214 protein-coding genes, 1 tRNA gene, 1 other RNA gene and 1 pseudogene (2 of these 217 running past the window's edge) are annotated in these 229,222 nt (G+C 58.9%); 122 read left to right on the top strand and 95 right to left on the bottom strand.

Going from position 1 to position 229,222, the window contains the following annotated elements; all coding sequences use genetic code 11:
- Both glyS and AFK67_RS22370 read left to right on the top strand, forming a co-directional pair.
- Positions 1–63, top strand: partial view of a glycine--tRNA ligase subunit beta gene (gene glyS, locus AFK67_RS19885; RefSeq protein WP_007718533.1) — the final stretch only. It extends 2,007 nt beyond the left edge of the window; the window shows 63 of its 2,070 coding nt (coding positions 2,008–2,070); the start codon falls outside the window, past its left edge; it ends in the stop codon at positions 61–63.
- Between the two features lie 301 nt (positions 64–364).
- Positions 365–523 carry a Hok/Gef family protein gene (locus tag AFK67_RS22370; RefSeq protein WP_071602784.1) on the top strand — a complete coding sequence of 53 codons (159 nt, stop codon included), beginning with the start codon at positions 365–367 and terminating at the stop codon, positions 521–523.
- Positions 524–664: 141 nt separating this feature from the next.
- Here AFK67_RS22370 and AFK67_RS19880 read toward each other — a convergent pair whose 3' ends face one another.
- Positions 665–958 (bottom strand): HTH-type transcriptional regulator, encoded by a 294-nt coding sequence (locus AFK67_RS19880; RefSeq protein ID WP_032966957.1) that lies wholly within the window; start codon positions 956–958, stop codon positions 665–667.
- 415 nt (positions 959–1,373) lie between these two features.
- On the opposite strand from AFK67_RS19880, the gene AFK67_RS19875 reads away from it, so the two are divergent.
- Positions 1,374–2,084: a DUF3053 domain-containing protein gene (locus AFK67_RS19875; RefSeq protein ID WP_007724001.1), complete on the top strand. Its 711-nt coding sequence runs from the start codon at positions 1,374–1,376 to the stop codon at positions 2,082–2,084.
- 45 nt (positions 2,085–2,129) lie between these two features.
- On the opposite strand, the gene ghrB is transcribed toward AFK67_RS19875, so the two are convergent.
- The 5 genes from ghrB to AFK67_RS19850 all read right to left on the bottom strand — a co-directional run bounded on the left by ghrB (position 2,130) and on the right by AFK67_RS19850 (position 7,368).
- Complete coding sequence (gene ghrB / locus AFK67_RS19870; protein WP_007724006.1) at positions 2,130–3,107, bottom strand: glyoxylate/hydroxypyruvate reductase GhrB; 978 nt, start codon at positions 3,105–3,107, stop codon at positions 2,130–2,132.
- Between the two features lie 69 nt (positions 3,108–3,176).
- Positions 3,177–4,457: an MFS transporter gene (locus AFK67_RS19865; RefSeq protein WP_007724007.1), complete on the bottom strand. Its 1,281-nt coding sequence runs from the start codon at positions 4,455–4,457 to the stop codon at positions 3,177–3,179.
- A gap of 88 nt (positions 4,458–4,545) precedes the next feature.
- Positions 4,546–5,484, bottom strand: a complete 939-nt coding sequence (locus AFK67_RS19860; protein WP_053532919.1) for a sugar kinase — start codon at positions 5,482–5,484, stop codon at positions 4,546–4,548.
- Between the two features lie 2 nt (positions 5,485–5,486).
- The gene (locus tag AFK67_RS19855) at positions 5,487–6,236 is read right to left on the bottom strand and encodes a sugar phosphate isomerase/epimerase family protein (protein WP_007724013.1); all 750 of its coding nucleotides are present in this window, start codon (positions 6,234–6,236) and stop codon (positions 5,487–5,489) included.
- Positions 6,237–6,348: 112 nt separating this feature from the next.
- On the bottom strand, positions 6,349–7,368 hold the full coding sequence (locus AFK67_RS19850) for a LacI family DNA-binding transcriptional regulator (protein WP_007724016.1): 1,020 nt from the start codon (positions 7,366–7,368) through the stop codon (positions 6,349–6,351).
- A 210-nt stretch (positions 7,369–7,578) separates the two neighbouring features.
- Between AFK67_RS19850 and zinT the strand changes: the two genes are divergently transcribed.
- A complete protein-coding gene (gene zinT, locus AFK67_RS19845; RefSeq protein WP_007724018.1) occupies positions 7,579–8,217 on the top strand; it encodes a metal-binding protein ZinT in 639 nt (212 codons plus the stop codon).
- 47 nt (positions 8,218–8,264) lie between these two features.
- On the opposite strand, the gene AFK67_RS19840 is transcribed toward zinT, so the two are convergent.
- Complete coding sequence (locus AFK67_RS19840; RefSeq protein ID WP_038874388.1) at positions 8,265–8,927, bottom strand: OmpA family lipoprotein; 663 nt, start codon at positions 8,925–8,927, stop codon at positions 8,265–8,267.
- 179 nt (positions 8,928–9,106) lie between these two features.
- On the opposite strand from AFK67_RS19840, the gene AFK67_RS19835 reads away from it, so the two are divergent.
- Positions 9,107–11,440: a molybdopterin guanine dinucleotide-containing S/N-oxide reductase gene (locus AFK67_RS19835; protein ID WP_038884682.1), complete on the top strand. Its 2,334-nt coding sequence runs from the start codon at positions 9,107–9,109 to the stop codon at positions 11,438–11,440.
- Here the strand turns inward: AFK67_RS19835 and AFK67_RS19830 are convergent.
- Together AFK67_RS19830 and AFK67_RS19825 are read right to left on the bottom strand one after the other, a co-directional pair.
- On the bottom strand, positions 11,409–11,849 hold the full coding sequence (locus AFK67_RS19830; RefSeq protein ID WP_007724021.1) for an N-acetyltransferase: 441 nt from the start codon (positions 11,847–11,849) through the stop codon (positions 11,409–11,411). The two genes, AFK67_RS19835 and AFK67_RS19830, sit on opposite strands and share 32 nt — an antisense overlap.
- On the bottom strand, positions 11,846–12,415 hold the full coding sequence (locus AFK67_RS19825; protein ID WP_032967334.1) for a DNA-3-methyladenine glycosylase I: 570 nt from the start codon (positions 12,413–12,415) through the stop codon (positions 11,846–11,848). Before AFK67_RS19825 ends, AFK67_RS19830 begins: the two co-directional genes overlap by 4 nt.
- Positions 12,416–12,564: 149 nt before the next feature.
- Here AFK67_RS19825 and AFK67_RS19820 point away from each other — a divergent pair, with 149 nt between their 5' ends.
- The 6 genes from AFK67_RS19820 to AFK67_RS22365 all read left to right on the top strand — a co-directional run bounded on the left by AFK67_RS19820 (position 12,565) and on the right by AFK67_RS22365 (position 17,346).
- Entirely contained in the window at positions 12,565–13,197 is a 633-nt protein-coding gene (locus AFK67_RS19820; protein WP_032967336.1) for a lipase, read from the top strand.
- Between the two features lie 155 nt (positions 13,198–13,352).
- Positions 13,353–14,561: an L-lactate MFS transporter gene (locus tag AFK67_RS19815; protein WP_032967328.1), complete on the top strand. Its 1,209-nt coding sequence runs from the start codon at positions 13,353–13,355 to the stop codon at positions 14,559–14,561.
- 118 nt (positions 14,562–14,679) lie between these two features.
- Positions 14,680–15,111, top strand: a complete 432-nt coding sequence (locus AFK67_RS19810; protein WP_007753714.1) for an organic hydroperoxide resistance protein — start codon at positions 14,680–14,682, stop codon at positions 15,109–15,111.
- A 219-nt stretch (positions 15,112–15,330) separates the two neighbouring features.
- Entirely contained in the window at positions 15,331–17,010 is a 1,680-nt protein-coding gene (eptB, locus tag AFK67_RS19805; RefSeq protein WP_007724030.1) for a kdo(2)-lipid A phosphoethanolamine 7''-transferase, read from the top strand.
- Between the two features lie 91 nt (positions 17,011–17,101).
- Positions 17,102–17,178 (top strand) — tRNA-Pro (locus AFK67_RS19800).
- A gap of 33 nt (positions 17,179–17,211) precedes the next feature.
- Positions 17,212–17,346, top strand: a non-coding RNA gene (locus AFK67_RS22365) — RtT sRNA.
- 71 nt (positions 17,347–17,417) lie between these two features.
- Here AFK67_RS22365 and AFK67_RS19795 read toward each other — a convergent pair.
- The 3 genes from AFK67_RS19795 to AFK67_RS19785 are packed head-to-tail and all read right to left on the bottom strand — an operon-like array spanning position 17,418 to position 19,304.
- Entirely contained in the window at positions 17,418–17,876 is a 459-nt protein-coding gene (locus tag AFK67_RS19795) for a lysozyme inhibitor LprI family protein (RefSeq protein ID WP_032967329.1), read from the bottom strand.
- 47 nt (positions 17,877–17,923) lie between these two features.
- Positions 17,924–18,385, bottom strand: a complete 462-nt coding sequence (locus AFK67_RS19790) for a lysozyme inhibitor LprI family protein (RefSeq protein ID WP_007724047.1) — start codon at positions 18,383–18,385, stop codon at positions 17,924–17,926.
- A complete protein-coding gene (locus AFK67_RS19785) occupies positions 18,375–19,304 on the bottom strand; it encodes a DUF8812 domain-containing protein (protein ID WP_032967331.1) in 930 nt (309 codons plus the stop codon). The genes AFK67_RS19790 and AFK67_RS19785 overlap by 11 nt, the downstream gene beginning before the upstream one ends.
- A 758-nt stretch (positions 19,305–20,062) precedes the next feature.
- Between AFK67_RS19785 and dppA the strand changes: the two genes are divergently transcribed.
- The 5 genes from dppA to dppF all read left to right on the top strand — a co-directional run bounded on the left by dppA (position 20,063) and on the right by dppF (position 25,804).
- Positions 20,063–21,670 (top strand): dipeptide ABC transporter periplasmic-binding protein DppA, encoded by a 1,608-nt coding sequence (dppA, locus tag AFK67_RS19780; protein ID WP_032991303.1) that lies wholly within the window; start codon positions 20,063–20,065, stop codon positions 21,668–21,670.
- A gap of 195 nt (positions 21,671–21,865) precedes the next feature.
- The gene (gene dppB / locus AFK67_RS19775; protein WP_007724059.1) at positions 21,866–22,885 is read left to right on the top strand and encodes a dipeptide ABC transporter permease DppB; all 1,020 of its coding nucleotides are present in this window, start codon (positions 21,866–21,868) and stop codon (positions 22,883–22,885) included.
- 9 nt (positions 22,886–22,894) lie between these two features.
- Positions 22,895–23,797, top strand: a complete 903-nt coding sequence (dppC, locus tag AFK67_RS19770) for a dipeptide ABC transporter permease DppC (RefSeq protein ID WP_007724063.1) — start codon at positions 22,895–22,897, stop codon at positions 23,795–23,797.
- Between the two features lie 11 nt (positions 23,798–23,808).
- On the top strand, positions 23,809–24,804 hold the full coding sequence (gene dppD, locus AFK67_RS19765) for a dipeptide ABC transporter ATP-binding protein (RefSeq protein ID WP_007703029.1): 996 nt from the start codon (positions 23,809–23,811) through the stop codon (positions 24,802–24,804).
- Entirely contained in the window at positions 24,791–25,804 is a 1,014-nt protein-coding gene (dppF, locus tag AFK67_RS19760; RefSeq protein WP_032967332.1) for a dipeptide ABC transporter ATP-binding subunit DppF, read from the top strand. Before dppD ends, dppF begins: the two co-directional genes overlap by 14 nt.
- Before the next feature lie 155 nt (positions 25,805–25,959).
- Here the strand turns inward: dppF and bcsG are convergent, their stop codons facing one another.
- Genes bcsG through bcsE form a run of 3 tightly spaced genes read right to left on the bottom strand, consistent with a single transcriptional unit; the run spans position 25,960 to position 29,397 of the window.
- Positions 25,960–27,645: a cellulose biosynthesis protein BcsG gene (gene bcsG, locus AFK67_RS19755; protein WP_007724070.1), complete on the bottom strand. Its 1,686-nt coding sequence runs from the start codon at positions 27,643–27,645 to the stop codon at positions 25,960–25,962.
- Entirely contained in the window at positions 27,638–27,835 is a 198-nt protein-coding gene (bcsF, locus tag AFK67_RS19750; protein WP_007724072.1) for a cellulose biosynthesis protein BcsF, read from the bottom strand. Before bcsF ends, bcsG begins: the two co-directional genes overlap by 8 nt.
- Positions 27,832–29,397, bottom strand: a complete 1,566-nt coding sequence (bcsE, locus tag AFK67_RS19745) for a cellulose biosynthesis protein BcsE (RefSeq protein ID WP_007724074.1) — start codon at positions 29,395–29,397, stop codon at positions 27,832–27,834. The genes bcsF and bcsE overlap by 4 nt, the downstream gene beginning before the upstream one ends.
- A 172-nt stretch (positions 29,398–29,569) precedes the next feature.
- On the opposite strand from bcsE, the gene bcsR reads away from it, so the two are divergent.
- From bcsR to AFK67_RS19700, 9 genes are all read left to right on the top strand, one after another.
- Positions 29,570–29,776: a cellulose biosynthesis protein BcsR gene (bcsR, locus tag AFK67_RS19740; RefSeq protein ID WP_007724084.1), complete on the top strand. Its 207-nt coding sequence runs from the start codon at positions 29,570–29,572 to the stop codon at positions 29,774–29,776.
- Complete coding sequence (gene bcsQ / locus AFK67_RS19735) at positions 29,773–30,507, top strand: cellulose biosynthesis protein BcsQ (RefSeq protein WP_007724088.1); 735 nt, start codon at positions 29,773–29,775, stop codon at positions 30,505–30,507. Before bcsR ends, bcsQ begins: the two co-directional genes overlap by 4 nt.
- Complete coding sequence (gene bcsA / locus AFK67_RS19730; RefSeq protein ID WP_007724090.1) at positions 30,504–33,122, top strand: UDP-forming cellulose synthase catalytic subunit; 2,619 nt, start codon at positions 30,504–30,506, stop codon at positions 33,120–33,122. Before bcsQ ends, bcsA begins: the two co-directional genes overlap by 4 nt.
- Positions 33,123–33,132: 10 nt before the next feature.
- Positions 33,133–35,565, top strand: coding sequence for a cellulose biosynthesis cyclic di-GMP-binding regulatory protein BcsB (bcsB, locus tag AFK67_RS19725; RefSeq protein WP_007724092.1), 2,433 nt, complete (start codon positions 33,133–33,135; stop codon positions 35,563–35,565).
- 6 nt (positions 35,566–35,571) lie between these two features.
- On the top strand, positions 35,572–36,687 hold the full coding sequence (bcsZ, locus tag AFK67_RS19720; RefSeq protein ID WP_007724094.1) for a cellulose synthase complex periplasmic endoglucanase BcsZ: 1,116 nt from the start codon (positions 35,572–35,574) through the stop codon (positions 36,685–36,687).
- Complete coding sequence (gene bcsC, locus AFK67_RS19715) at positions 36,669–40,172, top strand: cellulose synthase complex outer membrane protein BcsC (RefSeq protein WP_007724103.1); 3,504 nt, start codon at positions 36,669–36,671, stop codon at positions 40,170–40,172. Before bcsZ ends, bcsC begins: the two co-directional genes overlap by 19 nt.
- Before the next feature lie 123 nt (positions 40,173–40,295).
- Positions 40,296–42,254 (top strand): sensor domain-containing phosphodiesterase, encoded by a 1,959-nt coding sequence (locus AFK67_RS19710; protein WP_032967333.1) that lies wholly within the window; start codon positions 40,296–40,298, stop codon positions 42,252–42,254.
- Positions 42,255–42,434: 180 nt separating this feature from the next.
- A complete protein-coding gene (locus tag AFK67_RS19705) occupies positions 42,435–43,721 on the top strand; it encodes a dicarboxylate/amino acid:cation symporter (protein ID WP_007724109.1) in 1,287 nt (428 codons plus the stop codon).
- Positions 43,722–43,919: 198 nt separating this feature from the next.
- The gene (locus AFK67_RS19700) at positions 43,920–45,398 is read left to right on the top strand and encodes a M16 family metallopeptidase (protein ID WP_007724113.1); all 1,479 of its coding nucleotides are present in this window, start codon (positions 43,920–43,922) and stop codon (positions 45,396–45,398) included.
- A 106-nt stretch (positions 45,399–45,504) separates the two neighbouring features.
- Here the strand turns inward: AFK67_RS19700 and kdgK are convergent, their stop codons facing one another.
- On the bottom strand, positions 45,505–46,437 hold the full coding sequence (gene kdgK / locus AFK67_RS19695) for a 2-dehydro-3-deoxygluconokinase (RefSeq protein WP_007724117.1): 933 nt from the start codon (positions 46,435–46,437) through the stop codon (positions 45,505–45,507).
- Between the two features lie 232 nt (positions 46,438–46,669).
- Here kdgK and pdeH point away from each other — a divergent pair, with 232 nt between their 5' ends.
- The gene (gene pdeH / locus AFK67_RS19690) at positions 46,670–47,443 is read left to right on the top strand and encodes a cyclic-guanylate-specific phosphodiesterase (protein WP_007724119.1); all 774 of its coding nucleotides are present in this window, start codon (positions 46,670–46,672) and stop codon (positions 47,441–47,443) included.
- Positions 47,444–47,507: 64 nt separating this feature from the next.
- Positions 47,508–49,565, top strand: a complete 2,058-nt coding sequence (locus tag AFK67_RS19685) for an AsmA family protein (protein ID WP_007724121.1) — start codon at positions 47,508–47,510, stop codon at positions 49,563–49,565.
- A 173-nt stretch (positions 49,566–49,738) separates the two neighbouring features.
- Here AFK67_RS19685 and AFK67_RS19680 read toward each other — a convergent pair whose 3' ends face one another.
- The 3 genes from AFK67_RS19680 to AFK67_RS19670 form a co-directional block, all read right to left on the bottom strand.
- Positions 49,739–51,067, bottom strand: coding sequence for an MFS transporter (locus AFK67_RS19680; RefSeq protein WP_007753640.1), 1,329 nt, complete (start codon positions 51,065–51,067; stop codon positions 49,739–49,741).
- 274 nt (positions 51,068–51,341) lie between these two features.
- Entirely contained in the window at positions 51,342–52,376 is a 1,035-nt protein-coding gene (gene yhjD, locus AFK67_RS19675) for an inner membrane protein YhjD (protein ID WP_038884677.1), read from the bottom strand.
- A gap of 52 nt (positions 52,377–52,428) precedes the next feature.
- A complete protein-coding gene (locus AFK67_RS19670; protein ID WP_007724127.1) occupies positions 52,429–53,328 on the bottom strand; it encodes a LysR family transcriptional regulator in 900 nt (299 codons plus the stop codon).
- A gap of 118 nt (positions 53,329–53,446) precedes the next feature.
- On the opposite strand from AFK67_RS19670, the gene AFK67_RS19665 reads away from it, so the two are divergent.
- Complete coding sequence (locus tag AFK67_RS19665; protein WP_007724129.1) at positions 53,447–54,205, top strand: SDR family NAD(P)-dependent oxidoreductase; 759 nt, start codon at positions 53,447–53,449, stop codon at positions 54,203–54,205.
- Between the two features lie 43 nt (positions 54,206–54,248).
- On the opposite strand, the gene AFK67_RS19660 is transcribed toward AFK67_RS19665, so the two are convergent.
- On the bottom strand, positions 54,249–54,647 hold the full coding sequence (locus AFK67_RS19660) for a YdeI family stress tolerance OB fold protein (protein ID WP_007730710.1): 399 nt from the start codon (positions 54,645–54,647) through the stop codon (positions 54,249–54,251).
- Positions 54,648–54,844: 197 nt separating this feature from the next.
- Positions 54,845–55,417 (bottom strand): GNAT family N-acetyltransferase, encoded by a 573-nt coding sequence (locus tag AFK67_RS19655; protein ID WP_007730706.1) that lies wholly within the window; start codon positions 55,415–55,417, stop codon positions 54,845–54,847.
- Positions 55,418–55,687: 270 nt separating this feature from the next.
- Here AFK67_RS19655 and AFK67_RS19650 point away from each other — a divergent pair, with 270 nt between their 5' ends.
- Entirely contained in the window at positions 55,688–57,292 is a 1,605-nt protein-coding gene (locus AFK67_RS19650; protein ID WP_007730702.1) for an STY4199 family HEPN domain-containing protein, read from the top strand.
- 65 nt (positions 57,293–57,357) lie between these two features.
- Here AFK67_RS19650 and gorA read toward each other — a convergent pair whose 3' ends face one another.
- Positions 57,358–58,710 carry a glutathione-disulfide reductase gene (gorA, locus tag AFK67_RS19645; protein WP_007730699.1) on the bottom strand — a complete coding sequence of 451 codons (1,353 nt, stop codon included), beginning with the start codon at positions 58,708–58,710 and terminating at the stop codon, positions 57,358–57,360.
- A 74-nt stretch (positions 58,711–58,784) separates the two neighbouring features.
- Positions 58,785–59,627 carry a 23S rRNA (adenine(2030)-N(6))-methyltransferase RlmJ gene (locus AFK67_RS19640; protein WP_007730696.1) on the bottom strand — a complete coding sequence of 281 codons (843 nt, stop codon included), beginning with the start codon at positions 59,625–59,627 and terminating at the stop codon, positions 58,785–58,787.
- A 193-nt stretch (positions 59,628–59,820) separates the two neighbouring features.
- On the opposite strand from AFK67_RS19640, the gene prlC reads away from it, so the two are divergent.
- Positions 59,821–61,863, top strand: coding sequence for an oligopeptidase A (gene prlC / locus AFK67_RS19635; RefSeq protein WP_007730693.1), 2,043 nt, complete (start codon positions 59,821–59,823; stop codon positions 61,861–61,863).
- An 8-nt stretch (positions 61,864–61,871) separates the two neighbouring features.
- Complete coding sequence (gene rsmJ / locus AFK67_RS19630; protein WP_007730691.1) at positions 61,872–62,624, top strand: 16S rRNA (guanine(1516)-N(2))-methyltransferase RsmJ; 753 nt, start codon at positions 61,872–61,874, stop codon at positions 62,622–62,624.
- A 73-nt stretch (positions 62,625–62,697) separates the two neighbouring features.
- Here the strand turns inward: rsmJ and uspA are convergent, their stop codons facing one another.
- A complete protein-coding gene (uspA, locus tag AFK67_RS19625) occupies positions 62,698–63,135 on the bottom strand; it encodes a universal stress protein UspA (RefSeq protein WP_004388310.1) in 438 nt (145 codons plus the stop codon).
- A gap of 395 nt (positions 63,136–63,530) precedes the next feature.
- Between uspA and uspB the strand changes: the two genes are divergently transcribed.
- Positions 63,531–63,866: a universal stress protein UspB gene (gene uspB, locus AFK67_RS19620; RefSeq protein WP_007730689.1), complete on the top strand. Its 336-nt coding sequence runs from the start codon at positions 63,531–63,533 to the stop codon at positions 63,864–63,866.
- A gap of 49 nt (positions 63,867–63,915) precedes the next feature.
- Here uspB and pitA read toward each other — a convergent pair whose 3' ends face one another.
- The gene (pitA, locus tag AFK67_RS19615; RefSeq protein ID WP_007730687.1) at positions 63,916–65,418 is read right to left on the bottom strand and encodes an inorganic phosphate transporter PitA; all 1,503 of its coding nucleotides are present in this window, start codon (positions 65,416–65,418) and stop codon (positions 63,916–63,918) included.
- 229 nt (positions 65,419–65,647) lie between these two features.
- Here pitA and AFK67_RS19610 point away from each other — a divergent pair, with 229 nt between their 5' ends.
- Entirely contained in the window at positions 65,648–66,838 is a 1,191-nt protein-coding gene (locus AFK67_RS19610; RefSeq protein WP_038884674.1) for a BaiN/RdsA family NAD(P)/FAD-dependent oxidoreductase, read from the top strand.
- Between the two features lie 6 nt (positions 66,839–66,844).
- On the opposite strand, the gene AFK67_RS22350 is transcribed toward AFK67_RS19610, so the two are convergent.
- Both AFK67_RS22350 and AFK67_RS19600 read right to left on the bottom strand, forming a co-directional pair.
- A complete protein-coding gene (locus AFK67_RS22350; RefSeq protein WP_007730684.1) occupies positions 66,845–68,242 on the bottom strand; it encodes an alpha,alpha-trehalose-phosphate synthase (UDP-forming) in 1,398 nt (465 codons plus the stop codon).
- A gap of 21 nt (positions 68,243–68,263) precedes the next feature.
- Positions 68,264–69,691, bottom strand: a complete 1,428-nt coding sequence (locus AFK67_RS19600; protein ID WP_032967608.1) for a glutamine synthetase family protein — start codon at positions 69,689–69,691, stop codon at positions 68,264–68,266.
- Between the two features lie 304 nt (positions 69,692–69,995).
- Here AFK67_RS19600 and AFK67_RS19595 point away from each other — a divergent pair, with 304 nt between their 5' ends.
- A complete protein-coding gene (locus AFK67_RS19595; protein ID WP_038884671.1) occupies positions 69,996–70,502 on the top strand; it encodes an NlpC/P60 family protein in 507 nt (168 codons plus the stop codon).
- Positions 70,503–70,506: 4 nt separating this feature from the next.
- Here AFK67_RS19595 and acpT read toward each other — a convergent pair whose 3' ends face one another.
- The 20 genes from acpT to AFK67_RS19495 all read right to left on the bottom strand — a co-directional run bounded on the left by acpT (position 70,507) and on the right by AFK67_RS19495 (position 87,954).
- Positions 70,507–71,124 carry a 4'-phosphopantetheinyl transferase AcpT gene (gene acpT / locus AFK67_RS19590; RefSeq protein WP_007730669.1) on the bottom strand — a complete coding sequence of 206 codons (618 nt, stop codon included), beginning with the start codon at positions 71,122–71,124 and terminating at the stop codon, positions 70,507–70,509.
- Positions 71,125–71,126: 2 nt separating this feature from the next.
- The gene (locus AFK67_RS19585; RefSeq protein WP_007730667.1) at positions 71,127–72,356 is read right to left on the bottom strand and encodes a beta-ketoacyl-ACP synthase; all 1,230 of its coding nucleotides are present in this window, start codon (positions 72,354–72,356) and stop codon (positions 71,127–71,129) included.
- Positions 72,353–73,084, bottom strand: a complete 732-nt coding sequence (locus AFK67_RS19580; protein ID WP_007730666.1) for a 3-ketoacyl-ACP reductase FabG2 — start codon at positions 73,082–73,084, stop codon at positions 72,353–72,355. Before AFK67_RS19580 ends, AFK67_RS19585 begins: the two co-directional genes overlap by 4 nt.
- Positions 73,081–73,557, bottom strand: a complete 477-nt coding sequence (locus tag AFK67_RS19575; protein WP_007730665.1) for a hotdog family protein — start codon at positions 73,555–73,557, stop codon at positions 73,081–73,083. Before AFK67_RS19575 ends, AFK67_RS19580 begins: the two co-directional genes overlap by 4 nt.
- Positions 73,554–74,723 carry a beta-ketoacyl-[acyl-carrier-protein] synthase family protein gene (locus AFK67_RS19570; RefSeq protein ID WP_007730664.1) on the bottom strand — a complete coding sequence of 390 codons (1,170 nt, stop codon included), beginning with the start codon at positions 74,721–74,723 and terminating at the stop codon, positions 73,554–73,556. The genes AFK67_RS19575 and AFK67_RS19570 overlap by 4 nt, the downstream gene beginning before the upstream one ends.
- Before the next feature lies 1 nt (position 74,724).
- The gene (locus tag AFK67_RS19565; protein ID WP_007730663.1) at positions 74,725–75,309 is read right to left on the bottom strand and encodes a DUF3261 domain-containing protein; all 585 of its coding nucleotides are present in this window, start codon (positions 75,307–75,309) and stop codon (positions 74,725–74,727) included.
- On the bottom strand, positions 75,306–77,633 hold the full coding sequence (locus AFK67_RS19560) for an MMPL family transporter (protein ID WP_007730661.1): 2,328 nt from the start codon (positions 77,631–77,633) through the stop codon (positions 75,306–75,308). The genes AFK67_RS19565 and AFK67_RS19560 overlap by 4 nt, the downstream gene beginning before the upstream one ends.
- Positions 77,605–78,207, bottom strand: coding sequence for an outer membrane lipoprotein carrier protein LolA (locus AFK67_RS19555; RefSeq protein WP_007730659.1), 603 nt, complete (start codon positions 78,205–78,207; stop codon positions 77,605–77,607). Before AFK67_RS19555 ends, AFK67_RS19560 begins: the two co-directional genes overlap by 29 nt.
- On the bottom strand, positions 78,204–78,626 hold the full coding sequence (locus AFK67_RS19550; protein WP_007730658.1) for an acyl-CoA thioesterase: 423 nt from the start codon (positions 78,624–78,626) through the stop codon (positions 78,204–78,206). The genes AFK67_RS19555 and AFK67_RS19550 overlap by 4 nt, the downstream gene beginning before the upstream one ends.
- Position 78,627: 1 nt before the next feature.
- Positions 78,628–80,349: a glycosyltransferase family 2 protein gene (locus tag AFK67_RS19545; RefSeq protein ID WP_038884666.1), complete on the bottom strand. Its 1,722-nt coding sequence runs from the start codon at positions 80,347–80,349 to the stop codon at positions 78,628–78,630.
- Positions 80,340–80,693: an ApeI family dehydratase gene (locus AFK67_RS19540; protein ID WP_007730655.1), complete on the bottom strand. Its 354-nt coding sequence runs from the start codon at positions 80,691–80,693 to the stop codon at positions 80,340–80,342. The genes AFK67_RS19545 and AFK67_RS19540 overlap by 10 nt, the downstream gene beginning before the upstream one ends.
- Positions 80,680–82,044: a class I adenylate-forming enzyme family protein gene (locus AFK67_RS19535; RefSeq protein WP_007730654.1), complete on the bottom strand. Its 1,365-nt coding sequence runs from the start codon at positions 82,042–82,044 to the stop codon at positions 80,680–80,682. The genes AFK67_RS19540 and AFK67_RS19535 overlap by 14 nt, the downstream gene beginning before the upstream one ends.
- Positions 82,041–82,628: a COG4648 family protein gene (locus AFK67_RS19530; RefSeq protein WP_007730653.1), complete on the bottom strand. Its 588-nt coding sequence runs from the start codon at positions 82,626–82,628 to the stop codon at positions 82,041–82,043. The genes AFK67_RS19535 and AFK67_RS19530 overlap by 4 nt, the downstream gene beginning before the upstream one ends.
- A gap of 6 nt (positions 82,629–82,634) precedes the next feature.
- Entirely contained in the window at positions 82,635–82,886 is a 252-nt protein-coding gene (locus AFK67_RS19525; protein WP_007730652.1) for an acyl carrier protein, read from the bottom strand.
- Between the two features lie 12 nt (positions 82,887–82,898).
- A complete protein-coding gene (locus tag AFK67_RS19520; protein ID WP_007730650.1) occupies positions 82,899–83,156 on the bottom strand; it encodes a phosphopantetheine-binding protein in 258 nt (85 codons plus the stop codon).
- Entirely contained in the window at positions 83,137–83,976 is an 840-nt protein-coding gene (locus AFK67_RS19515) for a lysophospholipid acyltransferase family protein (protein ID WP_032967607.1), read from the bottom strand. Before AFK67_RS19515 ends, AFK67_RS19520 begins: the two co-directional genes overlap by 20 nt.
- Complete coding sequence (locus AFK67_RS19510) at positions 83,955–84,677, bottom strand: beta-ketoacyl synthase chain length factor (RefSeq protein ID WP_007730646.1); 723 nt, start codon at positions 84,675–84,677, stop codon at positions 83,955–83,957. The genes AFK67_RS19515 and AFK67_RS19510 overlap by 22 nt, the downstream gene beginning before the upstream one ends.
- Before the next feature lie 101 nt (positions 84,678–84,778).
- Positions 84,779–85,846: a methyltransferase gene (locus tag AFK67_RS19505; protein ID WP_038884663.1), complete on the bottom strand. Its 1,068-nt coding sequence runs from the start codon at positions 85,844–85,846 to the stop codon at positions 84,779–84,781.
- Between the two features lie 66 nt (positions 85,847–85,912).
- Positions 85,913–86,302 (bottom strand): hypothetical protein, encoded by a 390-nt coding sequence (locus AFK67_RS19500; RefSeq protein WP_007730643.1) that lies wholly within the window; start codon positions 86,300–86,302, stop codon positions 85,913–85,915.
- 584 nt (positions 86,303–86,886) lie between these two features.
- On the bottom strand, positions 86,887–87,954 hold the full coding sequence (locus tag AFK67_RS19495) for an AI-2E family transporter (RefSeq protein WP_007730642.1): 1,068 nt from the start codon (positions 87,952–87,954) through the stop codon (positions 86,887–86,889).
- 147 nt (positions 87,955–88,101) lie between these two features.
- On the opposite strand from AFK67_RS19495, the gene AFK67_RS19490 reads away from it, so the two are divergent.
- Positions 88,102–89,292 carry an MFS transporter gene (locus tag AFK67_RS19490; RefSeq protein ID WP_007730641.1) on the top strand — a complete coding sequence of 397 codons (1,191 nt, stop codon included), beginning with the start codon at positions 88,102–88,104 and terminating at the stop codon, positions 89,290–89,292.
- 36 nt (positions 89,293–89,328) lie between these two features.
- Here AFK67_RS19490 and AFK67_RS19485 read toward each other — a convergent pair whose 3' ends face one another.
- Together AFK67_RS19485 and AFK67_RS19480 are read right to left on the bottom strand one after the other, a co-directional pair.
- Positions 89,329–89,886: a DcrB family lipoprotein gene (locus tag AFK67_RS19485; RefSeq protein ID WP_007730640.1), complete on the bottom strand. Its 558-nt coding sequence runs from the start codon at positions 89,884–89,886 to the stop codon at positions 89,329–89,331.
- 73 nt (positions 89,887–89,959) lie between these two features.
- Complete coding sequence (locus AFK67_RS19480) at positions 89,960–90,625, bottom strand: 7-cyano-7-deazaguanine/7-aminomethyl-7-deazaguanine transporter (RefSeq protein ID WP_007730639.1); 666 nt, start codon at positions 90,623–90,625, stop codon at positions 89,960–89,962.
- 206 nt (positions 90,626–90,831) lie between these two features.
- Between AFK67_RS19480 and tusA the strand changes: the two genes are divergently transcribed.
- From tusA to AFK67_RS19460, 4 genes are all read left to right on the top strand, one after another.
- A complete protein-coding gene (gene tusA, locus AFK67_RS19475; RefSeq protein WP_007730637.1) occupies positions 90,832–91,077 on the top strand; it encodes a sulfurtransferase TusA in 246 nt (81 codons plus the stop codon).
- A gap of 185 nt (positions 91,078–91,262) precedes the next feature.
- Positions 91,263–92,246: a TRAP transporter substrate-binding protein gene (locus AFK67_RS19470; protein ID WP_007730636.1), complete on the top strand. Its 984-nt coding sequence runs from the start codon at positions 91,263–91,265 to the stop codon at positions 92,244–92,246.
- A gap of 47 nt (positions 92,247–92,293) precedes the next feature.
- Positions 92,294–92,803 carry a TRAP transporter small permease gene (locus AFK67_RS19465; RefSeq protein WP_007730635.1) on the top strand — a complete coding sequence of 170 codons (510 nt, stop codon included), beginning with the start codon at positions 92,294–92,296 and terminating at the stop codon, positions 92,801–92,803.
- 11 nt (positions 92,804–92,814) lie between these two features.
- Positions 92,815–94,101, top strand: a complete 1,287-nt coding sequence (locus tag AFK67_RS19460; RefSeq protein ID WP_007730634.1) for a TRAP transporter large permease — start codon at positions 92,815–92,817, stop codon at positions 94,099–94,101.
- 95 nt (positions 94,102–94,196) lie between these two features.
- Here the strand turns inward: AFK67_RS19460 and zntA are convergent, their stop codons facing one another.
- Both zntA and AFK67_RS19450 read right to left on the bottom strand, forming a co-directional pair.
- Entirely contained in the window at positions 94,197–96,413 is a 2,217-nt protein-coding gene (zntA, locus tag AFK67_RS19455; RefSeq protein WP_007730633.1) for a Zn(II)/Cd(II)/Pb(II) translocating P-type ATPase ZntA, read from the bottom strand.
- 100 nt (positions 96,414–96,513) lie between these two features.
- Positions 96,514–97,140 (bottom strand): lysoplasmalogenase, encoded by a 627-nt coding sequence (locus AFK67_RS19450; RefSeq protein ID WP_007730632.1) that lies wholly within the window; start codon positions 97,138–97,140, stop codon positions 96,514–96,516.
- Positions 97,141–97,280: 140 nt separating this feature from the next.
- Between AFK67_RS19450 and AFK67_RS19445 the strand changes: the two genes are divergently transcribed.
- The gene (locus AFK67_RS19445; RefSeq protein ID WP_007730628.1) at positions 97,281–97,646 is read left to right on the top strand and encodes a DUF2500 domain-containing protein; all 366 of its coding nucleotides are present in this window, start codon (positions 97,281–97,283) and stop codon (positions 97,644–97,646) included.
- Positions 97,647–97,697: 51 nt separating this feature from the next.
- On the opposite strand, the gene AFK67_RS19440 is transcribed toward AFK67_RS19445, so the two are convergent.
- Positions 97,698–97,967, bottom strand: coding sequence for a DUF1145 family protein (locus tag AFK67_RS19440; RefSeq protein WP_007730626.1), 270 nt, complete (start codon positions 97,965–97,967; stop codon positions 97,698–97,700).
- Positions 97,957–98,553: a 16S rRNA (guanine(966)-N(2))-methyltransferase gene (gene rsmD, locus AFK67_RS19435; RefSeq protein WP_032967606.1), complete on the bottom strand. Its 597-nt coding sequence runs from the start codon at positions 98,551–98,553 to the stop codon at positions 97,957–97,959. Before rsmD ends, AFK67_RS19440 begins: the two co-directional genes overlap by 11 nt.
- Before the next feature lie 190 nt (positions 98,554–98,743).
- On the opposite strand from rsmD, the gene ftsY reads away from it, so the two are divergent.
- From ftsY to rpoH, 4 genes are all read left to right on the top strand, one after another.
- Entirely contained in the window at positions 98,744–100,309 is a 1,566-nt protein-coding gene (gene ftsY / locus AFK67_RS19430) for a signal recognition particle-docking protein FtsY (protein WP_007730618.1), read from the top strand.
- A 2-nt stretch (positions 100,310–100,311) separates the two neighbouring features.
- Positions 100,312–100,980, top strand: a complete 669-nt coding sequence (gene ftsE, locus AFK67_RS19425; RefSeq protein ID WP_007730616.1) for a cell division ATP-binding protein FtsE — start codon at positions 100,312–100,314, stop codon at positions 100,978–100,980.
- Entirely contained in the window at positions 100,973–102,028 is a 1,056-nt protein-coding gene (gene ftsX / locus AFK67_RS19420; RefSeq protein ID WP_007730613.1) for a permease-like cell division protein FtsX, read from the top strand. Before ftsE ends, ftsX begins: the two co-directional genes overlap by 8 nt.
- A 261-nt stretch (positions 102,029–102,289) precedes the next feature.
- Complete coding sequence (gene rpoH / locus AFK67_RS19415) at positions 102,290–103,147, top strand: RNA polymerase sigma factor RpoH (protein WP_007753261.1); 858 nt, start codon at positions 102,290–102,292, stop codon at positions 103,145–103,147.
- Between the two features lie 45 nt (positions 103,148–103,192).
- Here rpoH and pdxR read toward each other — a convergent pair whose 3' ends face one another.
- Entirely contained in the window at positions 103,193–104,686 is a 1,494-nt protein-coding gene (pdxR, locus tag AFK67_RS19410; protein WP_007730607.1) for a MocR-like pyridoxine biosynthesis transcription factor PdxR, read from the bottom strand.
- Between the two features lie 118 nt (positions 104,687–104,804).
- Between pdxR and AFK67_RS19405 the strand changes: the two genes are divergently transcribed.
- The 3 genes from AFK67_RS19405 to AFK67_RS19395 all read left to right on the top strand — a co-directional run bounded on the left by AFK67_RS19405 (position 104,805) and on the right by AFK67_RS19395 (position 108,985).
- The gene (locus AFK67_RS19405; protein WP_007730605.1) at positions 104,805–106,070 is read left to right on the top strand and encodes a 4-aminobutyrate--2-oxoglutarate transaminase; all 1,266 of its coding nucleotides are present in this window, start codon (positions 104,805–104,807) and stop codon (positions 106,068–106,070) included.
- A gap of 319 nt (positions 106,071–106,389) precedes the next feature.
- Positions 106,390–107,631: an aromatic amino acid transport family protein gene (locus tag AFK67_RS19400; RefSeq protein ID WP_007730602.1), complete on the top strand. Its 1,242-nt coding sequence runs from the start codon at positions 106,390–106,392 to the stop codon at positions 107,629–107,631.
- A 250-nt stretch (positions 107,632–107,881) separates the two neighbouring features.
- Positions 107,882–108,985 (top strand): branched-chain amino acid ABC transporter substrate-binding protein, encoded by a 1,104-nt coding sequence (locus AFK67_RS19395; protein ID WP_007753250.1) that lies wholly within the window; start codon positions 107,882–107,884, stop codon positions 108,983–108,985.
- Positions 108,986–109,327: 342 nt separating this feature from the next.
- Here AFK67_RS19395 and panM read toward each other — a convergent pair whose 3' ends face one another.
- Positions 109,328–109,720, bottom strand: a complete 393-nt coding sequence (panM, locus tag AFK67_RS19390; RefSeq protein WP_007730596.1) for an aspartate 1-decarboxylase autocleavage activator PanM — start codon at positions 109,718–109,720, stop codon at positions 109,328–109,330.
- Between the two features lie 531 nt (positions 109,721–110,251).
- Between panM and AFK67_RS23495 the strand changes: the two are divergent.
- The 12 genes and pseudogenes from AFK67_RS23495 to ugpQ form a co-directional block, all read left to right on the top strand.
- Positions 110,252–110,392 (top strand): annotated as a pseudogene (locus AFK67_RS23495) (amino acid-binding protein); the annotation flags it as partial.
- A 63-nt stretch (positions 110,393–110,455) separates the two neighbouring features.
- Positions 110,456–111,382: a high-affinity branched-chain amino acid ABC transporter permease LivH gene (livH, locus tag AFK67_RS19380; RefSeq protein ID WP_007730591.1), complete on the top strand. Its 927-nt coding sequence runs from the start codon at positions 110,456–110,458 to the stop codon at positions 111,380–111,382.
- Positions 111,379–112,659, top strand: a complete 1,281-nt coding sequence (locus AFK67_RS19375) for a high-affinity branched-chain amino acid ABC transporter permease LivM (RefSeq protein ID WP_007730589.1) — start codon at positions 111,379–111,381, stop codon at positions 112,657–112,659. The genes livH and AFK67_RS19375 overlap by 4 nt, the downstream gene beginning before the upstream one ends.
- Positions 112,656–113,423 carry a high-affinity branched-chain amino acid ABC transporter ATP-binding protein LivG gene (gene livG / locus AFK67_RS19370; protein ID WP_007730587.1) on the top strand — a complete coding sequence of 256 codons (768 nt, stop codon included), beginning with the start codon at positions 112,656–112,658 and terminating at the stop codon, positions 113,421–113,423. The genes AFK67_RS19375 and livG overlap by 4 nt, the downstream gene beginning before the upstream one ends.
- A gap of 1 nt (position 113,424) precedes the next feature.
- Positions 113,425–114,138, top strand: coding sequence for a high-affinity branched-chain amino acid ABC transporter ATP-binding protein LivF (gene livF, locus AFK67_RS19365; protein WP_007730585.1), 714 nt, complete (start codon positions 113,425–113,427; stop codon positions 114,136–114,138).
- A 132-nt stretch (positions 114,139–114,270) separates the two neighbouring features.
- Positions 114,271–114,492, top strand: coding sequence for a type II toxin-antitoxin system Phd/YefM family antitoxin (locus AFK67_RS19360; RefSeq protein ID WP_007730583.1), 222 nt, complete (start codon positions 114,271–114,273; stop codon positions 114,490–114,492).
- Positions 114,492–114,860 (top strand): type II toxin-antitoxin system death-on-curing family toxin, encoded by a 369-nt coding sequence (locus AFK67_RS19355; RefSeq protein ID WP_007730581.1) that lies wholly within the window; start codon positions 114,492–114,494, stop codon positions 114,858–114,860. The genes AFK67_RS19360 and AFK67_RS19355 overlap by 1 nt, the downstream gene beginning before the upstream one ends.
- A gap of 170 nt (positions 114,861–115,030) precedes the next feature.
- On the top strand, positions 115,031–116,350 hold the full coding sequence (gene ugpB / locus AFK67_RS19350) for a sn-glycerol-3-phosphate ABC transporter substrate-binding protein UgpB (RefSeq protein WP_032967603.1): 1,320 nt from the start codon (positions 115,031–115,033) through the stop codon (positions 116,348–116,350).
- Positions 116,351–116,479: 129 nt separating this feature from the next.
- A complete protein-coding gene (gene ugpA / locus AFK67_RS19345; RefSeq protein ID WP_007730578.1) occupies positions 116,480–117,367 on the top strand; it encodes a sn-glycerol-3-phosphate ABC transporter permease UgpA in 888 nt (295 codons plus the stop codon).
- A complete protein-coding gene (gene ugpE, locus AFK67_RS19340) occupies positions 117,364–118,209 on the top strand; it encodes a sn-glycerol-3-phosphate ABC transporter permease UgpE (protein ID WP_007730575.1) in 846 nt (281 codons plus the stop codon). Before ugpA ends, ugpE begins: the two co-directional genes overlap by 4 nt.
- A gap of 1 nt (position 118,210) precedes the next feature.
- On the top strand, positions 118,211–119,284 hold the full coding sequence (locus tag AFK67_RS19335; RefSeq protein ID WP_007730573.1) for a sn-glycerol-3-phosphate import ATP-binding protein UgpC: 1,074 nt from the start codon (positions 118,211–118,213) through the stop codon (positions 119,282–119,284).
- Positions 119,281–120,021, top strand: a complete 741-nt coding sequence (ugpQ, locus tag AFK67_RS19330) for a glycerophosphodiester phosphodiesterase (RefSeq protein WP_007730572.1) — start codon at positions 119,281–119,283, stop codon at positions 120,019–120,021. Before AFK67_RS19335 ends, ugpQ begins: the two co-directional genes overlap by 4 nt.
- Here ugpQ and AFK67_RS19325 read toward each other — a convergent pair.
- Positions 120,018–120,539 carry a DUF2756 family protein gene (locus AFK67_RS19325; RefSeq protein ID WP_007730567.1) on the bottom strand — a complete coding sequence of 174 codons (522 nt, stop codon included), beginning with the start codon at positions 120,537–120,539 and terminating at the stop codon, positions 120,018–120,020. The genes ugpQ and AFK67_RS19325 overlap by 4 nt on opposite strands.
- A 126-nt stretch (positions 120,540–120,665) precedes the next feature.
- Between AFK67_RS19325 and ggt the strand changes: the two genes are divergently transcribed.
- Positions 120,666–122,426: a gamma-glutamyltransferase gene (gene ggt / locus AFK67_RS19320; RefSeq protein ID WP_007730566.1), complete on the top strand. Its 1,761-nt coding sequence runs from the start codon at positions 120,666–120,668 to the stop codon at positions 122,424–122,426.
- 175 nt (positions 122,427–122,601) lie between these two features.
- On the opposite strand, the gene yhhY is transcribed toward ggt, so the two are convergent.
- On the bottom strand, positions 122,602–123,099 hold the full coding sequence (gene yhhY, locus AFK67_RS19315; RefSeq protein WP_007730562.1) for an N-acetyltransferase: 498 nt from the start codon (positions 123,097–123,099) through the stop codon (positions 122,602–122,604).
- 317 nt (positions 123,100–123,416) lie between these two features.
- Between yhhY and AFK67_RS19310 the strand changes: the two genes are divergently transcribed.
- The 5 genes from AFK67_RS19310 to gntU all read left to right on the top strand — a co-directional run bounded on the left by AFK67_RS19310 (position 123,417) and on the right by gntU (position 128,387).
- Positions 123,417–124,457 carry an oxidoreductase gene (locus tag AFK67_RS19310; protein WP_007730556.1) on the top strand — a complete coding sequence of 347 codons (1,041 nt, stop codon included), beginning with the start codon at positions 123,417–123,419 and terminating at the stop codon, positions 124,455–124,457.
- Positions 124,458–124,578: 121 nt separating this feature from the next.
- Positions 124,579–125,274, top strand: a complete 696-nt coding sequence (locus tag AFK67_RS19305; protein ID WP_007730553.1) for a pirin family protein — start codon at positions 124,579–124,581, stop codon at positions 125,272–125,274.
- 104 nt (positions 125,275–125,378) lie between these two features.
- Positions 125,379–126,374 carry a gluconate operon transcriptional repressor GntR gene (gene gntR, locus AFK67_RS19300; protein WP_007730551.1) on the top strand — a complete coding sequence of 332 codons (996 nt, stop codon included), beginning with the start codon at positions 125,379–125,381 and terminating at the stop codon, positions 126,372–126,374.
- Positions 126,375–126,515: 141 nt separating this feature from the next.
- Positions 126,516–127,043, top strand: coding sequence for a gluconokinase (gene gntK, locus AFK67_RS19295; RefSeq protein WP_007730550.1), 528 nt, complete (start codon positions 126,516–126,518; stop codon positions 127,041–127,043).
- 3 nt (positions 127,044–127,046) lie between these two features.
- Positions 127,047–128,387 (top strand): gluconate transporter, encoded by a 1,341-nt coding sequence (gene gntU, locus AFK67_RS19290; RefSeq protein ID WP_032967602.1) that lies wholly within the window; start codon positions 127,047–127,049, stop codon positions 128,385–128,387.
- 88 nt (positions 128,388–128,475) lie between these two features.
- On the opposite strand, the gene AFK67_RS19285 is transcribed toward gntU, so the two are convergent.
- Positions 128,476–128,778 (bottom strand): hypothetical protein, encoded by a 303-nt coding sequence (locus AFK67_RS19285; RefSeq protein WP_032967601.1) that lies wholly within the window; start codon positions 128,776–128,778, stop codon positions 128,476–128,478.
- 81 nt (positions 128,779–128,859) lie between these two features.
- Positions 128,860–129,453 (bottom strand): YhgN family NAAT transporter, encoded by a 594-nt coding sequence (locus AFK67_RS19280; protein ID WP_007730543.1) that lies wholly within the window; start codon positions 129,451–129,453, stop codon positions 128,860–128,862.
- Between the two features lie 169 nt (positions 129,454–129,622).
- On the opposite strand from AFK67_RS19280, the gene asd reads away from it, so the two are divergent.
- The 7 genes from asd to AFK67_RS19245 all read left to right on the top strand — a co-directional run bounded on the left by asd (position 129,623) and on the right by AFK67_RS19245 (position 140,964).
- The gene (gene asd / locus AFK67_RS19275) at positions 129,623–130,729 is read left to right on the top strand and encodes an aspartate-semialdehyde dehydrogenase (RefSeq protein WP_007730542.1); all 1,107 of its coding nucleotides are present in this window, start codon (positions 129,623–129,625) and stop codon (positions 130,727–130,729) included.
- Positions 130,730–130,987: 258 nt separating this feature from the next.
- The gene (gene glgB / locus AFK67_RS19270; protein ID WP_007730541.1) at positions 130,988–133,183 is read left to right on the top strand and encodes a 1,4-alpha-glucan branching enzyme; all 2,196 of its coding nucleotides are present in this window, start codon (positions 130,988–130,990) and stop codon (positions 133,181–133,183) included.
- Positions 133,170–135,152 (top strand): glycogen debranching protein GlgX, encoded by a 1,983-nt coding sequence (gene glgX / locus AFK67_RS19265; RefSeq protein ID WP_032967600.1) that lies wholly within the window; start codon positions 133,170–133,172, stop codon positions 135,150–135,152. Before glgB ends, glgX begins: the two co-directional genes overlap by 14 nt.
- 13 nt (positions 135,153–135,165) lie before the next feature.
- Entirely contained in the window at positions 135,166–136,449 is a 1,284-nt protein-coding gene (gene glgC / locus AFK67_RS19260; protein WP_032991275.1) for a glucose-1-phosphate adenylyltransferase, read from the top strand.
- A gap of 97 nt (positions 136,450–136,546) precedes the next feature.
- Positions 136,547–137,980, top strand: a complete 1,434-nt coding sequence (glgA, locus tag AFK67_RS19255; protein ID WP_038884655.1) for a glycogen synthase GlgA — start codon at positions 136,547–136,549, stop codon at positions 137,978–137,980.
- 12 nt (positions 137,981–137,992) lie between these two features.
- Positions 137,993–140,440, top strand: a complete 2,448-nt coding sequence (glgP, locus tag AFK67_RS19250; RefSeq protein ID WP_007730531.1) for a glycogen phosphorylase — start codon at positions 137,993–137,995, stop codon at positions 140,438–140,440.
- A gap of 68 nt (positions 140,441–140,508) precedes the next feature.
- Positions 140,509–140,964 carry a hypothetical protein gene (locus AFK67_RS19245; RefSeq protein ID WP_007730529.1) on the top strand — a complete coding sequence of 152 codons (456 nt, stop codon included), beginning with the start codon at positions 140,509–140,511 and terminating at the stop codon, positions 140,962–140,964.
- A gap of 7 nt (positions 140,965–140,971) precedes the next feature.
- Here AFK67_RS19245 and AFK67_RS19240 read toward each other — a convergent pair whose 3' ends face one another.
- Together AFK67_RS19240 and glpD are read right to left on the bottom strand one after the other, a co-directional pair.
- Positions 140,972–142,531, bottom strand: a complete 1,560-nt coding sequence (locus tag AFK67_RS19240; protein ID WP_007730526.1) for a sensor domain-containing diguanylate cyclase — start codon at positions 142,529–142,531, stop codon at positions 140,972–140,974.
- Positions 142,532–142,676: 145 nt separating this feature from the next.
- A complete protein-coding gene (glpD, locus tag AFK67_RS19235) occupies positions 142,677–144,194 on the bottom strand; it encodes a glycerol-3-phosphate dehydrogenase (protein WP_038884652.1) in 1,518 nt (505 codons plus the stop codon).
- Between the two features lie 209 nt (positions 144,195–144,403).
- Between glpD and glpE the strand changes: the two genes are divergently transcribed.
- From glpE to AFK67_RS19220, 3 genes are all read left to right on the top strand, one after another.
- A complete protein-coding gene (gene glpE, locus AFK67_RS19230; protein WP_007753158.1) occupies positions 144,404–144,748 on the top strand; it encodes a thiosulfate sulfurtransferase GlpE in 345 nt (114 codons plus the stop codon).
- Positions 144,749–144,828: 80 nt separating this feature from the next.
- On the top strand, positions 144,829–145,659 hold the full coding sequence (gene glpG, locus AFK67_RS19225; protein WP_038874244.1) for a rhomboid family intramembrane serine protease GlpG: 831 nt from the start codon (positions 144,829–144,831) through the stop codon (positions 145,657–145,659).
- A 25-nt stretch (positions 145,660–145,684) separates the two neighbouring features.
- Positions 145,685–146,443 (top strand): DeoR/GlpR family transcriptional regulator, encoded by a 759-nt coding sequence (locus AFK67_RS19220; protein ID WP_007753145.1) that lies wholly within the window; start codon positions 145,685–145,687, stop codon positions 146,441–146,443.
- Positions 146,444–146,600: 157 nt separating this feature from the next.
- Here the strand turns inward: AFK67_RS19220 and malT are convergent, their stop codons facing one another.
- Complete coding sequence (gene malT, locus AFK67_RS19215; protein WP_032966531.1) at positions 146,601–149,306, bottom strand: HTH-type transcriptional regulator MalT; 2,706 nt, start codon at positions 149,304–149,306, stop codon at positions 146,601–146,603.
- A gap of 600 nt (positions 149,307–149,906) precedes the next feature.
- On the opposite strand from malT, the gene malP reads away from it, so the two are divergent.
- The 3 genes from malP to cspE all read left to right on the top strand — a co-directional run bounded on the left by malP (position 149,907) and on the right by cspE (position 154,901).
- Positions 149,907–152,309, top strand: a complete 2,403-nt coding sequence (gene malP / locus AFK67_RS19210) for a maltodextrin phosphorylase (protein WP_038884650.1) — start codon at positions 149,907–149,909, stop codon at positions 152,307–152,309.
- Between the two features lie 10 nt (positions 152,310–152,319).
- Positions 152,320–154,419, top strand: a complete 2,100-nt coding sequence (gene malQ / locus AFK67_RS19205) for a 4-alpha-glucanotransferase (protein ID WP_007713262.1) — start codon at positions 152,320–152,322, stop codon at positions 154,417–154,419.
- 269 nt (positions 154,420–154,688) lie between these two features.
- Complete coding sequence (cspE, locus tag AFK67_RS19200; RefSeq protein ID WP_004386389.1) at positions 154,689–154,901, top strand: transcription antiterminator/RNA stability regulator CspE; 213 nt, start codon at positions 154,689–154,691, stop codon at positions 154,899–154,901.
- A gap of 159 nt (positions 154,902–155,060) precedes the next feature.
- On the opposite strand, the gene nfuA is transcribed toward cspE, so the two are convergent.
- Together nfuA and gntX are read right to left on the bottom strand one after the other, a co-directional pair.
- Positions 155,061–155,636: a Fe-S biogenesis protein NfuA gene (gene nfuA, locus AFK67_RS19195; RefSeq protein ID WP_007720650.1), complete on the bottom strand. Its 576-nt coding sequence runs from the start codon at positions 155,634–155,636 to the stop codon at positions 155,061–155,063.
- Between the two features lie 58 nt (positions 155,637–155,694).
- Positions 155,695–156,372, bottom strand: coding sequence for a DNA utilization protein GntX (gene gntX, locus AFK67_RS19190; protein ID WP_071602782.1), 678 nt, complete (start codon positions 156,370–156,372; stop codon positions 155,695–155,697).
- A gap of 39 nt (positions 156,373–156,411) precedes the next feature.
- On the opposite strand from gntX, the gene bioH reads away from it, so the two are divergent.
- Complete coding sequence (bioH, locus tag AFK67_RS19185) at positions 156,412–157,191, top strand: pimeloyl-ACP methyl ester esterase BioH (RefSeq protein ID WP_007720654.1); 780 nt, start codon at positions 156,412–156,414, stop codon at positions 157,189–157,191.
- An 84-nt stretch (positions 157,192–157,275) separates the two neighbouring features.
- Complete coding sequence (locus AFK67_RS19180) at positions 157,276–157,545, top strand: YdgH/BhsA/McbA-like domain containing protein (protein ID WP_032967133.1); 270 nt, start codon at positions 157,276–157,278, stop codon at positions 157,543–157,545.
- A gap of 33 nt (positions 157,546–157,578) precedes the next feature.
- Here the strand turns inward: AFK67_RS19180 and feoC are convergent, their stop codons facing one another.
- From feoC to greB, 5 genes are all read right to left on the bottom strand, one after another.
- Positions 157,579–157,815, bottom strand: coding sequence for a [Fe-S]-dependent transcriptional repressor FeoC (gene feoC / locus AFK67_RS19175; RefSeq protein ID WP_007720658.1), 237 nt, complete (start codon positions 157,813–157,815; stop codon positions 157,579–157,581).
- Positions 157,815–160,130 (bottom strand): Fe(2+) transporter permease subunit FeoB, encoded by a 2,316-nt coding sequence (gene feoB, locus AFK67_RS19170; RefSeq protein WP_032967135.1) that lies wholly within the window; start codon positions 160,128–160,130, stop codon positions 157,815–157,817. Before feoB ends, feoC begins: the two co-directional genes overlap by 1 nt.
- Positions 160,131–160,156: 26 nt before the next feature.
- Positions 160,157–160,381 carry a ferrous iron transporter A gene (feoA, locus tag AFK67_RS19165; protein WP_007720663.1) on the bottom strand — a complete coding sequence of 75 codons (225 nt, stop codon included), beginning with the start codon at positions 160,379–160,381 and terminating at the stop codon, positions 160,157–160,159.
- Between the two features lie 549 nt (positions 160,382–160,930).
- Positions 160,931–163,255: a Tex family protein gene (locus tag AFK67_RS19160; RefSeq protein WP_007720665.1), complete on the bottom strand. Its 2,325-nt coding sequence runs from the start codon at positions 163,253–163,255 to the stop codon at positions 160,931–160,933.
- Between the two features lie 112 nt (positions 163,256–163,367).
- The gene (gene greB / locus AFK67_RS19155; RefSeq protein ID WP_007720667.1) at positions 163,368–163,841 is read right to left on the bottom strand and encodes a transcription elongation factor GreB; all 474 of its coding nucleotides are present in this window, start codon (positions 163,839–163,841) and stop codon (positions 163,368–163,370) included.
- A 344-nt stretch (positions 163,842–164,185) separates the two neighbouring features.
- On the opposite strand from greB, the gene ompR reads away from it, so the two are divergent.
- Positions 164,186–164,905, top strand: a complete 720-nt coding sequence (gene ompR / locus AFK67_RS19150) for an osmolarity response regulator transcription factor OmpR (RefSeq protein WP_006177890.1) — start codon at positions 164,186–164,188, stop codon at positions 164,903–164,905.
- Positions 164,902–166,248, top strand: coding sequence for a two-component system sensor histidine kinase EnvZ (gene envZ, locus AFK67_RS19145; protein WP_007720670.1), 1,347 nt, complete (start codon positions 164,902–164,904; stop codon positions 166,246–166,248). The genes ompR and envZ overlap by 4 nt, the downstream gene beginning before the upstream one ends.
- A gap of 63 nt (positions 166,249–166,311) precedes the next feature.
- Here the strand turns inward: envZ and pckA are convergent, their stop codons facing one another.
- Positions 166,312–167,931: a phosphoenolpyruvate carboxykinase (ATP) gene (pckA, locus tag AFK67_RS19140; protein WP_007720672.1), complete on the bottom strand. Its 1,620-nt coding sequence runs from the start codon at positions 167,929–167,931 to the stop codon at positions 166,312–166,314.
- 428 nt (positions 167,932–168,359) lie between these two features.
- On the opposite strand from pckA, the gene AFK67_RS19135 reads away from it, so the two are divergent.
- Entirely contained in the window at positions 168,360–170,072 is a 1,713-nt protein-coding gene (locus AFK67_RS19135; RefSeq protein ID WP_038884641.1) for a DUF4153 domain-containing protein, read from the top strand.
- A 51-nt stretch (positions 170,073–170,123) separates the two neighbouring features.
- Here AFK67_RS19135 and hslO read toward each other — a convergent pair whose 3' ends face one another.
- The 4 genes from hslO to AFK67_RS19115 form a co-directional block, all read right to left on the bottom strand.
- Complete coding sequence (gene hslO / locus AFK67_RS19130; protein ID WP_007720679.1) at positions 170,124–171,002, bottom strand: Hsp33 family molecular chaperone HslO; 879 nt, start codon at positions 171,000–171,002, stop codon at positions 170,124–170,126.
- A 23-nt stretch (positions 171,003–171,025) separates the two neighbouring features.
- Positions 171,026–171,427 (bottom strand): ribosome-associated heat shock protein Hsp15, encoded by a 402-nt coding sequence (hslR, locus tag AFK67_RS19125; RefSeq protein WP_007720680.1) that lies wholly within the window; start codon positions 171,425–171,427, stop codon positions 171,026–171,028.
- A complete protein-coding gene (gene yrfG, locus AFK67_RS19120) occupies positions 171,427–172,107 on the bottom strand; it encodes a GMP/IMP nucleotidase (RefSeq protein ID WP_007720681.1) in 681 nt (226 codons plus the stop codon). Before yrfG ends, hslR begins: the two co-directional genes overlap by 1 nt.
- Before the next feature lie 62 nt (positions 172,108–172,169).
- Complete coding sequence (locus AFK67_RS19115; RefSeq protein ID WP_007720682.1) at positions 172,170–174,308, bottom strand: intracellular growth attenuator family protein; 2,139 nt, start codon at positions 174,306–174,308, stop codon at positions 172,170–172,172.
- Positions 174,309–174,645: 337 nt separating this feature from the next.
- Here AFK67_RS19115 and nudE point away from each other — a divergent pair, with 337 nt between their 5' ends.
- The gene (gene nudE / locus AFK67_RS19110; protein WP_007720684.1) at positions 174,646–175,206 is read left to right on the top strand and encodes an ADP compounds hydrolase NudE; all 561 of its coding nucleotides are present in this window, start codon (positions 174,646–174,648) and stop codon (positions 175,204–175,206) included.
- A gap of 83 nt (positions 175,207–175,289) precedes the next feature.
- Here the strand turns inward: nudE and mrcA are convergent, their stop codons facing one another.
- Positions 175,290–177,842, bottom strand: a complete 2,553-nt coding sequence (gene mrcA, locus AFK67_RS19105; protein WP_038884637.1) for a peptidoglycan glycosyltransferase/peptidoglycan DD-transpeptidase MrcA — start codon at positions 177,840–177,842, stop codon at positions 175,290–175,292.
- Positions 177,843–178,012: 170 nt separating this feature from the next.
- On the opposite strand from mrcA, the gene AFK67_RS19100 reads away from it, so the two are divergent.
- The 12 genes from AFK67_RS19100 (at position 178,013) to trpS (ending at position 188,066) form a co-directional block, all read left to right on the top strand.
- A complete protein-coding gene (locus AFK67_RS19100; protein WP_235047948.1) occupies positions 178,013–178,753 on the top strand; it encodes a pilus assembly protein in 741 nt (246 codons plus the stop codon).
- Positions 178,753–179,304 (top strand): PilN domain-containing protein, encoded by a 552-nt coding sequence (locus AFK67_RS19095; protein ID WP_032967138.1) that lies wholly within the window; start codon positions 178,753–178,755, stop codon positions 179,302–179,304. Before AFK67_RS19100 ends, AFK67_RS19095 begins: the two co-directional genes overlap by 1 nt.
- The gene (locus AFK67_RS19090; RefSeq protein WP_007720694.1) at positions 179,288–179,764 is read left to right on the top strand and encodes a HofO family protein; all 477 of its coding nucleotides are present in this window, start codon (positions 179,288–179,290) and stop codon (positions 179,762–179,764) included. The genes AFK67_RS19095 and AFK67_RS19090 overlap by 17 nt, the downstream gene beginning before the upstream one ends.
- Positions 179,754–180,164, top strand: coding sequence for a HofP DNA utilization family protein (locus AFK67_RS19085; protein WP_234013004.1), 411 nt, complete (start codon positions 179,754–179,756; stop codon positions 180,162–180,164). Before AFK67_RS19090 ends, AFK67_RS19085 begins: the two co-directional genes overlap by 11 nt.
- Entirely contained in the window at positions 180,073–181,326 is a 1,254-nt protein-coding gene (gene hofQ, locus AFK67_RS19080) for a DNA uptake porin HofQ (RefSeq protein ID WP_071602781.1), read from the top strand. Before AFK67_RS19085 ends, hofQ begins: the two co-directional genes overlap by 92 nt.
- A 295-nt stretch (positions 181,327–181,621) precedes the next feature.
- Positions 181,622–182,143, top strand: coding sequence for a shikimate kinase AroK (aroK, locus tag AFK67_RS19075; RefSeq protein ID WP_004386573.1), 522 nt, complete (start codon positions 181,622–181,624; stop codon positions 182,141–182,143).
- Between the two features lie 56 nt (positions 182,144–182,199).
- Entirely contained in the window at positions 182,200–183,288 is a 1,089-nt protein-coding gene (aroB, locus tag AFK67_RS19070) for a 3-dehydroquinate synthase (RefSeq protein ID WP_032967140.1), read from the top strand.
- Positions 183,289–183,380: 92 nt separating this feature from the next.
- A complete protein-coding gene (gene damX / locus AFK67_RS19065) occupies positions 183,381–184,709 on the top strand; it encodes a cell division protein DamX (RefSeq protein WP_007720702.1) in 1,329 nt (442 codons plus the stop codon).
- 68 nt (positions 184,710–184,777) lie between these two features.
- Entirely contained in the window at positions 184,778–185,596 is an 819-nt protein-coding gene (dam, locus tag AFK67_RS19060) for an adenine-specific DNA-methyltransferase (RefSeq protein WP_038884633.1), read from the top strand.
- 44 nt (positions 185,597–185,640) lie between these two features.
- Positions 185,641–186,318 carry a ribulose-phosphate 3-epimerase gene (rpe, locus tag AFK67_RS19055; RefSeq protein WP_007753071.1) on the top strand — a complete coding sequence of 226 codons (678 nt, stop codon included), beginning with the start codon at positions 185,641–185,643 and terminating at the stop codon, positions 186,316–186,318.
- Entirely contained in the window at positions 186,311–187,069 is a 759-nt protein-coding gene (gph, locus tag AFK67_RS19050; RefSeq protein ID WP_007720710.1) for a phosphoglycolate phosphatase, read from the top strand. The genes rpe and gph overlap by 8 nt, the downstream gene beginning before the upstream one ends.
- Entirely contained in the window at positions 187,062–188,066 is a 1,005-nt protein-coding gene (trpS, locus tag AFK67_RS19045; protein ID WP_007720712.1) for a tryptophan--tRNA ligase, read from the top strand. The genes gph and trpS overlap by 8 nt, the downstream gene beginning before the upstream one ends.
- Positions 188,067–188,158: 92 nt before the next feature.
- Here trpS and AFK67_RS22325 read toward each other — a convergent pair whose 3' ends face one another.
- The 11 genes from AFK67_RS22325 to tsgA all read right to left on the bottom strand — a co-directional run bounded on the left by AFK67_RS22325 (position 188,159) and on the right by tsgA (position 200,479).
- Positions 188,159–188,329 (bottom strand): YhfL family protein, encoded by a 171-nt coding sequence (locus AFK67_RS22325; RefSeq protein ID WP_007720716.1) that lies wholly within the window; start codon positions 188,327–188,329, stop codon positions 188,159–188,161.
- 153 nt (positions 188,330–188,482) lie between these two features.
- Positions 188,483–189,214, bottom strand: coding sequence for a GntR family transcriptional regulator (locus AFK67_RS19040; protein ID WP_007720719.1), 732 nt, complete (start codon positions 189,212–189,214; stop codon positions 188,483–188,485).
- A gap of 101 nt (positions 189,215–189,315) precedes the next feature.
- Entirely contained in the window at positions 189,316–190,101 is a 786-nt protein-coding gene (gene frlD / locus AFK67_RS19035) for a fructoselysine 6-kinase (protein ID WP_007720722.1), read from the bottom strand.
- Positions 190,098–190,928, bottom strand: coding sequence for a fructoselysine 3-epimerase (frlC, locus tag AFK67_RS19030; RefSeq protein ID WP_007720724.1), 831 nt, complete (start codon positions 190,926–190,928; stop codon positions 190,098–190,100). Before frlC ends, frlD begins: the two co-directional genes overlap by 4 nt.
- A 52-nt stretch (positions 190,929–190,980) precedes the next feature.
- Positions 190,981–192,003, bottom strand: coding sequence for a fructoselysine 6-phosphate deglycase (gene frlB / locus AFK67_RS19025; protein ID WP_007720727.1), 1,023 nt, complete (start codon positions 192,001–192,003; stop codon positions 190,981–190,983).
- 21 nt (positions 192,004–192,024) lie between these two features.
- A complete protein-coding gene (frlA, locus tag AFK67_RS19020; RefSeq protein ID WP_007720730.1) occupies positions 192,025–193,365 on the bottom strand; it encodes a fructoselysine/psicoselysine transporter FrlA in 1,341 nt (446 codons plus the stop codon).
- A gap of 290 nt (positions 193,366–193,655) precedes the next feature.
- Positions 193,656–195,029, bottom strand: coding sequence for a siroheme synthase CysG (gene cysG / locus AFK67_RS19015; protein ID WP_007720734.1), 1,374 nt, complete (start codon positions 195,027–195,029; stop codon positions 193,656–193,658).
- Between the two features lie 12 nt (positions 195,030–195,041).
- Positions 195,042–195,845, bottom strand: a complete 804-nt coding sequence (gene nirC / locus AFK67_RS19010; RefSeq protein ID WP_007720737.1) for a nitrite transporter NirC — start codon at positions 195,843–195,845, stop codon at positions 195,042–195,044.
- A 250-nt stretch (positions 195,846–196,095) separates the two neighbouring features.
- Positions 196,096–196,422 carry a nitrite reductase small subunit NirD gene (gene nirD, locus AFK67_RS19005; protein WP_007720743.1) on the bottom strand — a complete coding sequence of 109 codons (327 nt, stop codon included), beginning with the start codon at positions 196,420–196,422 and terminating at the stop codon, positions 196,096–196,098.
- On the bottom strand, positions 196,419–198,965 hold the full coding sequence (gene nirB / locus AFK67_RS19000; protein WP_007720746.1) for a nitrite reductase large subunit NirB: 2,547 nt from the start codon (positions 198,963–198,965) through the stop codon (positions 196,419–196,421). Before nirB ends, nirD begins: the two co-directional genes overlap by 4 nt.
- A gap of 326 nt (positions 198,966–199,291) precedes the next feature.
- Positions 199,292–200,479, bottom strand: a complete 1,188-nt coding sequence (gene tsgA / locus AFK67_RS18995) for an MFS transporter TsgA (protein ID WP_007720748.1) — start codon at positions 200,477–200,479, stop codon at positions 199,292–199,294.
- Between the two features lie 275 nt (positions 200,480–200,754).
- Between tsgA and ppiA the strand changes: the two genes are divergently transcribed.
- From ppiA to argD, 5 genes are all read left to right on the top strand, one after another.
- Positions 200,755–201,327, top strand: a complete 573-nt coding sequence (gene ppiA / locus AFK67_RS18990) for a peptidylprolyl isomerase A (RefSeq protein ID WP_007720751.1) — start codon at positions 200,755–200,757, stop codon at positions 201,325–201,327.
- Between the two features lie 106 nt (positions 201,328–201,433).
- Entirely contained in the window at positions 201,434–201,604 is a 171-nt protein-coding gene (locus AFK67_RS22320; protein WP_007720754.1) for a FicA/YhfG family antitoxin, read from the top strand.
- Positions 201,594–202,196 (top strand): putative adenosine monophosphate-protein transferase Fic, encoded by a 603-nt coding sequence (locus AFK67_RS18985; RefSeq protein ID WP_007720757.1) that lies wholly within the window; start codon positions 201,594–201,596, stop codon positions 202,194–202,196. The genes AFK67_RS22320 and AFK67_RS18985 overlap by 11 nt, the downstream gene beginning before the upstream one ends.
- A 30-nt stretch (positions 202,197–202,226) precedes the next feature.
- Positions 202,227–202,790 (top strand): aminodeoxychorismate synthase component 2, encoded by a 564-nt coding sequence (pabA, locus tag AFK67_RS18980; protein WP_007720760.1) that lies wholly within the window; start codon positions 202,227–202,229, stop codon positions 202,788–202,790.
- Positions 202,791–202,876: 86 nt separating this feature from the next.
- Positions 202,877–204,097: a bifunctional acetylornithine/succinyldiaminopimelate transaminase gene (gene argD / locus AFK67_RS18975; protein ID WP_032967143.1), complete on the top strand. Its 1,221-nt coding sequence runs from the start codon at positions 202,877–202,879 to the stop codon at positions 204,095–204,097.
- On the opposite strand, the gene AFK67_RS18970 is transcribed toward argD, so the two are convergent.
- Positions 204,098–206,182 carry a YccS/YhfK family putative transporter gene (locus AFK67_RS18970; protein WP_007720766.1) on the bottom strand — a complete coding sequence of 695 codons (2,085 nt, stop codon included), beginning with the start codon at positions 206,180–206,182 and terminating at the stop codon, positions 204,098–204,100.
- Between the two features lie 65 nt (positions 206,183–206,247).
- Positions 206,248–206,880, bottom strand: coding sequence for a cAMP-activated global transcriptional regulator CRP (crp, locus tag AFK67_RS18965; RefSeq protein ID WP_000242758.1), 633 nt, complete (start codon positions 206,878–206,880; stop codon positions 206,248–206,250).
- A gap of 308 nt (positions 206,881–207,188) precedes the next feature.
- Here crp and AFK67_RS18960 point away from each other — a divergent pair, with 308 nt between their 5' ends.
- The gene (locus tag AFK67_RS18960; RefSeq protein WP_038884627.1) at positions 207,189–207,593 is read left to right on the top strand and encodes an OsmC family protein; all 405 of its coding nucleotides are present in this window, start codon (positions 207,189–207,191) and stop codon (positions 207,591–207,593) included.
- A gap of 56 nt (positions 207,594–207,649) precedes the next feature.
- Here AFK67_RS18960 and AFK67_RS18955 read toward each other — a convergent pair whose 3' ends face one another.
- The 4 genes from AFK67_RS18955 to AFK67_RS18940 all read right to left on the bottom strand — a co-directional run bounded on the left by AFK67_RS18955 (position 207,650) and on the right by AFK67_RS18940 (position 210,597).
- Entirely contained in the window at positions 207,650–208,519 is an 870-nt protein-coding gene (locus AFK67_RS18955; protein WP_007720770.1) for a phosphoribulokinase, read from the bottom strand.
- A gap of 48 nt (positions 208,520–208,567) precedes the next feature.
- A complete protein-coding gene (locus AFK67_RS18950) occupies positions 208,568–208,786 on the bottom strand; it encodes a YheU family protein (RefSeq protein WP_007720776.1) in 219 nt (72 codons plus the stop codon).
- Entirely contained in the window at positions 208,787–209,803 is a 1,017-nt protein-coding gene (locus tag AFK67_RS18945) for a hydrolase (RefSeq protein WP_032967147.1), read from the bottom strand.
- Positions 209,804–209,877: 74 nt separating this feature from the next.
- Positions 209,878–210,597: an NUDIX hydrolase gene (locus tag AFK67_RS18940; RefSeq protein WP_007720778.1), complete on the bottom strand. Its 720-nt coding sequence runs from the start codon at positions 210,595–210,597 to the stop codon at positions 209,878–209,880.
- 195 nt (positions 210,598–210,792) lie between these two features.
- Here AFK67_RS18940 and prs point away from each other — a divergent pair, with 195 nt between their 5' ends.
- Together prs and AFK67_RS18930 are read left to right on the top strand one after the other, a co-directional pair.
- Entirely contained in the window at positions 210,793–211,650 is an 858-nt protein-coding gene (gene prs / locus AFK67_RS18935) for a ribose-phosphate diphosphokinase (protein WP_007720779.1), read from the top strand.
- Between the two features lie 11 nt (positions 211,651–211,661).
- Positions 211,662–213,152, top strand: a complete 1,491-nt coding sequence (locus AFK67_RS18930; RefSeq protein WP_007720780.1) for a nicotinate phosphoribosyltransferase — start codon at positions 211,662–211,664, stop codon at positions 213,150–213,152.
- A gap of 27 nt (positions 213,153–213,179) precedes the next feature.
- Here AFK67_RS18930 and AFK67_RS18925 read toward each other — a convergent pair whose 3' ends face one another.
- Positions 213,180–215,090, bottom strand: coding sequence for an ABC transporter ATP-binding protein (locus AFK67_RS18925; RefSeq protein WP_007720781.1), 1,911 nt, complete (start codon positions 215,088–215,090; stop codon positions 213,180–213,182).
- 127 nt (positions 215,091–215,217) lie between these two features.
- On the opposite strand from AFK67_RS18925, the gene kefG reads away from it, so the two are divergent.
- From kefG to slyD, 4 genes are all read left to right on the top strand, one after another.
- Positions 215,218–215,769, top strand: coding sequence for a glutathione-regulated potassium-efflux system ancillary protein KefG (kefG, locus tag AFK67_RS18920; protein WP_032967149.1), 552 nt, complete (start codon positions 215,218–215,220; stop codon positions 215,767–215,769).
- A complete protein-coding gene (gene kefB, locus AFK67_RS18915) occupies positions 215,769–217,574 on the top strand; it encodes a glutathione-regulated potassium-efflux system protein KefB (protein ID WP_007720784.1) in 1,806 nt (601 codons plus the stop codon). The genes kefG and kefB overlap by 1 nt, the downstream gene beginning before the upstream one ends.
- A 10-nt stretch (positions 217,575–217,584) precedes the next feature.
- A complete protein-coding gene (locus AFK67_RS18910; RefSeq protein WP_004386608.1) occupies positions 217,585–217,785 on the top strand; it encodes a YheV family putative zinc ribbon protein in 201 nt (66 codons plus the stop codon).
- 94 nt (positions 217,786–217,879) lie between these two features.
- A complete protein-coding gene (slyD, locus tag AFK67_RS18905; protein WP_007720798.1) occupies positions 217,880–218,458 on the top strand; it encodes a peptidylprolyl isomerase in 579 nt (192 codons plus the stop codon).
- A gap of 54 nt (positions 218,459–218,512) precedes the next feature.
- Here slyD and AFK67_RS18900 read toward each other — a convergent pair whose 3' ends face one another.
- Entirely contained in the window at positions 218,513–218,731 is a 219-nt protein-coding gene (locus tag AFK67_RS18900; protein ID WP_007720801.1) for a SlyX family protein, read from the bottom strand.
- A gap of 214 nt (positions 218,732–218,945) precedes the next feature.
- Between AFK67_RS18900 and fkpA the strand changes: the two genes are divergently transcribed.
- The 11 genes from fkpA (at position 218,946) to bfr (ending at position 227,155) form a co-directional block, all read left to right on the top strand.
- Positions 218,946–219,773: an FKBP-type peptidyl-prolyl cis-trans isomerase gene (gene fkpA, locus AFK67_RS18895; RefSeq protein WP_007720805.1), complete on the top strand. Its 828-nt coding sequence runs from the start codon at positions 218,946–218,948 to the stop codon at positions 219,771–219,773.
- A gap of 175 nt (positions 219,774–219,948) precedes the next feature.
- Positions 219,949–220,671 carry a helix-turn-helix transcriptional regulator gene (locus AFK67_RS18890; protein WP_007720807.1) on the top strand — a complete coding sequence of 241 codons (723 nt, stop codon included), beginning with the start codon at positions 219,949–219,951 and terminating at the stop codon, positions 220,669–220,671.
- On the top strand, positions 220,671–221,057 hold the full coding sequence (tusD, locus tag AFK67_RS18885) for a sulfurtransferase complex subunit TusD (RefSeq protein WP_007720809.1): 387 nt from the start codon (positions 220,671–220,673) through the stop codon (positions 221,055–221,057). The genes AFK67_RS18890 and tusD overlap by 1 nt, the downstream gene beginning before the upstream one ends.
- A complete protein-coding gene (tusC, locus tag AFK67_RS18880) occupies positions 221,057–221,416 on the top strand; it encodes a sulfurtransferase complex subunit TusC (protein WP_007720810.1) in 360 nt (119 codons plus the stop codon). Before tusD ends, tusC begins: the two co-directional genes overlap by 1 nt.
- Before the next feature lie 8 nt (positions 221,417–221,424).
- Positions 221,425–221,712: a sulfurtransferase complex subunit TusB gene (gene tusB, locus AFK67_RS18875; protein ID WP_007720811.1), complete on the top strand. Its 288-nt coding sequence runs from the start codon at positions 221,425–221,427 to the stop codon at positions 221,710–221,712.
- Between the two features lie 124 nt (positions 221,713–221,836).
- Positions 221,837–222,211 carry a 30S ribosomal protein S12 gene (gene rpsL / locus AFK67_RS18870; RefSeq protein WP_002436309.1) on the top strand — a complete coding sequence of 125 codons (375 nt, stop codon included), beginning with the start codon at positions 221,837–221,839 and terminating at the stop codon, positions 222,209–222,211.
- A gap of 95 nt (positions 222,212–222,306) precedes the next feature.
- The gene (gene rpsG, locus AFK67_RS18865; protein ID WP_007720812.1) at positions 222,307–222,777 is read left to right on the top strand and encodes a 30S ribosomal protein S7; all 471 of its coding nucleotides are present in this window, start codon (positions 222,307–222,309) and stop codon (positions 222,775–222,777) included.
- A gap of 97 nt (positions 222,778–222,874) precedes the next feature.
- Positions 222,875–224,989, top strand: a complete 2,115-nt coding sequence (gene fusA / locus AFK67_RS18860; RefSeq protein ID WP_007720814.1) for an elongation factor G — start codon at positions 222,875–222,877, stop codon at positions 224,987–224,989.
- 67 nt (positions 224,990–225,056) lie between these two features.
- Entirely contained in the window at positions 225,057–226,241 is a 1,185-nt protein-coding gene (tuf, locus tag AFK67_RS18855; protein ID WP_038869252.1) for an elongation factor Tu, read from the top strand.
- A 177-nt stretch (positions 226,242–226,418) separates the two neighbouring features.
- Entirely contained in the window at positions 226,419–226,613 is a 195-nt protein-coding gene (gene bfd, locus AFK67_RS22315) for a bacterioferritin-associated ferredoxin (protein WP_007702510.1), read from the top strand.
- 65 nt (positions 226,614–226,678) lie between these two features.
- Complete coding sequence (gene bfr, locus AFK67_RS18845; RefSeq protein WP_007724328.1) at positions 226,679–227,155, top strand: bacterioferritin; 477 nt, start codon at positions 226,679–226,681, stop codon at positions 227,153–227,155.
- 3 nt (positions 227,156–227,158) lie between these two features.
- On the opposite strand, the gene AFK67_RS18840 is transcribed toward bfr, so the two are convergent.
- Positions 227,159–227,626, bottom strand: coding sequence for a prepilin peptidase (locus tag AFK67_RS18840; RefSeq protein WP_007724326.1), 468 nt, complete (start codon positions 227,624–227,626; stop codon positions 227,159–227,161).
- A 378-nt stretch (positions 227,627–228,004) separates the two neighbouring features.
- On the opposite strand from AFK67_RS18840, the gene rpsJ reads away from it, so the two are divergent.
- The 3 genes in view from rpsJ to rplD are tightly spaced (at most 32 nt apart) and all read left to right on the top strand, a layout consistent with a single transcriptional unit that may run on beyond the window.
- Entirely contained in the window at positions 228,005–228,316 is a 312-nt protein-coding gene (rpsJ, locus tag AFK67_RS18835) for a 30S ribosomal protein S10 (RefSeq protein ID WP_001181005.1), read from the top strand.
- Between the two features lie 32 nt (positions 228,317–228,348).
- Positions 228,349–228,978 carry a 50S ribosomal protein L3 gene (rplC, locus tag AFK67_RS18830; protein WP_007681261.1) on the top strand — a complete coding sequence of 210 codons (630 nt, stop codon included), beginning with the start codon at positions 228,349–228,351 and terminating at the stop codon, positions 228,976–228,978.
- A 10-nt stretch (positions 228,979–228,988) separates the two neighbouring features.
- Positions 228,989–229,222 carry the 5' end (the start) of a 50S ribosomal protein L4 gene (rplD, locus tag AFK67_RS18825; RefSeq protein ID WP_000424395.1) on the top strand. 372 nt of this gene lie beyond the right edge of the window, so the window shows 234 of its 606 coding nt (coding positions 1–234); it begins with the start codon at positions 228,989–228,991; its stop codon lies beyond the right edge, outside the window.

The following is a 229,222-nucleotide window of genomic DNA, read 5'->3' as shown; positions in this document are numbered from 1 at the left end:
ACGCTGCTGTCTAAATTACGTGAGCTCTTCCTACAGGTCGCGGATATTTCCCTGTTGCAGTAACGCGTTCCGCTAATAATAAAAAACCCGCCGCTGGCGGGTTTTTTTATACGCTTTCTGCTACGCCGTATTCTTATTTTATTCCTGCAACGCAAAAAGCGTGGCCTTATTACGGGTTCACGTAATTATTAATAAGCGGGTTACGGATAATATAGCGTGCGGGTGCTCAGGCTGGCTGGCTTGGGCATGATGCAAAGGCTGGTCAGATGAATGCCCCCCTAAGTTAATTCCATTTAACCTCGGGGGAGGCTGCAATCAGAACCCAACAGCCTGATTGTAGCCTCTTCCCTATAAGGAGGCAATTATGCCAGTAAAATCCCGATATGCTTTTTTAAGCATATTAGCGCTCTGTATTACGGTGCTGTTTTTCGCCTTAATAATGCGTGACCGCTTATGTGAATTCACCATTAAAGAGGGAAGCCGGGAAATACGGGCCATCCTTGCTTACGAACCAGGGAAGTAGCCTTTGGAGGGGGGAGCGATCCCCCACCCAACGGTCAGCATGTTGGGCGCGCCTGGAGGCACCCAAATTTATTCCGAAAAGCAACGCCCCCGCTTTTGCGGGGGCGTTTTGTTTGCGAAAAAAAGTACTCTGACTACCGGTTTATTCCATGAGTTGTTTACTGAGCATGGGATTCGCCTGAATCAGGCGCATCAGCTGCAGTTCGGTGCTGGAGGGTTTCACGCGGCGCGATTCCCACTCTTTAACCATCGCGACACTGACACCCATTACACGCGCCAGGTCGTCTGTTTTAAGGCCCGTTTTTTTGCGTAACAGTTCAAATTCTGAAAACGCATTGGGTTTCTGCGGCAGGGTAACCGTTTCGGCGACATCTTTTTTAAATACAATTTGTTCGAGGCTGCTGAGCAACTCAAACATAGGGTCTTTAGATTCCATTTTGGACTCCTAAATCACACAGCGGGATCGTGAACAACTAAGAAGCTTCTTAATCATAGTCCGGAAAAAATAACCTGCGGGCGGGTGAGATGAGAATGTTGCGCCCGCTCGATTGCCAGCCGCGCATTTACCGGCTCGCTGGTGAAAAATAGCGTGCTAACTGACTGATATTCAGATTGTTCTGAGCACGAGTATATTTTTGTAAAGGATCATAATCGATCGCTGGTGGCCTGGACGGGATCGCATCGACAAGGTTCTTCGACACGCCTCACGCTGAAGCTGCCGCTCGGGCCTTTGCATAATCGCTTGCGCAGCGCAATAAAGGGTATCCTGCGCGACGCGTCTGAACTATTCTTGTGGGCGTTGAAGCACACTGGCAGTGGTGTGCGCGTTGATGAGTGAAAGGAGCAAAAAAATGGCGACAGGTAAGTCCTGCTCTCGCTGGTTCGCGCCGCTGGCGGCGTTGTTAATGGTATTCAGCCTGAGCGGGTGTTTTGATAAAGAGGGCGACCAGCGCAAAGCGTTCGTCGATTTCCTGCAAAACACGGTGATGCGTAGCGGCGAACGTCTGCCGACGCTGACCGCCGATCAGAAAAAACAGTTCGGTCCGTTCGTATCCGACTATGCCATCCTTTACAGCTACTCTCAGCAGGTGAACCAGGCGATGGACGCCGGCATCCGCCCGGTAGTGGATAGCGTAAACAGCATTCGCGTGCCGCAGGATTATATGACCCAGCGCGAGGCGCTGCGCCAGGCGAACGGTTCGCTGGGCGTCATGAGCCAGCAGTTGCAGAACGCGAAAATGCAGGCCGACAGCTCCCGTTCTTCGCTGAAGCAGGCGGACGATCTGAAGCCGGTGTTTGATAAAGCGTATGAGAAAGTAGTGACGGACCCGGCCAACGCGCTGCAGCCGCTGATCCCCGCCGCGCAGACGTTCACCCAACAGCTGGTGCAGGTTGGCGACTTCATTGCCCAGCAGGGCACGCAGGTCGGTTTTGCCGCGAACGGCATTCAGTTCCCGACCTCGCAGCAGGCCAGCCAGTATAACGCGCTGATTGGGCCGCTCGCCGAGCAACATAAGGCCTTCACCCAGGCTTACACCACCGCGACCAACGCGATGCAGTGAAAAAAAACGGCTCTTACGAGCCGTTTTTTATTTCTTCCCGACCGTTTATTTCTTAACGACCTGCGGATTCACACAATTCTGCGACACGTCGCCGTTCAGCGCGTTGATGAGATTATCCACCGCGCAGGCAGCCATGTTGTAGCGCGTCTCATGGGTGGCGGAGCCGATGTGCGGCAGCGCCACCACGTTCTTCAGCGACAGCAGCGGCGAGTCTTTCGCCAGCGGCTCCTGTTCAAACACATCAAGGCCCGCCGCGTGAATATCACCGCGTTGCAGCGCCGCAATCAGCGCCTGCTCATCCACCACCGGGCCGCGACCCGCGTTGATGAAAATGGCGGATTTTTTCATTTTGCGGAACTGCTCTGCGCCAATCATATGATGCGTCTCGTCGGTCAGCGGCAGAATAACGCAGACGAAATCTGACTCCGCCAGCAGCGTGTCGATATCGCAATAGCGCGCGTTAAAGCGCTCCTCCGCCTCGCTGTGATGGCGGCGCGCGTTATAGAGAATCGGCATGTTAAAGCCGAAATGCGCGCGCTGCGCCAGGGCGAGGCCAATACGGCCCATGCCGACGATGCCGAGCGTTTTGTGATGCACATCGGTGCCGAACCAGTCCGGGCCGATGCTGCCGGTCCACTCGCCGGCTTTCACCCGCTCGGCCACTTCCAGCGCGCGTCGCGCGGTGGTCAGCACCAGCGTCATCAGCGTGTCGGCGACCGTTTCGGTGAGCACGGTGGGCGTGTGCATCAGCGCTATCTGTTTTGCATTCAGCGCGTCCACATCGAAATTGTCATAGCCCACCGACACCGTCGAGGCGGCGCGCAGGTTGGGCATGTTCTCAAGCAACGCCGCATCCACTTTTTCGCTGGAGCCCAGCAGCCCCTGCGCCTGGCTAAAGGCATCGGCGTGCGCCGCGACGGTCTCCGGGCTCAGGTCTGACACCCGGGTCACGTTGAAATGGCTATCCAGGCGGGCAAGCAAATCGTCGGGCAGGGATTTGTAGAGAATGACGGACGGCTTCATGCAGGTCTCCAGCGTTGAACAAAAGAGAAAGAATAGACAAGCGGACGGCCTTACGCCGCCCGCTGCGTGTTACGCGTGGCGCGCCCCCACCGGCAGCGCCTGGCTGGCGGTCGGTTTGACAATTAAAGTGAGCCACACGGAGGCGAAAAGCGCCACCCCCATAAAAATGTATGACGCAGACGGGTTGCCGGTCGCGCCGTTAAGATAGCCGACCACCCACGAGCCCACGAACGAGCCGAGCGCGCCCATGCTGTTGATTAGCGCCATCGCGCCGCCTGCCACGTTCTTCGGCAACATTTCCGGGATTATCGCAAAGAACGGGCCATACGGGGCGTACATCGCCGCGCCGGCAATCACCAGCAGCGTATAGGACGCCCAGAAGTGGTTCGCGCCGAGCGCCCAGGAGCCGATAAACGCCAGCCCGCCAATCAGCAGCAGCGGCCAGACGAACAGTTTGCGGTTCTGCATTTTATCGGAGGCCCAGGAGACGATAATCATCGCGATGGTGGCGGCCAGATACGGCACGGCGGAGAGCCAGCCCACTTCCACCATGCCCATGTTTTCGCTGCCGCTGCGGATAATCGACGGCAGCCACAGCACAAACCCGTAAACGCCGATGCTCCACGCGAAATATTGCGCGCACAGCAGGATAACGTTACGCGAGCGGAAGGCTTCGCTGTAGTTTCTCACGGCCTTGATGCCTTCCTGCTCTTTATTCAGCTGCGCCTGAAGCGCCGCTTTTTCGTCATCCGCCAGCCATTTCACCTGGGTCGGTTTGTCTTTCACCAGCATCCACCAGCAGAAAGCCCAGATAACCGCGGGCACCCCTTCGATGATGAACATTTCGCGCCAGCCGAATGCCTGGATCAGATAGCCCGACACCACCGACATCCACAGCACTGTGACCGGGTTGCCGAGGATCAGAAAGGTGTTGGCGCGCGAGCGTTCGGATTTTGTGAACCAGTTGCTGATGTAAATCAGCATGGCGGGCATCACGGCCGCCTCCACCACGCCGAGGATAAAGCGAATTGCCGCCAGCATTGGGATATTACTGACTACGCCGGTCAGCGAGGCGCAGCCGCCCCACAGGATCAGACAGATGAAAATGAGTTTGCGCACGCTACGGCGCTCGGCATAAATCGCGCCGGGGATCTGGAAGAAGAAATACCCCAGAAAAAAAAGGGCGCCGAGCAGCGATGAGATGCCTTTGGTGATGCCGAGATCGTCATTGATGCCCGCCGCCGAGGCGAAGCTGAAGTTTGCGCGGTCGAGGTACGCCAGGCTGTACGTGATAAACACGATCGGCATGATGTACCACCAGCGTTTTGGAGCGTTAGTCGGACTTTTCATCGTATGCCCTCTGTGGTTGAGGTGGGGCGCCTCGTCGGTGTAGGGAACGACGGACGCTGTTAATACTGTCTGTTCAGGGATGAAGCTTTTATTCGTCCAGCTGCGCGCGGGTCGGCAGGCCTTCGCTGTCGCCCTGCACCTGAATGGCCAGCGCGCCAATCCTGTTGCCGCGCGTCGCGGCCTGATGCAGCGTCTTGCCTTCCAGCAGGGCGCTAATCACGCCCACCGCAAAGCCGTCGCCTGCGCCGACCGTATCGACTACGTTGTCTACTTTCACGGCGGCGGCCGTGCCCTGTTCGCCGCTTGCCGTCTGATACCACGCGCCGTCGGCGCCGGTCTTAATCACGACGGCTTTCACGCCGCGCGTCAGGTAGAAATCGGCGATGCCTTCCGGGCTCTGCTGGCCGGTCAGGATCTGGCCCTCTTTCAGGCCCGGCAGCACCCAGTCCGCCATACCGGCGAGGTGGTTTAGCTTCTCGACCATCTCCGCCTCGCTTTTCCACAGCACCGGGCGCAGGTTCGGATCGAAGGAGAGCGTCTTGCCCTGGGCTTTCATGGCGCGCGCTGCGTGATCCAGCAGCTCGTAAGAGGTGCCGGAAAGCGCCGCCGCCACGCCGCTCAGGTGTAAGTGACGGGCGCTGTAAAACAGCGGCGCGTTAAAATCTTCGGTGCTCAGATGGCTGGCGGCGGAACCCTTGCGGAAATATTCCACGCTGGGATCGGTTCCATCTGTCACTTTCGATTTCAGCTGAAAGCCGGTCGGGAAACGGTCATCGATGGTCACGCCGCGGGTGGCGATGCCCTCTTTTTTCAGCTGATCCAGTACGAAGCGGCCAAAGGAATCATTGCCGACGCGGCTCACCCAGCTCACCTGCAAGCCCAGGCGCGCAAGGCCGGTAGCGACGTTCAGCTCTGCACCGGCCACGCGTTTGAAAAAGTGTTCGACCTGCGAAAGAGCGCCAGGCTCGGTCGCGACGAACATCGCCATCGCCTCACCGATCGTAATCACATCCAGGGGCTGTTCCATGTTCACTCCTCGCGCAGCAGGTTGACGTAGTGGCGGGTCACGGCGGCTAAGTCGCGCCCTTCCAGCGGAAACTCAATCCCGCGCGGCGCGTCTGACGGCAGCATTTCCAGCAATGTGCGCCAGCGCGCGTCAGCGTCATCGAGCGCAATGGCGCGGTAATGGTAATGATGCGCCGTCGCGGCCTTCACATGGATATAGCTCACACCTGCGCGGAGCGCGCGGGCGGCGTCTTCTGGTACATCATCCACCCACAGCCAGTTGGCCATATCGAACGTCAGGCGGACAGGCAGGTTGAGCGTTTTGCTGGCGGCGAGGAAACGGCGCATGGGTTCAAGGCGACCGCATTCGGTCTGATCGTTTTCCACGACCAGCGCCACGTCACTGAGCGCCAGCAGCGCGGCGAGCGGCTCGGCCTGATGCGGGTGGCTGAAATGTCCGAGCGAGAGCTTAAGCCAGCGGGCGTTGAGTTCATGCGCTTCGGCAAGCAGCGCGGGCAGGCGCGCGTTGATTTTGCCGTCGTGCTCAAACAGCGGCTCTGGCGCTGAGTAGCAGGCTTTCAGCTGATGGTTAGCAATGGCCTGCGCCAGCGTGGGCAGCGCGTCGAGTTCGGCGGGCTCAAGCAGTTCGCGGCGAATTTCCACGCCATCGGCGCCCGCTTCGGCGATGATCGGCAGTAAAGCCTGCTGGCCGCCGAGCGCTTTGACTTTGTCGTTACCGTAAGCGGCGGTGACGACGATAATTTCTCTCTCCATTAACTTCTCCGGAGTGGTTACATCTGAATAACATAGTTATTACGCTAGATGGAACCGGTTCCAAAGAGAAGTCCAGGATGGCGAATTTATGATCGGGGTCACGAACCGTCGATTATCGCGCCGTCGAGCCGCGTACGATCAACTCGCCGGAGAAAACCTGTTCCCGCACCGCCTGCGATTGTCCCTCGATGCGTCTCACCACCTGCTCCAGCGCGGCGTAGCCAATCTGCCAGGTCGGCTGCTTCAGCGTCGTGATGCCCACGCCCGCGAGTTCCGCCCACTCCAGCTCGTCAAAGCCGAGCAGGCCAATATCCGCGCCCCAGTTGAGCCCGATGCGTTTAAGCGAACGCGCCACCTGCAGCGTCAGCGCGCCGTTGGCGGAGATCACCGCTTTGCGCATGCCGCGATAGCGGGTGTGGAAGTGGCGCAGCGTGTTGTCGAGATGGTCCGCCTCATGCAGCGGCGTTTCGGCGTTCTCCGCCACCACGCCGGGATAGCGCGCGGCGGCGGCGCGAAAGGCGGTCAGACGCTCGCGTCGCGTGTTAACCGTGCCGAGCGGCTCGCTTAAAAACAGCAGCGCTTCAAAGCCCTGCTCAATAAGGTGTTCCGTGGCGGTGGTGGCCGCCTGCGTGTTGTCGAGCCCGACCACGTCGCAGGCGAAATCCGGGATTTTACGGTCGATAAGCACCATTGGCAGCGCCGACTGTTGCAGCCGGTTCAGCCCTTCTTCGCGCATGCCCACCGCGTTTACCACAATCCCTTCCACCTGATAGCTGCGCAGCAAATCGAGATAATGCAGCTCCTGATCGAGCTCATTATTGGTGTTACAGACCAGCGGCGTGAAGCCTTTGTCGCGGCACGCGGCCTCGATGCCGCTTAAGACGTTAACCGAATAGGGGTTGGTGATATCGGCGATGATAAGGCCAATAAGCCGGGTGCGGCCGCGTTTCAGGCCGCGCGCCATCTGGCTCGGGCGATAGTCGAGCTGCGCGATAGCCTGTTCGATACGCGCCAGAAGATCGGCGGAAAGCAAATGTTTCTCGCCGTTCAGGTAGCGGGAGACGCTGGTTTTACCGGTTTTCGCGGCGCGTGCGACGTCGCTGATGGTCGGGCGGGACGCTTTTGGGGTCATGAGACTTCCTTCTCAGGCTACAACGCCGGTGGGGCAGGTGACTGTTTTTATTATTAGATGATTTGGGTAGCCGCCGTAAAGCAGGCGTTCACCCGGTCATGCATTATCGCGCCTGATGGCGTCGGGCGGTATCACGAGTTGTCGCGTTATTTTTAATTATGTTATAACGTATCAATTCATGACCGCCGATGACACAGGAGAGTGAGAGTAATGAAAACGTTAGCCTTATTACTGGGAATGGGGCTTGTGCTGACCAGCACCCAAAGCGTGGCCCACGGGCATCATCACGGCACGCCGTTGACCGAGGCGGAGCGACAGGCCAGCGAAGGGGTGTTTAACGATAACGACGTCAAAGATCGCCCCCTCAGCAACTGGGACGGCGTCTGGCAGTCGATTTATCCGTATCTTTTAAGCGGCGATTTAGACCCGGTGCTGGCGAAGAAAGCGAAAGAAGGCGGCAAAACCGTCGAGGAATATCGCACGTATTACAAAAAAGGCTACGCCACGAATGTGGAGATGATTGGCATTGAAAACAACGTGATGGAGTTTCACGTGGGCGATACCGTGAACGCCTGTGAATACAAATATAACGGCTATAAGATCCTGCATTACGTCTCGGGCAAAAAAGGCGTGCGCTACCTGTTTGAATGTACCGACAGCGCGTCAAAAGCGCCGAAATTCGTGCAATTCAGCGATCACACGATCGCGCCGCGCCAGTCCGCGCATTTTCATATCTATATGGGCAATACCTCGCAGGAGGCGTTGCTAAAAGAGATGGATAACTGGCCGACCTACTACCCGTATCAGCTCAGCAAAGCACAGATCGTCGACGAAATGCTGCACCACTAAGGTGTGATGCCGCCTCACCGGGCATATTCCGGCGAGGCGGCTGGCCGTTACTGTAACGGACTCAGCGTGATTTCCACGCGGCGGTTCTGTGCTTTACCCTCTTCGGTGCTGTTGCTGGCAACCGGGTTCGCCGGGCCCATGCCGCTGGTGCGGATACGGTTGGCGGCGACGCCCTGGGTAATAAGGGCGCTGGCCACGCTCTCTGCGCGCTGCTGCGACAGTTTCATGTTCAGCGCCTGTCCGCCGGTGCTGTCGGTGTAGCCCACCACATTCACCGCGGTTTTCGGGTACTCTTTCAGCACCATCGCCACGCCGGTCAGGGTGTTGGCGCCTGCCGGTTTCAGGTTCGCCTGGCTGCTGTCGAAGGTAACGTTATTCGGCATATTCAGGATGATGTTATCGCCGCTGCGGGTAACGCTGACGCCGGTGCCCTGCATTTTCTGGCGCAGCTTCGCTTCCTGCACGTCCATGTAATATCCCACGCCGCCGCCGAGCGCTGCGCCCGCCGCCGCGCCAATCAGCGCGCCTTTGCCGCGATCTTTTTTCGAGGAAGAAAGCACCCCGACGCCCGCGCCGACGACGGAGCCGATGCCCGCGCCGATGCCGGATTTACCCGCTTCACGTTCGCCGGTGTAAGGGTTAGTGGTGCAGCCCGATATAACCAGTGCGCCGCTGATAACCGCGGCCACTAACATAATGCGTTTTTTCATCGCATATCCTTATTCAATTTAATTCTGGTACGCCCGGAGTGGCGGAGGTTGATTATGAAGGGGGAATGTGATGAAAATTCCGGGTAGTGTTCCGATTTTGTCATTCATAACGAATCGAGCGGCGACAAAGTGACCAGACTCACGCCGCCTCATCTGCAAACGCCTGTCAGGAGCCCGTTTTGGCTAACCCATCTGCTTTAAAACGCATCGTTACCGCTGCCCACTGGGGCCCCATGGTTGTCGAGACCGACGGTGAAACTGTGCTGTCCTCCCGTGGCGCGCTGCCGACGCGTCACCCGAATTCGCTGCAAACCGCCGTACCGGACCAGGTACACAGCAAAGCGCGCGTGCGCTATCCGATGGCGCGCAAGGGGTTTCTCGCCTCGCCGGACAGCCCGCAGGGCGTGCGCGGGCAGGATGAGTTTGTACAAATCAGCTGGGATGAAGCGCTGCGTCTGATTGACCAGCAGCACCGGCGTATTCGCGAAAGCTACGGCCCGTCGTCGATTTTCGCAGGCTCCTACGGCTGGCGCTCCAACGGCGTGCTGCATAAAGCCGCGACGCTGTTGCAACGCTACATGAGCCTCGCGGGCGGCTATACCGGTCATCTCGGCGACTACTCCACGGGGGCGGCGCAGGTGATCATGCCCTATGTGCTGGGCGGCAACGAAGTGTATCAGCAGCAGACGAGCTGGCCGCTGGTGCTGGAGCACAGCGAAGTGGTCGTGCTGTGGAGCGCCAACCCGCTCAACACGCTGAAAATCGCCTGGAACGCCTCTGATGAACAGGGCATCGGCTATTTCGAACAGTTAAAAGAGAGTGGCAAAAAACTTATCTGCATCAACCCGATGCGCCCGGAAACCGCCGATTTCTTCGGCGATCGCATGGAATGGATAGCCCCGCATATGGGCACCGATGTGGCGCTGATGCTCGGCATCGCCCATACACTGGTAGAAAACGGCTGGGAGGATACGGCTTTCCTGAACGCCTGCACGCACGGCTACGCGCAGTTTGCGGCCTACCTCACCGGCGAGCGCGACGGCACGCCGAAAGACGCCGACTGGGCGGCGGCGATTTGCGGTGTGGATGCCGCGACCATCCGCGCGCTGGCGCAATTGTTCAGCCAGAATCGCACCATGCTCATGGCAGGCTGGGGCATGCAGCGCCAGCAGTATGGCGAGCAGAAACACTGGATGCTGGTGACGCTTGCGGCCATGCTCGGCCAGATTGGCCTGCCGGGCGGCGGCTTTGGGCTTTCTTATCACTTCGCCAACGGCGGTAACCCGACGCGACGCGCGGCGGTGCTGGCGTCAATGCAGGGCAGCGTGGAAGGCGGCACTGATGCGGTGGATAAAATCCCGGTGGCGCGCATTGTCGAGGCGCTGGAAAACCCTGGCGGCGAGTACCCGCATAACGGTCAGGCGCGCATCTTCCCGGATATCCGCTTTATCTGGTGGGCCGGCGGCGCGAACTTTACCCATCATCAGGAAACGCACCGCCTTATCAAAGCGTGGCAGAAGCCGGAGCTGGTGGTGATTTCCGAATGCTTCTGGACGGCGGCCGCGAAGCACGCCGATATCGTGCTGCCGGTGACGACGTCTTTTGAACGCAACGACATGACTATGACCGGCGACTACAGCAACCAGCATATGGTGCCGATGAAGCAGGTCGTGCCGCCGCAGTATGAGGCGCGCAACGATTTCGACATTTTCGCCGAGCTTTCTGAACGCTGGGAGACCGGCGGGCGTGAGCGTTTCACCGAAGGCAAAAGCGAGCTTGAGTGGCTGGAGACGTTTTATAACATCGCCCGCGAACGCGGCGCGGCCCAGCAGGTGACGCTGCCGGATTTCGCCGATTTCTGGGCAGCGAACCAGATAATCGAGATGCCGGAAAACCCGAAAAACGCCGAATTTGTCCGCTTTGGCGCGTTTCGCGCCGATCCGGCGGCGAACCCGCTCAGCACGCCGAGCGGTAAAATCGAAATCTACTCCGCGCGGATCGCGAGCTTCGGCTACGCCGACTGCCCGCCGCACCCGACCTGGCTTGAGCCGGACGAGTGGCACGGCAATGCGCAGCCGGACGAGCTACAACTGCTCTCGTCGCACCCGGCGCACCGCCTGCACAGCCAGCTCAACTACTCAGTGCTGCGCGAGCGTTATGCCGTGGCCGGACGCGAGCCGGTGACGCTGCACCCGGACGACGCCCGTAAACGCGGTATCAATAATGGCGATCTGGTGCGCGTGTGGAACGATCGCGGTCAGGTGCTGGCCGGCGCGGTAGTGACAGACGGCATTAAACCGGGCGTCATTTGCCTGCATCAGGGCGCGTGGCCCGATTTCGACTGGCAGCAGCAGGGGCTTTGTAAAAACGGCGCGGTGAACGTGCTGACCCGCGATATTCCTACTTCGCGGCTCGGCAACGGCTGCGCGGCCAACTCCTCGCTGGTGCGCGTGGAGAAATACGCGGGCCCGGCGCCGGACGTTACGGCGTTTGATCCGCCTGCCAGCGCATAATCCACGTCGGGTGGCCGGTCTCTTCCTGCCACGCGCTTTCTTCAATACGAAACCCCCGGGCGTGATAGAAATTCACCGCCCGGGTGTTTTTCTGGTAGACCTCAAGATTCAGCGTGTCGTACTGCGACTGCACATGCGTGAGCAGGGCGGTGCCGATGCCTTTTCCCGCCCACGCGGGTGCGACAAACAGCGCGCCGATGAATTTCTCATGCATCACGCTGATAAACCCGCGCAGCGCGTCGTTTTCTTCTTCCACCCAGGTGCAGGCGCCGGGCAGATAGACATCACGCACTATCGGCAGGCTGGCGCGCCAGTAGTCGGGGCGAATGAACGGATGCCCGGCGGTGGTGCTGGCAAGCCACAGCGCGAGCACGCGTTCGCGGTCGGCAGGGCGTTGCGCGCGGATCACGGGCGGTTCTGCGGGTGGCAGCCGCAGCCTGCGAGATGATCGTTCACCAGCCCGCAGGCCTGCATGAAGGAGTAACAAATGGTCGGGCCGACAAACTTAAAGCCCCGTTTTTTCAGCGCCTTTGAGAGCGCCAGCGCCTCCTGCGTGGTGACCGGCACCTGCGCGAGCGTGGCGGGGGAATTTATCCTTGGCGCGCCGCCGACGAACGACCAGACAAACGTGGCGAAATCCTCCCCCTGCGCCTGCATGGCGAGATACGCCCGCGCGTTGGCGATAATCGCCTCGATTTTACCGCGATGGCGAATAATCCCCGGCTCCAGCACTAGCGCGTCTACCGCCTCTGGCCCCATCTGCGCCACCGCATGAGGGTCAAATCCGTGAAAACAGCGGCGATAGTGCTCGCGTTTTTTCAGCACGGTTATCCATGACAGCCCCGCCTGTTGACCTTCGAGGCAGATCATCTCAAACAGCTTGTGGTTATCTTTTTGAGGCTTGCCCCACTCTTCATCGTGATAGGCGAGATAAAGCGGATCCTGTGTGACCCAACCGCAACGTTCCATCTGCATTTTCCTCGTGGTCATAAACATCGTAGCGATATTCTGAAGCGGCTTGACGTAGCGAATAAAGAGACAATAGTTAATTCAGGGTTATTCGCATTTCCGCTAATAAAGCCAATAAAAACTGCCGGAACCGGCTCTTTTCTGGAGTCGCTTTGATGATGATAACAATCTCTGGACGCCATGCGTTTCGACGCGCGGCGGTGCTTTTGTGGTCTCTGGTTTTTACGCAGGCGGCTCACGCCTGGCAACAGGAATATATCGCTGTTGACCCTCAGAGTAACACCTCTGAACGTTATACGTGGGACAGCGATCGCACCCCTCGCTATGAGGAGATCCTGGCTGAACGGGTGGCGAAGACGCAGCGCGACGAGGCGCAAGTCACACCAATGGGACTGAACCTGTCGTTGCCGCTGCCCGTGACGGTGCGCCCGGTGGCGGGCTGGCGGCGCGAGGCCAGCGGGCTTCCCGTTCAGGAGAACGGCCAGAGCGCGGACGACGCTTACTGGCATCCGAGCGTCGGCTCGCTCGGCTGGCGTCTCGATTCCCGCTTTGGCGCGGTCCGCCCGTGGGCGCAGGTCAGCTATAACCAGCAGCACGGCGATCCGCTGTGGAATATGCAGCCGCTGCTGCCGGGCAGCCAGTATGGCTCGTGGATGGATGTCTCATTCGGGGCCGATATGCCGATTAACAAGCATGTCGCGGCCTGGGCGTCATTCTCCCAGGCGGAAGGTCGACTGAGCGAAAATGACGCGCAAATGTACAATCTCGGCGTCAGCGCGACGTTTTAGAGCGGTATTTCCCGCCCGTTCAAGGTCATCCATGCCTTTTACGCGGCAGTTCATTCCGCGCCTGCGGCATCTCATGCCGTTTTCCCCCGGAAAAGTAGGGGTTTCGCTATCGTTGCAGGTAGTGAAGCTTTCTTCTTTTCTTTGGGATAACAACCATGAATACCTCCATTCAACAGCGTACCCGGTGGCTCACCCTGGTGGGCACCATTGTGACCCAGTTCGCGCTGGGCTCGGTTTATACCTGGAGCCTGTTTAACGGCGCGCTGTCGCAAAAACTCGACGAGCCGGTAAGCCAGGTGGCGTTTTCCTTCGGGCTGTTGAGCCTGGGGCTGGCGCTGTCGTCATCGGTAGCCGGTAAGTTGCAGGAGCGCTTCGGCGTGAAACGCGTCACCATCGCCTCCGGCGTGCTGCTGGGTTTGGGCCTGGTGTTAACCTCCCACGCCAGCAATCTGCTGATGCTCTGGCTGAGCGCCGGCGTGTTGGTGGGGCTTGCGGATGGCGCCGGTTATCTGCTGACGCTCTCTAACTGCGTGAAGTGGTTCCCGGAGCGCAAAGGGCTTATCTCCGCGTTTTCCATCGGCTCGTATGGCCTTGGCAGCCTCGGCTTTAAATTTATCGACAGCCATCTGCTGGCGTCCGTCGGGCTTGAGCACACGTTTATTATCTGGGGCGGCATGGTGATGATCATGATAATCGGCGGCGCGCTGCTGATGAAAGACGCGCCGCAACAGCCTGCCAGCGCGGGCAACGGCGCAGGCGAAGGCGCACGCGATTACAGCCTTGCCGAGTCGATGCGTAAACCGCAGTACTGGATGCTCGCGTTGATGTTCCTGACCGCCTGCATGAGCGGCCTTTACGTGATTGGCGTCGCCAAAGATATCGCGCAGGGCATGGTGCGTCTTGACGCCGCGACCGCCGCGAACGCCGTGACCGTTATCTCCATCGCCAACCTGGCGGGCCGTCTGGCGCTCGGCATTCTCTCCGATAAAATGCCGCGCATTCGCGTCATTACGATGGGGCAGGTGGTGTCGCTGGTCGGCATGGCGGCGCTGCTGTTCGCTCCGCTCAATGAAGTGACGTTCTTCGCGGCTATCGCCTGCGTGGCGTTTAACTTCGGCGGCACCATCACGGTGTATCCGTCGCTGGTCAGCGATTTCTTCGGGCTGAATAATCTCGCTAAAAACTATGGCGTGATTTATCTCGGCTTCGGTATCGGCAGCATCTGCGGCTCGATTATCGCCTCGCTGTTCGGCGGCTTTTACGTCACCTTCTGCGTTATCTTCGCGCTGCTGATTGTGTCGCTGGCCATCTCCACCACCATTCGCCAGCCGCGCCGCGAAACGTGGGAGCATGCCCGCGCCTGATTGCCTTCGCCGCCGCTCCCCGCGGCGGCGCTGTTTCCCGATTATTCTCACTTTCTCCCCAGTTCGCTCAGACGTTCTATGCTTACTAGCTGTGATTGCCAACACAAAGGAGAATAAGATGTCCTTAGAAAAAGTGGTTTATCGCGCAAAAGCGAAAGCAACTGGCGGCCGCGATGGCCGGGCAACGTCTGATGACGGCGTGCTGGATGTGAAACTCGGCGTGCCGAAAGAGATGGGCGGCGCGGGCGGTCAGGTGACCAACCCCGAACAGCTCTTTGCTGCGGGCTATTCCGCCTGTTTCCTGGGCGCGCTGAAACATGTCGCCGCGCAGGAGAAAAAGAAAGTGCCACAGGAAGCCTTTATCGAAGGTCAGGTGGGGATTGGCCCGCTGCCGACCGGCTTTGGCATTGAAGCCCAGCTCGATATTCATCTGCCGGGCATGGATCGCGCGGAAGCGGAAGAACTGGTGCAGAAAGCGCACATCGTTTGTCCGTACTCTAATGCCACCCGCGGCAATATCGACGTTAAGCTGAACGTGATTACCGACTAACGGGTCGCGCGTGACGTAAGTAAAATGCGGTTCCGGCCTCATATTTTTGTAAATAGGCGCCGGGCCGCCCTAAAAGCCCGCACTTTTTCCCGCATCTGTGGTCTACTTCCTCGCGTCTGAGTTAAGAATCACCTGATTCCCTCACGGTCGTTACAAATACATTCTTTTTTCATTTTTTGGGTGAAGGGTTTTAGTGCCTGCTTTGCCTGGACGGTTTGCATGAAATACATCCTCTCGATGACCCAGCAGAGACTCAGCTTTCTGTTGGCGGTATACATCGGTCTGTTTTTGAACTGCGCGGTGCTGTACCGTCGTTTTGATGGTTATGCGCAAAATCTCACCTGGGTTAACGGCGTTTCAATGGTGGTGGAGCTGGCGGCGACCGTGCTGGTCACGTTCTTCCTGCTGCGCGTGCTGTCGCTGTTCGGGCGACGCGTCTGGCGCGTGCTGACGACGCTCGTTGTTCTTTTCTCGGTCGCCGCCAGTTACTACATGACGTTTTTAAATGTGGTCATTGGCTACGGCATTATCGCGTCGATTATGACGACCGATATCGATCTCTCTAAAGAAGTGGTGGGCTGGCAATTCATCGTCTGGATGGTGCTGGTGTGCATCGTGCCGCTGACGCTTATCTGGGGCAACCGCTGCCGCGATACGCTGCTGCGCCAGCTGCGCACCCGCGATCAGCGCCTGAAAAGCGCGGCGGTGGTCATTGTGGCGGGCCTGCTGGTCTGGGCGCCGATTCGCCTGCTGGATCTGCAGCAGAAGAACGAAGAGCGCACCTCTGGCGTCGATATGCCGAGCTACGGCGGCGTGGTGGCGAACTCTTACCTGCCGTCTAACTGGCTCTCCGCGCTGGGGCTGTACGCCTGGGCGCAGGTCGATGAATCAAGCGATAACAAATCGCTGCTGAACCCGGCCAAAAAATTCACCTGGCAGGCCCCGCAGGGCATTGATGACACTTACGTGGTGTTTATCATCGGTGAAACCACGCGCTGGGATCACATGGGCATGCTCGGCTATGACCGCAATACCACGCCGAAACTCGCGCAGGAGAAAAACCTGGCGGCGTTTCGCGGCGAGTCATGCGACACGGCGACCAAGCTGTCGCTGCGCTGCATGTTTGTTCGTGAAGGTGGCGCGGAGGATAACCCGCAGCGCACCCTGAAAGAGCAGAACGTTTTCTCTGTGCTTAAGCAGTTAGGCTTTAGCTCCGATCTCTATGCGATGCAGAGCGAGATGTGGTTCTACAGCAACACCATGGCGGACAACATCGCCTACCGCGAGCAGATTGGCGCCGAGCCGCGCAACCGCGGTAAGCAGGTGGACGACATGCTGCTGGTGGATGAGATGAAAAACTCACTCTCTAACCACGAGAAGGGCAAGCATCTCATCATTCTGCATACCAAAGGCTCGCACTATAACTATGTGCAGCGTTATCCGCGCAGTTTTGCGCGCTGGCAGCCGGAGTGCATGGGCGTTGACTCTGGCTGTAGCCGCGAGGAGCTGATTAACGCGTACGATAACTCGGTACTGTACGTCGACAGCTTTATCGCCGATGTCATCGACCAGGTGCGTAACAAGAAAGCGATTGTCTTTTACGCGGCGGATCACGGCGAGTCGATCAACGAGAAAGAGCATCTGCACGGCACGCCGCGCAATATTGCGCCGCCGGAGCAGTTCCGCGTGCCGATGATGGTCTGGATGTCTGACAGCTATCTGGCCGACCCGCAGCACGCGCAGGCGTTCGCGCAGCTTAAACTGCAGGCGCAGCAGAAGCGTCCGCATCGCCACGTAGAGCTGTTCGACACCATTATGGGCTGTCTCGGATACCAGTCGCCGGACGGCGGTATCAACCAGAACAACAACTGGTGTCACGTTCCAGCTGCGACAAAATAGCCATATCGCTGGCTTTTCAGGCGATCGAACGGCTTTTTTAACGTAAGGGATTGACGGGAATTAGGGTGCGCAGTAATATGCGCCCCGCATTCGGTGATTGGCGCAGCCTGGTAGCGCACTTCGTTCGGGACGAAGGGGTCGGAGGTTCGAATCCTCTATCACCGACCAAATTTAAAAAGCCTGCTCATTGAGCAGGCTTTTTGCTTTCCGGCGTTTGTGAGGATGAGAACCTCCGGGGGCAGGGAGGTTCGACCCGAGCGTAGCGAGAGAACGTTGCGCAGCAACGGCCCGCAGGGCGAAGCCGCGTCGCGGCGAGTTATCCTCTGGCACCGACCAAATTTAAAAAGCCTGCTCAATGAGCAGGCTTTTTGCTTTCCGGCGTTTGTGAGGATGAGAACCTCCGGCCCTTAAGGCTGCACCTGCGCCATCAGTGCTTTCAGCTCGTCGATACGCGCCTTATTCATATTGATCTCGCACTGGGTGGATAAAACCCAATGATTGGGTGTTTTTTCACTGAGCTGGGAACTGGCTACTCTGCAAAACAGGGCCTTATGTTTTTCCCAGGTCGTCTGATCATTTTTCAGCGCATTGGCCGTATCTTCAACGATTTGTGAATCTTCATCCTCGTAATCCGCATTTGCCTCCAGCCAGTCTTCCGACTGCACCTGCTTCAGCGCAGCCGCCAGCGTCTGTTGCAGCGCCTGCTCCGTTTGCTTGCGCTGCCTCTCAAGACATCGCGTTCCGGCGGCATAATCCGCACTCTTCGCACACATCTTTGCGGCCTCTCCATAAATGATGGACGAGGCAGCAACGCAGGTGATTGGCAGCAACAGAAAGGGCAGAAAAAAGTAAGCTATGTATTTCATTGATATTAGGTTAGATATTTAGGTTTTCGCCATCGTGCTGGCCCCCGTCAGGGCTGCACCTGCGCCATCAGTGCTTTCAGCTCGTCGATACGCGCCTTATTCATATTGATTTCGCACTGGGTGACAGAGGTTGGGTAAACCGGTGCTTTAGAACTGATCTGTGAACTGGCTACCCTGCAAAACAGGGTCTTATGTTTTTCCCAGGTCGTCTGATCGTTTTTCAGCGCATTGGCCGTATCTTCAACGATTTGTGAATTTTCATCTTCATAATCCATGTTAGTCAAAAGCCAGTCTTCCGACTGCACCCGCTTCAGCGCCGCCTCCAGCGTCTGTTGCAGCACCTGCTCCGTTTGCTGACGCTGCTTTTCAAGACATCGCGTTCCGGCGGCATAATCACTCACGTGTTTCGCGCACGTCACGACTTCTTTGCCATCAATAATGGGCGCAGCAAATACATAGCTTGCTGAGAGCAACAGGCAGGAGAGAAAAATAGATAATTTATAAGCCATTAATATAACTTAACCTTTTTAAGTTTCTTCCGTACGATTTGAGCTGGGCGCCATCTGTTTTCAGATATGTACGTACCGACTCCAGATCATCAAGCAAAATCAAACGGGCAAACTCATCCGCTGATTTGCATCCCTGATACAAGCTATCGATGAAGATGTCTCTTAACGCAGGCCGCATGTTTTCCCAGCTTATCGCGTAAGGCATTTTTGCTTTGTTTTTATTAAATACTCTTTTTGCTCTGAAAATATAAAACTGGATAGCAATTTCAAACAGCCTTATCTGTTGCTGGTGCGTAATCTCACCGAAAAGTGGCCCATACACTTTCACGAATCTGGCAGCATCTCGTCCTTTCAGAAAAGCGGCTTTAGACGCAAGGATAGCTTTGTATTCTTCTATCCCTGCCTGTCTGAGCGTTGCAAAAATTTCACCTGAGCTTCGATTTCCCATATCGTAGCCACGCCCTAGCGTAACGCCAGAAGCAGCAGAGTTAGGCCAGTGTAAGATGCGTGAGAACAAGGGATAAGGATGCGGGCGAAATGGGTCTGTGGCCGTAATATAATCCGCGCCTTCATTGTCAAAAGTAAATTGCGCTTCCCGCACCTGTAACGGCCCGGAACTTACCCTTGGTTGCCATAGAGGTTGTCTGGCATTTTTTAACGCCTCAAGGAACCATTGATCCATGGGCTGTATCAGGCCTGACGGAGACAGAGTCAATAAACGCTGATACCAGATAATGGCTTCATGAGTTTCGTTGTTACATCGTCCATCCGCTTTTAGCGTTCGTCCTGTAGCAGCCTGATAGCCAGCCTCCATCATCATTACTTGTAGCGCTTTTACATCATCAACGTAATTCACACCGCAGATGCCTACTGATGATTTCAACCGCAGCACCCGCGGTTCATGGTAATTCCTTTTCATACATCCCTTTACCTTTAGTCAGTTCTTTGGCGCTTCTTTTTGTGTCGGTCGCTGAAGGCGTTTCTTACGTGCTTCAGCCATGACGCATTCCAGAAACAAGAGCTGGAAATCGTATAAAGAGATATCGTGAAAAACCGTTATAAGGATGCGGTTATTGATTATCACCCTCACATTCAGAATCGGCTCCAGGCATTATCTGTCGAACGCGGACGCGCCGCTTAATTCGCCCGTCTTATTTAGCTGCGATTTTGTCGTCTGAACGCGTTTCTGTGACATATTTCATTGAAAATAGTTATGAAACACGCCGCATACTTTCCCCTCTGCTTATATATTGCCTTAGCATTTTTTGCTGTATGCATAACAAATTTCGCCATAAACCGTTCATAAGTTCGCCAGAGTGCGAGAAATTTTAAGTTAACCGCATAAAACATAAGCGCTGGATGTTACAAAATATCAAGATGATTATTCTGCCAGCAGGGGCGTAGCATAAATTTCCGTGCTGAAAACTCGGCCATGAGGTTTTTTTAATCTTTGTTTGCCGTTTCTCACCCCGGTTGTAAATCCCGGATAGCTGTATTGACGTTTGCCTGTTCTGTTGACAGATTGTAGGGCGTGAGGGTCATTTTACGGACAATCTGTACTGCAACTCAGTCTCCCTTGCGAAAGGAATCCCCAGCCTCACAATTAACGATCGGACCGGGCAAAAAATAAAAAAGGTCTGACGGATAACACAACACCTATCACATTGGAGCAGAAGAATGAGTATTTCCTTGAAGAAGTCAGGGATGCTGAAGTTTGGGCTGAGCCTGGTGGCGATGACCGTTGCAGCAAGCGTACAGGCCAAAACCCTGGTTTACTGTTCAGAAGGCTCGCCTGAAGGCTTTAACCCACAGCTCTTCACCTCTGGCACCACCTATGACGCAAGTTCTGTGCCTATTTATAACCGCCTGGTGGAATTCAAAACCGGCACCACGGAAATTATTCCGGGGCTCGCGGAAAAATGGGACGTCAGCGAAGATGGTAAAACCTATACTTTCCATCTGCGCAAAGGCGTGAAATGGCAGGACAATAAAGAATTTAAACCGACGCGCGAATTTAACGCCGATGACGTCGTGTTCTCTTTTGATCGTCAGAAAAACGCGCAAAACCCGTACCATAAAGTCTCGGGCGGCAGCTACGAATATTTCGAAGGCATGGGCCTGCCGACCCTGATTAGCGAAGTGAAAAAAGTCGACGACAATACGGTCCAGTTCGTACTGACTCGTCCGGAAGCGCCGTTCCTCGCGGATATGGCGATGGACTTCGCGTCGATCCTCTCCAAAGAATATGCCGACAATATGCTGAAAGCGGGCACCCCGGAGAAAGTCGACCTGAACCCGATCGGCACCGGTCCGTTCCAGCTTCTGCAATACCAGAAAGACTCCCGTATTCTCTATAAAGCGTTCCCGGGCTTCTGGGGCACCAAGCCGAAGATTGACCGCCTGGTCTTCTCCATTACCCCGGATGCGTCCGTGCGTTACGCCAAGCTTCAGAAAAACGAGTGCCAGGTCATGCCGTACCCGAACCCGGCAGACATCGCGCGTATGAAGCAGGATAAAAGCATCAACCTGATGGAGCAGGCCGGTCTGAACGTGGGCTACCTCTCTTTCAATACCGAGAAGAAGCCGTTTGACGACGTGAAAGTGCGTCAGGCGCTGACTTACGCGGTAAACAAAGAATCCATCATCAAAGCGGTTTACCAGGGCGCGGGCGTTGCCGCGAAAAACCTGATCCCGCCGACCATGTGGGGCTATAACGACGACGTGAAGGATTACACCTATGACGTCGAGAAAGCCAAAGCGCTGCTCAAAGAAGCGGGCCAGGATAAAGGCTTCACCGTTGAGCTGTGGGCGATGCCGGTACAGCGTCCGTATAACCCGAACGCGCGCCGTATGGCCGAAATGATCCAGGCTGACTGGGCGAAAATCGGCGTTCAGGCGAAAATCGTGACCTACGAGTGGGGCGAGTATCTCAAGCGCGCCAAAGCGGGCGAACACCAGGCCGTGATGATGGGCTGGACCGGCGACAACGGGGATCCGGATAACTTCTTCGCGACCCTGTTCAGCTGCGACGCGGCGAAAGATGGCTCCAACTACTCTCGCTGGTGCTACAAGCCGTTTGAAGATCTGATCCAGCCGGCGCGCGCCACCGAAGACCACAACAAACGTATCGAGCTCTACAAACAGGCTCAGGTCGTGATGCACGATCAGGCGCCAGCGCTTATCGTCGCGCACTCCACTGTGTATGAGCCGGTGCGTAAAGAGGTCAAAGGTTACGTGGTCGATCCGCTGGGCAAACACCACTTCGAAAACGTCTCCGTTGAATAATTAAAACCATCAGGGGCGCGCAAGCGCCCCGTGCCCGGCGACGCTGCGCTTATCTCGGTCTACACTTTCAGGCCGGGTAAGCGTAGCGCCCCCGGCAGCAGTGCTTTATTCCCTCACTGAAAACCGAGGGAATGAGATTTGTGAGCAATACAGACCACATCCCCTGGTTGTGCGTCACTACAGAGAATCCGGGTTATGTTGCAGTTCATCCTCCGACGTCTGGGGCTTGTTATCCCGACGTTTATCGGTATCACCCTTCTCACTTTTGCCTTCGTCCATATGATCCCCGGCGACCCGGTGATGATCATGGCGGGCGAACGTGGTATTTCCCCTGAGCGTCACGCGCAGCTGCTGGCCGAGCTTGGTCTCGATAAGCCGCTGTGGGAGCAGTATCTCCACTACATCTGGGGCGTACTGCATGGCGATTTAGGGATCTCGCTGAAAAGCCGCCTCCCGGTCTGGGAAGAGTTCGTGCCTCGCTTTAAAGCGACGCTGGAACTGGGCATCTGCGCGATGATTTTTGCCGTCGCCGTGGGTATTCCGGTGGGCGTACTGGCCGCGGTGAAGCGCGGTTCCATCTTCGATCACACCGCGGTAGGCCTGGCGCTGACCGGTTACTCCATGCCTATCTTCTGGTGGGGCATGATGCTGATTATGCTGGTCTCGGTGCAGTGGAACCTGACGCCGGTGTCCGGGCGCGTCAGCGATATGGTGTTCCTTGACGACACCAACCCGCTGACCGGCTTTATGCTCATCGACACCGCCATCTGGGGCGAAGAGGGCAACTTTATCGACGCGCTGGCGCATATGATCCTGCCTGCCGTGGTGCTCGGCACCATTCCGCTGGCGGTTATCGTGCGTATGACCCGCTCCGCGATGCTGGAAGTGCTTGGCGAAGATTACATCCGCACCGCGCGCGCCAAGGGCCTGACCCGTATGCGCGTCATCATCATTCACGCGCTGCGCAACGCCATGCTGCCGGTCGTGACGGTGATCGGGTTGCAGGTGGGCACGCTGCTGGCGGGCGCCATCCTGACGGAAACCATCTTCTCCTGGCCGGGGCTCGGCCGCTGGCTGATTGACGCGCTGCAACGCCGCGATTATCCCGTGGTGCAGGGCGGCGTGCTGCTGGTGGCGACGATGATTATCCTCGTCAACCTGCTGGTCGATCTGCTCTATGGCGTGGTGAACCCGCGTATTCGTCATAAGAAATAAGGGGCCATCATGACGCAAATGACTGAAAACAAAGTGGTGGCCGCACCGGTGCCGATGACGCCGATGCAGGAGTTCTGGCACTACTTCAAACGTAACAAAGGCGCAGTGGTCGGCCTGGTCTATGTGGTGGTGATGATTATCATCGCCGTGTTTGCGAACGTTATCGCGCCGCATAACCCGGCGGACCAGTTCCGCGACGCGCTGCTGGCTCCGCCGGTCTGGCAGGATGGCGGCAGCTGGGCGCATATTCTCGGCACCGACGACGTGGGCCGCGATGTGATGTCGCGCCTGATGTACGGCGCGCGCCTGTCGCTGCTGGTCGGCTGTCTGGTGGTGGTGCTGTCGCTGGTGATGGGCATTGTGCTCGGCCTGGTGGCGGGCTATTTCGGCGGTATCGTCGATACTATCATCATGCGCGTGGTCGACATCATGCTGGCGCTGCCGAGCCTGCTGCTGGCGCTGGTGCTGGTGGCGATTTTCGGCCCGTCCATCGTTAACGCTTCGCTGGCGCTTACCTTCGTGGCGCTGCCGCACTACGTGCGCTTAACCCGCGCGGCGGTGCTGGTGGAAGTGAGCCGCGATTACGTCACCGCCTCGCGCGTGGCGGGCGCGGGCGCGATGCGCCAGATGTTCGTGAATATTTTCCCTAACTGCCTTGCGCCGCTGATTGTTCAGGCGTCGCTGGGTTTCTCGAATGCCATTCTCGATATGGCCGCACTGGGCTTTCTCGGCATGGGTGCGCAGCCGCCGACACCGGAGTGGGGCACCATGCTCTCCGACGTGTTGCAGTTCGCGCAAAGTGCCTGGTGGGTCGTGACCTTCCCGGGTCTCGCAATCCTGCTGACGGTGCTGGCATTTAACCTGATGGGTGACGGCCTGCGTGACGCGCTCGACCCCAAACTCAAGCAGTAAAGAGGCACGAGATGGCGTTACTGAATGTAGATAAATTATCGGTGCACTTCGGCGACGAAGGCACCCCGTTCCGCGCCGTAGACCGCGTGAGCTACAGCGTGAATCAGGGCGAAGTGGTCGGCATCGTGGGCGAATCGGGCTCCGGCAAATCGGTCAGCTCGCTGGCTATCATGGGCCTTATCGATTTCCCTGGCCGCGTGATGGCGGACAAACTGGAATTCAACGGTCAGGATTTACAGCGCATCTCGGAAAAAGATCGCCGTAACCTGGTCGGCGCCGAAGTGGCGATGATATTCCAGGATCCGATGACCAGCCTGAACCCCTGCTACACCGTGGGTTTCCAGATTATGGAAGCCATCAAAGTGCACCAGGGCGGCAATAAAAAGACCCGCCGCCAGCGCGCGATTGACCTGCTCAATCTGGTCGGTATTCCTGACCCGGCGTCGCGTCTTGACGTTTACCCGCACCAGCTGTCGGGCGGTATGAGCCAGCGCGTAATGATTGCGATGGCGATCGCCTGTCGTCCGAAGCTGCTGATTGCCGATGAACCGACGACCGCGCTGGATGTGACTATCCAGGCGCAGATCATCGAACTGCTGCTGGAGCTGCAGCAAAAAGAGAACATGGCGCTGATCCTCATCACCCATGACCTCGCGCTGGTGGCCGAAGCGGCGCACAAAATCATCGTGATGTACGCAGGCCAGGTGGTGGAAACCGGCGAAGCGCGGGATATCTTCCGTGCGCCGCGCCACCCCTATACGCAGGCGCTGCTGCGCGCGCTGCCGGAGTTTGCGCAGGATAAAGCGCGTCTGGCGTCGCTGCCGGGCGTCGTGCCGGGGAAATATGACCGCCCGACCGGCTGTCTGCTTAACCCGCGCTGCCCCTACGCCACCGAGCGCTGCCGCGCAGAAGAACCGGCATTAAACCTGGTGGACAATGGTCGCCAGTCGAAATGCCACTATCCCCTCGATGATGCCGGGAGGCCAACCAATTATGAGCACGCATGAGGCCACCACGCAGCAACCGCTGTTGCAGGCTATCGACCTGAAAAAACATTACCCGGTGAAGAAAGGTCTCTTCGCGCCGGAACGTCTGGTAAAAGCGCTGGACGGCGTCACCTTTACGCTTGAGCGCGGCAAAACGCTGGCGGTGGTGGGCGAGTCCGGCTGCGGGAAATCCACGCTCGGTCGTCTGCTTACCATGATAGAAACGCCGACCGGCGGCGAGCTCTATTATCAGGGCCAGGATCTGCTGAAACCGGACGTAACGGCGGAGAAACTGCGCCGCCAGAAAATCCAGATCGTGTTCCAGAACCCGTATGGTTCCCTGAACCCGCGTAAAAAGGTGGGGCAAATCCTTGAGGAGCCGCTGCTTATTAACACTTCGCTCAGCAAAGAGGCGCGTCGTGAAAAAGCGCTGGCGATGATGGCGAAAGTGGGGCTTAAAACCGAGCATTATGACCGCTATCCGCATATGTTCTCCGGCGGCCAGCGTCAGCGTATCGCTATCGCGCGCGGGCTGATGCTCGACCCGGACGTGGTGATTGCCGACGAACCGGTGTCGGCGCTCGACGTTTCGGTGCGCGCGCAGGTGCTGAACCTGATGATGGATTTGCAGCAGGAGCTGGGGCTCTCTTATGTGTTTATCTCCCACGATTTGTCCGTGGTGGAGCACATCGCCGATGAAGTGATGGTGATGTATCTCGGCCGCTGCGTGGAGAAGGGCACGAAAGATCAGATTTTCTCGAACCCGCGTCATCCGTACACTCAGGCGCTGCTCTCGGCGACGCCGCGCCTGAACCCGGACGACCGCCGCGAGCGCATCAAGCTCACCGGCGAGCTGCCAAGCCCGCTGAATCCGCCGCCGGGGTGCGCCTTTAGCGCCCGCTGCCGTCGCCGTTTCGGGCCGTGCACGCAGATCCAGCCGCAGCTGAAGGAATACAACGGTCAGCTGGTCGCCTGTTTCGCCGTCGATCAGGACGAAACCGGCGAGCCGCGTATTCCGTAACCCGCGCGCAAAATAAAAAGCCGACGCATGCGTCGGCTTTTTTATGGGCATCGTTGGCGGAACGGTGGATGCGCTCCGCTTATCGACCCTACATTGATAACTCACGTAGGGCGGGTAAGCCTGCGCGCCCGCCACGTTACACATTTCACACCCGCTTATTGCGGGTACGGCACCCAATCGCCGCCGCTTAAGCGCACCCAGGGTTTGCCCTGATACTGCACCACCACGGCGTTGGCGTTCTCGGACACCGGGGCGCTCTGCGGCAGATTGCTGGTCAGCTTCTGCCAGTCCACGTTATCGGCCACGAAGTCTTTGCCATCCAGCATCCGCACCACCAGCTCGGAAATCGCGAGGAAACTGCTCGGCTGATCGATCTCAATGGCCGGGCCCTGATGCGGCGCTTTCATGCCGATAAACTTAATGCCGACCGGCACATGCGTGATGGCCGGGCTCGGGATATCGCGCAGGCCGGAAACCTGCATCTTATCGCCCTGCAGCGCCGCGCCGTGCTCCGGCACCACGACTACCATCACTTTGCGATTCTCTTTCTCAAGCTGCGTCAGGAACGCATCCAGCTCGTCAAACAGTTTCTGCGCGCGCGCTTTGTAATCGGCGGTTTTGCTGTTGCCCGGATAGTGGTTGCCGTCATGCAGCGGCAGCAGGTTAAAGAACGTGGCGCTGCGATCGCCGCTGCCTTCGCCCTTCACGGTCTGCTGCCAGCGCTCAAGCACCGCAGCGTCGTCGTAGACCGGCGAGCCGTCGAACGACAGCAGATTCACCGGCAGCCCCGACTGATCCATCAGCGGCTCCTGCATATTGCCGTTTTCACGCACTTCTTTCAGGAAGTTACCGAACACGCCGTTATGGTCCATCATCAGGTGGCGCTTAAAGCCGAGCTTCGCCAGATTATCGAACAGATAACACTGCTCACCGGCGGGCTGATACAGATTTTTATGCGACGGCTGACCGCAGCTGGCGCGCAGCAGACGGATAGCCGCCGGGCCGCTGTAGGACGTGCCGGAGTTAAAATTCTTAAACACGATGTCGAAATGCGACCACAGCGGGTGCGACATCAGGCCGGTGGCTTCTACATCGGTCCACGCCAGCGAACAGATGTTAATCACCAGCAGGTCAAATGGCTGGGCGTCGGCTGGCAGGCTCGACGGGAATGTCGTCTGGCGTTTGGCTTCGCTGGTATAGAAGCTGTTCAGCCAGTCGTTAATGCTCTGGGTGCTCGCAGGCGCGGTTTGCAGCGGAATATCGCCCGCCACCACGTTATTGGCGGCGGTGGCGACCGTCGGCGCCGCGCCGCCGCCCGTGGTGGTCACGGTAGCGGGCGCGGTATCCCCGGCAGGCCACAGCGAGACCATCGGGCCGGTTACCGTCAGCACGTTAAGCCAGACCATAATCGCCACCACAAACACCGTCACCCGCACCCACTGGGAAAGGAACATCCAGGCGACCAGCAGCACAAAGGCGGCACCGATCATCTGCCAGTTAATAAAGCGCGTCACCAGGTCCAGCACGTAGTCGGTGCTAAAGCCCGCCACCTGCGAGCCCTGGCTCATAATGCTTTGCGGGCCCGGCAGCCAGGTGTCGTGCCAGAACAGGCCGATACCGATCGGAATGGCGACCCAATGGCGCAGACGATGCAGGCGCAGATGCGGGATCGGGAACAGCAGGAACGCCATAAACACCAGGTTGGCGAGCGGATGGAAATTCAAATAGCCCGTCCAGAGCAGGCCGAATTTCAGCAAAAAATAGTAGTTCCAGCCGGAAAGGCCGCGCCAGTTTTGCCAGCCCGAGCGGGCAAGGGGAGCGGAGTGAACGTGATTAGTCATGTTTTAAGTTTGCCTTGACGGTAGAGCGGCGGCGCAACGTACCAGCGGGTTTAACAAATCGGGGGCGAAACAGCAGCGGACGCAGCGTTTTCATCATACGGCGTTTCCCCACGCACAGCGCATACCCCAGAGGGATAAAGACCAGCGCGCACAGCACGATGAGCTGAAGAATATCGGTAATCGACATCATACGGCGCGCTCCTCGTTTAGCAGCGTAACGGGCGTCGGTGTGTGGCGCGTGGGCGTTTTCGGCGCGTCGGCCAGAAGCGCGGCGGTCTGGCTCGCCTGACGCGTCATCGCAAGCGGCGCGGCCCACTGTTCCGGGCGCATCGCGCTCATCTGGACTATCTCCGCCGCTATCTGTTTATCTTCATGCCAGACCATACGGTTGGAAAACAGCTCGCTTATCGGCAGCGGGAAAATATGGCTCAGCGCGGTATCAAGATCGGTAATCCGGCAGAAGGAGAGAAACAGCACCAGCCGGTTTTCGCCGAGCGTGACGATATCGCCCATGCGCCCCGGACGACAGAGCGTCAGCGCCTGCTCGACGCGAATGCCCGGCACCGGGCGCAGCGCTACCAGAATGCCTTTGTTGTCCTGCGGGATAAGCAGGTTGTTCATCAGCGCGCCGACGGCGTTGCAGAAGAGATCCCACGGCTGATAGCCGCGCATTTTCAGCGGCTGCATCGCCTCCAGCAGCATATTCACATCTTCCGGCACAAAGCGGGTGAACTGCTGGTTCTGCACGCTTTCAATCAGCGTCAGGCAGCGGGAGAGCGGGGCGTTCCACGGGATAACCATATTCGCGCCGCAGCCCAGCAGGAGCCGTTCGTCGGTGGCGCGCACGCTGGCTTTGTTTTCACGCACGATGATTTTCAGCGCGCTGCCGCGCTGGCGGCGTAGCGCGTGTACGTGACGCGCCAGCCCTTCAATCTGATTGTTTTGCGACAGCGAGAAAATCACCGTCGCGGCCTGCGCCTGGCGGGCCTCGTTAAACAGCGCGTCGTTGCTCTCAAACAGCGTCCAGTTCTCGGAAAGCGGCGGCGCGCCTTCCAGTACGGCGATATGGCTCAGCACGCGGCGTTCGTCGCTGCGCGACTGCAACGACACTTCCTGACGCGGCACCAGCGCCAGGCGGTCATTGATCAACGTTACCTGCAGCTGCTGGCGCGCGCTCACGCCTTTATCGTTAAACCAGAACGCCACGTCATACAGCCAGGCGTCGCCCTGGTAGCGCAGCGTGGCAAGACCAGAAAGGTGCTGGTATTCACTCATCAGCATCGACGTTTGCCGATCGGCCTGCGCGCCGGAATTAATAATCAGCAATGTGCAGTGATGTTCCTGCGCCCAGCTTTGGCTTTTTCTTATCCAGGCTTTAATATGAGCGGGCGCGACATCCTGCCAGGCGTTTTCCGCGCACAGCAGCACAATCAAATAGTTTTCCGGTTCAAAACTGCAAAGCAGATCGTGATGCAGACGATGAAACGCCTTATGACTATTCGGCATTGTAAACAGGCGGACTTCATCGGGGCCTTCCGGCGCGGACGGCAGTGGCGCAATAACGCTTTCCGGCGCGGCGTTCATCGTAATAACGGCCACTTTCGCCTGCGGCGTTTGCGCAAGAAGTGTTTGATTAACGAACGTTATTGCGTCGCTATGGCGATCGCAATTTATCCAGCCCAGGCCGTCAGCGGAAATATGACGCAGCTCATCCCATAGCGAATCAATGCCAATTGAAAAAACAAGAGCCATGGCGCCCTCAATATATAAAGAGTATGACTGTCAGTTTACTAGCGAAAGCCAGGAAATAAACCTAACATTGAAATTAAAGAACATGATCATTAGCATGCAAGCCGGGATTGCGCACATTGGCTGTTTTCGTTGGCTGGCTTTAGTGATATTGCTCTAAGGAAAAATAGAATATATGCCTGAGAATGACGCTAAGGCTGAACGCCAGCCCGATCATGGCTACACCTTCCAGAACGATTTTGAAGCACTCAGCCGGGTGTTTTCACTTCCAGATCTCGACTACACCGATATTTCTCAACGTGAACAACTCGCGACGGCGATTGCGCGCTGGCCGCTGCTGGCGGAATTAGCGCGCCGTGATTCAGGAGCGCAAGAAGGATGACCGTTCTGGCATTACAGGGCGTACGGGGCGGCGTGGGCACCACCTCTTTAACGGCGGCGCTCGGGTGGGCGCTGCATCAGTTGGGTGAATCGGTGCTGGTGATTGACGCCTCGCCGGATAACCTGCTGCGGCTCTCGTTTAATATCGATTTCGACCATCCTGACGGCTGGGCGCGTGCGCTGCTCGACAATAAACCCTGGCAGTCCACCGCCTGGCGTTACGCGCCGGGTCTCGATGTGCTGCCCTATGGCGCGCTGCATCAGGCGGAGTGGGAAAACCGCGGCGCGCTGACGGCGTCGCTCGGCGTCTTCGCCAGCCATCTGCAGCATCTCAAGGCGAGCGGCCACTGGCGCTGGATCTTGCTCGATTTGCCGTGCGGCTTCGACGTCGTCACCCGCAGCCTGTTGCAGGTCGCCGATCGCACGTTCTGCGTCGTCCAGCCCGACGCCAACTGCCATTCGCGCTTACATCAGCAGGCGCTGCCCAACGGCTGCGATCTGCTGGCGAATTTTCGGCTGATTTCAAGCCAGGTGCAGAACGACATCTGGCAGCTCTGGCTGCAGACGCAGCGCCATCTGGTGCCGGTCGCGATACACCGCGACGAGGCGATGATGGAGAGCTTCGCCGCCAAACAGCCGGTGGGTGAATACCGTCCGGATTCACTGGTGGCGGAAGAGATAGTCACGCTGGCGAACTGGTGTCTGCTGCATTACGGGAGAGACGGGGCATGATAAGCATCTCCGCCCTGCTGCTTGCGCCGCCAGCGCGCGCGCGGCTGCGCGAGCGTTATTTGACGTACCGACGCAACGGCGCGCCGCCTTTCAGCGCGGCGCTGGGCTGCGTGTGGCTGACGCTCGCCTGGCTGCTGTTGCCGCTGGAAAACCCGCACTGGCAGGCGATCCGCGCGCAACATAGCCTGCTGTTTCCTCATATCAACCCCGACCGCCCGCGTCCGCTGGATGTGGTGCGCTATCTGCTGCAGGGCGCATGGCTGCTGACGCTCCAGCCCTGGCGCGCCGTCGCCGCGCCGCGCTGGCGGGCGGTCTCGAAGCTTCAGATCTGGCGCGAGCGGTTTAACCTCTGGCTGGAGACGCTCCCGCAGCGCTTTAGTGACGAGACCGACCATCTCAACGACGAAAAAGAGCTGGGCCATATTAACGAGGGCCTGCGCCGCGTCGTGCTGGGCATCGTGGTCTTTTTCTCGCTGGTGCTGGCCATCCTGTGCGTGACGCAGCCGTTTAACCCGCTGTCGCAGTTTATCTTCCTGATGCTGCTGTGGGGCGTGGCGCTGCTGGTGCGCCGTCTGCCGGGCCGGTTCTCGGCGCTGATGCTGATTGTGCTGTCGCTCACCGTCTCGTGCCGCTACATCTGGTGGCGCTACACGTCCACGCTCAACTGGAACGATCCGGTCAGCCTCGTGTGCGGCCTGGTGCTGCTGGTGGCGGAAACCTATGCGTGGGTGGTGCTGGTGCTCGGCTACTTCCAGGTTATCTGGCCGCTGAATCGCCAGCCGGTGCCGCTGCCCAAAGATCTCAACACCTGGCCTTCCGTGGATATTTTCGTGCCGACCTATAACGAAGATCTGCACGTTGTGAAAAACACGATTTACGCCTCGCTCGGCATGGACTGGCCGAAAGACAAGCTGACTATCTGGATCCTCGACGACGGTGGCCGCGAGGAGTTTCGCCGCTTCGCCGAATCGGTCGGCGTGCAGTATGTCGCCCGCACGACGCACGAGCACGCCAAAGCGGGCAACATCAACAACGCGCTGAAGCTTGCGAAGGGCGATTTCGTCTCGATTTTCGACTGCGACCACGTGCCGACGCGCTCGTTCCTGCAAATGACGGTGGGCTGGTTCCTGAAAGACAAAAAGCTCGCGATGATGCAGACGCCGCACCACTTCTTCTCGCCGGACCCGTTCGAGCGCAACCTCGGGCGTTTTCGTAAAACGCCGAATGAAGGGACGCTGTTCTACGGTCTGGTGCAGGATGGCAACGACATGTGGGACGCGACGTTTTTCTGCGGCTCGTGCGCCGTGATCCGCCGCGGCCCGCTTGATGAAATCGGCGGCATCGCGGTCGAAACCGTGACCGAGGACGCCCATACCTCGCTGCGCCTGCACCGGCGCGGCTACACCTCCGCCTATATGCGTATTCCGCAGGCGGCGGGGCTTGCGACGGAAAGCCTTTCGGCGCATATCGGGCAGCGTATCCGCTGGGCGCGCGGCATGGTGCAGATTTTCCGCCTCGACAACCCGCTGTTTGGCAAGGGGCTGAAGCTCGGACAGCGTTTGTGCTACGTCAACGCCATGCTGCACTTCCTCTCCGGCGTGCCGCGGCTAATCTTCCTCACCGCGCCGCTGGCGTTTCTGCTGCTGCACGCTTACATCATCTACGCTCCGGCGCTGATGATCGCGCTGTTCGTGTTGCCGCATATGGCCCATGCGAGCCTGACTAACTCCAAAATCCAGGGCAAATATCGCCACTCGTTCTGGAGCGAAATCTACGAAACGGTGCTCGCCTGGTACATCACGCGACCCACGATGGTGGCGCTCTTCAACCCGCACAAGGGCAAGTTTAACGTCACCGCGAAAGGCGGCCTGGTGGAAGAAGAGTATGTCGACTGGGTGATTTCGCGCCCGTACCTGATGCTGGTGCTGATTAACCTCTTTGGCGTACTGGTCGGCATCTGGCGCTATTTCTACGGCCCGGCGAATGAAATGCTCACGGTGATCGTCAGTATCGTCTGGGTCTTCTATAACCTGATTATCCTCGGCGGCGCGGTGGCGGTGTCGGTGGAGAGCAAACAGGTGCGTCGCTCTCACCGCGTGGAGATGGTGATGCCTGCGGCCATCGCCCGCGAAGACGGTCATCTGTTCTCCTGTACGGTACAGGACTACTCCGACGGCGGCCTCGGCATCAAAGTCCATGGCGGCGCGCAGCTGTTGCAGGGCCAGAAAGTGAACCTGCTGATGAAGCGCGGCGCGCAGGAGTATGTGTTCCCGGCGAAAGTCGTGCGCGTTTTTGGCGATGAAGTCGGCCTTAATCTCGACGGCCTCACGACCCGCCAGCATATCGATTTCGTCCAGTGCACCTTTGCGCGCGCCGATACCTGGGCGCTCTGGCAGGACAGTTTCCCGGAAGACAAACCGCTGGAAAGCATGCTCGATATCCTCAAGCTCGGCTTCCGGGGCTATCGACACCTGGCGGAATTCGCGCCAGCGTCATTAAAAATTGTCTTTCGCACCCTTACCACGCTGGTTTCCTGGATAGTGTCGTTTATCCCCCGTCGTCCGGAGCGGACGTCGCTGGGGGAGCGTGCGCTCCCGGTTATGGCTCAACAATGATGAATATGCGATGAAAAGAAAACTCTCCTGGATGTGCGCGGCAGCAGTAGGAATGAGCCTGTTGCCTGTAGCGTACGGCGCGCCTGAAGCCACCACCAATCCAAACGCCACCGCCGCGCCGACGGCGCCGGTCGTCGCCCCGGCCACCGAGGGCGTGATGACCGCGACACCCGCGCGTACCGAGGCGTTAACGCCAGCCACGCCGCCTGCGGCAGGCACCGAGCCTGCGCCCGCGACCGAAGGCGCGGTGCTCGGCCAGGTGATGCCGGGCGTACAGGGCGCCGGGTCGCCGGTGGTGCAGGATGGCGCGCCCGCGCGCGACGTCACGCTGAGTTTTGCGAGCATCGCGCCGCCGCCGGGCAGCATGGTCCTCAAAGGCACCAGCCCGGACGGCTTTGTCGAGTTCGGCATGCGCAGCGACGAGGTGATTTCGAAAGCGACGCTGAATCTGACGTACACCCCGTCGCCGTCGCTGCTGCCGGTGCAGTCGCAGCTCAAGGTCTATCTGAACGATGAGCTGATGGACGTGCTGCCGGTCACTAAAGAGCAGCTCGGCAAGAAAACCACCGCCCAGGTGCCTATCGACCCGCTCTACGTCAGCGATTTCAACCGCGTGCGTCTGGAGTTTGTCGGCCACTACCGCGACGTGTGTGAAAACCAGGCCAGCAATACGCTGTGGATGGATATCGGACGCAACAGTGCGCTGAACCTGACGTTCCAGACGCTGCAACTGCAAAACGACCTGTCGCACTTCCCGGTGCCGTTCTTTGATTCACGCGATAACCGTCCGCTGGAGCTGCCGATGGTGTTCGCCGCATCGCCGGATCTCGTTACCCAGCAGGCGGCGAGCATCGTCTCCTCCTGGTTTGGCTCCCGCTCCGGCTGGCGCGGCCAGCGTTTCCCGGTGCTGTATAACCAGCTTCCGACTCGTCACGCCGTCGTGTTCGCCACCAACGATAAACGCCCTGATTTCCTGCGCGACCTGCCGCCCGCGAAAGGCCCGATGGTGCGCATGATGAGCCATCCGCAAAACCCGTGGGTGAAGCTGCTGGTGATTGAAGGCCGTGACGATAACGATCTGTTGCAGGCCGCCAAAGGCATCGCGCAGGGCAGCCTGCTGTTCCGCGGCGACAGCGTCGAGGTGGGTGAGGTGAAACCGCTGCTGGCGCGCCAGCCTTACGACGCGCCGAACTGGGTACGCACCGACCGCGCCGTCACCTTCGGCGAGCTGAAAAACTATGAAGAGCAGTTGCAGGCGACCGGCCTTGAGCCGAACCCGATCAACCTGACGCTTAACCTGCCGCCGGACCTCTACCTGCTGCGCAGCAACGGCATCGATATGCGCCTGAACTACCGTTATACGGCACCCGCCACGCGCGATAACTCGCGGATGGATATCAGCCTGAACAATCAGTTCCTGCAATCCTTCAATCTGGTGCCGAAAGACGATACTAACCGTCTGCTGCTTCGCCTGCCGCTGCTGCAAGGGCTGCTGGACGGCAAGAGCGAAGTGACATTGCCGACGCTGCGTCTCGGCGCGGCGAACCAGCTGCGTTTTGATTTTGAATACATGAACCCGCTACCGGGCGGCACGCTGGAAAACTGCGTCACCTTCCAGACGGTGCCGAACCGCGTTGTGGTGGGCGATGACTCCACGCTCGATTTCTCGAACTATCACCACTTTATCGCGATGCCGGATCTGCGCTCCTTTGCGAACGCGGGCTTCCCGTACAGCCGCATGGCGGATCTCTCCGACACGCTGATTGTGATGCCGAAACAGCCGAACCCGGCGCAGCTCACCACGCTGCTGAGCACGGCGGGGACTATCGGCGCGCAGACCGGCTTCCCGGCGGTGAATCTGACGATCACCGATGATGGTAGCCAGATGCAAAACAAGGACGCCGATATTCTGGTGATCGGCGCGCTGCCGGATTCCCTGAAAGATGAAAAACGCATCGACATGCTGGTGCAGGCTACCGAAAGCTGGGTGAAAACCCCGTCGCGCGACGTCACGCTCACCGATACCGACGCCCGCGACCGACAGCCGCAGACGCAAACTGAAGTGCGCTCTTCCGGGCCGATGGCCGCCGTAGTGGGCTTCCAGTCGCCGTATCACGACCAGCGCAGCGTCGTGGCGCTGCTGGCTGACAGCCCGCGCGGTTATGAACTGCTGAACGATGCGCTCAACGACAGCGGTAAACGCGCCGCCATGTACGGCTCGGTGGTCATTGTGCGTGAATCGGGCGTCAACAGCCTGCGCGTGGGCGACGTCTATTACGTCGGCCATCTGCCGTGGTTCGAGCGCATCTGGTATGCGCTGGCCAATCACCCGATCCTGCTGGCGATTTTCGCCGCCATCAGCGTGGTATTGCTGGCCTGGGTGCTGTGGCGTCTGCTGCGTATCCTGAGCCGTCGTCGTCTTGATCCGGGTAATCATGGGTAACGTGTTATGAAAAATCTTTGCAGATGGCTGGCGGCGGGCGTGTTGCTGGCAACGGTTTCAGCCCATGCCGCCTGTAGCTGGCCCGACTGGGAGCGCTTCAAAGGCGGCTACATCAGCGAAGAGGGGCGCGTGATTGACCCGAGCGATCCGCGCAAAATTACGACGTCCGAAGGGCAGAGCTACGCGCTGTTCTTCGCCCTCGCGGCCAATGACCGCGAGGCGTTCGACAAAATCCTGCTGTGGACTGAAAACAACCTCGCCGACGGCTCGCTGAAAAACACGCTGCCCGCCTGGCTGTGGGGCATGAAAGGGCCGGACGAATGGACGGCGCTCGACACCAACTCCGCCTCAGACGCCGATTTATGGATAGCCTGGAGCCTGCTGGAGGCGGGGCGTCTGTGGAAAGAGCCGCGCTACAGCGACACCGGCAAAGCGCTGCTCGACCGTATCGCCAAAGAAGAAGTGGTCACCGTGCCGGCGCTTGGCGACATGCTGCTGCCGGGCAAGGTGAGCTTCGCCGAGCCGACGCTCTGGCGCTTTAACCCCAGTTATCTGCCGCCGCAGCTGGCCCGCTATTTCACCCGTTACGGCAAACCCTGGACGACCCTGCGCGAGACCAACCTGCGTCTGCTGCTGGAAACCGCCCCGCAGGGTTTTTCGCCGGACTGGGTGAGCTATGAGGCCGGTAAAGGCTGGCTGCTGAATCCCCCGAAGCCGCAAAAGCCGCTGATGAGCAGTTATGACGCGATTCGCGTATATCTCTGGGTAGGTATGATGAACCCGGCGGATGAACAGCAGGCGCCGCTACTCAAACGGCTCAGCGCAATGGAAGCCGCGACGCAGAAAGCGGGCCTGCCGCCGGAGAAAGCGCGCGTGATTGATGGAAAAACCCAGGGCAACGGGCCGGTGGGCTTCTCCGCCGCGCTGCTGCCATTCCTGCAAAACCGTGACACTCAGGCGTTGCAGCGCCAGCGCGTGGTGGATAACTACCCGCAGCAGGACGCCTATTACAGCTATGTATTAACCCTGTTCGGCCAGGGATGGGATCAACACCGTTTTCGCTTCACCGTCGACGGTGAGCTGCAACCCGCCTGGGGAGAGTCATGCACAAGTTCGCGTTAAGTATCACCGCTCTGGCGCTCGGCGTGGCCCTTTCTGGACAGGCGCAGGCACAGGCGGACGCCAGGCAGCAGTTGCTCGAACAGGTGCGGCTTGGCGAATCCGCTAAACGTGACGACCTGGTGCGCCAGTCGCTCTATCGGCTGGAGCTCATCAGCCCCGACGACCCGGACGTGATCGCCGCACGGATGCGTTATCTGCTGCGCCAGGGCGATAACACCGGCGCGCAGGAGCAGTTCGCGCGCCTTGGCAAACTTGCGCCGCAGTCGCCCGCCTATCAGCAGGCGCGGATCACGCTTGCGCTCTCCTCGCCGGAAGGACGCCAGCAGTTGCAGCAGGCGCGTCTCCTCGGCACCACCGGGCATACTCAGGAGGCGCTGGCGGCGTATCAGAAACTCTTTAACGGCGCGCCGCCGGACGGCGATCTGGCTATCGAATACTGGGCGCTGGTGGCGAAGGATCCGGCGCGGCGCGACGAGGCTATCCGCCAGATGCAGGCGCTGAACGCCCGCGCGCCGGGCAACGATCAGCTGCGTACCCAGCTCGCGCTCCAGCTCTTTTCCGCCAACCGCCAGCAGGAGGGCTTCAGCATTCTGGAGCAGATGGCGAAATCGGGCGGCGGGCGCGAAACGGCGGCGGATCTCTGGTATCAACAAATTCAGGGCATGCCCGCGAGCGATGACAGCGTCGCCGCGTTGGAGCGCTTCTTACAGGTGTTCAGCAGCGGCGAAACCGCGGATAAAGCCAAAGGACTGCTGGCGGAGCAGCAAAGCAAGCTCGCCGACCCGGCATACCGCGCCAGAATGCAGGGCATCGCCAAAGTGGAAGAAGGCCAGGGCGGCCGGGCGGTGGCGGATCTGAGTCGCGCGGTACAGGCGAACCCGAACGACAGCGAAGCGCTGGGCGCGCTCGCCCAGGCGTATTCCCAGCAGGGCAACCGCGCGCGCGCCGTGCCGCTGCTGGAGCAGGCGCTGAAGCAGGATCCGAACAGCCCCAACAGCGGCCGCTGGCAGAGCCTGTTGCAGGTCAACCGCTACTGGCTGTTAATACAGCAGGGCGACGCGGCGCTGAAGGCCAATAATCTGGCGCAGGCGCAGCAGAAATATCAGCAGGCCGCGACGGTGGACAACACCGACAGCTACGCGGTGCTGGGGCTTGGCGACGTCGCGGTAGCCCGCAAAGACGACGCGCAGGCCGAGCGTTATTACCGCCAGGCGCTGCGCATGGATAACACCAACAGCAACGCGATCCGCGGGTTGGCGAATCTCTATCGTCGGCAGTCACCGGAGCGAGCCGATGCCTTTATCGCCACGCTCTCCGCGAGCCAGCGGCGCAGCATTGAGGATATCGAGCGCAGCCTGACGAACGATCGTCTGGCGCAGCAGGCCGGCGCGCTGGAAAGCAAGGGACGCTTCGCCGAGGCCGCGGCGCTGCAGCGCCAGCGCCTGGCGCTCGACCCGGAAAGCGTCTGGATTACTTACCGGCTGGCAAGCGATCTGGCCGCCGCCGGACAGCGCCGCGAGGCCGATATGCTGCTGGGGCAACTGGCCCAGCGCAGGTCGACCGATCCTGAGCAGGTCTACGCTTACGGGCTCTATCTTTCCGGCAGCGAACGCGAGCGCGCCGCGCTCACGCATCTCAATACGTTGCCGCGTGATAAATGGACGCCGAACATTCTCGAACTGGCGCAGCGGTTGCAGACCAATGAACTGATGGCGACCGCCAACCGCCTGCGTGACAACGGTCAGGAGGCGCAGGCCGTTGCGCTGTTGCGCCAGCAGCCCGCTTCCGATCGTATCGATTTAACGCTCGCGGACTGGGCGCAGCAGCGCGGTGATAACGCGGCGGCGCGCGCGCAGTATCAGGCGGTGCTGGCGCGTACGCCGGGCAGCGAAGAGGCGCGGCTCGGGCTTGCCGAAGCGCTGATCGCCGACGGCGACAACGCGGCGGCCCGTGAACAGCTCGCCGCGTTGACAACGTCTGCTGCCAATGGCGAACCGCGCTCGCCCGGCACGCAGCGCCGCCTTGCCAACGCCCAGGCGGCGCTTGGCGACACCGCGCGCGCGCAACAGGCTTTCGCCGTGCTTGCCGCCACTGCCAGAACGCAGCCGCCGTCGCAGGAGACCGCGCTGGTGCTGCGCGACGCGGCCCGCTTCCAGCGCCAGAACGGCGAACCGCAGCAGGCGTTGCAGACGTATCGCGACGCGATGGTGGCCTCGGCCATCACCCCGACGCGGCCTGTCGATAACGATACCTTCACGCGCCTCACCCGCAACGACGCGAGCGACGACTGGCTGAAACGCAGCGTGCGCGGCGACGCGGCGGATCTGTACCGTCAGCAGGATTTAAACGTGACGCTCCAGCATGACTACTGGGGCTCCAGCGGCACAGCGGGCTATTCGGATCTGAAAGCGAACACCACCATGTTGCAGGTGGACGCGCCGCTGCGCGACGGACGTCTGTTCCTGCGTACCGATGCGGTGAATATGAATCCGGGCAGCTTCAGCGACAGTCCCTATAAGGAAAACTGGGGCACCTGTACGACCACCTTCTGTTCCGGCAATGGCAAACAGCGCGCCTCCGGCGTGAGCGTGGCGGCAGGCTGGCAGAATGAGACCTGGGATGTGGATCTCGGCACCACGCCTATAGGGTTTGACGTGGTCGATATCGTGGGCGGCGTCAGCTACAGCAGCGATCTCGGCCCGATTGGCTATACAGTTAACGCCCACCGCAGGCCGATTTCCAGCTCCATGCTGGCCTTTGCCGGACAGCGTGACGCGCCGTCCAACACCGGCACCACCTGGGGCGGCGTGCGCGCCACGGGCGGCGGGGCGAGCATCAGCTACGATCGCGGCGAGGCGCACGGCGTCTGGGCCAGCCTGAACGCCGATCAGCTCACCGGGAAAAACGTCGCCGACAACTGGCGCGTCCGCTGGATGAGCGGCTATTACTACAAGCTGATTAACGAAAATAATCAGCGCCTCACCATTGGGCTCAACAACATGGTGTGGCACTATGAGAAAGATTTGAGCGGTTACTCTTTAGGCCAGGGCGGCTACTACAGCCCGCAGGAGTACGTCTCGTTCGCGGTGCCGGTGGCGTGGCGAATGAGAACCGAAAACTGGTCCTGGGAGCTTGGCGCGTCGGGCTCGTGGTCGCACTCCCGCACGCAGGCGCAGCGCCGCTATCCGCTGTCGGGCCTGATCCCGCCGTCGGAGATAAACCCGGATAATTCAGCGTTAAGCCGTTATGCCGATAAAAATGAGCCGGGAGAGGGTGGCAGCAGCAACGGCTGGGGCTATACGGCCAACGCGCTGATTGAGCGTCGCATCACCTCCAACTGGTCGGTTGGCGCGGCAGTCGATATTCAGCAGGCGAAGGATTACACGCCGAGCAATTTCTCGCTGTTTATCCGCTACTCGCAGGCTGGCTGGCAGGGTGACATGGATATGCCGCCGCGGACGCTGACGCCATACGCCGACAGGTAACGAGAATAATACCCGTTCGGCCCGGCCGCGCGGTTAAATTCCACAACAATGCAGTATACTTCCGCCCGCAATGATAATTATGAGTGATTATCATGCGGGCAGTGGCATCAGTGGAGAATCAAGTTGCGAGTCAGTCGTTCCCTAACGATTAAACAGATGGCGATGGTTTCGGCCGTTTCCGTCTTTTTTCTTTTTATTTTCAGCGTCGTTTTGCTGTTTCATTTCGTGCAGTCGCACCGCTACCACACCGCCATGCAGATGGAGAGCATCGCCCGCTCGGTGCGCCAGCCGCTTTCCGCCGCGATCCTGAAGGCGAATATCCCGGAGGCGGAGGCTATCCTTCGCGACATCAAACCCGCAGGCGTGATAAGCCGCGCCGACGTGGTGTTGCCCAATCAGTTCCAGGCGTTGCGCATGCGCTTTATGCCCGAACGTCCCATTCCGGTGACGCTGGCCCGTGTTTTTGAGCTGCCGGTGCAGATAAGCCTGCCGCTCTATTCGCTGGAGCGGCCCGCTAATCCGCAGCCGCTGGCGTATCTGGTACTCCAGGCCGACTCCTGGCGCATGTACCGTTTTATCATTAACGCCATCTCGACGCTGCTGACGACATTCCTGCTGCTGGCGCTGATCCTCTCTGTGGCCATCACCTGGTGCATTAACCGGCTGATCCTGCATCCGCTGCGCGACATCACACGTACGCTGAACGCGCTCGACGCGCACGAACTGGCGCATCATCAGCTCGCCATTCCGCGTCTGCATCAGGACGATGAAATCGGCATGCTGGTGCGCAGCTACAACCGCAACCAGCAGGCACTGGCGCGTCAGTTTGACGAGGCGCGCTCCCGCGCCACGCGCTTCCCGAAGACCGGCCTGCCCAACCAGGCGCTGCTGATGGCGCTGCTGGAGCACGCCGTGGCGACGGGCGGCGCGACTGCGCTGCTGTATGTGGCCTGCGAACCGCTGTCCGACGTGGACGACACGCAGCGCGACGCGCTGGCGCTGGCGCGCGTCGAGAAGCTGCGCTCGGCGCTGACGCCGCGCATGGTGCTGACGCAGGTTAGCCAGGACGATTTCGCGATTATCGCCCACGGCGTGAAGACGCCGGAGCATGCGGTCACGCTGACGCAACAGCTGCTGGCCGCGCTTCAGGAGCCGCTGGAGGCGCCTACCGACGCCCACGCGGGCGCAGCCAGCATCGGCGTGGCGATGTTCGATGGTCGCCAGAATGCCTCAGCGCTTTACCAGAGCGCGGTGTCCGCCGCGCTCGATGCACGGCGCCGCGGCGTCAATCAGGTCGCGTTCTTCGGCGAAAACGCGGAAAACGCACAGGTAAGCGCCATTCAGAATGCGCTGGCGCGCCGCCAGTATGCCGTCTGGCTGCAACCACAGGTAGATATGCGCACCGGCGAGATTGTCGGCGCGGAGGCGCTGCTGCGCGAGCGCCAGCCGGATGGCGACTGGACGCTGCCCGCCGGGCTTATCGAGAATATCGAGTCGAGCGGGCTTATCGTCACCGTTGGCGACTGGGTGCTGGAAGAAGCGTGCCAGCTGCTGGCGCGCTGGCAGGCGCACGGCATTACGCTGCCGCTGTCGGTCAATGTCTCGTCGCTCCAGCTCTTAAACCGCGATCTGGTGCAGACGATGCTGCAACGCCTGACGCGTTACGCCATCGCGCCCGGTACGCTGACCCTTGAGATGACGGAAAGCCAGCGCATCGCAGATACCGGCGCGGCCATCGCCATTCTGCGCCCGCTGCGCGAGGCGGGCGTGCGCATCGCGCTGGATGATTTCGGTACGGGCTATGCGAGCTTAAGCCAGCTTCAGCAGATGAAAGCGCTGCCGGTCGACAGCCTGAAAATCGACAAGAGCTTTGTTGATGCGCTGCCGGACGATAACAGCGTGGTGTCGGCCATTATCAGCATGGCGAAAAACCTCAACCTCGAACTGGTGGCGGAAGGCATTCAGAACGAGGCGCAGCGCGACTGGCTGTTGAACGCGGGCGTGACGGTGGGTCAGGGCTTTTTGTTCGGCAAAGCGGCGACGCCCGCCGCCTTTGAAGACGCCTGGCTCGCAAAACCGTAATGCCGCTGCAAAGGGTGTAAGTGTGACGGAGCTGACGCGTTTCAGCTCTTAAAATTTAACATTTATGTTTCCAATTTGATGCTTCGATATATCTGACATGTTTTACGGGTGTTACTTTTAGCGCTACAGGCGGGATTTTCACACACAATTCCTGTGGTTATTACCTTCAAGGACACCCCTATGAAACTCTCTATCTTCAAGAGCCTTTATTTTCAGGTGCTGACCGCGATAGCGATCGGGATCTTGCTCGGTCACTTCTACCCGGAGCTGGGCGCGCAGATGAAACCGCTCGGCGACGGCTTCGTAAAGCTGATTAAAATGATTATCGCGCCGGTAATTTTCTGCACCGTCGTGACCGGCATTGCGGGTATGGAAAGCATGAAGGCGGTGGGGCGCACGGGCGCGGTCGCGCTACTCTATTTTGAAATTGTCAGTACTGTGGCGCTGATTATCGGCCTGATTATCGTTAACCTGGTGCAGCCGGGCGCCGGGATGAACGTCGACCCCGCCACCCTCGACGCCAAAGCCGTCGCGGTCTATGCCGAGCAGGCGCAGCAGCAGGGCGTTGTCGCCTTCCTGCTGGATGTGATCCCCTCAAGCGTTATCGGCGCGTTCGCCAGCGGTAATATTCTCCAGGTGCTGCTGTTCGCCGTGCTGTTCGGCTTCGCGCTGCACCGTCTGGGCCGCAACGGCCAGCTGATTTTCAACGTCATCGAAAGCTTCTCGCAGGTGATTTTCGGCATCATCAATATGATCATGCGTCTTGCGCCTATCGGGGCGTTCGGCGCGATGGCGTTTACCATCGGTAAATATGGCGTCGGCACGCTGGTACAGCTCGGCCAGCTGATCATCTGCTTCTACATCACCTGTATCCTGTTCGTGGTCGTCGTGCTGGGCAGCATCGCGCGCGCCACCGGCTTTAACATCTTCAAGTTCATCCGCTATATCAAAGAAGAGCTGCTGATCGTGCTCGGAACGTCGTCGTCGGAGTCGGCGCTGCCGCGTATGCTCGACAAGATGGAAAAGCTCGGCTGCCGCAAATCGGTGGTGGGGCTGGTTATCCCGACCGGCTACTCGTTTAACCTCGACGGCACATCGATTTACCTGACGATGGCGGCGGTGTTCATCGCCCAGGCGACCAACAGCCATATGGATATTTTCCATCAAATAACGCTGCTGGTGGTCTTGTTGCTCTCGTCGAAAGGCGCGGCGGGCGTGACGGGCAGCGGCTTTATCGTGCTGGCAGCCACGATTTCTGCGGTCGGCCACCTGCCTGTGGCGGGGCTTGCGCTGATCCTCGGCATCGACCGCTTTATGTCTGAAGCGCGCGCGTTAACCAACCTGGTGGGCAACGGCGTGGCAACCGTGGTGGTCGCGAAATGGGTCAAAGAGCTTGATGAAAATCAGCTGCGTGAAACCCTGAATAACAAGAATTCTGGCTCTAAATCGCCGCAAATCTCCTCCTGATCTCACTCTTTAGCCCGCCGCCGCTTGCTCTGGCGGCGGGTGCCTGCGCATAATTAACGTTTATTTCCCTCTATTGCGCGACATTTCCGCATTTTTGCGGTCTAACGAAAAGTTTAAGCGCTATCTTTGGCGGCAGGCCGCAGCAGCTTTTGTCGTCATTTGACTGTTTTTAACCAGGAATGTTGATCAGGGGTATACATGCAGGGCACAAGAATTCGACTTATCGCTGGCGGCATACTGATCGCGGCCGCCAGCCTCGTGCAGGCAGAACCGCTCCAGCCCGACCCGGCCTGGCAACAGGGCACGTTGAGCAACGGCTTTCAGTGGCAAATTCTCTCCACGCCGCAGCGTCCGAGCGATCGCATTGAAGTTCGCCTGACCGTTAACGCCGGGTCGCTTGCCGAAAACACCCAACAAAGCGGCTATACGCGTTTTCTGCCGCGTCTGGCGCTGACCCAGAGCGGCAGCCTTCAGGCCGTGCAGGCGCGCTCGCTCTGGCAGCAGAGCATCGACCCGAAGCGCCCGATGCCGCCGGTGATGGTCTCTTATGACTACACGCTGTTTAACCTGAGCCTGCCGAATAACCGTAACGACCTGCTCAAAGAAGCGCTGACCTATCTCTCCGATACCGCAGGCCGCGTCGTCATTACGCCGGAAAGCGTCACCAAAGCGCTGCAGACGCAGGATATGGTCGCCACCTGGCCCGATACGCAGGATGGCTGGTGGCGTCACCGCCTGAAAGGCTCCACGCTGCTGGGCCACGACCCGTCGGTCGATTTGAAACAGCCGGTGGATGCGAAGCAACTCGAAGCCTACTACAAGAAGTGGTACACCCCGGACGCCATGACGCTTATCGTGGTCGGCAACGTCGACAGCCGCGCGGTGGCGGAGCAGATCAACAAAGCCTTCGGCGAGCTGAAAGGCAAACGCGACACGCCAGCGCCTGTGCCGACGCTCTCGCCGCTGCGTCGCGATCCGGTGGCTATCATGACCGACAGCGTACGCCAGGATCGTCTCTCGATTATGTGGGATAACCCCTGGCAGCCGATTCGCGAATCCGCCGCGCTGCAACGCTACTGGCGCGCAGACCTGGCGCGCGAGGCGCTGTTCTGGCACGTGCAGCAGAACTTAAGCAAAAACAATATCAAAGATATCGGCATCGGCTTTGACTGCCGCGTGCTGTTCCAGCGCGCCCAGTGCGCCATTAACCTGGAATCGCCGAACGACAAGCTCGACAGCAACCTGGCGCTGATCGCCCGGGAGCTGGCGAACGTGCGCGAAAAAGGTCTGTCGGTGGATGAGTTCAACGCGCTGATCGCCCAGAAAAAACTGGAGCTGCAAAAGCTGTTCGCGACCTATGCGCGCACCGATACCGATGTGCTCATTAACCAGCGGATGCGCTCGCTGCAAAATCAGGTGGTGGATATCGCGCCGGAGCAGTATCAGAACCTGCGCCAGGCCTTCCTCAACAACCTGACCGCCGCCGAGCTGAATCAGGATTTACGCCAGCAGCTGTCACAGGAAATGGCGCTTATCCTGCTGCAACCGAAGGGCGAAGAAGAGTACAGCGTCAAGGCGCTCAAGGAGACCTGGGATCGCATTATGACACCCGTGACGCCGCCGCCTGCGCAGGATGACGCGCGCACGGATGTCACCGACATTCCGCCCGCCCATTAAGCATTACGGTGATGATAAAAACCCGACGCCTGGCGCCGGGTTTTTTTATGCGTGCGCGAGACAAAAAAAGCCCGGCTCGCGGGCCGGGCGGCGTCACGCGGGCGAATTACTGCGGCATCGCCTCGCGCGGGATGATTGCCCCGCGATACTGAATCACGGTGCTGGCAGTCAAATGGCCGCGTTGCGCCGCCGCTTCGGCGCTGCCGCCCGTCAGGCGCACCGCCAGATAACCGGCGCTGAACGAGTCGCCTGCCGCGGTGGTGTCGAGCACTTTTTCTTTCGGCAGTTTCACCGCTGGCACTTCGCACAACGCCTCACCCGCCACGGCGACCAGGCATGATTCTGCCCCGCGCTTAATCACCACTTCACGCACGCCTGCCGCCTGGGTGCGCGCAATCACATCGTCGACAGGCTTTTCGCCCCACAGGGCATCTTCGTCATCGAGCGTCAGGAAGGCGATATCGGTGCAGGCGAGCATTTGCTGATAAACCTGCTGCGTCTCTTCACGGCTCGCCCACAGGCGCGGGCGATAGTTATTGTCGAAAATCACCTGGCCGCCGTTGGCGCGGCAGGCGCGCAGCAGACCGAGGAGTTTCTCGCGGCTCTGCGGGCTTAAAATCGCCAGGCTGATGCCGCTCAGGTAGAGATAATCAAACTGCGCCAGCTGCGCGCAAATGGCGTCGGCCTCGTCGCTCTCCAGCCAGAAACGGGCGGCGGCTTCGTTGCGCCAGTACCAGAACGTGCGCTCGCCACGCGCGTCGGTTTCGATGTAGTACAGCCCCGGCAGACGGTTGTCCATGCGCTGGGTGAGATCGGTTTTCACGTTTTCGGCCTGCCAGGCGTCGAGCATCTGCTGGCTAAAGGGGTCTTTGCCAAGCGCGGTAACGTAATGCACCGAGAGCGCCTGCGGGTTCACCTGACGGGCGATATAGACCGAGGTATTCAGCGTATCGCCGCCAAAGCCGCGGTTTACCTGCGTGCCTTTCTCCGACAGTTCAATCATGCATTCGCCAATCACGGCAATCTTTTGCTCTGACATAGTGCTCACCTGAAAACGAGAAGATGGACGTTAGTGTGTGCCGCCGCGATCGCGCAGTCAAACGTTTTAAAACGCTGTTCCAGTATTTTTTGAGCTGCACCCCTATTCCCGACGAAAAGCGTTATTCCTTATAAACCTGCGGGTCGGACAACTGTGCATAAAGTTCTCAACCGTAGCGCCGATAATTCCAGGACGAGTCCCGCTAAGCCATCACATAACAGGACCAATGACGATGAATTTAAAACAGGTCACTCACCGGCTGGCGCTGCCGTCGGCGAGTGTCGAAAGCCTGCACGAGCGGCGCTACTGGCTGCAGTGCGAGCGTACCTATACCTATCAGCCTATCTACAGGACTGACGGGCGCCTGCTGGCGGTGGAGTTGCTGACGATTGTCACGCACCCGAGCGAGCCGACGCGCCGCATCGCGCCAGACCGCTATTTCGCCGGGCTGCCGGTACGCTATCGCGTGGACGTGATTGAAGAGCAGTTACAGGTGCTCGCCTCGCGCGCGCCGTTTTTCACGGAAAATAACATTCTCGCGTCCGTTAACGTCGATGGCCCGACGCTGATGGCGATGCGCGACATGCCGACTATCCGCGCCATGACCGAAGCGCTGCCGTGGGTGCGTTTTGAACTGGTGGAGCATATTAACCTGCCGCAAAACTCGACGTTCGCGAGCTTCTGCGAATTCGGCCCGCTGTGGCTGGATGATTTCGGGACGGGCATGGCGAACTTCTCCGCGCTGAGCGAAGTGCGTTACGACTACATTAAAGTGGCGCGTGAACTGTTCATCATGCTGCGTCAGAGCAGCGAAGGCCGCAACCTGTTCACCATGCTGCTGCACCTGATGAATCGCTACTGCGAAGGCGTGATCGTTGAAGGCGTGGAGACGCTCGAAGAGTGGCAGGATGTGCAGGATTCGCCTGCGCTGGCGGCGCAGGGCTATTTTCTCTCGCGTCCGGTGCCCTTCGAAACGCTGGAAAAGGTATTACTCAGACTCTCCTGATGAGCTTTGCGCTGTCCTGCACTATCTTTAGTGAAGGCAGACATCATCAGGACGAGGTGTGAGGATGACAAAAACAACCAAAATAATCAGCGTGGTAGCAGGGGTTTTCTTGTTGCTGGTCGTGGTCGCGATCGTCATTATCGCGACGTTTGACTGGAATCGGCTTAAGCCGACCATCAACCAGAAGGTCTCCACGGAGCTAAACCGCCCCTTTGCCATACGTGGCGATCTGGGCATGGTATGGGAGCGTAATAAAGACGAGCCCGGCTGGCGAAGCTGGGTACCCTGGCCGCACGTGCATGCGGAAGATGTCGTGCTCGGCAACCCGCCCGAGATTGCGCAGGTGACTATGATCCACCTGCCGCGCGTGGAGGCGACCCTCGCCCCGCTGGCGCTGCTCACCAAAACGGTTTATCTCCCGTGGATTAAATTTCAGAAGCCGGACGCGCAGTTAATTCGCCTGTCGGAAAAAACCAATAACTGGACCTTCGACATGAAAAAGGGCGACGGTGAAGAAGCGCAGCAGCCGTCCTCCTGGTCATTCCGTCTCGATAATATTCTGTTCGATCAGGGCCGGTTGCGTGTTGACGATAAGGTCAGCCGCGCCGATGTCGAAATCCTTATCGATCCGCTCGGCAAGCCGCTGCCGTTTAACGAAGTCACCGGCGAGAAAGAGAAAAAAGACGGCGATAAAGTCGGCGATTATGTGTTCGGGCTGAAGGCGCGCGGCACGTATAACGATCAGCCGCTGCGCGGCAGCGGGAAAATCGGCGGCATGCTGGCGCTGAAAAGCGAAGGCACGCCGTTCCCGGTACAGGCGGATCTGCGCTCCGGCGATACCCGCGTGGCGTTCGTTGGTACGGTTAACGACCCGATGAACATGGGCGGCGTTAATCTGCAGCTCAAATTCGCAGGCAATTCGCTGGGCGATCTCTACGAGCTGACCGGCGTACTGCTGCCCGATACGCCGCCGTTTGAAACCGATGGCCGCCTGGTCGCGAAAATCGACAGCGAAAAAGGCTCGGTTTATGACTATCGCGGCTTTAACGGGCGCATTGGCGAGAGCGATATCCACGGCTCGCTGACCTACAGCCAGCGTAAACCGCGCCCGAAACTGGAAGGGGATCTGGAGTCGCGCCAGCTCAGGCTTGCCGATCTTGGCCCGCTGATCGGCGTTGATTCCGGCGCGGGTGCTGAGAAAAGTAAAAACGCCGAGCAGAAAAAAGGCGAAAAACCCGCGCAGCCTGGCGACAAAGTGCTGCCGCACGACACCTTTGAAACCGACAAATGGGACGTGATGGATGCCGATGTGCGCTTTAAAGGCCGTCGTATCGAACACAGTACGCGCCTGCCGATTAGCGATCTCACCACCCATATTCTGCTCGCCAACGGCGATTTGCGCCTCAAGCCGCTGAAATTCGGCATGGCGGGCGGCACGATTGACGCCAGGATTCACCTCGACGGCGATAAAAAGCCGATGCAGGGCGCCGCGGAGATCCAGGCGCGCCGCCTGAAGCTTAAAGAGCTGATGCCGAATGTGGAGCTGATGCAGCGCACGCTCGGCGAACTCAACGGCGATGCGAAGCTGCGCGGCACCGGTAATTCCGTCGCCGCGCTGCTCGGCACCAGCGACGGCAACCTCAAACTGCTGATGAATGACGGGGTTATCAGCCGCAACCTGATGGAAATTCTGGGCCTTAACGTCGGTAACTTTATTGTCGGGCAGATTTTCGGCGATGACGAAGTGCGGGTGAACTGCGCGGCGGCGAACCTGAACCTGACCAACGGCGTGGCGCGCCCGGAAATCTTCGCCTTCGACACCGAAAACGCGCTGATTAACATCACCGGCACCACCAGTTTCGCCGACGAGCGGCTGGATCTGACCATCAACCCGGAAAGCAAAGGGGTGCGCATCGTGACGCTGCGATCGCCGCTCTACGTGCGCGGCACCTTTAAAGACCCGGATTACGGCGTGAAGCCTGGGCCACTCATCGCCCGTGGCGCGGTCGCGGCCGCCCTTGCGACGCTGGTGACGCCTGCCGCGGCGCTGCTGGCGCTGATTTCGCCGTCCGAGGGCAGCGAGAACCAGTGCAGCGCCATCCTGGGGCAGATGAAGAAATGATGCATCTCAACGTAGTCGTACCCTGCGGCTGCGTTTAGCATGGCATTCAATCATAAACCGTCAGGCTTATTCTTCTTTCACCTGCGTTACCGACGCGGGATCACGAAGGTGGGATGAACGTAACAAACAAAAAAGGCTGCCCGCAGGCAGCCTTTTTCTTTACGCGCAGCCCATCACAGCGACTGGTCGCGCGTTTCTTTAGTGGCGATCAGCGCAATCAGCGTCAGCGCCGCCATGGCCGCGAGATAAATCCCGACGTAGAACAGCCCGTAATTCGCCTGTAACCAGGTGGCGATATACGGCGCTACCGACGCGCCGAGAATCGACGACACGTTATAAGAGAACGACGCGCCGGTGTAACGCACCTCGGTCGGGAACAGCTCCGGCAGCAGCGCGCCCATCGGGCCGAACGTCAGGCCCATCAGGCTCAGGCCGATCAGCAGATACGCCATCACCATCGTCTGGCTGCCTGAACCCAGCAGCGGCGGGAACACAAACAGCGCAAACAGCAGGATAAGCGTCGTAATGACAATCATGCTCTTACGGCGGCCGAAACGGTCAGCCAGCAGGCCCGCCACCGGCACCATCAGGCCAAAGCCGATCACCGCCATCATCAGCATCCACAGCACGTCGTTGCGCGGGAAACCGAGGCCGCCCTGCGCGGCTGGCGTGGTGCTGAAGGTCATCGAATAGACCGTCATGATGTAAAACAGCGTATAGGTGGCGAGCATAATGAACGTGCCGAGAACGGTCACGCGCACATGTTTGGTCAGCAGCGTGCCGAGCGGTACTTTCACCTGCTTCTTCGCTTTGGCGATTTTGGCAAACACCGGCGTTTCATGCAGCGACACGCGTACATACAGCCCAATCAGCACCAGTACGGCGGAGAAGATAAACGGCACGCGCCAGCCCCAGCTCATAAACTGCTCGTCGGTCAGCAGCCAGGAGAGCAGCAGGAAGGTGCCGTTGGCGAAGAAGAAGCCGATCGGCGCGCCAAGCTGCGGGAAGGAGCCATACAGCGCACGTTTATGCGCAGGCGCATTTTCGGTCGCGAGCAGCGCCGCGCCGCCCCATTCGCCGCCGAGGCCCAGCCCCTGACCGAAGCGCGCCAGCGCCAGCAGCAGCGGCGCCATAATGCCGATGGATTCATAGCCCGGCAGCAGGCCAATCAATACCGTCGAAATGCCCATCGTCAGGAGCGAGGCCACGAGCGTGACCTTGCGGCCCACGCGGTCGCCGAAGTGGCCGAACACAGCCGAGCCGATAGGGCGCGCCACGAAGGCGATAGCGAACGTCGCCAGCGACTGTAGCGTCGCGGCGGTCGGGTCACCCTGCGGGAAGAAAATGTGCGGGAAGACAATCACCGCCGCGGTGGCGTAAATGTAGAAATCAAAAAACTCAATGGCGGTGCCGATGAGCGAGGCGATGACGACCTTACTGCGCGAGTTAACGGGCGCGGCGTCTTGTTCGTTGTCGATGTGAGTCGCGATGGATGCTTGCATAGAATTTTCTTATTTTAGTGTCGTCGAACCCCAATATTAGCCACAGCAAAAACGACATTTCAATTCAGCGCCGCCCGCGAAAGCGCGCAAAAAACCGGCAAAAAGCGGATAGTTTTAGCGCCAGCTAATTATCTTCTATGAAATGCTTCACAGATTTTCATATTCAGTCGATAAAACTAGTTTTAGGTTAAATAAAAGTTACACCCTGGATTTTTATTCTGAAAGGGAGGCGGCGGGCTGAAAAAATGCGTTTTTCTCAGCCCGCACGGCGGGGTCAGGCGGGGTTTTGTCCGGGCATTTCCGGGTCATCTTTATACTGCGCGGTGGCAATCCAGGCGGAGCAGAACAGCGTCAGGCGCGCAAAGAAGTAGAAGAACGCCATCAGCCCCAGCACCGAGCCGAATGCCGCGCCGGACGGCGATTTCACCAGCGACGGCAGAGTGTAGGTCATGATGATTTTGATAACCTCAAAGCCGATAGCGGCGATCACGGTGCCACGCAGCAGCGCTTTTTTACGCGGGCGATGGCGCGGCAGACGCCAGAAGATCCAAAAGAACAGCAAATAGTTAGCGCAGAAGGAGACGGCAAGGCCAATCAGATGCCAGACCGGCTTCAGCCAGCCGATGGCGTCCAGATGCAGCAGGCGAATGATGGTTTCCTGCGCCGAGCCCGCCACGGACGTAATCGACATCGTAATGGCCAGCGCCACCAGCAGCCCAATCAGCGAGATAAAATCGCGCAGGTACTTCACCCAGAACTTTTCTTTATCCTCAACGGCGCCGCGTTCCCAGTCGTCACGAAACTGGGCGCGGATCGCCTCGCGCAGATAGCCCATCCAGTTAACGCCGGAATAGAGCGCGACGGCGAACCCGACGATGCCGACCGTGGTGCGCTGCTCCACCGCCGCGTTAATACTGCTGCTGAGCGTTTTGGCAAGCGTCGGATCGCTCACGCTTTGCAGGATTTTATTGAAGAGATCCTGCAGCAGCGTCGGGTGCGAGGCGAGGATAAAGCCCGCTACCGCGAAAGTCACCATCAGCACCGGGATCATCGATAAAAACGAAAAATAGGTAATGGCGGCCCCAAACTGGTTGCCCATGCGCTCGTTAAAACGCTCAAAAGCGCGGAGCAGATGGGCGACCGCCGGACGACGCTCCACTTGTTCCACTTTCTCTTTCACCGTGCCGATAACGCCCTCTGCGGGTTTGTCGTCGGTTTTCTTCTCTTGCGGGCGGGTGTCCAGCTGCGGGACAGGCTGATATTTCAAATCTTCAGTCGGGCGTTTTGCAGGCTGCTCCGGCGTGGTCATTAGCGTTGATTCCTTTTATTTTTTACAACTTGCTTCAAAGTATAGCCCGCCGCTAGTCAACGTAACTTTTCATCACCGACGCCAGCCACTCCATAAACAGATGCACGCGGCGCGACAGATGCCGCCGGTGCGGGTAAATAAGCGATACCGGCATCGGGGCCGCGCGATACTGCGGTAGCACTTCCACCAGCTTTCCGCTGCGCAGCGCCTCGCGCACGCCGATGCGCGGCACCTGAATAATCCCCAGCCCGGCGAAGCAGGCGGCCTGATAGGTTTCGGTGCTGTTCACCGTCAGCACGCCGCCGGTTTGTATCCACTCACTTTCGCTCTCATGCCCGATTTCAAAGCCCAAAGGCCGGGTGCCGAGCGTCGGGGTGTAGTGCACCATCGCGTGCGAGGCGAGATCGTCGAGCGTTTCCGGGCAGCCGAAGCGCGCCAGATAATCCGGGCTCGCGCAGTTCACCTGGCTCAGTCTGCCAAGCGGCCTCGCCACCAGCCCGGAGTCCTTCAGCTGGCCGACGCGCACCACGCAGTCGAAGCCTTCACGCACCACATCCACCAGCCGGTCGCTGCTGCTGAGCTCCAGCGCGATGCCGGGGTAGTGATGAAGGAACTCCGGCAGGCGGGGGATCACCACGTTTTGCGCCACCGCCACCGGCATGTCGACCCGCAGCCGCCCGCTGACGCTCGCCGGATCGTGCAGGAACAGGCCGTCGAGTTCATCAAGGTTGGCGAGCAGATCGCGGGCGCGCTCGTAATAGACCTGGCCGTCCTGAGTGAGATGCACCCGTCGCGTGGTGCGGTGCAGCAGGCGTGTGCCAAGCGCGCTCTCCAGCGCCTGGATCTGGCGAGAAACGCTGCCCTTCGGCAGGCTCAGGGTTTCGGCGGCGCGGGTAAAACTCTCCAGCTCGGCCACGCGCACGAATAAACGCATTGCGTGAATTTTATCCATCGTTTGGGCTCATTGTTGTTATCAATGGAACAGTGAAGCGTAACTGGCGCTCTTTATCGTTTTTGTAGCAGCTAATAAGCTTTTTCTCAACGACCACCCTGACCCAAAAGAGGTATTTATGACGCAACGTATCGCAATTATCACTGGCGGCAGCCGCGGGCTCGGTAAAAACGCAGCGCTGAAGCTCGCAGAGCGTGGAATTGGCGTTCTGCTGACGTATCAGCGCCGACGCGAGGACGCCGATGCCGTCGTGCATGAAATTGAACAAAAAGGCGGAAAAGCCGCGGCTCTTGCGCTAAACGTCGCCGATAGCGCCAGCTTCCCGGCCTTTGCAGAGCAGGTTAAGGCGCAGCTGCAACAGACCTGGCAGCGCGACCGGTTTGATTATTTAATCAACAACGCGGGTGTCGGCATTTATGCGCCGTTCAGCGAATTCAGCGAGGCGCAGTTTGATGAGTTAGTGAACATTCACTTCAAAGGGCCGTTCTTCCTGACTCAGCAGCTGTTGCCGCTGATTAACGACGGCGGGCGCATCCTGAATGTGTCGAGCGGGCTGACACGCTTCGCGCTGCCTGGCTACTCCGCCTATGCGTCGATGAAGGGCGCGATGGAAGTGCTGACCCGCTATCAGGCCAAAGAGCTGGGCAGCCGCAAGATTGCGGTTAATATCATTGCGCCAGGCGCGATTGAAACGGACTTCGGCGGCGGGCAGGTGCGCGACAATGACGAGCTTAATCGCTTTATCGCCTCGCAGACGGCGCTTGGCCGTGTAGGCCTGCCGGACGATATCGGCGCGGCGATGGCGGCGATTGTTAGTGATGAGCTTGGCTGGGCGAACGCGCAGCGTATTGAGGTTTCCGGCGGGATGTTCCTGTAAAAGATGACCTTGCCCGGCATGACCGGGCAAGGCGTCAGACGGGCTACTCTTTCTGGAAGTGAGACACGCGGATGCGGTACGGCTTCTGTTTTTTATCGAGCGTGCCGCTAATCCCCACCAGCTCATCCGGGCTGACGTCTTTGCCCTGGAACACCGCATGCGGGATCATGACGTCGATATCGCCGCCTTTATCGCGGAACTGATAGAGATCGTCGCCTTTTTTCTTGATCAGATAACCACGCAGCGTCACCGTTCCGCCGTCGTGCATCTCTTTGGCCTGCTTCACGTCGATCGAGCGGGCGTCCGTGATGCCGCGATAGCCATCTTTTAGCTGGTGCGGCGGCGGCGGCGCTTCATCGTTTTTGAAACCGCCTTTCTCTTCCGCCAGCGCAGGCAGCGTCAGTAACGCGGAAAGCGTTGCGATAATCACTGTTTTTTTCATACGTCTCCCTGTGTCGTTTCAGGTGAATGTCCTTTAAGCCTGGCACAAGGAAGCAAAAACGTCTTTTCAGGGGCGGTGGCGTGTGAGGCGGCAGGCGGCGGGTGCGCTTCGCTTACCCACCCTGGAAAACTGCGAAAATGAAGCTGGCGTATCTCGTCTTGTTTAGGGTGGGTAAGCGCAACGCACCCACCTTTGCGTCAGAATTCACTTTCCGGTAAATAGTCGCGCGCCAGCAGGCCGAACAGCCAGTCGTCGTGCCAGCGCCCGCCGAGGTAATAGCTCTCCCGCAGCGTGCCTTCCTGGATAAACCCGGCTTTCTCCAGCGTTTTCTTCGAGGCGATATTGCCGCCGGTCACGGTCGCGACCAGCCGACGCAGCCCGCACGTCTCAAACGCTAAGCGACAAACCGCGCGCAGCGACTCATAGCCATAGCCGCGCCCCTGAAAGGCGCTGCTGAGCAGAAACCCGACCTCCGCAATGCCGTCGCCGCGCATCACAAACCCCGTTACGCCCACCGGCAGACCGCTGTGCGTCTCGCGGATCAGCAAACAGAGCCAGCGGGTGCTTTGCGGCGTCCAGGGCGGCAGGCGCGCGGCGAAATCCTGCATTCGCTGCGCGTCAGTGCGCGGGTCGGTTACAAAACGCATGACGTTGTCGTCGCGTTGCAGGCTTAAAAAGAACGGCCAGTCGTCGGGCGTAATGGGCCGGTAACTGAGGCTGGCTGACCCGAACGTCAGCAGGGCGTCATGAAAAGGCGTCTCGGGGTGCATAGTGGCTCCGTCGGGGGAATAGAAAAACAGTCTTGCCCGAAAAACGCGCCGCTGTCACCCGTCGCGTCCGTTCCCTGCTAATTCAGGCAGGAAACGACGATTTTTCACGCGAAAACCGCGCTGTCGCTTTTTTTCCGGCCATTTTGGGTTATGTTGTTTCACTGCCTGTCAGCGCAGACAAAAAATTCAGAAATAACAATATACTTAAGTGAAATTTCGCCCGCCCTGTTCGCGTTTTTTGCGGGGCGTTGAGCGTGAAAAGGATGCAACATGGCCCGCTCCACACAGCCTCTGGTAAGAGAAACGTTTGAAACTGCGCTGACGGTGATTCGTCAGGCGTCGGTTGAGATCCTGGTTTTGCTAGGCGTTAACGTCGCGGAAGGAAAAGATCCGCAGTGGTTTTTACAACAGCTCGACCAGGCGCGCCTGAATCTCGGCAACTGGGCGACCGTCGCCCGACGCCTTAACCTCAACGACGCCGACATGTCGCAGTTCACCCTGCAACTGCGTCATTTACAGCAGCTGGTGCCGCAATATGAGAGCGGTCAGGATGTGACTGAGAACCAGCTTCTCGCCGCGCTGCGCTTCGTGACCTGCCTTGAGAAGGTGCGCAACCAGCAGCCGAAGCTCGGTTACTCCACCGATATGGACGTGAATAAAGACGCGAAGCAGGGAGAAGCGCTGCGCCAGCTGCGCGCGCTGGATCTGACGCTGCGCGGCATGGTGCGTGAAACATGGCCCGACGAACAGCAGCGCGTCAATGAGCTGAAGCAGCTGTGCGGCGGCGATAAAGTGCGTCGCTGGCTGAAAATGGGCGACAAGGGCGACGTGCTGAGCGGCATGCTGTTCAGCGAGCTGGCGATGCTGGTGGTGGACAAAAAACTCTTCGCCCGCCACTACGACCGGCTTTTCCAGGGCGCGACCTCGCTGACGCTGTTCGTCGAGCCGCGTAAAACCCTGCAAACGCTGCTGGATGACATCCGCGATATCCGTAATACCGCCGCGCTCGGCAAACCGCTCTCCGGCGCGCAGGAAGTGATGCTGGATAACTATTTCAACGCCATCAGCGCACCGCTGCATAAAGCCTGCGGCGAGGGGCGCACGCGCGTTAACCCTGCCGCGCTGATGAAAGCTGACGACGCGCAGCTGAAAACGTTTTTCGACCATGCGGCGAAGAAAAACAGCGTGGTCGGCGGCGATATTTTTGACGTGCGCGACGCCATCGAAAGCCCGAGCCGACGCCAGGACGGCAAAAAGCAGGAGACCCGCCAGCTGGTGATGAGCGCGGTGTGGGGCGCGGTGGGCCTCGGCGCTATCGCGCTGGTGGTCGGCGGGTTGTTTATCGCCAGCGATTCCCTCAACCCGCCCGCGGCGGAGCGTAACGCGACAATGCCGGTCGCCACCGCGATGGCCGCCGAGCCGGAAAATAGCGACGACAGCCCGCGCCATAAGCTCAGCAATATGGGCATTACCTGGGATCAAGGGAACCTGCGCGCCGCTATCGATCGTGATGACGCCGTGGTGACGCGCCTCTTTTTAGAAGCCGGGATGAACTGGAAGGTGGCCTGGACCGAGCAGGCGCTCGCCAAAAATCATGAAGCGACGCTGGAAACCCTGCTGCGTTATCGCCTGCAGATGGATGAGCTTAAACCGTGTCGGCGCATGATAACGACGCTCAGCCACGCGCTGTCGCAGGGCGAAAAGATGACGTCGATGCGTAAGCAATATTTGCAGGCGTTTTGTACTGTGCCGGTGGTGGTGCAGCGCCAGAAATATGAGCTTGAACAGGCGCAGCTGCGCGCCCAGGCGAACCCCGGCGAAGAGACGAAAAAGTGGGTGAAAATCCGCGAGGCGATTTACCAGACGATCCGCTAAGCGCAGGGCAGTAAAAAGGGGAGGCTGATGCCTCCCCTGATTTTTAGTACAACGCAGACTCGCGATTAACGCATGGTCACAAATTCTTCCGCCGCTGTCGGGTGGATGGCGACCGTGTTGTCGAAGTCTTTTTTGGTCGCGCCCATCTTCAGCGCCACCGCGAAGCCCTGCAGCATTTCGTCCATACCGAAACCGATGCCGTGGATGCCGACGATTTTCTCCTCCGGCCCGACGCACACCAGCTTCATACGGCACGGCTGGCGGTGCGAGGTGACGGCGGTGTACATCGCGGTAAACGACGACTTATAGATTTTGACCTCCGCGTCGCCATACTGCTCGCGCGCCTGCGGCTCGGTCAGCCCGACGGTGCCGATCGGCGGATGGCTGAACACCACGGTCGGAATATTGCTGTAATCGAGATGTTCATCCGGCTTGTTGTTAAACAGACGCTCGGAGAGACGACGGCCCGCGGCGACCGCGACCGGCGTCAGTTCGACCGCGCCGGTGTTGTCGCCCACCGCATAAATCCCCGGCACGTTCGTATTCTGGTATTTATCAACGATGATGTAGCCTTTTTCGTTGGTTTTGACGCCCGTTGCCGACAGGTTGAAGTTGTCGGTTTCCGGCTCGCGGCCAATCGCCCAGATCAGCGCGTCCACGGTTTCAGCACGCCCGTCTTCCAGCGTCAGCGTCAGGCTACCGTCGCTGTTTTTCACCACTGATGTCGGCGTCGCGTGGGTGTGCAGCTGCGGGCCTTCGGCCTGCATCACTTCCACCAGCGTTTCAGAAAGCATCGGATCGAACGTGCGCAGCGGCGCGTGCTTGCGCACGAACAGGTGCGTTTGCGCGCCCAGCGCGTTAATAACGCCCGCAAGCTCAACGGCGATATACCCCGCGCCTACCACCGCCACGCGTTGCGGCATCGCCGACAGCGCGAAGAATCCGTCAGAATCGATGCCATATTCCGCGCCTGGAATATCCGGGTGACTCGGACGACCGCCGGTCGCGATCAGGATATGATCGGCCGTGATCCGCTCGCCGTTCACTTCAACGGTATGCGCGTCCACAAAGCGGGCGAACCCCTGAATCACATCGACATTATTTTTGCCGAGCACGTTGTCGTATGAGGTGTGGATACGGTCGATATAGGCGGTGCGGCTCGCCACCAGCTTCTGCCAGTCGAAATGGTTCACCGTGGTGTCAAAGCCGTAATCCGGGCCGTAAAGGTGGATAGCCTCGGCGATTTGCGCGGCGTGCCACATGATTTTTTTCGGTACGCAGCCGACATTGACGCAGGTGCCGCCCAGCGCTTTGGCTTCAATCAGGGCGCATTTCTGGCCGTACATAGCGGCGCGGTTGACAGAAGCGATACCGCCACTGCCGCCGCCGATGGCGAGGTAGTCGTAGTGTCTGGTCATGGCTGTTACCTTTTAATGATTCGAATTAACGCAATTGTAGTGCTGACGGAAAAAGGGTCCATCTATGGCTGCGATTACTCCGGCACGACCCACTTCAGCGTGGTGTGGCCGATGCCCGCCGGCACCAGCGCCTGATGCAGCCAAGGCAGAACGTTCGCCATCTGCTGCTCCAGCTTCCACGGCGGGTTGATAACAATCATGCCGGAGGCGGTCATGCCGCGCTGATCGCTGTCAGGACGCACCGCCAGCTCGATTTGCAGAATACGGCGGATGCCGGTGGCTTCCAGGTCATTCAGCATACGCTTGATCTGATTACGCAACACTACCGGATACCAGAGCGCGTAAATGCCGGTCGCAAAGCGCTTATAGCCTTCGTTGATGCCCTGAACCACCGCCTGGTAGTCGGTTTTGATTTCATAGGGCGGGTCGATAAGGATCAGGCCGCGGCGTGAGGCGGGCGGCAGTTTGGATTTCAGCTGCTGATAGCCGTCGGCGCGCTCAACGCGGGCGCGGTCGTCTTTCTGAAATTCGCCGCGCAGCAGTGGGAAGTCGCTTGGGTGCAGCTCGGTGAGTTGCAGGCTGTCCTGCGGGCGCAGCAGCTGGCGCGCGATAAGCGGTGAGCCAGGGTAGTAGCGCAACTGGCCGCTGCGGTTGAAATGCGACACCGCGCTGATGTAGGGCTCAAGCTCGGCGGGCAGGTCATCCCGCTGCCAGATACGCGCGATGCCGTCCAGATATTCGCCCGTGCGCTCGGCGTGCTCGCCGCTCAGCTGATAGCGCCCGGCGCCCGCATGGGTGTCCAGATACAGAAACGGTTTGTCCTTCTCTTTGAGCGACTCAATGATCAGGCTCTGGACGGTGTGTTTGAGGACGTCGGCGTGGTTTCCGGCGTGGAAGCTGTGGCGATAACTGAGCATGCGGGATGGGTTTCCAAAAGGCGTAAATGAACATCGATTTTGAACAGTATACCGGAAAGTGACCGCTTACGGGATGCGTGCGCTCAACGGGTAAAGCCCAGCGCGGGGCATTGAAATTAACTACACTAAACCCCATGCTACAAGACATTGTCGCTGCAAGATGCGCTTAACCAACACTAATCAGGACGCGCTTATGACCAATCCATTACTGACGCCTTTTGAACTGCCGCCGTTTTCCTCCCTTAAACCCGAGCACGTGGTGCCAGCCGTGACGAAAGCGCTGGAAGCGTGCCGGGCGCAGGTGGAGGCGGTCGTCAGCCGCGGCGCGCCTTACAGCTGGGAATCGCTTTGCCAGCCGCTTGCGGAGACCGACGACCGACTGGGCCGTATTTTCTCTCCGGTAAGCCATCTGAATTCCGTGAAAAACAGCCCTGAGCTTCGCGAAGCCTATGAGCAGACGCTGCCGCTGCTCTCTGAATACAGCACCTGGGTGGGCCAGCACGAAGGGCTTTACCAGGCGTATCGCGATTTACGCGACGGCGACAACTACGCGAAACTCGACACCGCCCAGAAAAAAGCGGTCGATAACGCGCTGCGCGACTTCGAGCTTTCCGGCATCGGTCTGCCGAAAGACAAACAGAAACGTTACGGCGAAATCGCGGCGCGTCTCTCCGAGCTGGGCTCGCTCTACAGCAATAACGTGCTGGACGCGACGCAGGGCTGGACGAAGCTCGTGACCGATGAGTCTGAACTCTCCGGCATGCCGGAAAGCGCGCTGGCGGCGGCTAAAGCCATGGCCGAAGCCAAAGAGCAAGAGGGTTATCTGCTGACGCTGGATATCCCAAGCTATCTGCCGGTGATGACCTACTGCGACAACCAGGCGTTGCGTGAAGAGATGTACCGCGCCTACAGCACCCGCGCCTCCGACCAGGGGCCGAACGCTGGCAAATGGGATAACACGCCGGTGATGGAAGAGATCCTGGCGCTGCGCCACGAACTGGCGCAACTGCTGGGCTTTGACAGTTACGCGGAAAAATCGCTCGCCACCAAAATGGCGGAAAACCCGCAGCAGGTGCTGGAATTCTTAACCGATCTGGCCAAACGCGCCCGGCCGCAGGGTGAAAAAGAGCTCGCCCAGCTGCGCGCCTACGCAAAAGAACATTTTAGCGTCGACGAGCTGCAACCCTGGGATATCGCGTATTACAGCGAAAAACAGAAGCAGCATCTCTACAGCATTAGCGATGAACAGCTGCGCCCCTATTTCCCGGAAAACAAAGCCGTTAACGGCCTGTTCGAAGTGGTTAAACGCATTTACGGCATCAGCGCTAAAGAGCGCAAAGATATCGACGTCTGGCACCCGGACGTGCGCTTCTTCGAGCTTTATGACGAGAGCGGCGAGCTGCGCGGCAGCTTCTACCTTGACCTCTACGCACGGGAAAACAAGCGCGGCGGGGCGTGGATGGATGACTGCGTCGGCCAGATGCGTAAAGCGGACGGCTCGCTGCAAAAACCGGTGGCGTACCTCACCTGTAACTTTAACCGCCCGGTGAGCGGCAAACCGGCGCTGTTTACCCATGACGAAGTGATCACGCTGTTCCATGAGTTCGGTCACGGCCTGCACCATATGCTGACCCGCATCGAAACCCCAGGGGTCGCGGGCATCAGCGGCGTGCCGTGGGATGCGGTCGAGCTGCCGAGCCAGTTTATGGAAAACTGGTGCTGGGAGCCGGACGCGCTGGCGTTTATCTCCGGTCATTTTGAAACCGGCGAGCCGCTGCCGCAGGAGCTGCTGGATAAAATGCTGGCGGCGAAAAACTATCAGGCGGCGATGTTTATCCTGCGCCAGCTGGAGTTCGGCCTGTTCGACTTCCGCCTGCACGCGCAGTTCAGCCCGGAGCAGGGCGCGAAAGTGCTGGAAACCCTCGCGGAGATCAAAAAGCAGGTCGCCGTGGTGCCGGGCCCGACCTGGGGCCGCTTCCCGCATGCCTTTAGCCATATTTTCGCGGGCGGCTACGCGGCGGGTTACTACAGCTATCTGTGGGCCGACGTGCTGGCGGCGGACGCCTATTCCCGCTTCGAAGAAGAGGGGATTTTCAACCGCGATACCGGTCAGTCGTTCCTCGATAACATCCTGACGCGCGGCGGCTCCGAAGAGCCGATGGAGCTGTTCAAACGCTTCCGTGGCCGCGAACCGCAGCTCGACGCGATGCTGGAACACTATGGCATTCAGGGCTGACCTTACGCGTGAATATTTGTCTGATTGATGAAACAGGCGCCGGAGACGGCGCCTTATCTGTTCTGGCGGCCCGCTGGGGACTGACGCACGACGCCGATAACCCGATGGCGCTGGTGATGACCCCTGCGCATCTTGAACTGCGCAAGCGCGACGAACCGAAGCTTGGCGGGATTTTTGTCGATTTCGTCGAGGGCGCGATGGCGCACCGGCGGAAATTCGGCGGCGGTCGCGGCGAGGCGGTGGCCAAAGCGGTCGGCGTGAAGGGCAGCTATCTGCCGCAGGTGGTGGACGCGACGGCGGGACTTGGACGCGATGCGTTCGTGCTGGCATCGGTAGGTTGCCATGTGCGGATGCTGGAGCGTAACCCGGTTGTCGCGGCGCTGCTGGATGACGGGCTGGCGCGCGGCTATCAGGACGCGGAAATCGGGCCGTGGCTGCGCGAGCGGTTACAGCTGATCCATGCCTCCAGCCTCACAGCACTGGATGAGATTACGCCGCGCCCGGAGGTGGTGTACCTCGACCCGATGTTTCCGCACAAGCAGAAGAGCGCGCTGGTGAAAAAGGAGATGCGGGTGTTTCAGTCGCTGGTGGGGCCGGATCTCGACGCCGACGGGCTGCTGGCGCCTGCGCGCGCGCTCGCCACGAAGCGTGTGGTGGTCAAACGCCCCGACTACGCGCCGCCGCTTGGCGACGTTCCTACCCCGAATGCCGTGGTCACAAAAGGCCACCGGTTTGATATCTACGCCGGTACGCCAGCGTAAATCTCTGCGCCCGCCGTCTCACACGTAAAGGGAAATTGTAGGGCGGGTAAGCATCGCGCACCCGCCATCGCCATTACGCTTCTTCGTCGTCGCGCAGCGGAACAATCAACATATCGATATGAACGGTGTTGATAAGCTGGCGCGCAGAAGACATCAGCTTGCTCCAGAAATCCTGATGGTGACCGCATACCACCAGATCCACATCATATTTCTTGATGGCGTCGACCAGCACCTGGCCCAGATCGCCGCTGCCGCTCAGGGTTTCGGTGATCGGATAGCCTGCGTTGGTGGAAAGCTCGGTCAGCGCATGGTGCGTTTCTTCGGAGATACGCTTTTGCATATCGCCCAGGTTAACGTCAATTAACCCGGTGTAGAGGTCGGAATAATTCACATCGACATGAATCAGGGAAATCTTCGCGTTATAGGGACGCGCCATAGATACCGCTTTATCTACCAGCACTTTGCTTTCAGGAGACAGATCGACCGCGATGAGAATATGTTTGTAAGCCATAGTGTTACTCCTTCCATAAGATGTCGATGACCAGTGGACTGGATGACGGATTGCTGCCTGCGACGTCATCCCCGTGCCCGCGTCCTGCGTACCACAATCGCGGGAACTCATTCCAGCGTAAAGACTTAGCGCTAAAGCTAATTTTACCTTATAGCGCCCCGGTACATCCGTCAATCCGCCGGGGTCGCATACATTCAAGCTAAAAATATGTCCGCGAGCGTTGATAAGGATTAACGATGTGGTAAAAAAATTACCGGATCTCCTACACTATTAAAAAAGCCGCTCGGGTGAATAAATGTGAACCTGATCGACTTTCACGCATGCACGCTTTCACAGAACAGTCTTTCAGGTATTGGAGAGCCATTGCTTTCCAGGCGAGTCGTCGGGGGGAAGGTATGATCAGCACCGTCGCGCTGTTTTGGGCTTTGTTTTTGGTTTGCGTTATTAATATGGCGCGTTATTTCTCATCATTACGCGCGCTTTTAGTGGTGCTCCGTGGGTGCGATCCGCTGCTTTATCAGTATGTGGACGGCGGCGGCTTTTTTACCGCGCATGGTCAGCCCAGCAAACAGATTCGCCTTGTCTGGTATATCTACTGGCAGCGTTATCTCGATCATCATGACGACGAGTTTATTCGCCGCTGCGAACGCGTGCGCCGCCAGTTTATTCTCACCAGTTCACTTTGCGGGTTAGTGATTATCAGCCTGATTGGGCTGATGATTTGCCATTAAAAAAGCGGGTCAGCTGCCTGACCCGCTTTTTCACGCCCCGCGAATTCGCTTACACGAAACGCAGCGCTATCCAGTACAGCACGCCTGAGAGCGCGATGGACGCTGGCAGGGTGAACACCCATGCCATCAGGATGCTGGTGACGGTTTTGCGTTGCAGACCGCCGCCATCGACCAGCATCGTGCCCGCGACCGACGACGACAGCACGTGCGTCGTGGACACCGGCATACCGGTATAGCTCGCGATGCCGATAGAAACGGCTGCTGTCATCTGCGCCGACATGCCCTGCGCGTAGGTCATACCTTTCTTACCGATCTTCTCGCCGATGGTGGTTGCCACACGGCGCCAGCCGATCATCGTCCCCACGCCAAGCGCCAGCGCGACGGCCATGATTATCCAGACCGGGGCATACTCGATGGTGCTGAGCATATCCGCCTTCAGGTTTTTCAACAGACGCTGATCTCCCGCGCTGGTCTCTTTCAGCTTCGCCACTTTATCGGTGGTATCAGAGATGCACAGCATAATGCGGCGCAGCTGGCTGCGCTGATCCACGCTCAGCTTGTCGTAGCTGTCGATGTTGTTCAGCATGGCTTTCGCGCGATCCAGCGCCAGAACGGCGCGGCTGGCGTCGCAGTGGAACTCTTTCGTGTTGCCCGTCGGGTTCACCTGCTCCGGGGTCGGGATAACCGGGTCAACGCCCGCGACCTGACGCAGCGCGGCCGGATGCTGCTGGAAATACGTTTCCACGTTGTTGACCGCGTCGCGGGTGCGGGTGATGTCATAGCCGGAGGCATTCATATTCACCACGAAGCCCGCAGGGGCCACGCCGATCAGCACCAGCATAATCAGGCCGATGCCTTTCTGGCCGTCGTTCGCGCCGTGAGAAAAACTCACGCCGATAGCCGACAGGATCAGCGCAATGCGGGTCCAGAACGGCGGCTTTTTCTTGCCGTCTTTCTTTTCACGCTCGGCTGGCGTCAGGTGGATACGAGCGCGTTTTTTGGTGCCGCTCCAGTAGCGACGCAGCAAAAACACCAGCCCGCCTGCGAATACCAGGCCGACAATCGGAGATACGATAAGCGAACCGAAAATGTTGAGCACTTTCGGGATGTTCAGCGCATCCACCACGGAGGTGCCGGTCATCAGGGCGTTGGTCAGGCCAATCCCGATGATAGCGCCAATCAGCGTATGGGAGCTGGACGCCGGCAAGCCAAGATACCAGGTGCCGAGGTTCCAGATGATAGCGGCCAGCAGCATGGAGAACACCATCGCCAGGCCATGAGCGGAGCCCACGTTCAGCAGCAGATCGGTCGGCAGCATATGCACAATCGCATAAGCTACGCTTAAGCCGCCAAGCAGAACACCGAGGAAGTTAAAGAGAGCCGCCATAGCCACCGCAAGTTGCGATCGCATAGCGCGTGTATAGATAACCGTTGCGACTGCGTTTGCCGTATCATGGAAGCCGTTAATAGCTTCATAAAACAGTACAAATCCCAGAGCAAGCAATAGTAACAGGCCAGTGTGTAAATCAAGCCCGGCAAACAAATGTAGCATAGGACGTTACGCCATTTTGAGGACATGAACGCGGCGCATTATCTAAGACAACGGCGGCATGGGCAAAGTGAAATATAGACTTTTTTTAATCGGTGTCGTCCTAATGTCAATTTCACTAAAGAGATTACCTTTTAAATTCAATTTATTAGAATTTGTAACAGGGTTTTGTCTGGTGCGACCAGAGCGGAAACTTTACAATTCGCGGCCTTAACGGCAATGAGGAAGGGTTGTGGAACAGTTTGATGCCATCATCGTAGGGGCGGGCGCGGCAGGATTATTCTGCGCAGCGCTGGCAGGACAGGCAGGGCGCCGGGTGTTAGTGCTGGATAACGGCAAAAAACCGGGGCGTAAAATCCTGATGTCCGGCGGCGGACGCTGCAATTTCACCAACCTTTACGTTGAGCCTTCGGCCTACCTCAGCGCCAACCCGCACTTCTGCAAATCGGCACTGGCGCGCTACACCCAGTGGGATTTTATCGATCTGGTGGGCAAGCACGGCATCACCTGGCATGAGAAAACGCTCGGACAGCTTTTCTGCGACGACTCGGCGGAACAGATTGTCACGATGCTGATGGCGGAGTGCGAGAAAGGCGGCGTCACCGTGCGGCTGCGCAGCGAAGTGCTGGGCATCGCGCGCGACGAGAACGGCTATACCCTGACGCTTAACGGCGGCGCGGTACAAACGCCGAAGCTGGTTATCGCGAGCGGCGGCCTGTCGATGCCCGGCCTCGGCGCGACGCCGTTCGGCTATAAAGTCGCGGAGCAGTTTGGCCTGAACGTGCTGCCGACCCGCGCGGGCCTGGTGCCGTTTACGCTGCATAAGCCGTTGCTTGAACAGATCCAGACGCTCTCCGGCGTCTCGGTGCCCACCGTGGTCACTGCCGACGACGGCACGGTGTTTCGCGAAAGCATCCTTTTTACCCATCGCGGGCTCTCCGGCCCGGCGATTTTGCAGATCTCCAGCTACTGGCAACCGGGCGAGTGGGTGGCGGTCAACCTGCTGCCGGATGTCGACGCGGGCGCGTTTATCGACGAACAGCGCGCCGCGCACCCGAACCAGAGCCTGAAAAACACGCTCGCGATGCTGCTGCCAAAGCGGCTGGTGGAGTGCCTGCAAAGCCTCGGACAACTGCCGGACGTCACGCTGAAACAGCTCAACAGCCGCCAGCAGCAGGAGCTGCTGGAGACGCTGCACGGCTGGCGCGTCCAGCCCAACGGCACCGAAGGCTACCGCACCGCGGAAGTCACGCTCGGCGGGGTGGATACGCATGCGCTCTCCTCCCGCACGATGGAGGCGCGCAACGTGCCGGGGCTCTATTTTATCGGCGAAGTAGTGGATGTGACCGGCTGGCTTGGCGGCTATAACTTCCAGTGGGCCTGGAGCTCCGCCTGGGCCTGCGCCCAGGCGCTCGCCGAATAACGCCCTTCAGTAGAGATTCTGCGGCGTGAAAATGCCGTACTGGCGCGTCAGCCGATGTGACGCGCCCGCGCCAGGCTCGCCCTCCAGCGCGTCGAGAAACGCGCCCGCCCACCACTGACTATCATACTGGCGCACCTGCATCAGCAGCGCGGCATGTCGCTGTCTGCGCTCCGCAAGCGGCATGGCGAGCGCCGAGTGCAGCGCCTCGCTAAGCTCGTGCGCGTCATACGGGTTCACGATGATCGCGCCTTTAAGCTGCTCTGCCGTGCCGGTGAACTGGGAGAGGATCAGCACGCCCGGATCGGCCGGGTCCTGCGCCAGCACATACGCTTTAGCGCTCAGGCTCACGCCTTCTGACAGCGGCGTAAACAGTCCCACTCTGGCGCGGCCGTAAATCCCGGCGACGGCGCGGCGGTTCAGCGCGTCGTTATGCAGATAATTAACCGGAAACCAGCTGAGATCGCCGAAAGCGCCGTTTACCTCGCTGCAAAAGCGCGCCAGCTGCTGCTCCAGCCGCGGTGAAAAATGCGGGTACTCTTTGGCCGGATCGCTCATTTGCAGCAGCGTCACGTCGCGCAGATAGTGCGGATGGTTATTCAGCAGGCTGCGCATGGCGTCGATGCGGTAATGAATGCCGCTGATGTCGTTTATCACATCGTCGCTGACGATAAGCTGGCGCGGATATTTGCCGGTCAGCGGCGCGTGGCGGGCCGGGCGCGCCGTCGCCACGCCGCAGGGAAAGACGCCGACGTTAATGATATGGCCGTTAACGCGAAGCGTGGTGGCGGAGAGCCGCTCCGTGCGGTAGTGGCGCATGACGCAGAGCAAAAAGTTGTTCACATCGCTGCCCGACTGAAAGCCAATCAGATCGTAGAAAAAGAGCGAGCGCATCAGCCAGTCATGCTCCGGCAGCGTTCTGAAGACGTCGCCTGGCGGAAACGGCTGATGCAAAAAGAAGCCGCACGGGTTCAGCAGACCTGCCTCCTTCAGGCAGCGCCCGAGAGGAATGAGATGGTAATCCTGCACCCAGACCACGTCATCCGGGCAGATCTCATCCGTCGCCATCTCCGCCACCGCCTCGTTCCAGGCTTTATAGGCGCAAAACGCGCGCTTCGGGTGGGTGGCGAGATCGGGCCGGTTATGAAACACCGGCCACAACGCCTGGTGCACATAGCCGTGATAGTAGTCGGCGTACTCCGTGGGCGACATCGACCAGCGCTGGCGCGTATAACCGGCGGTGTCCCGCACGCTGACCTGGCGCGGCGCGCCCGCGAGGCCGATAGCGCCGCTCCAGCCCATCCACAGGCCGCCGCGCTGGCGCATAATGTCGTGCAGGGCTTCCGCCTGCGCGTCGGCGCCGTGCGGTACGCCGCAGCGGCTGGATATCATGACTAAGCGAGACATGACTCACCTCTTTTTGCGTGATTAATGACGATGCGCGCGTTTTTCCGCGTCGGTGACTTCACTTTCGAACCGGGCCAGCTCCTGACGCTTGCAGGCGATCCAGGCGTCGCTGAACGGCGCGCCCAGTTGTTTGCGCAGCCAGTCGGCCTCCTGAAAACGCGCCAGCGCGTCCGGCCAGAACAGCGGCAGGGCGGGCAGACCGGCCACTGAGCCGGCCTGCGGCAGCGTAAGCGGGTGATCGAGCCCATAGAGCACGCCCGCCAGCACCGCCGCCGCCACGAGATACGGGTTGGCGTCCGCGCTCGCGAGCCGATATTCGATGCGCTGACTCGCGGCATCGGCGCACGGCAGACGCAGCGCCGCCGAGCGGTCGTTATAGCCCCAGGAGGAGAACAGCGGTTCGTTCAGGCTCTTGCGCAGCCGCCGGAAGGCGTTAGCGCCGGGCGTCACCAGCGCGACGCTTGCCGGCATCAGCGCCAGCAGGCCGCTCAGGCTGCGGCGCATCATGACGTTCGGCTGGCCCTCTTCGCTTGCGAACAGATTATTGCCCTGCGCGTCGTTCAGGCTGATATGAAAGTGCAGGCCGCTGCCCGCGAGCGCCGACCGGGGCTTGGCCATAAAGCTGGCGTAGTAGCCCTGTTTTTCCGCCACCTGATGCACCAGCCGTCGGGCCGCCAGTACCCTATCGCAGAGCGCCACCACGCGACTGCTGTGGCGAAAATTCAGCTCAAACTGGCCCGCCTCGGCCTCCGCGACGATGCCGCACAGCGGCAGGCCCTGACGGCGGGCTTCGGTTTCCATCGCCTCCAGCAGCGCGTTGTCGCGCCCGGGCATGTCGACATCAAAACAGCGCGATGTCGGCGCGGCGCCGTCTGCGGCCTGCAAATAGAACTCCACTTCCGGCGCCATGACCGGGTACAAACCACGGGCGTGAAACGTCGCCAGCAGCCGCTCCAGCACCACGCGCGGCTCCAGCGGGCAGCCTGCGCCGTCCGGGCTTTGCATGGAGAGCAGCAGCTGGGCGTGATGCTCAGGATCGCCCGCGCACGGGCGCAGCGTGCCGCTGACCGGCAGGCAGAGCCGGTCAGGCTCGCGTTGCGCCGCGGCGCCCGCAATCACCTGTCCTTCGTTATCCATTTCATAGACGGACTGCGGGAAATAGCAGCCCTGCGCCAGCGCGCGCAGGCTCTCCACGCTGACGCGCTTACCGCGACGGCAGCCGTTGAGATCGTGCAGGTAAATATCGACGTGGCGGGTGTGCGGGTAGTCCCGCAAATACGCCTCGGCCTCCTGGCGAAACGGTACGCCGACGCCGTCAGGCGTACCCGCCAGCATCCAGGTATTCAGCAACGTGGAGAACATGATCGGTTCCTGCGTGGATGAGACGCGGCCGGAGGAGAGGCTCGGGCTGCGGGGTTTGAACCAGGGAGTAAGAGCAAAGGAAAACATAGGTTACGCTTCTTCAGAGCCGCTCGGGCGATGGTCAAAGGCTAGCGTTTTCAGGGGGGCGTCGGTGTAAAAATCCCATAAAAAGAAGGGCCTGGCGCGTAAAAAAGGCGTTTATGCGCTGGCGGATGAAGGGCTTATGCGCGCCGTGCGGCGGGCAATGAAAGTGGAGTAACAAGCGAATGTAGTGAGAGTCGATAGTCTAATTTATCGCCAGTCGTTAACGTTGCGCCCCGTAACAGGAAGCCCATCAGGAGCGGGTTTCCTGCCGGGTAGGGAACAGCAACACACAACGTTAGTGACCACGATGCGTTTTTTATTGATGATTTTTTCTTTTGCCGCTTTGCTCTCTGCGCCGGCGTTCAGCGCGGCGCTACCGAACGCCTGGCATGACCAGGGCACAAACACGGATGTCTCATACCACTTTCATCACGATGCGCCGCCGCCGCGGCTGAAAAGCGCGCTGCTAAGCCGCTACGGCAGCTGGAAAGGCACCCGCTATCACTTAGGCGGCACGACCCGCCGCGGCGTCGACTGCTCGGCGCTGATGCAGCACCTGTTTGCCGAATCGGCGAGCGTCGCGCTGCCGCGCACCACGCAGGCGCAGATCAGGGAGGGCAGAGCGGTAAGAAAAACGGCGCTGCAGCCGGGCGATCTGGTGTTTTTCAACACCGGCCCGCGCCAGCGCCATGTGGGCGTGTATATCGGCGACGACCAGTTTATCCACGCCTCGAAAGAGAAAGGCGTGACCATTTCCAGCCTGAGCAACCGCTACTGGCGCGTCCGTTATCTCGCCGCGCGCCGCGTGGTGTGACCGTCTACAGCGAGGTGGGCGTCAGGTATTCCAGATGCCGCTCAAGAGGGGCATACGGCGCGGATGCGCAAACGGCGATGTGCAGATCCCGCCAGCGACAGTCGCTGATAAAAACGGTGTCAGACGCCGTGACGCTTTGCGGCGTCTGCAGGAGTTCCCAGACGGTGCCTGCGCGTTGCTTGATAAGCGCCTCGCGCCGGGTCCAGCACTGCCAGAACGCGGGCAGCCTGGCTTCAGCGGGCAGCGCAGACAGCATTGCCTGCTCCTCGTCGCTGAAAATCGCCTGCGCGAGGGGCTGCACGCGTCGGCGCGCCCGGATCCTTTCAATATCACAGCCCACCTCGCCGGCGTCACTTAATGCCAGCGCCACCACGCCGTCACTATGGCTGAGATTAAAGGCCAGCCCAGAATCGTGCGCTAAACAGGGCTTACCGTTCTGGTTTTCCCCAAGCGGCGGCAGGGCAGGCGTACCGATAGCCCAGGCCAGCATAATGCGCCCGGCAAGCCAGCTCGCCTGACGCGGGCCCGTCGGTTGTTGCGCCAGCAATGCGGGCGAAAGCCAGCGCGCCGCCGCCTGCGGCGAGCACAGCGAGGCGGTCTCGCCGATAACGACACGCAGCACGGTTAAGGCCAGCGACGCAACACCAGCGAGGTGTTAATACCGCCAAACGCGAAGTTGTTCGTCTGAATAAATTCGCAGTCGATAGCGCGCGGCGCATGCATGATGTAATCGAGCGCGCCGCACTGGTCATCCGGCTGACGCAGGTTAAGCGTCGGCGCGAACGCGCCTTCACGCATCATTTCGAGGCTCATCCACGCCTCCAGCGCGCCGCACGCGCCAAGCGTGTGGCCGAAATAGCTTTTCAGCGAAGAAATTGGCGTGTGCTCGCCGAATACAGCGGCGGTGGCCTGCGTTTCGGCGATATCGCCCCGGTCGGTGGCGGTGCCGTGAGCGCAGATATACCCGATGTCCTGTGGCGTAAGCGCCGCCATCGATAACGCACGTTCAATGCAAATCTGCATCGTTTCGCGCTGCGGCTGCGTAATATGCGCGGCGTCGCAGTTGGTGTAAAAGCTGACGATCTCCCCGTAAATAGTGGCGCCGCGCGCTTTCGCGTGCTCCAGCTCTTCCAGAATTAACGTTCCGGCGCCTTCGCCAATGACCAGGCCGTCGCGGTCTTTATCGAACGGCGCGGGCGTGGTTTTCGGGGCCTCGTTGCGCTGGCTGGTGGCGAAGAGGGTGTCGAAGACCGCCGCTTCGGAAGGGCATAACTCTTCTGCGCCGCCCGCCACCATGACAGTCTGATAACCGTGGCGGATAGCCTCCCAGGCGTAACCGATGGCCTGGCTGCCGGAGGTACAGGCGCTGGAGGTGGGGATCACGCGTCCTTTCAGCCCGAAGAAAAGCCCGGTATTCACGGCGGTGGTGTGCGGCATCATCTGGACATACGTGGTGCCGGTAATATTGTTGGTGTGTTTCTCCGTCAGCATAGTCGCGAATTCGCTCACCGGGCCGGTGCTGCCGGTCGATGAGCCGTAGGCGATGCCCGTTTCGCCGCTGGTCAGCACGGGGTCGTCGATAAGGCCCGCCATCTCCAGCGCCAGCTCCGTCGCGCGGGTAGACATCAGCGACACTCTGCCCATCGAGCGGATGCGTTTACGGGTGTAGTGATCCGGCGTCACGAAATCATCGACGGGCGCGCCCAGCAGGGTATGCAGCCCGTCGTAGACCTGCCATTCCGGCATTTTGCGCACGGCGTTTTCGCCCGCTTTCAGACGCGCGGCCACCGCCTGCCAGGTCTCACCAAAGGCTGTGACGCCCGCCATTCCGGTAATAACAACGCGGCGCATCATAGCATTCCCCCGTTGATGGAGATGACCTGGCGGGTAACGTAGCCCGCGATATCGGACATCAGATAGCTGGCGAGGCCCGCGACTTCGTCGGCCTGGCCCATGCGTTTCATCGGGATAATGCTCATCGCTTCTTTTAAGGCCGCTTCTTCCATGTCAATCATGCCGGTGTCAATCAGGCCAGGCGCGATGCAGTTGACGGTGATTTTGCGCTTCGCAAGCTCGATCGCCAGCGCTTTCGTCGCGCCGATAATGCCCGCTTTGGCCGCGCTGTAGTTAACCTGCCCGCGATTGCCCATGATCCCGGAGACGGAAGAGACCGTCACAATCCTTCCCCCCTGACGGGCGGCGATCATCGGCATAATGCAGGGCTGCACCACGTTATAAAAACTGTCGAGATTGGTATGGATAACCGCGTCCCAGTCATCGTCGCTGAGCGCCGGAAACGCGCCGTCCCGGGTGATGCCCGCGTTACTGACGAGGCCATACCAGGCGCCGTGGCGTTCAATATCGGCTTCAAGCGTGGCACGGCACGCGTCACGCTGGCTGACGTCGAAACAGAGCAGACGCCCCGTGCCGCCGGCGTCGGTGATGGCGCGTAGCGTCTCCTGCGCGCCGTTTTCGTCGCGATGATAATGTACCCCGACGGTAAAACCGTCGGCAGCCAGCTGACGAGCAATCGCCCGGCCAATGCCTTTGCTGGCTCCGGTAACCAGAACTGATCGACTCATGTAGAGGCTCCCTGAGAAAAAAGCTGATTCAGCTCGGCGTTATCCGGCTGAAAGGTATTAATGCGTCCACGGGCGAGGCTCGCCCCGTCGGCGTGGAGAACGGCGTCGAAACTGCCGAATTTTTCATCCTGCAACAGCAGGGTCACGTCGATGTCCAGCACGCTGCCGCGCGCAAAAACGCTGTGCTGACATTGCAGGTCGCGCACGCCCAAAATCATGCCGAGCGCGATGCCCGGCTCACCGCGCGTCGTGCGGTGCCAGCCGGACCAGACGCCCACTGTCTGCGCCATCAGCTCCATCGCGTACCAGGCGGGAAGGTCGCCTTCGGCGGTCAGAAACGGTGCCAGCACGCCCTGCGGCGACACGGTGACGCGACACCGCGCGCTGTTGTCGCTTATCGTCAGGACGCTTTCCAGAAGCAGCATCGGGGTTTCATGCGGTAAATAAGCGCCAGGCGCCAGATAAGGGGTCACGACATCCTCCCGAATAACAGGCTGGTATTGTTGCCGCCAAAAGCGAATGAATTAGAAAGCACGTAAGGCCGACGCAGCGGCGTCGGGGCGTGCAGAATGCCGCAATCCGGCAGGGTTTCATCGGGCGAATAACGCGCAAAATCTTGCGCAGGCAGGGGCAGCGCGCGTGCAAGAATGAGCGCGCTGATAATCGCTTCGCAAATCCCGGCCGCGCCGAGCGTATGTCCGGTGAGGTGTTTGGTGGAACTGCACGGCACGCGATTGCCAAACAGCGTATGCACCACCTGCGACTCGATTTTATCGTTAAGCGGGGTGGCGGTGCCGTGCAGGTTGATATAACCGATATCTTCCGGCGCAAGGCTCGCTTCGCGCAGCGCCTGTGTAATAGCCCGGATAGCGCCTTCGCCTTCCGGATGCGGCGCAGAAATATGGTACGCGTCGCTGGACTCGCCCGTACCGAGCAGCGCGATGGCCTGCGGCTGCGAGGTCAGCAGCATTAGCCCGGCTCCTTCGCCGATGGTAATGCCGCAACGGTCGCGACCAAAGGGCTCGCACAGGCGAGAGGAGAACGACTCAAGGCTGTCAAAACCATTGACCGGCATCCGGCTTAACGTGTCGGCCCCGCCGACAATCGCGACATCCGCAAGGCCCGCTTCAATCAGGCGTTTCCCGCTGATAACCGCCCTGGCGCTGGAGGAGCAGGCGGTCGACAGCGTGAAGGCCGGGCCCTGTAATTGCAGCCACGCGGCAAGAAAACGCGAAGGATCGCCTAACTCCTGCTGGTAGTAGTGCCAGTCGGTCGCGTCGTCGTTATTAAAGTGCGCTTCGAGGTGCCGGTCGCTTTCATCAAGGCCCGACGTGCTGGTGCCCAGCACCACGGCCACCCGATCGCGGCCATACTGCGCAATGGCGGCATCAACCTGCGGCTGTATTTGCGCAAGGGCGGCCAGCAGGAGCTGATTATTTCGGGAACGGTGCGCCCGGAAGGCGTCCGGGATCGCCGGGAGCGGGCCTTCAACGCCGCCCAGCATGGCGTCCTGCCCCTGTTGCAACCAGCCGCTGCGCAGCTTCATGCCCGGCACGACGCCGCTTTGCAGGCTGGCGGCGGTATCATCAAGCGTGGTGCCGAGCGCGCTGACCATCCCCATGGCGGAAACGTAAATCATCTCAGTCGTCCAGATATTGAATCGTGATGTGGTAGTGGAACACCGCCTGCTCAATGCTGATGGGCTGGCGCAACGCCCCGCGCTCCAGATAGGTGATCCGCGTGACCAGCTTGCCGTCGCTGTCGCGCAGTTCGCGGCGATCGAGATGGTCTGTCAGCGTCCAGCCTGCCGGTAAATGCGCCCGCCAGGCGTCAACCGGCCAGTGGCTGAGCATGATATCGGCCAGCACCTGGCTTGCGGGCGGCAGCTGCGGGACGACGATGGACTGCTCCGTATGAATGCCGCGGCTGTCGTAGGTTGCGAGAAACAGCCGGATACCCACCGACGAGAGCCCCGCCAGCGTGATTTTTTCGCGATCGGCGTTCAGCATCACCAGCAGTGACTGCTTTTGCCCGTTGAATTCGCCGGTCAGCAATTGTTGGCTGTTCACCGCAGGCGTAATCCCCGGCGGTGGCAGCGTTACGCGCACGCCAGGTTTGAGCCAGGCCTGCGGATGCGGATCGTTCTGCCCGTGGGTATGCGACGTACAGCCAACCGACAGCGTGAGCGCGAGCAGCAGGCCCGCATGCCAGAGAGAGTTTCTCATCGTGATTTTCTCGTTTTGCGACGTTCCGGCATGGCCAGAGGAGAGAGTAAAAAGGCGACGAAAATGCCGCAGCACAGTACGGTGCCGAAACCACTGATCGCCTGTGTGGCGCTGAAAACCAGCATGCCGAGCGTCAGCAGGGTCGTTATCATCGCAAGCGTGATGGCCACCAGTGACGTCAGCGGCGTACCGCGCGGATTGCTGAAAAAGAGCGTGTAGTTAATACCGATGCCGAGTACGAGCACGAGGGCCAGCAGGGAAAAGATATTCAGCGGTTGTCCGGTAAAGGCGAGCGCGGCCAGGCCTGCGGCCAGCGAAAGCAGAGACGGCACCAGGCTTATCAGCCCCTTACGCAACCCGAGACGCATCACCGCGCCGATGGCGATAATGATAAGCGCCACCCCTAACAGGCCCGTCAGCACATGGCGATAAAGGGAAAACAGCGCGTCAAAGGACGCCTTTCTGTCCACCCAGGCGACGCCAGGCTGGCGTGCGGCGATGTCGCCTAACGCTGCGCTGTCGCGCACGCCATCGACCGGGACCAGCGCGCCGCTGGTACCATCGGGCAGCGTCAGCCACATCAGCCGCCATCCTTCGCTGGCCGGGCTCGCCAGCCAGTTTTCCAGCGTGACGGGCATCGGGGCGCTATTGATGGACGCGACCGGAATACCAGCCTGCGTCAGACGCGCAGTGATGGTCGGCGCCGCCGCCTGAATCAGCGCGACATCACGCTGCTGGCGGGCTTGCGAGTTCAGCGGGATCAGGCGATAACGCGCCAGCCAGCCCTGTTCGCGCGCGGTCTCAAGGCGCGGCGCGAAGGCTTCCATACGCTCCAGCGTCTCCTGCGGCGTCTGCCCGTAGACCACGAACCATTTCTGATCGCTGCCCTGGCCGGTCATGGCGGCGATCGCTTTTTCCTGCGCCAGTAAATCGGGCGGTAATGCCTGGAGTTGCGCAATATCGTCATTCACACGCAGCGTGGCGATGCCTGCGGCGGACACCAGCGCGATGCACACCGGCAGCCCGATAATCAGACGCTTATTGCGCCGCCAGGCGGCGAGCGCGGGCAGCAGCAGCGAGAGCGCCGGCGCCGGGCGCACGGGCAGGCCGCGACACAAGAGCGGATGCCAGAAGATCACGGTCAGCCCGGAGGCGCTCAGCCCGATGGCGGCGAACAGCGCCATCTGCCGAATGCCAGGAAACGGCGCGAGCATCATCACCAGATACGCCGCGACGGTGGTCAACAACGCCTGCAACAGCGTTTTGCCTACTTTGGCCATACTTTGCTGGGGCGAGGCTTCCTGACCGTGGATCATGCGCTCGGTCAGGTAGTAGAGCGTATAGTCGGCAGAAATACCGATAACGCTGACGCTCATCACCAGCGTCATCAGGTGCAATTCGCCGAACACCAGCAGCGTGACCGCGCAGCCCGCCAGCGCGCCGGTGCCGACAGAAAGCAGGCACAGCAGCAGCGGACGCAGCGAACGGAAGGTCACCACGATAAGCGCAATCACGCCGAGGATCGTGGCAAGACCTAACGTCGAGACATCCTGCTTCGCCTGCTGGCTGGCGTAGTCGCTGTAAAACGCCGTGCCGCGCGACATCACCTGGGCGTTCGGAAACTGCGCCTTCAGCGCCTGCCCGGCGGCGTTTAACGCCACGACCATTTCATGCGTCCGGGTCATATCGAAGGAGGAACCGGCCAGTTCGCCGTGCAGTAAATACCAGTAATTACCCCTGTCGTCCTGCGCGGTCAGCCATCCCTGCATCAGACGCAGACGACTGGCGTTTTGCGCCAGCGCCATTTGCGCGCCGCGCACCAGCATCAGCGGATCGTTGCGCAGCTCTTTGCCGCTGACGCCGGAAAACGCCGAGTAGACCTGTGACAGGATCCACTGCGCCTGGTTCTCACCGCCGTTTTCCAGACGGCGGCGCGTTTGCGCATCGAGATTGCCGTTGCGATGTTCAAAGTAAAACGCGCCCCACGCCTGCTGCTGATGCGCGTCCATCGGGCCTTTCACGTCGCGCAGAAACGAGAAGCCGCGCAGCGTCTCCAGCCAGCGCTGCGCGACCTGCGGATCGGCGGTTTTTCCGCTGCTAACCATCCAGACGACCTGGCGATCGAGACGCTGCATAAAGCCGTCATGCAGCGCAGGCGGAATGTCGCCGAGCGTTTGCTGCGGCAGCAGGGCCAGCACGCTGCTGTTAATGCGTGCGTGAGGCAACTGCGCGCACAGCGTCGCCGCAAGCAGCAGGCACACGCCAAGCCACGCCAGCGCGAACCGCCGTGGATACTCAGAAAGCAAAGCGTTGACGTTCTTCATCGGTCAGGGTCGCAGGCTCAAGATGGTGCTGGCTAAAGACGATGTCGGTCTGGTCGCCTTGTTTATCAGACAGGTTGATGGTTTCCAGATAGTCGCGGCCCTGGAGTTCTATCGAGGCGAAGATTTTATCCAGCGGCGTGGTGACCGGCGTCAGCGCCAGACGCCAGCGGCCCTGACCGTTGTCCTGAAAGTCGATGCGAAAGTTTTGCTCAAGCACCTTGCGGTCCGCCTGGAACAGCGCGCGGAGCAAGTGATTAAACTGGAACATCTGCGGGTTGTTTTGCGCCGTCACGACCTGCGGCGGCTGGTCATTGATTTGCTGCGCCATCCGCGTGTCGTCAAGCAGCAGGGTCATGGGAAACGGCTGCGTCTGACGCCAGAGCAGGCCTTTGTCGCGCGCAATAATCATCTCTCCCCGCGAGCGCAGCGGTTGCGGCATATCTTTAATGGTGCGGGTCTGTTCGAAATGCGCACGCACGACCGGCTGTTGCGTAAAGCGCTGCTGGAGTTCATCAAGCGTTACCGCGCTGGCAACAGGCCCGCAGAGCAGTAATAACAAGGCCCAGAATTTCATACTGTAATTCCCATGCGTTCAAAGAGAATGGCCGGACTGACAAAACACATTTCCCGGCTCTGCTCTTCAACAGCGACCTGAATGGTGTAGCCCGTCGTGGTGCGTTTACCGGTTTGCGCATCGAAAATCGTGTAACCGATGCGTAGCCGGTTTTCATATTCTTCGATCGTGGCGCGCACCCGGATATGTTGCTCAAACGTCAGGGCGTCGCGGTATTTCACGCGCGTGTCGACCACCGGCCACACGTAGCCGGAGGCCTTCATTTGCCGGTATCCGTAGTTGAACTGGTTAAGCAGCGCCTCGCGGGCTATCTCGAAATAGCGAAAATAGTTGCCATGCCAGACGACGCCCATCGAGTCGACGTCATGAAAAGGGATGGCGAGTTGAACTTCCGCAGTGAAGCGGGGATCGTTTAACACCTTAAGACTCCTCGTTCCGTTCGTCTGTCGCGACCGTTGCGTCGGGCAGGCGCCAGAAATCGTAAAAGTTGAACCATTCAAGCGGTGACTGGAGCGCGTAGTACTCCAGCCGTGCGGCATAGCGATCGACGGCGTCCTGCAGCGCCTGCTGACGCTGTCCGCGCGGGAGCGTCAGCGGGTTCGCGAACGGCTCAAGAAACAGATGCAGCTTTTTGCGCAGATGGAGCGCGAAGACGACATCCACCGGGCAGCGTAAGGCGGCGGCGAGAATAAACGGCCCCTGCGGGAAGGGCGCAGGCTGGCCCATAAACATGCTCCAGATAACGCGCCACTGGCCGCCGCGCTGAGGATTGACCGCGATACGATCGCCGACGATCGCCACCCACTCGCCGCGATCGAGTTTGTCCTTCAGCAGCATGGCGGTATCGGGGCCGATATCCGTCACTGGGATCAGGTTGACGCCCGCGTCGGGAGCCGCCTCTTCCATAATTTGTTTAAAGCGCTGCGCATTTTCACTGAACACCAGCGCGTTAATGACGATATCGCCGTGACGTTCAGCCAGCGCCCGGCAGGCTTCGACATCGCCGAGATGAGAGGCCAGCAGGAGCCGGCCCTGTTGCGGTCGCGCAGCGATGGCGGCCTGCGCTTCTGGCGAGATAATCACTTCATGGCCAGGGCGGAACTCGCCGCGCCAGCTCGCCACTTTATCGAGCATGGTTTCGCCGAAGCGTAAAAAGTGGCGATAGCTGCTGAGCCGTTCCGGTAAGGGCTGCTGGCGCAGCGCGAGGGTGTGCCGCACGCGCGAGATCCACTGGCGCGAGGCCTGGCGCGCTTCTGTGGCGGTTAGCCAGTAGACGGCTATCACCGGGCGCAGCAGCGCGCTAAACGCCCGGCGTCCCAGAAGACGCCACACGGCTATCATGATGCGCATCCCCAGCAGGCCTTTTCTCTCCTGCTGGCGCGCCCAGTGCTGCTGGCGTCGACGCCATAACAGGCCCGGCGCGCGCGGCAGCATGCCGAAAAAGAGTCGGGTATGCATCCAGGAGATACGGCAGTTGTCCCGCAGCGCGTCGAAATGCGAAATGCCGTCGTGCGGATAGGTGACGCGGGTGGGGATAAAATAGCTGGGATGGCCCTGCCAGTAGAGGCGCACCATGATTTCGGTATCGAAATCCATCCGTTTGCCGGGCATATGGCGCTGCGCCTGGGCGAGCGTCGCTGCGACCGGGTAAACGCGAAACCCGCACATGCTGTCTTTTAACGACAGCGACAGCGTTTCAATCCAGACCCAGACATGCGTTATCCAGCGTCCGTAACGCCGCGCGCGCGGCATAGAATCATCATAAACAGGATGACCGGAGATAAGCGCGTCGGGGTGCTGGCGCGCGAGCGCTAAAAAGGCGGGAATATCCTCCACCGCATGTTGCCCGTCGGCATCGACCTGCACTGCGTGGGTATAGCCCTGCGCCGCCACATGGCGAAGCCCTTCGATGACCGCCACGCCTTTCCCCGCATTACGGGGCAACCGCACCAGCGTCAGCGAGGGATAGCGCTGGACCAGCGCGTCCAGCGTGGCGCGCGTCGGCGCGTCGCTGCCGTCGTCAATGATGAAACAGGGCAGGGCGAAGGGCGCCAGGCGGACCAGAACGTTTTCTATCAGGCTGCCGTGGTTGTAGCACGGGATAACCACGCAGGGCTGAAAGGCGGCGGTCTCTAGCGACATAGCTTGATTTTCCCGCTGCTCGACAACACGCGCGTTTCGCCCGCCAGCCGGTGGTAGCTGAAGGAGAGTACGTTACGCGCCTCGTTCCAGTCGAGCGTGAGCAGAACATCGCAGCCCGGCAGCAGCGGCGCCTGGAATTTCACGTTCTGAATGCCCTGGAAGCGGTAGTCGGGCGCCAGGATAGCCTGAGCGTAGTGCATCACCCAGTCGAGCTGCGCGACGCCTGGCAGCAATGGCTGAACGGGAAAATGCCCTTTAAACCAAAACAGCGTGGGATCAAGGCGCAACACGATCTCAGCCTGATGCGAAGAGGGCTGATGGCGTTGGATCTCATGAGGGGTCATGAAAAAGTTCCTCTAATTGCGCATAGACACGCTTGTTCATACTGTTCACCGGAATTTCATCCACGATGCGCCAGTAGCGGGGAATGGCGACGGGCTCAAGCCACGGCAGCAGGGCGCGACGCCATGACAGCGCAAGCGGTGTGCCCGCGCTTTGCAGTTGCTGAGGCGCGCCGTCGTGGTCGAGCACGACCAGCACGCCGACGCCCTGGCGTCCGCCGCGTGTGACCGGCAGCGCAGCGACATCCCGTATGCCTTTAATGGCGAGCATCCGGCGCTCGATATCGCTTAAGGAAATCCGTTTTTCTTCGATCTTCACGACGCGCCCCTGGCGGCCTGCGAGCTGGAACCGGCCGTCTTCCAGCACGCGCAGCGCATCATCAAGCAACAACCCTTCCTGTTCGGGGATGATGGCAGAGCGCGCACGCCAGCGGTCCTGCTCCGGCGTGAGTACGACGCCGGGGAAAGGCTGCCAGGGCTTATCGTCCAGATCGCGGTAACGCCAGGCGAGCACGCCGGTTTCCGTACTGCCATAAATTTCATCTGGCGTAATGCCGGTCCAGGCAATCGTCTGCTGCACATCCTGCCAGGGCAGCATGCCGCCTGCGGAGATAATTAACGCCAGTGACGGCGCGGCGAGCTGGTTATCCAGGCGTTTAAGAAAGGCCGGGCTGCTGATAAAGGCGTAGGTGTGTCCGGGCGGTAGCGCGGCAAGCTGTTCGGCGTAATAGAGCATGGCCGTGTGAAGCGGCAGCCCCAACGCCATCGGTAGCATGATGCGAAACGACAGGCCATAGAGGTGCTGCGGCACGACCGACGCCGCCACGCGGCACCCTTTGAGGCGCGAGGCGAAGCGTGACGCCAGCAGCGAGGCTTCTTTATCCAGGCACGCAACGGGTTTACGCACCCGCCGTGGCTGACCGGTTGAGCCGGACGTAAACAGCTCGACATAGCTGTCCGGCGCTATCGCGGGCGGCGTCTGGCACGGCGCATCGCCCGGTTGAGCGCAGGCGACCACCAGCGTCGGGCCGCCCCAGTTCATCGTGTGATCGCTCAGGACGCCGTCGAATAGCCCTTGCTGCTCCTGTAAAACCGCAATACGGCTATGGCCTGGAATTACCGGCACTTTGCCGGCATGCAGCGCAGCCAGCAGCGCGGTAATGAACAGATAGCTGTCTTCAAAGCAGAGCGCCCAGCGCTCGCCGGGCTGCGCCAGAAGCGTCTGCGTCCAGCGCGAGACATCAACGCGCAGCTGCCCGAGCGTCCATTCGCGGCTGCATGACCAGGCGATAACCGTGTCGTCAGGCCGCGGCGCGCTCAGCCACTGCGCGACAGGTAACGTAGAAGGGGTCATATCGCGCTCCGCTGAATCACCCGGCGGCGCACCAGCCATTCGCCCGCCATCAGAAGGCCCATGAGCACGTAGGCGATGGCGCCGTTCCAGAGTGTCCAGAGCGACGTATCGCCAGAGAGGCAGGTCGCGGCGGCGACGGTGCCGTTGACGATAAAAAAGAGGCTCCAGATTTGCGTCACTTTGCGGGTATACCGGACGGCGGGCGCGGGCAGATCGGGCTCACGCAGCCGCGCGAGACGCTCAACGAGCGGCATGCCGCGCCAGAGCGAGCTGCCAAAGAGCGCCAGCATCACGGTATTCACGGCCACCGGATACCACAGCAGCACATCCTGTTGTTTCAGCGCCGCGCTGGCAAGACAGAGCGTGATACCCGCAAGCGCGACACCTGTCGACATCACGCGGCCGGGGCCTGTCATCCGGCGGGCCTGATACAGCCGCGCCAGCAGCAGCAGCGCCAGTACGGGGATCATCCAGCCCATCATGTTCAGCCTGATGCCGAGCAGGATAACAAAAGGCCAGGCCACCATGAGCGCCACGGAAAGCGGCGCGCTACAGCGACGCAGCACGGTCAGGATCTCAGCCATTTGCGCTTATTCTTCGCTAAGCAGACGCTCGACTGCGTCCACTACGTCCTGAACGGTGCGTACGGATTTAAACGTCTCGGGCTTAATTTTCTTGCCGGTCTTTTTTTGCAGATGCACAACCATATCGACGGCATCAATGCTGTCCAGCTCCAGATCTTCATACAGCCGCGCCTGCGGCGTGATGTCCTCAGGATCGATTTCGAATAATTTGACGAGAAGTCCGGAAACTTCCTGATAAATAGCGTGTTGATCAACCATAACAAACTCGTTTTATGCGCGTTGGGAATGAATAAAAGACGCCAGCGAGGCGACAGAGAAAAAGTGCTGACGCATCTCTTCGCTTTCTGCGGAAAGCACAACGCCGTATTGGTTTTTAACTGCCAGCCCCAGTTCAAGCGCGTCGATAGAATCGAGACCCAGCCCGTCGCCAAACAGGGCGGCGTCGGTTTCAATATCATCGGCGCTCAGTTCTTCGAGGTTGAGCGTGTTGATAATCAGATTTTTAATTTCAAGATAAAGCGCTTGCATCGTTGTGGATCCCTGCCAAAGGTGTGGTTTGCTGTGATAACTGGGACAAGAGGTGTCGGTTAAGCTGACGAGCCGCCAGCGCAGGCTCGATGCCCTCATGCACCTCACAAAAATCTGCGGTATGGATTCTTTTCCCTGCCGTGACGACAAACACCGGTTTGCGCGCGGGGACGTGATACCACTTGCTCTGCTTATCCAGCAGATGTTCGCTGCACGAAATGGTCACGACTCTCAGGTCCGCCTGACAGCGCACGGCGATATTGGCCGCGCCGCGTTGCAGGCGCATCGGTTCGCCCGCGCGGGTGCGCGTGCCTTCCGGGAAAATAAGCAGGGTGTCATCGCCGCGCAGGCGCTTTTCGCTCTCGGGCAAAAGCCGGTCGGCCTGGCTGTTAATCAGATAATCGGCGGCCCGGATCACGCCGCTGACGAAGGGGTTTCGCAGCAGGTCGGCTTTCACCAGACAGTCGGTTTCCGGCATCACCGAGGCGATAAGAACGTAGTCAATGAGCGTCGGGTGATTCGCCACCACCAGACAGCCCCGTTCATCGCGCAGCGTCTGCGCGCCGTTGATGTGGTAATCCAGCACGCCCACCGCTTTTGACACGCGCAGGAAAAAGCGAAAGCTGGCGGCAATGCTGCGTCTGGCGAGGCGTCGACGACGCCGGGCGTTGCGCTCTGCCAGGTTTAACAGATTGAACCAGACCACGGATAACAGCAGCCCGCCCACGCCGAAAAGCGTAAAGCAGAACGCGGTCATCAGAAGCCGCCAGAGCCAGTTGAGGCGCGCTGCGAAGCCGGTCATACGCGGCTCCAGCGCCATTCCATGCGCTCGCCCGCCAGCGTGAAATCGGCCTGCCCTTGCAGGTAATAACGCAGGAATTGCAGGCTCTGGGAAAGCGTTGGTTCAGGGGCAGGCGCGGCGGGTTGCGTCTGGCACTGTAATGCCGCGCCGGATTCAATCACCAGCGCGACGGCATAGGCCCATCCCGGCATGCCTTGCGGCACGCGCGAGTGGTAAAACTCAGGCAGCACGCCGTCAAAATCGACCATCAGCACGCGCTGGTAGCCCGCCTGTAACAGGCATATTACTTCGCAAAGCCCTTGCTGAAAGGTGTCTGCGCCCGCCGAGAGCGACGACGACACGAGCGGCTGGCTGGCCGCGATAGTCAGGTTGCCAACCGCAGAATTGTGTACGGACATCGCGAAATCGGTCGGCGAAAGCGGCTGGCGGGAGGTTAGCGCCGTCAGAATGCGGAAATTGCGCTCCAGCTCGCCATGGCGGCTGGTAAACAGCACCGCGTCAATGGCATGGCGGCGCAGCATCGTCAACCCGCACTCGACCGCCAGACGGCTGCCGGAGGCGAGACGGCGCGCTGTCATCATCGGCAGGGCGGTGAGCTTCGCCTGCGGCGCCGCCGGATCGACAGGCAGCTCGCGGCACGCCCAGTCCATCCACTGCGCCGTTTCACTGAGCCCCGGCGCTCTGGCCTCCCAGTCAACAAGGTTTAATGCAAAATTCATTCACGCGATTCCGCCGCACATAAGACATTTTTCTGACTCAGAAGCATCAGGAAAAGGGTGCTGCGACCATTTTACTGTGACTCAAAATCATCGGTGACTTCTCAGGTTTTCTGGCATATCAGCAGGGTATGCCCGGTCCCGAGATGGTCGATTTGTTGTTTAACGTTAAAGCCCGCCGCTTCAAGCCAGGCGGTAAACTTCACGACGCTGTAAAAACGGCTGTTGCCGTTCGCCATGCAGGTGAAGTAGAGCGACGAGGCATTCAGACTGAACGACGCCGCTTCAAATTTTTGCGCATCCCAGAAGAGCTCCATGACGCATAAATGCGCGCCCGGCTTCATAACGCCCGCGACGCGCGTCAGCATGGCGACAATCTGCTCGGGTGAAAAACAGTCGAGAAACTGGCTCATCCACCAGATATCCGCTTCATCCGGCAGCGGCGACTGCGCCAGCATGTTCACCGGATGAAAATCAATGCGATCCGCCATACCCGCGGCGCTGACCGCCTCGCGCGCCAGCGCGATTTGCTCCGGCAAATCCAGCAGCGTTACGCGCACGTCTTTGTTATATCGGCAGCAACGCAGCGCCCATTTACCGGTATTTCCGCCAACGTCATAAATTAAATTCGGCTTAAGGGCGAAAACGTGCGGCAGAACGGCGTCAAAGGCGGCGTCCGAGTAGTAGTGATCGAAGGCAAACCAGCTGCTTTTGGCGGGCTCAGGCAACTGCGACAGCGCCGGATAAATCGTCGGCCACTCGCCAAAAACTTTGAGCCCTTCGGGCGTGCCTTTTTCCAGGGCGTCGCGCAGGAAGTAGAGCCCCTGGTAACAGACGTCCTGGGTGAAATCCATGTTTACCCGCGTCATTTTGTCATGCAGCAGGAAATGGCCGGTTCTTGCGAGAAAATAGCGCTCGTCTCGCTGGAAGAGAATGCGGCCGCTCAGGCCCATATCGAGCAGAATGCTGACGGCGTAAGGGCTTAACGTGCAGGCATCGACGATCTCATCGAGCGTGGCGCCCTGCCGATGCTGGCCGTCCAGAAACGCGAGAATCCCCGCGTCGCGCAGGTTGATCGCCGCCTGAAAAAGCATCGGCGCAAAAGCGATACGCTGGGCTTCGGTTATCGCTTCCAGCGCGCTCAATGAATCGTTGTCGTAGTGAGCGGACACAGTACTTTCCTTAGTGTTGACGCAGAAAAGCCGGTGCCCGCAGGCCCGGCTTAGATCATCAGGCGATTACAGATCCGCACCCGTTGAGAGATTCAGCTGGATATCTTTATCGAGGTTATTCACCCAGCGGTTATAGTTTTTATGAATTTTGCCGTTGGAGGCTTTCAGGTTTGAACTGCCAACGTAATTGATGGAGTAGCCGTTAGCGCTGTAAGGAATGCGAATTTCGGCGGAGTGATCGCGGTTTTTCAGGCGGCCATTAATAACGCCCGGGCCTGCATCCGTCATCATCCAGTCGCGTTGTTTCCCTGCTTTGAGAATGGCCGTTCTGACCTGTTGCGCCGTATGCGTGCCGCTGACCGTGGACTGAATATTATCCACTGGCGCAGTACGCGCGCAGCCTGCCAGAGCAACTGCCACCGCCAGCGCGGCGACCCATTTAGTGACCTTTTTCATATCATCTCCATATTTCATTTATGAGTAACGCAACAGGGTGAAGAGACGGCTGTGTACGTCTCGCCACGCATCATTTCACCGGCATACCGCCAGTGCCGCCGTTGGGGCGTTAAGGCCATCGAGTAAATTATCTAAAAAGGCGGGCTATCTTCTGGCTTGCAACAAGACGTGTTGAGCGGCGTCTGGTTGGCATTAGATGCTATTACTTTTTAAAATCAGAATTTACTTATTTATACAAATAGTAAAATAATGCTAGCGCGTAAGCAATAGCATCCCGGTAATAGCAATTAAGTGAACACACATCTTTATAAGCCGTTGTTTCAAAGATTGTTTATATCGGCGGTTTTCGTAATGCGGTTAAGTGTTGGCGGGCGCTTGTTCGGGAAATCATTGAAAGTTCAATGACATCAGAGCAATGAAAAATAATTGTGAAACAATTGAAATTAATTCGTTTGAATCTGTTCGCCGTCAAGGCGTAATAGCCGGAAATAAGACGAGGCTTGTTTCAGAATTAGCGCATAAAAAAGCGGGCATGATTATACCCGCTGATAAAACACGAACACCTACCCCACCTGGTAGGGTGACTACCCCGGCAACCGGGTTTTTGGGCGACCCGGGCCCAGCAGAACAGCGAGTTTGCTGCCGCCATGCGTGGTTTCCATCCAGATCTTACAGACGCTGGTGAGCGGCACCGAGAGCAGCATACCGACCGGCCCCAGCAGCCATCCCCAGAACAGCAACGAGAGGAATACCACCATCGTGGACATCCCGAGGCGGTGGCCCATCATGCGCGGTTCGAGGATATTGCCGAGGATCATGTGCACCAGCAAAAACAGCAGGCCAACCATAAAGACTTCATACACGCCGTTGAACAGCAGCGCCTGGATCATCGGCGGAATGGCCGACAGCACCGCGCCGATATTCGGAATGTAATTGAGTAAAAAGCCCAGCACGCCCCACATCAGCGCGAACTGAATATCCAGCAGCGTCAGGCCGAGCCAGATAATTACGCCGGTCCAGAGACTGATAAGCGTTTTAAGCGCCAGATAGTGGCTGACGCCTTTTAGCGCGCGGTGCAGCCCGGCGATGTGCAGCTGCGGGTTAGAGAGCGCGAAGCGCAGCTTATAAGGCACGTGGCGCACTTCAAACAGCATAAAGACGACGGTCATCACCAGCAGCACAATACTCGCCATCGCGCCGGAGAGTTGCGTCATCAGCGTGGTCGCGAAGGTCACCATTTTCTCTGAGTCCATGCGTTGCAGCATGCGCTCCGGCGAAAGGTGCAGATGCATAAACGGCACCATTTGCTGTAGATGAAGCAGTTTTCGCGTCAGTTCCTTATTATATTTCGGCATTAACGCGACAAACTCATTAAACGAGGCGGCGAGCACGCCTAACAGTAGCGTCAGGCCTATCAGCATCACAATCACGACAATCGTAATGGCGACAGGGCGGCGAAAGCCCCGGCGCATAAACCAGGTCACCAGCGGGTTGAGCACAATAGCCAGAAACAGCGCCAGCAGCAGCGGAACAATCATGTCTGCCGCGGCGTGAATGCCCGCCAGAATGATGACCAGCGCCGCCAGCTTTTGCAGCATATGCAGGCCGACTTTATCTTGTTGGGGTTGTTGGGGTCGTTGTGGACCAATCATAACCAATTCCTTTTATGAGGGCTTTCTTAGTGTAGTGTGCATTGGGCAATGCGCCGCAGAGGGGAAGTCTGAAAGCCTGAGGTTTCCGTTGCAGGAAATATCAGGTTTATACTGTCGCTACCGCTGTTGCTGAAAAAGTGAAATGTCATGCCGGATGTCTGCGCCGAACCCGCGTTAAGCGGCCTGCGGCTGAACCTGAAAATCGTCTCTATTGTTATTTTTAACTTCGCTACCTTCCTGACTATCGGCCTGCCGCTGGCGGTACTGCCAGGCTATGTCCATGATGTGATGGGATTTAGCCCGTTCTGGGCGGGGCTTGTTATCAGCCTGCAGTATATCGCCACGCTGATAAGCCGTCCTCATGCCGGGCGTTACGCCGATCTCTGGGGGCCGAAAACCGTCGTGATCGTCGGCATGTTCGGCTGTCTGCTGAGCGGCGCGAGCTATTTTCTGGCGTGGTGGGGCGGCGGCTGGCCGCTGGCGTCGCTGGCGCTGCTATGCCTCGGGCGCGTAGTGCTGGGCTTTGGGCAGAGCTGCGCGGGGACCGGCTCGACGCTCTGGGGTGTCGGGGTGGTCGGTTCGGCGCATATCGGCAAAGTTATCTCCTGGAACGGCGTCGTCACCTATGGGGCGATGGCGGTCGGGGCGCCGCTCGGCGCGCTCTGTTACCGGCTGGGCGGCCTGCCGCTGGTGGCGGGCGTCATCATGGGCGTGGCGCTGCTCGGCATTGTGTTAGCGCTGCCGCGCCCGGCGGTGAAGGCCAGCAAAGGCAAACCGCTGCCGTTTCGCGCGGTGCTCGGTAAAGTCTGGCCGTTCGGTATGGCGCTTGCGCTTACGACCTCCGGCTTTGGGGTGATCGCCACCTTTATCACGCTCTTCTATCAGGCGAAAGGCTGGGACGGCGCGGCGTTTGCGCTCACGCTCTTTAGCGGCGCGTTCGTCGGCACGCGGTTGTTGTTCCCTAACGCGATAAACCGGCTGGGCGGCATTAACGTGACGCTTATCTGCGGCGTCGTCGAAACGCTCGGGCTGCTGCTGGTGGGGCTGGCGGTCGATCCGTGGATGGCGAAAGCGGGCACGTTTCTGGCGGGCGCGGGCTTTTCGCTGGTGTTCCCGGCGCTTGGCGTCGTGGCGGTGAAGGCGGTGCCGCAGAGCAATCAGGGCGCGGCGCTCGCCACCTATACGCTGTTTATGGATCTGTCGCTTGGGATAACCGGCCCTGCGGCGGGCGTGCTGATGGCCTGGGCGGGCGTACCGGCGATTTACCTCGCGGCGGCAGGGCTCGTGGCGCTCGCCATTCTGTTGAGCCTGCGCTTAAAAAAACGGCCCGCCCCGTAAAAGGCAGGCCGTTGAGATAAGCACGTTTATCGCGGCTTATTTCACCACGATGGTGTTGATGATGTTCTCTGCGGTGCTCTGCGCCTGCTGCTGATTGTCGGCAGGCAGCGTGATTTGCAAGGTCAGCAGCTGGTTATCAACGTTGCCCAGCAGCACGGAAGAGTAAGCGGTCTGGCCTTTGGCAGAGATGACGGTGTCGAGCTGCTGCATCTTCTGGCCTTTGACTTCAATCGCTTTATTGGTCACGACCTGCAGCTGCGGGTCGCGGGCGCGCTGCTGATCTTCAAGACGCTTCGCCAGCACTTCCAGCGACTCCTGGCTCTGCTGACCGATAATTACGATAACCGCTTTCTGGCCAGTGGCATCGGAGTAGACGTGCATGTTGTTCGCCTGGGTGCCCAGTTTCCCGCTCTGATCGGTCATATCCGCAGGCAGCGAGAAGCTCAGTTTGCCATCCAGCAGGCTGATTGGCTGGCCGGAGGCTTCACTCTGGGAAGCACCGGCGCTTGCCGGCGCGTTGCTGTCTTTGTTGTCGCAGGCGGCAAGCCCCATCACCAGCAGGCCAATACCGACATATTTCACCAGATTGCGCATTCACTTATTCCTTTACAAGAGACGGTCATCACGACCCATCCCTGCATCTTAACACAAGAAATTCCGTGAACCTTTAACCGCGCTGCAGCACGCGGAAATCGGATTTATCCGCCAGCTTTTTCAACAGCATATTCAGCAGAACGCCATACATCGGCAGGAAGAAAATCAGGCTGATAAGCACCTTGAAGGTGTAGTCCACAAGCGCGATTTCCATCCAGTGTTCGGCCATAAACGGGTCGGGGCTGCGCCAGAAGGCGATAAAGAAAAACGACAGCGTGTCGCTGACGTTGCCGAGCAGCAGCGACGCGCCCGGCGCGAGCCACCAGCGCGGGCTCTGACGCAGGCGGTTAAAGACATGCACGTCGAGAATTTGCCCCAGCGCATACGCCATAAAGCTCGCGGTCGCGATGCGCGCCACAAACAGGTTGAAGTGCGCCAGCGCGCCAAACCCCTGCCAGCTACCCATGTAGAACAGCGAGGAGATGACGTAGGAGACGAGCAGCGCAGGCACCATCACGGCGAAAATAATGCGTCGTGCCAGCGGCGCGCCAAAAATGCGCACGGTCAGATCGGTGGCGAGGAAAATAAACGGAAAGCTAAACGCGCCCCAGGTGGTGTGAAAACCAAAAATGGAGACCGGCAGCTGCACCAGATAGTTGCTGGAGGTGATCACCAGCAAATGAAACAACGAAAGCCAGACGAGCGCGTTGCGGCGCTGACCAGAAGTAAAGGACGTCATATTGTGACCTTTTTGTCAGTTGGGGTGAGGGAACCCAGTTCATCTTCACGCTTAAGGCAGACGCAGCGCGTTTGCGCAAAAGCCGCCGCATGATACTGCTTTGCGTCGCCAATGCAATGGTTAATTTTAACGCAATCGTTCACATGAGTTGCGTCACAAAAAACGGCGCGTAAACTAAAGCGGTTTTTCACTGACCCGAGAGAAGCATGACCGATCTGTTCGCCAATCCTGACCACACCCTGGACGCCCTCGGGCTGCGCTGCCCTGAGCCGATAATGATGGTGCGTAAAACCGTGCGCCATATGCAGCCTGGCGAAACGCTGCTGATCGTGGCCGACGATCCGGCGACGACGCGCGATATCCCCGGTTTCTGCCGCTTTATGGAGCATGAACTGGTGGCCTCGCAAACCGAAACGCTGCCGTATCGCTATGTGCTGCGTAAAGGTCAGTAATTCCTTCCAGAGCCGCGCCCTGCGGCTTTCTGAACCTGCGTCACATTCTTTTTAAACCCCTGTTTCAGAGTTTTTGCTTTTGTGAGGCGCTTCACCCCGGCTTTACAGGACGTCGTCTAATTTATAACCGTTAAATTAAAACGCCGTTTTATAACTAGCCTGTCTATACCTTCTGGAGCGACCCGATGAAAAAGCGATTGATACCGGCTTTCGCCGGTCTGTGCCTGTCCACCGCGTCACTGCTGTTTGCGCCCGCTCTTCACGCGCAAGTGATTAAAGCGGCCGATGTTCACCCGCAGGGGTATCCGAACGTCGTCGCCGTGCAAAATATGGGTGAAAAGTTAGAACAACAAACCAATGGCGACCTGGAAATCAAAGTCTTTCCGGGCGGCGTACTGGGCGATGAGAAGCAGATGATCGAGCAGGCGCAGATGGGGGCTATCGACATGATCCGCGTCTCGATGGCGCCGGTCGCAGCGATTTTGCCGGAGATCGAAGTGTTTACGCTGCCCTATGTGTTTCGCGATGAAGACCATATGCATAAGGTCATCGACGGCGATATCGGCAAGCAAATCGGCGACAAACTCACCAGTAGCCCGAAATCGCGGCTGGTCTTTTTAGGCTGGATGGATTCGGGCACCCGCAACTTAATTACTAAAAACCCGGTCATCAAACCGGAAGATTTACAGGGCATGAAAATCCGCGTCCAGGGCAGCCCTGTCGCTATCGGCACGCTGAAGGCGATGGGCGCGAACGCGGTCGCGATGGGCGTGAGCGAAGTTTACAGCGGCCTGCAAACCGGCGTTATCGACGGCGCGGAAAATAACCCGCCGACCTATATCGCTCACAACTACCTGCCGGTCGCCAAACACTACACCCTGAGCGGCCACTTTATCATTCCCGAAATGCTGCTTTATTCGAAAGTGAAGTGGGACAAGCTCAAACCCGAGCAGCAGCAGAAAATCCTGACCCTTGCCCGCGAGGCGCAAATGGAGCAGCGCGAGCTGTGGAATGCCTATAACAAACAGGCGCTCGACAAAATGAAAGCGGGCGGCGTGCAGTTCCACGACATCGATAAAGCGTATTTCGTGAAAGCGACAGAGCCGGTACGCGAGCAGTATGGCGCGAAGCACCAGGCGCTGATGCAGGCTATCGCCGACGTTAAATGATCCTCCGCGCCGGGCTCTCCCGGCGCCTTACCCTCTGCGGAGTTGTTATGTCCCGATTCTTGCTGGTCTGGATGGATCGCCTGTACCTGCTCGCCATGGTGGTGGCCGGGTTTGCGCTGTTGATTATGACGGTCGTGATCCCGATTGGTATTTTCTCACGCTACGCGCTTAATCGCGGTGAATCCTGGCCTGAGCCGGTCGCCATTATCTGTATGGTCACGTTCACGTTTATCGGCGCGGCGGTGGGCTATCGCGCGGGATCGCACATTGCGGTGAACATGCTCACCGACCGTCTGCCCGCGTTCGCGCAGCGGGTCTGCGCGCGCATTGTCGACGTGCTGATGCTGGTTATCTCACTGGTGATGTTTTACTACAGCGCCCTGTTGTGCGTGGAGCTCTGGGAGCAGCCGGTCGCGGAATTCCCGGTGCTGACCTCAGGGGAGAGCTACCTGCCGCTGCCGATTGGCTCGGCGATCATGATTCTGTTTGTCATCGAACGACTGCTGCTGGGTTCTCAGGAGAACCGTCCGGTCGTGCTGATTGGCAACCATAGCTGACGGGGAACACCATGGACGCTTTTATCTTACTGGCCACGCTTGCCGTGCTGCTGGCGCTGGGCATGCCGGTCGCTTTCGCGGTGGGCCTGAGCGCCATCGTGGGCGCGCTCTGGATAGACCTGCCGCTGGAGGCGTTAATGATTCAGATAACCAGCGGCGTTAACAAATTCACGCTGCTGGCGATTCCGTTTTTTATTCTGGCGGGCGCGATCATGGCCGAAGGCGGCATCGCCCGTCGGCTGGTGAACTTCGCCTATCTATTTGTGGGCTTTATCCGCGGCGGGCTGTCGCTGGTAAATATCGTCGCCTCGACGTTTTTCGGTGCGATTTCCGGCTCGTCAGTGGCGGATACCGCTTCTATCGGCAGCGTGATGATCCCGGAGATGGAAAAGAAAGGCTATCCGCGCGAGTACGCGGCGGCGGTGACGGCGAGCGGTTCGGTGCAGGCTATCCTCATTCCGCCCAGCCATAACTCGGTGATTTATTCGCTGGCGGCGGGCGGCACGGTTTCTATTGCGACGCTGTTTATCGCGGGCGTGCTACCTGGGCTGCTATTGGGCCTGAGCCTGATGAGCCTCTGCATCGCCTTCGCCCGGCGGCGCGGCTACCCGAAGGGCGAGCGTATCCCGTTTAAGCAGGCGCTGAAGATTTTCGTTGACGCACTGTGGGGGCTGATGACGGTGGTTATCATACTGGGCGGGATTATGAGTGGCGTGTTTACCGCCACGGAGTCCGCCGCGGTAGCCTGTCTGTGGGCGTTTTTCGTGACGATGTTTATCTATCGCGACTATAAGTGGAGCGAGTTGCCGAAGCTGATGTTCCGCACCGTGAAAACGGTGACGATTGTGATGATCCTCATCGGGTTTGCCGCCGCCTTCGGCGCGGTGATGACGTACATGCAGTTGCCAACGCGCATTACCGAGTTTTTCACTACGCTTTCGGATAACAAATACGTCATCCTGATGTATCTCAATATCATGCTGTTGCTCATCGGCACGCTGATGGACATGGCACCGATCATTTTGATCCTGACGCCGGTACTATTGCCGGTGACTAACCAGCTTGGCATCGATCCGGTGCATTTCGGGATGATCATGATGGTGAACCTCGGGATAGGGCTGATTACGCCGCCGGTGGGCTCGGTGCTGTTTGTCGCAAGCGCAGTCAGCAAGCAGAATATCGAAAGCGTGGTGCGCGCCATGCTGCCGTTTTATAGCGTGCTGCTGATTGTGCTGGCGATGGTGACCTATATTCCGGCGATATCGCTCTGGTTGCCGCGCGTACTGGGGATGATGTAAAAGTGAGCGGGTAAGGCTGCCTTACCCGCTCAACGGATACTCTCGATGGGTTTAGTCCGGTGGGTAAGCGCAACGCCACCCACCGTGTTCCGCTGTCATCTGCGCTGTCGCAGCAGCCTTAACGCGTTGGCGGTCACTAATACCGTTGCGCCGGTGTCGGCCAGCACGGCGAGCCACAGGCCGGTTAACCCGAGCAGCGTCGTGACGAGGAAAACCGCTTTTAACCCCAGCGCGATGGCGATGTTCTGGCGAATATTGCGGTGCGTGGCACGGGCGAGCGCGATCATCTCCGGCAGCGCCGTGAGACGGTTGTGCGTCAGCGCCGCGTCGGCGGCTTCCAGCGCCACATCGGTGCCGCTGCCCATCGCGATACCGATAGTGGCGGCTTTCATCGCGGGCGCGTCATTGATACCGTCGCCCACCACCGCCAGCGGCGCGCGGGCATTGAGCGTATTCACCTGTTCGACCTTATCGGCAGGCAGCAGCCCGGCGCGATAATCCATGCCGAGCGCGTGTGCGATAGCCGCCGCCGCGCGCGGATTATCGCCGGTCAGCATCACGCTCTGAATGCCCATCGCACGCAGTTTTTCCACCGCGTCGCGCGCGTCGGCGCGCTGGGTATCACGCAGCGCCAGCGTACCCAGCAACTGATCGCTCGCGGTCACGACGATAACCGTCTGCCCCTGCGCTTCCTGGTCGCGGATGCGCTGTTGCCACTCGTCTGGCAACGTTATCGACACCTTATCCGGCGCGCTGATGCGCACGGTGCGGCCTTCCACCTGCGCTTCGACGCCCACGCCTGCCAGCGTGCGTTGCGCACCGGCGCGTAACGCGGCCACGCTGCGCGCGTTCGCCTCGCGCACGACCGCCTGCGCCAGCGGATGCGTGCTGCCCTGTTCCACGGCAGCGGCGAAGGCCAGCAGCGCCGCCGCCTCCAGCCCCTCGACCGCATCGACCGCCGTTACCTGCGGCGTCCCGGCGGTCAGCGTGCCGGTCTTATCAAACGCTATCTGTTCGACGCGCCCGAGCGCCTCCAGCGCCGCGCCGCCTTTAATCAGCGCGCCAAACCGCGTGGCGGCGGCAAGGCCGGACGTAATGGCCGCGGGCGTCGAAATCACCAGCGCGCACGGACAGCCAATCAGCAGCAGCGCCAGCGCTTTGTAAATCCATGCCAGCCAGGGCGCGGCGAACAGCAGCGGCGGGATCAGCGCCGTCAGCAGCGCCGCCGCCATAATGGCCGGGGTATAAAGGCGGCTGAAACGGTCGATAAAACGCTCAATCGGCGCACGCTTCGCTTCCGCTTCTTCAATCAGATGCAAAATTCGGTCAATGGCGCTCTCGCCGGGGCGCGAGGTCACCTCCAGCGAGACAAGCCGGTCAACGCTGGTGGCGCCTGCCGGGATGTTATCGCCCGGCTGATGCTCAACGGGGAGCGATTCGCCGGTCAGCGCGCTCTCATCGAAACTCGCGGTAGCGGCAAGCAGCCTGCCGTCTGCCGGTAGCCGCCCGCCTGCGGCCACTTCAATCACGTCGCCGGGCTGAAGCGCGCTTATCGCGACCGTTTCACGGGCGTCGCCGCGCAAACGTACGGCGGTTTCCGGGCGCAGCGCCACCAGCGCGCTGACGCCGCTGCGCGCGCGGTTCGCCGCCCAGCCTTCCAGTCGTTCGCCCACTAAATAGAGCAGCAACACCATCGCTGCCTCTTCGCTGGCGCCAATGATCAGCGCGCCGGTGGCGGCGACGCTCATCAGGGTTTCGATGGCAAAAGGATTGCCGCTGCGCGTCAGACGCCACGCCTGACGCGCAACCGGGAACAGGCCGACCAGCGTTGTGACGATAAACGCCGCGCGGCCCGCCAGCGGGTGGAACTGCTCCAGCGCCCAGCTCAGCGCCATCAGCGCGGCGATAATGAGGATCGGCAGGTTTTCGCGCCAGGCCGACGGGGCGGCGGGCGCGGCGGCTTGCGTATCGCGCAGCGTATAACCGGCGGCGCGTACCGCCTGTTCAATGGCCTCGCGTCGGGAGGACGGCGCATCCACGACCAGTTTTTCGGTCGCGAACAGCACCTGCACATGGCGAACCCCTGCCACCTTGCGCACCGCGTTTTCCACTTTGCGCGCGCAGGCGGCGCAGTCCATACCGGCGACCTGCCAGCTCAGCGCGCCTTCGGGTTCGACCGCTGGCGACGTGGGCTCGCAGGCGCCGCTCGCGCAGCAGGGCGCGTCGCCGGCTGTCGGTTTCTGCGGCGCAGGCGTGAGCGTCATTTTCGCAAACTGCGGCGTCTGGCGGGGTTTTTCTGAAGGGGTGCTCATGGCGCCTCCGGTAATGATAATTTTCTCATTACCGGAGCTTACACTCTGGAGTCGACTCCAGAGTCAAGAGAATTGTGGGCGGAATTTCACCGCCCGTTGGTCAGATATAGAGCGCGCGGACAATCATAAAGTGGCCCGCGAAATAACACGCGGCGGCAATCGCGCTGTCGGCGGTAAAACGCTTACGGTAATGACTGCCGAGCCAGATGATAGCGTTCAGCAGCAGCAGCGTCGCGCCTGCAAAACCCGAGAAGCTGGTGTCGGTCGGGCGAAAGAAATAGAGCTCGCCTGCGAGCCACACCATCACCAGCGTCATGCCGATATAGGTGCAGATGGGCCAGCGCAGCTCTTCGAGGCGGGTCCAGATCGTCGCTATCAGCGCCACGCCAATCACCAGCAGCGCCAGCGGCAGCGGCCAGAAGAACGACAGCGTCATCTGGCTGGCGAACCAGATGGTATACAGCAGGTGCGAGAGGAAAAACGCGCCGAAGGCGTAGAGCAACCGCTGGCGCGGCAGCAGCATCAGCGCATCGCCCGCGAGCGTCGCCACGAGACCCGCCAGCACCAGATAGCCCGTTGGGCTCACGAGCGGCGCCTGCCAGCCCAGCAGCAGCAACAGCAACAGCGTTAACGGTTTGAACACCCAGCGTTGCCAGGTCGCGCCACGGTAAGACGCATCGACATACAGCCAACCGGATAAAAAGACAGCAATAAACGACCAAAGCATGATAAGTCCCTGATTCAGTTATTGTAACGTGCGCAGATAACGCGCGGCCCTTCATTTCAGTCTAGTGGTCAGACAGCCGGGATGACAACGCCTGGCGCTGCGGGGTATTCTTAAAAAGATCTGAGCCGCCGGAACCCATCATGAGTAAGCCACCGCTTTTTTTCATTATTATCATTGCGTTAATCGTTGCAGCCGCCTCTTTTCGCTATGTGCAGCAGCGGCGCGAGAAAACAGAAAATGACGCGGCGCCGGTCACGCAGGAAAACGTCGTCGTGGCGAGCAAGCGGGAAAAGCCTGCCAGCGGGCGGCGTTCGCGCGAGCAACAGGTCGCGCCGCCTGCGCAAACCGTGCGGTATGAGGCGACGTTTCGCCCGCAGGAAGGCGGGGCGGAGATGCGGTTTCGGCTGGATGAGGCCCATTATCACCAGCTGACGGTGGGCGACCGGGGCCAGCTGGTGTATCAGGGATCGCGGTTTATGGAGTTTGTGCCCGCGCCCGCGCGGTAGTGCGAACGGGCGGGTGCGGTTCGCTTATCCGCCCGACAACATGCTCGCGTGTTAACGCGGCTTCTTCTGCTTCTTCTGCCAGGCGATCAATTCAAACACGCCGAAGATAAAAATACGCGCCTGTTCAAAACGGCTTAATGGCGGGGCGTCTTTAGGCTGCGTGGCGCGCAGTAACGATAATTGCAGGATATGCATGATTATCATGAAAAACAGCGCCACGTTGACGAAAATATTCAGCGGGCGCGGGAATGGCTGGACCAGGTTCAGCACCAGAAAGCCCCACACGCCCAGCATCAGCAGGCGACCCAGATTAATCAGCATGTTCCTCTCCTTGTGTTTCGCGCAGATAGAGCCGGTAAGCCACCTGGCCCGCGACCTTTTCCCGGTGCAGCTGCCAGCTGGCAGGAACCGGCGGCAGGCCGTTTTCCACTTCACTTTCAACGTAAATCAGCGCCTGCGGCGCGAGCCAGCCCCGTGTTTCCAGCAGGGTTAAGGTTTCTTCCAGCAGCCCTTTGCGAAACGGCGGATCGACAAACACGATGTCGTGCGGCTCGCCGCTCTGACTCAAAAAATTGAGTGTGTTAGTGTTCACTACCTTTCCGGCGCTGGATTTGAGCGTAGCAAGGTTTTTCTGAAGCTGCTGCGCGACGCCGCGCTCCATCTCAAGCAGCGTTGCGCTTGCGGCGTAACGGGAGAGCGCCTCCAGGCCCAGCGCGCCGCTTCCGGCGAAGCAATCCAGGCAGCGCGCGCCGACCAGATACGGCGCCAGCCAGTTAAACAGGGTTTCGCGCACGCGGTCGGTGGTCGGGCGCAGGCCGGGGCTGTCGGGCACCGGCAGCTTTCTGCCGCGCCACTGTCCGCCAATAATGCGGATCTGGCCGCTACCTGAGGAGGTTGGTTTCTTCATTATGCTCACACGCTTTTCAGTCTGGGCTGCTATTCTAGCGGCGCAAACGGGCGGGCGAAACCTCCGTGCGGCGGTATGCCGCCCCGGCGGGAAAGTGGTAGACTAACTTATTCATTCACAATTTTTTTCAGTACCCTGAGCCAGACGACGGGACTGCGCCATGTATTAACCGCGAGGAGTGCATTCGCCAATGGCAAAAGAGAAGAAACGTGGCTTTTTTTCCTGGCTCGGTTTTGGCCAGAAAGAGCAGGCAGAAACTGAAGCCGAACAACAAAAAGTAACAGAACAACCCGCGGCGACAGAAGAGCGCGTTGAGCCTGACGCACAGACAACTGCTGAAGAGACGACGCACTCCCTGGCGGAGTCCGAAAAGTTCGCTGAAGACGTGGTCGCGGTCAGCGAAAGCGTCGTTCATGAAGAACAGGAAAAGGCCGGGCAGCCGGAGCCGGTAGCGGCCCCCGCACAGCCGGAAACTGAACAGCCGCAGGCGGTAACGCCGCCGGTGGTGGAAGCCGAAGAGTGGCTGCCAGAGCAGGAAGAAAACCGCGCGCCGGTTGACATAGCGCCTGAACCCGTTGCTGAAACGGTGCCGGAAACGATCGTTGAAGAAGACGTTATCGAAGAGGCGGCTGTTATCGACGCGCCGGTCGTTGAAGAGCCGAACGTTGAGCCTGCGGCACCAGACGTTTCGCACGATGAAGACGAGGTTGCGCAAGACGCGCCGATCAGCGAAGAAGAGCTGGCCGCGCTGGCCGCCGACCCGGAAGCGGCGCTCGAAACCGAGCCGGAGGCGATCGAAGACGCAGCGCCGGTCGCGGAGCAGGAGAAACCGACCAAAGAGGGTTTCTTCGCACGTCTTAAGCGCAGCCTGCTGAAAACGAAAGAAAATCTCGGTTCCGGATTTATCAGTCTGTTCCGCGGCAAAAAAATCGACGACGATCTGTTCGAGGAGCTGGAAGAGCAGCTGCTGATTGCCGACGTGGGCGTGGACACTACCCGGAAGATTATCGCTAACCTGACCGAAGGCGCGAGCCGCAAGCAGTTACGCGATGCCGAAGCCCTTTACGGCCTGCTGAAAGAAGAGATGGGCGAGATCCTCGCCAAAGTAGACGAGCCGCTGAAGGTGGAAGGCAAAACGCCGTTCGTTATCCTGATGGTCGGCGTGAACGGCGTGGGGAAAACCACCACCATCGGCAAGCTGGCGCGTCAGTTCGAGCAGCAGGGCAAGTCGGTCATGCTGGCGGCGGGGGATACCTTCCGTGCGGCGGCGGTGGAACAGCTCCAGGTCTGGGGTCAGCGCAATAACATTCCGGTTATCGCGCAGCACACCGGCGCGGATTCCGCCTCGGTGATTTTCGACGCCATTCAGGCGGCGAAAGCGCGCGGCGTGGACGTGCTGATTGCCGATACCGCCGGGCGTTTGCAGAATAAATCGCACCTGATGGAAGAGTTGAAAAAGATTGTCCGCGTGATGAAAAAGCTCGACGAGAACGCGCCGCACGAAGTGATGCTGACCATCGACGCCAGCACCGGCCAGAACGCGGTCAGCCAGGCGAAGCTGTTCCATGAGGCGGTCGGGCTTACCGGCATCACGCTCACCAAGCTGGACGGCACCGCTAAAGGCGGCGTTATCTTCTCGGTGGCCGATCAGTTTGGCATTCCGATTCGCTACATTGGCGTGGGCGAACGTATTGAAGATTTGCGTCCGTTTAACGCGGGCGACTTTATTGAGGCACTTTTTGCCCGAGAGGATTAACCATGATTCGCTTTGAACATGTCAGCAAAGCCTATCTCGGTGGGAGACAAGCGCTGCAGGGGGTGACCTTCCACCTGCGGCCTGGCGAGATGTCTTTTCTTACCGGCCACTCCGGCGCCGGTAAGAGTACGCTGCTGAAGCTGATTTGCGGTATCGAACGGCCCAGCGCCGGGAAAATCTGGTTTGGCGGCCATGAGATAAGCCGCCTGAAAAACCGTGAAGTGCCGTTCCTGCGGCGTCAGATCGGCATGATTTTTCAGGATCACCACCTGCTGATGGACAGAACAGTCTACGATAATGTGGCGATCCCGCTGATTATCGCGGGCGCCAGCGGCGAAGACATTCGTCGTCGCGTCTCGGCGGCGCTGGATAAAGTCGGCCTGCTGGACAAAGCGAAAAATTTCCCGATCCAGCTCTCTGGCGGTGAACAGCAGCGCGTGGGCATCGCCCGCGCCGTGGTGAATAAACCTGCCGTACTGCTGGCGGATGAACCGACGGGCAACCTGGATGACGCCCTCTCGGAAGGCATTCTGCGTCTTTTCGAAGAGTTTAACCGCGTCGGGGTAACGGTACTGATGGCGACGCATGACACCGGGCTTATCTCACGGCGCAGCTACCCGGTGCTCACCCTGAGCGACGGGCATTTGCATGGAGGCCGTGTTGGTGAATAAACGTGACGCGCTGAATGAAATTCGGCGCTTTAGCAACAAGCTGGATAATCTCCGTAAACAGCGTTCCTCCGGTGAAACAGGACGACCTGTGCAGAAGCGAAATAAAGGCGCTAACGTCAAAGGCAAATCCCGGCAGGGCGGCATCAACGAACAGGTGCGTTACGCCTGGCAGGGCGCGCTTGCCGATCTGAAAAGCAAACCGCTCGCCACGTTTTTAACCATCATGGTGATTGCCATCTCGCTGACGCTGCCAAGCGTCTGCTACATGGTTTATAAAAACGTCAGCGAGGCGGCGACGCAGTATTACCCGTCACCGCAGATAACCGTTTATCTCGATAAAACGCTCGACGATAACGCGGCCCAGCAGGTGGTGGGCCAGCTACAGGCTGAACCGGGCGTCGCGAAGGTCAATTATCTGTCGCGCGACGAAGCGCTGGGCGAGTTCCGCAACTGGTCAGGCTTTGGCGGCGCGCTCGATATGCTGGAAGAAAACCCGCTACCGGCGGTGGTCGTGGTGGAGCCGAAGCTCGATTTCCAGAGCAGCGAGGCGCTTAATACGCTGCGCGATCGCGTGGCGCGCCTGCAGGGCGTGGACGAAGTGCGCATGGATGACAGCTGGTTCGCGCGCCTTTCGGCGCTCACCGGGCTGGTAGGCCGTGTGGCGGCCATGATCGGCGTGCTGATGGTCGCGGCGGTATTCCTCGTTATCGGCAACAGCGTGCGCCTGAGTATTTTCGCGCGTCGTGACACCATCAACGTGCAGAAACTCATTGGCGCGACGGATGGTTTTATTCTGCGCCCGTTCCTTTACGGCGGCGCGCTGCTCGGTTTTACCGGCGCATTACTTTCACTGATTCTGTCAGAAATTTTGGTGATGCGGTTATCCGCCGCCGTGACGGACGTGGCGAAAGTTTTCGGAACCACGTTTGAAATCAGCGGGTTATCTTTCGATGAATGCCTGCTGTTGCTGCTGGTTTGCTCGATGATCGGCTGGGCTGCCGCCTGGCTTGCGACCGTGCAACATTTACGTCACTTTACTCCGGAATAAAAAATATTTGTTATAATCATCCCCTGCTGCGAGTTCCCGTCAGCAGGGGATGCGTGCTAACGAATTCCGCTTCTTCTGCCCACGCTTTTTCATAGCAATGTCACATTTTGTGCGTAATTTATTCACAAGCCTCACGGGAACTTGTGGATAAAATCACGGTCTGATAAAAGAGTGGCTGATATTCTCGTTGCTCAAACATACTGGCCCGTTTGTTGCCTGATGGGGACGAACGCCAGTCCGATGTCGATTGAGAGGATTTGAATGACCAAAGAAATGCAAACTTTAGCTTTAGCCCCGGTCGGTAACCTGGAGTCGTATATCCGGGCGGCCAACGCCTGGCCGATGTTATCGGCAGACGAAGAGCGGGCACTGGCTGAAAAGCTGCATTACCAGGGCGATCTGGAAGCAGCGAAAAAGCTGATCCTGTCCCACCTGCGTTTTGTTGTTCATATCGCTCGTAACTACGCGGGCTATGGCCTGCCGCAGGCGGACCTGATTCAGGAAGGCAATATTGGCCTGATGAAAGCGGTGCGTCGCTTCAACCCGGAAGTGGGCGTGCGTCTGGTGTCGTTCGCCGTGCACTGGATCAAAGCGGAAATTCACGAGTATGTGCTGCGTAACTGGCGCATCGTGAAGGTCGCCACCACCAAAGCGCAGCGTAAGCTGTTCTTTAACCTGCGTAAAACCAAGCAGCGTCTGGGCTGGTTTAACCAGGACGAAGTCGAAATGGTGGCCCGCGAGCTGGGCGTTTCCAGCAAAGACGTGCGCGAGATGGAGTCGCGTATGGCCGCGCAGGATATGACCTTCGATATGTCGTCAGACGATGACGCAGGCGACAGCCAGCCGATGGCCCCGGTGCTGTTCCTTCAGGATAAATCTTCCAACTTTGCCGATGGCATTGAGGATGACAACTGGGAAGAGCACGCCGCCGACAAACTGACCGATGCCATGCAGGGTCTCGACGAGCGCAGCCAGCAGATCATTCGCGCGCGCTGGCTGGACGAAGACAACAAAAGCACGCTGCAGGAGCTGGCAGATCGCTACGGCGTTTCCGCCGAGCGCGTGCGTCAGCTTGAAAAGAACGCGATGAAAAAACTGCGCGCCGCGATAGAAGCGTAAGCCACGCGCAGCCTATACACCCCGCCTTATGCGGGGTGTTTTGTTTTATGCGTACCGAATAAGTGACGGGTACGCCTCCCCGATACAGGCCAGCAGCGCTTTAAACGCGCCCTCCATTTTCTCTTCCGCCACGCAGGCGAAACCCATCAGCAGCCCTCGTCGCCGGTTCTCCGTCAGGTAATAGCGCGAAAGCGGACGCACCAGAATATCGCGCGCGTTGGCAAGACGGGCGATGGCCTCGTCGTCGGCGTCATCTGGCAGATTCAGCACCAGATGCAGCCCGGCGTTATCGCTGAAATCCGACAGCGCCTGCGGGCCGAGATAGCGCGTGATAAGCGCGGTCAGGCACGCCCGACGACGGCCATACAGCAGCCGCATACGCCGGATATGCGCGCTGTAATGCCCGGCCTCGATAAACTCCGCCAGCGCTGCCTGGATAATCGAATGGCCGCCGCGATAAAGCTCCGCATGGGCGGTTTTCATCGCCTGCGCCAGCGCGCGCGGCAGCACCACGTAGCCGATACGCAGCCCCGGATAGAGCGTTTTGCTAAACGTGCCGATGTATATCACCGGCGGGTCGGCCACCAGCCCCTGCAGCGCCGGGATCGGCTGGCCTGAGAAGCGAAACTCGCTGTCGTAATCGTCTTCGACAATCCAGCTGCCGGTCTGACGCGCCAGCGTCAGCAGCCGCTGGCGGCGCTCCAGGCTCATCACCGCGCCGAGGGGGTACTGGTGCGACGGCGTGACGAAAATCAGCCGCGGCGGCGCTTCCCAGCGCGCAGGCGGCACCATGCCTGCCCGGTCGACCGCCACCGGCTCGATACTCACTTCATTCATCTGCAACACATGCCGGATACCCCAGTAGGACGGTTCTTCCACCCATGCCACATCGCCGCGATCGCACAGCATGCGCGCCACGAGATCGATAGCCTGATGAATGCCTTCCGTTATCAGCACCTGATCGGCGGCGCAGTGCACCGAGCGCGACACCCGTAAGTAATCGACCAGCGCGCGTTGCAGTTCCGGCGTACCGCCCTGGCAGCTGTAGGTTAGGCGCTGCGGGGTCGGGCGACGGCTGAGTCGCGCCTGGATTTTACTGAAGAGCTGATGCGGAAAGGCGTGCACATCCGGCACGCCGGGAATAAACGCGCCCCACTGTTTCGGGCTGGCGCTCACCTGGTCGAGCAGCGTTTTTCCGCGCGAAGAGAAGCCTGCGGGCGAGACGCGATCGTGCTCCCCTTGCGCCACCGGCGGCGCAGATAACAGGCTGTCCGGCAGCATTCCGGCGACGAATGTTCCGCTGCCGGCGCGTGAGGTCACATATCCTTCTGCCAGTAATTGTTCGTAAACTGTTAACACTGTGTTACGGGAAAGGCCAAGCTGCTGGGCGAGATCCCGTGAGGCGGGCAGGCGGCTTTGCGCAGGCAGGCTGCCGTCGAGAATGGACAGGCGAAGCGCGTTGTAGAGCCGCTTATGCAGGCGCTCATCGCGCTGTTCGCCGAGACGAAGCAATAAGAGATCGGACACTAAAGAATGCAATTGGATCCCTCATTTATTCGAAACTGGTACTCGATTATAGGGCCATAGCCTGGGTAAATAAACGTCACTGTTTCATGTTTGTTGCTAAAAAGTGACGTTTATCAGCAGGAGATTGAGGGTGAAAAATTCAGAATTGAATCAACGTCGTCAGAGCGCCACCCCACGTGGCGTCGGCGTGATGTGCGGCTTTTATGCCGAAAAAGCCGAAAACGCCACCCTGTGGGACGTGGAAGGCAACGAGATTATCGACTTCGCCGCAGGCATCGCGGTGCTAAACACCGGGCACCGCCACCCGCGCGTGGTAGAGGCCATTGAAAACCAGCTGCGCGCCTTTACCCACACGGCGTACCAGATTGTGCCCTACGAAAGTTATGTGTCGCTGGCCGAGCGCATCAATGAACGCGCGCCCATCGACGGCCCGGCGAAAACCGCGTTCTTCACCACCGGCGCGGAAGCCGTTGAGAACGCCGTAAAAATCGCCCGCGCGTATACCCGTCGCCCCGGGCTGATTACCTTCGGCGGCGGCTTTCATGGCCGCACGTTTATGACGATGGCGCTGACCGGCAAAGTGGCGCCGTACAAAATCGGCTTCGGCCCGTTCCCTGGCTCCGTTTTCCACGCGCAGTACCCGAACGACCTGCACGGCGTGTCGGTGGATGATGCAATGGCGAGCCTGGAGCGCATTTTCAAAGCCGATATCGCGCCGGATCAGGTGGCGGCCATCGTGCTGGAGCCGGTGCAGGGCGAAGGCGGCTTCAACGTGGCGCCGCCGGCGTTTATGCAGGCGCTGCGCGCGCTGTGCGACGAGCATGGGATTTTGCTGATCGCCGATGAAGTGCAGACCGGTTTTGCCCGCACCGGCAAGCTGTTCGCGATGGAGCATTACAGCGTGAAGCCCGATCTGCTGACGATGGCGAAAAGCCTCGCGGGCGGGATGCCGCTCTCTGGTGTGGTCGGGCGAGCGGACGTGATGGACGCGCCCGCGCCGGGCGGCCTCGGCGGTACCTATGCGGGTAACCCGCTGGCGGTCGCGGCGGCGCACGCGGTGCTGGACGTGATCGATGAGGAAAACCTCTGCCAGCGCGCCAATGAGCTGGGCCAGCATCTGAAAGAGGTGCTGAACCAGGCGCGCCAGCATTGCCCGGCGATCGCCGAGGTGCGCGGGCAGGGCTCGATGGTGGCGGTGGAGTTTAACGATCCGCAGACCGGCAAGCCGTCGCCGTCGTTTACCCAGGAGGTGCAGGCGCGCGCCCGTGAAGAAGGCCTGTTGCTGTTGAGCTGCGGCGTTTACGGCAACGTTATCCGCTTCCTGTATCCGCTGACCATTCCGGATGCGCAGTTCAGTAAAGCGCTGGCCATTCTGTCGCGCGCGCTGGGCCGATAAACCCGGCCGCACGGCGGGTGCGCGAGGCTTACCCGCCCTACGGTAAGCGAATCTTTGCTAATACGTAGGGTGGGTAAGCGCAGCGCATCCACCAGACCAAACCCAACGGAACAGGATTGCCCCGAGGGCGCCCGCCTTATGGCCTGGCCGCCGCGCAGCAGCGGGCCATAACGGCGCGTCTTTGGGGCCACCTGCGAAGGAACGCGCTTCGGGAGGCTGACAGGCCCGAAGCTTAAATATCTCACTTGCTAACACAATAAAACACCGTGAACACAACCGCTTCCGGTGGTGATAGCCGCCGGATATTTAAGGAAGATCTATGTCTGAGAACACAACCTCCGCATCACTGTGGGCGGCCCGAGAGCGGGCTGCGTCATCACCGAAATCGCTGAGCTTCCTCGAAGGCGTGGCGATGATCGTCGGCACCAACATCGGCGCAGGCGTCCTCTCTATCGCCTATGCCTCCAGTAAAGCGGGCTTTATCCCGCTCCTGTTTTGGCTCGCTCTTGTCGGCGTGCTGACCACCATCACTATGCTGTATGTCGCCGAAGCGACGCTGCGCACCCGCGCGCATTTGCAGTTAAGCGGTCTCGCGGGGCGCTACGTCGGGCGCATCGGCGCCTGGCTGATGTTTGCCTCGGTGTGCGTTAACAGCGTCGGCGCGCTCACTGCCTACATGACCGGCAGCGGCAAGCTTTTAAGCTCGCTTATTGGCGTGTCGCCCGCCATCGGCAGTCTGATTTTCTTTATCCCGGCGGCGGGTATTCTCTGGCTCGGCCTGAAGGCCATCGGCCGCGGCGAGAAGTTCATCAGCATCGGCATGGTGGTGATGATCGCGGTGCTGGTCATCGCCACGCTGCTGCATGAATCCACCCAGATGCGCTGGCTGCTGGACGGTGACTGGCGCTATATGGTGCCGGTGTTTAACGTCACCGCGTTCTGCTTCGCCGCGCAATACATCGTGCCGGAGATGGCGCGCGGTTTCGCCGACAAACCGGAAAAGCTGCCGAAGGCGATTATCGTCGGGATGATTATCACCTTTACGCTGCTGGCGCTGGTGCCGCTCTCGGTTATCGCGCTGAGCGGGCTTAATAACATCTCTGAAGTGGCGACCATCTCCTGGGGCCGCGCGCTGGGCGAATGGGCGTTCTTCTCGGCCAATATTTTCGCGCTCTGCGCGATGCTCACCTCTTACTGGGGGCTGGGCGGCAGTTTCCTGACCAATATCTTCGACAAATTCCGCCTCGGCGACGACGCGCAGCCGTTCAAACGCCTCGGCGTACTGGCGGTGGTGGCGCTGCCGCCGTTCGCGCTCGCCTACAGCGGCATGGTCTCTTTTGTGAACGCGCTCTACTTTGCAGGGGTGTTCAGCGGCGTGATCCTCTCCATTATGCCTATCCTTATTTTGCGCGGCGCGCGTCGCCATGGGGAGATATCGCCCCGCTGGCAGTGTACCTGGAGCACGCATCCGTTCATTCAGACGCTGATTGTCGTGCTGTATGTCGCCAGCGCGATTTACGCGGTGCTCTCCGCCTTCGGTTATCTGCCTGCGGGCTGGTAAAACCCGATAACCCGCCGCGTGACAGGCGCGGCGGATGTTTTTTGACCGCTCCCCGCCATAATTGACGTGAAAAATAGTGATTCCAAATTCATAAAAATGGGGTATGTTTTTAGCAGAGTATGCTGCTTTTAGCCGGGCGGCAGGGCTTAAAACCATTATTAAATGCTGCGCTTACAAGCGAAGCGGAAATAAAGTAGCGAAAAACAACAACACCACAACTGCAATGACCACAAGAATGGGGAACCTCAGGATGAAAATGAAGGGTAAAGCGTTACTGGCAGGCGCGATTGCGCTGGCGATGAGCAGCATGGCGATGGCGGAAGATATTAAAATTGCCGTGGTGGGCGCCATGTCTGGCCCGGTAGCGCAATACGGCGACCAGGAATTCACCGGTGCCGAGCAGGCCGTTGCCGATATCAACGCCAAAGGCGGCATCAAAGGCAACAAGCTGGTTATCACCAAATACGACGACGCCTGCGACCCGAAACAAGCGGTGGCGGTAGCGAACAAAGTGGTTAACGACGGCGTGAAATATGTTATCGGCCACCTCTGCTCCTCCTCCACGCAGCCCGCGTCGGATATTTACGAAGACGAAGGCATTCTGATGATCACCCCGGCCGCGACGGCACCGGAGCTGACCGCGCGCGGCTATAAACTCATTCTGCGTACCACCGGTCTGGATTCCGACCAGGGTCCGACCGCGGCGAAATACATTCTCGATAAAGTGAAGCCAAAAAATATCGCGGTTATTCACGACAAACAGCAGTATGGCGAAGGCCTGGCCCGCGCGGTACAGGACGGCCTGAAGAAAGGCGGCGCGCATGTGGTCTTCTTTGACGGCATCACCGCTGGTGAGAAAGATTTCTCCACGCTGGTGGCGCGTCTGAAGAAAGAAAACATCGATTTCGTCTATTACGGCGGCTACCACCCGGAAATGGGGCAGATCCTGCGTCAGGCGCGCGCGGCAGGCCTGAAAACCCAGTTTATGGGCCCGGAAGGCGTGGCGAACGTGTCGCTCTCTAACATCGCGGGCGAGTCTGCCGAAGGCATGCTGGTGACCAAGCCGAAGAACTACGATCAGGTGCCGGCGAACAAACCGATTGTGGATGCTATCAAGGCCAAAAAACAGGATCCGAGCGGCGCGTTTGTGTGGACCACCTACGCCGCGCTGCAGTCTCTGGCTGCTGGTCTGAACCAGAGCGATGACCCGGCGGAAATCGCTAAATACCTGAAAGCGAACTCCGTAGAAACGGTGATGGGGCCGCTGACCTGGGATGCGAAGGGCGATCTGAAAGGGTTTGAGTTCGGCGTGTTTACCTGGCATGCCAATGGTACGGCGACCGACGCCAAATAATTATTTCCCCGGCGTCTTTCGCACGACAGCAGCGTTGGCTGCACCCTTCAACCCCGGTCACTTACTGATGTAAGCTCCCGGGGATTTCAGGGCTTGCCGCCTTGCTGTAGCACGAAATACTTGGGTAAATAGGTGTTGCGTCTTTCGCGCGACAGCGGCGTTGACTGCACCCTTCAACCCCGGTCACTTACTGATGTAAGCTCCCGGGGATTTCAGGGTTTGCCGCCTTGCTGTAGCACGAAATACGTGGGTAAATAGGCTGTTGCGTCTTTCGCGCGACAGCGGTGTATGCCGCTGTCGCGTAAGCTAGATAAGCGCAGCGCATCCACCCGTCTATTAACATCACGCCTCTACGCGTTTCACCCAGCCATCCTGCTGCGCCGCGAAGCCCAGCGTCTGCATAAACGCGTTCATCACGTTGTAGTCTTCCACGCCGATATCCATCACCCACCAGTCGGTCATCGACGGGTTGTCACGGATCGTCTCTTCAATCAGGTAATGCCCGACGCCGCGGCGGCGCGTAACGTCCCGCACCCGCAGGGAGTCCATCGCGCCTTCGGTGCCGCGCAGCGTCACGCGCACCGCGCCCAGCAGCCGCTCGTTAAAGCGCGCGGCGTAAATGCGATGGTTCTCATCAAGACGTAACGAATCAGAAGGATATTCCGGCCAAATCTTTGCGAGGTCGATTTTGTCCTGTTCACTCAGGGTATGCAGACGAAGGATAGTCAGTTTCATAAACACGCTTTCCGCCAGAGAGGGATAACTGAGTTTACCCGATTTTTTCCGGCTGCTGCGCCCCCTGGTGAGATCTATTCGGCAGCTGATTAGTTTTTGTCTTACTCATTAGGTAGCGGGAAAGCGCGGGGAATGAAATTTAACCAGCAGATAACCCTGAATGGTAGCGTTTTATCTGGCTAATAGTACCGATATTTTATGCTATTCGTTGCGCTTTTTTTTGTTTATCTCAGCCATATTTCAGAATATTATCTTTGCTTAATAGACTGAAAAATAGATGTTTTAATTATAGTTTCGCTAAAAACCACGCTAACCCTTTAAAGAGACAGGTAAAAATAGCGTTGTCTATTAAAACAGCAGAATATTTTTTAACCATAATAAAACTTATTAGCAACACACAACACGAACGGGGATGTAAGGATGAACAGCAACGCAACGCGCGTGCGTGCGGGGATGATAGCGCTGTCGCGATCGCAGGCGATGAACGCGCAGGCTATCTACCGTGACTTTGCCGCGCGGATAAAAGCATTACATGGCGCGAATACCGTGCATGGGCCGCTGAACTGGGATGAAAAAGGCGATCTGAAGGGAGTTGAAGCAGGTGTTTTCGAGTGGCATGCCGACGGTGCGCTCACCGTTGCGAAAAGCGGGCCGTCTGTCGCCGTGAATTAAAGCATACCCGATGTTCATCCCGCCTGTCGGCGCGTCGCTGGCAGGTTTTAATAAGGTTACGTTATGTCCGAGCAGTTTCTCTATTTTCTGCAGCAGATGTTTAACGGCGTCACGCTGGGCAGCACCTACGCGCTTATCGCCATCGGCTACACCATGGTCTACGGCATTATCGGCATGATCAACTTCGCCCACGGCGAGGTCTATATGATTGGCAGCTATGTGTCATTCATGATCATCGCAGCGCTCATGATGATGGGCATCGACGCCAGCTGGCTGCTGGTCGGCGCCGCGTTTATCGGGGCGATTGTCGTCTCCAGCGCCTACGGCTGGAGCATCGAGCGCGTGGCGTATCGCCCCGTGCGCAGCTCCAAGCGCCTGATTGCGCTCATCTCCGCCATCGGGATGTCGATTTTCCTGCAAAACTACGTCAGCCTCACCCAGGGCTCGCGCGATGTCGCGCTGCCAAGCCTGTTTAACGGCCAGTGGACCATCGGCAGCAGCGATAACTTCGCCGCCAGTATCACCACTATGCAGCTGGTTATCTGGGTCGTGACGTTTGTCGCGATGCTCGCGCTCACGCTGTTTATTCGCTACTCCCGCATGGGCCGTGCGTGTCGCGCCTGCGCCGAAGATCTGAAAATGGCGAGCCTGCTTGGCATCAACACCGACCGCGTTATCGCGCTCACCTTTGTGATCGGCGCGGCGATGGCGGCAGTGGCAGGCGTGCTGCTCGGCCAGTTCTACGGCGTTATCAACCCGTACATCGGCTTTATGGCCGGGATGAAAGCCTTCACCGCCGCCGTGCTTGGCGGCATCGGCAGCATCCCGGGCGCGATGATTGGCGGGCTTATCCTCGGCGTGACCGAATCGCTCTGCTCCGCCTATCTCAGCACCGAATATAAAGATGTCGTGTCGTTTGCCCTGTTGATCGGCGTACTGTTGGTGATGCCGACCGGTATTCTGGGCCGCCCGGAGGTAGAAAAAGTATGAAACCGATGCATTTTGTGGCGGCGCTGCTGGCGGCCGCCATGTTCTTCCTGCTGGCAGGCATTTTTATGGGCGTTCAGCTTGAGCTGGACGGCACGCGTCTTGTGGTCGATACCGCCGACAGCATCCGCTGGGAGTGGATTGCCATCGGCACCGGCGTGGTCTTTTTGTTCCAGCTCCTGCGCCCGCTGTTCCAGAAGGGCCTGAAAAACGTCTCCGGGCCGAAGTTTATTCTGCCTGCGATCGACGGCTCGACGGTCAAACAAAAGCTGTTTCTGCTGGGCCTTCTGGCGCTCGCCGTCGCGTGGCCGTTTATGGTTTCGCGCGGCACGGTAGATATCGCCACGCTGACCATGATCTATGTGATCCTCGGCCTCGGTCTGAACGTGGTGGTGGGGCTTTCCGGCCTGCTGGTGCTGGGCTACGGCGGCTTTTACGCCATCGGCGCTTACACCTTCGCGCTGCTGAACCACTACTATGGGCTGGGCTTCTGGACCTGTCTGCCGCTGGCGGGCCTGGTCTCTGCCGCCGCCGGTTTCCTGCTTGGTTTTCCGGTCTTGCGCCTGCGCGGCGACTATCTGGCGATTGTGACGCTCGGCTTTGGCGAAATCGTCCGTATTCTGCTGCTCAATAACACCGATATCACCGGCGGCCCGAACGGCATCAGCCAGATCCCGAAACCGACCTTCTTAGGCCTGGAGTTCAGCCGCACCGCGCGTGAAGGGGGCTGGGATACGTTCAGCAACTTCTTCGGCGTGAAGTATGACCCCGCCGACCGCGTTATCTGGCTCTACCTGGTGGCGCTGCTGCTGGTGGTGTTCTCGCTGTTCGTGATTAACCGTCTGCTGCGTATGCCGCTTGGCCGCGCGTGGGAAGCGCTGCGCGAAGATGAGATTGCCTGCCGTTCGCTCGGCCTCAACCCGACGCGCATCAAGCTCACCGCCTTTACCATCAGCGCCGCGTTCGCCGGTTTCGCCGGGACGCTGTTCGCCGCGCGCCAGGGTTTCGTTAGCCCTGAATCGTTCACCTTCGCGGAGTCCGCATTCGTGCTGGCGATTGTGGTGCTGGGCGGCATGGGCTCGCAGTTCGCGGTGATCCTCGCCGCCATTCTGCTGGTGGTGTCGCGTGAACTGATGCGCGACCTGAATGAATACAGCATGCTGGTGCTGGGCGGTCTGATGGTGCTGATGATGATCTGGCGTCCGCAGGGGTTACTGCCGATGACGCGCCCGCAGCTGAAACTGAAAAACGGTGTGAGCAGTAAAGGAGAGCAGGCATGAGTCAGCCCTTATTATCCGTCAACGGCCTGATGATGCGCTTTGGCGGCCTGCTTGCCGTGAATAACGTCTCGCTTGAACTGCGCGAGCGTGAAATCGTCTCGCTGATTGGCCCGAACGGGGCCGGTAAAACCACGGTGTTCAACTGCCTGACCGGCTTTTACAAGCCCACCGGCGGCACCATTATGCTGCGCGACCAGCATCTTGAAGGGCTGCCGGGCCAGCAGATCGCCCGCATGGGCGTGGTGCGCACCTTCCAGCACGTGCGTCTGTTTCGCGAAATGACCGTGATTGAAAACCTGCTGGTGGCGCAACATCAGCAACTGAAATCCGGGCTGTTTTCCGGCCTGCTGAAAACCCCGGCATTTCGTCGCGCCCACAGCGAGGCGCTGGATCGCGCCGCCACCTGGCTTGAGCGCATTAATCTGTTGCAGCACGCCAACCGCCAGGCGGGCAACCTCGCCTACGGCGACCAGCGTCGTCTGGAGATAGCCCGCTGCATGGTGACGCAGCCGGAGATCCTGATGCTCGATGAACCCGCCGCGGGCCTCAACCCGAAAGAGACCAAAGAGCTGGACGAGCTGATCGTCGAACTGCGTAATCATCACGACACCACCATTCTGCTGATTGAGCACGATATGAAACTGGTGATGGGCATTTCCGATCGTATTTATGTCGTGAATCAGGGGACGCCGCTTGCCAACGGCACGCCGGAGCAAATCCGCAATAACCCTGACGTGATTCGTGCATACCTGGGTGAGGCATAAGATGGAAAACGTGATGTTGTCTTTTGACAAGGTGAGCGCGCACTACGGCAAAATCCAGGCGCTGCATGAGGTGAGCCTGCACATTAAGCAGGGCGAGATTGTCACGCTTATCGGCGCCAACGGCGCGGGTAAAACCACGCTGCTCGGCACGCTGTGCGGCGACCCGCGCGCCAGCCACGGGCGTATCGTTTTTGATGGCAAAGACATTACCGACTGGCAGACCGCGAAAATCATGCGCGAGGCGGTGGCGATTGTGCCGGAAGGCCGCCGCGTCTTCTCCCGCATGACGGTGGAAGAGAATCTGGCGATGGGCGGCTTTTTCGCCGACCGCGCACAGTTTCAGACCCGCATTCAGCGCGTATACGATCTCTTCCCGCGCCTGCATGAGCGTCGCATTCAGCGCGCCGGTACGATGTCCGGCGGCGAACAGCAGATGCTGGCGATAGGCCGCGCGCTGATGAGCCAGCCGCGCCTGCTGCTGCTCGATGAGCCGTCGCTGGGTCTGGCGCCCATTATCATCCAGCAGATTTTCGACACCATCGAACAGCTGCGCAAAGAGGGAATGACCATTTTCCTCGTCGAGCAGAACGCCAACCAGGCGCTGAAGCTCGCCGACCGCGGTTACGTGCTGGAAAACGGCCATGTGGTGCTTGAGGACACCGGCGACGCGCTGCTCGCCAACGAGGCGGTGCGCAGCGCTTATTTAGGCGGTTAAGTTATGGCGGCCCGGTGGCGTAAGGCTACCGGGCAGGCGCATTGAGAAAGCCGGGTATGGCGAAACGCCACCCGGCTTTTGTTTTATGTACGCATTACTTGTACAATTAATTTGTACTTTAGAGGAGGCTTTATGCGTACGATGAACTACAGCGAAGCGCGCCAGCAGCTCGCTTCCGCCCTGGAATCCGCCACCACCGGAACGCCAGTGACCATTACGCGCCGCGGCCATAAACCGGCCGTTATCATCAGCGCCGAAGAGTTTGAACGTTACCAGGCGGCCAAACTGGATGCCGAATTCGCGGAGATGATGGCCGTGCACGGTAATGAAATCAGGGAGCTTGCGGACAGGTAATGACGATTCACTTTATCTCAGCGGAGGAGATAGTTCGTTTCCATGACCGCTTATTGCAGGTGACGCCCGGCGTCACAGGGATGCCCGACCCGGGGCGGGCCGAAGCGTTAATGTATCGCGTGCTTAATAAATATGAGTACGAAGGCGTTGACGATATCTGGCTGCTGGCGGCGATGCATTTGCTGGCGATTGCGCGAGGCCATATTTTCAACGACGGTAATAAGCGCACGGCGCTTTTCATTACGCTGTTGTTTCTTAAGCGAAACGGTATTGCGCTTGCGGCTAATCCGGCTTTTGTTGAGATGACGGTCGACGCGGCGGCAGGTCGGCTTTCACTGGAAGCGATAGCTGCGTTGCTTCGCCCCTGAACCCCGTCATCAGACCATCACTGGCGCGTCATTTCTGTGCCGCGGCGGCGTAACGATCTTGTCACTATTCAGTTATTTTTCTGTCATACGCGCATGTCATGTTAGCTCGCGAGCATAAAACGCGTGATTTCGCGCATCTCAAACGACGCATAATCAGAGAGATAACAGACATGACAGCTTCGTTACGACGTACAGCAATTTGTGTGGCTCTGGGATGGGCGCTGAGCAGCCAGGCGATGGCCGCCACCACCATTCCGTTCTGGCATTCTATGGAAGGCGAACTGGGTAAAGAGGTGAACTCGCTGGCGCAGCGGTTCAACCAGGCTCACCCGGAATACAAAATCGAACCGGTTTACAAAGGCAACTACGAGCAGAGCCTGGCGGCAGGCATCGCGGCCTTCCGTACCGGCAATGCTCCGGCGATTTTGCAGGTCTACGAAGTAGGCACCGCCACCATGATGGCCTCAAAAGCGATCAAACCGGTGTACGAAGTCTTTAACGATGCTGGCATTAAATTCGACGAGTCGCAGTTTGTCCCGACGGTCGCCGGTTACTACACCGACGCGAAAAGCGGACACTTACTCTCCCAGCCCTTCAACAGCTCCACTCCGGTGCTCTATTACAACAAAGATGCGTTCAAAAAAGCGGGCTTAGACCCGGAGCAGCCGCCGAAAACCTGGCAGGACCTCGCTGCATACACCGCGAAGCTGAAAGCCGCCGGGATGAAATGCGGCTATGCCAGCGGCTGGCAGGGATGGATCCAGATTGAAAACTTCAGCGCCTGGCACGGTCTGCCGGTCGCGACTAAGAATAACGGCTTTGACGGTACCGACGCGGTACTGGAGTTCAACAAGCCGGAGCAAGTGAAGCACATCGCGCTGTTGCAGGATCTCAACAAGAAGGGCGATTTCAGCTACTTCGGGCGCAAGGATGAGTCGACCGAGAAGTTCTATAACGGCGACTGCGCGATCACGACCGCCTCTTCCGGATCGCTCGCGGATATCCGCCACTACGCCAAATTCAACTACGGCGTGGGCATGATGCCTTACGACGCCGATGTGAAAGGCGCGCCGCAGAACGCCATCATCGGCGGGGCGAGCCTGTGGGTGATGCAGGGCAAGGACAAAGAGATGTACAAAGGCGTCGCGGAGTTCCTGAGCTTCCTGGCGCAGCCGGAAAATGCCGCGGAATGGCACCAGAAAACCGGCTATCTGCCTATCACCAAAGCCGCCTACGACCTGACCCGCGAGCAGGGCTTCTACGACAAAAATCCGGGTGCGGATATCGCGACGCGCCAGATGCTGAACAAGCCGCCGTTACCGTTCACCAAAGGGCTGCGTCTGGGCAATATGCCGCAGATCCGCACCGTGGTTGACGAAGAGCTGGAAAGCGTCTGGACCGGCAAGAAAACCCCGCAACAGGCGCTGGATTCCGCCGTTGAGCGTGGAAATCAGCTGTTGCGTCGCTTCGAGCAGTCGACGAAATCGTAACCCCAAGGCCGGCAGGGATAGCCGGTTTGATGTGGCGGGTATGCTTTGCCTTACCCGCCCTACAGGTAAGAGTTCCCAGGCCGGGTAAGGCGAAGCCGCACCCGGCATTTTTCAGGAAAGTGTCCCTCTATGTCATCATCTCGTCCGGTGTTTCGCGCAAGCTGGCTGCCTTATGCGCTGCTGGCACCGCAGTTGATTATCACCGTTGTCTTTTTTATCTGGCCTGCGGGCGAGGCGCTCTGGTACTCGGTACAAAGCGTCGATCCGTTCGGGCTCTCCAGCCAGTTTGTCGGGTTTGCGAACTTCACGCAGCTCTTCCACGACAGCTATTATCTGGATTCTTTCTGGACGACGATCAAATTCAGCACGCTGGTGACGGTAAGCGGCCTTTTGATCTCGCTGTTCTTCGCGGCCCTGGTCGATTACGTGGTGCGCGGTAGCCGCTTTTATCAGACGCTGATGCTGCTGCCTTACGCCGTCGCGCCCGCCATCGCCGCCGTGCTGTGGATTTTCCTCTTCAACCCTGGACGCGGGCTTATCACCCACGTGCTTGAGCAGATGGGCTACTACTGGAACCATTCGCAAAACAGCGGACAGGCGATGTTCCTGGTGGTTTTCGCCTCGGTCTGGAAGCAGATCAGCTACAACTTTCTTTTCTTCTTCGCCGCGCTGCAGTCGATTCCTCGCTCGCTGGTTGAGGCGGCCGCTATCGACGGCGCCGGGCCGGTACGTCGGTTCTTTAAGCTGTCGCTGCCGCTTATCGCGCCGGTGAGCTTTTTCCTGCTGGTGGTGAACCTGGTTTACGCCTTCTTCGACACCTTTCCGGTTATTGACGCCGCCACCGCAGGCGGGCCGGTGCAGGCCACCACGACGCTGATTTATAAGATTTACCGCGAAGGGTTCGCCGGGTTGGATCTCTCCACCTCCGCCGCGCAGTCGGTGGTGCTGATGGTGCTGGTTATCGTCCTCACCGTGGTGCAGTTCCGCTATGTGGAAAGTAAGGTGCGTTACCAATGATTGAAAACCGCCGCGGGCTGACGATTTTCAGCCATACCATTTTGATCCTCGGCATTGCCGCTATTCTCTTTCCGCTCTACGTGGCGTTCGTGGCGGCGACGCTCGACAACGAGGCCGTGTTTGCCACGCCAATGACGCTTATTCCCGGCACGCACCTGTGGGAAAACCTGAAAAATATTTGGGTGAATGGCGTTGGCGCCAACAGCGCGCCGTTCTGGCTGATGTTGCTGAACAGCTTCATCATGGCATTCAGCATTACCGTCGGGAAAATCGCGGTGTCGATGCTCTCGGCGTTCGCCATCGTCTGGTTCCGCTTTCCGCTGCGTAATCTCTTCTTCTGGATGATTTTTATTACGCTGATGCTGCCGGTGGAAGTGCGCATTTTCCCGACGGTGGAAGTCATCGCTAACCTGAAAATGATGGACAGCTACACCGGCCTGACGCTGCCGCTGATGGCGTCGGCGACCGCCACCTTCCTGTTCCGCCAGTTCTTTATGACGCTGCCTGATGAGCTGATGGAGGCGGCGCGCATCGACGGCGCTTCGCCGATGCGGTTTTTCCGCGACATCGTGCTGCCGCTGTCGAAAACCAACCTGGCGGCGCTGTTTGTGATCACCTTTATCTACGGCTGGAACCAGTATCTCTGGCCGCTGCTGATTATCAGCGACCCGGCGCTTGGCACAGCAGTTGCGGGTATCAAGGGCATGATTTCGGTAGGCGAAGGCAGCACACAGTGGAATCAGGTGATGGCGGCGATGCTGCTGACGCTTATCCCGCCGGTGGTGATTGTTTTGGTAATGCAGCGCGCGTTTGTTCGCGGGCTGGTAGACAGCGAGAAATAAAATGGCAGGTTTAAAACTTCAGGCGGTGACCAAAAGCTGGGACAACGGCAAAACGCAGGTGATCCAGCCGCTGACGGTCGATGTGGCCGATGGCGAGTTTATCGTGATGGTTGGCCCGTCCGGCTGCGGTAAATCCACGCTGCTGCGTATGGTGGCGGGGCTTGAGCGTGTGACCAGCGGCGATATCTGGATAGACCGCCAGCGCGTTACCGAAATGGAACCCAAAGAGCGCGGCATCGCGATGGTGTTTCAGAACTACGCGCTCTACCCGCACATGAACGTGGAAGAGAACATGGCCTGGGGCCTGAAAATTCGCGGCATGGGCAAAGCGCATATCGACGAGCGCGTCAAAGAGGCAGCGCGCATTCTGGAGCTCGACGGGCTGCTGAAACGCCGCCCGCGCGAGCTCTCCGGCGGCCAGCGCCAGCGCGTGGCGATGGGCCGTGCCATCGTGCGCGATCCGGCGGTGTTTCTCTTTGACGAACCGCTCTCTAACCTCGACGCCAAACTGCGCGTGCAGATGCGCCTTGAGCTGCAACAGCTGCACCGCCGCCTGCGCACCACGTCGCTGTACGTCACACACGATCAGGTGGAGGCGATGACGCTTGCCCAGCGCGTGATGGTGATGAACAAAGGCGTGGCGGAGCAGATAGGCACGCCGGTCGACGTCTACGAAAAGCCCGCCAGCCGCTTTGTGGCGAGCTTTATCGGCAGCCCGGCGATGAACCTGCTGGAAGGGCGGGTGAATGCCGAGGGGACCCATTTCGACGTGGACGGCGGTCTTGCGCTGCCGCTCGGACGGCTGCATAAAACCCTCGCCGGGCGCAAAGTGACGCTGGGTATCCGCCCGGAACATATTGCGTTAAGCTCACAGGCCGCAGGCGGCGTGCCGCTGCCGCTCGATACGCTGGAGATGCTGGGGGCCGATAACCTCGCGCATGGCCGCTGGGGCAGCCAGAAAGTGGTGGCGCGCCTCGCGCATCAGGAGCGTCCGCAGCCGGGCACCCCAATCTGGCTGCACCTGCCGGAAAACCATCTGCACTTCTTTGACGGTGAAACAGGACAACGACTATGAGCAACTGGCCATATCCTCCGATCGTCGCCCATCGCGGCGGCGGCAGACTGGCGCCGGAAAACACCCTGGCGGCGATCGACACCGGCGCGCGCCTGGGCCACGCCATGATTGAGTTTGACGTCAAGCTGTCGAAAGACGGTCAGATTTTCCTGCTGCATGACGACACGCTGGAGCGCACCAGCAATGGCTGGGGTGTGGCGGGCGAGCTGAACTGGGATGAACTGCTGAAAGTGGATGCTGGCGGCTGGTACAGCGGCGCGTTTAAAGGCGAGAAGCTGGCGCTGATGAGCGACGTGGCGCAGCGCTGCCGCGAGCATCACATGATGGCGAATATCGAAATTAAACCGACGACCGGCGCGGACGACGAAACCGGGCGCGTCGTGGCGCTGGCCGCGCGCGAACTCTGGCAGGGGATGACCGCGCCGCTGCTGTCATCGTTTTCCGTTGAGGCGCTGGCCGCCGCGCAGCGAGCCGTGCCGGAACTGCCGCGCGGGCTGCTGCTGGATGAGTGGCGCGACGACTGGCAGGCGCTGACGACGCAGCTTGGCTGCGTCTCGATTCACCTCAACCATAAGCTGCTGGATCAGGCGCGCGTGAACCAGCTGAAAGACGCCGGGCTGCGCATTCTGGTGTATACCGTGAATTCGCCCCGGCGCGCGCTGGAGCTGCTCGCCTGGGGCGTGGACTGCATCTGTACGGATGCGATTGACGAGATAGGGCCGGATTTCCGCGCTTAAGGCGCAAGCGCGCTACTGCTGTTCAGCGTCGCGCCGTTTTGCCGCAGCATGTCACCGTTCTGGTGCGGCTGGATCATATGCGTTTGCTGAGGGCTGTTCAGCGTCACGCCGCTGCTGCCGCTGCTGTTCAGCATATGCTGCGAACTGCCGCTGTTGAGCATCGTGCCGTTACTGTTGAGCCTCTGCGGCGAGCTGGCCTGATGGTTCAGCATCCCGCCGTTGGTGTTCGGCAGTACCTGCTCCCGCTGCGGGTTCAGGTTTCCCGGCTGGTTCTGTTGAATACGCGCGACGTTATTGTTCATCTGGGTTTGCAGCTGCTGCTGTTGCAGGCGGCTCTGCGTCTGAAGCTGCTGGTTCAGCATGCCTTTTTGCTGGAGCTGCTGGCTTTGCATCTGCGTCTGTAAACGCTGCTGGCTTGGGATCACATATCCCGGCTGGTTCGGGTTGTTAAGGACATTAATGGGCTCGGCCAGCGCCGCCAGCGGCAGCGCGGCGGCAAGCAGTAAGTAACGTTTCATGGTATTTCCCTCCCCTTATGGAAGATCTTTTAAGTTTACTCCCTCTGTGACAACACGATGATCTTTTAAGAGTTGTGAACCAGACTTGATCCGGGGAGTGTCCCAGACAAGAACCGGAGAAAAATAATGATGATGCAGTGGAAAACCGTACGCCAGACCGCGATAGCCGCGCTGGCGGCAGCTTTTTGCTTATCGGCGGCGGCAGCGCCTCCACCCGTTGCGGCGCCCGCGCCGGTCTCCTATGGCGTTGAGGAGGATGTGTTTCATCCGGTGCGCGCCGAGCATGGCATGGTGGCGTCTGTGGATGCCGCCGCGACCCAGGTGGGCGTTGATGTGCTGAAACAGGGCGGCAACGCGGTGGACGCGGCGGTCGCGGTGGGCTTCGCGCTGGCCGTCACGCACCCGCAGGCCGGTAATCTCGGCGGCGGCGGCTTTATGATGCTGCGCACCAAAGACGGCAAAGTGACCGCCATTGATTTTCGCGAGATGGCGCCAGAGAAAGCCACGCGCGATATGTTCCTCGACGCGCAGGGCAACGCCGACAGCAAAAAATCGCTCACCTCGCATCTCGCTTCCGGCACGCCGGGCAGCGTCGCGGGCTTCGCGCTGGCGCTGCAAAAATATGGCACGATGCCGCTCGATAAAGTTATTCAGCCCGCCATCACGCTCGCGCGCGACGGCTTTACGGTGAATGACGCGCTGGCGGTTGACTTAAAAACCTACGGTGTGGAGACGCTCCCGAACCACCCGTCCAGCAAAGCGATTTTCTGGAAACCGGACGGCAATCCTTATCAGAAAGGCGACAAGCTGGTGCAGGCGAACCTCGCGAAAAGCCTGGAGCTTATCGCCAAAGAGGGCCCGGACGCGTTTTATAAAGGCCCGATTGCCGACCAGATAGCCGACGAGATGGCGAAAAACGGCGGGCTTATCACCAAAGCCGATCTGGCAAACTACCACGCGGTGGAGCGCACGCCGGTGAGCGGCGAGTATCGCGGCTACCAGGTATATTCGATGCCGCCGCCGTCTTCTGGCGGGATCCACATCGTGCAGATCCTGAATATTCTGGAGAATTTCGATCTGCATAAATATGGCTTCGGCAGCGCTGACGCGATGCAGGTGATGGCTGAGGCGGAAAAATATGCCTACGCCGACCGGTCGGAGTATCTGGGCGACCCGGATTTCGTGAAGGTGCCGTGGCAGGCGCTGACCAGCAAGGCGTACGCCAAAACGCTGGCGCAGCAGATTGACGTGAACAAAGCGCGCCCGTCAAAGGACATCAAGCCTGGCAATCTTGCGCCTTACGAGAGCAACCAGACGACGCATTTTTCGGTCGTCGATAAAGACGGTAACGCGGTGGCGGTGACCTACACGCTGAACACTACCTTCGGCAGCGGTATCGTGGCGGGTGATACCGGTATTCTGATGAATAACCAGATGGACGATTTCTCCGCGAAGCCCGGCACGCCGAACGTCTACGGGCTGGTGGGCGGCGATGCGAACGCCGTGGGGCCGAAGAAGCGTCCGCTCTCGTCGATGTCGCCGACGATTGTCGTGAAGGATGGCAAAACCTGGCTGGTCACCGGCAGCCCGGGCGGCAGCCGCATTATCACCACCGTATTGCAGATGGTGGTGAATACGATCGATTACGGGATGAACGTGGCGGAAGCCACCAACGCGCCGCGTTTCCATCATCAGTGGCTGCCGGATCAGCTGTGGGTGGAGAAGGGCTTTAGCCCGGATACGCTGAAGCTGCTGCGTGAGAAAGGACAGAACGTGGCGGTGAAAGAGGCGATGGGCAGCACCCAGAGCATTATGATTGGCCCGGACGGGGCGCTTTACGGTGCGTCCGACCCGCGCAGCGTCGATGATTTAACGGCGGGGTATTAAGGTAGCGCCTGGCCGCGTGCCGTAAACGGTGGGTGCGGCTGCGCTTACCCACCTTACGGATTTAACACACCGTGGATTTTCCTGTTTGTAGGGCGGGTAAGCCACGCGCACCCGCCGCGCCGCATAATGTAAACGGCGGGTGCTCCACCTTACAAAACGGTGAATAACGGAATGGTTAAGCCGCCTTCATCCGCGCCATAAAATACGCATCCACATACTCGCCGTCGCGCAGGGCGTAACGGCGGCCGGTGCCTTCCGTCTCAAAGCCGAATTTACGATATACCGCCAGCGCAGGCGCGTTATCGACGAACACCGTCAGCTCGATCCGCTCGATACGCAGCCAGTTATCGCACAGGTTCACCATTTCACGTATTAACGCCGAGGCCACGCCGCGATTGCGCCACGCCGGATGCACGCTCATTCCAAACGTCGCCACATGGCTGCGACGCGGGTTCTGCTCGACCGTCAAGGCCAGATGCCCCACCACCTGCTCGCCAATACACGCCACAAGCTGACGACGCCCAGGCTGCGGCGCGCCGAGCCGGTCGCGCCACATGGCAAGGGACGGGTGCGGGATTTGCAGCGTGTTATGGATAATTTCCGACATCGTGTGGATCTGCTGCAACGCCTGCGCGTCTTCCGCTTCCGCATGTCTTACGACGATTTCATTCATGGCATGCTCCCTGTGTGATCGACGGTTGAAGGCGGGCGCGTATGGCTTGTCCCGCCTTACAAAACAAAAACCCTCTCAACATCAATGCTTTTTTCTTTGTGGTCAATTCCCAAATTTTTTTAAAAAAGGCTGGACACATGCGAATGATAATGATTATTATTGCCATGCGTTCAGGGGGAACCCCAACGGAATCATCCTGAAAGCACGACATTGCTCACATTGCTTCCAGTATTTCTTAGCCAGCCGGGTGCTGGCTTTTTTTTTGCCTGATGATCTATGGTTAAACCAACGGTTTAACTCGCTATAAGGATCGGGCAATGACGATTAACTGCGCTTTTATTGGCTTTGGCAAAAGCACCACTCGCTACCATCTTCCCTACGTTTTACACCGCAAAGAGACGTTCCACGTCGCGCACATCTTCCGCCGTCACCCCAAACCGGAGCTGGAAAGCCACCCGCGTTATCAGCACATCCATTTCACAAGCGATCTGGATGACATCCTGAAAGACGATTCGGTCAAACTGGTGGTTATCTGCACCCACGCCGACAGCCACTTCGACTACGCGAAACGCGCGCTGGAGGCGGGTAAAAACGTGCTGGTGGAAAAACCGTTCACCACCAGTATCGCGGATGCGCGCCTGCTGCTGGATCTGGCGAAGAGCAAAGGGCTGGTGGTCACGCCCTATCAGAACCGCCGCTTTGACTCCTGCTTTCTTACGACCCGCAAGGTGATTGAGAGCGGCAAGCTCGGCGAGATTGTCGAAATCGAAAGCCATTTCGATTACTACCGCCCGGAGGCGGAAACCAAACCGGGCCTGCCGGAAGACGGCATGTTCTTTGGGCTTGGCGTACATACGATGGATCAGATTATTTCGTTGTTTGGCCGTCCCGATCACGTCAGCTACGACATCCGCAGCCTGCGCAATAAGGCGAACCCGGACGACACCTTCGAGGCGCAGCTGTTCTATGGCGATTTGAAAGCCATCGTGAAGACCAGCCATTACGTGAAAATCGACTACCCGAAATTTATCGTCCACGGCAAAAAGGGCTCGTTTATCAAATATGGCATCGATCAGCAGGAGACCAGCCTGAAAGCGGGCGTGATGCCGGGCGAGCCGGGGTTTGCTGCGGATGACAGCATCGGGCGGCTGGAGTATGTCAACGTGCAGGGCGAAACGGTGCGTGAAGAGGTAAAACCGGAAGAGGGCGACTATGGGCGGGTCTACGACGCGCTCTATGAGACCCTCGTCAACGGCGCGCCAAATTATGTCAGAGAATCTGATGTGCTCACCAACATGGAGATCCTCGAACGCGGCTTCGAGCAGGCGTCTCCCGCCACGGTAACCCTTGCGAAATAAGGGTTACAGGCTCCTCTGTTCTCGTTCATAAAATTTGAACAGAGGAGTCAATTTTCACCCTCTATGATCGTCGGCGGTTCGGGTACACACTTACCCCATCAAATCGCAAAGGGGGTACAACATGATTTATTTACGCAAAGCAAACGAACGCGGCCACGCGAATCACGGCTGGCTGGATTCCTGGCACACCTTCTCTTTCGCAAACTATTACGACCCGAATTTCATGGGCTTTTCCGCCCTGCGAGTGATTAACGACGACGTCATCGATGCCGGTCAGGGCTTCGGTACGCACCCGCATAAAGATATGGAAATCCTGACCTACGTGCTGGAAGGCGCGGTAGAGCATCAGGACAGCATGGGCAACAAAGAGCAGGTGCCTGCCGGCGAGTTCCAGATAATGAGCGCCGGCACCGGGGTTCGCCACTCGGAATACAACCCGAGCGCCACCGACCGTCTGCGTCTGTACCAGATTTGGATCATTCCGTCTGAAAACGGCATCGAGCCGCGTTATGAACAGCGCCGCTTCGACGCCGCCCAGGGCCGCCAGCTGGTACTGTCGCCGGATGCCCGCGACGGCTCGCTGAAAGTGCATCAGGATATGGAACTGTCGCGCTGGGCGCTGCTCAGTGGCGAAGAGGGCGAGTACGCGCCGGCCGCCGGTCGCCGCGTCTGGATCCAGGTGGTAAAAGGCGAGGTGACCATTAACGGCACCCGTGCGACCACCAGCGACGGCCTGGCTATCTGGGACGAAGCGACGCTGGCTATCCACGCCGACAGCGACAGCGAAATTCTGCTGTTCGATCTGCCGCCGGTCTGATAATTCCTTAACTTCACTCGCAACCTTCCTCTAAACAGGGGAAGGTTGTTGCGCGTCCGTGATAAACTGGTTATTACCCATGATCTTATCCCCCCTTCAGGACGATGAAAAAGAGAAGACCGGTACTTCAGGATGTGGCCGATCGCGTCGGCGTGACCAAAATGACCATCAGCCGCTATCTGCGCAACCCCGAGCAAGTCTCGCTGGCACTGCGCAGTAAAATTGCGGCGGCGCTTGATGAGCTTGGCTACATTCCCAACCGCGCGCCGGATATTCTCTCCAACGCCACCAGCCGCGCCATCGGCGTGCTGCTGCCTTCCCTGACCAACCAGGTGTTCGCCGAAGTCTTACGCGGCATCGAAAGCGTCATTGACGCGCACGGTTATCAGACCATGCTCGCCCACTACGGCTACAAGCCGGAACTGGAACAAGAGCGCCTGGAATCGATGCTCTCCTGGAATATCGACGGGCTGATTTTAACCGAGCGCAACCACACGCCGCGCACGCTGAAGATGATTGAAGTCGCGGGCATTCCGGTCGTGGAGCTGATGGACAGCGTCTCGCCCTGTCTCGATATCGCCGTGGGTTTTGATAACTTCGACGCCGCGCGCCAGATGACGGCGGAAATTATCGCCCGCGGCCATCGCCACGTCGCGTATCTCGGCGCGCGCCTGGATGAACGCACCATCATGAAACAGAAAGGCTACGAGCAGGCGATGCTCGACGCGGGCCTGACGCCTTACAGCGTCATGGTGGAACACTCGTCATCGTTCTCGACCGGCAGCGAACTGCTGCGCCAGGCGCGCCGCGAATATCCGCAGCTCGACAGTATTTTCTGCACCAACGACGATCTCGCGATCGGCGCCGCGTTCGAGTGCCAGCGCCTGGGCCTGCGTATTCCTGACGATATGGCGATTGCCGGTTTTCACGGCCACGATATCGGGCAGGTGATGGAGCCGCAGCTCGCGAGCGTGCTCACGCCACGCGAGCGCATGGGGCGTATCGGCGCGGAGCGTTTGCTGGCGCGGATCCGTGGAGAAAGCGTCACGCCGCAGAGGCTTGATCTCGGGTTTACGCTCTCGCCAGGCGGCTCCATTTAATCCCACAAATTTGAGCTAGCTCACACTTATTCACACCGGGCGCCGGTGGGAATTGCTAATTTTCAGTGTGAGCCAGACAATGTTACCGTTAACAGTTACCCGTAACATTATCCGTAATGCCTTTGCCAGGGGAGTTCTGCAATGAGCACGACCAATCATGATCACCACATTTATATCCTGATGGGCGTTTCCGGCAGCGGGAAATCCGTTGTCGCCAGCGAAGTCGCGCATCGTCTGAAAGCGGCGTTTCTGGATGGCGACTTTCTGCATCCGCGCCGCAACATTATGAAAATGGCGTCCGGCGATCCGCTTAACGACGATGACCGCACGCCGTGGCTGCAGGCGCTTAACGACGCCGCCTTCGCGATGCAGCGCACCAATAAAGTGTCGCTGATCGTCTGTTCGGCGCTGAAAAAACGCTATCGCGATATCCTGCGCAGCGGCAACCCGAACCTCTCTTTCATCTGGCTGAAGGGCGATTTCGAGGTGATCGAAAGCCGCCTGCGCGCGCGTAAAGGGCACTTCTTCAAGCCGCAAATGCTGGTAACCCAGTTCGAAGCGCTGGAAGCCCCACAGGACGATGAAAAAGATGTGCTGATTGTGGATATTAATCCGTCGCTTGACGACGTTATCGACAGCACGATTGCGCTTATCAACAAAGGCCAGTAAGTCGTGAATACATTAACCCTCGTTTTAACGGCAGTAGGGTCCGTCTTACTTCTGTTATTTTTAGTGATGAAGGCGCGTATGCACGCCTTCGTGGCGCTGATGGTCGTTTCGATCGGCGCCGGGCTTTTCTCCGGTATGCCGCTCGATAAAATCGCCGCCACCATGGAAAAAGGCATGGGCGGTACGCTCGGCTTTCTGGCGGTCGTCGTGGCGCTGGGCGCGATGTTCGGCAAAATCCTGCATGAAACCGGCGCAGTGGACCAGATTGCGGTCAAAATGCTGAAATCGTTCGGCCACAGCCGCGCGCACTACGCCATTGGTCTCGCGGGCCTTATCTGCGCGCTGCCGCTGTTTTTCGAGGTGGCCATTGTGCTGCTGATTAGCGTCGCGTTCTCGATGGCGCGCCACACAGGCACCAATCTCGTGAAGCTCGTGATCCCGCTGTTCGCGGGCGTTGCCGCGGCAGCCGCGTTCCTGCTGCCGGGGCCCGCGCCGATGCTGCTTGCCTCGCAGATGCACGCCGATTTTGGCTGGATGATTTTAATCGGCCTGTGCGCAGCCATTCCCGGCATGCTGGTGGCGGGGCCGCTTTTTGGCAACTTCATCAGCCGTCACGTCGAGTTGCAGATCCCTGATGATATCAGCGAGCCGCATCTGGGCGAGGGCAAACTGCCGTCCTTCGGCTTTAGCCTGGCGCTTATCCTGCTGCCGCTGGTGCTGGTCGGCCTGAAAACCATCGCCGCGCGCTTTACCGAGCAGGGCTCGACGCTCTACGAATGGCTGCAGTTTATCGGCCATCCGTTTACCGCGATTCTGGTCGCGTGCCTGGTCGCGATTTACGGGTTGGCGCGCCGTCAGGGCATGGAAAAAGAAAAGGTCATGGCGGTCTGTGGCCAGGCGCTGCAACCGGCGGGCATCATTCTGCTGGTGATTGGCGCAGGCGGGGTGTTTAAGCAGGTGCTGGTGGATTCCGGCGTCGGCCCGGCGCTCGGCGAAGCGCTGACCGGCATGGGGCTGCCGATTGCCGTTACCTGCTTTGTGCTGGCGGCGGCGGTGCGCATTATTCAGGGCTCCGCGACCGTGGCCTGCCTCACCGCCGTCGGGTTGGTGATGCCGGTTATCGACCAGCTTCACTTCTCCGGCGCGCAGCTCGCAGCGCTCTCCATCTGTATCGCGGGTGGCTCGATTGTGGTGAGTCACGTCAACGACGCCGGGTTCTGGCTGTTCGGTAAGTTTACCGGCGCCACCGAAGGGGAGACGCTGAAAACCTGGACGATGATGGAAACGCTGCTCGGCACCACGGGCGCCATTGTCGGGATGATCGCGTTTACGCTGCTTTCCTGATTCGCATTTCTTCGATATCAGCCGCCGGTCTCTGACCCGGCGGCTTTTTTTATTCAGGACATGACAAAGAGGGTGTCAGCGCGGGGGATTACCGTAACGCATAAATCAGCATAGCGAGCGTAGCGCAGACAACCGCGAGGCATTTCCACGGTTTGCTTTTCTCAACCCGATATAAAAGCGCCTGGGTGATTAGCGCGAAAGCTAAGGCAAAAGGGGCGACCACGCCGCTATTAGCAGACCCGGCATCACGAGCAATCATGTCTGATGAAATAGCGGGGTCCATTTCGCTCATCCATGCATATTTATCCACCGTGACAATCAATAACGCGGCGAGGGCTGAGACATAGAGTACGCATAATATGCTCCGGTAAAACCACGCGCTCTTGTGCATATTCACTCTCTTTGACGCATCCTGTTATTCGCGCGGGTATTGCCGCGGCTGCAACATTGATAAAGCGAATAAAAAAGTTTCTTAACCCTTCATCCACGCCCGGATGCCGTCCAGGAACATCTGGGTGGCGAGCATAACCAGCACCAGGCCCATCAGGCGCTCCAGCGCGTTCACGCCTTTTTCGCCGAGCAGGCGCAGGAACAGCGACGACTGCAACAGGATGACAAACGTGCCGCCCCAGGCGAGCAGCAGCGCGATAACCAGATGCCCCATCTGATTCGGATACTGATGCGAGAGCAGCATGAGCGTCGCGAGCAGCGTCGGGCCCGCTACCAGCGGGATTGCCAGCGGCACGATAAACGGCTCTTCGCCCGCAGGCAGGCCGGTGCTGTTGCCTTCCTGGCTTGGGAAAATCATTTTGATAGCAATCAGGAAGAGAATAATGCCGCCGGAAATAGAAACCGTCTCCGCGCGCAGGTTCAGGAACGCGAGAATTTTCTCGCCTGCGAACAGGAAAATAAGCATCAGCAGCAGCGCGATAAACAGCTCGCGCACCATTATCGCCCTGCGGCGTTTCGGCTCGGTATGCTTGAGCACCGACATGAAAATCGGCAGGTTGCCCAGCGGATCCATAATCAGGATCAGCAGGACGGCGGCGGAGAGAATGTCATTCATGAAAAGAGTCCTGATAACGGTAAACGCGACGCCTGATTAGCTCTGTTTCTGATGTTCAGGCAATCATTGATTAATTTCACTTGCCACTTTAGCTGCATTTTGTATGGTGAAAGTATCTCCGGGGCTCTCCCGACACGCACACAAAGCACATCTCGCAGGAACACGGGTTATGAAAAATGTTGGTTTTATCGGCTGGCGCGGTATGGTCGGCTCTGTACTCATGCAACGCATGGTGGAAGAGCGCGATTTCGACGCCATTCGTCCTGTCTTTTTCTCTACGTCCCAGCTCGGCCAGGCCGCGCCCGCTTTCGGCGCGCACGGCGGCGGCACGCTTCAGGACGCATACGATCTCGACGCGCTGAAGGCGCTGGATATTATCGTGACCTGCCAGGGCGGCGATTATACCAACGAAATCTATCCAAAGCTCCGTGAAAGCGGCTGGCAAAGCTACTGGATTGATGCAGCCTCTTCACTGCGCATGAAAGACGACGCCATTATTATTCTCGACCCGGTGAACCAGCACGTCATTACCGAAGGCTTAAACAAGGGCGTGAAGACCTTTGTCGGCGGCAACTGCACCGTCAGCCTGATGCTGATGTCGCTCGGCGGTCTGTTCGCGGAGAACCTGGTGGAGTGGACCTCTGTCGCCACTTACCAGGCGGCGTCCGGCGGCGGCGCGCGCCATATGCGCGAACTGCTGAATCAGATGGGCCTGCTGCAGCAGCACGTCGCGGCGGAACTGGCCGACCCGGCCTCCGCTATCCTCGATATCGAGCGTAAAGTCACGGCGCTTACCCGCAGCGGTGAATTGCCGGTCGATAATTTCGGCGTACCGCTGGCGGGCGGGCTTATCCCGTGGATCGACAAACAGCTCGATAACGGCCAGAGCCGCGAAGAGTGGAAAGGCCAGGCGGAGACCAACAAAATTCTCGGCACCTCGTCGGTGATTCCGGTGGACGGCCTGTGCGTGCGCATCGGCGCGCTGCGCTGCCACAGCCAGGCGTTTACTCTGAAGCTCAAAAAAGATGTGTCGCTCGCGACCATCGAATCGCTGCTGGCGGGCCATAACGACTGGGTGAAAGTGGTGCCGAACGACCGCGAGATCACCATGCGCGAACTGACGCCTGCGGCGGTCACCGGCACGCTCAGCACGCCGGTCGGACGCCTGCGCAAACTCAACATGGGGCCGGAGTATCTGTCGGCGTTCACGGTCGGCGATCAGCTCCTCTGGGGCGCGGCCGAACCGCTGCGGCGTATGCTGCGTCAACTGGCATAAACAAAAAGAGCGCTTCGGCGCTCTTTTTTTATCCGGGTCACGAAAGAAAAGTCGAATGTTCCATATTTTCTCAGGGATAACAGAATCCCCTGGCTATGCTTAGCATAAGGCGAGGTCTTCTCGTCATACTTCCAGGTGGAACGGCACAGCTACAGGAGTGCTTCAGGCTCTGCCCGTTCAGGTCATTAAGAGTGTCGCTACCGGACGCGCAGGCGTAAGGCTGGAATGGGGCGGCACCAAATAAACAGGATGATAACCATGTCTGATCGTGTCTCAAGAGACGTGATTAATGCGCTGATTGCGGGCCATTTTTCGGATCCTTTCTCCGTTCTGGGCATGCACACCACCGACGCGGGGATTGAAGTCCGCGCGCTGCTTCCCGACGCCACTGAAGTCTGGGTTATTGAACCCAAGACCGGGCGCAAAGTGGGCAAGCTCGAATGTCTCGATTCTCGCGGTTTCTTCAGCGGCGTGATGGCGCGTCGTAAAAACCCGTTTCGCTATCAGCTGGCCGTGATCTGGCACGGGCAGCAGAACCTGATTGACGATCCTTATCGCTTCGGACCGCTGTTGCAGGAGCTGGATGTCTGGCTGCTGTCCGAAGGTACCCATCTGCGGCCTTATGAAACGCTCGGCGCGCATCCGGACACGATGGACGGCGTCACCGGCACGCGTTTCTCCGTCTGGGCGCCGAACGCGCAGCGCGTCTCCGTGGTGGGGCAGTTCAACTACTGGGACGGCCGCCGCCACCCGATGCGGCTGCGTAAAGAGAGCGGCATCTGGGAGCTGTTCATCCCCGGTGCGCACAACGGTCAGCTCTACAAATATGAGATGATCGACGCGAACGGCCATTTGCGCATGAAATCTGACCCGTATGCCTTTGAGGCACAGATGCGCCCGGAAACCGCATCGCTTATCTGCGGGCTGCCGGAAAAAGTGGAGCCGAATACCGCGCGCCAGGACGCCAACCGTTTCGACGCGCCCATTTCCATTTACGAAGTGCATCTCGGCTCCTGGCGACGTCACACGGATAACAATTTCTGGCTGAGCTACCGGGAGCTTGCCGACCAGCTGATCCCCTACGTGAAGTGGATGGGCTTTACCCATATCGAACTGCTGCCGGTCAATGAACATCCGTTTGATGGCAGTTGGGGCTATCAGCCGACCGGCCTCTACGCGCCGACCCGCCGTTTCGGCACGCGCGAAGAGTTTCGCTATTTCATCAACGCCGCACATGCCGCCGGGCTGAACGTCATTCTCGACTGGGTGCCGGGGCATTTCCCGTCCGATGATTTCGCGCTGGCGAATTTCGACGGCACCGCGCTTTACGAGCACGGCGACCCGCGCGAAGGCTATCACCAGGACTGGAACACGCTTATCTACAACTATGGCCGCCGCGAAGTGAGTAACTTCCTCGTGGGCAACGCGCTGTACTGGACCGAGCGCTTCGGCATCGATGCCCTGCGCGTGGACGCCGTCGCTTCGATGATTTATCGCGACTACAGCCGCAAAGAGGGGGAGTGGATCCCGAACCAGTACGGCGGGCGCGAGAACCTCGAAGCGATGGAGTTTCTGCGCAACACCAACCGCATCATCGGCGAGCAGGTGAACGGCGCGGTCACGATGGCCGAAGAGTCCACCGATTTCCCTGGCGTCTCTCGCCCACCATCAACCGGCGGCCTCGGCTTCTGGTACAAGTGGAATCTGGGCTGGATGCACGACACGCTCGACTACATGAAGCTCGACCCGGTCTATCGCCAGTACCATCACCACAAAATGACCTTCGGGATGATTTACAACTACACCGAAAACTTCGTTTTGCCGCTGTCACATGACGAAGTGGTGCATGGCAAAAAATCGATTCTCGACCGGATGCCGGGCGACGCCTGGCAGAAGTTCGCCAACCTGCGCGCCTACTACGCCTGGATGTGGGGCTTCCCCGGTAAAAAACTGCTGTTTATGGGCAACGAATTCGCACAGGGGCGCGAGTGGAATCACGACGCCAGCCTCGACTGGCATCTGCTCGAAGGCGATGACAACTGGCACAACGGCGTGCAAAGACTGGTGCGGGATCTCAATTCTACTTATCGGCAGCACAAAGCCCTGCACGAACTTGATTTCGATCCTTATGGCTTCGAATGGCTGGTGGTAGAGGATAACCAGAACTCGGTGTTTATCTTCGCGCGCCGCGATGCTCAGGGGAATGAAATCATCGTCGCCAGCAACTTTACGCCGGTGCTGCGTCACAACTATCGCTTTGGCATCAACCAGCCGGGCGAGTGGCGCGAAATCCTCAATACCGACTCGCAGCACTACCACGGCAGCAACGCCGGAAACGGCGGCAAGGTGCGCAGTGAAGCTATCGCAAGCCACGGACGCGATAACTCGCTTTCCGTCACGCTACCGCCGCTTGCCACGATCTGGCTGGTCAGAGAGGCAGATGATGCAGCTTAACGCAGGCCGTTCCGCTCCACCTGGCGCCTGGTGTGATGGCGCGGGCGTGAATTTCACGCTGTTTTCCGCCCATGCGGAAAAGGTGGAGCTGTGCGTGTTTGACGAGAGCGGCAACGAGGCGCGTTACACGCTGCCCGCCCGCAGCGGCGATATCTGGCACGGCTACCTGCCGGACGCCCGCCCTGGCCTGCGCTACGGTTATCGGGTATATGGCCCGTGGCGCCCTGAACAGGGCCATCGCTTCAACCCGGCCAAACTGCTGCTTGACCCCTGCGCCCGCGGCGTGGAGGGCGATGTAGTGGACGACCCGCGCCTGTATGGCGGCATCGACGCGCCGGACCCGCGCGACAATCGTGACGTCATGCCCAAAGCGGTGGTGATGGACGACCGTTACGACTGGGAAGACGACGCGCCGCCCGCGATTCCCTGGGGCGACACCGTGATTTACGAGGCGCACGTGCGCGGCTTAACGCGCCTGCACCCGGATATCCCGTCCGCGCTGCGCGGCACTTACGCCGCGCTCGGCCACCCGGCAATGATCGCCCATTTTCAGCGGCTCGGCATTACCGCCCTGGAGTTACAGCCGGTGGCGAAATTTTGCAGCGAGCCGCGCCTGCAACGCCTCGGCCTTGCCAATTACTGGGGCTATAACCCGCTCGCGCTCTGGGCGCCCGAGACGCGCTACGCCTCGCAGCCCGCGCCGCAGGCGGCGTTAAACGAATTTCGCGATGCGGTGAAAGCGCTGCATAAGGCGGGTATCGAGGTGATCCTCGACACCGTGCTCAACCACAGCGCTGAACTGGATCTCGAAGGACCGACCTTCTCCCTGCGCGGAATTGATAACCGTAGCTATTATTGGATACAGGACCATGGCGATTATCACAACTGGACCGGCTGCGGCAACACGCTGAACCTGAGCCATCCGGCGGTGGTGGATTACGCCATTGGCTGCCTGAAGTTCTGGGTAGAGCAGTGTCATGTCGACGGTTTCCGGTTTGATCTGGCGACCGTGATGGGCCGTACGCCGGAATTCCGGCAGGACGCGCCGCTCTTTGAGGCGATGCGCCGCGACCCGACGCTCAGGGCCGTGAAGCTTATCGTCGAGCCGTGGGATATCGGCCCCGGCGGCTATCAGGTAGGCAACTACCCGCAGCCCTTCGCCGAGTGGAACGACCGTTTTCGGGACGACATGCGCCGCTTCTGGCTGCGCCGCGAATCCGGCCCTGGCGAATTCGCCACCCGGTTTGCCGCGTCGGCGGATGTATATCGCCGCGACGGGCGTGAGCCCTGGGCGAGCGTCAATCTGGTGACGGCGCATGACGGCTTTACGCTGCGCGACTGCTTGTCGTTCAACGAGAAACACAACGAAGCCAACGGCGAAGATAACCGCGACGGCGCGTGGGAAAACCACAGCAGCAATCACGGCTATGAAGGCTTAGGCGGCGGGCAGAGCATTCAGGACGCGCGGCGCGCCAGCGCGCATGCGTTACTGGCGTCGCTGCTGCTATCGCAGGGCACGCCGATGCTGCTGGCGGGGGATGAACACGGCCACAGCCAGCATGGCAATAACAATGCGTATTGCCAGGATAACGAACTGACCTGGTTTGACTGGTCGCAGGCCGACGAAGGGCTTATCGCGTTTACCGCAGCCCTGATCCGCCTTCGCAGGCAAATTCCGGCGTTAACCGCCGCATCCTGGTGGGAAGAGAACGACGGCAACGTTCGCTGGCTTAACGCCGCGGGCGCGCCGATGCGACCAGAGGACTGGCACAGCGGCACACGCCTGCTGCAAATCCTCTTGTCCGATCGCTGGCTTGTTACCCTTAACGGCCACGATGAAGTGAGCGAGATCGTATTACCTGAAGGGGAGTGGCGCGCCGTTCCTCCATTTGCCGGAGAGGATAATCCGGTTGTCATGGCTGTATGGCATGGGCCTGCGCACGGTGTGTGCGTCTTCCAGAAGTCATAAACAGGAGTTCGTCATGGTCAGGCTTGAAAAGAAAGATCCGTTAATGCTGGCAAGACAGTTGCCATTGAAATCCGTGGCGCTGATCCTGGCGGGCGGCCGCGGCACGCGGTTGAAAGATTTAACCGCGACCCGCGCCAAGCCCGCTGTTCATTTCGGCGGTAAGTTCCGCATTATCGACTTCGCGCTCTCGAACTGCATCAACTCCGGCATTCGTCGCATCGGGGTTATCACGCAGTATCAGTCGCATACGCTGGTGCAGCACATCCAGCGCGGCTGGTCGTTCTTCAGCGAAGAGATGAACGAGTTTGTTGACCTCCTGCCGGCGCAGCAGCGCGTACATGGCGAAACCTGGTACCGCGGCACCGCTGACGCGGTCACCCAGAACCTCGACATCATCCGCCGCTATAAAGCGGAGTATGTGGTCATTCTCGCAGGCGATCACATCTACAAGCAGGACTACTCGCGCATGCTTATCGACCACGTCGAGAAAGGCGCGCGCTGTACCGTCGCCTGCCTGCCTGTGCCGGTGGCCGAAGCGAGAGCCTTCGGGGTGATGGCGGTCGATGAGAACAGCAAAGTCATCGATTTTGTGGAAAAACCGGCGAACCCGCCATCCATGCCCGGCGACGAGACTAAAGCGCTCGCCAGCATGGGGATCTATATTTTTGATGCCGACTATCTTTATGAGTTGCTGGAAGAGGATGACAAAAACGAATCCTCCAGCCACGACTTCGGTAAAGACATTATCCCGAAAGTGACATACAGCGGCGAAGCCTACGCGCATCCGTTCCCACTCTCCTGCGTGCAGTCCGATCCGAACGCGGAGCCGTACTGGCGCGACGTGGGAACGCTGGAGGCGTACTGGAAGGCGAATCTCGATCTCGCCTCGGTGACGCCGGAGCTTGATATGTACGACCAGGACTGGCCTATCCGCACGCACATGGAGTCGCTGCCGCCGGCCAAATTCGTGCAGGACCGCTCCGGCAGCCACGGCATGACGCTGAACTCGCTGGTCTCCGGCGGCTGCATTATTTCCGGGTCGGTGGTGGTGCAGTCGGTGCTGTTCCCGCGCGTGCGCGTGAACTCGTTTTGCAATATTGATTCCGCAGTGCTGCTGCCCGATGTCTGGGTAGGCCGCTCCTGCCGCCTGCGTCGCTGCATTATCGACCGGGCCTGTGTTATCCCTGAAGGCATGGTGATTGGCGAAAACGCCGAAGAGGATGCTCGCCGTTTCTACCGTTCCGAAGAGGGCATTGTATTGGTGACCCGCGACATGCTGGCGCGTTTGTCAGACTAAGTCGCACAAGGATTAAGTGCGCACGGACGATGGTTTCCGCGCGTGATGTTTCGCGTTCGGCGCGCCTGTTGCGCTGTGACTTTCAACGGGAGAGATAATGCAGGTCTTACATGTATGTTCTGAACTTTTTCCGCTGCTGAAAACGGGTGGTCTGGCGGATGTCCTTGGCGCGTTGCCTGCTGCGCAGATTGCCGAAGGGGTGGATACCCGCGTGCTGCTGCCGGGCTTCCCCGATCTCCGTCGAGGCGTTGCGGATGCAAAAGTGATTACGCGTCGGGACACCTTCGCCGGGCCGATCGCTTTGTTATTCGGACATTTTAACGGCGTCGGCATCTATCTTATCGACGCGCCGCACCTCTATGACCGTCCGGGCAGCCCGTACCACGACACTAACCTGTACGCCTATGCCGACAACGTGATTCGCTTTGCGCTTTTGGGCTGGGTCGGCAGCGAAATGGCGGCGGGCCTGGATCCGTTCTGGCGTCCTGACATCGTTCACGCGCATGACTGGCATGCGGGCTTAACCCCTGCGTATCTCGCCGCGCGCGGTCGTCCGGCGAAATCGGTGTTTACCGTTCATAACCTGGCTTATAAGGGCATGTTTTACGCGCATCACATGGATGAAATCGGACTGCCATGGTCGATGTTTAATATGAATGGGCTTGAGTTCAACGGTGAAATTTCGTTCCTCAAGGCGGGCCTTTACTATGCCGATCATATTACGGCGGTGAGCCCGACCTACGCGCGTGAAATCACCGAGCCGCATTTCGCCTACGGGCTGGAAGGGCTGCTCAGGCAGCGCCACAGCGAAGGGCGGCTGTCGGGCATTCTGAACGGCGTCGATGAGAAAATCTGGAACCCGACGCATGATTTGCTCCTCGCCTCGCGCTACACCCGCGATACGCTGGAGGAGAAAGCGGAAAACAAACGCCAGCTCCAGATAGCGATGGGCCTGAAGGTGAATGACAAAGTGCCGTTGTTCGCGGTGGTCAGCCGCCTGACCAGTCAGAAAGGGCTGGATCTGGTGCTGGAGGCGCTGCCGGGGCTGCTGGAGCAGGGCGGACAGCTGGCGCTGCTTGGCGCGGGCGATCCGGTGTTGCAGGAGGGCTTCCTCGCCGCCGCCGCCGAGCATCCGGGCCAGGTCGGCGTGCAGATTGGTTATCACGAAGCCTTCTCGCACCGCATCATGGGCGGCGCGGATGTGATTTTAGTGCCGAGCCGCTTTGAGCCGTGCGGGCTGACCCAGCTTTATGGCCTGAAATACGGCACGCTGCCGCTGGTGCGCCGCACGGGGGGGCTCGCGGATACCGTTTCCGACAGCTCGCTGGAAAACCTGGCGGACGGCATCGCGAGCGGTTTTGTGTTTGAAGACAGTAACGCCTGGTCGCTGTTACGGGCTATCCGGCGCGCTTTCGTACTGTGGTCCCGTCCGTCTCTCTGGCGTTTTGTGCAGCGTCAGGCTATGGGAATGGACTTTAGCTGGCAGGTCGCGGCGAAATCGTACCGCGAGCTTTATCAACGCTTGTTGTAAAGGAACACGTCGATGAATGAACCCTTTAGCTATGCGTCGCCGACCCTGAGCGTGGAGGCGTTAAAACACTCTATCGCTTATAAGCTGATGTTCACCATCGGCAAAGATCCGGCCATCGCTAACAAACATGAGTGGCTGAACGCCACCCTGTTTGCCGTGCGCGATCGCATGGTGGAGCGCTGGCTGCGCTCCAACCGCGCGCAACTCTCGCAGGAAGTGCGTCAGGTCTACTATCTGTCGATGGAGTTTCTGATTGGCCGCACGCTCTCCAACGCCCTGCTGTCGCTTGGCATCTACGAAGATGTGCAGAACGCGCTGGAAGGGATGGGCCTTGACCTGGAGGAGCTTATCGACGAAGAGAACGACCCGGGCCTCGGCAACGGCGGTCTCGGGCGTCTTGCCGCCTGCTTCCTGGATTCGCTGGCGACGCTCGGCCTGCCGGGCCGCGGCTACGGCATCCGTTACGATTACGGTATGTTCAAGCAAAACATCGTCGACGGCCGCCAGAAGGAATCGCCGGATTACTGGCTGGAATATGGCAACCCGTGGGAGTTTCAGCGCCACAACACACGCTATAAAGTGCGTTTCGGCGGCCGCATCCAGCAGGAAGGCAAAAAGACCCGCTGGGTGGAGACGGAAGAGATCATCGCCATGGCGTGCGACCAGATCGTGCCCGGTTATGATACCGACGCCACCAACACGCTGCGGCTCTGGAGCGCGCAGGCAAGTAGCGCGATAAACCTCGGTAAGTTTAACCAGGGCGACTACTTCGCGGCGGTGGAAGATAAAAACCACTCCGAAAACGTGTCGCGCGTCCTCTACCCGGACGACTCCACCTATTCGGGGCGCGAGCTGCGTCTGCGTCAGGAGTATTTCCTGGTCTCCGCCACGGTGCAGGACATCTTAAGCCGCCACTTTATGCTGCACAAAACCTACGCCAACCTGGCGCAGAAAGTGGCGATTCACCTTAACGACACCCACCCGGTACTGTCGATTCCTGAGTTGATGCGCCTGCTTATCGACGAGCATAAATTCAGCTGGGATGAGGCGTTCGAGGTGACGTGCCAGGTCTTCTCCTACACCAACCACACGCTGATGAGCGAGGCGCTGGAGACATGGCCGGTGGATATGCTCGGCAAGATCCTGCCGCGCCATCTGCAAATCATTTTTGAAATCAACGACTATTTCCTGCGTACCGTTCAGGAACAGTACCCGAACGACACCGCGCTGCTGAGCCGCGTGTCGATTGTCGACGAGTCGGGCGGGCGTCGCGTGCGGATGGCCTGGCTTGCGGTGATCGTCAGCCATAAGGTTAACGGGGTATCAGAGCTGCACTCCAACCTGATGGTACAATCGCTGTTCGCCGATTTCGCGGCCATCTTCCCGATGCGCTTTACCAACGTCACCAACGGCGTAACGCCGCGTCGCTGGCTGGCGCTCGCGAACCCGGCGCTCTCCGAGGTGCTGGATGAAAACATCGGGCGCACCTGGCGCACCGATCTCAGCCAACTTAGCGAGCTTGAGCAGCATATCGACTACCCGGCGGTGAACCAGCAGGTGCGCGAGGCGAAGCTTGAGAATAAGAAGCGGCTCGCGATTTACATCGCCCAGCATCTTAACGTGGTGGTGAATCCGAAAGCGCTGTTCGACGTCCAGATCAAGCGCATCCACGAGTATAAGCGTCAGCTGATGAACGTACTGCACGTCATTACGCGCTATAACCGCATCAAGGCTGACCCGGATGCTGACTGGGTGCCGCGCGTGAATATTTTCGCCGGTAAAGCCGCCTCGGCCTATTACATGGCGAAGCACATTATTCATCTGATTAACGATGTGGCGAAGGTCATCAACAACGATCCGCAGATCAAGGATCGGCTGAAAGTGGTGTTCATCCCGAACTACAGCGTCAGTCTCGCGCAGCTCATCATTCCGGCGGCGGATCTCTCCGAACAGATTTCGCTCGCGGGCACTGAAGCGTCCGGCACCAGTAACATGAAGTTCGCGCTCAACGGCGCGCTGACTATCGGCACGCTCGACGGCGCGAATGTTGAGATGCAGGAGCACGTCGGCGAAGAGAATATCTTTATCTTCGGCAACACGGCGGATGAGGTGGAAGAGCTGCGTCGCGTCGGCTACAAACCGCGCGATTTCTACGAGCAGGACGACGAGCTGCGCCAGGTGCTGACGCAAATCGGCACCGGGGTGTTCAGCCCTGAAGAGCCGGGCCGCTACCGGGATCTGGTGGATTCGCTGATAAACTTCGGCGATCACTATCAGGTGCTGGCGGATTTCCGCAGCTATGTGGATTGCCAGGACAGCGTCGACGAACTCTACCGGCAGCCGGAGGTGTGGACCACGCGCGCGATGCACAACATCGCCAATATGGGCTACTTCTCCTCTGACCGCACGATTCAGGAGTACGCGGAAAATATCTGGAACATTACGCCGGTACGGCTGTAAGATCCCGATGTTATCAACACAACCAGAGTGGTGACACTCTGGTTTTTTTATGGGTGTGGAATGCAAGGATGAGGCAGAAAACGACATGGACGGGCGCGCTGCTCGTTTCGCTGGTGGGCGCACCGCTGCTGGCGCAGATATATGGTTTGATTGCTAATATCGCGATTTCTAGCGTAATGCGCACGTTCGCCTCGGCGAACCTCGGCGTTATCCTGCTGGCGCTGCTACAGATCCTGTCGCTGGCGCTATTAGGCAAACAGCAGGCGCGGCGGCGGCCTGCGGGCGAGTACGCGTTCTGGGCCGCGTTTGTCTGGTATCTGCTGTGCGCGGCGGCGTTTAGCGCGGGTGCGCCGTTTTTACCCGCCCCGCCGCCTGGCGCGCTGCTCTTTTTCGGCTGGTGCCCGACCGCATACTGGGGAATGATCATGGAAGGTTTCCCCTTCGAGTGGCCGCTGTGGATCCCCGCGCTGGCGCAAAGTATTGTGCTGGCGGGGTTTTATTACGGACGCTGGCGCGCCCGATAAGCGCGCGTTACGCCTGCGACGGCACGTCCATCAGCATATGACTGACGCCCGCCGCGCCCACCACGCAGTTACGCCCGGCGCGCTTCGCCTGATAGAGCGCCTCATCCGCCTGGTTTTTCAGCGTTTCCGCATCTGCGTCTTCTCCCACAACCGTGGCGGCGCCCGCGCTTATTGTCACCACTTTGTCTTTCAGCGGCGTGGCCGGGTGCGCCAGCCGTGCGTGATGGACAGCCTCCAGCGCGCGTAACGCCACCCGCTGCGCGGCATGGGTATCCGCGCCCGGCAGAATAATCGCGAACTCTTCACCGCCGTAGCGCGCCACCCGGTCGGTGTTGCGCAGCGGCAGATAACGCAGAATTTCACCAACCGCCGTCAGGCACTCATCGCCCGCCACATGGCCCAGGGCGTCGTTATAGTTTTTGAAGTAGTCGACATCGCACATCACCAGCGAGAGCGGCATGCCAGTACGCCGGGCGCGCGTGATGCATTGCTCCAGGTAGATATCGAACTGGCGGCGATTGGCAAGCCCGGTTAAGCCATCCACCAGCGCCAGATCCTGCAAAATATGGTTCGAGCGCGTCAGGTCGTCGCGCAGCACGATGAGCTCTCTCTGGTAGCGCAGCGTGGCGCGGATCTGGCGCAACACCAGCACGCCGAAAATCATCACCACGCCGAGCAGTACGGCGTTCAACGCTACGGTCGGAATGTTGTTGCGCCACCAGATCGCGCGCAGCTGATTGATGTCGTAGCCCGCCGACACCACCAGCGGATAGCGCGCCAGCATGGAGTAGCCGAAGATGCGCGGCACGCCGTCAATCGCCGATTTCCAGGCGCCGCCGCCGGTTGGGGCTATCTTCAGCATGCGGGTAAAGAGCGGGCTGGAGGAGAGGGTGCGGTTGATGTAGGAATCCGGGAACGGGCGCACGTACAGCACCGTGCTGTCTACAAACGTGATGCCCAGCGTATCGCTCGGCCCCATCTCGTAATAACCGTAAAACTGGCGGAAATAATCGAGCTTCACTGTCGCCAGCAGCACACCGCGAAAGCGCCCCTCGCGATTGTTCAGGCGTACCGAGACCGGCACCACCAGATCGCCGGTAGAGCGGCTGCGCAGCACATGGCCGATGCGGATACCGACATCGCTATGCTGGCTGTGCCAGATAAAATATTCGCGGTCGGCGTTATTGGCCTTCGCGGGAATATAGCTGCCGGAGGTGGCGAGCCAGTCGCCGTTAACGTCATAGACGAACAGGCCGTGAAGCTGCGGCAGCTGACGCTGTTGCTGGGCGAGCTGGCCGCGCAGACCATTCCATTCGGCGGGTTGCAGGAAAATGTCGTCGGAGCGGCGTACCAGCTCATCAAGCGTCAGTTGCACCTGAAGAAAGGTATCTTCCGCCTGGCGCGCCAGCGAAATCGACTGGTTGCGCGCCTGCCGCTCTGTCTCTTCGACGCTGTGCTGCCAGGATTGCCACAGCGACCAGCCGCTGATCGCCGCCACCAGCAGTGAGATCAACAGCAAAAAAGCCAGCATCACGCCATCCGGCGAACGGAATGTTGCCTTGCGCAAACGGGGCTCCCCCTGAAGGCATATGAGATAACCGATAGTAATACGCTTTTGTTAAGTGTAGCGAGAGAATGCCGTGATGATGGCGGGATTACGTGAGAAAAGAGGCGGCCGCGCAGAGGGAGCGCGGCCGCAGAACAGAGAGGAATTACGAGGCGAGAGAGAGCGTGACGTTGGCCTTTTTACCGACGTTTTCGGCAAGCCACTGCGCGACGCGCGACTGCTCTTCGGCGGTCAGCCACATTCCGACTTTCGTGCGGCGCCAGATGGCGTCATCCAGACGGCGCACCCACTCGTGCTCCACTAAATAGCGCAGCTCCGCTTCGTAGAACTCATGGCCGAAGTTTTCGCCAAGCGCGTTCAGGTCCGCGGCATCGCCCAGGATAAGCTCGCTGTTGCTGCCGTAAGTGCGGGCATAGTGGCGCGCCAGCGTCTCGCTGATGAACGGATAACGGCGGCGCAGCTGTGCGGCGTAATCGTCGCGCTCGCCCTGGAACGCCCCGCCTGGCAGCACCGCGTTACGGGTCCACGCCTGGCCGATATTGTGATAATACGGCGTCAGTTTCTCCATCGCGTGCTCGGCGAGCTTGCGATAAGTCGTGAGCTTACCGCCGAAAACCGACAGCAGCGGCGCTTTGCCGTTATCGTCATGGATATCGAGCGTGTAGTCACGGGTGATCGCCTGCGGTGAATCGGATTCGTCATCGCACAGCGGACGCACGCCGGAATAGGTCCAGACCACGTCGTCGCGGCCCAGCGGTTTCTTGAAGTGCGCGTTGTAGACTTTCAGCAGGTAGCTGATTTCCGACTCGTCGATCGCCACCTCTTTCGGATCGCCTTTGTACTCGACATCCGTGGTGCCGATAATGGAGAACTCGTCCATCCACGGAATAACAAACACGATGCGTTTATCTTCGTTTTGCAGAATGTACGCCTGCTTCTGGGTATGCACGCGCGGCACCACAATATGGCTGCCTTTGATGAGGCGAATGCCGTAAGGCGATTTCAGCTGCAGGCCGTCGTCGAAGAAGTTTTTCACCCACGGGCCGGTGGCGTTCACTAAACCGCGCGCCTGCCAGGTATAAGTTTTACCGGTATCGATATCTTCCGCTTCCACAATCCACAGGCCGTTTTCGCGGCGGGCAGAGGTGGCGCGGGTGCGGGTCAGCACTTCGCCGCCCTTTTTAACGACCATCTGGGCGTTCGCCAGTACCAGGCGAGCGTCGTCGACCCAGCAGTCAGAATATTCGAAACCGCGCACGATCTCCGGCTTCAGGACGGAATCCGAACCAAAACGCAAACCGGTAGAGCCCGGCAGGCTGGTGCGTTTGCCGAGGTGATCGTACATAAACAGGCCGGTGCGGATCATCCACGCCGGACGCAGGTGCGGGCGATGCGGCAGTCGAAAGCGCATCGGGAAGGCGATGTGCGGCGCCATTTTCAGCAGCACCTCGCGCTCGGCCAGCGCCTCGCTCACCAGGCGGAACTCGTAGTGTTCCAGGTAGCGCAGCCCGCCGTGGATCAATTTGGAGCTGGCGGAAGAGGTGGCGCACGCCAGATCCTGCGCTTCCAGCATCAGCACAGATAATCCACGCCCTGCGGCGTCTGCCGCGATACCGGCACCGTTAATGCCCCCACCTATCACAATCAGATCTTTGGTTTCCATGCTGCTGCCCTCACGCACTTTCGTTAAAGCTCATAAATGTTCGTTATCGCTCATAATAGCAAACAAACGCGCTTTTGATAACAACAAAAAAACAATTCAGTGTGATGTGAATAACATTATGGCGTTACAGCCGGAGGAAGCCTTACACTTACGTTATTATCGACACACGCGCCGCGCGTCGTTGTGTCGGGCAGACGCCCCCTTTACCGATGAAAGAGAGCACCATGGATCAGTTTGAATGTATTAATGTCGAAGAAGCGCACCAGAAACTGCAGCAGGGGAGCGCCGTGCTGGTGGATATTCGCGATCCGCAAAGCTACGCAATGGGCCACACGCCGGGCGCGTTTCATTTAACGAACGCCACGCTGTCTGCGTTTATGCAGCAGACGGATTTCGACGTGCCGGTGCTGGTGATGTGCTATCACGGCAACAGCAGCAAGGGCGCGGCGCAGTACCTGATTCATCAGGGCTTTGAGCAAGTCTACAGCGTCGACGGCGGTTTCGACGCCTGGCATCGCCATTTCCCGGCGGAAGTGGCGCACGCGCAGAGTTAAGCGTCGGTGTCCGCGTCGTTCGCAGGTATACTGTTTCCCTTGTGTGGGGATACCCTTCTGAACAGAACGACTTGCTATCTATGTTGATGATTAACGCGTTTGATAACCCGCGCCTGGCCCAGGCGTTTGTTGACTATATGGCGACCCAGGGCGTTGTGCTGGATATTCAGCGGCACGACACCTGGGATGTCTGGCTGGCCGATGAATCGCAGGCTGAAAGAGTCAAAGCGGAGCTGAGCTATTTTCTGGCGCACCCGAGCGATCCGCGCTATCTCTCCGCGAGCTGGCAGACCGGGCAGCTCAACGCCGGCCTGCGCTACCGCTCTTATCCGTTTATGGCGACGGTGCGCGCCCACGCGGGCCCGCTGACGCTTGGGATGATGGCGCTCTGTATCGTGGCGTATCTCGCGATGAGCTTCATCGGTTATCCGCAAGTCGCCGTCTGGCTTGCATGGCCTTTCGATCCCTCTCTCAAATTTCAGCTCTGGCGCTATGTCAGCCCCTTACTGCTGCACTTTTCCCTCCTGAGCCTGATCTTCAATCTGCTATGGTGGTGGTATCTTGCCGGTCCGCTGGAGAAGATGGCGGGCAGCGGCAAGCTGCTGACGCTGACGCTGGTGACGGCGCTGGTCGGCGGCGTTATCCAGTATCAGGTCGGCGGCCCGTGGTTCGGCGGCCTCGGCGGCGTGGTTTACGCGCTTGTCGGTTATGTCTGGCTGCGCGGCGAGCGCGAGCCGGAAAGCGGGCTGCATCTGCCGCGCGGCATTCTGGTGTTTATGCTGCTGTGGCTGGCTATCGGCGGGCTGGGCCTGTTTGGCAACAAGACGGCGAACGCCGATCTGGTGGCGGGGATGCTGATTGGCCTGGCGATGGCCATGACGGATACTCTGCATGCGCGAAAACGAAAATAATACGGCAACACGTCAGGAGAAGGGTGTGAAGCAAACACAACGTCACGACGCCATTATCGAACTGGTTAAAAAGCAGGGCTATGTGAGTACCGAGGAGCTGGTGGAGCAGTTCGCCGTCAGCCCGCAAACCATTCGCCGCGATCTCAACGATCTCGCTGAACAAAACATGATCCTGCGCCATCACGGCGGCGCGGCGTTGCCATCAAGCTCTGTCAACACCTCCTGGCATGACCGTAAAGCCACGCAGACGGCGGAAAAAGAGCGTATCGCTCATAAAGTCGCCAGCCAAATTCCTAACGGCGCGACGCTGTTTATCGACATTGGTACTACGCCCGAGGCCGTGGCGCACGCGCTGTTAAACCATGAAAATCTGCGTATCGTCACCAATAACCTGAACGTGGCGAACACGCTGATGGTGAAAGACGATTTCCGCATTATTCTGGCGGGCGGCGAATTGCGAAGCCGCGACGGCGGAATTATTGGCGAGGCGACGCTCGATTTTATCTCTCAGTTCCGACTCGATTTCGGCATTCTGGGCATCAGCGGCATCGACAGCGACGGCTCGCTGCTGGAGTTTGATTATCACGAAGTGCGCACCAAGCGCGCGATTATCGAGAACTCGCGGCACGTGATGTTAGTGGTGGATCACTCGAAGTTTGGCCGTAACGCGATGGTGAATTTAGGCAGCATCAGCCTTGTGGACGCGGTCTATACTGACATCCTGCCGCCCGCAGGCGTTATGCAGGTGATTAACGCCAACAAGGTGCAGTTGGAGCTGTGCTGATGGTGTTGAGGGTGAGGTAACGCCGTGAGTGAGGTGGCGGGTGCGCTGCGCTTACCCGCCCTACATTAACCATGAGTGTGAATGACGTCTGCGATGGGTAAGCGCAGCGCACCCACCGTTTACCCTCTGCCACCTGCTGTCGGCATAAATCGACGTCTTAAACCCCATACCCCATCATTTTCAACAGCTGTTGCGCATGTTGCACGGCGGCCTGACGATGCGCCACGCCGAGCTTTTGATACAAATTGCGGATATGGGTTTTGATGGTGGTGGCGGCCACATCGAGCTCGCCGGCTATCTGGTCATTGCTGTAACCGGAATAGATAAGCCCCAGCACCTGCCACTCGCGCTGGGTCAGCGGGCTGGTGCGGATAAGCTCAGGCACTTCCGGGTGATTCAACAGCTTGTTGACAAAATTCTCGTCAAAATGCGCGAACTTGTGGCGATGATGCTGGTTAATGTCGCGCAAAATGCGCTGGGCGCGATGCTGTTCAATTTCCGGCAGCGTATTGAGCTGCAACAGCTGGCGCAACTGCTGCGCCATCGCTTCGCCTTCAATGACAAAATGACTAATAAACCCGGTGCGGTTCGCGAGCGTCAGCGCTTCCATTAAGACCCGCTGGGCATCACTTTTACGTCCGGCGTTCCAGTAAAGCTGGTTCAGCAGCAGCAGGTTACGGTTGATGTCGCTCATCAGGCGCAGGCCGCGGGCGTTTTCGTTCAGCTCTTCCAGCACCATCTCCGCCGGGCCGTACTCGCCAAGCAGGATCTGCACGCGCGCGATATTGCGCCACTGGCTTTGCAAAAAGTGGTTATTGGCGAAGGCCGGTTTCGGCGTCTGGCGCAACCAGGCGGCGGCGGCCGCTTTATCACCGGTCATCTGCCAGTAAATCACCCGCACTTTATCGGCGTTGGACACCCAGTCGCTGTGGTAATGACCGTTGCCCAGCAGGTTTTCAAGGCGATTGAGATGGCTGCGGGCGTTGTCGAGATCGCCGCGCGCCAGCGAACACTGCACCAGTAGCGCCAGGCACTGCAACTGCTGCTGCGGCTGATAGCTTGCCAGCACCGTCATACCGGTGCGCGCGCAGGTTTCCGCTTCATCAAGGCGCGCCCAGGCCCACAGCAACTGCGCGCGAATGCGCAGCAAAAACTCATGCAGCGGCAGCTGTTCCAGATGCTGTTCCTGGATCAGCACAAACGCCTTTTCCTGCGTCTCCCAGGCGGCCTGCAAAAAGCCCTGGGCGAAGAGAATTTCGCTCTGCTGGATAAGGCTCCAGAGCGCGTAATGCCAGACATCGTGACGGCGCGCCATCAGCTCGGTCTGCTGCATCACCGACAGCGATTTGGTTAAATCGCCTTTGCAGTGCAGTACTTCGCCATGAACCGATGTCGCCACGATGCGGCTGTAGAAATTCGCCAGCGGCAGCGTGTCGAGCGCCACCATCGCCAGGCGTTCGGCTTCGTCCGGGTCGCCGTCGTTAATGGCGACCTGTGCGCGCAGGGCGTTAAATTCGCCGTGCAGCGTCTCGTCCATTTCGCCTTTCATCTCTTGCTCGGCGCGCGCCAGCAGGGTGTTCACTTCGCTGTAGCGATGCTGGCTCTGCATCAGCCACGCCTGCAACAGTACGAGGCGCGGGTTCGCCAGCAGGCTCTCCCAGGGCAGCGCTTTTAAAGACTGTTCCAGCAACGTCAGTTCGCTGTGATTGAACAGCCCCCAGGCGTGATTCAGAAGAATATCGCGCAGCATATTGGCGTCGCCCGCCGCGAGCGCGTGATGGATAGCTTCGCTCGGGAAGCCCTGCGCCATCCAGCTTTCCGCCGCGGCGCGGTGGATATCCGGCAGCTCCGTCGCCAGCTCCCACTGGCAGCGCTGGCGCAGGAAATTGCCAAACAGCGGGTGATAGCTGAACCATTCGCCGGAGTCATCCATGCGCTGTAAAAACAGCCCCTGGCGCTCAATCTCCTCAAGGCGCATCTGGCCGTTTTCTTCACCGGTGACGCGCACAATCAGCGCGTCGTTCATCGAACGCAGCAGGGCGCTTTTCAGCAGAAACTGGCGGGTGTCGGCATCGACGTTGTTCAGGACTTCATCCACCAGATAGTCGGAGAGATGGCTGGCGTTAATGCCCGCCAGACGGCGCGCCGACTGATGCACCGCGCCGGTATTTTGCCGGGCGGAGAGGGCGATAAGCTGCAACGCTGTGGCCCAGCCGGCGACGTCATCGCACAGACGGCTGCTCTGCGCCGGTTCAATCGGCTGGCTCAGGCGGCAGTCGAAAAACTGGCGGGCTTCCTGATGCGTAAAGGCGAGCTGCTGACTGCCGATTTCCAACAGCTGTTCGCGCACGCGCAGGTTGGCGATGCCGAGCTGCGGCAGGTTGCGCGACAGCACAACCAGCGTCAGGTTATCGGGCTGATGGCGCAGGAAAAAGCGCATCGCCTCGTGGATAACCGGGTTGGTAATGTGGTGGTAGTCGTCAATCACCAGATAGAGCGGACGCGGCCACTCCGCCAGCTCGATAAACAGCTGCGCGAAGAGCGAGGAGAGGCTGGCGTACTGGCGCTTTTGCGCGATGACTTCGCTGCTGACGCAGTGGCCGCCGGTCGCCTGCTGGACCGCGGCGATAAGATAACTGGCGAAGCGCTCCTGCTGGTTGTCACCTTCATCCAGTGAATACCATCCCAGTTCGGTTTTGCCCGCCGCCCACTGGGAAATCAGCGTGGTTTTGCCGTAGCCGGCAGGGCTGGTAATAAGCGCCAGTCGGTAGTTGCTAGCGCCGGATAATTTAGCCAGAAGACGGTCACGAACCACAGTGTGTTCAAGACGAACCGGGCGACTTAACTTAGACGGTATCAACATAGGATCACTTCACTGTGCAGGAGGCAACGAGATGACGATTTTTTTTGCGCTTCGTAATTAATACTAAATTAAGGTCGGACAGAATGGGCGCGAATGCAAGTTATGTCCTTTTTGGGGCCGCTTAAAGTTGCACTCTGTCACATTTCCATTTTTTCTGTGAATATTTCCCGGCCGTGGGGCTGCAAAGGCCGTTGGCTCTGGTCTGGCGTCTTCCGGGCGCTGCGTTTTATTTCGCCGCCGGGGCAGCAAACCCGATGACGGAGTGCCGTTTTTACCCATTTTTGTGCGCGAAATCACCTGGAAATGACGCCGGAATGCCGTTGAACCGTTATTTTTAGTGAGAATTCATTTCTTCTGTAACAGGGCGCTTGCCCGGCGATGTTCAGCGCGTGATAAACCGCGTCACGAGACGAAATTCCTGTGCGTTTTCCTGTCGTTTTGCCCGCTCCCAACTAAGGTTTAGTGGCGGCGATCACAGTTTTTGCTACTCCCCGTTTCTCCTCCCTCGCTAATCCCCCGCAGGATGAGGAATTCGCTCAGGCGCCCGGGCAAACTAACGAAAATTCTCCCTATTTTCATGCTACAGGACCCCGATTCACTATGTCACAGCCCACCTTTAATCCGGCCGATTTCGAAGCCGCCCTGACCCGTCAGTGGCAGCGTTTTGGTTTGCACAGCGCCAAAGAAATGACGCAGCGCCAGTGGTGGCAGGCGGTCAGCGGCGCGCTCTCGGAACTGCTTGTCGCAATTCCGGCCCGCGAGCCGAAGGCGCAGCAGCGCCACGTTAACTACATCTCCATGGAGTTTCTGATTGGCCGCCTGACCGGCAACAACCTGCTGAATCTGGGCTGGCATGATGAGGTCAGCCGTATTCTTGAGGGTCACAATATCCATCTCGGCGATCTGCTGGAGCAGGAAATCGATCCAGGGCTGGGCAACGGCGGCCTCGGGCGTCTGGCGGCTTGCTTCCTGGATTCGATGGCGACCGTCGGCCAGTCTGCGACCGGCTATGGTCTTAATTACCAGTACGGGCTGTTTCGTCAGTCGTTCGACGATGGCAGGCAGATGGAAGCGCCGGATGACTGGCAGCGTCGCAACTATCCGTGGTTTACCCATAACGCGGCGCTGAACGTGCCGGTAGGGATTGGCGGCAAGGTTATCAAAGAAGGCAAACATGCGCGCTGGGAGCCGGGCTTTGTGATAACGGGCGAAGCCTGGGACCTGCCGGTGGTCGGCTATCGCAACAGCGTGGCGCAGCCGCTGCGTCTGTGGCAGGCGACGCACGCGCACCCGTTTGACCTGACGAAATTCAACGACGGCGATTTCCTGCGCGCCGAGCAGCAGGGCATCGACGCCGAAAAACTTACCAAAGTGCTCTACCCGAACGACAACCATCAGGCGGGCAAAAAGCTGCGTCTGATGCAGCAATATTTCCAGTGCGCCTGCTCGGTTGCCGATATTCTGCGTCGTCATCATCTGGCGGGCCGCAAGCTTGCCGAACTGCCGGCGTACGAGGTGATTCAGCTTAACGACACCCACCCGACGATTGCCATCCCGGAACTGCTGCGCGTGCTGATTGACGAGCATCAGCTGAGCTGGGACGAGGCCTGGGCTATCACCAGCAACACGTTCGCCTACACCAACCACACCCTGATGCCAGAGGCGCTGGAGTGCTGGGACGAGCGCCTTATTCGCGCGCTGCTGCCGCGCCACATGCAAATCATCAAAGAGATCAACAAGCGCTTTAAAAAGCTGGTCAGCAAAACCTGGCCTAGCGACGAGGCGGTGTGGGCGAAGCTCGCCGTGGTGCATAACGGCCAGGTGCGTATGGCGAACCTCTGCGTGGTGAGCGGCTTTGCCGTTAACGGCGTGGCGGCGCTGCACTCCGATTTAGTGGTAAAAGATCTGTTCCCGGAATATCACCAGCTGTGGCCAAACAAATTCCACAACGTCACCAACGGCATTACGCCGCGCCGCTGGATCAAACAGTGCAACCCGGCGCTGGCCGCGCTTATCGATAAAACCCTGAAAAAAGAGTGGGTCAACGATCTCGACGCGCTGGCCGGGCTTGAAAAATATGCCGACGACGCGGCGTTTTGCAACGCGTACCGCACCATCAAGCAGGAGAATAAAAAGCGTCTCGCAGCATATATCCATGCCCGCACCGGCATTGAAATCAACCCGAACGCGCTGTTCGACGTGCAGATCAAACGCCTGCACGAGTACAAACGTCAGCACCTCAACCTGTTGCATATCCTGGCGTTGTACAAAGAAATTCGCGAAAACCCGCAGGCTGACCGCGTGCCGCGCGTCTTCCTGTTCGGCGCTAAAGCCGCGCCGGGGTACTACCTCGCCAAAAATATCATCTACGCTATCAACAAAGTGGCGCAGGCGGTGAATAACGATCCGGCCGTCGGCGATAAGCTGAAAGTGGTCTTCCTGCCGGATTACAACGTCTCTGTCGCTGAGATGATGATCCCGGCGGCGGATATCTCCGAGCAGATCTCGACGGCCGGTAAAGAGGCGTCCGGCACCGGCAACATGAAGCTGGCGCTGAACGGCGCACTCACTGTCGGTACTCTGGACGGCGCGAACGTCGAGATTGCCGAGCAGGTTGGCGAAGAGAACATTTTTATCTTCGGCCACACCGTCGAAGAAGTGAAAGCGCTGAAAGCCAAAGGGTATGACCCGGTGAAATGGCGCAAAAAAGACAAACTGCTGGACGCGGTGCTCAAAGAGCTGGAGAAGGGCATCTACACTGACGGTGACAAACACGCTTTCGACCAGATGCTGCACAGCATGGATAAACAGGGCGGCGACCCGTACCTGGTGATGGCGGACTTTTCCGCCTATGTTGAAGCCCAGAAGCAGGTGGATGTGCTCTACCGCGACCAGGAAGCCTGGACCCGCGCGGCTATCCTTAACACCGCGCGCTGCGGCATGTTCAGCTCTGACCGCTCTATCCGGGATTATCAGCAACGTATCTGGCAGGCAAAACGCTAAAGGAGCCGCCATGGAAAGCAAACGCCTTGACTCCTCCGCCCTTGCGGCGGGGATTAGCCCTAACTACATCAACGCGCACGGCAAACCGCAGGCGATTGGCGCTGAGACCAAACGGCGTTTGCTGGACGCGATGAACTCCGACGTCGCGCCGAAAGCGGCCGCGAAATCGCCGCTGCCGCCGGTGCTGGTGGTGACGAAGAGCCGCCGTATGCAGCTCACGCCGCAGGGGCGCGGCGAGTATACGTGGCTGCTGACCAGCGAGACGGGCGAGCAGTTTAACGGCGTCGCGCGCGGCGGTGAGGCGCTCACGCTGCCGGCAAAACTTACCGAGGGCTATCACACGCTCACGCTTACCCGTGAAGAGAGCCGCTGGCACTGTCGGCTTATCGTCGCGCCGAAGCGCTGCTATGAGCCGCAGGCGCTGCGCGACGGCAAAAAGCTTTGGGGCGCCTGTGTGCAGCTTTATACGCTGCGCTCAGAAAATAACTGGGGTATCGGTGATTTCGGCGATCTGAAGGCGATGCTCAATGAAGTGGGCGCGCGCGGCGGCGCCTTTATCGGTCTCAACCCAATCCACGCGCTCTACCCAGCGAACCCGGAAAGCGCGAGCCCGTACAGCCCTTCGTCGCGCCGCTGGCTCAACGTGATTTATATCGACGTCAACGCGGTGGACGATTTCCGCCTGAGCGACGAGGCGCAGGCCTGGTGGCGACTTGATGCGACGCAAAAGGCGGTGAAGGCTGCCCGTGAATCGCAGTGGGTCGATTACACCGGCGTTACGACGCTGAAGCTCACGGCGCTGCGCATGGGCTGGAAGCATTTCTCTGCCCGCGGCCCGGACGACGACGCCGTGGTGGCGTTTCGCGATTTCGTCGCCCGTGCGGGCGAGGGGCTTTACTGGCAGGCGGCGTTTGACGCCATTCACGCCTGGCAGGCGCAGGAAGATCCGATGCGCTGGGGCTGGCCCGCCTGGCCAAAAGCATATCAGGACACCAGCAGCCCGGAAGTGCAGACATTTTGCAAAAAACGCGCGGATGAGGTCGATTTTTATCTCTGGCTGCAATGGCTCGCGTATGAGCAGTTCGCCCGCTGCTGGGAGACCAGCCAGTCACATGCGATGCCGATTGGGCTGTACCGCGATCTGGCAGTTGGCGTGGCGGAAGGCGGCGCGGAGACCTGGTGCGACCGCGAGCTTTACTGTCTGAAGGCCTCTGTCGGCGCGCCACCGGATATTCTCGGCCCGCTTGGTCAGAACTGGGGCCTGCCGCCGATGGATCCGCACGTGATGCAGGCGCGCGCCTACGAGCCGTTTATCGAGCTGCTGCGCGCCAATATGACCAGTTGCGGCGCATTGCGTATCGACCATGTCATGTCGCTGCTGCGCCTGTGGTGGATCCCTTACGGCGAAACTGCGGATAAAGGCGCTTACGTGCAGTATCCGGTGGACGATCTGCTGGCGATCCTCGCGCTGGAAAGCCAGCGCCACCGCTGCATGGTGATCGGCGAAGATCTCGGCACGGTGCCGGTAGAGATCGTCGGCAAGCTGCGCGACAGCGGCGTTTACTCGTACAAAGTGCTCTATTTCGAAAACGAAGGCGGCAGCCGCTTCCGCGCGCCGAAGCGCTGGACGACGCAGGCGATGGCGGTCGCGACGACCCATGACCTGCCGACGCTGCGCGGCTACTGGGAGAGCGGCGATCTGACGCTTGGCAAAAAACTTGGTCTCTACCCTGACGAAGAGGTGTTGCAGGGGCTGTATGCCGACCGCGAGCGCGCCAAACAGGGGCTGCTTGAGAGTCTGCATCAGCACGGTTGTCTGCCGAAACGCGCCGGGCATCACGCCGCGCGCATGAAAATGGGCGCCACGCTGAACCGCGCGCTCCAGCGGTATATCGCTGACAGCAACAGCGCGTTGCTCGGCCTGCAGCCGGAAGACTGGCTCGATATGGCGCAGCCGGTCAATATTCCTGGTACCAGCGACCAGTATCAAAACTGGCGGCGTAAGCTCACTGTCGGGCTGGAGGCGATGTTTGCCGACCCGACCGTGAACCGATTGATTAGCGATCTGGATAAACGCCGTCGTGCCGCGTCTGCGGTAAAGCGTAAGTAATCGTTCGCCCCTGCGTTTCGCTTAAGGCGCGCAGGGGCGACGCTTTTTCTTCCCTCAATAAAAAAGCTTGCTTTGTGTGAATGGACATGCGTTAATGCACTCCTCGGTTTGCGAGACAGACCCGTCGAAAAGCAGTTTAGTAAAGCAGTTCTCATACCAAGTGTTATCCCGCGATATCCCTTCTTGAGTCTCCTCCATAAGCGCTAAGTAAATTCTGTTATGCAGGCCACGAATGCCGTAAGGCTCAATGAATTATTTAAGGTGATAACATGTCTGATAAAATGACTGGTTTAGTAAAATGGTTTAACGCGGAAAAAGGTTTTGGCTTCATTACTCCGGACAACGGCAGCAAGGACGTTTTCGTTCACTTCTCCGCTATCCAGAACAACGGCTTCAAAACCCTGGAAGAAGGCCAGAAGGTCTCTTTCTCCGTTGAAAGCGGCGCGAAAGGCCCGGCAGCTGCGAACGTAACTGCTATCTAATCGCCCTGCCTGCGCGGTTTCCGACAGCGATGACGGGAAAGCCCTGAGCAGTGAAATCGACGCAAAAAAGAACCCGCCTTGTGCGGGTTTTTTTATTCCGAGCATACGCGAAAAAAAAGCCCGCTTAAAGCGGGCTTTTTTATGGCCGGCGTTCAGCGCTTAGTAGTACGAGTGCTCGCCGCGCTGGTGCTCGGTAAGATCGCGCACGCCTTTGAGCTCCGGGAACTCGTTCAGCAGTTGCTTTTCGATACCCTCTTTCAGGGTCACGTCTACCATTGAGCAGCCGTTGCAGCCGCCGCCGAATTGCAGAATGGCGTAGCCTTCGTCGGTTATCTCCATCAGCGTCACGCGACCGCCGTGGCCTGCCAGCTGCGGGTTGATCTGCGATTGCAGTAAATACTCCACGCGCTCCATCAGCGGCGCGTCATCGGCCACTTTACGCATTTTCGCGTTAGGCGCTTTCAGCGTGAGCTGTGAGCCCAGCTGGTCGGTCACAAAATCAATTTCCGCATCTTCCAGATACGGTGCACTCAGTTCGTCCACATAGGCGGTGAGCAGGTCGAATTTCAGTGCGGTATCCGTAGCTTCCACGGCGTCGGGCGGGCAGTAAGACACGCCACATTCAGCATTCGGGGTGCCTGGGTTAATAACGAATACGCGGATCTGCGTCCCTTCTTCCTGGTTTGCCAGTAGCTTGGCAAAGTGTGCCTGGGCGGCATCGGAAATACGGATCATAGCAATGGCCTAATAGTTGACTATTTTAGTTGGTTATAATACGCCCATCATCGAGGCTCTACAAGGTTCGACACAGGCACCATACCTGGACAGTCGCCGCGCCGTTGCGCTTGAGCAGGCGCGCGATTTGGGCAACCGTACTCCCTGTTGTGACGACATCATCCACAAGAACGATATGGAGACCCGCCACCGGTAATTCAACCCGGAAGGCGTTTTTCAGGTTGCTGCGTCGCTGCCGGGCGTTGAGCTGCCGCTGCGGCGGGGCGGATTTGATACGCGTTACGGCACCCGGCACGTAGCGTATCCCGAGCCACCGGGAAAGCGTATTGGCGATAAGTGCGCTCTGGTTATAGCCGCGTCGCCAGGCACGGGTGCGGTGCAGCGGCACGCTGATGATGAGATCCGCGGCGGGCAGGGCGGCGGCGCGCTTCGCGGCCAGCACGTTTAACAGCAGCAGACGGGCGAGCGCGGGCGCAAGCGCGGTGCGTCCGTGGAATTTAAACTGATGCACCAGCGCGCTCACCGGCGGCGCATAGTCGCTCGCGGCAATAAGCCGCTGCCAGACGGGCGGTTTTTGCAGGCAGCGGCCGCAGGGCAGCGTCTCCAGCGCGGCGGGCAGTCCACATTGCGGACAGACCGGCGTTTGCCGCCGCCGCTGACAGCACGAACACACTCCCCAGCCCGGTATGTGCAGCGGCATCCGGCATAGCCAACACCTCCCCGGTATTGTTAGCATGACGACCTCCTTGTACATCAATCATGAGAAGAGTAACGGATGAATGACATCTGGTGGCAGACCACGGGCGAAGGAAATTGTCATCTTGTGCTGCTGCACGGGTGGGGGCTGAATGCCGAAGTGTGGCGTTGCATTTCGCAGGAATTAAGCTCGCACTTTACGCTGCATTTGGTCGATCTGCCGGGCTACGGGCGCAGCCAGGGGTTTGGCGCGCTGACGCTTGATGAGATGGCGCGTCTGGTGGCGAGCCGCGCGCCTGAGCGCGCCATCTGGCTCGGCTGGAGCCTCGGCGGGCTGGTGGCAAGCCAGGTAGCGCTGAATGTGTCGTCCAGGGTCGAGGCGCTGGTGACCGTCGCGTCGTCGCCCTGTTTTCAGGCGGGCGACGACTGGCCCGGTATTAAGCCTGAGGTGTTAAGCGGTTTTCAGCGTCAGCTGAGCGACGATTTCCAGCGCACGGTCGAGCGCTTCCTGGCGCTGCAAACGCTCGGCACCGAGACGGCACGGCAGGACGCGCGCGTGCTGAAATCCATTGTGCTGGCGCAGCAGATGCCGGGGGCTGATGTGTTAAACGGCGGGCTGGAAATCCTGAAAACCGCCGATCTGCGCGAGGCGCTCGCCGCCTGGCAGGGGCCGTTTTTACGCCTCTACGGGCGGCTCGACGGACTGGTGCCGCGTAAGGTCGCCGCATTGCTGGACGAGCGCTGGCCCGCCAGCGATTCGCGGGTGTTCGATAAAGCGGCCCACGCGCCGTTCATCTCTCACCCCCGCGAATTCTGCGACGCGCTGCTGGCGCTAAAAGCGCGCCTGGCAAACCGGTAAAAGCGAGCCATACTTTAGATGTCATTGTTATCGGGGCGTTTTTATCGGCGCCTTTTCAAATCATCTGAGTAGAGAGCCAAAAACATGAAACTACGCACGGGTATGCTGTTATCTGTTGTTCTGGGTTCGCTGTCGTTTGGCGCGCTGGCGGCGGAAGAGCTGCAAAAAGATAAAGTGAAAGAGATGAATCTCACCAAAATCGGCACGATCGTCTCTGACAAAGGCACCGCGCCGATGGACGCGAAAGCCGAACTGGTTAAGAAAGCTGATGAAATGGGTGGCAAATATTATGTCATCACCAGCGGCGAAAAAACCGGCAAAGACATTCACGCCACGGCAGATGTTTACAAGTAATAAAAAAGGCGGGCATAGCGCCCGCCCTCACTGTTAACGCAGCCGCCACACCTCTTTGCGGCAGGCTTTGCCCTCCGGGCAGCGGCGGCAACTGCCGCTCAGACAGCCCGATAATTCCTCTTCCTGACGCTCCGCTTTTCCCATTGCCTCCAGGCGGCTGAGCATCGCGTTAATTAACGGCAGCGGCGCGGCGAGCTGGTCGCTGATGCGCTGTGCGTCTATCCTTCCCGACAGCGCCAGCAGATCCCGCACCTCCATGAGCGTGGCCATCAGTGGCACTCCCCGGCAGGCGTATCGCAGCAGCGTGCGTCTTGGCGCGGCGCCAGCAGGCTCACATCCACCCGGCTACGCGCCCGGCGCAGCGCGGTAATGAGCGCCACGTTAAACAACACGACCGCCAGTATCGACGTCAGGCTGTAGAGCGGATGCGCCTGGAATGTCGCGCTCTGGTAGAACACCGTCGCCAGTGAATACGCGATGTTCAGGCCCCAGAGGATCGAGAAGCCCATCCAGCCGCGGCTCGACTCGCGGGCAATCGCGCCCATGACCGAAATGCAGGGAATGTAGAGCAGCACGAACACCAGATAGCTGTACGCGGCGGCTTCGCTGCCAAATTTCGCGCTCATCACGCCCATCGCGCCGGTCGCCATCTCGCCATCGCCCTTACTGGCTTCGATCGGGTTTGCCAGCACGCTCAGGCTGAAGGTGTCTTTCAGGCTCTGCCAGGTTTCTGCCAGCGCGCCGGCGAGTTCGTCTTTCAGGCTGAAACTCGCCGCGTCGAACGGCGCTTCGTGGATATTTTCGGCGGTGTAGAGCGTGTTCAGCGTGCCGACCACCACTTCTTTCGCCATCGCGCCAGTGAATAACCCGACGGTGGCCTGCCAGTTATCCTGCTGCACGCCAATCGGCGCCAGCAGCGGCGTCAGTACCCGGCTCACGGAAGCGAGTGCGGAGTCGTTGATGTTGTCCACGGTCTTGCCGCTGAACGAAAAACTATTGAGCGCGCCGATGAATACGCTGACCACCACAATCACTTTCCCGGCGCGCAACACAAAGCCTTTCAGGCGCTGCCAGGTTTGCAACAGCAGGCTTTTCAGATGCGGCACGTGGTACACCGGCAGCTCCATCACGAACGGCGTGGCTTCGCCGCGCATCAGGGTATATTTCAGCATCAGACCGGTCAGAATAGCCATCACGATGCCGAGCAGATAGAGCGAAAAGACCACCAGCGCGCCGTCATTACCGAAAAACGCCGCGGCGAAGACGGCGAAAATCGCCAGCCGTGCGCCGCAGGACATAAACGGCGCCATCATGATGGTCATCAACCGCTCGCGCGGCGCATCCAGTGTGCGTGCGCCCATCACCGACGGCACGTTGCAGCCGAAGCCGACAATCAGCGGCACGAACGATTTGCCCGGCAGCCCCAGCGCCTGCATCAGACGGTCCATCACAAACGCCGCGCGGGCCATATAACCGGAATCTTCAAGAAACGACAGGAACAGATACATCATGCCGATCTGCGGCACCAGCGGCAGCACGGTATTGATGCCGCCGCCGATCCCCTGGGCGAGAAACAGCGTCAGCCAGGCGGGGAAGTGCAGCGTAGCGCCGACCCACTGTAGCCCGTGAATGAAAATCGCCACCGAGCCCGCGTCGAAAATCGGCTGCAACGCGCCGCCGATGTTAATGGCGAGCAGGAACATCAGGTACATCACGCCCAGAAACACCGGCAGGCCAAGGAAGCGGTTGAGGATGATTTTGTCGATGGCGGCCGTCAGACGGTGCGGCTCGGCGGTGAGGCTGTTGCTCACCGCGTCGCAAATCGTCGCGATGCTCTGATAGCGGGCATCGACGATATGCAGCGCCGGGTCATCAAGCTCAGTTTCAAGTGCCGCCAGCGTCTGCGGCAAATGGACGGTAGCGGCGCCCGCCACGCTGCGGCTGTAGATATCGCCTTCCAGCATTTGCAGGCCGAGCCAGCGGCGCTGCTGCAAAGAGAGCGTCGGCGGCATCCTGGCCGCCAGCGCGTCCGCCGCCGCCGTCAGCGCCGCCGGGTAGTGCACGTGCTCGATAGCCTGATTCTGCTGATGACGGTCAATTGCGATTTTCAGGCTGTCGATACCGCGCGCGCGCGTGGAGACCAGCGGCACCACCGGACAGCCGAGCCGGCTCGCCAGCGCGTCGATATCAATACGGATATGTTGCTTTTCGGCGATATCCAGCATGTTCAGCGCCACCACGCACGGGATGCCGAGCTCCAGCAGTTGCAGCGTCAGATAGAGGTTGCGCTCAAGGTTGGAGGCGTCGACCACGTTTATCAGCAGGTCAGCTTCGCCGCCGAGAATGTAATGGCAGGCTATCTGCTCGTCCAGCGACGTCTGGGAGGAGATGGTCGTCAGGGAATAGGTGCCGGGCAGGTCGACCAGCGTGACCTGATGATTGGTCGTCGCGAAGCTCCCCTCTTTGCGCTCCACCGTTACGCCCGCCCAGTTACCCACGCGCTGACGTGCGCCGGTAAGCTGATTAAACAGCGTGGTTTTACCGGAGTTCGGATTGCCAATTAAGCCGATGGTTAATTTTTTCATGTGCATACACTCAACAACGGGAGAGGTCAGCGGGCCGCTTCAACCTGCAACAGCGCCAGATCTTTTTTGCGAAGCACCAGGCTTACGCGTCGGGTTTCGATATGAATCGGGTCGCCCAATGGCGCGACGCGTTTTACCTCAAACGACGAGCCCGGCAGCATGCCGAGCGACAATAATTTCTGGCGGTACGCCGGGCTGATGTCGCGGGCGAAACCGGTAATTTTCCAGCTGCTATTAGGCGTGAATTGCATAAAACCTGCTTATTCCGGATGCGCTCAGCGGCGGCGGGTCGTGGCTCTGCAACGGCCGAAAGCCGATTATTGCGCGGGAAGGGATCGTTTATCTGATTAAGATGGTAATGAGAATGGTTTTTATCTGCAACGCAATATTGCGGCGCAGCGGCAATATCTGATGTTTATTTGTTCTGGCGCAAAAAAAGTAGAGGCCTCGCCCGGCGGCACGGATTTTTAAATAAATTTATTATTTAATATTCATTTGGTTAGAGTTAATTGCGGTTCTTTTTTCGCTTTGCCTGAAGCGCCGCGTGTTATTTATTTAGACGTATTGTTATTTAAATGAAAAATGTAACCGCGTTCATATTTGATTTTATTTCTGAATGTCGATTTTTAAATAAGTGGTGGTTTGGGTAAGGAATAAATGGCGGGTGTGCTGCGCTTACCCACCCTACAGAATCAAAAACGTCTGCCAAAACGTAGGGCGGGTAAGCGCACCCGCCACTGGCATTACCCGAAAACCAATTAAAAAGGCCGGTTTCCCGGCCTTTGTCATGTCGCGGTGGCTTAACGCTTTTTACCGAGCGCGGCAGCGAGCGCGTCGCTCATCGCGCTATTGCCGCTGCTGACGCTCTCGCGCTGCGGCTTGCGGTTCGGTGCAGGGCGGCTGTTTTGCTCGCGGTTATTACCGCCGCCGCGCCGCGCGTTACCTTCGCCCGGCTGTTCGTCAAGACGCATAGTCAGCGCGATACGCTTACGCTGCAAATCCACTTCCAGCACTTTCACCTTCACGATATCGCCCGCTTTCACCACGGTGTGCGGATCCTCGACGAATTTGTCGGAAAGCGAAGAGATATGCACCAGCCCATCCTGATGTACGCCGATATCCACAAACGCGCCGAAATTGGTGACGTTGGTGACCGCGCCTTCCAGCACCATGCCCGGCTGGAGGTCGTTCATGGTTTCCACGCCTTCGGCGAACTGGGCGGTTTTAAACTCCGGACGCGGGTCGCGGCCCGGTTTCTCCAGCTCTTTAATGATGTCGGTGACGGTCGGCACGCCGAAACGCTCGTCGGTGAAATCCACCGCTTTCACGTTGCGCAGCGCCCTGCTGTTGCCCATCAGGTCGCGCAGCGACTGCTCGGTGGCGGCGAGAATGCGCTCCACCACCGGGTACGCTTCCGGGTGAACGGTCGAGGCGTCAAGCGGGTTGTCGCCGTGGTTGATGCGCAGGAACCCGGCGCACTGCTCAAACGCCTTCGGCCCCAGACGGCTCACTTTCAGCAACTGCTGACGGTTGCGGAACTGGCCGTTCTCGTCGCGCCAGGAGACGATATTCTGCGCCATCATGCGCGTCAGGCCCGCCACGCGGGTCAGCAGCGGCACGGAGGCCGTGTTCAGGTCAACGCCGACGGCGTTCACGCAGTCTTCGACTACCGCGTCCAGCTTGCGCGCCAGCTGCGACTGGCTGACGTCATGCTGATACTGGCCCACGCCGATGGATTTCGGGTCGATTTTCACCAGCTCCGCCAGCGGATCCTGCAGACGACGCGCGATGGAGACTGCGCCGCGCAGCGAGACATCGAGATCCGGGAACTCCTGCGCCGCCAGCTCGGAGGCCGAATACACCGACGCACCCGCCTCGCTGACAATCACTTTCTGCGCGGTCACTTTCGGGAACTGCTTCTGCACGTCGAGGAAAAAACGCTCGGTTTCGCGCGACGCCGTGCCGTTGCCGATAGCCACCAGCTCGACGTTATGTTTTTCGCAGAGCGCCGCAATCACGACCGCCGCCTTCGCGGCCTGACCGGTGTGCGGATAAACGGTGTCGGTCGCGACCAGCTTGCCGGTGGCGTCCACCACCGCCACTTTTACGCCGGTACGCAGGCCCGGGTCGAGGCCCATCGTCGCGCGCAGACCTGCCGGCGCCGCCATCAGCAGGTCGTGCAGGTTACGGGCGAACACGTTGATCGCCTCGTCTTCGGCACGCTCGCGCAGCGTGCTCATCAGCTCGGTTTCCAGATGCATCAGCACTTTGATGCGCCAGGTCCAGCTCACCACGCCCTTACGCCAGCTGTCGGCAGGCGCGTTGTTCAGGCGCAGGCCTAAGTGGTCGGTAATAATCTGCTCGCAGTAGCTTTCGCGCGGCGGCTCATCGAACTGCGGGTCGGCGTTGAGCGCCAGCTGCAATACGCCCTCGTTGCGCCCGCGGAACATCGCCAGCGCGCGGTGCGACGGCACCGTAGAAATAGGTTCATGATGGGCGAAATAGTCGCGGAATTTGGCGCCTTCATCCTCTTTGCCCGCCACCACGGTCGAAACCAGATGCGCGTTCTTCCACAGGTAGTCACGCACTTTGGCGAGCAGCGCGGCGTCTTCTGCAAAGCGCTCCATCAGGATATAGCGCGCGCCGTCAAGCGCCGCTTTGGTATCGGCCACGCCGTTATCGGCGTTGATGAATTTCGTCGCTTCCGCTTCCGGCTCGTGGGACGGGTCGTTCCACAGCAGATCCGCCAGCGGCTCAAGGCCTGCCTCGATGGCTATCTGTCCGCGGGTGCGGCGCTTCGGTTTGTAAGGCAGATAGAGGTCTTCAAGCTCGGTTTTGCTCTGGGTGCCGGTAATGGCCGCCTGAAGTTCGTCGGTGAGTTTGCCCTGATCGGCAATCGATTTGAGGATAGCCGCGCGGCGCTCTTCCAGTTCGCGCAGATAGCCCAGACGGGTCTCCAGCTGGCGCAACTGGGTGTCGTCCAGACCGCCGGTGACCTCCTTACGATAGCGTGCGATAAACGGCACGGTGTTCCCTTCATCAAGCAGGCGAATGGCAGCGTCTACCTGTTCAGCCCTGGCCTGAAGCTCACTGGCGATAATACGACTGAGCGAATTATTCATCATGGCAATATCATCTGTTAAGTACAAAAAGTCAGGGCACAGTTATACGGACTGAAGGGTAAAAATGCCAGCCGTAGCCGCGCCCGTGGCGGGTTTCGGAGCTATCCGCAAAGGGCTACTTTACATATTCGATAGCGTTGACATACCAGGTGGCCTCGCCGCCCGGCGTCTGCACGGTCGCCACGTCGCCTTCTTCTTTTTTCAGCAGCGCGCGCGCCATGGGAGAGTCGATGGAGATGTAATCTTTGCGGCCAAAAATCTCGTCGTAGCCGACAATGCGAAAGCGCTTCACGTCGCCGTCGTCGTTTTCCACTTCGACCCAGGCGCCGAAAAAGACTTTGCCTTCCTGCTGCGGCGAATAGTCGACGATTTTTAACTGCTCAAGACATTTGGTGAGGTAGCGCACGCGACGGTCGATTTCGCGCAGGCGCTTTTTGTTGTACTGGTAGTCGGCGTTTTCGCTGCGATCGCCAAGGCTTGCCGCCCAGGTCACTTTTTTGGTGACTTCAGGCCGCTCTTCGCGCCACAGATAGTCGAGCTCTTTTTTGAGTTTTTCGTAACCTTCGCGGGTAATTAACGGCGTTTTCATCGGCTGGCCTTCGCTGATAATTTTAACGACCGTACCTTAGCGGGCGCGGTGGCGAATGTGAAGCGCCCGCGCCGCGAAACCGAAGACCGTTATCGTCCTCGCGTAAAAAACGGGCGTGGCCACACGAAACGCGCCAGTTCGTTTATGATTAGGATGGCGTCGGCGGCGTGGCGATGTCGCTCTTTAAGGACACGCTGCTTTTATGATGGAAAGTGAGGATAAGCTGCTGTTAAATATGCTTTGTAACAATTTCGACCAGAATATATACCAGATTTAACTCACCGGCTGACGCACACTTTTTTAGAATGGCGTTACAACTGTTTGAGCCTTTGGGAGTAAACACAATGCAAGAAAATTACAAGATTCTGGTGGTGGATGACGATATGCGCCTGCGCGCGCTGCTTGAGCGTTACCTCACCGAGCAAGGCTTCCAGGTGCGCAGCGTGGCAAACGCCGAACAGATGGACCGCCTGCTGACCCGCGAGTCCTTCCACCTGATGGTGCTTGATCTGATGCTTCCTGGCGAAGACGGGCTCTCTATCTGCCGCCGTCTGCGCAGCCAGAGCAACCCGATGCCGATAATCATGGTGACCGCGAAAGGCGAAGAAGTGGATCGCATCGTGGGGCTGGAGATTGGCGCCGACGACTATATCCCGAAACCGTTTAACCCGCGTGAGCTGCTGGCCCGTATTCGCGCCGTGCTGCGCCGCCAGGCGAACGAGCTGCCGGGCGCGCCGTCGCAGGAAGAAGCCGTGATCGCCTTCGGTAAATTCAAACTTAACCTCGGCACCCGCGAGATGTTCCGTGAAGATGAGCCGATGCCGCTCACCAGCGGGGAGTTCGCCGTGCTGAAAGCGCTGGTCAGCCATCCGCGCGAGCCGCTGTCGCGCGATAAGCTGATGAATCTGGCGCGCGGTCGCGAATATTCCGCAATGGAGCGCTCCATCGACGTGCAGATCTCCCGCCTGCGCCGCATGGTGGAAGAAGATCCGGCGCATCCGCGCTATATCCAGACCGTCTGGGGCCTGGGCTACGTCTTTGTGCCGGACGGCGCTAAAGCATGAGGAAGCTGCGCTTCTCGCCTCGAAGTTCTTTCGCCCGCACGCTGCTTTTAATCGTCACCTTGCTGTTCGCAAGCCTGGTGACGACCTACCTGGTGGTGCTTAACTTCGCCATCCTGCCGAGCCTCCAGCAGTTTAATAAAGTCCTGGCCTACGAAGTGCGTATGCTGATGACCGATAAACTGCAGCTGGAGGACGGGACGCAGCTGGTGGTGCCGCCGGCGTTTCGCCGCGAAATCTACCGCGAGCTGGGCATTTCGCTGTATGCCAACGAGGCGGCGGAAGAGGCGGGACTGCGCTGGGCGCAGCATTATGAGTTTTTAAGCCAGCAGATGGCGCAGCAGCTTGGCGGCCCGACGGAAGTGCGCGTCGAGGTCAACAAAAGCTCGCCGGTGGTGTGGCTGAAGACCTGGCTGTCGCCCAACATTTGGGTGCGCGTGCCGCTGACCGAAATTCATCAGGGCGATTTCTCGCCGCTGTTCCGCTATACGCTGGCGATAATGCTGCTGGCGATAGGCGGCGCGTGGCTGTTTATCCGTATTCAGAACCGGCCGCTGGTGGAGCTGGAGCACGCAGCGTTGCAGGTCGGTAAAGGGATCATTCCGCCGCCGCTGCGCGAATATGGCGCCTCCGAGGTGCGTTCGGTGACGCGCGCCTTTAACCATATGGCCGCTGGCGTGAAACAGCTCGCCGACGACCGCACGCTGCTGATGGCGGGCGTCAGCCACGATCTGCGCACGCCCCTGACGCGCATTCGTCTGGCGACTGAGATGATGAGCGAGGGCGACGGCTATCTGGCGGAGTCGATTAACAAAGATATCGAAGAGTGCAACGCTATTATTGAGCAGTTCATCGACTACCTGCGCACCGGGCAGGAGATGCCGCTGGAAACTGCCGATCTTAATGCGGTGCTGGGCGAAGTGATCGCCTCGGAAAGCGGCTATGAGCGCGAGATAGAAACGGCGCTGCAAAGCGGCGAAATACCGCTGCGCATTCATCCGCTCTCCATCAAACGCGCTGTGGCCAACATGGTGGTGAACGCCGCGCGCTACGGCAACGGCTGGATCAAAGTGAGCAGCGGCACCGAGCTCAATCGCGCCTGGTTCCAGGTGGAAGATGACGGGCCGGGCATTGAGCCGTCGCAGCTGAAGCACCTGCTGCAGCCGTTCGTGCGCGGCGACAGCGCGCGCAGCACCAGCGGCACGGGGCTTGGGCTCGCCATTGTGCAGCGGATCATCGATAACCATCATGGTCTGCTGGATATCGGCAAGAGCGAGCGCGGCGGGTTACGCATCCGCGCCTGGCTGCCAGTTCCGGTGGGCACGGTGGTCGCGAAAAACAGCTAACTTTTACGCATCGCGCCAAAAAAAAACGGCTCCTTTACGGAGCCGTTTTTGCGTGTGTCCACTTCAGCGTTGCGGACCGGCGCTTACCAGCGCGGCGCCCGCAGGCGTGTCGGTATATTTCTCGAAGTTGCTGATAAACAGCTGCGCCAGCTGCTGCGCTTTCTCCTGCCACTGTTCCGGTGAGGCGTAGGTGTTGCGCGGGTCGAGGATGCGCTCATCAACGCCCGGCAGACTGGTTGGGATAGCCAGGTTAAACAGCGGCAGCGTGAAGGTTTCGGCGTCGTCCAGCGAGCCATTCAGAATGGCGTCGATAATCGCGCGGGTATCCTTAATGGAGATGCGCTTGCCGGTACCGTTCCAGCCGGTATTGACCAGATACGCCTGCGCGCCCGCGGCCTGCATGCGTTTAACCAGCACTTCGGAATATTGCGTCGGGTGCAGCATCAGGAACGCCGCGCCGAAGCAGGCCGAGAACGTCGGCGTCGGCTCGGTCACGCCGCGCTCGGTGCCCGCAAGTTTCGCTGTAAAGCCGGAAAGGAAGTGATACTGCGTCTGGCTGGCGGTCAGGCGCGAGACAGGCGGCAGAACGCCGAACGCGTCGGCGGTCAGGAAGATCACTTTGGTCGCGTGGCCCGCCTTTGACACCGGCTTGACGATATTATCGATGTGGTAAATCGGGTACGAGACGCGGGTGTTTTCCGTTTTCGACGCGTCGTCGAAATCGATGCTGCCGTCGTCGCGCACGGTCACGTTTTCCAGCAGTGCGTCGCGGCGGATGGCGTGAAAGATATCCGGCTCGGCGTCTTCAGAAAGGCGAATGGTTTTGGCATAGCAGCCGCCTTCGAAGTTAAACACGCCGTCGTCGTCCCAGCCGTGTTCGTCATCGCCGATAAGACGGCGTTTCGGATCGGTAGAAAGCGTGGTTTTACCGGTGCCGGAGAGGCCGAAGAACACCGCCACGTCGCCTTTCTCGCCGACGTTCGCCGAGCAGTGCATCGACGCGATGCCTTTCAGCGGCAGCAGGTAGTTCATGATGGAGAACATGCCTTTTTTCATCTCGCCGCCGTACCAGGTGCCGCCGATAAGCTGCATCCGTTCGGTCAGGTTGAAGGCCACGAAGTTCTCTGAGTTGAGCCCCTGCGTTTTCCAGTCAGGGTTGGTGCACTTCGCGCCGTTCATTACGATGAAATCAGGTTCGAAGCCTTGCAGTTCATCATCGGAAGGGCGAATGAACATGTTCTTCACGAAATGCGCCTGCCAGGCCACTTCGGTAATGAAACGCACCGACAGGCGGCTGTCCGGGTTGGCGCCGCAGAAGGCGTCGATGATAAACAGGCGTTTGCCGGAGAGCTGCTGCGTCACCAGGCCTTTCAGATGCTGCCAGGTTTCCGGCGTCAGCGGTTTGTTGTCGTTTTTGCCTTTGCCGTTATCGGACCACCAGAGCGTGTCGCGCGTGGTGTCATCGCGAACGATGTATTTATCCTTCGGCGAGCGGCCGGTAAAGATCCCCGTATCCACGGCAACCGCACCCAGATCGGTCAGTACTCCGCGCTCATAGCCTTCCAGAGAGGGATCGAGCTCTTCGCGGTAGAGCATGTCGTAATCGGGGTTATAAACCACCTCCTGGACGTCGTTGATTCCGTAAGCCTTGAGATCCTGCGGGGTTATGCCTGTAACTCGCATTTCACTGCTCCTTAGCCAATTTATACTGCCTGAAATTGTAGGGTTGTTCCGGGGATGTTAACCGCGACAGGCTTCATAGATTTACGTAACTGATGGGTCGCCAGGCGCGCCATAGTGGAAAGTTCTGTGAGGCCGGTCACGACGGGATTCAGAGTATGGCAACATTTTATCTGTGAACGCGTTAATTGTTCCGAATATGTTATAAAAGCCACCCGTTAAACCCGCACTTTGTGACTGTAAGCGCTTTCCTGAAGAAAATTATCTTTTCTGTGAAAACCAAAACCGGCGAGCGATCTCACTGGATAATCGTCTTTTTGCTGTAGCGCAGCCGGTAATAACGCCCGAAAGCGTTTTTTTGACACTTCACGCTCACTTCACGAACGCGGTTTATCTTCATCGTGTGAATGTGTTTTTAAAGGATTATCGCTATGTCTGAACTTCTCCCCTTCGCGCGTACGACGCGCCTGGGCATCGTGGTTATCGCCGCGCTCTGCGGCTTGCTCATGTTTTTAACGGGCCCGCACAGCCAGATTGTGATGAGCCAGGGCTCGGCGCTGGTGGTGCACTCGCTGGCGATAACGCTCTGTGTCAGCGTCGCGCTGGCGGCGGTACGTTTGCGCGCGCCGCGTTTCTGGCTGATGACGGGCGCGCTGCTGCTGCTGGTCGGCCTGATGGCGGGCTGGATGCGCTGGTCCATCGCGGGCGTTAATGAACTCGACTCCGATGAAATGGTGGTGAGCTGGTACTTCAGTCTGGCCGCCACGCTCTTTATCGCCATGCCCTGGCTGCAACGTGACAGCGCCGACGGCGCGCCGGTTTCGCGCTGTCTGACGTTATGGAACAACGGCGTCGCGCTGCTGCTGGCGCTGGCGCTGGTGGGCGTGTTCTGGGGCGTGCTGCTGTTGTGGGCGAAGCTTTTCAGCGCGGTGAATATCTATTTCTTCGAAGCGCTGTTTTTCGACACGCAGCTCTTTGCCTGGGTGATGGTGACGGTCTCCGGCGTGGTGTGCCTGCTGCTCTGCCGCAGCCAGACGCGCATTACTGAGGCGCTGATCCGCTTCCTGACGCTGGTGGCGTCGGGCCTGCTGCCGCTCGCCGCGCTTATCGCGCTGCTGTTTTTAGTGACGCTGGCGTTTGTGGGGCTCGACGGGCTGGCGGCGCGCACCTCCTGTACCGGGCTGCTGAACGTGCTGGCGCTGGTGCTGCTGACGCTCGCCAGCCTGGCGGACGCCCCGTGGCGCAGCGCGCCGCCGCCGCACAAGGCGCTGCGCCTGCTCAATAACGCCGGGTTAATCCTGACGCCGCTGTTTGCCGCGCTGGCCGCGTGGTCGCTGTGGTTGCGCGTGCAGCAGTATGGCTGGACGCCGTCGCGCGTTTACGCCGCGCTTATCACCGCGTCGGTGCTGTGCTGGGCGGTGAGCGCCGCGCTGCGTGTCGCCCGTCGGGCGAAAACCGGCGATCAGGGTAACGATATGGGCGGCCGCGTTGTGATGCTATTTTCGTTCGCACTGCTGGTGTTAAGCCATTCGCCGGTGCTTGATCCGTGGCGCATCAGCGTGGAGAGCCAGATGGCGCGCTATGAGCACGGGGCGCAAAAGGCCGACTACCTGAGCCTGTATATGCTCCAGCACGCCGGGCGACGCGGTCAGGCGGCGCTGAATACGCTTCGCAATGACAACGCGTTTATGGCGGACCCTGATAACCGTCAGGCGATGAACAGCATGCTTGCTGAGGACACCACGTCGCCGGTCGGCGAAGAGAACCTGCGTCGCGCGATTACCCTTGCAAACGGCACGGCCACGCCTGATGAGAGCTGGTGGAAGTGGACACGGGAAGAGAACGGCTACAACGTGCGTAGCTGTTTATATGAGAAAGGAAGCTGCGTGGTATCGATGCTGGATCTGAATCATGACGGACAAAATGAGGTGCTGCTGTGCAGCGGCGTGGATCGCAGCTGCAGCGTGGCGCAGCGTGAAAACGGCGAGTGGCGGCAGGTCGGCTGGAGCATGACCATACCGGAAAGCCTGAGCCGTGAGGCGTTCCTGAAGGCGCTGCGCGACAATCACATCAAAGGGAAGGATAAAACCTGGCAGGATCTGGACATCGGCGGCGTGAAAATACCGCTCAATTATCAGGAATAAAACCCCATCAATAAAGCGCTTCCCGCCAGGCGGCGGGAAGCGCAGCAGGCCTTAATGCACCTGCGGATCGGCCGGAGAGGCGTTTTTGCGGATCCCGGCGATATCCATCGCGTCGAACACGTAGTGGGTGCCGCAATAGTCGCAGTGCATGTCCACTTCGCCGTCTTCTTCCAGAATCTGTGTTACTTCTTCATCCGGCAGCGTGCGCAGCGCGTCTGCGCAACGTTCGCGTGAGCAGGTGCATTTGAACTCCACCGCCTGCGGATCGTACACGGTCACTTCTTCTTCGTGGTAGAGACGCCATAACACATCGTTCGCAGGCAGCGTAAACAGCTCGTCCGCCTTGATGGTTTCGGTCAGCGTCGCCAGATGGTTGAAGTCGTCCGTCTGGGCGTCCTGCGCCGGCAATACCTGTAACAGCATGCCGCCTGCGGCGGGCTGGCCCTGCGCTTCGCCGGTGCGGATAAACAGGCGGGTCGGCAGCTGTTCGGAACGCATGAAGTAATCTTCGAGACACGCAGCCAGCGTGTCGCCTTCGAGCCCCACCACGCCCTGATAGCGTTCGCCTTCTTCCGGCGTAATCGTGATAACCAGATAGCCGTTGCCGACCAGCGTTTTCAGGTCTGCGTCCGCCGGAACATCGCCCTGCACGCGCGCGACGCCGCGCATCTGCTGCTGGTTGTTGCCGTTGATGACCGCGAGCGTCATCGGGCCGTCGCCCTGCAGCTGCACGGTAATGTCGCCCGCGAATTTCAGCGTGGCAGTCAGCAGGCTGGTGGCGACCAGCAGTTCGCCCAGCAGCGTTTTGACCGGCAGCGGATAGTCGTGGTTTTCAAGGATCTGTTTCCAGGTTTCTGAAACCGTCACCAGTTCGCCGCGCACGGCGTAATTTTCAAACAGATAGCGGTGTAATTGGTCGTGTTGAGCCATTATTCTCTCTCCTGGCGTGACGGTTATTCGCTGTCGCCAAATTTAAATTTGATCAGATCGCGGCGCTCTTTTTTATCCGGGCGACGATCCGGATGCGGCATGGAAAGGGCGTTGAGTTTACGCGCCAGCGCGACTTTTTCACGCTTTTCGATACTTTCTGCCGTCTCTTCGTACAGCAGTACCGCCTCGTTTGCCGGGCGACGCTGGTCGGTTATTCCTTTCACCACCAGCGTGCGTTCATCGTTTCCCTGACGCAGCGTTAATACCGCGTTCGGTTCGATAATTTTACTCGGTCTCGTCCGTTGCCCGTTGTAGTGCACCTTGCCGCCTTCGATCATCTCGCGGGCCAGCGTGCGGGTTTTGTAGAAGCGCGCCGCCCAGAGCCATTTGTCCAGGCGAACCCCTTCGGTGGATTTCTCTTTCATCACGACTCCTCGGTTTGCAGCGAGGGGATCAGACGACGGTAATCGCCAAGCGCCGGATGGCGCTGATAGCGCTTATCAGCCACGCCTGAATCAGGATTGGTGACGCCCAGACAGTAGCGAATACCAAACCGCGCGGCGGCGTCGAGAATCGGCTCGCTGTCGTCGATAAACAGCGTGCGTGACGCATCAAGACCGGTGTGCCGGGCAACGGCCTGCCATAACCGCTGATCCTCTTTTGGATAACCAAATGTGTGGGTGGAAAGTAATAAATCAAGGTGCTGAGCAAGCCCGGTATGCTCAAGCTTGACCGCCAGATTATGCGGATGCGCGTTGGTCAGCAGAATGCGCCGCTTGCCGCAGGCCTTCAGCGCGTCGAGAAACGGCACGGTATCTTCGCGTATCAGCGCGCGCGGCCCCTGTTCCGTCGTCATGGCGCAAATATCCAGCCCCAGGCGCTCGCTCCAGTAATCCAGACAGTACCAGTTTAGCGTATGCTGCACGGCGTGATATTCGGCGCGGATCTGGTTGTGGGCGTCATCCAGCGGGATGCCGCGCTGCTGGCTTAAGGTTTCGGGGACCAGCTTCTGCCAGAAAAAGGTATCGAACGCCAGATCGAGCAGCGTACCGTCCATATCCAGCAGAACGGTATCAACCTCCTGCCAGGCGATATCAATAGGCATGGGAACTCCCGCCTGAGGAAAAAGGGGCGACAGGTTACCATAAACCTGTCGCCGCCGGATTATCAGAAGAGGGGGCGAATATCCGCGGAGGGGACCAGCTGCGGATTGAAGCAGTTTTCGTAATAGCGCTGGATTTCTTCAATGCGGGTGCGGCTGCGCTGCCAGCGGCGCAGGGCCACGAGGCCATTATAAAGCGCGCAGACGAGCATAATCAGCATCAACAGCGACGTGCCGAAGTAGCGCCACAGCCCGGCGTTGTCCGGTACGCTGCTCAGCGTCACGTGCTGGGTGCCATTGGCATCGGTGCGCAGGCTGGTGACGACGCCTTCGGCGTGGAACGGCGTCTGCATTAACATCCCGGCCAGGCGCTGGAACTCTTTCCACTGCTCCTGCGGCGGGAAGTCATACAGCGAGGTCGGCGGCAGCGGCTGGTTGACCATATCTTTGCCTTCATCACTGATAATCATAAAGCCGCCCGGCGGCGGACTATTCAGCGACTGCGCGGCGCGGCTTGTTTCGCGCACGAAGAACGGCGCGGTCGAGGCGATCACCAGATTATCGAGCGATTCGGCGCTGACCGGGCGCAGCAGCACGTTAATGCCGTCGAGTTTGCCTTCTCCGGCGCGTTTGACCAGCGACGGCCAGTCTTTGGTATTGCCGAGGTTCACCAGCGCGTTTTTAAGCCTGACGCACTCGTCTTCGCCGGTACACAGCGCTTCGGTCTTCAGGACTATCTCCGCGAAATCATCCAGCAGCACCATGCCCGATTTCTGAATGGCCGAGGCGAGCTGCGGGTTGATTTTGGTGTCGCCTTCCTGCGGATGCAGCTGGCGATTGACCGCCTCCGCCAGCGCCGTGGCTTTGGTGACCGTGTCAGACTCCGGCAGGGGCAGGGGACTTGCGTTATTCCAGAGGATCTGCGAGCAGTCGAAGGGCATAAACGGGTAGTTCTGGCGCGTAGTGTAGCGGCCCGGCAGATGAATGTTGCACATGCCCGTGCCGTCGATGCGCAGCGTGTCCCCGACGCGCAGGCCCGCGGCGTCTAACTGCGCGACGCTGGTCGCCTCTACCGTCTGTGCGCCCTTAAGCCAGGAGATAGTCAGCCTGAACGGCATATCAAGCGGCACCGAGAGCGTCAGGAGCAACAGCACCAGCAGCGCGCCCGCGCCGATAACCGCGCTGCGCATCCAGTGCTGGAGCGGGAAGTGTTTAACCTCATCATGCAGCGACAGAAAACGTCCCTGGCGCACCACGTGGCGGTCCATATAAATGTCGATATCCGTTTTCTGGCCTAAGTCGTGTTCGATAAACGGTTGCCAGTGGGCCGGATAGATAAGGTCGATAATGCCGAGCGAAATATTATTAAGCTGTTCCTGATTGGTTTCGCCAAACAGGCCCCAGCGTTTCGGCGTGCCGCGCAGGCAATGGATTTCGCGCAGCGCGGTTTTCGCAGGCGGCGCATACAGCCCCCACAGACCCGCGCCGAGGAGCAGAATAGCGCCGCCCGCAAGCCACGGCAGCATGACCGGCGGCGTGACAAGACAGAGGAAAAACAGCACGAACGACGCGCAGATCAGCAGCGCTTCGCGTAACCCGTCCGGGCGGCCAAGCGCGTGCTCTTCCTGCGTCTCCTGGCGAATATTGAGCAACTCAATCTGTTCGCTCTCTTCGCCGCGAATCGACGCCAGGCCGGATGCAGGGCCTTCGAGCACGTAGCCGCGCGCTTCATGCACATGTTCCTGCAGCGAGTGGCCGTTAAGCGAGATAACCAGCGGCAGGGTTGCGGTACGGATAAGCTCGACGCTATTGTCGTCAGTGATGTATTGCTCACAGAACGGCGGCAGGTGCACTTCTACCGAATCGAGGTAGTAGCGCCATTTGTTCGGATCGTCAGACGAAAGGCCATAGCGGGTGATGGCGCGACGAATGCTGTAGACGGTATTGCTGTTCTGCGTCAGCGTTAATTTTACAGGCGCTTTGATGGCACCGGTCGGCGTCGGTGAATCCTGAAAACGCGAGAGCGTTTCCAGATAGCTTTCGATGGCGCTACGCTCTTCACTGCTGAGTTTACGGGTCGTGGCGCCAGCAAAAACCTGGGCGGGTAAACGGGGATGACGGGGGCGAATTTTGCGCTTTATCCACCAGCCTGCAATGACGATGCAGGCCAGCATAGCAGCGACGAAAATCAACAAAGTGCTCATGCTTTCCCCATCAAATCACGGTACTCAGTGCAAATGTAAACAAGTATTGCTCATGCAACATTAAGGCAGAACAATGAACAAAAATCGACAGGTATGGATTCAATTTGAGTGAAATTATTTGAGGCATACCAGCAGTAAATCAATGTTAGCAAAGCGAGAAGCGCGGAAATATCAGCAAATTCTTATTTTAAATTCAACCTCTTGACACAAATGGGTATTTGGGTTTTATGCGCGTGCGAGGTTGCAGGAATGTAAATAAAAAAACGATTCGGATTGCCGGAACCGTGCGGTGTGTCGCACAATGAGCGGAGATGTTGTTACCCGGTGGCCGGTTAATATGAATAAATCCCTGCAAAAACCCACTATTTTAAATATCGAAACCGTCGCCCGTTCACGGCTTTTCAGCGTCGAGCAGGTGAGTCTTGAGTTCAGCAACGGCGAACAGCGCGTCTATGAACGTATGCGTCCTTCTGAGCGCGAGGCGGTCATGATCGTGCCGATTATCGACGATCATCTGATATTAATCCGCGAATACGCCGTCGGCACCGAATCCTATGAGCTGGGCTTTACCAAAGGGCTTATCGATCCGGGCGAAAATATCTATGAAGCGGCAAACCGTGAATTAAAAGAAGAGGTCGGTTTCGGCGCAAATCAGCTCTCTTTCCTGAAAAAACTCACCATGGCGCCGTCTTATTTCTCCAGCAAAATGAATATCCTGGTGGCGGAAGATCTATATCCGGAGACGTTGCAGGGCGACGAGCCGGAGCCGCTGGTGCAGGAGCGCTGGCCGCTGGCGCACATGATGGATCTGCTTGAAGACCCGGATTTCAGCGAGGCGCGCAACGTCAGCGCGCTGTTTTTAGTGCGTGAATGGCTGAAGATGCACGGCAGGCTGTAGAAAGCAAAACGCCCCGTTACAGGGCGGTTTCACCGCGCGAGCCGTAACAAAAAAACGCCCCTGACGGGGCGTTTGTCGTTTTATCAGAACAGCTCGTGAGTTTCGCCGTTATCGATAATCGTCGTGCCGACTTCATGCACGGCCTGCTGGGTCGGTTGCGTGCCTTCGATAAAGTACTCCGCGCGGCTGTTGCCGCCGTTCGCCAGCTGACCGGTGCTGCGGTCGATATTGACCGTCACCACGCCTGGCGGTGGCGTTAACGGCTCTTCCGGCACGCCTTCCAGCGCGGCTTTCATATACGCGTCCCAGGCGGGCTGCGCGCTTTTCGCGCCGCCCTCGTAACCGGAGATCTGATTTTTAATCGCGCCGGAAGCCGTGGTGCGACCCAGATCGCGACGGTGATCGTCAAAGCCAATCCAGACAGACGTTACGACGCCCGGCCCGTAGCCTGAGAACCAGGCATCTTTCGAGCTATTGGTCGTACCGGTTTTACCGCCGATATCATGACGCTGGAGGTCGCGTCCGGCGCGCCAGCCGGTCCCCTGCCAGCCGGGCTCGCCGAAGATATTGCTGTTCAGCGCGCTCTTAATCAAAAACGACAGCGGCGTGCCTATCACGTGCGGCGCGTACTGCGGCGCCGGGCTCTGCGCGACCAGATCGCGGTTCGCCTGCTCAAGCTGCGGCATCGGCACCGGCGCGTTCTGCTGCTCAGCGGAGGTGGCGACGTTTTCTACGTCTTTATTCTCCAGCACGTCAGACTTCGGCGTTTCGCCGTAGATAACCGGAATATCACACTCCGGGCAGGCGATTTTCGGCTTCGCTTCAAACAGCGGCTCGCCCTGGTCGTTGGTGATTTTGCTGATAAACCACGGATCTACCAGGAAGCCGCCGTTCGCCATTACTGCATAACCGCGCGCGACCTGCAGCGGCGTGAAGGAGGCAGAGCCCAGCGCCAGCGATTCGGTATGCACGATATTCTGCGCCGGGAAGCCGAAGCGCTGTAGATATTCCGCCGCGTAGTCGACGCCCATCGCACGCATGGCGCGCACCATCACCACGTTTTTCGACTGTCCGAGGCCCTGACGCAGACGAATTGGCCCCGCGTATTCCGGCGGGGAGTTTTTCGGACGCCAGTCGGAGCCAGCACCCGCATCCCAGCGGGAAATCGGCACGTCGTTCAGAATGCTGGCGAGCGTCAGGCCCTTGTCCATCGCTGCCGTATACAGGAACGGCTTGATGTTGGAGCCTACCTGGCGCAGCGCCTGGGTGGCGCGGTTAAATTTGCTTTGGTTGAAATCAAAGCCGCCGACCAGCGCCAGTACCGAGCCATCTTTGGGGTTGATGGAGACCAGCGCTGAGTTGACGTCCGGCACCTGAGCCAGCCACCAGCTGTCATCGACCTTACGCACCCAGATCTGCTGGCCTGCCTGCAACACGTCGGTAACGCGGCGCGGCGTCGGGCCCTGCGCGGTGTCAGAGCGGTAAGGCCGCGCCCAGCGCACGCCGTCCATCTTCAGCGAGACCGACGAGCTGTCCGCCAGCAGGGCGGTGGCTTCGTCGGGGTTTGCTGAGGTCACCACGGCGGGCAGCAGCGGCCCGTAGGTCGGCAGCGCCTTCAGCGAGTCCGTGATTTTTTTGTCATCCCACGCCGCTTCGCCCACGCGCCATAGCACGTTAGACGGGCCGCGGTAGCCGTGACGCATGTCGTAATCCATCACGTTGTCGCGCACTGCTTTTTGCGCGGCCTGCTGAATACGGCGGGTAATGGTGGTGTAGACCTTATAACCGTCCTCATAGGCCTTCTCGCCGTAACGGCTGATCATCTCCTGACGCACCATTTCGGTCAGGTACGGCGCGGAAAACGCGATTTCCGGCGCGTGATAGTTGGCGTTGATGGTTTCGCTGCGCGCGTCGTCATACTGCGACTGGCTGATGTAGCCCTCGCTCAGCATACGCGAGAGCACAACGTTGCGGCGTGCGGTGGCACGGTCGAGCGAATAGAGCGGGTTAAAGGTCGATGGCGCTTTCGGCAGACCGGCAATGACTGCGATTTCACTTAAGGAAAGCTGGTCGACCGTTTTGCCGAAATAGACCTGCGCGGCGGCGCCCACGCCGTAGGCGCGATAGCCGAGGTAAATCTTATTCAGGTAAAGCTCAAGGATCTCATCTTTCGTCAGCAGTTGCTCAATACGCACCGCGAGAAAAGCCTCCTTGATTTTACGCATCAGCGTGCGTTCCGGGCTTAAAAAGAAGTTACGCGCCAGCTGCTGCGTAATGGTACTTGCGCCCTGAGAGGCGTGGCCGGAGAAAAGCGCGACGCTCGCGGCGCGGAAGATCCCAATAGGATCGACCCCGTGGTGCTCGTAGAAGCGGCTATCTTCCGTGGCGATAAACGCTTTTACCATTTCCGGCGGGATCTGGTTCAGCGTCAGCGGAATGCGGCGTTTTTCGCCGTACTGCGCGATCAATTCGCCGTCGGCGCTATAGATCTGCATAGGGATCTGCAGCCGCACATCTTTCAGCGTGGCGACGTCAGGCAACTGCGGCTCAATAAATTTATACAGACCGTAGATCGAGCCGGCTCCCAGCAGAATGCAAAAGACTGCAAGGAAGAATAAATACTTTACGAACTTCACCGAGGATTTCCCATTTAGTTTCTGTTGGGCAGTTTATAAACAACCGCGCGGTAGTATAAAGGCAAGCCAGAAGCATTGATATGGCATTTTCATTTGACGGGACAGGGAGAACCTCGGAAATGATCGGCAGACAATGGCAAATTGGTTTACATATTCAAACAGATAGCGTTATGGCGGTCGCGCTGACCTACGAGCGAGGCGGCTGGAAGCAGCAGCGCTGGTGGGCGCTGCCGCTCTCGCCGGGGGAGGGCGACGAACAGCGGCGCGAGGCGCTGATTGAGACGTTAACGCCGTGGCGCGCGCAGCTGCCGCGCACGGCGTCGATCCGGCTCGGGTTTCCGGCGCAGCGCACGCTGCAACGGGAGCTTCCCCGGCCCGTGACGGCGCTGTGCGAGCCGGAGTGCGAGGCGTGGCTCGGTGCCGTCGCGGCGCGTCAGCTTTCCCTGCCGCCCGACGCGCTGGCTTTTGATTATGCCGAAAGCCCGAATGGCAACGCGTATGCCGTTACCGCCGCCCGCGCTGCGGAGGTGGCGGAGCTCATGAACTGCGCCCGCGCGTTGCGCTTTACGCCTGCCGCGCTGACGCCCGATGCCAGCGTGCTGGCTGGCTTTTTCCCTTACACCGGCGACGCCTGTCAGGTCGTGGTGGCGCAGTCGGGCGCGCAGTGGCTGTGGGCGACCCGCGAACGCTGGGGCGTGTGCGCCATGCCGGGTGCCGGGGGGCTGGCGGCGCTTGGCGCGCAGCTTGGCGTACAGGCGCAGGAGATAGCGCTGTGCGGCGCGTTACCGGAAAAAGACGGCGGCTGGCAGACGTTTGACCCGTGGCAGGCCATTGCCCGGCCCTGTCCGCCGACGCCGGATAACCCCTGGCGCTTCGCTGTCGCGATTGGCCTGGCGCTGGGAGCGGCGTAATGCGACGGCATGTGAATTTGCTGCCGTGGCGGCATGTGCGGCGGCGCACGCGGCTTATTCGGTGGGGCGGCGTTTTTCTTCTCTGCGCGTTAGCGGTAGCGCTTGTGGCAGGCATCGGTTATCGCGTTATCACAAGGCACCAGCTGGCGCTCCAGCACCAGCTCGAGGCCCAAACCCTCGCCATTAGCGCGCAAAAGGCGCAACTGCAACAGGCGCGGCGGGCGGCGGCGGTTTATGAGGCGCTGAATGCCCGCTGGCAGCAGCGGCAGCGTCGCCGTGAGGACGTCGCGGCATGGCAGCAGCGCCTTATAACGCTCGCCGACGCGCTGCCCGAGTCGCTCTGGCTCACGGCGCTGCGCTTTCACGACGATCGCCTTGAGATAACCGGTAACGCTTACGAGCCGCAGGCGCTCGCGCTTTTTGAGGAGAAGCTGCGCGGGCTTGCGCCTTTTACCCGGCTGACGCCCGGCGAGACGCGCCGGGAACAGGAGGGCTACTGGCGCTTTAGCGTGTCGCTGCAGAAGGAGCCTGCCGATGCGCCTGCTCATTGACCGCTGGCTTACCGGCCCGGCGTCGCTGCGCGCGGCCTGCGCAGGCGGCTGGTTAGCGCTGCTCGCGGGCGTGGCTTATGGCGGTCTGGCGCCGCTTGTGGACGGCCTTCGTCAGCGGGAGGCGCAGTTTGCGCAGCAGTCCGCGGCGCTGCGTGCCTTGCAACAACAGCGTGCGGCGCTGCCCGACAGGCAACGCGAAGCCGCGGTGCTTGAGGCGCGGCTCGCCCCGACGCCGTTTTCGCCGCATACGCTCGACACCGGCGCGGACGGGCATCTCATCCGCTGGCAACCGCAGGGCGAAACGGGGGAGCTTGAGCTGGCGCTGGGCTGGGCGCACGTACCGGCGATATTCGCAAGGCTTGCGCAAACCGACATGCTGGCGCACGGGTTCGCGCTGCATGTCGACGACGGCCAGACGCTGCGCCTGACGTTACAACTGGGGCGCGCCGATGAAAAGTAACGCGTTGTTCGCGCTGCTGTTGCTGGCGTCTTTACCGGCTCTGGCCGGGCGCGACCCGTTTGCGCCGCCGCAGGCCCGCTGCCAACTTCATCAGGTCTCCCTCTGGCGCTACGGCGGTATGGTGCAGAAGGGCGCGTCGGTGCGGGTGCTGTTGCAAACGCCGTCTAAAACGTGGCTGCGAGTCAGCCCTGGCGCGATGCTCCCGACAGGCTGGCAGGTGACCGGCGCGGATGCCGGTAAAGTGACGCTGAAAAATGGCGAAGGGTGCCGCCCTTCGTTTCTGGTATGGACACTTAAGGAGGCGCAACATGATAAGGAAATCCCTTCCTTTATTATTACTCGCAGCGAACATCACCTGCGCCGCGCCCGCGAGCCAGGGCGTATCCCTGACCGCGGATGAGACGCCGGTCGTGCAGCTTTTGCAGGCGCTTGCGGAAAGCGAACAGCTGAATCTGGTGATCGCGCCGGGTGTTGAGGGCGTCGTCTCGCTGCATCTGCAGAATGTGCCCTGGCAACAGGCGTTTCAGATGGTGGCGGAGAGCGCGCGCCTGCGCTGGCAAAAAGAGAACAACATTTTGCGCGTCTACCCAGAGGCCTGGGAGCAGCAAAAACTCGCTCAGCGCGAGGCGTCGCGCCAGCAGCAGGCGCTGAATCTGCCGCTCGTCAGCGAGACCGTCACGCTGCGTTATGCCGAGGCGGCGGAGCTTGCCACGTCGCTCGCTGCGCTCGGCGATAAACTCATGACGCCGCGCGGCAGCGTCACGGTGGACAAACGTACCAATCGCCTGCTGATCCGTGACACCGCCGGCGCGCTGCGCCAGGTTCAGGAGTGGGTCGCGAAGATGGATATTCCCGTCGGGCAGGTGGAGCTGGCGGCGCATATCGTGACGATTAACCAGCAGAGCCTGCGTGAACTGGGCGTTAAGTGGAGCACGGCGGACGCCGAAGGCGCTACGAAGCTTTATCATCCCACGACTATTTCCGCCGATCTGGCGGTCGCCGATGCCACGACCCGGCTTGGCTTTAATATCGGGCGCATCGACGGACGTATGCTGGAGTTTGAGCTGTCGGCGCTGGAGCAAAAACAGAAGGTGGAGATCATCGCGAGCCCGCGTCTGCTTGCCGCGCACCAGCAGCCTGCCAGTATTAAGCAGGGCAGCGAAATCCCGTATCAGGTATCGAGCGGCGAAAGCGGCGCGACCTCGGTGGAGTTTAAAGAGGCGGTACTGGGTATGGAGGTGACGCCGACTATCGGACAGGGCGGGCGCATCCGGCTTAAGCTTCGCATTAGCCAGAATATGCCGGGACAGGCGCTGCAACAGGCCGATGGCGAAGTATTAGCCATTGATAAACAAGAGATTGAAACCCAGGTGGAAGTAAAAGACGGCGAAACGCTGGCGCTTGGCGGTATTTTCCAGCAAAAAAATAAAGCCGGGAATGAACAGGTGCCGTTATTGGGAAATATTCCGCTCTTCGGCAGCCTGTTTCGTCATGACGGGAAAGGCAACGAAAAACGCGAACTGGTCGTGTTTATTACGCCACATATTATAAACGGCGCCTGATCCGTATGGGAGTTTTTAGCCATTATCGTCGCCGGATGTTTGACGCCGGGGTGGAATTAGCATACAAGGAGTACCGATTTGAGAGTCGGTCGGAGGCGGAGCATCCGTTGTTGTTTTTTCACTCCTGTGCGTCAGACGCGGTGATTTATTCGGTTGCCAAACTACCTTGAGTGTTGAGATAATTTTTGATCTGACTCTCGCACTATCGCTTAAGAGGTTTCAGTTCATTTCCCGCAGCTCAGGGTTATTGCTCGCGGGTTTATCATCAACGAATTGTCTTAGTAGTACCGAAAAAATGGCAGAGAAACGCAATATCTTTCTGGTTGGGCCTATGGGTGCTGGCAAAAGCACTATTGGGCGTCAGTTAGCACAACAGCTCAACATGGAATTTTACGACTCCGACCAGGAGATCGAAAAACGTACCGGAGCTGATGTCGGCTGGGTCTTCGATGTAGAAGGCGAAGAAGGTTTCCGTGATCGCGAAGAAAAAGTCATCAATGAGCTGACGGAAAAACAGGGTATTGTACTGGCGACCGGCGGTGGCTCTGTCAAATCCCGTGAAACCCGCAATCGTCTCTCCGCGCGTGGCGTGGTGGTCTATCTGGAAACCACTATCGAAAAGCAGCTGGCCCGTACTCAGCGCGATAAAAAACGCCCGCTGTTGCAGGTTGATACGCCGCCGCGTGAAGTGCTCGAAGCGCTCGCTAACGAACGTAATCCGCTGTATGAAGAGATTGCCGACGTCACTATCCGTACTGACGATCAGAGCGCAAAAGTCGTGGCGAACCAGATTATCCATATGCTGGAAAACAACTGATTCCGGCGAAATCCTTACTCACCTGCGGGTAAAAGCACAGAAGGTTACTGAACGTCATGGAGAGGTTAACGGTTACTCTCGGGGAACGTAGTTACCCTATCACCATCGCAGCCGGATTGTTCAACGATCCGGCTTCCTTTTGGCCTTTGCGTGCAGGTGACCAGACGATGTTGGTCACCAATGAAACGCTGGCGCCGCTGTGGCTGAATAGCGTCCGCGCTACGCTGGAACAGGCTGGCGTGAAGGTTGACCAGGTGATCCTGCCGGACGGCGAGCAGTACAAAAGCCTGGCCGTGCTGGAAACCGTGTTCAGCGCCCTGCTGGAAAAACCGCACGGCCGCGATACCACGCTTATCGCGCTCGGTGGCGGCGTCATCGGCGATCTCACCGGATTTGCCGCTGCCTGCTATCAGCGCGGCGTGCGTTTTATCCAGGTGCCGACGACCCTGCTTTCACAGGTTGACTCCTCCGTTGGCGGCAAAACCGCCGTTAACCATCCGCTCGGCAAAAACATGATAGGCGCCTTCTGGCAGCCCGCCTCTGTGGTGGTCGATCTCGACTGTCTGAAAACCCTGCCTGCGCGCGAGCTCTCCTCCGGTCTCGCGGAAGTTATCAAATATGGCATCATCCTCGACCACGATTTCTTCCTGTGGCTGGAAGAGCATATCGACGCGCTGCTGGCGCTTGATGGCGCGGCGATGGCCTACTGCATTCGTCGCTGCTGCGAGATTAAAGCCGATGTCGTGGCGGCGGATGAGCGCGAAACCGGCATGCGTGCCTTGCTGAACCTGGGCCATACTTTTGGTCACGCTATCGAAGCGGAAATGGGCTACGGCAACTGGCTGCATGGCGAAGCCGTGGCTGCGGGTATGGTCATGGCGGCGCGCGCCGCGCAGCGTCTTGGGCAGTTTGAGGCGCAGGATGTCGAGCGTATTATCGCGCTCCTTAAACGCGCTGGCCTGCCGGTCACAGGCCCGGCGTCGATGACGGCTGAGGCCTATCTGCCGCACATGATGCGCGACAAAAAAGTTCTGGCTGGCGAGCTGCGCTTAGTGCTGCCGCTGGCTATCGGGAAGAGTGAAGTGCGCGGCGGAGTGCCGCACGATCTGGTCTTAAGCGCGATTGCTGACTGTCAGCAGGCGTGATCATTAAAAAGTACTGTTCGCCAGCGATGGCGTTTTTACTATCGGGCAATAGCGTGGCGCAGGCCGCACTGAGCCTTCGAGTGGGGTGTTAAATGGATGAATTCAAACCAGAAGACGAGCTGAAACCCGATCCCAGCGATCGTCGTCCTGGTCGTTCTCGTAAACCTGCTGAGTTCGACAACGAACCGCAAATCAACATTGATGACGTTGATCTCGACGCAGAAGATCGTCGCCCGGCGCGTACGCGTCGCGCGCAGACGGAAGAAACTTACGAAGCGGATGAATCGCTGGCCGATGACGAGGTTCAGGAACGTCGCCCGCGCAAGCGTAAAAAAGCGCCCCCGAAAGGGCCCATTTCTCGCCAGCATCTGATGATGGCGCTCGGTATTCTGGTGCTCGTGCTGCTGATTATCGGCATCGGTTCGGCGCTGAAAGGCCCGGACGCTAACAAAGCGGATGACGCGCAGGCGCAAAATACCCAGAAAAACATCGATCTGTCCGGTAACGCCGGTAATCCGTCCGATCAGGCTAACGGTGCGCAGCCGCAGCCGGGCGACACTTCCGCCGCGAACCAGACTACCGGCAATTCGCCGCAGGATATTTCGCTGCCGCCGGTCTCTTCTACGCCGACTCAGGCCCAGACACCGTCCGCGCCGGAAGGCCAGCAGCGTGTCGAAGTGCCGGGCGAACTGAACAACGCCCTGACGCAGCAGCAAGGCCAGATTGATAACGCGGTGTCGGGTTCGACGCTGCCGACCGAGCCTGCAACCGTGGCACCGGTAAACGGCAACGCCGCTGCGACGCAGCAACCGCGCGACGCCGCTGGGGCCCAGACGCCTGCGCGCCACAACGGCAGTACCACGCGTCCTGAGCGTAAGCAGATGGTAATTGAGGCTGAGCCGCGTAAAACGCAGACCACCCAGAGCAAACCGCAGCAGGCACCTGCGAAAACCACCGCGGCGGAACAGAAACCGGCCAGCGCGCCGAAACGCAGCGAGCCTGCGACCGGCACCGCTTCCGCTCCGGTGAAAGCGCCTGCTTCAACCGCAGCGCCAGCCTCAAGTGCCGCAACGGCGCCGAAGAGCAGCACACCTGCGGCGAGCCAGCCTTCCGCTCCGGCAGGCGGCGCGAGCGCGGGTAACGTTGGCGCGCTCAAATCCGCGCCGGGCAGCCACTACACGCTTCAGCTGAGCAGTTCTTCGAACTACAACAATCTGAATTCGTGGGCGAAAAAAGAGAATCTGAAAAACTACGTGGTCTACCAGACCACCCGTAATGGTCAGCCATGGTATGTGCTGGTGAGCGGCGTGTATGGCTCGAAAGACGAAGCGAAACGCGCTGTCTCTTCGCTGCCGGCGGACGTTCAGGCGAAAAACCCGTGGGCTAAGCCGATTCACCAGGTCCAGGCCGATCTGAAGTAATGAGTAAAGCGCAGTATGCTGTCGGAGCCTCCTCCACAGCGTGGGAAGGTATGAATTAATCAGGCAGCATGAAAAAATATCGCGCTTTTCTTAAATGGGCAGGGGGGAAATACCCCCTGCTCGACGATATCAAACGTCACCTCCCTGAAGGGGAGTGTCTTATCGAGCCCTTCGTCGGCGCGGGATCGGTTTTTCTTAACACCGATTATTCGCGCTACGTGCTATCTGACATCAACAGCGATCTGATAAGCCTTTACACCACGGTTAAAGATAAAACGGACGATTATGTCAGCGAGGCGCGTCTGCTGTTTACCGCCGAGCATAATCAGGCTGAGGTGTACTATCAGCTGCGCGAAGAGTTTAACCAGAGCCGGGACGAGTTCCGCCGCGCGCTGCTCTTTTTGTATCTCAACCGCCACGGTTATAACGGCCTGTGCCGCTATAACCTGCGCGGCGAGTTCAACGTGCCGTTTGGCCGGTACAAAAAGCCTTATTTCCCGGAGACGGAGCTGTACCACTTTGCCGAGCGCGCCCAGAGCGCGCTGTTTATCTGCGAATCCTATGACGCCAGCATGGCGCGGGCGCAGCAGGAGAACAGCGCGGTCGTTTATTGCGATCCGCCTTACGCGCCGCTCTCCGCCACCGCAAACTTTACGGCGTATCATACAAACAGCTTTAATCTGGAACAGCAGCGGCACCTGGCGCAGCTCGCGGAAGACCTGCAAAGCCAGCGCATCCCGGTGCTGATCTCCAATCACGACACCGAGCTGACCCGCCAGTGGTATCAGCAGGCGAAGCTGCACAAGGTGCGGGTTCGACGTAGCATCAGCAGCAATGGCGGCACGCGCAGAAAGGTGGACGAACTGCTGGCGCTTTACGAAGCCTGAGCCGGTTCCGTCCGCCATACACACAAGACTTAATGGAGAAGCGGATGAAACAGTATTTGATTGCCCCCTCGATTCTGTCGGCCGATTTTGCCCGGCTGGGTGAAGACACCGCCCGGGTGCTGGCCGCCGGTGCCGACGTCGTCCATTTCGATGTTATGGATAACCACTATGTGCCCAACCTCACCATCGGGCCGATGGTGCTGAAGGCGCTGCGTGATTACGGCATCACGGCGCCGATTGACGTACATCTGATGGTGAAACCGGTCGATCGCCTGATCCCGGATTTCGCCGATGCGGGCGCCAGCATCATTACGTTCCATCCGGAAGCCTCCGAACACATCGACCGCTCGCTGCAACTCATCAAAGAGCACGGCTGCAAAGCAGGCCTGGTTTTTAACCCGGCGACGCCGCTGAGCTATCTCGATTACGTAATGGATAAACTGGACGTTATTCTGCTGATGTCGGTGAACCCCGGCTTCGGCGGTCAGTCGTTTATCCCGCAGACGCTGGAAAAGCTCAAAGAAGTACGCCAGCGCATCGACGCCTCCGGGCGTGATATCCGTCTGGAAGTGGATGGCGGCGTGAAGGTCAGCAATATCGGCGCTATCGCCGCGGCGGGCGCGGATATGTTCGTCGCGGGCTCCGCCATTTTCAACGAGCCGGATTACCAGAAAGTCATCAACGATATGCGTAGCGAGCTGGCGAAGGTTTCTCATGGATAAGCTGCAATCGATTCGCGCGGTCGCTTTTGACCTCGACGGCACGCTGGTGGACAGCGCGCCAGGCCTGACGTACGCCGTGGATAACGCGCTCTATGCGCTGGAGCTCCCGACTGCAGGCGACGCGCGCGTCATCACCTGGATTGGCAACGGCGCTGACGTGCTGGTGGAGCGCGCGCTCACCTGGGCGCGTCAGGAGAAAGCCGCGCTGCGCGCCGCAGCGGGCAAACCTGCGCAAACGGACGCCATTCCCGAAGACGAACAGGCCCGCATGATGCGTCGGCTGTTTGACCGCTATTATGGCGAGGCCGTGGAAGCAGGCAGCGTGTTATTCCCGGACGTGTACGAGACGCTCGGCGCGCTGCGCCGTCATGGTATCGCGCTTGGTCTGGTGACTAATAAGCCGACGCCGTTTGTGGCGCCGATGCTGGAATCGCTCGGCATCGCGGAGTATTTCAGCATTATTATCGGCGGCGACGACGTGCAGCATAAAAAACCGCACCCGGAACCGCTGCTGAAAGTCATGGAAGCGTTGCAGGTGTCGGCGCAGGAGTTGCTCTTTGTGGGCGATTCACGCAATGATATTCAGGCGGCGCAGGCCGCCGGTTGTGCAAGCGTCGGCCTGAGCTATGGCTATAACTACGGCGAAGCGATAACGTTAAGCAACCCGGATCTCGTCTTTGACCATTTCCGCGACCTACTGCCCGCGTTCGGGCTACCCCACAGTGAAAATCAGGAATTGAAAAATGAGTAAGCCCATCGTTTTTAGTGGCGCACAGCCATCCGGAGAACTGACCATCGGTAACTACATGGGTGCGCTGCGTCAGTGGGTTAACATGCAGGACGACTACCACTGCATCTACTGCATCGTGGATCAGCATGCCATCACTGTGCGTCAGGACCCGGCCGCGCTTCGTAAAGCCACGCTGGATACGCTGGCGCTCTATCTCGCCTGCGGCATCGATCCGAAAAAGAGCACCATTTTTGTTCAGTCCCACGTGCCGGAGCACGCGCAGCTGGGCTGGGCGCTGAACTGCTACACCTACTTCGGCGAGCTGAGCCGTATGACGCAGTTCAAAGATAAATCCGCGCGCTACGCGGAAAACATCAACGCTGGCCTGTTTGATTATCCGGTGCTGATGGCGGCGGATATCCTGCTCTACCAGACCAACCTGGTGCCGGTGGGCGAAGATCAGAAACAGCATCTGGAGCTGAGCCGCGACATCGCGCAGCGCTTCAACGCTATCTATGGCGACATCTTCCGCGTGCCGGAGCCGTTCATCCCGAAATCGGGCGCACGCGTCATGTCGCTGCTGGAGCCGACCAAAAAAATGTCCAAGTCCGATGACAACCGCAATAACGTCATCGGCCTGCTGGAAGACCCGAAATCGGTCGTGAAGAAAATCAAACGCGCGGTCACCGACTCCGACGAGCCGCCGGTAGTGCGCTACGACGTGGCGAACAAAGCGGGCGTCTCTAACCTGCTGGATATTCTCTCGGCCGTGAACGGTAAGAGCATTCCGGAGCTGGAGCAGCATTTCGAAGGCAAAATGTATGGTCATCTGAAAGGCGAAGTGGCGGATGCCGTGTCCGGCATGCTGACCGAGCTTCAGGAGCGCTATCACCGCTACCGCAATGACGAAGCCTTCCTGCAAAGCGTGATGAAAGAAGGGGCCGAAAAAGCCCGTGCGCACGCAGGCGAAACGCTGAAAAAGGTATACGAAGCTATCGGCTTTGTAGCCCAGCCGTAAGGTCACGCAAAGAGAAACCGGGGTAATCCCGGTTTTTTATTGTTGCCGCTAAACCCCTCGCACGAGGGGTTTTTGCTTTTTCAGGCCGACTCTTACTGGTCAGCCGCCGGGCCGCAGCCGCCAATCATTTTGGAAATCGAAATGGCCGGATGGAGCAGGTAGTCGTAGCTGCAGGTTTTGTTTTTATTTTCGATATGGCCGGTGCAGGCGGTCAGTGATGAAAGCGCGGCAGCCAGCATGGCGAGTTTAATCAGATTTTTCATTGTGCATCCCTATTGATGATATGTCCTAAATTATTGATATGAATATCGTTAACGATGATTCATGCCGGGAGGATATATGCGGTTTTCAGGGAGCGGAGTCAATGTCGGCAAACGGACTTGCGGCGAGCGTAAGCCCGGCGCGGGCGCTGTGTGTCAGCGCCGCTGGTTGTCGATGGTCAGGGTGACGCGGTTAGCGCGGCAGAACAATTCGGAATAGTGCACGGGGCGCTGGTGCTGGTCGAAGGCGATTTTGCTGATGCGAAACAGCGGCTCGCCCAGCTCGCATTTCAGCCACTGCGCCTCGGATTTGGTGGCGGTGAAAATATCGATAGTTTTTTTATCGCTCACCACCTGCGTGTCGAAGCGTTCCTGAAACAGCTGATAGGTTGAGGCGCCCGCGGTATAGATTTCGTCAAAGCGCGAATAGCGGGCAAGCGGGATCCAGGAGCCGTCGATAAACAGCGGCTCGCCGTCGAGATACATCACCCGGCGCAGCAGGAACATCTCGCTGCCGCCCGGAATATTGAGCCGCTCGCAAAACGGATCGGCGCTGACGCGCGCCTGCTCAATCACTTCTTCTTTGGTCGGCTTGCCCTGCGAGACGCCGAAATCGGTAAAGCCGCTTACCGTCAGCAAGGCGTTTTCCACTTTCTTGCTTTGGACAAACGTGCCTTTTCCCTGCCAGCGGATCAGCACGCCATCTTTCACCAGATCGCTGATGGCTTTGCGAATGGTGATGCGGCTGACGTCGTAGAGCGCGCACAACTCGCTTTCCGTCGGGATCTGCTGACCGGCCTGGTAGACGCCGTGCTCAATGTCATCAAGCAGGCGCTGGCGCACGGTGGCATAAAGGAGTTGATGGGAGTAGCGCTCCGTAGCTGGCATGAATCGACCCTGAAATTGGAGAAAACGTGGGGATGATTATAAGAGTCTTTATCGGGGAGTGACAGGACGTTGGCGTGAGCGACGTCACGCCAACGTTGCCCTTACCAGGCACCGTGATAACCGATCGTCTGCGCGGCGCATCGGGTGCCCTGTTTCATCGCATCAACCAGCGGCAGCCCCACCGCGACAGCGCAGAGGAAACCGGCGATGTACGCGTCCCCGGCCCCCATGGTATCGACGACCTCGACCGGCTCCGGCGGCATCCGCCAGAACTGGGCGCCGTCCCACGCCAGGCTGCCGTGCTCGCCGAGCGTGGCGATAGCGACACCAGCGCCGCACTCCACCACCGTTTGCAGGCGGTCCCGCAGCCAGGGCGTCTCTTCGTGCGCAGAGGCGAACACGTAATCGAGATGTTCCGGCAGCGTGCGCCACAGCGGGCTTTCCCATTTATCCGCGAAATCAAACGAGAGCGTTTTCCCGGCCGCCTTCAGGGCCGGAAACGCCGTGTCGGCATGGCCCCAGATGGCGGAGTGAATGATATCGAAGCCAGACAGCCAGCGAAGATCGTCTTCACTCACCGTGAAGTCTGCCATTACGCCTTCGGTATAGTCGCCAAGAATGCGGTCATTGTTGCGAAGCTCTACCTGCGTCTGGGCCGTCACGCCCGGTTTGACAGGCAAATGCGAGATATCCACGCCGTGCTGCGCCAGGTCGCGTCTGAGCATCTGCCCATACTCGTCATCCCCGACCCAGCTGACGCAGGCGGGCTGCATGCCATAGCGGGTGCTGTAAACTGCCACATTGACGGCGTTGCCGCCGGAATAGGCCTTGCCGAGCTGCGGATAGATATCGACGCAGTTATCGCCGACTGTCGCCAGCTTTTTCATAGCGCCTCCTCTGGCATCAGGTCGCGAAAGCGCGTCAGCGCCTGGCGAGCATAAAGCCGCGGCTCATTCATATACATGGTGACCAGCTCGATAGTGCAATAGCCGTTGTAACCGCGGTCGATAATGTCGCGCATCAGCTCGCGCAGCGGCATTTTGCCTTCGCCGGGGATATAGTGGCTGTCGCTCGCGCCGTCGCTGTCCACGATATGCAGATGACGCAGCTTATCGCCGAGCTTATCGAAGTAACTCATCACCGGCTCGCCCTGTACAAACGGCGCGCAGATATCGACCATGCTGTTGAGGCGCGGCGAAGGCACCATTGAGAGCGCCCGCAGCACGTCATTAGCGTTGCAGACCACATTAGATTCATAAGGCGTGAGCGGCTCTAACAGCAGGTCCATGCCGATATCTTCTGCGAAATCCGCCAACTCGCGCAGGTTATCGGCAAGGCGCTGCCAGATTGCATCCGGCGTCGAGAGGTAACCCGCATGGGCGGCGGAAATCATCGTAAAGCCCGCCTCCATCTCTTTCGCCATTTCCATCGCGAGCTTAATCATATCGAGACTTTCCCGACGCATCCGCTCATCGCCCAGCATCATGTTATACGGATAGCCGTTGGTTTCCGGCGTATAGCCGATGATTGGCATTTGATACACCCGCGCCAGTTCTTTCACATGCTTAATGCCGCCGGCGTTGAGATCCGGCGCAAACGCGTGCGGCCTGCCGCCCCACAGCTCCAGCCCGTCATAGCCCAGTTCGTGCGCGTCGCGAAAGGCGTGCTCCAGCGGCAAACGCTGATGCCCGCAGGTAAACATACCCGTTTTCATAACCCTTCTCCTTGCATCAATGCCCGGCCCGCGCGCAGGCCGGGCGGGGGAATTAATACTCGACGATGCCGCCGTAATAGCGACGGTCGTCCGGGTTGTGGTCTTTGTAGATGGAGAGGTAGTAGCAGAGCCACTCCATCGGCACGAACATCAGGAACGGCGCGAGCCACGGGTGCAGGCCTTGCGAGATTTCGGCGTAGTCAATAACGATGACATTATCGGTACGCTCACGTACAAAGCGGATCGCGCGCTCGGTGGTATGGCGGCTCTCATCATTGCCCAGCAGGAAAAGGAACGGCACGCCGGGCTCGACGATTTCCAGCGGCCCGTGGCGGAACTCGCCGCTCTCAATGACCGAGCCGTGGGTCCACGTAAATTCCATCAGCGTCACGATCCCCTCTTTGTAGCCGAGTGGGCGCAGCGGGCCTGCGGACACGGTGTAGATCATCGGCCACTGCGACGCCTGCTCGCCCAGCTGGCGGCCTTTTTCTTCCCAGGTGCGCACCAGATGGCCCAGCGCCTGCGGCAGCTTGCGCAGATCGTTTTTGATTTTGCCGGTCTCGGCATGTGGCGCAAGGCGCGTGATCATCTCCAGCACCACGCTGTAGCAGAGCAGCAGATGAATCTCCCAGATGCAGTCCGCTTCATACGCCACCACGTGTTCGGCGGCCTGCACAATCGGGCTGTCCGGGCGCTTGGTGAAGGCTGCGGTCAGCGCGCCGCAGGCGGCACCCAGTTCCAGCGCTTTGATGACCTCTTCCGTTTTGCCGTAATCGGAGACGCCAATCACCGCGCATTTTGAATCCAGGCGGTACGGCGTGTTGTCGCAGAACTCCCAGCCGGAGATCGCGTAAACCTGCAGGCTGGAGAAGCGGTCCGCGAGGTGCTTCGCCGTCTGCGCCGCGTTAAGCGGCGAGCCGCAGGCGACGAAGTAGATGCGGTCGATGCCGCGCTTAATCATCTCGTCGACGATGGCATGCACGCGCGGGACATCCTTCTCCAGAATTTTTTCCACCTCCTGAACCATGTTTTCGGTAACCAGGAAATCTACGGTGCTTTTATCGATGTTCAGCATGAAACGACTCTCCAGACAGGGTTAAGAAATGTGAGCCAGACGGCGGTTGCGCTTTTCCCAGAAGGCGTAAGCGGGCAGGCCGGTGGCGATAACAATCAGGGCGCAGATAAGGCCCGGAACGGGCGCCCACACGAAGGTGGAGGCGACCAGGATGAGGCTTGATGCGATGGCGGCGAAGGTCATCAGGCCGAAGGCCGGGGTACGCCACAGCGGTTTGTAGTCTTCGCGCTTGCGACACCAGATGATGGAGCCGAAGGTGAGGGTGTTTTTAAAGCACATCACCAGCGTGAAGTAGCCCAGCAGGCTGGTCAGGTCGGAAACAAAAATGAAGAAGATACCGAGCGCGCACTGCAAAATAATCGAGACGTCCGGCGTGTTGTATTTCGGGTGAACGTGGCCGAAGCATTTGAAAAATAGATTGTCTTTCGCCATCGCGTACTCCAGGCGCGGCTGGTACATCACGCAGCTGGAGAGCGACCCCAGAATCACAATCATCGCGGTGACGGCGACAAAAATGCCCGCCACGCTGCCGAGCGCCGGAATATACGTCAGCGCATCGGAAATCGGCGTGCCGGAGGCGGCCAGCTTGTCGAACGGCATCAGCCCGGAAATCACCAGCGCCAGCAGCGAGTAGAGGACCAGCACCAGCAGGCAGGAGCCAATCAGCGCCCGCGGCATGGTTTTGCCGGGGTTTTTGATTTCGCCGGTCATGTAGCAGATAGACGCCATACCGGTGTAAGACCAGCTGGTTGCGGAGATGCCCGCCAGCAGCGCCATCACGCCTGCCGCCGCGCCGGTGGTGGCCGTCGTGGCGGGCGCGGTGAAGTTATCGCCTTTCAGCCAGAAAATGCCGACGCCGATAACAATGGCGAAGGGGATGATCTTGGCAATGGTAATGAGCGTCTGGAACGTGGCCCCGCCTTCCACCGAGCGCAGGTGCAGCAGCATAAACGCGAGTATCAGCCCGGTGGCGATAAGCTTGCCGGTCAGCGGGTCGATGACGACCAGAAAACCGAGGTTACTGACAATCGCCAGCGCCATGATCGAGAGCGAGGGCGCGTCGTTGGCCCAGAAGCTGGCCCAGCCGGAGAGAAACGCCAGCGGTCGGCTACCGGCGTTTTTCAGGTAGACATAATCTGCGCCGTTTTCGGGGTAGGCGGTGGAGAGCTCCGCATAGACGCACATCTGCGGGATAACAATTAAACCGCCAATCACGAAAGCGAGCACCGTCAGCCACGGGGTGCCTGCCGCTTTCGCTACTTCACCAACCGAAACGAAAATACCGGAACCGACGGTCGTTCCGACGGAAATGGCCAGCACGGCCCAGAAGCCGAGCTTGCGTTGGAGTTCCTGGCCTTCCATATCGTTACCTTTTTAGTTTTCAAATGGAGTTGTAGGGGTTCAGAGCGCATCGTCGGAATGAAGGCAGCAGGAGGCCGCATGACCCGAAACGGCGCAGGCCATGAAAAGAGTCGCTATGCTGTTTTCATAATGAGATGACGCATAACGAATATAACAACATATGATGAATTGTATTGGCGAGGCAGATCACAAAATCGCCGTATGTTAGCGATATGTAATATATTTATGACTTATGTATTTGAAATATAAGAGAAGAAAGTTTCAGGCCAGCGGTGCTGGCCTGAGAAGGGTTATTTGGACGAGAACCAGTTGAGCTTATCGCGTAGCGCCACGACGCGGCCCACAATAATCAGGCTCGGGCTTTCCACCTGCTGCGCCAGCGCGCCAAGCCCGGTTAATTCGCCTGTCACCACGCGCTGTTTCACGCTGGTGCCGTTTTCCACCAGCGCGACCGGCATCGCCGGATCCATGCCGTGCTCAATGAGTTTTTCCTGAATCGCGGCGGCCTGGTTTAAGCCCATATAGAACACCAGCGTCTGTTTTTCCGCCGCCAGATTGTGCCAGTCGAACTCGCCGCCGTTTTTCAGGTGGCCGGTGATGAGGCGCACGCTCTGGGCGTAATCGCGGTGGGTCAGCGGCAGGCCCGCGTAGGCGGAACAGCCGGACGCTGCCGTAATGCCCGGCACGACCGAGAAGGGAATGCCCGCCTCGCAAAGGGTTTCGAGCTCTTCGCCGCCGCGCCCGAAGATAAACGGATCGCCGCCTTTAAGGCGCACCACGCGTTTACCGCGCTGGGCCTCGCGCAGCAGGATCTGGTTAATCTCCTCCTGCGGCACGCAGTGAAAGCCAGCGCGCTTGCCGACAAACACGCGATCGGCATCGCGGCGCACCAGATTCATGATGTCATCTGAGACCAGGCGGTCATAAACCACGATATCCGCCTGCTGGATTTGCTGTAATCCTTTGATGGTTAACAACCCCGGATCGCCCGGCCCTGCGCCCACCAGCACGACCTCGCCGCGATCGTCGAGCGGTTCGTTGAGCAGCGTGTCGGTAATGCGGGTCACGGCCTGTTCGTCGTCGTTCGCCAGCGACTGTGCAAGGCGATCGTTGACGAAAAATTTTTCCCAGAAGCGGCGGCGCTCGCTCATGGAGCTGAAGGTTTGTTTCACGCGGCGGCGCAGCTGCCCGGCGTAACCGGCGACTTTGCCGAGGTGCTGAGGAAGCAGCGCTTCGAGCTTTTCGCGCAGCAGACGGGCCAGCACCGGCGAGGTACCCCCGGAGGAGACCGCCACCATCAGCGGCGAGCGGTCGATAATCGACGGCATGATGAAGCTCGCCTGTTTCGGCGCATCCACCACGTTGCAGAAGATACGGCGCGCTTCGGCGGCGTCGCTGACGGCGTTGTTGACCTCGTCATCATCCGTGGCGGCGATCACCAGCCAGCATTCATCCAGCAGGCGGGCGTCAAAAGCGCCCGGTGCCAGCGTCAGCATGCCCTGTTCAGCCCAGGCTTCAAACTGCGGCGCAAACGCCAGCGCATTGACCGTAAGCGTAGCGCCTGCCTCCAGCAGCAGACGCGCTTTACGCTCCGCAACATCGCCGCCGCCGACCAGCAGGCAGGCGCGATTGCGTAACTGACAAAATATCGGCAGGTGATCCACGGCGTATCCTTCTTAACGAGCGGTTTCTGGTGCGGTCTGCGCGGCAGCCTGCGGGCGCTCTGCTTTCGGGGTAGCATACCAGTAACCCAAACCCATGAACACGGCGCCAGAAAGGGTATTGCCGAGGGTTACCCACAAGAGGTTATGGCCGATACCACTGAGTGTGAAGGCCTCGTTGTGATGGCCGAACCAGGAGAGCGCGAACAGCGTCATATTGGCGACGGAGTGCTCATAGCCTGAGGCGATAAAGGCCAGCAGGCACCACCAGATAGCGATGAATTTGGCCGCGCCTTCGGTGCGGATCGCCATCCAGATAGCGAGGCAGACCAGCCAGTTGCAGAGCGCGCCTTTGAAGAACAGCACGGCGGCGGGGGCGCTGGTTTTCGCGAGCGCGACGGTGTGCAGAAGGCTGGTGTCCACCGGCAGCAGGCTACCGCCGCCCCAGCTGTAAAGCAGGGCGACAAACACCGACCCTGCCAGGTTGCCAAGCCAGGTTTGCGGCAGGATAGTCCACATCTGACCGTGGCTGATGGCGCCCGCTTTTACGCCGAGCGTCAGGAACATGGTGTGACCGGTGAAAAGTTCGGAGCCGGCGATAATGACGAGCGTCAGCGCGATGCCGAACGTAGCGCCCATCACCAGCGGACGCACGGCAGGCTCAAGCAGGTTGCCAAGCGTGAAAATCAAAATAATCCCGAGCCCCACGTAGGCGCCCGCCATCGCGGAGCTGACCCAGAAACCCAGAGGATTATTTGCCGAGAGGCGAGCGATGCGGGCCGCATTCGCCGCGCACTTGTTGATCGTGTCGGTAAACATAGTGGTTATCCTAAAAAGTGAGTGAAATCAAAAAGTAAAAAGTTCGCCTGATGGCGGCGCGTCGGTGTCCCGCGCGCGTATTTGTTGTTGTCCTTAACGGGCGCCCCGGTAAGCGGAACGCCGATGGAACATTTTTTTTGAGTGCTGGCGCGTTAAGCGCCGTGGTGGATGCGCTGCGCTTATCCACCCTGGAACGTGTATCGGGCCGAAGGGCGGGTAAGCGCAGCGCACCCGCCGGAAACCCGGAAGGTTACGCCTTAACCTGTACCTGACCGTCCTTCACGCGTGCTTCGAAATGCGCTACGGAACGGCTTTCATCTTCCATACAGAGCCCGTCGCGCAGGCGGAAGCGCTGTTTTTTCAGCGGGCTTGCCACCCACAGGTCACCCTGATGTTCGGCGATAATGCCGCGCGACAGGACGCTTGCCTCGAAAAACGGGTCGATATTGCTGATGGCGTAGACCTCTTCGTTAGCGCGCGGACGGAAAACCGCCACCTGATGTTTACCGACCAGCGCGCAGACGCCGGTTGCCGGGACAATATCCTCAAGCTTGCAAATGGTGTTCCACTGGCTCATACGGTTTCCTCCACGAAGGTGACGGGGATACGCTCATAAGGCGTGGCCGGACGATGCTGCTGGCGCTCCGGCACCACCTGCACGTTCGGGTCGCGGCGATCGCTGTTGACGAAGTGTTTGAAGCGGCCCTGCGCCTGCGGGTTGTTGACCGTTTCGGTCCACTCGCAAATCACCGCCTCGCGCAGGCGGGTCATTTCGGCTTCCAGCTGGCTGTTGAGGCCCAGTTTGTCGTCGATAATGACGCGCTTCAGGTAGTCGATGCCGCCTTCCATGTTGTCCAGCCACGGCGCGGTACGCGTCAGTTTGTCGGCGGTGCGGATGTAGAACATCATGAAGCGGTCGAGATAGCGCACCAGGGTCTCTTTATCGAGATCCGCCGCCAGCAGGTCGGCGTGGCGCGGTTTCATGCCGCCGTTGCCGCAGACATACAGATTCCAGCCTTTTTCGGTGGCGATGATGCCCACGTCTTTGCCCTGGGCTTCGGCGCATTCGCGCGTGCAGCCAGAGACGCCGAATTTCATTTTGTGCGGGGTGCGGATGCCTTTGTAGCGGTTTTCCAGCTCGACGCCGAAGCCCACGCTGTCGCCGACGCCGTAACGGCACCAGGTGCTGCCGACGCAGGTTTTCGCCATGCGCAGCGCTTTGGCGTAGGCGTGACCGGTTTCAAAGCCCGCGTTAATCAGCTGACGCCAGATTTCCGGCAGATCATCTTTCTGCGCGCCGAACAGGCCGATGCGCTGAGAGCCGGTGATTTTGGTATAGAGATTAAATTCGCGGGCGATGCGGCCCACTTCCATCAGCCCTTCCGGGGTGATTTCGCCGCCCGCGGAGCGCGGGATGACCGAGTAAGTGCCGTCTTTCTGGATATTTGCCAGGAAGTTGTCGTTGGTATCCTGCAGCGGCGTGTGCTGCGGTTTGAGGATGTACTCATTCCAGCAAGAGGCCAGCAGGGAGCCGACGGTCGGTTTACACACTTCGCAACCGTAACCCTGGCCATGTTTTTCCAGCAGTTCGTCAAAGGATTTAATGCCTTCGACGCGGATCAGGTGGTAAAGCTCCTGGCGCGAGTAAGCGAAGTGCTCGCACAGGTTGTTGGTCACTTCGATGCCCTGTTTGGCGAGCTCGGCGTTCAGCACCTGCGTCACCAGCGGGATACAGCCGCCGCAGCCCGTACCGGCTTTGGTTTCCGCTTTCAGCGCCGCAACGGTGTGGCAGCCTTTATTGATAGCGGCGATAAGCGCGCCTTTGGTGACGTCAAAACAGGAGCAAATCTGCGCGCTGTCCGGCAGTTTATCGACGCCAATAGACGGTTTGCCCTGGCCCGCGTGCGACGGCAGGATCAGCGAGTCCGGGTTTTCCGGCAGCTCAATGGCGTTCAGCACCAGTTGCAGCAGGTTGCCGTAATCGCTGGTATCGCCCACCAGCACTGCGCCGAGCAGCGTTTTATTGTCTTCGCTGACGATGAGGCGTTTGTAGACTTCTTTGCTTTCGTCGAGGAACACATAGCTGCGGGATTTCGGCGTGCGGCCATGCGCGTCGCCGATGCCGCCGACATCCACGCCCAGCAGTTTCAGTTTGGCGCTGAGGTCTGCACCTTCAAAGTAGTTGCTGGCGTTGCCAAGAATATGGTCGACCGCCACCTGCGCCATTTTGTAACCCGGCGCCACGAGGCCGTAGACGCGGCTGTTCCAGCTGGCGCATTCGCCGATAGCGTAGATGTCCGGGTCGGAAGTCTGGCACCGATCGTTAATCATGATGCCACCGCGCGGGGCGATGGCCAGATCGCACTGTTTAGCCAGTTTGTCGCGCGGGCGGATGCCGGTGGAGAAGACGATAAAGTCGACTTCCAGCTCGCTGCCATCGGCAAAGCGCATAGTTTTACGGGCTTCGACGCCCTGCTGCACGATCTCCTGGGTGTTTTTGCTGGTATGCACCCTGACGCCCATGCTTTCGATTTTACGACGCAGCTGCTCGCCGCCCATCTGGTCGAGCTGTTCGGCCATGAGCATCGGCGCGAACTCAATAACGTGGGTTTCGACGCCTAAGTTTTTCAGCGCGCCCGCGGCTTCAAGCCCGAGCAGACCACCGCCCACCACTGCGCCGCGTTTGCTGCGGCGTGCGCAGGCTTCAATCGCGTTCAGATCTTCAATGGTGCGGTAGACAAAGCAGTCCTGCGTTTCGGCGCCTTTGATCGGCGGGATCCACGGGTAGGAGCCGGTCGCCATAATCAGTTTGTCGTAATAGACAGTGCGCCCGGCGCTGGAGTGGATCACTTTCTCCTGGCGGTTGATGGTGATGGCGCGCTCGCCCACCAGCACTTTCACGCCGTGCTTGTCGTAGTAGCCTTCGCGGACCAGCGACAGCTCTTCAGCGGTATGATGAGAGAAGTAGGAAGAGAGGTGCACGCGGTCATAGGCGATGCGCGGCTCCTCACAGAAGACGGTGATGTCGAACTGGCCTGGATCGGCTTTATCGAGAAGGTCTTCGATAAAGCGGTGACCAACCATGCCGTTACCGATAATAGCGAGTCTGACTTTGCTCATTTTTGCCTCGATTTCTTTTCTATTACCGCCTACCTTAACGATTCAGCCCCCCCGCTTATTGATGTAAATCAATTACACCTTTATATACCTCTTAATGGGTATATCCTTGATTTTTGTAGGTTTTTATAAGTGCTGGAATTGATTAGAGTTTCGCGAATGTTCGTTTTTTGAACCGTGGTGGAATGAATTTTCGCCAGAATGGTTTACGGCATGAATAGCGGGTGTAGCGTGAAAAAAGGCACAAACGAGGGCAGGACGAGAAGCGAAAACGGTGGGGGAAGATAAGGAAAGTTGTCCCTTCCCTGGCGGGAAGGGACAGAGGAGGCTTAGTGCGCCGCCGCGGTTTTCGCGTGCTGGCGATGGCGGGTCACAAAGCCCAGCGCAAAGCACATCACAAACACCACAGCGTAAAGACCGTTAGCGGTAAACAGCGCCGCCTGCGGACCGTGATTCGCCACAATCGGACCGGTCACGATAAAGGTCAGCATGGTGCCGACGGTGCCGCAGGTGAGGATAAAGTTAACCAGTTTCGGCGAGGAGACTTTGGTCTGCTGCGAGCCGAGCGTAATAATGGTGGTATAAATCGCGCTGGAGAAGAACCCGAGCGCCAGAATGAACCACGCCATATGTTCCGGCTTGCTGGTAATAAAGAAGTACATCAGCACGGTGGCGAGACCCGCCAGCACGGTCAGGATACGTTGCAAGTCAAAGAAGCGCAGAACGAAGCTGAAGACCCACATGCCAACCATGTAAGACATCCAGAAGTTGCTCACCAGCGTACCGGCGTCGTTCAGGTTCATGCCGAGGCCTTTGGTGGCGTACTCCGGCACCCAGCCAATAAAACCGAGCTGGCCCAGAATGTAGCAGAGCGCGGCGATGGAGAGGAACAGCACGCCCACGCCCCATTTTTCTTTGGCGACCGGCTGGTTTTCCTGCGGAGCATGTTTGCCAAGTACCGGGAAATCGCAGCCGAAGGTCAGGATGAAAATCGCCACGTAGACCAGGCCGATGCAGGCATAAACCCAGTACCATTCAATGCTGCGCGCCAGCAGGAAGGCGGCGACCATCGGGAAAATCATCCCGGCCATGCTGAAGAAGGAGTCGGTAAACAGCAGGCGGGAGCCGCGCTGGCGTCCTTCGTACATGTGCGTAATCAGGAAGGTCCCGATCGACATCGTTATCCCGCTCACCAGGCCGAGCACGAACATCGCGCCGGAGAAGAGCGTCAGGCTCTTACTGAACATCAGCGCGACGACGGCGAGCACCATCAACACAAAGCCAAAGCGCAGCTGGGTTTTCAGCGGCACGATTTCCATCAGCCAGGCGTTTAAAAAGATAGAGATCAGGATCCCGGCGTTCAGGAAGGTAAAGGTGTTACTCATGCTGGATACCGGCAGATGGAAATAGTCTGCGATATTGCCCATCACCATCCCGGTGACGATTACCAACGCGCCGGTGAGGGCGTAGGAAAAAAAGCTGATCCATGTGAGCTTAATACGGTTGCTGTTAGTCATGACTGGCCTGTGAATAGAAGTGTAAAGCGCGTTGACGGCGCCGTGAACATGGGCATTCTAGGGCGTAATGTGATCCAATAAAACAATCATTGATCACATGCTGTGTAAAACGACATTGTTTATATGATGGTCGTCACATAATTTCACACGCCTGATCCGATGAGCGCGTTTTCGCTGCGCGCTGGTACGTAAAACCAGGTAAATCTCTGGCACGTCATGCGATCGCTATTTAGAATCGACCCACTTGCTTTTTTCTGCTTCGTAAGGAATTCGTCATGCTCAAATCCACACTGGCGGCTGTTGCGGCTGTATTCGCGCTTTCTGCCCTTTCTCCTGCCGCGCTGGCGGCAAAAGGCGACCCGCACGTTCTGCTTACCACCTCTGCGGGAAATATTGAGCTGGAACTGAACAGCCAGAAAGCGCCTGCGTCGGTTAAAAACTTCGTTGATTACGTCAACAGCGGTTTTTACAACAACACCATTTTCCACCGCGTGATCCCGGGCTTTATGGTGCAGGGCGGCGGCTTCACGGCGGATATGCAGCAGAAACCGACCAATGCGCCGGTGAAAAACGAGGCGGATAACGGTCTGCCGAACACGCGCGGCACCATCGCAATGGCGCGCACTGCCGATAAAGACAGCGCCACCAGCCAGTTCTTTATTAACGTCGCCGACAACGCCTTCCTGAACCACGGCCAGCGCGACTTCGGCTACGCCGTTTTCGGTAAAGTGGTCAAAGGCATGGACGTCGCCGATAAAATCGCCCAGGTGCAGACCCACGACGTCGGCCCGTACCAGAATGTGCCGTCCAAACCGGTGGTGATCCTCTCCGCGAAAGTCCTGCCGTAACCCTCTTCCTGACGCGGGCAGGCTTGCCCGCGTCGTCTCGCTCCCGGCAAACCGGCCCATTGCTGCTTATACTTGTGGCACACGGGGTTACGTTCAGGGAGGCAAAATGGCCAGAAAACTCACCGACAGACAAAAGTCCCGGCTCTGGGACGCGCAGAAAAATCACAATTTCCAGGCCAGCAACCGGCTGGAAGGCATCGAGGTGCCTCTGGTGACCTTATCCCGCGAAGAAGCGCTGGCGCGCATTGAAGAGCTGAGGGGGCACTATGAGCGATAAATTCGGCGACGGGCGCGACCCCTATTTCTGGTCCGGTAGCGATGTGCTGCGCAACCGGCTGAACATTCATGCCGCGCAGGATCTGCAACACGCCGAGCGCGAGCTGACCTCGCTGCGCGCGGCGACGCTTGAACTCGGCCCCGTCCAGCGCGGGCTGCCGCACCTGTGTGCTATCCACCGCCAGCTGTTTCAGGATCTCTACGAGTGGGCGGGCGAGCTGCGAGAAGTGGATATCTACCAGGGCGAGACCCGCTTTGCGCATTTCGAATATCTCGAAAAAGAGGGCAACGCGCTGATGCAGGCGCTGGAAGATGAGGATTATCTCGTCGGGCTGGAGCCGGACGCGTTTGTCGCGCGTCTTGCGCACTATTACTGTGAAATCAACGTACTGCATCCATTTCGTACCGGCACCGGGCGCGCCCAGCGCGTGTTCTTTGAACAGTTGGCGCTGCACGCGGGCTACAGCCTCGACTGGCGGGATGTCGATGTCAACGACTGGCGCGCCGCGAATCAGGCGGGTGCGATGGGCGACCTGGCGCCGCTTGAGAAAATCTTCGCGCGCGTAGTGAGCGAGGCACGGGAAAGCGAGTAAACTGGCGCGGTTCTTTTTTTCGGAGCCGCCATGTTACTGCTTATCGACAACTACGATTCTTTCACCTGGAACCTGTTTCAGTATTTCAGCGAGCTGGGCGCAGAGGTGGTCGTCAGGCGCAATGACGAGCTGACGCCTGACGATATCGACGCGCTGGCCCCTGCGCATATCGTTATCTCTCCCGGCCCCTGCACGCCCAATGAAGCCGGTATCTCGCTGGAAGTCATCCGCCGCTACGCCGGGCGTCTGCCCCTTCTCGGCGTCTGTCTCGGCCATCAGGCTATCGGCCAGGCATTTGGCGCGGCGGTCGTGCGCGCGCAGAACGTCATGCACGGCAAAACCTCGGCTATCCGGCACAACAACACGGGCGTGTTCGCCGGGCTCAATAACCCGCTAACCGTGACCCGCTACCACTCTCTGATTATCGACCGCGCCACGCTGCCCGCCGAGTTTGAGATAACGGCCTGGACAGACGAGGGCGAAATCATGGGCATCCGGCATCGCCATCTGGCGCTGGAAGGCGTGCAGTTCCACCCGGAAAGCATTCTGAGCGAACAGGGCCATCAGCTCCTGGCGAACTTTCTGACGCGCTGAATTTTTATTGCCTTTTAGTGATTTTTTATTCATATTTTGTGCTTATCTTTTCATGTGCGATGGCACATTTACTGGATGGGCATGAAATGGCAACTGAAAAAACAGCAATTACGCGCGCCACCTTCGATGAAGTGATCCTGCCAATTTATGCACCGGCTGAATTTATTCCGGTGAAAGGCAAGGGCAGCCGCGTCTGGGATCAGCAGGGCAACGAGTATGTCGACTTCGCCGGCGGCATCGCGGTGACGGCGCTCGGCCACTGCCACCCGCGGCTGGTGGCGGCGCTGAAAGCGCAGGGCGAAACGCTCTGGCACACCAGTAACGTTTTCACCAACGAACCCGCGCTGCGCCTGGGGCAAAAGCTGGTGGACGCCACGTTCGCCGAGCGCGTTGTGTTTATGAACTCCGGCACCGAAGCCAACGAAACCGCGTTCAAGCTGGCCCGTCATTACGCCATCACGCGTCACAGCCCATACAAAACCAAAATCATCGCGTTTTATAACGCCTTTCACGGACGTTCGCTGTTTACCGTCTCCGTGGGTGGCCAGGCGAAATACTCCGACGGCTTCGGCCCGAAACCGGCAGATATCATCCATGTGCCCTTTAACGATCTCGACGCGGTTAAAGCGGTGATGGACGACCACACCTGCGCGGTCGTGGTGGAGCCGGTACAGGGCGAGGGCGGTGTGACCGCCGCGACGCCGGAATTTCTGCGCGGCCTGCGCGAACTGTGCGACGCCCATCAGGCGCTGCTGGTATTCGATGAAGTGCAGTGCGGCATGGGCCGCAGCGGTAAGCTCTTTGCCTATATGCACTACGGCGTGACGCCGGACATCCTCACCAGCGCCAAAGCGCTGGGCGGCGGCTTCCCGGTGAGCGCGATGCTGACGACGCATGAGGTGGCCTCGGCGTTTCACGTCGGCTCCCACGGCTCCACGTATGGCGGCAACCCGCTGGCCTGCGCGGTGGCGGGCGAGGCGTTCGATATTATCAATACCCCGGACGTGCTGAACGGTGTGGCGCACAAGCGCGAACAGTTCGTGCAGCATCTGAAGAAAACCGGCGAGCAGTACGGCCTGTTCAGCGATATCCGTGGTCTGGGCCTGCTGATTGGCGCCGAGCTGGCACCCGCTTTCCACGGACGAGCGCGCGATCTGCTCTACGCGGCAGCAGCCGAGGGGGTAATGGTGCTTAACGCCGGGCCGGACGTGATGCGTTTCGCGCCGTCGCTGCTGGTGGAGAGCACCGACATTGACGAAGGCATGGCCCGTTTTGCCCGCGCGGCGGCGCGCGTGGTGAACGGCTAATCAGCGTGACTGGCTCAGGCGCCGCCTGAGCCAGATGCCGTGGTGGGGCCGCTGGCGCCACGCCACGGAAGAGATCGTGTGCATGGTGCGCAGATGATCGAGAATACGCAGCAGGTGATGCTCCATCACGCTGAGCGGCCCTTCCGGCAATACCTCTTCGCCCTCCAGCACCGCCTCGTTTTGCGTCTCGCCCGGCGCGTCATATTCCAGCCGCTGCTGACAGCGTTGCAGCGCGATTTCACAGGCCTGTAAGTAGCGCGCCGCCGTTTCCTGCGTCAGCGAGGACTGCTCGCGCGCCAGCGTCGTTATCGCGTTGATGTGCTCGACGATAAACTGGCTGTGTGTCACCCACAGGCGCATATCCTCCAGATACTGGCTGTTAAAGCCCGGCTCCTGCATCGCCTGATTAAGCGAGTTATAGAGCGCGTTATGCGCCTGGTTGACGCGCATTCGCTGCCAGGCGAGCGGCGCGGGCTGCGGATCGTCGCTCAGGATCAGGCGCAGCGCCTCCTGGTCGGCTTCCAGCGCGTCGTGCGCATTCTGGCGCAACAGGCCGCTTTGCCACTGCGGCCAGAGCCAGACCATGCCCGCGAAGGCGATAAGACAGCCTGTCAGCGTGTCTATCAGGCGCGCCACGATGTACTGCTCGCCGTTGAGCGTCAGCAGTTGCAGCGAATAGACTGCCGTCACGGTGAAGCCAATCATCGCCCAGCCGTAATTACGCCGGATAATGAGATAGCTGATTAACGTCACCAGCAGCATGCCGAGCAGCGTATAGCCCTGCGGCACGTTCAGATGCAGCGTGATGCCCGCAATGATAAGCCCGGCGAGCGTGCCGCCCGCCCGGTGCAGAATGCGCACCCGCGTCGCGCCGTAGCCGTTTTGCGTAACAAAGAGCACCGTCATCAGGATCCAGTACGGCTTCGGCAGCTGAAACACGCTCGCCAGCAGGCCCGCCGCCGCGAGCATCACGCCAAGCCGCGCCGCCGTGCGCAGCGCCGCCGATTTGAACGACAGATAGCTTTTCAGCGCGGGCAGGAGCGGCAGGCGGCGCTGACCGTTGTCCATTAAATCGCGGGCATAAAGCGGGCGCTGGGTACGCAGCACACGGGCGATGCGGCTGAAATGGTATTCGCAAAACTGCCCGACCGGGTTGTCAGGGTGCTGGCGGGCGATTTTTGCGAGCGCCTCGATCTGCTTGTCCATCGTGAAGCGGCGCGAATAGCGGTGATAGAGGATATCGTCGGAGAGCGTGCGCAGGCGCGTCGCCACGGTTTGCGCCGTCCAGCGCAGCACCTCTTCAGCGTGGCTGCGCTCCACCAGCTTTTGCACTTCACCGGGTTGATGCAGCGAGACCGAGATATGCTCCTGGAGATCGAGCGCCACCTGAAAGGCGCGCAGCAGGCGCTTGTAGCCGTTCTGTCGGGTCGCGGCCAGCATCTGCAACTGCTGATAGCATTGGCTTATCTGATCCACCACTTTTTGCTGATGCACCAGCAGGGGCGGCAAGGCCTGCTCCGGGTCGGTATGGCGCGTCAGCAGGCTGTATTTAGCCTCGCAGTAGTCGGCGAGGCTTTGATAAATCAGGCTTAACGACTCGCGCAGTGGCTGTTCGCGCCATAGCCAGAACCAGAAGCCGTTAAACGCGCCATACCAGAGCGTGCCGAGAACATAGAGCAGCATCGGCTGCCAGACGGGCATATTCCCGGCGAGGCTTAACGTGAAAATCGCCGCGATAAGCGATGCGGGCAACAGGCGTGCATGCAGCGGGCTGATTTCCGCTGTCACGCCGAGCAGCAGCGCCAGCATCAGCAGAATGAGCGGCAGCGGCACCGCCTGCAACAGCAGAAACTGCACGGCGAGGCTGCTTAACGCAAACAGCGACGCGCCGATGATGAGCCGTTTGAAGAAGCGTTTATGCGGGGTATCGAGACCGGCAATGTTGCAGCACGCGGGCACCAGCGAGAACAACAGCCCCTGTTGTAAGTGACCCAGCAGCAATCCCACTGCGACCGGCAGGCTTAAGATCAGCGTTTGCCGCAAAGCGTAATTGATTTCAGGGTGATAGATAAGACGACGCCACATAGGGGAGAAGTATAGAAACAAAAACGGCGTGTTACCGAAGCGACACGCCGTTTTTTTCAGGAACCTTAGCGGGTTCCGTAAACCACGATGGTTTTTCCGTGCGCGGAGATCAGGTTCTGATCTTCAAGCATCTTCAGGATACGGCCCACGGTTTCGCGGGAGCAGCCCACGATCTGGCCGATTTCCTGACGGGTGATTTTGATCTGCATGCCGTCCGGGTGAGTCATGGCGTCCGGCTGTTTGGCGAGATTCAGCAGCGTCTGCGCGATGCGGCCCGTCACGTCGAGGAACGCCAGGTTACCGACTTTTTCAGAGGTGACCTGCAGGCGACGCGCCATCTGCGAAGAGAGACGCATCAGAATATCCGGGTTTACCTGAATCAGCTGACGGAATTTTTTGTAAGAGATCTCAGCCACTTCACAGGCAGTTTTAGCGCGAACCCAGGCGCTGCGCTCCTGACCTTCCTCGAACAAACCCAGTTCGCCGATGAAGTCTCCCTGGTTCAGGTACGAGAGGATCATCTCCTTGCCCTCTTCATCTTTGATCAGCACTGCCACTGAGCCTTTGACGATGTAGTACAGCGTCTCCGCTTTTTCACCCTGGTGAATCAGCGTGCTCTTAGATGGATACTTATGAATGTGGCAATGAGACAAGAACCATTCAAGAGTCGGGTCTGTTTGCGGTTTGCCAAGCACCATGCGCGGTTATCCTCTGTTTTAAACTGGCTCCAAAGACAGGGCGCGTAACCCCTGTCTGGCTTTGCAATCATCATCTTCCCGCATCCAGGGAAGTTGGCTGTCCGTGGACGTCGCAGCCGATAAATTGTCTCTCCTCTGCATACATGCGTAACATCAATGTATCGCCGCTGCATCCAGACTGTTTTAGCATAGCTTTTCACAGGTGTCTCCTGTTGTCTCGTTTCAGCTTGACGCAGGTCGCCTTCCGTTGCCTCTTATGACGGGGCCGAGTAATCTGTCAGTAAAATGAATAGCCTGGAGCGATTATCATGCACGCACGAGTGAAATGGGTGGAAGGCTTAACCTTCCTGGGCGAGTCGGCGTCAGGGCACCAGATCCTGATGGATGGCAACTCCGGCGACAAAGCGCCGAGCCCGATGGAAATGGTGCTGATGGCCGCCGGCGGCTGCAGCGCGATCGACGTGGTCTCTATTCTGCAAAAAGGCCGTCACGACGTGACCGACTGCGAAGTGAAGCTCACCTCCGAGCGTCGCGAAGAGGCGCCGCGCCTGTTTACGCATATCAACCTGCATTTCGTTGTGACGGGTAAAGAGTTGAAAGATGCGGCGGTTGCGCGTGCGGTAGACCTGTCGGCGGAGAAGTATTGTTCGGTCGCCTTGATGCTTGGCAAGGGCGTGAATATTACCCATTCGTACGAAGTGACAGAAGGGTAAGCGTGTGACGGCGGGCGGCGCTGCGCTGACCCGCCCAACGGCTTATCGATACGGCGTTACTGTATCTCCTTGCCTTCCATCAGTCGCTGCACCAGCGGCAGCATGATGAGTTCCATCGCCAGCCCCATTTTGCCGCCCGGCACCACCAGCGTATTGATGTGCGAAATAAACGAGCCCTGCAACATCGCGAGCAGCCAGGGGTAATCGATATTGTCCAGGTTGCGGAAATGGATAACCACGAAGCTTTCGTCGAGCGACGGAATGCTTTTGGCGGCGAACGGGTTAGAGGTGTCCACCGTTGGCACGCGCTGGAAGTTGATATGCGTGCGCGAGAACTGCGGCGTGATGTAGTTGATGTAATCCTCCATCGAACGCACCACGGAGTCCATCACCGCCTCGCGGGAATGCCCGCGCTCGCTGGTATCGCGGATCATTTTCTGGATCCACTCCAGGTTGACGATAGGCACCACGCCCACCAGTAAATCGACATGCTTCGCCACGTCGTTCTGCGGCGTCACCACGCCGCCGTGCAGGCCTTCATAAAACAGCACGTCGGTCGGTTCCGGCAGCGGCTGCCAGGGCGTAAAGGTGCCCGGCACCTGGTTCCAGGGCACGGCTTCATCGTAGGTGTGCAGATATTTGCGCGACTGCCCTTTGCCGGTCAGGCCGTATTCCACAAAGGTTTGCTCCAGCAGGCCGAAATCATTCGCCTCCGGGCCGAAATAGCTGATATGGCGGCCCAGATCGCGCGCCTTGCGAATTGCCATGTCCATTTCCGGGCGCGTATAACGGTGAAAGCTGTCGCCTTCCACTTCGGCGGCGTGAAGATTCAGCTGGGCGAAGATTTTACGAAACGCGAGGCTGGTGGTCGTGGTGCCCGCGCCGCTGGAGCCCGTGACGGCGATAACCGGATGTTTGGCAGACATAGCGAGACAACTCCCTGAAGCGGCGGGGCAAGGCTCCGCCTGGCAACGTTAACCGCGAAACTGCGAGCGCGGCATGATATTGACCGTTTCGTGCAGTTCAGACCACACCAGAACGGCTTCGCCGCTTTGCAACTGACGCCGTACATCGGCGACCTTTTGCTCAAGCGAGCGTTCATGTTCACCATAATCGGTGCCTTCGCGCAAGACGAAGGCTTCAATCAGGCGCTCCAGCGTGTCGGGCGCGATGTCTTGCCAGGGAATGATCATTTATCGGTCCAGATAAGGGGTTAACCAGTCAGGAATGCGCTGCTCAAGCCACATTTTCGGCTGACGCAGCGTGCCGCCGACGAAGCCCACGTGACCGCCGTGCTCCGTCAGCTGATACTCAATATTAGCAGGCAGCGTGGTCGTGTCGGGGATCACATGATGATCCATAAACGGGTCATCTTTGGCGTGGATAATCAGCGTCGGACGAGTAATCGCCGCGAGCCGCGGCAGGGCGCTGCACTGCTGGTAATAATCGACGGCATCGCGGTAGCCGTGGATCTTCGAGGTGATGAGATCGTCGAAATCGCGAATGCGGCGCAGGCGTTTAAGCTGGGCGAGGTCGACGGGCAGCGTGCCAGGCCAGGCCTTCAGCTTGCGGGTCGCGTTGGCTTTCAGCAGGTTCAGCAGATAGAACTGATAAAAGCGCGAAAACCCTTTTTCCATATGATTGCAGCAGTGCTCCAGCATAAACGGCGCGGAAACAATGACCCCGGCGGTAAGCGGGAAGGCGGCGTCAATCTCCGCCATCAGGCAGCCGAGCATATTGCCGCCGAGCGAGTACCCGACCGCCGCTGTCGGCACCGTGCCGAAGCGTTCATCGAGCCAGCGCAGGAAAAAGGTGCCGTCTTCGGTTTCGCCTGAATGATAGATACGTCCCAATTTGTTCGGCACGCCGCTGCAACCGCGAAAATGCATCACCACGCCGAGCCATCCGCGCTGTTTCGCTGCGTGGATAAGCCCGTGTGCATAGGGGCTGTGCAGGCTGCCTTCCAGTCCGTGGAACACCACCAGTCGCGGCTTATGGCGCGCCTGTTCCGGGTTTTCGCTAAACGCGAGGTCGACGAAATCGCCGTCCGGCAAATCGAGCCGCTGCCAGTGCGGCTCAAACTGCAACCGGCGGCGCAGAACGCGCGGCAGCATGGTTTGCAGATGCGGATTGCTGACTCCCGGCATTGGCTGAAAGTGTGAAGAATCGGTGTTCAGTGCAGGGAGTTCTGCGGGGGTAATGTCGGCCATGGCACGCTGTCTGTTGGTTAGTTCGCTAACTACTATAACGATTGTTATTCATTTTGTTGATGGTTTGATGCGGATCACTCAGCCAGCAAATTGCGCGAGAAAAGATGAATATCCGCATCCGGCTTGCGCCGCCAGAGCCGGGCTTTACGCGCGCCGGTGGCGACGCTCTCGCCGGTCTCTTCAAACATGCCCGAGGCCTCAAAGCGGCGGATCAGGCTTTTGCGCTGGATAGGCTGGCCGAGAATAATCTCCGTCGCCTCCTGCAGCTGGCTCAGGGTAAAGCATTCCGGCAGGCAGTATACCGGCAGAAGCGAGTACATCGTCTTCTGGCGTAAGCGGCGCAGCGCCGCCTCGATAATCGCGCGGTGATCGAACGCCAGCGCGAGGGTATCCAGCGCCGTCACCGGCACCCACTGCGCATCGCTGACCGACGCGATATGCGGCTGGCAGTCGACCCAGGCGATAAGCGCAAACCACGCGGTCGTCAGGCTCCAGCCGCGCGGGTCGCGATCCGGGCCGGAAAAGGTCTCCAGCTGCTCCAGCCATGACGGGCGCACGCCGGTTTTTTCGGTCAGCTTGCGTAGCGCCGTGGCGTGCGTTGAGGCGTCTTTTTGCATATCGATAAAGCCGCCCGGCAACGCCCAGCGCCCCTGCTGCGGCTGACGCGCGCGCTGCACCAGCAGGACACAGAGCGCCTGGTCATGCAGGGTGAACAGCACGCTGTCCACGGTTACCAGTGGCGAAGGGAACCGCGCAGGATCGTAGTTTTCCAGATATTCTGCTTCAGTGGTCATGCGCCGCTCCGTTTAATTGTCTCAGAGACAAGTTTACCAGCCCGACAGAGCGGGGCAAAGCAAACCTTTATTGCTTTATTTTTCAGCAACATGCTATTTTTTAACCACGCCGGCGAATTTTTCGCTTGCTTATTAGTGTCTCTTGGACAATATTAAATGTGTCGCAAGGACATTAACTCATTAACCGGGGCGAACATGATGCAGACGCAACTGATGGTAGACGGACAAGAGATAGCAACACAGACCGGGCGTTTTCCTGACGGCGCCGTATGGGCGAAAGTGACCGGCGAGCTGCCTCGCGTCGCCTCGCTGATGCGTATTCGCGCCGCCGCCATGAAAACGATGGACGACTTTATGCTGCTGGCGCAGTTGACCGACGCAGTACGTCAGCATTGCGATGTCCGCTTCAGCCATCTGGAACTGCCGTGGCTGCCGTATGCCCGCCAGGACAGACATATGCAGCCGGGCGACAGCTTTGCGCTGAAAGTGTTTGCCCGCCAGCTAAACACGCTCGGTTTCGACAAAGTGCTGGTGCTGGATCCACACAGTGAAGCCGCCGCGGCCGCCATCGATAATCTCGTGGCCATCCCGCAGGAGCGCTGCCTGATGCAAAGCCCGACGCTCGTCAGTGCCCTGAAGGCCGGTGAGCTGATGCTGGTCGCGCCGGACGCCGGCGCGCTGAAAAAAATCCACGCGGTAGCGCAGGCGGTCGGGGCTGAAGGCTTCGCCACGCTGACCAAACAGCGCAATGTCGCCACCGGCGCGCTGACTGGCTTTCGTCTGGTAGATGGCGATGTGCAGGGCAAGGCGGTGCTGATTGTCGATGACCTGTGCGACGCGGGCGGCACGTTTATCGGCTCCGCCCAGGTGCTGCGCGACGCGGGCGCCCGCAGCGTCAGCCTGTACGTTACCCACGGCGTATTTTCCAAAGGCGTCGAGAACCTGCTGAATAACGGCATTGACCAGCTGTATACGACCACCTCTTTCGCGCCTGCGACACTGGCGCAGGATCGGGTAGAAATGATTGATATCAATACTATTTATAACGCGTAAGGAGAAGGGAGATGAAGATGAATCCGATTCTGGCTATTGATGGCTACAAAGTGTCGCATCGCGAACAGTATCCGGCTGGCACCACCAAAGTGTATTCCAACTTCACGCCACGCAGCGATAATCATTTCCACTCTCCGGTGGCGGACGGCAAGCTGGTGTTCTTCGGTTTACAAGGATTCCTGCAGTGGTTCCTGGTGGATCTCTTTAACGAGCAGTTTTTCGCCCGCCCGCAGGCGGAAGTGGTCGACGAATATCAGGCCGTGATGGACAGCTATATCGGCAAAGGCGCGGTGAGCGCAGATCATATTCGCGCGCTGCATCAGCTCGGTTATCTGCCGCTGCATATCAAAGCGCTGGATGAAGGCAGCAAGGTGGCGATGAAAGTGCCGGTGCTGACCATCACCAACACGATCCCGGAATTTTTCTGGCTGGTGAACTACCTGGAAACCGTGCTCTCCGCGGAGCTGTGGAAATCGTCCACCAACGCCACGATTGCGCACCACTACCGTAAAATCTGCGAACACTGGGCAGAGAAAACCTGCTCTGACGTAAGCCACCTGGATTTCCAGTGCCACGACTTCTCCTTTCGCGGGATGTCGGGCTTGCAGGATACCGCGCAGGCGGGCAGCGGCCATCTGCTGAGCTTTAAAGGCACCGATAATATTCCGTCGATGCTCTACGCCCGCGATTATTACACCCAGGGACAGGAATGTTTTATTGCCGCCTCTATTCCGGCGACCGAGCACAGCGTGATGTGCATGGGCGAGAAAGAGAGCGAGATCGAGACGTTCCGCCGCCTGATTTGCTCTCTCTACCCGAACGGCTTTGTCTCGATTGTGTCCGATACCTGGGATTACTGGCGCGTTATCACCGAGTATACCCGGGAGCTGAAAACGCAGATCATGGCGCGTGACGGCCGCGTGGTGTTCCGCCCGGACAGCGGCGACCCGGTAGAGATCCTGTGCGGCACCGGCGCGGATGACGACACCCGCGCTGACCGCACGCCGGAAGAGAAAGGCTCGGTAGAAGTGCTGTGGGAGATTTTCGGCGGCACAGTGAATGATAAAGGCTTTAAAGTGCTCGACCCGCACGTGGGCCTGATTTACGGCGATTCCATCACCCTGGAACGCGCCGAAGAGATCCTGCGCCGTCTGGCGGCGAAAGGCTTCGCCAGTTCGAACGTGGTGTTCGGCGTGGGTTCGTTTACCTACCAGTACAACACCCGCGACACCTTCGGCTTTGCGATGAAAGCCACCTACGGTGAAGTGAACGGCGTCGGCCGCATGATTTTCAAAGAGCCGAAAACCGACAACGGTCTGAAACGTTCAGCGCGCGGCCTCCTGCGGGTGGAGCGTAACAACGAAGGGGAGTATCAGCTGTTTGACGAGCAGACGCTGGAGCAGGAACAGCAGGGCGAGCTGAAAACCCGCTTCCTGGATGGCAAACTGCACGGCGTGGAACATCTGGAAACGCTGCGCCAGCGGCTGGCGGCGCAGCGTTAATCAAGCCAACCGGGCCTGCGGGCCCGGTTAGTCGTTTTGCAGCATCGCTTCCAGCTGCTCCTGGGCGTCCAGCCACGCCATTTCGCACTCTTCCAGCGCCGCTTTGGTCTTCGCCTGCGTTTGCAGGCATTCATTCATCTCCGCTTTGCGAGCCGGATCGTAAATGGCGCTGTCGCCGAGCTTCTCTTCAACGGCCGCGAGCGTGGCGTTGAGCTTTTCCATCTCTTTTTCCAGACGGGTTATCTCTTTGCGCAGCGGCTGCGTCTGGGTGCGCAGCTCCGCCTCGCGGCGCTTCTGATCTTTACGCGCCTGGGCGCTGTTGCCGTTGTCTTTCTCGCGGCTGGCATCGTCGCCCTGGTTCTCCTGCTTCTGCACGTCGCTCAGCCACTGCTGATAGTCGTCCAAATCGCCGTCGAAAGGCTCGACCTTGCCATCATGCACCAGATAGAGATCGTCGGTGGTGGAGCGAATCAGGTGACGGTCGTGCGAGACCACCACCAGCGCGCCTTCAAATTCGATCAGCGCGTCGGTGAGCGCCTGGCGCATATCGAGGTCGAGGTGGTTGGTCGGTTCATCAAGCAGCAGCAGGTTAGGGCGCTGCCAGACGATGAGCGCGAGCACCAGACGCGCCTTCTCGCCGCCGGAGAAACGTTCGGTCGCTTCCGTGACTTTATCGCCCTGGAAGCCGAAGCCGCCGAGATAGTCGCGCAGCTGCTGTTCGGTTTCACGCGGGGCGATGCGCGCCAGATGTTGCAGCGGCGACTCGTCGGCCCGTAAAAATTCCAGTTGGTGCTGCGCGAAGTAGCCAAGTTTGATGCCTTTGGCGAGGCCGATATCGCCGCTGACCGGCGCCAGCTCGCCCGCCAGCAGTTTGATAAGCGTTGATTTACCCGCGCCGTTGCGCCCCAGCAGGCCGATGCGCGAGCCGGGCACCAGGTTGAGCTTGATGGAGTTCAGAATGGTGCGTTCGCCATAACCGGCGCTGACTTTTTCCATCTTCAGCAGCGGGTTAGGCAGGCTTTCCGGCGCGCGGAAGCTGAAGTGGAACGGGTTATCGACATGCGCAGGCGCAATCAGCTCCATGCGCTCCAGCATTTTGATGCGGCTCTGGGCCTGCTTCGCCTTGGACGCTTTGGCTTTAAAGCGGTCGATGAAGCTTTGCAGATGCGCGACGCGCTGCTGCTGGCTTTCGTAGGTCGCCTGCTGCTGGGCGAGACGCGTGGCGCGCTGGCGCTCAAACGAGCTGTAGTTGCCGGTGTACTCGAACATATTTTGCTGTTCGATATGAATGATTTTATCCACGACCGGATCCATGAAGTCGCGGTCGTGCGAGATAAGGATCAGCGTGCCGTTATAGCTTTTCAGCCATTTCTCCAGCCAGATGACCGCGTCGAGATCGAGATGGTTAGTGGGTTCATCGAGCAGCAGCAGATCAGAGCGGCAAATCAGCGCCTGCGCGAGGTTAAGACGCATACGCCAGCCGCCCGAGAAGTCGCTCACCGGGCGCGTCAGCTGTTCATTGCTGAAACCCAGACCGTGCAGAAGGCTCGCGGCGCGCGAGCGGATGGTCCAGGCATCGATGGCGTCCAGCTTGCCGTGCGCCGTCGCGATGGCGTGGCCGTCGTTGCGCCCGGTCGCCTCGTTAAGCTCGTGCTCAAAGGCGCGATATTCGCGGTCGCCGTCAATGACGTACTCTAGCGCGGGCTGCGGGAGCGCGGGCGTCTCCTGGTTCACCCAGGCGAGCTGCCAGGTGCCAGGGTAAGTGAAGCTGCCGCCGTCGGCGCTTATCTCGTTTTTCAGCAGCGACAGCAGCGTGGATTTGCCGCAGCCGTTTTTACCCACCAGGCCCACTTTCTGGCCCGGGTTAATGGTGGCGGTGGCGTTGTCCAGCAGCACGCGGGTGCCGCGACGAATTTGTAACGAGGAGAAAACAATCATAAGGCGCCGTAGATTCAGACTATGTTAAATTGTCATTATATTCATGTAACGTGATGCTTTAGGGCACCGCGTGGGGCCGCCATGGTAGCCCAAAATAGTAACAATGACGACGCCCTGGAGGGGAATGATGTCACAGACAGCGAAAGTTTTGCTGCTGTATGCCCATCCGGAATCTCAGGACTCGGTGGCTAACCGGGTTTTGCTTAAGCCGGCTCTGCAATTACCTAATGTCACGGTGCATGACCTCTATGCCCACTATCCCGATTTCTTTATTGATATCAGCCATGAGCAGGCGTTGCTGCGCGAGCACGATGTGATCGTTTTTCAGTTCCCGCTCTACACCTATAGCTGTCCGGCGCTCCTGAAAGAGTGGTTCGATCGCGTGTTAAGCCGCGGTTTCGCCAGCGGCGTGGGCGGCAACGAGCTTGCCGGCAAATACTGGCGCTGCGTTATCACGACCGGCGAGCCGGAAACGGCTTATCGCCCCGACGGCTTTAACCGCTATGCCCTGAGCGACATTTTACGTCCCTTCGAACTGACGGCCGCCATGTGTCGTATGCACTGGATGACGCCGCTGATCATTTACTGGGCGCGGCGTCAGTCGCTTTCTGAACTGGCGGCGCAGGGCCGCGCGTATGAAAGCTGGCTGGCCGCGCCGTTAACACCGGGGGGCTTCTGATGGAAGGCTCGGACCTGCTGCTGGCAGGCATTCTGTTTCTTTTCGCCGCGGTGGTGGCGGTGCCGATTGCGGCGCGGCTTGGCATCGGCGCGGTGCTGGGTTATCTGCTCGCCGGGATAGCGATTGGCCCGTGGGGCCTCGGTTTTATCAGCGACGTCGACGAAATTCTGCACTTCTCGGAGCTCGGCGTCGTGTTCCTGATGTTCCTGATAGGGCTTGAGCTGAACCCCTCGAAACTCTGGAAGTTGCGGCGTTCTATCTTCGGTATCGGCGCGGCGCAAGTGCTGTTAAGCGCGGTGGTGCTGGCCGGGCTGCTGATGTTGACCGATTTCGCCTGGCAGGCGGCAGTGGTGGGCGGTATCGGCCTTGCGATGTCGTCAACCGCGATGGCGTTGCAGCTGATGCGCGATAAGGGCATGAACCGCACCGAAGGCGGGCAGCTCGGATTTTCCGTGCTGCTGTTCCAGGATCTGGCGGTGATCCCGGCGCTGGCAATGGTGCCGCTGCTGGCGGGCAACGGCGATGAACATCCTGACTGGATGAAGATCGGCATGAAAGTGCTGGCGTTCGGCGGAATGCTGATAGGCGGGCGTTATCTGCTGCGCCCGGTGTTTCGCTTTATCGCGGGCTCCGGCGTGCGCGAGGTGTTTACCGCCGCCGCGCTGTTGCTGGTGCTGGGCTCGGCGCTGTTTATGGATTTGCTGGGGCTGTCGATGGCGCTCGGCACGTTTATCGCCGGCATCCTGCTGGCGGAGAGCGAATATCGCCATGAGCTGGAGATAGCCATCGAGCCGTTTAAAGGCCTGCTGCTGGGACTGTTTTTTATCTCGGTCGGCATGGCGTTAAATCTGGGCGTCCTCTATACCCATATTTTGTGGGTGGTGATGAGCGTGGCGGTGCTGGTGAGCGTCAAAATGGCAGTGCTGTACGGCCTGGGACGCTTTCAGGGCCTGCGGCGCACCGAGCGTTTGCAGTTCGCGGGCGTGCTGAGCCAGGGCGGCGAATTCGCGTTCGTGCTCTTTTCCAGCGCCTCGTCGCAGAAACTCTTTCATAACGACCAGATGGCGCTGCTGCTGGTGACGGTCACGCTTTCGATGATGACCACGCCGCTGGTAATGAAAGGCATCGACCGGCTGCTGGCGCGCCACTTCAACGCGCAGGATGAGCATGACGAAACCCCGTATGTGGAAGATGATAAACCGCAGGTGATCATCGTCGGCTTCGGGCGCTTTGGTCAGGTGATTGGCCGCCTGCTGATGGCCAATAAAATGCGCATTACGGTGCTGGAGCGCGATATCAGCGCGGTCAACTTGATGCGTAAATATGGCTACAAAGTTTACTATGGCGACGCGACGGAGCTTGAACTGCTGCGCGCCGCGGGCGCGGAATCGGCGGAGTCTATCGTCGTGACCTGTAACGATCCGGAAGACACGATGCGGATTGTGCATCTCTGCCAGCAGCACTTCCCGCAGCTGGAGATTCTGGCGCGCGCGCGCGGGCGTGTTGAAGCCCATGAGCTGTTGCAGGCGGGCGTGAAGCAGTTTTCCCGTGAAACCTTCTCCAGCGCGCTGGAGCTGGGGCGCAAGACGCTCATTTCGCTGGGTATGCATCCGCATCAGGCGCAGCGCGCGCAGTTGCATTTCCGTCGTCTTGATATGCGGATGCTGCGCGAGCTGATGCCGGTACATACCGATAACGCGCAAATCTCCCGCGTGCGCGAGGCGCGGCGCGAGCTGGAAGAGATTTTCCACCGTGAGATGCAGCAGGAACGACGCCAGCTGGACGGCTGGGATGAGTTTGAATAGAGGTTAAGCTATGGCGGTGCGTAAACGTTTTATTGCCGGGGCCGTCTGCCCGAAGTGTCAGGCGCAGGATTCTCTCGCGATGTGGCGGGAGAATCAGGTCGATATCGTCGAGTGCGTAAAGTGCGGGCACCAGATGCGCGAGGCGGATAAAGAAGTTCGCGAGAAGGTTCGCAAAGATGAGCAAGTTATAGGGATTTTTCATCCCGACTAGCGAGATGCCCCAGGTTTCTTTAAGCTAAAGGGTACACAGGCGTCGATTTGGGCTACAATCGGCGCCAGTCTTTTTTCCTCACTCAGGAGATATCATGAAAGTAGCAAAAGACCTGGTGGTCAGCCTGGCCTATCAGGTACGTACAGAAGACGGTGTGTTGGTTGATGAGTCTCCGGTGAGTGCGCCGCTGGACTACCTGCATGGTCACGGCTCCCTGATCTCCGGCCTGGAAGCCGCGCTGGAAGGTCACGATGTTGGCGATAAATTCGATGTGAACGTAGGCGCCAACGACGCTTACGGCCAGTATGACGAAAACCTGGTACAGCGCGTACCGAAAGACGTTTTCATGGGCGTTGACGAGCTGCAGGTTGGCATGCGCTTCCTGGCGGAAACCGATCAGGGTCCGGTGCCGGTAGAAATCACCGAAGTGGGCGACGACCACGTTGTGGTTGACGGTAACCACATGCTGGCGGGCCAGAACCTGAACTTCAACGTTGAAGTTGTGGCTATCCGCGAAGCGACCGAAGAAGAACTGGCTCACGGCCACGTTCACGGTGCGAACGGTCACGACCATGGCCACGATCACGACCATGACGGTTGCTGCGGCGGCCACAGCCACGATCACGACCACGGTAAAGGTGGTTGCGGCAACGGCGGCTGCGGTTGCCACTAAGCCTGATAAAAAAGGGGCGCTCCGGCGCCCCTTTTTACTGCCCGCCGTTGTCTGTCAGTAATGCGGCGGCGGCGTTTCTTCTGCTTGCGACGCGATCATCGACGTCTGCGAGGCTTTGATTTTCTCCACCATGATTTTGAGCTGTTCGCGTAGTTTCGCGAGTTCCAGCTCATGCGCGGTAACGGACTGGTTTAACGCGTCAATAGTGATTTCCTGGAACGCCAGCCGGCTTTCCAGCTCAGCGATACGGTGTTCTGTCGATTCGTTTTGCATGATGTTTCCCCCTTTGCGTCGCGATTCTACGCAACTTTTCCGGATTCTGCCGGGTTGCTTCAACAGAAAGAAACTTATTTAAACAAATTAAGTCTGAAATAACGCCCGAAACGGAAAAGTGGTTATGTTGATTTCCGTTGCGACGTTTTATAGTACGACTTTCGTTTTTAAAGATAACCCCTGGGGTGAGAGGCCCCAACCCTGGAGATAATGGATGAAATCACTGTTTAAAGTAACGCTGCTGGCGACCACGATGGCTGTGGCGTTCAACGCTCCCCTGACTTTTGCTGCGCCAGCCGCACAGCAGCAGAACGCTGCTCCCGCTGACAGCAAAGCCGCATTCCAGAACGACGATCAGAAATCGGCTTACGCGCTGGGTGCTTCACTGGGCCGTTACATGGAAAACTCCCTGAAAGAACAGGAAAAACTGGGCATCAAACTGGATAAAAACCAGCTGATCGCCGGTGTCCAGGACGCTTTCGCTGATAAGAGCAAACTCTCCGATCAGGAAATCGAGCAGACTCTGCAGGCTTTCGAAACCCGCGTGAAAGGCGCCGCTCAGGCGAAAGTCGAGAAAGACGCGACGGAAAACGAAACCAAAGGCAAAGCCTACCGTGAGAAATTCGCTAAAGAAAAAGGCGTGAAGACCTCTTCTACCGGCCTGCTGTATAAAGTCGAGAAAGAAGGTACTGGGGCTGCGCCGAAAGAGAGCGACACCGTTGTGGTTAACTATAAAGGCACGCTTATTGACGGTCAGGAGTTCGACAACTCCTACAAGCGCGGCGAGCCGCTGTCTTTCCGTCTTGACGGTGTGATCCCGGGCTGGACCGAAGGCCTGAAAAACATCAAGAAAGGCGGCAAAATCAAGCTGGTCATCCCGCCTGAACTGGCTTACGGCAAAAATGGCGTGCCGGGTATTCCGGCTAACTCCACGCTGGTGTTTGACGTAGAACTGCTGGACATCAACCCGGCAGCGAAAGCTGACGCTGCCCCGAAGGCCGCCGCAGGTGATAAAGCGGACGACGCCGCTAAAGTGAAGTAACGCTTCGCAGACCGCCGCCTCAGGGCGGCGGTTTTTTTTATCCCGCGCACATATAATAAAAGCTGGCTAGTGTTGCACCCGCTGTATTACTTTAGCGAGTTACGTAACAACTGAATGATGAGTCTGCCCAGACCTTGAGAGACGACAGGCTCGCTGTAAAGGGTGGTATGTTTTCATGTCCAATTCGCTATTAACCAATGAGGCCAGCGAACTCGATCTGCTGGATCAGCGTCCCTTCGAACAGACCGATTTTGATATTCTGCGCTCCTACGAAGCGGTCGTGGACGGGTTAGCGATGCTCATCGGCTCCCACTGTGAAATTGTGCTGCATTCTCTGCAGGATCTGAAATGCTCGGCCATTCGCATCGCCAACGGCGAACACACGGGCCGAAAAATCGGCTCGCCGATTACTGATCTTGCGTTGCGTATGCTGCACGATATGACCGGCGCTGACAGCAGCGTATCGAAGTGCTATTTCACCCGCGCGAAAAGCGGCGTTTTAATGAAGTCGGTCACTATCGCCATTCGCAACCGCGAACACCGCGTAATTGGCCTGTTGTGTATCAACATGAACCTGGATGTGCCGTTCTCCCAGATAATGAGCACCTTTGTGCCGCCGGAAACCCAAGAAGTGCCGTCGTCTGTGAATTTCGCCTCGTCGGTTGAAGACCTGGTGACCCAGACGCTGGAGTTCACCATCGAAGAAGTGAACGCCGACCGTAACGTCTCTAACAATGCCAAAAATCGTCAGATTGTCCTTAATCTCTATGAGAAAGGCATCTTCGATATTAAAGACGCCATTAACCAGGTGGCCGACCGGCTCAATATCTCCAAACACACGGTTTACCTTTATATCCGTCAGTTCAAAAACGGGGACTTTCAGGGGCAGGATCGCTGATGCGTTTTGCCCTGATGGTGACCGGGCCCGCGTATGGCACCCAGCAGGCGAGCAGCGCGCTGCAGTTTGCGAAGGCGCTGCTGGCGGAAGGTCACAGCCTTGAGAGCGTCTTTTTCTACCGCGAAGGGGTCTATAACGCGAACCAGATGACGGCGCCGGCGAGCGATGAGTTCGATCTGGTGCGTGCCTGGGAAGCGCTTCACAACGAAAATGGCGTGGCGCTGCATATCTGCGTCGCGGCCGCGCTGCGCCGCGGCGTAACGGATGAACATGAGGCGCGCCAGCAGGGGCTTGCTGGCGCGAATCTTCAGCCAGGGTTTGTGTTAAGCGGCCTCGGCGCGCTGGCGGAAGCCGCGCTGACCTGTGACAGAGTGGTCGAATTTTAATGAAACAGGTGGCTTTTGTTTTTACCCATGCGCCGCATGGCAGCGCGGCGGGTCGTGAAGGACTTGATGCTTTGCTGGCGATGTCTGCGTTGACAGAAGAGATTGGCGTCTTTTTCCTGAGCGACGGGGTTTTTCAGATTCTGCCAGGCCAGTCGCCGCAGGCTATTCTCGCCCGCGACTATATCTCCACGTTCAAAGTATTGCCGCTGTACGATATCGAGCGCTGCTATGTGTGCCGCGAGTCGCTGCGCGAGCGCGGGCTGAACGAGGAGCAGACGTTTGTGATTGATGTCGAAACGCTGGATGCCGCCGCCCTGCGCGAGCGTCTGGATGAATACGATGTCGTGCTGACTTTTTAAGGAACGCCATGCTGTATACGCTTTCTCGCTCGCCCTGGCAGACCGATCTCGACGCGTTGCTGCGTCTGGTGCGCCCCGGCGACGATATCCTGCTGATGCAGGACGGCGTGGTCGCCGCGCTTAACGACAGCCGCTTTCTGAGCGTGCTGCTGGCCTCACCCGCCCGGGTGTGCGCTTTAGAAAACGACATTGAAGCCAGAGGGTTGGTCGCTCAAATTTCGCGCAATGTCGCAACGATTAGCTATACTGATTTCGTCGAACTCACAGTAAAACACGCGAGCCAGATGGCCTGGTAATGCCCGAACGCTGTATATTTCTTGACACCCTTAAAGCACAGCCCTAAAATTCCGCGTCCTCATATTATATGGGGACGATTTATTACGTGTTTACGAAGCAAAAGCTAAAACCAGGAGCTATTTAATGGCAACAGTTAACCAGCTGGTACGCAAACCACGCTCTCGCAAAGTTGCAAAAAGCAACGTGCCGGCGCTGGAAGCATGCCCGCAAAAACGTGGCGTATGTACTCGCGTATATACCACCACCCCGAAAAAACCGAACTCCGCACTGCGTAAAGTGTGCCGTGTTCGTCTGACTAACGGTTTTGAAGTGACTTCCTACATCGGTGGTGAAGGTCACAACCTGCAGGAACACTCCGTGATCCTGATCCGTGGCGGTCGTGTAAAAGACCTCCCGGGTGTTCGTTACCACACCGTTCGTGGTGCACTTGACTGCTCTGGCGTTAAAGACCGTAAGCAGGCTCGCTCCAAGTACGGCGTGAAGCGTCCTAAGGCTTAATGGTTCTCCGTTAAGTAAGGCCAAACGTTTTATATTACTGTCAAACTAAACTCGTAGAGTTTTGGACAATCCTGAATTAACAACGGAGTATTTCCATGCCACGTCGTCGCGTCATTGGTCAGCGTAAAATTCTGCCGGATCCGAAGTTCGGATCAGAACTGCTGGCTAAATTTGTAAATATCCTGATGGTAGATGGTAAAAAATCTACTGCAGAAGCAATCGTATACAGTGCTCTTGAGACCCTGGCTCAGCGCTCTGGTAAATCTGAACTGGAAGCTTTCGAAGTCGCTCTGGACAACGTTCGTCCGACCGTCGAAGTTAAGTCCCGTCGTGTAGGTGGTTCTACTTATCAGGTTCCAGTTGAAGTCCGTCCGGTTCGTCGTAATGCCCTGGCAATGCGTTGGATCGTTGAAGCTGCTCGTAAACGCGGTGATAAATCCATGGCTCTGCGCCTGGCGAACGAACTTTCTGATGCTGCAGATAACAAAGGTACTGCAGTTAAGAAACGTGAAGACGTTCACCGTATGGCAGAAGCCAACAAGGCGTTCGCACACTACCGTTGGTAATCCCTTCGGCATGTTAGTCACCAGACGGGCGCTTCAAGTGAGTCGCCCGTTCTGGGTAACTTAATTTGAGCGCCTAAAGAAACAAACGAGGAATCAAATGGCTCGTACAACACCCATCGCACGCTATCGTAACATCGGTATCAGTGCGCACATCGACGCCGGTAAAACCACTACTACCGAACGTATTCTGTTCTACACCGGTGTAAACCACAAAATCGGTGAAGTTCATGACGGCGCCGCTACTATGGACTGGATGGAGCAGGAGCAGGAGCGTGGTATCACCATTACCTCCGCTGCGACTACCGCATTCTGGTCTGGTATGGCTAAGCAGTATGAGCCGCACCGTATCAACATCATCGACACCCCGGGGCACGTTGACTTCACCATCGAAGTAGAACGTTCCATGCGTGTGCTTGACGGTGCGGTAATGGTTTACTGCGCAGTAGGTGGTGTTCAGCCGCAGTCTGAAACCGTATGGCGTCAGGCAAACAAATACAAAGTTCCGCGTATTGCGTTCGTTAACAAAATGGACCGCATGGGCGCGAACTTCCTGAAAGTTGTTGGTCAGATCAAAACCCGTCTGGGCGCGAACCCGGTTCCGCTGCAGCTGGCAATTGGTGCTGAAGACGGCTTCACCGGTGTTGTTGACCTGGTGAAAATGAAAGCCATCAACTGGAACGATGCAGACCAGGGCGTTACCTTCGAATACGAAGATATCCCGGCTGACATGCAGGACCTGGCTGACGAATGGCACCAGAACCTGATCGAATCCGCTGCTGAAGCTTCTGAAGAGCTGATGGAGAAATACCTGGGTGGTGAAGAACTGACTGAAGAAGAGATTAAAAAAGCTCTGCGTCAGCGCGTTCTGAACAACGAAATCATCCTGGTAACCTGTGGTTCTGCGTTCAAGAACAAAGGTGTTCAGGCGATGCTGGATGCGGTAATTGATTACCTGCCATCCCCGGTTGACGTACCTGCGATCAACGGTATCTTGGACGACGGTAAAGATACTCCGGCTGAGCGTCACGCGAGCGATGAAGAGCCGTTCTCTGCTCTGGCATTTAAAATCGCTACCGACCCGTTCGTGGGTAACCTGACGTTCTTCCGCGTGTACTCTGGCGTGGTTAACTCTGGCGACACGATCCTGAACTCCGTGAAATCCGCACGTGAGCGTTTCGGTCGTATCGTACAGATGCACGCGAACAAACGTGAAGAGATCAAAGAAGTTCGCGCGGGCGACATCGCTGCAGCGATCGGTCTGAAAGACGTGACTACCGGTGACACCCTGTGTAACCCGGATCACCCGATCATTCTGGAGCGCATGGAGTTCCCTGAGCCGGTAATCTCTATCGCGGTTGAACCGAAAACCAAAGCTGACCAGGAAAAAATGGGTCTGGCTCTGGGCCGTCTGGCTAAAGAAGACCCGTCTTTCCGCGTATGGACTGACGAAGAATCTAACCAGACCATCATCGCTGGTATGGGCGAGCTGCACCTCGACATCATCGTTGACCGTATGAAGCGTGAGTTCAACGTTGAAGCGAACGTAGGTAAACCTCAGGTTGCTTACCGCGAAGCGATTCGCAGCAAAGTTACCGACGTTGAAGGTAAACATGCTAAGCAGTCTGGTGGTCGCGGTCAGTACGGTCACGTTGTGATCGACATGTACCCGCTGGAGCCGGGCTCTAACCCGAAAGGTTACGAGTTCGTCAACGACATTAAAGGTGGTGTAATTCCTGGTGAATACATCCCGGCCGTTGATAAAGGCATCCAGGAGCAGCTGAAGTCTGGTCCGCTGGCAGGTTACCCGGTAGTAGACATCGGTGTTCGTCTGCACTTCGGTTCTTACCACGACGTTGACTCCTCTGAACTGGCGTTTAAACTGGCAGCTTCTATCGCCTTTAAAGAAGGCTTTAAGAAAGCAAAACCAGTTCTGCTTGAGCCGATCATGAAGGTTGAAGTAGAAACTCCGGAAGAGAACACTGGTGACGTTATCGGTGACTTGAGCCGTCGTCGCGGTATGCTGCGTGGTCAGGAATCCGAAGTAACTGGCGTTAAGATCCACGCCGAAGTTCCGCTGTCTGAAATGTTCGGATATGCAACTCAGCTGCGTTCTCTGACCAAAGGTCGTGCATCATACACGATGGAATTCCTGAAGTATGATGATGCGCCGAACAACGTTGCTCAGGCCGTTATCGAAGCCCGTGGCAAATAAGCCGCAGGGTTAAAACCAAAGTCCCGTGCCCTCTCGGCGAGGGGGCACTATAGTAAGGAATATAGCCGTGTCTAAAGAAAAATTTGAACGTACAAAACCGCACGTCAACGTCGGTACTATCGGCCACGTTGACCATGGTAAAACTACCCTGACTGCTGCCATCACTACCGTTCTGGCTAAAACCTACGGTGGTTCTGCTCGTGCATTCGATCAGATCGATAACGCGCCGGAAGAAAAAGCTCGTGGTATCACCATCAACACCTCTCACGTTGAATATGACACCCCGACTCGCCACTACGCGCACGTTGACTGCCCGGGCCACGCCGACTACGTGAAAAACATGATCACCGGTGCTGCTCAGATGGACGGCGCTATCCTGGTTGTTGCTGCGACTGACGGCCCGATGCCGCAGACCCGTGAGCACATCCTGCTGGGTCGTCAGGTAGGCGTTCCGTACATCATCGTGTTCCTGAACAAATGCGACATGGTTGATGACGAAGAGCTGCTGGAACTGGTTGAGATGGAAGTGCGTGAGCTGCTGTCTCAGTATGACTTCCCGGGCGACGACACCCCGATCGTTCGCGGTTCCGCGCTGAAAGCGCTGGAAGGCGAAGCTGAGTGGGAAGAGAAAATCATCGAGCTGGCTGGTCACCTGGATTCTTACATCCCGGAACCGGAGCGTGCGATTGACAAGCCGTTCCTGCTGCCGATCGAAGACGTATTCTCCATCTCTGGTCGTGGTACCGTTGTTACCGGTCGTGTAGAGCGCGGTATCATCAAGGTTGGTGAAGAAGTTGAAATCGTTGGTATCAAAGACACCGCGAAATCCACCTGTACCGGCGTTGAAATGTTCCGCAAACTGCTGGACGAAGGCCGTGCGGGCGAGAACGTAGGTGTTCTGCTGCGTGGTATCAAACGTGAAGAAATCGAACGTGGTCAGGTACTGGCTAAGCCGGGCTCCATCAAGCCGCACACCAAGTTCGAATCTGAAGTGTACATTCTGTCCAAAGATGAAGGCGGTCGTCACACTCCGTTCTTCAAAGGCTACCGTCCGCAGTTCTACTTCCGTACGACTGACGTAACCGGTACCATCGAACTGCCGGAAGGCGTAGAGATGGTAATGCCGGGCGACAACATCAAAATGGTTGTCACCCTGATCCACCCGATCGCGATGGACGACGGTCTGCGTTTCGCAATCCGCGAAGGCGGCCGTACCGTTGGCGCGGGCGTGGTTGCTAAAGTTCTGGGCTAATTTTTCCAGAATTGAAAAGGGCGCTTCGGCGCCCTTTTTGTTTTATAAGGAAAAATTTTCTGAAAGGGATTGAGCCTCTCATTCGCCCCGGAACACAGAGTTAATGTCTGCTTTTACTTCGTTGTAATCATAACCATTCTCATTTACAATCTGTGCATAAACTGAACGGGAGTTATCATGTACGTTTGTTTGTGTAATGGCATCAGCGATAAAAAAATACGGCAGGCGGTACGTCAGCACCATCCCCAGTCCTTCCAGCAGCTTCGCAAATTTATGCCGATCGGCAACCAGTGTGGTAAATGCGTGCGTGCCGCCCGCGAGATCATGCAGGACGAACTGATGCAGATCCCTGAATATCAGGAAATTGCCTGACCGCAGATTTTGACTTCCTCGCCAGCCCATCTACGCTTCATGTAGTGGAAGCGGAGGGAAGCAAAATGAAAGGTGATATCAAGATAATAAATTATCTCAATAAATTATTGGGAAACGAGCTTGTCGCAATCAATCAGTACTTTCTCCATGCGAGAATGTTCAAAAACTGGGGCCTGATGCGCCTCAACGATGTTGAATATCATGAGTCCATTGATGAGATGAAACACGCCGATATTTATATTGAGCGTATCTTATTTCTTGAAGGCATTCCTAACCTTCAGGACCTGGGCAAGTTGCATATCGGCGAAGATGTAGAAGAAATGCTGCGTTCAGACCTTACGCTTGAGATGGAAGGCGCTAAAGATCTGCGCGAGGCGATCGCCTATGCTGATTCAATTCATGACTACGTCAGCAGGGATATCATGATTAAAATCCTTGAGGATGAAGAGCACCATATCGACTGGCTGGAAACCGAATTGGATCTTATTAGCAAAATTGGCCTGCAGAACTACATTCAGTCCCAGATTAAAGAACAGAGCTGACATCTATACCTTCAGTATCTGGAAGGTAGAGATACTGCATACCAACCCTGCTGCTGCCAGAAATGGACCAAAAGGCAGCGGGGTTTTTCGTAAAAGAGCCGGCTCTCTTTTCCGATACATCACAAAAGACGCGGCAAGGCCCAGTAGAGCGGCAGTCATAAGCAACAGACCCAGCATCTGCCATCCATGCCAGGCGCTAAGCGCGGCAACATATTTCACATCGCCATAGCCCAGCCCTTCAACTCCCCGCAACCATCGGTAAGCCCAGTAAAGCAGCGCCAATGAGAGATAACCGAGAAGCGCGCCTGCTACCGCATCGGAGAGTGCGTCTGGCCGGGAAATAAGATGGTACGACAGGCCCAGCCAGAGTAGGGGGCAGGTCAGACTGTCGGGTAACAGACCATGGCGCAGATCCTTGAGCACGAGCCCTGCGTTTAGCAATACGTATCCAAACATCCATACCGTAACCATTTTTATCCTTGCGAAGAATCATCCATGTGCAAGACAAAATAGGCCCTGTAAAAGGCGAGATGAAGCGCCAGATTTCAGGTGCGCGTAGGGCTTTCCAGCAAATCAATAGTGCAGCCTGACACGTTGTAATGTAATGCGAGACAGTACGAGAGAATGTTTAATTTCTAATCAGCGCTTGCGTCAGCGTGAGATTTACGTATAATGCGCGGGCTGTCATTAATGACGGCGGGTTCGATATGAGCCCTGATAGCTGAAGTTTAGCTATCTACAATGCTCCCAATCGGGGGGCTACGTAAGAACGATTACACTCTCCCATCAATCGTAATGGGTTCGAGGAGTAATCATTTTCGTCTATAAAATAATTGGAGCTCTGGTCTCATGCAGAACCAAAGAATCCGTATCCGCCTGAAAGCGTTTGATCATCGTCTGATCGATCAATCAACCGCGGAAATCGTCGAGACTGCTAAGCGCACTGGTGCGCAAGTCCGTGGTCCGATCCCGCTGCCGACCCGCAAAGAGCGCTTTACCGTTCTGATCTCCCCGCACGTCAACAAAGACGCGCGCGATCAGTACGAAATCCGCACTCACAAGCGTCTGGTTGACATCGTTGAGCCAACCGAGAAAACCGTTGATGCTCTGATGCGTCTGGATCTGGCTGCCGGTGTAGACGTGCAGATCAGCCTGGGTTAATCAGGTCATTGAGCGATTGAGAGGTTGAAACAATGATTGGTTTAGTCGGTAAAAAAGTGGGTATGACCCGCATCTTCACTGAAGAAGGCGTTTCTATCCCAGTAACCGTAATCGAAGTTGAAGCAAACCGCGTTACTCAGGTTAAAGACCTGGCTAACGACGGCTACCGCGCTGTGCAGGTTACCACCGGTGCTAAAAAAGCTAACCGCGTAACTAAGCCGGAAGCGGGTCACTTCGCTAAAGCTGGCGTAGAAGCTGGCCGTGGTCTGTGGGAATTCCGTCTCGCTGATGGCGAAGAATACACCGTAGGTCAGAGCATTAGCGTTGAGCTGTTTGCTGAAGTTAAAAAAGTTGACGTAACTGGCACCTCCAAAGGTAAAGGTTTCGCCGGTACCGTTAAGCGCTGGAACTTCCGTACCCAGGACGCTACTCACGGTAACTCCTTGTCTCACCGCGTTCCGGGTTCTATCGGTCAGAACCAGACTCCGGGCAAAGTGTTCAAAGGCAAGAAAATGGCAGGTCAGCTGGGTAACGAGCGTGTAACCGTTCAGAGCCTGGACGTAGTACGTGTTGACGCTGAGCGCAACCTGCTGCTGGTTAAAGGTGCTGTCCCGGGTGCGACCGGTAGCGACCTGATCGTTAAACCAGCTGTGAAGGCGTGAGGAGATAGCAATGGAATTAGTACTGAAAGACGCGCAGAGCGCGCTGACTGTTTCCGAAACTACCTTCGGTCGTGATTTCAACGAAGCGCTGGTACACCAGGTTGTAGTTGCTTACGCAGCTGGTGCTCGTCAGGGTACTCGTGCTCAGAAGACCCGTGCTGAAGTAACTGGCTCCGGTAAAAAACCGTGGCGCCAGAAAGGTACTGGTCGTGCGCGTTCTGGTTCCATCAAGAGCCCGATTTGG

This window comes from Cronobacter dublinensis subsp. dublinensis LMG 23823, assembly GCF_001277235.1.
GTDB classification, from domain to species: domain Bacteria; phylum Pseudomonadota; class Gammaproteobacteria; order Enterobacterales; family Enterobacteriaceae; genus Cronobacter; species Cronobacter dublinensis.
The sequence above is the reverse complement of the archived record's forward strand: the minus strand, read 5'-3'. Positions and strand labels throughout refer to the sequence as shown.

Coding starts and splice junctions, on each gene's coding strand:
- frlA (WP_007720730.1), bottom strand. CDS start 193,365: ATGGAAGGCCAGGAACTCCAACGCAAGCTCGGCTTCTGGGCCGTGCTG.
- yhhY (WP_007730562.1), bottom strand. CDS start 123,099: ATGAATGAAATCGTCGTAAGACATGCGGAAGCGGAAGACGCGCAGGCG.
- AFK67_RS19525 (WP_007730652.1), bottom strand. CDS start 82,886: ATGGTTGATCAACACGCTATTTATCAGGAAGTTTCCGGACTTCTCGTC.
- kdgK (WP_007724117.1), bottom strand. CDS start 46,437: ATGTCAGAGCAAAAGATTGCCGTGATTGGCGAATGCATGATTGAACTG.
- bcsA (WP_007724090.1), top strand. CDS start 30,504: ATGATAAGCATCTCCGCCCTGCTGCTTGCGCCGCCAGCGCGCGCGCGG.
- tusA (WP_007730637.1), top strand. CDS start 90,832: ATGACCGATCTGTTCGCCAATCCTGACCACACCCTGGACGCCCTCGGG.
- gph (WP_007720710.1), top strand. CDS start 186,311: ATGGATAAGCTGCAATCGATTCGCGCGGTCGCTTTTGACCTCGACGGC.
- eptB (WP_007724030.1), top strand. CDS start 15,331: ATGAAATACATCCTCTCGATGACCCAGCAGAGACTCAGCTTTCTGTTG.
- AFK67_RS19490 (WP_007730641.1), top strand. CDS start 88,102: ATGCCGGATGTCTGCGCCGAACCCGCGTTAAGCGGCCTGCGGCTGAAC.
- AFK67_RS19500 (WP_007730643.1), bottom strand. CDS start 86,302: ATGAAAAAGGTCACTAAATGGGTCGCCGCGCTGGCGGTGGCAGTTGCT.
- frlC (WP_007720724.1), bottom strand. CDS start 190,928: ATGAAAACGGGTATGTTTACCTGCGGGCATCAGCGTTTGCCGCTGGAG.
- AFK67_RS19670 (WP_007724127.1), bottom strand. CDS start 53,328: ATGGATAAAATTCACGCAATGCGTTTATTCGTGCGCGTGGCCGAGCTG.
- rsmD (WP_032967606.1), bottom strand. CDS start 98,553: ATGAAGAAACCAACCTCCTCAGGTAGCGGCCAGATCCGCATTATTGGC.
- rpsJ (WP_001181005.1), top strand. CDS start 228,005: ATGCAGAACCAAAGAATCCGTATCCGCCTGAAAGCGTTTGATCATCGT.
- prlC (WP_007730693.1), top strand. CDS start 59,821: ATGACCAATCCATTACTGACGCCTTTTGAACTGCCGCCGTTTTCCTCC.
- AFK67_RS19095 (WP_032967138.1), top strand. CDS start 178,753: ATGCGACGGCATGTGAATTTGCTGCCGTGGCGGCATGTGCGGCGGCGC.
- AFK67_RS19795 (WP_032967329.1), bottom strand. CDS start 17,876: ATGAAATACATAGCTTACTTTTTTCTGCCCTTTCTGTTGCTGCCAATC.
- gntK (WP_007730550.1), top strand. CDS start 126,516: ATGAGCACGACCAATCATGATCACCACATTTATATCCTGATGGGCGTT.
- rplC (WP_007681261.1), top strand. CDS start 228,349: ATGATTGGTTTAGTCGGTAAAAAAGTGGGTATGACCCGCATCTTCACT.
- AFK67_RS19850 (WP_007724016.1), bottom strand. CDS start 7,368: ATGACCCCAAAAGCGTCCCGCCCGACCATCAGCGACGTCGCACGCGCC.
- AFK67_RS19685 (WP_007724121.1), top strand. CDS start 47,508: ATGACAAAAACAACCAAAATAATCAGCGTGGTAGCAGGGGTTTTCTTG.
- tsgA (WP_007720748.1), bottom strand. CDS start 200,479: ATGACTAACAGCAACCGTATTAAGCTCACATGGATCAGCTTTTTTTCC.
- AFK67_RS19530 (WP_007730653.1), bottom strand. CDS start 82,628: ATGGCTGAGATCCTGACCGTGCTGCGTCGCTGTAGCGCGCCGCTTTCC.
- livG (WP_007730587.1), top strand. CDS start 112,656: ATGAGTCAGCCCTTATTATCCGTCAACGGCCTGATGATGCGCTTTGGC.
- AFK67_RS19470 (WP_007730636.1), top strand. CDS start 91,263: ATGAAAAAGCGATTGATACCGGCTTTCGCCGGTCTGTGCCTGTCCACC.
- ftsY (WP_007730618.1), top strand. CDS start 98,744: ATGGCAAAAGAGAAGAAACGTGGCTTTTTTTCCTGGCTCGGTTTTGGC.
- hslR (WP_007720680.1), bottom strand. CDS start 171,427: ATGAAAGAGAAATCCACCGAAGGGGTTCGCCTGGACAAATGGCTCTGG.
- gntX (WP_071602782.1), bottom strand. CDS start 156,372: ATGCTAACAATACCGGGGAGGTGTTGGCTATGCCGGATGCCGCTGCAC.
- kefG (WP_032967149.1), top strand. CDS start 215,218: ATGTCACAGACAGCGAAAGTTTTGCTGCTGTATGCCCATCCGGAATCT.
- AFK67_RS19535 (WP_007730654.1), bottom strand. CDS start 82,044: ATGACCCCTTCTACGTTACCTGTCGCGCAGTGGCTGAGCGCGCCGCGG.
- bioH (WP_007720654.1), top strand. CDS start 156,412: ATGAATGACATCTGGTGGCAGACCACGGGCGAAGGAAATTGTCATCTT.
- bcsZ (WP_007724094.1), top strand. CDS start 35,572: ATGAAAAATCTTTGCAGATGGCTGGCGGCGGGCGTGTTGCTGGCAACG.
- AFK67_RS19595 (WP_038884671.1), top strand. CDS start 69,996: ATGCGTTTTTTATTGATGATTTTTTCTTTTGCCGCTTTGCTCTCTGCG.
- bfd (WP_007702510.1), top strand. CDS start 226,419: ATGTACGTTTGTTTGTGTAATGGCATCAGCGATAAAAAAATACGGCAG.
- AFK67_RS19305 (WP_007730553.1), top strand. CDS start 124,579: ATGATTTATTTACGCAAAGCAAACGAACGCGGCCACGCGAATCACGGC.
- slyD (WP_007720798.1), top strand. CDS start 217,880: ATGAAAGTAGCAAAAGACCTGGTGGTCAGCCTGGCCTATCAGGTACGT.
- AFK67_RS19655 (WP_007730706.1), bottom strand. CDS start 55,417: ATGCACCCCGAGACGCCTTTTCATGACGCCCTGCTGACGTTCGGGTCA.
- asd (WP_007730542.1), top strand. CDS start 129,623: ATGAAAAATGTTGGTTTTATCGGCTGGCGCGGTATGGTCGGCTCTGTA.
- AFK67_RS19280 (WP_007730543.1), bottom strand. CDS start 129,453: ATGAATGACATTCTCTCCGCCGCCGTCCTGCTGATCCTGATTATGGAT.
- AFK67_RS19815 (WP_032967328.1), top strand. CDS start 13,353: ATGAATACCTCCATTCAACAGCGTACCCGGTGGCTCACCCTGGTGGGC.
- AFK67_RS19855 (WP_007724013.1), bottom strand. CDS start 6,236: ATGGAGAGAGAAATTATCGTCGTCACCGCCGCTTACGGTAACGACAAA.
- AFK67_RS19880 (WP_032966957.1), bottom strand. CDS start 958: ATGGAATCTAAAGACCCTATGTTTGAGTTGCTCAGCAGCCTCGAACAA.
- ugpQ (WP_007730572.1), top strand. CDS start 119,281: ATGAGCAACTGGCCATATCCTCCGATCGTCGCCCATCGCGGCGGCGGC.
- AFK67_RS19705 (WP_007724109.1), top strand. CDS start 42,435: ATGAAACTCTCTATCTTCAAGAGCCTTTATTTTCAGGTGCTGACCGCG.
- fusA (WP_007720814.1), top strand. CDS start 222,875: ATGGCTCGTACAACACCCATCGCACGCTATCGTAACATCGGTATCAGT.
- bcsG (WP_007724070.1), bottom strand. CDS start 27,645: ATGACTAATCACGTTCACTCCGCTCCCCTTGCCCGCTCGGGCTGGCAA.
- AFK67_RS19790 (WP_007724047.1), bottom strand. CDS start 18,385: ATGGCTTATAAATTATCTATTTTTCTCTCCTGCCTGTTGCTCTCAGCA.
- AFK67_RS19585 (WP_007730667.1), bottom strand. CDS start 72,356: ATGATGCGCCGCGTTGTTATTACCGGAATGGCGGGCGTCACAGCCTTT.
- AFK67_RS18970 (WP_007720766.1), bottom strand. CDS start 206,182: ATGTGGCGTCGTCTTATCTATCACCCTGAAATCAATTACGCTTTGCGG.
- AFK67_RS22350 (WP_007730684.1), bottom strand. CDS start 68,242: ATGTCTCGCTTAGTCATGATATCCAGCCGCTGCGGCGTACCGCACGGC.
- AFK67_RS22320 (WP_007720754.1), top strand. CDS start 201,434: ATGGCCAGAAAACTCACCGACAGACAAAAGTCCCGGCTCTGGGACGCG.
- envZ (WP_007720670.1), top strand. CDS start 164,902: ATGAGGAAGCTGCGCTTCTCGCCTCGAAGTTCTTTCGCCCGCACGCTG.
- AFK67_RS19310 (WP_007730556.1), top strand. CDS start 123,417: ATGACGATTAACTGCGCTTTTATTGGCTTTGGCAAAAGCACCACTCGC.
- glpG (WP_038874244.1), top strand. CDS start 144,829: ATGTTGATGATTAACGCGTTTGATAACCCGCGCCTGGCCCAGGCGTTT.
- zinT (WP_007724018.1), top strand. CDS start 7,579: ATGAAAACGTTAGCCTTATTACTGGGAATGGGGCTTGTGCTGACCAGC.
- AFK67_RS18940 (WP_007720778.1), bottom strand. CDS start 210,597: ATGACCACTGAAGCAGAATATCTGGAAAACTACGATCCTGCGCGGTTC.
- AFK67_RS19820 (WP_032967336.1), top strand. CDS start 12,565: ATGATGATAACAATCTCTGGACGCCATGCGTTTCGACGCGCGGCGGTG.
- pckA (WP_007720672.1), bottom strand. CDS start 167,931: ATGCGAGTTACAGGCATAACCCCGCAGGATCTCAAGGCTTACGGAATC.
- AFK67_RS19520 (WP_007730650.1), bottom strand. CDS start 83,156: ATGCAAGCGCTTTATCTTGAAATTAAAAATCTGATTATCAACACGCTC.
- nfuA (WP_007720650.1), bottom strand. CDS start 155,636: ATGATCCGTATTTCCGATGCCGCCCAGGCACACTTTGCCAAGCTACTG.
- AFK67_RS19650 (WP_007730702.1), top strand. CDS start 55,688: ATGGCCCGCTCCACACAGCCTCTGGTAAGAGAAACGTTTGAAACTGCG.
- AFK67_RS19840 (WP_038874388.1), bottom strand. CDS start 8,927: ATGAAAAAACGCATTATGTTAGTGGCCGCGGTTATCAGCGGCGCACTG.
- glgP (WP_007730531.1), top strand. CDS start 137,993: ATGAATGAACCCTTTAGCTATGCGTCGCCGACCCTGAGCGTGGAGGCG.
- glpD (WP_038884652.1), bottom strand. CDS start 144,194: ATGGAAACCAAAGATCTGATTGTGATAGGTGGGGGCATTAACGGTGCC.
- AFK67_RS19545 (WP_038884666.1), bottom strand. CDS start 80,349: ATGTCGCTAGAGACCGCCGCCTTTCAGCCCTGCGTGGTTATCCCGTGC.
- AFK67_RS22370 (WP_071602784.1), top strand. CDS start 365: ATGCCAGTAAAATCCCGATATGCTTTTTTAAGCATATTAGCGCTCTGT.
- AFK67_RS19510 (WP_007730646.1), bottom strand. CDS start 84,677: ATGAATTTTGCATTAAACCTTGTTGACTGGGAGGCCAGAGCGCCGGGG.
- AFK67_RS19810 (WP_007753714.1), top strand. CDS start 14,680: ATGTCCTTAGAAAAAGTGGTTTATCGCGCAAAAGCGAAAGCAACTGGC.
- feoA (WP_007720663.1), bottom strand. CDS start 160,381: ATGCAATTCACGCCTAATAGCAGCTGGAAAATTACCGGTTTCGCCCGC.
- AFK67_RS18840 (WP_007724326.1), bottom strand. CDS start 227,626: ATGGTTACGGTATGGATGTTTGGATACGTATTGCTAAACGCAGGGCTC.
- AFK67_RS19495 (WP_007730642.1), bottom strand. CDS start 87,954: ATGATTGGTCCACAACGACCCCAACAACCCCAACAAGATAAAGTCGGC.
- nirC (WP_007720737.1), bottom strand. CDS start 195,845: ATGTTTACCGACACGATCAACAAGTGCGCGGCGAATGCGGCCCGCATC.
- trpS (WP_007720712.1), top strand. CDS start 187,062: ATGAGTAAGCCCATCGTTTTTAGTGGCGCACAGCCATCCGGAGAACTG.
- dppC (WP_007724063.1), top strand. CDS start 22,895: ATGACGCAAATGACTGAAAACAAAGTGGTGGCCGCACCGGTGCCGATG.
- AFK67_RS19450 (WP_007730632.1), bottom strand. CDS start 97,140: ATGCTTTGGTCGTTTATTGCTGTCTTTTTATCCGGTTGGCTGTATGTC.
- AFK67_RS18950 (WP_007720776.1), bottom strand. CDS start 208,786: ATGATCATTCCCTGGCAAGACATCGCGCCCGACACGCTGGAGCGCCTG.
- AFK67_RS18890 (WP_007720807.1), top strand. CDS start 219,949: ATGTCCAATTCGCTATTAACCAATGAGGCCAGCGAACTCGATCTGCTG.
- AFK67_RS18960 (WP_038884627.1), top strand. CDS start 207,189: ATGCACGCACGAGTGAAATGGGTGGAAGGCTTAACCTTCCTGGGCGAG.
- uspA (WP_004388310.1), bottom strand. CDS start 63,135: ATGGCTTACAAACATATTCTCATCGCGGTCGATCTGTCTCCTGAAAGC.
- AFK67_RS19785 (WP_032967331.1), bottom strand. CDS start 19,304: ATGAAAAGGAATTACCATGAACCGCGGGTGCTGCGGTTGAAATCATCA.
- AFK67_RS19565 (WP_007730663.1), bottom strand. CDS start 75,309: ATGAGAAACTCTCTCTGGCATGCGGGCCTGCTGCTCGCGCTCACGCTG.
- panM (WP_007730596.1), bottom strand. CDS start 109,720: ATGAAACTGACTATCCTTCGTCTGCATACCCTGAGTGAACAGGACAAA.
- greB (WP_007720667.1), bottom strand. CDS start 163,841: ATGAAAACGCCGTTAATTACCCGCGAAGGTTACGAAAAACTCAAAAAA.
- AFK67_RS19680 (WP_007753640.1), bottom strand. CDS start 51,067: ATGCAAGCATCCATCGCGACTCACATCGACAACGAACAAGACGCCGCG.
- AFK67_RS19395 (WP_007753250.1), top strand. CDS start 107,882: ATGAAAATGAAGGGTAAAGCGTTACTGGCAGGCGCGATTGCGCTGGCG.
- rpsG (WP_007720812.1), top strand. CDS start 222,307: ATGCCACGTCGTCGCGTCATTGGTCAGCGTAAAATTCTGCCGGATCCG.
- bcsR (WP_007724084.1), top strand. CDS start 29,570: ATGCCTGAGAATGACGCTAAGGCTGAACGCCAGCCCGATCATGGCTAC.
- rpe (WP_007753071.1), top strand. CDS start 185,641: ATGAAACAGTATTTGATTGCCCCCTCGATTCTGTCGGCCGATTTTGCC.
- malP (WP_038884650.1), top strand. CDS start 149,907: ATGTCACAGCCCACCTTTAATCCGGCCGATTTCGAAGCCGCCCTGACC.
- ugpA (WP_007730578.1), top strand. CDS start 116,480: ATGTCATCATCTCGTCCGGTGTTTCGCGCAAGCTGGCTGCCTTATGCG.
- AFK67_RS19555 (WP_007730659.1), bottom strand. CDS start 78,207: ATGAAATTCTGGGCCTTGTTATTACTGCTCTGCGGGCCTGTTGCCAGC.
- ppiA (WP_007720751.1), top strand. CDS start 200,755: ATGCTCAAATCCACACTGGCGGCTGTTGCGGCTGTATTCGCGCTTTCT.
- hslO (WP_007720679.1), bottom strand. CDS start 171,002: ATGGCTCAACACGACCAATTACACCGCTATCTGTTTGAAAATTACGCC.
- AFK67_RS19115 (WP_007720682.1), bottom strand. CDS start 174,308: ATGAGCACTTTGTTGATTTTCGTCGCTGCTATGCTGGCCTGCATCGTC.
- AFK67_RS19465 (WP_007730635.1), top strand. CDS start 92,294: ATGTCCCGATTCTTGCTGGTCTGGATGGATCGCCTGTACCTGCTCGCC.
- kefB (WP_007720784.1), top strand. CDS start 215,769: ATGGAAGGCTCGGACCTGCTGCTGGCAGGCATTCTGTTTCTTTTCGCC.
- frlD (WP_007720722.1), bottom strand. CDS start 190,101: ATGAAAAAGCTGGCGACAGTCGGCGATAACTGCGTCGATATCTATCCG.
- livH (WP_007730591.1), top strand. CDS start 110,456: ATGTCCGAGCAGTTTCTCTATTTTCTGCAGCAGATGTTTAACGGCGTC.
- rpsL (WP_002436309.1), top strand. CDS start 221,837: ATGGCAACAGTTAACCAGCTGGTACGCAAACCACGCTCTCGCAAAGTT.
- ftsE (WP_007730616.1), top strand. CDS start 100,312: ATGATTCGCTTTGAACATGTCAGCAAAGCCTATCTCGGTGGGAGACAA.
- AFK67_RS19400 (WP_007730602.1), top strand. CDS start 106,390: ATGTCTGAGAACACAACCTCCGCATCACTGTGGGCGGCCCGAGAGCGG.
- bfr (WP_007724328.1), top strand. CDS start 226,679: ATGAAAGGTGATATCAAGATAATAAATTATCTCAATAAATTATTGGGA.
- rpoH (WP_007753261.1), top strand. CDS start 102,290: ATGACCAAAGAAATGCAAACTTTAGCTTTAGCCCCGGTCGGTAACCTG.
- AFK67_RS19375 (WP_007730589.1), top strand. CDS start 111,379: ATGAAACCGATGCATTTTGTGGCGGCGCTGCTGGCGGCCGCCATGTTC.
- ompR (WP_006177890.1), top strand. CDS start 164,186: ATGCAAGAAAATTACAAGATTCTGGTGGTGGATGACGATATGCGCCTG.
- nirB (WP_007720746.1), bottom strand. CDS start 198,965: ATGAGCAAAGTCAGACTCGCTATTATCGGTAACGGCATGGTTGGTCAC.
- aroB (WP_032967140.1), top strand. CDS start 182,200: ATGGAGAGGTTAACGGTTACTCTCGGGGAACGTAGTTACCCTATCACC.
- glgC (WP_032991275.1), top strand. CDS start 135,166: ATGGTCAGGCTTGAAAAGAAAGATCCGTTAATGCTGGCAAGACAGTTG.
- yhjD (WP_038884677.1), bottom strand. CDS start 52,376: ATGACCACGCCGGAGCAGCCTGCAAAACGCCCGACTGAAGATTTGAAA.
- bcsC (WP_007724103.1), top strand. CDS start 36,669: ATGCACAAGTTCGCGTTAAGTATCACCGCTCTGGCGCTCGGCGTGGCC.
- bcsF (WP_007724072.1), bottom strand. CDS start 27,835: ATGATGTCGATTACCGATATTCTTCAGCTCATCGTGCTGTGCGCGCTG.
- tusC (WP_007720810.1), top strand. CDS start 221,057: ATGAAACAGGTGGCTTTTGTTTTTACCCATGCGCCGCATGGCAGCGCG.
- AFK67_RS19355 (WP_007730581.1), top strand. CDS start 114,492: ATGACGATTCACTTTATCTCAGCGGAGGAGATAGTTCGTTTCCATGAC.
- ugpE (WP_007730575.1), top strand. CDS start 117,364: ATGATTGAAAACCGCCGCGGGCTGACGATTTTCAGCCATACCATTTTG.
- dam (WP_038884633.1), top strand. CDS start 184,778: ATGAAAAAATATCGCGCTTTTCTTAAATGGGCAGGGGGGAAATACCCC.
- ghrB (WP_007724006.1), bottom strand. CDS start 3,107: ATGAAGCCGTCCGTCATTCTCTACAAATCCCTGCCCGACGATTTGCTT.
- uspB (WP_007730689.1), top strand. CDS start 63,531: ATGATCAGCACCGTCGCGCTGTTTTGGGCTTTGTTTTTGGTTTGCGTT.
- dppF (WP_032967332.1), top strand. CDS start 24,791: ATGAGCACGCATGAGGCCACCACGCAGCAACCGCTGTTGCAGGCTATC.
- bcsE (WP_007724074.1), bottom strand. CDS start 29,397: ATGGCTCTTGTTTTTTCAATTGGCATTGATTCGCTATGGGATGAGCTG.
- AFK67_RS19040 (WP_007720719.1), bottom strand. CDS start 189,214: ATGCCAGCTACGGAGCGCTACTCCCATCAACTCCTTTATGCCACCGTG.
- dppD (WP_007703029.1), top strand. CDS start 23,809: ATGGCGTTACTGAATGTAGATAAATTATCGGTGCACTTCGGCGACGAA.
- ugpB (WP_032967603.1), top strand. CDS start 115,031: ATGACAGCTTCGTTACGACGTACAGCAATTTGTGTGGCTCTGGGATGG.
- AFK67_RS18930 (WP_007720780.1), top strand. CDS start 211,662: ATGAAGATGAATCCGATTCTGGCTATTGATGGCTACAAAGTGTCGCAT.
- hofQ (WP_071602781.1), top strand. CDS start 180,073: ATGATAAGGAAATCCCTTCCTTTATTATTACTCGCAGCGAACATCACC.
- AFK67_RS19335 (WP_007730573.1), top strand. CDS start 118,211: ATGGCAGGTTTAAAACTTCAGGCGGTGACCAAAAGCTGGGACAACGGC.
- malQ (WP_007713262.1), top strand. CDS start 152,320: ATGGAAAGCAAACGCCTTGACTCCTCCGCCCTTGCGGCGGGGATTAGC.
- AFK67_RS19825 (WP_032967334.1), bottom strand. CDS start 12,415: ATGCAGATGGAACGTTGCGGTTGGGTCACACAGGATCCGCTTTATCTC.
- AFK67_RS19560 (WP_007730661.1), bottom strand. CDS start 77,633: ATGAAGAACGTCAACGCTTTGCTTTCTGAGTATCCACGGCGGTTCGCG.
- AFK67_RS19180 (WP_032967133.1), top strand. CDS start 157,276: ATGAAACTACGCACGGGTATGCTGTTATCTGTTGTTCTGGGTTCGCTG.
- AFK67_RS19485 (WP_007730640.1), bottom strand. CDS start 89,886: ATGCGCAATCTGGTGAAATATGTCGGTATTGGCCTGCTGGTGATGGGG.
- AFK67_RS18900 (WP_007720801.1), bottom strand. CDS start 218,731: ATGCAAAACGAATCGACAGAACACCGTATCGCTGAGCTGGAAAGCCGG.
- AFK67_RS18955 (WP_007720770.1), bottom strand. CDS start 208,519: ATGTCTGCCAAACATCCGGTTATCGCCGTCACGGGCTCCAGCGGCGCG.
- nudE (WP_007720684.1), top strand. CDS start 174,646: ATGAATAAATCCCTGCAAAAACCCACTATTTTAAATATCGAAACCGTC.
- feoB (WP_032967135.1), bottom strand. CDS start 160,130: ATGAAAAAATTAACCATCGGCTTAATTGGCAATCCGAACTCCGGTAAA.
- AFK67_RS19360 (WP_007730583.1), top strand. CDS start 114,271: ATGCGTACGATGAACTACAGCGAAGCGCGCCAGCAGCTCGCTTCCGCC.
- gorA (WP_007730699.1), bottom strand. CDS start 58,710: ATGACCAGACACTACGACTACCTCGCCATCGGCGGCGGCAGTGGCGGT.
- AFK67_RS19325 (WP_007730567.1), bottom strand. CDS start 120,539: ATGAAACGTTACTTACTGCTTGCCGCCGCGCTGCCGCTGGCGGCGCTG.
- glpE (WP_007753158.1), top strand. CDS start 144,404: ATGAAAGAGAGCACCATGGATCAGTTTGAATGTATTAATGTCGAAGAA.
- malT (WP_032966531.1), bottom strand. CDS start 149,306: ATGTTGATACCGTCTAAGTTAAGTCGCCCGGTTCGTCTTGAACACACT.
- AFK67_RS19875 (WP_007724001.1), top strand. CDS start 1,374: ATGGCGACAGGTAAGTCCTGCTCTCGCTGGTTCGCGCCGCTGGCGGCG.
- pitA (WP_007730687.1), bottom strand. CDS start 65,418: ATGCTACATTTGTTTGCCGGGCTTGATTTACACACTGGCCTGTTACTA.
- AFK67_RS19135 (WP_038884641.1), top strand. CDS start 168,360: ATGTCTGAACTTCTCCCCTTCGCGCGTACGACGCGCCTGGGCATCGTG.
- pabA (WP_007720760.1), top strand. CDS start 202,227: ATGTTACTGCTTATCGACAACTACGATTCTTTCACCTGGAACCTGTTT.
- bcsB (WP_007724092.1), top strand. CDS start 33,133: ATGAAAAGAAAACTCTCCTGGATGTGCGCGGCAGCAGTAGGAATGAGC.
- AFK67_RS19640 (WP_007730696.1), bottom strand. CDS start 59,627: ATGCTCAGTTATCGCCACAGCTTCCACGCCGGAAACCACGCCGACGTC.
- glgX (WP_032967600.1), top strand. CDS start 133,170: ATGATGCAGCTTAACGCAGGCCGTTCCGCTCCACCTGGCGCCTGGTGT.
- AFK67_RS19860 (WP_053532919.1), bottom strand. CDS start 5,484: ATGGAACAGCCCCTGGATGTGATTACGATCGGTGAGGCGATGGCGATG.
- gntR (WP_007730551.1), top strand. CDS start 125,379: ATGAAAAAGAGAAGACCGGTACTTCAGGATGTGGCCGATCGCGTCGGC.
- AFK67_RS19580 (WP_007730666.1), bottom strand. CDS start 73,084: ATGAGTCGATCAGTTCTGGTTACCGGAGCCAGCAAAGGCATTGGCCGG.
- bcsQ (WP_007724088.1), top strand. CDS start 29,773: ATGACCGTTCTGGCATTACAGGGCGTACGGGGCGGCGTGGGCACCACC.
- AFK67_RS19570 (WP_007730664.1), bottom strand. CDS start 74,723: ATGATTTACGTTTCCGCCATGGGGATGGTCAGCGCGCTCGGCACCACG.
- AFK67_RS19665 (WP_007724129.1), top strand. CDS start 53,447: ATGACGCAACGTATCGCAATTATCACTGGCGGCAGCCGCGGGCTCGGT.
- damX (WP_007720702.1), top strand. CDS start 183,381: ATGGATGAATTCAAACCAGAAGACGAGCTGAAACCCGATCCCAGCGAT.
- AFK67_RS18945 (WP_032967147.1), bottom strand. CDS start 209,803: ATGGCCGACATTACCCCCGCAGAACTCCCTGCACTGAACACCGATTCT.
- tusB (WP_007720811.1), top strand. CDS start 221,425: ATGCTGTATACGCTTTCTCGCTCGCCCTGGCAGACCGATCTCGACGCG.
- AFK67_RS19660 (WP_007730710.1), bottom strand. CDS start 54,647: ATGAAAAAAACAGTGATTATCGCAACGCTTTCCGCGTTACTGACGCTG.
- AFK67_RS19090 (WP_007720694.1), top strand. CDS start 179,288: ATGCGCCTGCTCATTGACCGCTGGCTTACCGGCCCGGCGTCGCTGCGC.
- AFK67_RS19160 (WP_007720665.1), bottom strand. CDS start 163,255: ATGATGAATAATTCGCTCAGTCGTATTATCGCCAGTGAGCTTCAGGCC.
- AFK67_RS19460 (WP_007730634.1), top strand. CDS start 92,815: ATGGACGCTTTTATCTTACTGGCCACGCTTGCCGTGCTGCTGGCGCTG.
- glgB (WP_007730541.1), top strand. CDS start 130,988: ATGTCTGATCGTGTCTCAAGAGACGTGATTAATGCGCTGATTGCGGGC.
- AFK67_RS19445 (WP_007730628.1), top strand. CDS start 97,281: ATGAGTAAGCCACCGCTTTTTTTCATTATTATCATTGCGTTAATCGTT.
- AFK67_RS18985 (WP_007720757.1), top strand. CDS start 201,594: ATGAGCGATAAATTCGGCGACGGGCGCGACCCCTATTTCTGGTCCGGT.
- AFK67_RS19865 (WP_007724007.1), bottom strand. CDS start 4,457: ATGAAAAGTCCGACTAACGCTCCAAAACGCTGGTGGTACATCATGCCG.
- feoC (WP_007720658.1), bottom strand. CDS start 157,815: ATGGCCACGCTCATGGAGGTGCGGGATCTGCTGGCGCTGTCGGGAAGG.
- nirD (WP_007720743.1), bottom strand. CDS start 196,422: ATGAGCCAGTGGAACACCATTTGCAAGCTTGAGGATATTGTCCCGGCA.
- AFK67_RS19100 (WP_235047948.1), top strand. CDS start 178,013: ATGGCGGTCGCGCTGACCTACGAGCGAGGCGGCTGGAAGCAGCAGCGC.
- AFK67_RS18925 (WP_007720781.1), bottom strand. CDS start 215,090: ATGATTGTTTTCTCCTCGTTACAAATTCGTCGCGGCACCCGCGTGCTG.
- dppB (WP_007724059.1), top strand. CDS start 21,866: ATGTTGCAGTTCATCCTCCGACGTCTGGGGCTTGTTATCCCGACGTTT.
- AFK67_RS19515 (WP_032967607.1), bottom strand. CDS start 83,976: ATGGCGCTGGAGCCGCGTATGACCGGCTTCGCAGCGCGCCTCAACTGG.
- AFK67_RS22325 (WP_007720716.1), bottom strand. CDS start 188,329: ATGAAAAATCTGATTAAACTCGCCATGCTGGCTGCCGCGCTTTCATCA.
- pdeH (WP_007724119.1), top strand. CDS start 46,670: ATGAATTTAAAACAGGTCACTCACCGGCTGGCGCTGCCGTCGGCGAGT.
- tusD (WP_007720809.1), top strand. CDS start 220,671: ATGCGTTTTGCCCTGATGGTGACCGGGCCCGCGTATGGCACCCAGCAG.
- AFK67_RS19085 (WP_234013004.1), top strand. CDS start 179,754: ATGAAAAGTAACGCGTTGTTCGCGCTGCTGTTGCTGGCGTCTTTACCG.
- AFK67_RS19540 (WP_007730655.1), bottom strand. CDS start 80,693: ATGACCCCTCATGAGATCCAACGCCATCAGCCCTCTTCGCATCAGGCT.
- livF (WP_007730585.1), top strand. CDS start 113,425: ATGGAAAACGTGATGTTGTCTTTTGACAAGGTGAGCGCGCACTACGGC.
- AFK67_RS19245 (WP_007730529.1), top strand. CDS start 140,509: ATGAGGCAGAAAACGACATGGACGGGCGCGCTGCTCGTTTCGCTGGTG.
- AFK67_RS19600 (WP_032967608.1), bottom strand. CDS start 69,691: ATGTTTTCCTTTGCTCTTACTCCCTGGTTCAAACCCCGCAGCCCGAGC.
- aroK (WP_004386573.1), top strand. CDS start 181,622: ATGGCAGAGAAACGCAATATCTTTCTGGTTGGGCCTATGGGTGCTGGC.
- yrfG (WP_007720681.1), bottom strand. CDS start 172,107: ATGCCTATTGATATCGCCTGGCAGGAGGTTGATACCGTTCTGCTGGAT.
- AFK67_RS19700 (WP_007724113.1), top strand. CDS start 43,920: ATGCAGGGCACAAGAATTCGACTTATCGCTGGCGGCATACTGATCGCG.
- fkpA (WP_007720805.1), top strand. CDS start 218,946: ATGAAATCACTGTTTAAAGTAACGCTGCTGGCGACCACGATGGCTGTG.
- dppA (WP_032991303.1), top strand. CDS start 20,063: ATGAGTATTTCCTTGAAGAAGTCAGGGATGCTGAAGTTTGGGCTGAGC.
- AFK67_RS19480 (WP_007730639.1), bottom strand. CDS start 90,625: ATGACGTCCTTTACTTCTGGTCAGCGCCGCAACGCGCTCGTCTGGCTT.
- argD (WP_032967143.1), top strand. CDS start 202,877: ATGGCAACTGAAAAAACAGCAATTACGCGCGCCACCTTCGATGAAGTG.
- ggt (WP_007730566.1), top strand. CDS start 120,666: ATGATGATGCAGTGGAAAACCGTACGCCAGACCGCGATAGCCGCGCTG.
- AFK67_RS18910 (WP_004386608.1), top strand. CDS start 217,585: ATGGCGGTGCGTAAACGTTTTATTGCCGGGGCCGTCTGCCCGAAGTGT.
- AFK67_RS19440 (WP_007730626.1), bottom strand. CDS start 97,967: ATGCTGATTAATCTGGGTCGCCTGCTGATGCTGGGCGTGTGGGGCTTT.
- zntA (WP_007730633.1), bottom strand. CDS start 96,413: ATGAGCACCCCTTCAGAAAAACCCCGCCAGACGCCGCAGTTTGCGAAA.
- frlB (WP_007720727.1), bottom strand. CDS start 192,003: ATGCTGAACATCGATAAAAGCACCGTAGATTTCCTGGTTACCGAAAAC.
- AFK67_RS19285 (WP_032967601.1), bottom strand. CDS start 128,778: ATGCACAAGAGCGCGTGGTTTTACCGGAGCATATTATGCGTACTCTAT.
- cspE (WP_004386389.1), top strand. CDS start 154,689: ATGTCTGATAAAATGACTGGTTTAGTAAAATGGTTTAACGCGGAAAAA.
- crp (WP_000242758.1), bottom strand. CDS start 206,880: ATGGTGCTTGGCAAACCGCAAACAGACCCGACTCTTGAATGGTTCTTG.
- prs (WP_007720779.1), top strand. CDS start 210,793: ATGATGCAGACGCAACTGATGGTAGACGGACAAGAGATAGCAACACAG.
- glgA (WP_038884655.1), top strand. CDS start 136,547: ATGCAGGTCTTACATGTATGTTCTGAACTTTTTCCGCTGCTGAAAACG.